Origin of the sequence: Oceanicola sp. 502str15, assembly GCF_024105635.1 — a bacterium.
In the GTDB taxonomy this organism is placed as follows: Bacteria; Pseudomonadota; Alphaproteobacteria; order Rhodobacterales; family Rhodobacteraceae; genus Vannielia.
The window spans coordinates 1,290,868-1,509,736 of sequence record NZ_WYDQ01000001.1 but is presented as its reverse complement, the minus strand read 5'-3'; the positions used below and the strand labels follow the sequence as shown (position 1 = coordinate 1,509,736).

General features: G+C 66.7%; 227 protein-coding genes, 3 tRNA genes and 1 other RNA gene (2 of these 231 running past the window's edge). 125 read left to right on the top strand and 106 right to left on the bottom strand.

The annotated features are described in order from the left end of the window. On the bottom strand, positions 1-596 hold the start of the coding sequence (tkt, locus tag GTH22_RS07310; protein WP_252944324.1) for a transketolase. It extends 1,420 nt beyond the left edge of the window; only the first 596 of its 2,016 coding nucleotides appear in the window; its start codon is at positions 594-596; the stop codon falls past the left edge of the window. A 231-nt stretch (positions 597-827) separates the two neighbouring features. Here tkt and GTH22_RS07305 point away from each other — a divergent pair, with 231 nt between their 5' ends. The 7 genes from GTH22_RS07305 to GTH22_RS07275 all read left to right on the top strand — a co-directional run bounded on the left by GTH22_RS07305 (position 828) and on the right by GTH22_RS07275 (position 3,707). Next, on the top strand, positions 828-1,190 hold the full coding sequence (locus GTH22_RS07305) for a hypothetical protein (RefSeq protein ID WP_252944323.1): 363 nt from the start codon (positions 828-830) through the stop codon (positions 1,188-1,190). Continuing rightward, complete coding sequence (locus GTH22_RS07300) at positions 1,183-1,575, top strand: cell division protein ZapA (protein ID WP_252944321.1); 393 nt, start codon at positions 1,183-1,185, stop codon at positions 1,573-1,575. Before GTH22_RS07305 ends, GTH22_RS07300 begins: the two co-directional genes overlap by 8 nt. A 192-nt stretch (positions 1,576-1,767) precedes the next feature. Continuing rightward, positions 1,768-2,379 (top strand): holin-associated N-acetylmuramidase, encoded by a 612-nt coding sequence (locus GTH22_RS07295; protein WP_252944319.1) that lies wholly within the window; start codon positions 1,768-1,770, stop codon positions 2,377-2,379. Beyond that, a complete protein-coding gene (locus GTH22_RS07290) occupies positions 2,370-2,942 on the top strand; it encodes a holin family protein (protein ID WP_252944317.1) in 573 nt (190 codons plus the stop codon). Before GTH22_RS07295 ends, GTH22_RS07290 begins: the two co-directional genes overlap by 10 nt. Continuing rightward, positions 2,942-3,151: a hypothetical protein gene (locus GTH22_RS07285; protein ID WP_252944315.1), complete on the top strand. Its 210-nt coding sequence runs from the start codon at positions 2,942-2,944 to the stop codon at positions 3,149-3,151. The genes GTH22_RS07290 and GTH22_RS07285 overlap by 1 nt, the downstream gene beginning before the upstream one ends. Continuing rightward, positions 3,148-3,285, top strand: coding sequence for a hypothetical protein (locus GTH22_RS07280; RefSeq protein ID WP_252944313.1), 138 nt, complete (start codon positions 3,148-3,150; stop codon positions 3,283-3,285). The genes GTH22_RS07285 and GTH22_RS07280 overlap by 4 nt, the downstream gene beginning before the upstream one ends. Then, positions 3,282-3,707, top strand: a complete 426-nt coding sequence (locus GTH22_RS07275; protein ID WP_252944311.1) for a hypothetical protein — start codon at positions 3,282-3,284, stop codon at positions 3,705-3,707. Before GTH22_RS07280 ends, GTH22_RS07275 begins: the two co-directional genes overlap by 4 nt. 119 nt (positions 3,708-3,826) lie before the next feature. Here GTH22_RS07275 and GTH22_RS07270 read toward each other — a convergent pair whose 3' ends face one another. Further along, positions 3,827-4,300, bottom strand: coding sequence for a hypothetical protein (locus GTH22_RS07270; RefSeq protein ID WP_252944309.1), 474 nt, complete (start codon positions 4,298-4,300; stop codon positions 3,827-3,829). A gap of 123 nt (positions 4,301-4,423) precedes the next feature. Between GTH22_RS07270 and GTH22_RS07265 the strand changes: the two genes are divergently transcribed. The 16 genes from GTH22_RS07265 (at position 4,424) to GTH22_RS07190 (ending at position 20,811) form a co-directional block, all read left to right on the top strand. Continuing rightward, positions 4,424-4,852 (top strand): SufE family protein, encoded by a 429-nt coding sequence (locus tag GTH22_RS07265; RefSeq protein WP_252944307.1) that lies wholly within the window; start codon positions 4,424-4,426, stop codon positions 4,850-4,852. Between the two features lie 14 nt (positions 4,853-4,866). After that, complete coding sequence (gene acuI, locus GTH22_RS07260; protein WP_252944306.1) at positions 4,867-5,853, top strand: acryloyl-CoA reductase; 987 nt, start codon at positions 4,867-4,869, stop codon at positions 5,851-5,853. Positions 5,854-6,068: 215 nt separating this feature from the next. Continuing rightward, complete coding sequence (locus tag GTH22_RS07255; protein WP_252944303.1) at positions 6,069-7,874, top strand: BCCT family transporter; 1,806 nt, start codon at positions 6,069-6,071, stop codon at positions 7,872-7,874. 253 nt (positions 7,875-8,127) lie between these two features. Continuing rightward, positions 8,128-9,567, top strand: coding sequence for a sodium:alanine symporter family protein (locus GTH22_RS07250; protein ID WP_252944301.1), 1,440 nt, complete (start codon positions 8,128-8,130; stop codon positions 9,565-9,567). 154 nt (positions 9,568-9,721) lie between these two features. Then, positions 9,722-11,104 carry a deoxyribodipyrimidine photo-lyase gene (locus tag GTH22_RS07245; protein ID WP_252944299.1) on the top strand — a complete coding sequence of 461 codons (1,383 nt, stop codon included), beginning with the start codon at positions 9,722-9,724 and terminating at the stop codon, positions 11,102-11,104. A gap of 136 nt (positions 11,105-11,240) precedes the next feature. After that, entirely contained in the window at positions 11,241-11,747 is a 507-nt protein-coding gene (locus GTH22_RS07240) for a TrgA family protein (RefSeq protein WP_252944298.1), read from the top strand. Between the two features lie 31 nt (positions 11,748-11,778). Then, on the top strand, positions 11,779-12,912 hold the full coding sequence (locus tag GTH22_RS07235) for an NUDIX domain-containing protein (RefSeq protein WP_252944296.1): 1,134 nt from the start codon (positions 11,779-11,781) through the stop codon (positions 12,910-12,912). 216 nt (positions 12,913-13,128) lie between these two features. Continuing rightward, the gene (locus GTH22_RS07230) at positions 13,129-14,166 is read left to right on the top strand and encodes a cysteine synthase A (protein ID WP_252944294.1); all 1,038 of its coding nucleotides are present in this window, start codon (positions 13,129-13,131) and stop codon (positions 14,164-14,166) included. Continuing rightward, positions 14,163-16,799: a DUF3772 domain-containing protein gene (locus GTH22_RS07225; RefSeq protein ID WP_252944293.1), complete on the top strand. Its 2,637-nt coding sequence runs from the start codon at positions 14,163-14,165 to the stop codon at positions 16,797-16,799. The genes GTH22_RS07230 and GTH22_RS07225 overlap by 4 nt, the downstream gene beginning before the upstream one ends. Next, positions 16,796-17,512, top strand: coding sequence for an alanyl-tRNA editing protein (locus GTH22_RS07220; RefSeq protein ID WP_252944290.1), 717 nt, complete (start codon positions 16,796-16,798; stop codon positions 17,510-17,512). The genes GTH22_RS07225 and GTH22_RS07220 overlap by 4 nt, the downstream gene beginning before the upstream one ends. 42 nt (positions 17,513-17,554) lie before the next feature. Next, complete coding sequence (locus tag GTH22_RS07215; protein ID WP_252944288.1) at positions 17,555-18,334, top strand: sulfotransferase family 2 domain-containing protein; 780 nt, start codon at positions 17,555-17,557, stop codon at positions 18,332-18,334. Between the two features lie 113 nt (positions 18,335-18,447). Beyond that, positions 18,448-18,951: a hypothetical protein gene (locus GTH22_RS07210; protein ID WP_252944286.1), complete on the top strand. Its 504-nt coding sequence runs from the start codon at positions 18,448-18,450 to the stop codon at positions 18,949-18,951. Between the two features lie 73 nt (positions 18,952-19,024). After that, the gene (locus GTH22_RS07205) at positions 19,025-19,375 is read left to right on the top strand and encodes a hypothetical protein (protein WP_252944284.1); all 351 of its coding nucleotides are present in this window, start codon (positions 19,025-19,027) and stop codon (positions 19,373-19,375) included. Between the two features lie 73 nt (positions 19,376-19,448). Beyond that, a tRNA-Ser gene (locus GTH22_RS07200) sits at positions 19,449-19,538 on the top strand. Between the two features lie 81 nt (positions 19,539-19,619). Beyond that, entirely contained in the window at positions 19,620-20,381 is a 762-nt protein-coding gene (locus tag GTH22_RS07195; protein ID WP_252944282.1) for a hypothetical protein, read from the top strand. Positions 20,382-20,388: 7 nt separating this feature from the next. Continuing rightward, positions 20,389-20,811 carry a GFA family protein gene (locus GTH22_RS07190; protein WP_252944281.1) on the top strand — a complete coding sequence of 141 codons (423 nt, stop codon included), beginning with the start codon at positions 20,389-20,391 and terminating at the stop codon, positions 20,809-20,811. Here the strand turns inward: GTH22_RS07190 and GTH22_RS07185 are convergent. Continuing rightward, positions 20,808-21,824, bottom strand: a complete 1,017-nt coding sequence (locus GTH22_RS07185) for a Gfo/Idh/MocA family protein (RefSeq protein WP_252944279.1) — start codon at positions 21,822-21,824, stop codon at positions 20,808-20,810. The genes GTH22_RS07190 and GTH22_RS07185 overlap by 4 nt on opposite strands. 103 nt (positions 21,825-21,927) lie before the next feature. Here GTH22_RS07185 and GTH22_RS07180 point away from each other — a divergent pair, with 103 nt between their 5' ends. Further along, positions 21,928-22,950, top strand: coding sequence for an SIS domain-containing protein (locus GTH22_RS07180; protein ID WP_252944277.1), 1,023 nt, complete (start codon positions 21,928-21,930; stop codon positions 22,948-22,950). Between the two features lie 86 nt (positions 22,951-23,036). On the opposite strand, the gene GTH22_RS07175 is transcribed toward GTH22_RS07180, so the two are convergent. After that, the gene (locus tag GTH22_RS07175; RefSeq protein ID WP_252944275.1) at positions 23,037-23,321 is read right to left on the bottom strand and encodes a DUF1127 domain-containing protein; all 285 of its coding nucleotides are present in this window, start codon (positions 23,319-23,321) and stop codon (positions 23,037-23,039) included. Between the two features lie 126 nt (positions 23,322-23,447). On the opposite strand from GTH22_RS07175, the gene GTH22_RS07170 reads away from it, so the two are divergent. The 28 genes from GTH22_RS07170 to GTH22_RS07035 all read left to right on the top strand — a co-directional run bounded on the left by GTH22_RS07170 (position 23,448) and on the right by GTH22_RS07035 (position 47,344). Next, positions 23,448-24,323 carry a LysR family transcriptional regulator gene (locus GTH22_RS07170; RefSeq protein WP_252944273.1) on the top strand — a complete coding sequence of 292 codons (876 nt, stop codon included), beginning with the start codon at positions 23,448-23,450 and terminating at the stop codon, positions 24,321-24,323. A 140-nt stretch (positions 24,324-24,463) separates the two neighbouring features. Continuing rightward, positions 24,464-24,829, top strand: a complete 366-nt coding sequence (locus GTH22_RS07165; RefSeq protein ID WP_140013901.1) for an NADH-quinone oxidoreductase subunit A — start codon at positions 24,464-24,466, stop codon at positions 24,827-24,829. Beyond that, a complete protein-coding gene (locus tag GTH22_RS07160; RefSeq protein ID WP_252944271.1) occupies positions 24,820-25,407 on the top strand; it encodes an NADH-quinone oxidoreductase subunit B family protein in 588 nt (195 codons plus the stop codon). Before GTH22_RS07165 ends, GTH22_RS07160 begins: the two co-directional genes overlap by 10 nt. A gap of 15 nt (positions 25,408-25,422) precedes the next feature. Then, the gene (locus GTH22_RS07155; protein WP_252944269.1) at positions 25,423-26,031 is read left to right on the top strand and encodes an NADH-quinone oxidoreductase subunit C; all 609 of its coding nucleotides are present in this window, start codon (positions 25,423-25,425) and stop codon (positions 26,029-26,031) included. Positions 26,032-26,054: 23 nt separating this feature from the next. Then, on the top strand, positions 26,055-26,951 hold the full coding sequence (locus tag GTH22_RS07150) for a sulfotransferase (RefSeq protein ID WP_252944267.1): 897 nt from the start codon (positions 26,055-26,057) through the stop codon (positions 26,949-26,951). A gap of 4 nt (positions 26,952-26,955) precedes the next feature. After that, entirely contained in the window at positions 26,956-28,173 is a 1,218-nt protein-coding gene (locus GTH22_RS07145; protein ID WP_252944265.1) for an NADH-quinone oxidoreductase subunit D, read from the top strand. Between the two features lie 4 nt (positions 28,174-28,177). Further along, complete coding sequence (locus tag GTH22_RS07140; RefSeq protein WP_252944262.1) at positions 28,178-28,372, top strand: hypothetical protein; 195 nt, start codon at positions 28,178-28,180, stop codon at positions 28,370-28,372. Between the two features lie 14 nt (positions 28,373-28,386). Continuing rightward, complete coding sequence (gene nuoE / locus GTH22_RS07135; RefSeq protein WP_252944259.1) at positions 28,387-29,817, top strand: NADH-quinone oxidoreductase subunit NuoE; 1,431 nt, start codon at positions 28,387-28,389, stop codon at positions 29,815-29,817. Beyond that, entirely contained in the window at positions 29,807-30,040 is a 234-nt protein-coding gene (locus GTH22_RS07130; protein ID WP_252944257.1) for a DUF5337 family protein, read from the top strand. Before nuoE ends, GTH22_RS07130 begins: the two co-directional genes overlap by 11 nt. 126 nt (positions 30,041-30,166) lie before the next feature. Continuing rightward, the gene (nuoF, locus tag GTH22_RS07125) at positions 30,167-31,453 is read left to right on the top strand and encodes an NADH-quinone oxidoreductase subunit NuoF (protein WP_252944255.1); all 1,287 of its coding nucleotides are present in this window, start codon (positions 30,167-30,169) and stop codon (positions 31,451-31,453) included. Further along, the gene (locus tag GTH22_RS07120) at positions 31,450-31,743 is read left to right on the top strand and encodes a hypothetical protein (RefSeq protein WP_252944254.1); all 294 of its coding nucleotides are present in this window, start codon (positions 31,450-31,452) and stop codon (positions 31,741-31,743) included. The genes nuoF and GTH22_RS07120 overlap by 4 nt, the downstream gene beginning before the upstream one ends. A 157-nt stretch (positions 31,744-31,900) precedes the next feature. Continuing rightward, complete coding sequence (locus GTH22_RS07115; protein WP_252944253.1) at positions 31,901-32,317, top strand: DUF5333 domain-containing protein; 417 nt, start codon at positions 31,901-31,903, stop codon at positions 32,315-32,317. A gap of 197 nt (positions 32,318-32,514) precedes the next feature. Further along, positions 32,515-34,542, top strand: a complete 2,028-nt coding sequence (nuoG, locus tag GTH22_RS07110; protein WP_252944251.1) for an NADH-quinone oxidoreductase subunit NuoG — start codon at positions 32,515-32,517, stop codon at positions 34,540-34,542. Between the two features lie 12 nt (positions 34,543-34,554). Next, positions 34,555-34,998 carry a hypothetical protein gene (locus GTH22_RS07105; protein WP_371928325.1) on the top strand — a complete coding sequence of 148 codons (444 nt, stop codon included), beginning with the start codon at positions 34,555-34,557 and terminating at the stop codon, positions 34,996-34,998. A 12-nt stretch (positions 34,999-35,010) separates the two neighbouring features. After that, positions 35,011-36,051, top strand: a complete 1,041-nt coding sequence (nuoH, locus tag GTH22_RS07100) for an NADH-quinone oxidoreductase subunit NuoH (RefSeq protein ID WP_252944249.1) — start codon at positions 35,011-35,013, stop codon at positions 36,049-36,051. Positions 36,052-36,054: 3 nt separating this feature from the next. Beyond that, the gene (locus GTH22_RS07095; RefSeq protein WP_252944247.1) at positions 36,055-36,504 is read left to right on the top strand and encodes a hypothetical protein; all 450 of its coding nucleotides are present in this window, start codon (positions 36,055-36,057) and stop codon (positions 36,502-36,504) included. Between the two features lie 10 nt (positions 36,505-36,514). After that, entirely contained in the window at positions 36,515-37,009 is a 495-nt protein-coding gene (gene nuoI, locus GTH22_RS07090; RefSeq protein ID WP_252944245.1) for an NADH-quinone oxidoreductase subunit NuoI, read from the top strand. Further along, entirely contained in the window at positions 37,006-37,413 is a 408-nt protein-coding gene (locus tag GTH22_RS07085) for a carboxymuconolactone decarboxylase family protein (protein ID WP_252944243.1), read from the top strand. Before nuoI ends, GTH22_RS07085 begins: the two co-directional genes overlap by 4 nt. Further along, the gene (locus GTH22_RS07080; RefSeq protein ID WP_252944241.1) at positions 37,410-38,024 is read left to right on the top strand and encodes an NADH-quinone oxidoreductase subunit J; all 615 of its coding nucleotides are present in this window, start codon (positions 37,410-37,412) and stop codon (positions 38,022-38,024) included. The genes GTH22_RS07085 and GTH22_RS07080 overlap by 4 nt, the downstream gene beginning before the upstream one ends. Continuing rightward, on the top strand, positions 38,024-38,179 hold the full coding sequence (locus tag GTH22_RS07075) for a hypothetical protein (RefSeq protein WP_252944239.1): 156 nt from the start codon (positions 38,024-38,026) through the stop codon (positions 38,177-38,179). Before GTH22_RS07080 ends, GTH22_RS07075 begins: the two co-directional genes overlap by 1 nt. Next, complete coding sequence (locus tag GTH22_RS07070) at positions 38,179-38,670, top strand: hypothetical protein (protein WP_252944238.1); 492 nt, start codon at positions 38,179-38,181, stop codon at positions 38,668-38,670. Before GTH22_RS07075 ends, GTH22_RS07070 begins: the two co-directional genes overlap by 1 nt. Continuing rightward, positions 38,670-38,975, top strand: coding sequence for an NADH-quinone oxidoreductase subunit NuoK (nuoK, locus tag GTH22_RS07065; RefSeq protein ID WP_074255352.1), 306 nt, complete (start codon positions 38,670-38,672; stop codon positions 38,973-38,975). Before GTH22_RS07070 ends, nuoK begins: the two co-directional genes overlap by 1 nt. Positions 38,976-38,981: 6 nt before the next feature. Continuing rightward, a complete protein-coding gene (nuoL, locus tag GTH22_RS07060; RefSeq protein ID WP_252944237.1) occupies positions 38,982-41,156 on the top strand; it encodes an NADH-quinone oxidoreductase subunit L in 2,175 nt (724 codons plus the stop codon). Then, entirely contained in the window at positions 41,156-42,706 is a 1,551-nt protein-coding gene (locus tag GTH22_RS07055; RefSeq protein ID WP_252944235.1) for an NADH-quinone oxidoreductase subunit M, read from the top strand. Before nuoL ends, GTH22_RS07055 begins: the two co-directional genes overlap by 1 nt. Then, on the top strand, positions 42,706-44,148 hold the full coding sequence (nuoN, locus tag GTH22_RS07050) for an NADH-quinone oxidoreductase subunit NuoN (protein ID WP_252944233.1): 1,443 nt from the start codon (positions 42,706-42,708) through the stop codon (positions 44,146-44,148). The genes GTH22_RS07055 and nuoN overlap by 1 nt, the downstream gene beginning before the upstream one ends. Beyond that, positions 44,138-44,884 (top strand): biotin--[acetyl-CoA-carboxylase] ligase, encoded by a 747-nt coding sequence (locus GTH22_RS07045; RefSeq protein WP_256471562.1) that lies wholly within the window; start codon positions 44,138-44,140, stop codon positions 44,882-44,884. Before nuoN ends, GTH22_RS07045 begins: the two co-directional genes overlap by 11 nt. 10 nt (positions 44,885-44,894) lie before the next feature. Next, positions 44,895-45,680 carry a type III pantothenate kinase gene (locus GTH22_RS07040; RefSeq protein WP_252944231.1) on the top strand — a complete coding sequence of 262 codons (786 nt, stop codon included), beginning with the start codon at positions 44,895-44,897 and terminating at the stop codon, positions 45,678-45,680. Next, positions 45,677-47,344, top strand: coding sequence for a ribonuclease J (locus GTH22_RS07035; protein WP_252944229.1), 1,668 nt, complete (start codon positions 45,677-45,679; stop codon positions 47,342-47,344). Before GTH22_RS07040 ends, GTH22_RS07035 begins: the two co-directional genes overlap by 4 nt. A 158-nt stretch (positions 47,345-47,502) precedes the next feature. Here GTH22_RS07035 and GTH22_RS07030 read toward each other — a convergent pair whose 3' ends face one another. Continuing rightward, positions 47,503-48,993 (bottom strand): DEAD/DEAH box helicase, encoded by a 1,491-nt coding sequence (locus tag GTH22_RS07030; protein ID WP_252944227.1) that lies wholly within the window; start codon positions 48,991-48,993, stop codon positions 47,503-47,505. Between the two features lie 126 nt (positions 48,994-49,119). Next, a complete protein-coding gene (locus GTH22_RS07025; protein ID WP_252944225.1) occupies positions 49,120-49,947 on the bottom strand; it encodes an alpha/beta hydrolase in 828 nt (275 codons plus the stop codon). A gap of 104 nt (positions 49,948-50,051) precedes the next feature. Between GTH22_RS07025 and GTH22_RS07020 the strand changes: the two genes are divergently transcribed. After that, positions 50,052-51,038, top strand: a complete 987-nt coding sequence (locus GTH22_RS07020) for a serine hydrolase (protein WP_252944223.1) — start codon at positions 50,052-50,054, stop codon at positions 51,036-51,038. Positions 51,039-51,072: 34 nt separating this feature from the next. On the opposite strand, the gene GTH22_RS07015 is transcribed toward GTH22_RS07020, so the two are convergent. Further along, positions 51,073-52,671 (bottom strand): peptide chain release factor 3, encoded by a 1,599-nt coding sequence (locus GTH22_RS07015; protein ID WP_252947597.1) that lies wholly within the window; start codon positions 52,669-52,671, stop codon positions 51,073-51,075. A gap of 70 nt (positions 52,672-52,741) precedes the next feature. On the opposite strand from GTH22_RS07015, the gene GTH22_RS07010 reads away from it, so the two are divergent. Next, the gene (locus tag GTH22_RS07010) at positions 52,742-53,020 is read left to right on the top strand and encodes a Rho termination factor N-terminal domain-containing protein (protein WP_252944222.1); all 279 of its coding nucleotides are present in this window, start codon (positions 52,742-52,744) and stop codon (positions 53,018-53,020) included. Here the strand turns inward: GTH22_RS07010 and GTH22_RS07005 are convergent, their stop codons facing one another. The 3 genes from GTH22_RS07005 to GTH22_RS06995 all read right to left on the bottom strand — a co-directional run bounded on the left by GTH22_RS07005 (position 53,021) and on the right by GTH22_RS06995 (position 55,686). Further along, positions 53,021-53,569 carry a hypothetical protein gene (locus tag GTH22_RS07005; protein WP_252944220.1) on the bottom strand — a complete coding sequence of 183 codons (549 nt, stop codon included), beginning with the start codon at positions 53,567-53,569 and terminating at the stop codon, positions 53,021-53,023. It lies immediately after the preceding gene. Positions 53,570-53,925: 356 nt separating this feature from the next. Beyond that, positions 53,926-54,558, bottom strand: a complete 633-nt coding sequence (locus GTH22_RS07000) for a TetR/AcrR family transcriptional regulator (RefSeq protein ID WP_252944218.1) — start codon at positions 54,556-54,558, stop codon at positions 53,926-53,928. A gap of 75 nt (positions 54,559-54,633) precedes the next feature. Next, positions 54,634-55,686, bottom strand: a complete 1,053-nt coding sequence (locus GTH22_RS06995; protein ID WP_252944216.1) for a Hint domain-containing protein — start codon at positions 55,684-55,686, stop codon at positions 54,634-54,636. A 291-nt stretch (positions 55,687-55,977) separates the two neighbouring features. Between GTH22_RS06995 and GTH22_RS06990 the strand changes: the two genes are divergently transcribed. The 6 genes from GTH22_RS06990 to GTH22_RS06965 all read left to right on the top strand — a co-directional run bounded on the left by GTH22_RS06990 (position 55,978) and on the right by GTH22_RS06965 (position 60,673). Beyond that, a complete protein-coding gene (locus GTH22_RS06990) occupies positions 55,978-56,760 on the top strand; it encodes an SDR family oxidoreductase (RefSeq protein ID WP_252944214.1) in 783 nt (260 codons plus the stop codon). Positions 56,761-56,836: 76 nt separating this feature from the next. Continuing rightward, positions 56,837-57,916 (top strand): ATP-binding cassette domain-containing protein, encoded by a 1,080-nt coding sequence (locus tag GTH22_RS06985; RefSeq protein ID WP_252944212.1) that lies wholly within the window; start codon positions 56,837-56,839, stop codon positions 57,914-57,916. Between the two features lie 162 nt (positions 57,917-58,078). Next, positions 58,079-58,294 carry a twin-arginine translocase TatA/TatE family subunit gene (gene tatA / locus GTH22_RS06980; protein ID WP_252947596.1) on the top strand — a complete coding sequence of 72 codons (216 nt, stop codon included), beginning with the start codon at positions 58,079-58,081 and terminating at the stop codon, positions 58,292-58,294. A gap of 21 nt (positions 58,295-58,315) precedes the next feature. After that, on the top strand, positions 58,316-58,963 hold the full coding sequence (gene tatB, locus GTH22_RS06975) for a Sec-independent protein translocase protein TatB (RefSeq protein ID WP_252944210.1): 648 nt from the start codon (positions 58,316-58,318) through the stop codon (positions 58,961-58,963). Between the two features lie 4 nt (positions 58,964-58,967). Beyond that, complete coding sequence (gene tatC / locus GTH22_RS06970; RefSeq protein ID WP_252944208.1) at positions 58,968-59,834, top strand: twin-arginine translocase subunit TatC; 867 nt, start codon at positions 58,968-58,970, stop codon at positions 59,832-59,834. Positions 59,835-59,878: 44 nt separating this feature from the next. Next, a complete protein-coding gene (locus GTH22_RS06965) occupies positions 59,879-60,673 on the top strand; it encodes an ATP-binding protein (protein ID WP_252947595.1) in 795 nt (264 codons plus the stop codon). 155 nt (positions 60,674-60,828) lie between these two features. Here GTH22_RS06965 and GTH22_RS06960 read toward each other — a convergent pair whose 3' ends face one another. The 7 genes from GTH22_RS06960 to tpiA form a co-directional block, all read right to left on the bottom strand. Further along, a complete protein-coding gene (locus GTH22_RS06960; protein ID WP_252944206.1) occupies positions 60,829-62,022 on the bottom strand; it encodes a LysM peptidoglycan-binding domain-containing protein in 1,194 nt (397 codons plus the stop codon). 52 nt (positions 62,023-62,074) lie between these two features. Next, the gene (locus GTH22_RS06955; protein WP_252944204.1) at positions 62,075-62,725 is read right to left on the bottom strand and encodes a protein-L-isoaspartate(D-aspartate) O-methyltransferase; all 651 of its coding nucleotides are present in this window, start codon (positions 62,723-62,725) and stop codon (positions 62,075-62,077) included. Beyond that, the gene (gene surE, locus GTH22_RS06950) at positions 62,722-63,507 is read right to left on the bottom strand and encodes a 5'/3'-nucleotidase SurE (protein WP_252944202.1); all 786 of its coding nucleotides are present in this window, start codon (positions 63,505-63,507) and stop codon (positions 62,722-62,724) included. Before surE ends, GTH22_RS06955 begins: the two co-directional genes overlap by 4 nt. Before the next feature lie 126 nt (positions 63,508-63,633). Further along, a complete protein-coding gene (locus tag GTH22_RS06945) occupies positions 63,634-64,290 on the bottom strand; it encodes an SDR family oxidoreductase (protein ID WP_252944199.1) in 657 nt (218 codons plus the stop codon). Between the two features lie 143 nt (positions 64,291-64,433). After that, on the bottom strand, positions 64,434-64,706 hold the full coding sequence (locus GTH22_RS06940) for a hypothetical protein (RefSeq protein WP_252944197.1): 273 nt from the start codon (positions 64,704-64,706) through the stop codon (positions 64,434-64,436). Positions 64,707-64,838: 132 nt separating this feature from the next. Then, on the bottom strand, positions 64,839-65,525 hold the full coding sequence (locus GTH22_RS06935) for a DUF2199 domain-containing protein (RefSeq protein ID WP_252944195.1): 687 nt from the start codon (positions 65,523-65,525) through the stop codon (positions 64,839-64,841). 47 nt (positions 65,526-65,572) lie between these two features. After that, on the bottom strand, positions 65,573-66,334 hold the full coding sequence (gene tpiA / locus GTH22_RS06930; protein WP_252944193.1) for a triose-phosphate isomerase: 762 nt from the start codon (positions 66,332-66,334) through the stop codon (positions 65,573-65,575). A gap of 181 nt (positions 66,335-66,515) precedes the next feature. Between tpiA and GTH22_RS06925 the strand changes: the two genes are divergently transcribed. Together GTH22_RS06925 and GTH22_RS06920 are read left to right on the top strand one after the other, a co-directional pair. Next, positions 66,516-67,280 (top strand): hypothetical protein, encoded by a 765-nt coding sequence (locus GTH22_RS06925; RefSeq protein WP_252944191.1) that lies wholly within the window; start codon positions 66,516-66,518, stop codon positions 67,278-67,280. A gap of 62 nt (positions 67,281-67,342) precedes the next feature. Continuing rightward, positions 67,343-68,257: an isopenicillin N synthase family oxygenase gene (locus GTH22_RS06920; RefSeq protein WP_252944189.1), complete on the top strand. Its 915-nt coding sequence runs from the start codon at positions 67,343-67,345 to the stop codon at positions 68,255-68,257. Between the two features lie 49 nt (positions 68,258-68,306). Here the strand turns inward: GTH22_RS06920 and GTH22_RS06915 are convergent, their stop codons facing one another. From GTH22_RS06915 to GTH22_RS06895, 5 genes are all read right to left on the bottom strand, one after another. After that, positions 68,307-68,471 carry a hypothetical protein gene (locus tag GTH22_RS06915; RefSeq protein WP_252944188.1) on the bottom strand — a complete coding sequence of 55 codons (165 nt, stop codon included), beginning with the start codon at positions 68,469-68,471 and terminating at the stop codon, positions 68,307-68,309. Positions 68,472-68,574: 103 nt separating this feature from the next. Then, a complete protein-coding gene (locus GTH22_RS06910) occupies positions 68,575-69,960 on the bottom strand; it encodes a DUF2927 domain-containing protein (protein ID WP_252944186.1) in 1,386 nt (461 codons plus the stop codon). Beyond that, on the bottom strand, positions 69,960-70,415 hold the full coding sequence (locus GTH22_RS06905) for a GNAT family N-acetyltransferase (RefSeq protein ID WP_252944185.1): 456 nt from the start codon (positions 70,413-70,415) through the stop codon (positions 69,960-69,962). Before GTH22_RS06905 ends, GTH22_RS06910 begins: the two co-directional genes overlap by 1 nt. Before the next feature lie 205 nt (positions 70,416-70,620). Further along, positions 70,621-71,922 carry a sodium:proton antiporter gene (locus GTH22_RS06900; protein ID WP_252944184.1) on the bottom strand — a complete coding sequence of 434 codons (1,302 nt, stop codon included), beginning with the start codon at positions 71,920-71,922 and terminating at the stop codon, positions 70,621-70,623. A gap of 37 nt (positions 71,923-71,959) precedes the next feature. Continuing rightward, positions 71,960-72,478, bottom strand: coding sequence for a hypothetical protein (locus GTH22_RS06895; RefSeq protein ID WP_252944183.1), 519 nt, complete (start codon positions 72,476-72,478; stop codon positions 71,960-71,962). Positions 72,479-72,583: 105 nt separating this feature from the next. Between GTH22_RS06895 and GTH22_RS06890 the strand changes: the two genes are divergently transcribed. Further along, positions 72,584-73,480, top strand: coding sequence for a DMT family transporter (locus tag GTH22_RS06890; protein ID WP_252944181.1), 897 nt, complete (start codon positions 72,584-72,586; stop codon positions 73,478-73,480). Between the two features lie 91 nt (positions 73,481-73,571). Here GTH22_RS06890 and GTH22_RS06885 read toward each other — a convergent pair whose 3' ends face one another. The 3 genes from GTH22_RS06885 to GTH22_RS06875 all read right to left on the bottom strand — a co-directional run bounded on the left by GTH22_RS06885 (position 73,572) and on the right by GTH22_RS06875 (position 76,322). Further along, positions 73,572-74,966 carry a YdiU family protein gene (locus tag GTH22_RS06885; protein WP_252944180.1) on the bottom strand — a complete coding sequence of 465 codons (1,395 nt, stop codon included), beginning with the start codon at positions 74,964-74,966 and terminating at the stop codon, positions 73,572-73,574. A gap of 14 nt (positions 74,967-74,980) precedes the next feature. Beyond that, on the bottom strand, positions 74,981-76,189 hold the full coding sequence (locus GTH22_RS06880) for a methyltransferase (protein ID WP_252944178.1): 1,209 nt from the start codon (positions 76,187-76,189) through the stop codon (positions 74,981-74,983). A 56-nt stretch (positions 76,190-76,245) separates the two neighbouring features. After that, positions 76,246-76,322: transfer RNA gene (locus tag GTH22_RS06875), tRNA-Ile, on the bottom strand. A 125-nt stretch (positions 76,323-76,447) separates the two neighbouring features. On the opposite strand from GTH22_RS06875, the gene purM reads away from it, so the two are divergent. The 3 genes from purM to rnd all read left to right on the top strand — a co-directional run bounded on the left by purM (position 76,448) and on the right by rnd (position 79,352). Further along, positions 76,448-77,494, top strand: coding sequence for a phosphoribosylformylglycinamidine cyclo-ligase (purM, locus tag GTH22_RS06870; RefSeq protein ID WP_252944176.1), 1,047 nt, complete (start codon positions 76,448-76,450; stop codon positions 77,492-77,494). Continuing rightward, entirely contained in the window at positions 77,491-78,087 is a 597-nt protein-coding gene (purN, locus tag GTH22_RS06865; protein WP_256471561.1) for a phosphoribosylglycinamide formyltransferase, read from the top strand. The genes purM and purN overlap by 4 nt, the downstream gene beginning before the upstream one ends. A gap of 110 nt (positions 78,088-78,197) precedes the next feature. Continuing rightward, positions 78,198-79,352: a ribonuclease D gene (gene rnd, locus GTH22_RS06860; RefSeq protein WP_252944174.1), complete on the top strand. Its 1,155-nt coding sequence runs from the start codon at positions 78,198-78,200 to the stop codon at positions 79,350-79,352. 10 nt (positions 79,353-79,362) lie between these two features. Here the strand turns inward: rnd and GTH22_RS06855 are convergent, their stop codons facing one another. The 4 genes from GTH22_RS06855 to pyrC form a co-directional block, all read right to left on the bottom strand. Continuing rightward, positions 79,363-80,157 (bottom strand): DUF1194 domain-containing protein, encoded by a 795-nt coding sequence (locus GTH22_RS06855; protein ID WP_252944173.1) that lies wholly within the window; start codon positions 80,155-80,157, stop codon positions 79,363-79,365. A 242-nt stretch (positions 80,158-80,399) separates the two neighbouring features. Further along, on the bottom strand, positions 80,400-81,890 hold the full coding sequence (locus GTH22_RS06850; RefSeq protein WP_252944171.1) for a replicative DNA helicase: 1,491 nt from the start codon (positions 81,888-81,890) through the stop codon (positions 80,400-80,402). A 203-nt stretch (positions 81,891-82,093) separates the two neighbouring features. Further along, positions 82,094-82,771 carry an orotate phosphoribosyltransferase gene (locus GTH22_RS06845; protein ID WP_252944169.1) on the bottom strand — a complete coding sequence of 226 codons (678 nt, stop codon included), beginning with the start codon at positions 82,769-82,771 and terminating at the stop codon, positions 82,094-82,096. An 84-nt stretch (positions 82,772-82,855) separates the two neighbouring features. Beyond that, on the bottom strand, positions 82,856-83,905 hold the full coding sequence (pyrC, locus tag GTH22_RS06840) for a dihydroorotase (RefSeq protein ID WP_252944167.1): 1,050 nt from the start codon (positions 83,903-83,905) through the stop codon (positions 82,856-82,858). A gap of 345 nt (positions 83,906-84,250) precedes the next feature. On the opposite strand from pyrC, the gene GTH22_RS06835 reads away from it, so the two are divergent. Both GTH22_RS06835 and GTH22_RS06830 read left to right on the top strand, forming a co-directional pair. Beyond that, positions 84,251-85,141, top strand: a complete 891-nt coding sequence (locus GTH22_RS06835; protein WP_252947695.1) for a hypothetical protein — start codon at positions 84,251-84,253, stop codon at positions 85,139-85,141. Between the two features lie 74 nt (positions 85,142-85,215). Further along, entirely contained in the window at positions 85,216-85,647 is a 432-nt protein-coding gene (locus GTH22_RS06830) for a hypothetical protein (RefSeq protein WP_252944165.1), read from the top strand. 57 nt (positions 85,648-85,704) lie between these two features. Here the strand turns inward: GTH22_RS06830 and GTH22_RS06825 are convergent, their stop codons facing one another. From GTH22_RS06825 to GTH22_RS06810, 4 genes are all read right to left on the bottom strand, one after another. Continuing rightward, positions 85,705-88,818, bottom strand: coding sequence for an efflux RND transporter permease subunit (locus GTH22_RS06825; RefSeq protein ID WP_252944163.1), 3,114 nt, complete (start codon positions 88,816-88,818; stop codon positions 85,705-85,707). A gap of 4 nt (positions 88,819-88,822) precedes the next feature. Next, entirely contained in the window at positions 88,823-90,079 is a 1,257-nt protein-coding gene (locus GTH22_RS06820; RefSeq protein WP_252944161.1) for an efflux RND transporter periplasmic adaptor subunit, read from the bottom strand. 1 nt (position 90,080) lies between these two features. Next, entirely contained in the window at positions 90,081-90,539 is a 459-nt protein-coding gene (locus GTH22_RS06815) for a GbsR/MarR family transcriptional regulator (protein ID WP_252944159.1), read from the bottom strand. Between the two features lie 94 nt (positions 90,540-90,633). Beyond that, positions 90,634-90,834 (bottom strand): hypothetical protein, encoded by a 201-nt coding sequence (locus GTH22_RS06810; protein WP_252944158.1) that lies wholly within the window; start codon positions 90,832-90,834, stop codon positions 90,634-90,636. Between the two features lie 102 nt (positions 90,835-90,936). On the opposite strand from GTH22_RS06810, the gene GTH22_RS06805 reads away from it, so the two are divergent. Both GTH22_RS06805 and GTH22_RS06800 read left to right on the top strand, forming a co-directional pair. Then, positions 90,937-91,542: a hypothetical protein gene (locus GTH22_RS06805; RefSeq protein WP_252944157.1), complete on the top strand. Its 606-nt coding sequence runs from the start codon at positions 90,937-90,939 to the stop codon at positions 91,540-91,542. Positions 91,543-91,730: 188 nt separating this feature from the next. Further along, positions 91,731-91,958, top strand: a complete 228-nt coding sequence (locus tag GTH22_RS06800; protein ID WP_252944156.1) for a DUF1127 domain-containing protein — start codon at positions 91,731-91,733, stop codon at positions 91,956-91,958. Between the two features lie 67 nt (positions 91,959-92,025). Here GTH22_RS06800 and GTH22_RS06795 read toward each other — a convergent pair whose 3' ends face one another. The 3 genes from GTH22_RS06795 to GTH22_RS06785 form a co-directional block, all read right to left on the bottom strand. Then, positions 92,026-93,003 (bottom strand): phosphoadenosine phosphosulfate reductase, encoded by a 978-nt coding sequence (locus tag GTH22_RS06795; RefSeq protein ID WP_252944155.1) that lies wholly within the window; start codon positions 93,001-93,003, stop codon positions 92,026-92,028. A 98-nt stretch (positions 93,004-93,101) separates the two neighbouring features. Beyond that, positions 93,102-94,289: an acyl-CoA dehydrogenase gene (locus GTH22_RS06790; protein WP_252944154.1), complete on the bottom strand. Its 1,188-nt coding sequence runs from the start codon at positions 94,287-94,289 to the stop codon at positions 93,102-93,104. A 185-nt stretch (positions 94,290-94,474) separates the two neighbouring features. Next, entirely contained in the window at positions 94,475-97,438 is a 2,964-nt protein-coding gene (locus GTH22_RS06785; RefSeq protein WP_252944152.1) for a VWA domain-containing protein, read from the bottom strand. A gap of 101 nt (positions 97,439-97,539) precedes the next feature. Between GTH22_RS06785 and GTH22_RS06780 the strand changes: the two genes are divergently transcribed. Next, entirely contained in the window at positions 97,540-98,682 is a 1,143-nt protein-coding gene (locus GTH22_RS06780) for an MFS transporter (protein ID WP_252944150.1), read from the top strand. Here GTH22_RS06780 and GTH22_RS06775 read toward each other — a convergent pair. Continuing rightward, positions 98,657-98,950 (bottom strand): DUF1330 domain-containing protein, encoded by a 294-nt coding sequence (locus GTH22_RS06775; RefSeq protein ID WP_252944149.1) that lies wholly within the window; start codon positions 98,948-98,950, stop codon positions 98,657-98,659. The genes GTH22_RS06780 and GTH22_RS06775 overlap by 26 nt on opposite strands. Before the next feature lie 124 nt (positions 98,951-99,074). On the opposite strand from GTH22_RS06775, the gene GTH22_RS06770 reads away from it, so the two are divergent. Together GTH22_RS06770 and uvrA are read left to right on the top strand one after the other, a co-directional pair. Further along, positions 99,075-99,950, top strand: a complete 876-nt coding sequence (locus tag GTH22_RS06770; protein ID WP_252944147.1) for a LysR family transcriptional regulator — start codon at positions 99,075-99,077, stop codon at positions 99,948-99,950. A gap of 96 nt (positions 99,951-100,046) precedes the next feature. Beyond that, a complete protein-coding gene (gene uvrA, locus GTH22_RS06765; RefSeq protein ID WP_252944145.1) occupies positions 100,047-102,908 on the top strand; it encodes an excinuclease ABC subunit UvrA in 2,862 nt (953 codons plus the stop codon). A gap of 106 nt (positions 102,909-103,014) precedes the next feature. On the opposite strand, the gene GTH22_RS06760 is transcribed toward uvrA, so the two are convergent. The 7 genes from GTH22_RS06760 to GTH22_RS06730 all read right to left on the bottom strand — a co-directional run bounded on the left by GTH22_RS06760 (position 103,015) and on the right by GTH22_RS06730 (position 111,967). Then, positions 103,015-103,743 carry a hypothetical protein gene (locus GTH22_RS06760; RefSeq protein WP_252944144.1) on the bottom strand — a complete coding sequence of 243 codons (729 nt, stop codon included), beginning with the start codon at positions 103,741-103,743 and terminating at the stop codon, positions 103,015-103,017. A gap of 65 nt (positions 103,744-103,808) precedes the next feature. Further along, positions 103,809-104,210, bottom strand: a complete 402-nt coding sequence (locus GTH22_RS06755; protein WP_252944142.1) for an RcnB family protein — start codon at positions 104,208-104,210, stop codon at positions 103,809-103,811. Positions 104,211-104,339: 129 nt separating this feature from the next. Then, a complete protein-coding gene (gene mmsB / locus GTH22_RS06750) occupies positions 104,340-105,209 on the bottom strand; it encodes a 3-hydroxyisobutyrate dehydrogenase (RefSeq protein ID WP_252944141.1) in 870 nt (289 codons plus the stop codon). Next, positions 105,206-106,261 (bottom strand): enoyl-CoA hydratase/isomerase family protein, encoded by a 1,056-nt coding sequence (locus GTH22_RS06745; RefSeq protein WP_252944139.1) that lies wholly within the window; start codon positions 106,259-106,261, stop codon positions 105,206-105,208. The genes mmsB and GTH22_RS06745 overlap by 4 nt, the downstream gene beginning before the upstream one ends. Further along, positions 106,258-107,397, bottom strand: coding sequence for an acyl-CoA dehydrogenase family protein (locus tag GTH22_RS06740; RefSeq protein ID WP_252944136.1), 1,140 nt, complete (start codon positions 107,395-107,397; stop codon positions 106,258-106,260). The genes GTH22_RS06745 and GTH22_RS06740 overlap by 4 nt, the downstream gene beginning before the upstream one ends. Before the next feature lie 517 nt (positions 107,398-107,914). After that, positions 107,915-110,464: a PAS domain-containing sensor histidine kinase gene (locus GTH22_RS06735; protein ID WP_252944135.1), complete on the bottom strand. Its 2,550-nt coding sequence runs from the start codon at positions 110,462-110,464 to the stop codon at positions 107,915-107,917. Between the two features lie 369 nt (positions 110,465-110,833). Beyond that, on the bottom strand, positions 110,834-111,967 hold the full coding sequence (locus GTH22_RS06730) for a carboxylate-amine ligase (RefSeq protein WP_252944133.1): 1,134 nt from the start codon (positions 111,965-111,967) through the stop codon (positions 110,834-110,836). A gap of 267 nt (positions 111,968-112,234) precedes the next feature. On the opposite strand from GTH22_RS06730, the gene GTH22_RS06725 reads away from it, so the two are divergent. Next, the gene (locus GTH22_RS06725; RefSeq protein WP_252944131.1) at positions 112,235-113,680 is read left to right on the top strand and encodes an NCS1 family nucleobase:cation symporter-1; all 1,446 of its coding nucleotides are present in this window, start codon (positions 112,235-112,237) and stop codon (positions 113,678-113,680) included. Between the two features lie 54 nt (positions 113,681-113,734). On the opposite strand, the gene GTH22_RS06720 is transcribed toward GTH22_RS06725, so the two are convergent. Then, positions 113,735-114,058, bottom strand: a complete 324-nt coding sequence (locus GTH22_RS06720) for a hypothetical protein (RefSeq protein WP_252944129.1) — start codon at positions 114,056-114,058, stop codon at positions 113,735-113,737. Positions 114,059-114,148: 90 nt separating this feature from the next. Beyond that, positions 114,149-114,565: a hypothetical protein gene (locus GTH22_RS06715; protein ID WP_252944128.1), complete on the bottom strand. Its 417-nt coding sequence runs from the start codon at positions 114,563-114,565 to the stop codon at positions 114,149-114,151. Between the two features lie 311 nt (positions 114,566-114,876). Between GTH22_RS06715 and GTH22_RS06710 the strand changes: the two genes are divergently transcribed. After that, positions 114,877-115,890 (top strand): glycosyltransferase, encoded by a 1,014-nt coding sequence (locus GTH22_RS06710; RefSeq protein WP_252944126.1) that lies wholly within the window; start codon positions 114,877-114,879, stop codon positions 115,888-115,890. Positions 115,891-115,892: 2 nt separating this feature from the next. After that, positions 115,893-116,621, top strand: a complete 729-nt coding sequence (locus tag GTH22_RS06705) for a sulfotransferase (protein WP_252947593.1) — start codon at positions 115,893-115,895, stop codon at positions 116,619-116,621. 65 nt (positions 116,622-116,686) lie between these two features. Here GTH22_RS06705 and GTH22_RS06700 read toward each other — a convergent pair whose 3' ends face one another. Beyond that, positions 116,687-118,186: a CoA-acylating methylmalonate-semialdehyde dehydrogenase gene (locus GTH22_RS06700; RefSeq protein ID WP_252944125.1), complete on the bottom strand. Its 1,500-nt coding sequence runs from the start codon at positions 118,184-118,186 to the stop codon at positions 116,687-116,689. Between the two features lie 109 nt (positions 118,187-118,295). On the opposite strand from GTH22_RS06700, the gene GTH22_RS06695 reads away from it, so the two are divergent. Together GTH22_RS06695 and GTH22_RS06690 are read left to right on the top strand one after the other, a co-directional pair. Beyond that, the gene (locus GTH22_RS06695; protein ID WP_252944123.1) at positions 118,296-119,189 is read left to right on the top strand and encodes a LysR family transcriptional regulator; all 894 of its coding nucleotides are present in this window, start codon (positions 118,296-118,298) and stop codon (positions 119,187-119,189) included. Positions 119,190-119,245: 56 nt separating this feature from the next. Further along, entirely contained in the window at positions 119,246-119,680 is a 435-nt protein-coding gene (locus GTH22_RS06690) for a CBS domain-containing protein (protein WP_252944121.1), read from the top strand. A gap of 106 nt (positions 119,681-119,786) precedes the next feature. On the opposite strand, the gene GTH22_RS06685 is transcribed toward GTH22_RS06690, so the two are convergent. The 3 genes from GTH22_RS06685 to GTH22_RS06675 are packed head-to-tail and all read right to left on the bottom strand — an operon-like array spanning position 119,787 to position 121,951. Continuing rightward, positions 119,787-120,527 (bottom strand): hypothetical protein, encoded by a 741-nt coding sequence (locus GTH22_RS06685; RefSeq protein WP_252944119.1) that lies wholly within the window; start codon positions 120,525-120,527, stop codon positions 119,787-119,789. Beyond that, entirely contained in the window at positions 120,503-121,507 is a 1,005-nt protein-coding gene (locus GTH22_RS06680) for a M91 family zinc metallopeptidase (RefSeq protein WP_252944118.1), read from the bottom strand. Before GTH22_RS06680 ends, GTH22_RS06685 begins: the two co-directional genes overlap by 25 nt. 3 nt (positions 121,508-121,510) lie before the next feature. Further along, on the bottom strand, positions 121,511-121,951 hold the full coding sequence (locus GTH22_RS06675) for a DcrB-related protein (RefSeq protein WP_252944116.1): 441 nt from the start codon (positions 121,949-121,951) through the stop codon (positions 121,511-121,513). A gap of 271 nt (positions 121,952-122,222) precedes the next feature. On the opposite strand from GTH22_RS06675, the gene coaD reads away from it, so the two are divergent. Beyond that, a complete protein-coding gene (gene coaD, locus GTH22_RS06670) occupies positions 122,223-122,714 on the top strand; it encodes a pantetheine-phosphate adenylyltransferase (RefSeq protein ID WP_252944114.1) in 492 nt (163 codons plus the stop codon). A gap of 18 nt (positions 122,715-122,732) precedes the next feature. Beyond that, positions 122,733-123,530, top strand: coding sequence for a glycosyl transferase (locus GTH22_RS06665; RefSeq protein ID WP_252944112.1), 798 nt, complete (start codon positions 122,733-122,735; stop codon positions 123,528-123,530). An 18-nt stretch (positions 123,531-123,548) separates the two neighbouring features. On the opposite strand, the gene GTH22_RS06660 is transcribed toward GTH22_RS06665, so the two are convergent. The 3 genes from GTH22_RS06660 to moaA all read right to left on the bottom strand — a co-directional run bounded on the left by GTH22_RS06660 (position 123,549) and on the right by moaA (position 125,342). Continuing rightward, positions 123,549-123,839 carry a CcdB family protein gene (locus GTH22_RS06660; protein ID WP_252944110.1) on the bottom strand — a complete coding sequence of 97 codons (291 nt, stop codon included), beginning with the start codon at positions 123,837-123,839 and terminating at the stop codon, positions 123,549-123,551. After that, a complete protein-coding gene (locus GTH22_RS06655) occupies positions 123,827-124,072 on the bottom strand; it encodes a type II toxin-antitoxin system CcdA family antitoxin (protein WP_252944108.1) in 246 nt (81 codons plus the stop codon). Before GTH22_RS06655 ends, GTH22_RS06660 begins: the two co-directional genes overlap by 13 nt. 265 nt (positions 124,073-124,337) lie before the next feature. Further along, positions 124,338-125,342 (bottom strand): GTP 3',8-cyclase MoaA, encoded by a 1,005-nt coding sequence (moaA, locus tag GTH22_RS06650; RefSeq protein WP_252944105.1) that lies wholly within the window; start codon positions 125,340-125,342, stop codon positions 124,338-124,340. Positions 125,343-125,427: 85 nt separating this feature from the next. Here moaA and GTH22_RS06645 point away from each other — a divergent pair, with 85 nt between their 5' ends. Beyond that, positions 125,428-125,928: a hypothetical protein gene (locus tag GTH22_RS06645; RefSeq protein WP_252944103.1), complete on the top strand. Its 501-nt coding sequence runs from the start codon at positions 125,428-125,430 to the stop codon at positions 125,926-125,928. Positions 125,929-125,951: 23 nt separating this feature from the next. On the opposite strand, the gene GTH22_RS06640 is transcribed toward GTH22_RS06645, so the two are convergent. From GTH22_RS06640 to GTH22_RS06625, 4 genes are all read right to left on the bottom strand, one after another. Then, on the bottom strand, positions 125,952-126,683 hold the full coding sequence (locus GTH22_RS06640; protein ID WP_252944102.1) for a hypothetical protein: 732 nt from the start codon (positions 126,681-126,683) through the stop codon (positions 125,952-125,954). Between the two features lie 86 nt (positions 126,684-126,769). Then, positions 126,770-128,047 (bottom strand): phosphopyruvate hydratase, encoded by a 1,278-nt coding sequence (gene eno, locus GTH22_RS06635; protein ID WP_252944100.1) that lies wholly within the window; start codon positions 128,045-128,047, stop codon positions 126,770-126,772. Between the two features lie 129 nt (positions 128,048-128,176). Continuing rightward, positions 128,177-129,037: a DMT family transporter gene (locus tag GTH22_RS06630; RefSeq protein ID WP_252944099.1), complete on the bottom strand. Its 861-nt coding sequence runs from the start codon at positions 129,035-129,037 to the stop codon at positions 128,177-128,179. A 144-nt stretch (positions 129,038-129,181) separates the two neighbouring features. Then, the gene (locus GTH22_RS06625; protein WP_252944098.1) at positions 129,182-129,610 is read right to left on the bottom strand and encodes a Fur family transcriptional regulator; all 429 of its coding nucleotides are present in this window, start codon (positions 129,608-129,610) and stop codon (positions 129,182-129,184) included. 123 nt (positions 129,611-129,733) lie between these two features. Between GTH22_RS06625 and GTH22_RS06620 the strand changes: the two genes are divergently transcribed. Continuing rightward, positions 129,734-130,072 (top strand): helix-turn-helix transcriptional regulator, encoded by a 339-nt coding sequence (locus GTH22_RS06620; protein ID WP_252944097.1) that lies wholly within the window; start codon positions 129,734-129,736, stop codon positions 130,070-130,072. 48 nt (positions 130,073-130,120) lie between these two features. Here the strand turns inward: GTH22_RS06620 and GTH22_RS06615 are convergent, their stop codons facing one another. From GTH22_RS06615 to GTH22_RS06605, 3 genes are all read right to left on the bottom strand, one after another. After that, complete coding sequence (locus tag GTH22_RS06615) at positions 130,121-130,951, bottom strand: PhzF family phenazine biosynthesis protein (protein WP_252944096.1); 831 nt, start codon at positions 130,949-130,951, stop codon at positions 130,121-130,123. A gap of 146 nt (positions 130,952-131,097) precedes the next feature. Beyond that, positions 131,098-131,940, bottom strand: a complete 843-nt coding sequence (locus GTH22_RS06610) for a PhzF family phenazine biosynthesis protein (RefSeq protein ID WP_252944094.1) — start codon at positions 131,938-131,940, stop codon at positions 131,098-131,100. A gap of 196 nt (positions 131,941-132,136) precedes the next feature. Then, a complete protein-coding gene (locus GTH22_RS06605) occupies positions 132,137-132,976 on the bottom strand; it encodes a MoxR family ATPase (RefSeq protein WP_252944092.1) in 840 nt (279 codons plus the stop codon). A gap of 178 nt (positions 132,977-133,154) precedes the next feature. Between GTH22_RS06605 and dksA the strand changes: the two genes are divergently transcribed. Both dksA and GTH22_RS06595 read left to right on the top strand, forming a co-directional pair. Continuing rightward, the gene (gene dksA / locus GTH22_RS06600) at positions 133,155-133,577 is read left to right on the top strand and encodes an RNA polymerase-binding protein DksA (RefSeq protein ID WP_252944090.1); all 423 of its coding nucleotides are present in this window, start codon (positions 133,155-133,157) and stop codon (positions 133,575-133,577) included. Between the two features lie 63 nt (positions 133,578-133,640). Further along, positions 133,641-134,807: an FAD-dependent monooxygenase gene (locus tag GTH22_RS06595; protein WP_252944088.1), complete on the top strand. Its 1,167-nt coding sequence runs from the start codon at positions 133,641-133,643 to the stop codon at positions 134,805-134,807. A 42-nt stretch (positions 134,808-134,849) separates the two neighbouring features. Here the strand turns inward: GTH22_RS06595 and GTH22_RS06590 are convergent, their stop codons facing one another. Together GTH22_RS06590 and xth are read right to left on the bottom strand one after the other, a co-directional pair. Further along, complete coding sequence (locus GTH22_RS06590; RefSeq protein ID WP_252944086.1) at positions 134,850-135,617, bottom strand: hypothetical protein; 768 nt, start codon at positions 135,615-135,617, stop codon at positions 134,850-134,852. Beyond that, on the bottom strand, positions 135,610-136,401 hold the full coding sequence (xth, locus tag GTH22_RS06585) for an exodeoxyribonuclease III (RefSeq protein ID WP_252944084.1): 792 nt from the start codon (positions 136,399-136,401) through the stop codon (positions 135,610-135,612). The genes GTH22_RS06590 and xth overlap by 8 nt, the downstream gene beginning before the upstream one ends. Positions 136,402-136,565: 164 nt before the next feature. Here xth and GTH22_RS06580 point away from each other — a divergent pair, with 164 nt between their 5' ends. Beyond that, positions 136,566-136,772, top strand: a complete 207-nt coding sequence (locus GTH22_RS06580) for a hypothetical protein (protein WP_252944083.1) — start codon at positions 136,566-136,568, stop codon at positions 136,770-136,772. A 15-nt stretch (positions 136,773-136,787) separates the two neighbouring features. Here the strand turns inward: GTH22_RS06580 and GTH22_RS06575 are convergent, their stop codons facing one another. Beyond that, positions 136,788-137,105, bottom strand: a complete 318-nt coding sequence (locus GTH22_RS06575; RefSeq protein ID WP_252947592.1) for an iron-sulfur cluster assembly accessory protein — start codon at positions 137,103-137,105, stop codon at positions 136,788-136,790. Positions 137,106-137,207: 102 nt separating this feature from the next. Here GTH22_RS06575 and GTH22_RS06570 point away from each other — a divergent pair, with 102 nt between their 5' ends. Then, positions 137,208-138,344 carry a deoxyguanosinetriphosphate triphosphohydrolase gene (locus GTH22_RS06570; protein WP_252944081.1) on the top strand — a complete coding sequence of 379 codons (1,137 nt, stop codon included), beginning with the start codon at positions 137,208-137,210 and terminating at the stop codon, positions 138,342-138,344. Between the two features lie 3 nt (positions 138,345-138,347). On the opposite strand, the gene GTH22_RS06565 is transcribed toward GTH22_RS06570, so the two are convergent. Beyond that, entirely contained in the window at positions 138,348-139,430 is a 1,083-nt protein-coding gene (locus GTH22_RS06565) for a hypothetical protein (RefSeq protein WP_252944079.1), read from the bottom strand. Between the two features lie 95 nt (positions 139,431-139,525). On the opposite strand from GTH22_RS06565, the gene argS reads away from it, so the two are divergent. The 8 genes from argS (at position 139,526) to GTH22_RS06525 (ending at position 147,088) form a co-directional block, all read left to right on the top strand. Further along, positions 139,526-141,268: an arginine--tRNA ligase gene (argS, locus tag GTH22_RS06560; RefSeq protein ID WP_252944078.1), complete on the top strand. Its 1,743-nt coding sequence runs from the start codon at positions 139,526-139,528 to the stop codon at positions 141,266-141,268. A 243-nt stretch (positions 141,269-141,511) separates the two neighbouring features. Next, positions 141,512-142,408: an SPOR domain-containing protein gene (locus GTH22_RS06555; protein ID WP_252944076.1), complete on the top strand. Its 897-nt coding sequence runs from the start codon at positions 141,512-141,514 to the stop codon at positions 142,406-142,408. Further along, entirely contained in the window at positions 142,405-143,454 is a 1,050-nt protein-coding gene (locus GTH22_RS06550; protein WP_252944074.1) for a glycoside hydrolase family 3 N-terminal domain-containing protein, read from the top strand. Before GTH22_RS06555 ends, GTH22_RS06550 begins: the two co-directional genes overlap by 4 nt. Next, positions 143,447-144,238, top strand: coding sequence for a ScpA family protein (locus GTH22_RS06545; RefSeq protein WP_252944072.1), 792 nt, complete (start codon positions 143,447-143,449; stop codon positions 144,236-144,238). The genes GTH22_RS06550 and GTH22_RS06545 overlap by 8 nt, the downstream gene beginning before the upstream one ends. 13 nt (positions 144,239-144,251) lie before the next feature. Further along, positions 144,252-144,905, top strand: a complete 654-nt coding sequence (gene scpB / locus GTH22_RS06540) for an SMC-Scp complex subunit ScpB (protein WP_252947591.1) — start codon at positions 144,252-144,254, stop codon at positions 144,903-144,905. Then, a complete protein-coding gene (locus GTH22_RS06535) occupies positions 144,898-145,044 on the top strand; it encodes a hypothetical protein (protein WP_252944070.1) in 147 nt (48 codons plus the stop codon). Before scpB ends, GTH22_RS06535 begins: the two co-directional genes overlap by 8 nt. Further along, entirely contained in the window at positions 145,041-145,205 is a 165-nt protein-coding gene (locus GTH22_RS06530) for a hypothetical protein (RefSeq protein WP_252944068.1), read from the top strand. The genes GTH22_RS06535 and GTH22_RS06530 overlap by 4 nt, the downstream gene beginning before the upstream one ends. A 68-nt stretch (positions 145,206-145,273) precedes the next feature. Further along, on the top strand, positions 145,274-147,088 hold the full coding sequence (locus GTH22_RS06525) for an ABC-F family ATP-binding cassette domain-containing protein (RefSeq protein WP_252944066.1): 1,815 nt from the start codon (positions 145,274-145,276) through the stop codon (positions 147,086-147,088). 109 nt (positions 147,089-147,197) lie between these two features. On the opposite strand, the gene GTH22_RS06520 is transcribed toward GTH22_RS06525, so the two are convergent. The 7 genes from GTH22_RS06520 to ssrA all read right to left on the bottom strand — a co-directional run bounded on the left by GTH22_RS06520 (position 147,198) and on the right by ssrA (position 152,766). After that, positions 147,198-147,377, bottom strand: a complete 180-nt coding sequence (locus GTH22_RS06520; protein ID WP_252944064.1) for a DUF4169 family protein — start codon at positions 147,375-147,377, stop codon at positions 147,198-147,200. Further along, positions 147,374-148,771, bottom strand: coding sequence for a class II fumarate hydratase (fumC, locus tag GTH22_RS06515; protein WP_252944062.1), 1,398 nt, complete (start codon positions 148,769-148,771; stop codon positions 147,374-147,376). The genes GTH22_RS06520 and fumC overlap by 4 nt, the downstream gene beginning before the upstream one ends. Before the next feature lie 178 nt (positions 148,772-148,949). Continuing rightward, positions 148,950-149,507: a class I SAM-dependent methyltransferase gene (locus tag GTH22_RS06510; protein WP_252944061.1), complete on the bottom strand. Its 558-nt coding sequence runs from the start codon at positions 149,505-149,507 to the stop codon at positions 148,950-148,952. Positions 149,508-149,648: 141 nt separating this feature from the next. Then, a complete protein-coding gene (locus tag GTH22_RS06505) occupies positions 149,649-150,119 on the bottom strand; it encodes an SspB family protein (protein ID WP_252944059.1) in 471 nt (156 codons plus the stop codon). A gap of 90 nt (positions 150,120-150,209) precedes the next feature. Continuing rightward, on the bottom strand, positions 150,210-151,475 hold the full coding sequence (gene chrA / locus GTH22_RS06500; RefSeq protein WP_252944056.1) for a chromate efflux transporter: 1,266 nt from the start codon (positions 151,473-151,475) through the stop codon (positions 150,210-150,212). Beyond that, positions 151,472-152,287: a sulfurtransferase/chromate resistance protein gene (locus GTH22_RS06495; protein WP_252944055.1), complete on the bottom strand. Its 816-nt coding sequence runs from the start codon at positions 152,285-152,287 to the stop codon at positions 151,472-151,474. The genes chrA and GTH22_RS06495 overlap by 4 nt, the downstream gene beginning before the upstream one ends. Positions 152,288-152,410: 123 nt before the next feature. Next, positions 152,411-152,766: a transfer-messenger RNA gene (gene ssrA / locus GTH22_RS06490) on the bottom strand. Between the two features lie 75 nt (positions 152,767-152,841). Here ssrA and GTH22_RS06485 point away from each other — a divergent pair. Both GTH22_RS06485 and mbfA read left to right on the top strand, forming a co-directional pair. Further along, complete coding sequence (locus tag GTH22_RS06485) at positions 152,842-153,483, top strand: LCCL domain-containing protein (protein ID WP_252944054.1); 642 nt, start codon at positions 152,842-152,844, stop codon at positions 153,481-153,483. 52 nt (positions 153,484-153,535) lie between these two features. Beyond that, entirely contained in the window at positions 153,536-154,510 is a 975-nt protein-coding gene (mbfA, locus tag GTH22_RS06480) for an iron exporter MbfA (RefSeq protein WP_252944053.1), read from the top strand. A 132-nt stretch (positions 154,511-154,642) separates the two neighbouring features. Here mbfA and GTH22_RS06475 read toward each other — a convergent pair whose 3' ends face one another. The 14 genes from GTH22_RS06475 to GTH22_RS06410 all read right to left on the bottom strand — a co-directional run bounded on the left by GTH22_RS06475 (position 154,643) and on the right by GTH22_RS06410 (position 166,026). Beyond that, the gene (locus GTH22_RS06475; protein ID WP_252944051.1) at positions 154,643-155,260 is read right to left on the bottom strand and encodes a TetR/AcrR family transcriptional regulator; all 618 of its coding nucleotides are present in this window, start codon (positions 155,258-155,260) and stop codon (positions 154,643-154,645) included. Then, positions 155,260-156,129 carry a polyphosphate kinase 2 gene (gene ppk2, locus GTH22_RS06470; RefSeq protein WP_252944049.1) on the bottom strand — a complete coding sequence of 290 codons (870 nt, stop codon included), beginning with the start codon at positions 156,127-156,129 and terminating at the stop codon, positions 155,260-155,262. Before ppk2 ends, GTH22_RS06475 begins: the two co-directional genes overlap by 1 nt. Before the next feature lie 52 nt (positions 156,130-156,181). Next, entirely contained in the window at positions 156,182-157,126 is a 945-nt protein-coding gene (locus tag GTH22_RS06465) for an alpha/beta fold hydrolase (protein WP_252944047.1), read from the bottom strand. Between the two features lie 98 nt (positions 157,127-157,224). After that, complete coding sequence (metA, locus tag GTH22_RS06460) at positions 157,225-158,148, bottom strand: homoserine O-succinyltransferase (RefSeq protein WP_252944045.1); 924 nt, start codon at positions 158,146-158,148, stop codon at positions 157,225-157,227. 33 nt (positions 158,149-158,181) lie between these two features. Further along, positions 158,182-159,054: an ATPase gene (locus tag GTH22_RS06455; RefSeq protein WP_252944043.1), complete on the bottom strand. Its 873-nt coding sequence runs from the start codon at positions 159,052-159,054 to the stop codon at positions 158,182-158,184. 59 nt (positions 159,055-159,113) lie between these two features. Next, positions 159,114-160,028 (bottom strand): DMT family transporter, encoded by a 915-nt coding sequence (locus GTH22_RS06450; RefSeq protein WP_252944042.1) that lies wholly within the window; start codon positions 160,026-160,028, stop codon positions 159,114-159,116. Positions 160,029-160,164: 136 nt separating this feature from the next. After that, entirely contained in the window at positions 160,165-161,253 is a 1,089-nt protein-coding gene (locus tag GTH22_RS06445) for an OmpP1/FadL family transporter (RefSeq protein WP_252944040.1), read from the bottom strand. Positions 161,254-161,416: 163 nt separating this feature from the next. Further along, positions 161,417-162,250 (bottom strand): DMT family transporter, encoded by an 834-nt coding sequence (locus tag GTH22_RS06440; protein WP_252947590.1) that lies wholly within the window; start codon positions 162,248-162,250, stop codon positions 161,417-161,419. An 89-nt stretch (positions 162,251-162,339) separates the two neighbouring features. Further along, positions 162,340-162,624 (bottom strand): putative quinol monooxygenase, encoded by a 285-nt coding sequence (locus GTH22_RS06435; RefSeq protein ID WP_252944039.1) that lies wholly within the window; start codon positions 162,622-162,624, stop codon positions 162,340-162,342. 70 nt (positions 162,625-162,694) lie between these two features. After that, positions 162,695-163,507 carry a substrate-binding domain-containing protein gene (locus tag GTH22_RS06430; RefSeq protein WP_371928324.1) on the bottom strand — a complete coding sequence of 271 codons (813 nt, stop codon included), beginning with the start codon at positions 163,505-163,507 and terminating at the stop codon, positions 162,695-162,697. Further along, positions 163,504-164,247, bottom strand: coding sequence for an ATP-binding cassette domain-containing protein (locus GTH22_RS06425; RefSeq protein ID WP_252944037.1), 744 nt, complete (start codon positions 164,245-164,247; stop codon positions 163,504-163,506). Before GTH22_RS06425 ends, GTH22_RS06430 begins: the two co-directional genes overlap by 4 nt. Further along, positions 164,240-164,947 carry an ABC transporter permease gene (locus GTH22_RS06420; RefSeq protein WP_252944035.1) on the bottom strand — a complete coding sequence of 236 codons (708 nt, stop codon included), beginning with the start codon at positions 164,945-164,947 and terminating at the stop codon, positions 164,240-164,242. Before GTH22_RS06420 ends, GTH22_RS06425 begins: the two co-directional genes overlap by 8 nt. Positions 164,948-165,124: 177 nt before the next feature. Further along, a complete protein-coding gene (locus tag GTH22_RS06415; RefSeq protein ID WP_252944032.1) occupies positions 165,125-165,718 on the bottom strand; it encodes an outer membrane protein in 594 nt (197 codons plus the stop codon). 218 nt (positions 165,719-165,936) lie between these two features. Further along, a tRNA-Ser gene (locus GTH22_RS06410) sits at positions 165,937-166,026 on the bottom strand. Between the two features lie 219 nt (positions 166,027-166,245). Between GTH22_RS06410 and GTH22_RS06405 the strand changes: the two genes are divergently transcribed. The 8 genes from GTH22_RS06405 to proB all read left to right on the top strand — a co-directional run bounded on the left by GTH22_RS06405 (position 166,246) and on the right by proB (position 173,021). Beyond that, positions 166,246-167,406, top strand: coding sequence for an NAD-dependent epimerase/dehydratase family protein (locus GTH22_RS06405; RefSeq protein WP_252944031.1), 1,161 nt, complete (start codon positions 166,246-166,248; stop codon positions 167,404-167,406). Positions 167,407-167,567: 161 nt separating this feature from the next. Beyond that, positions 167,568-168,434 carry a DUF2059 domain-containing protein gene (locus GTH22_RS06400; RefSeq protein WP_252944029.1) on the top strand — a complete coding sequence of 289 codons (867 nt, stop codon included), beginning with the start codon at positions 167,568-167,570 and terminating at the stop codon, positions 168,432-168,434. 237 nt (positions 168,435-168,671) lie between these two features. Further along, entirely contained in the window at positions 168,672-169,358 is a 687-nt protein-coding gene (locus GTH22_RS06395) for a 50S ribosomal protein L21 (protein ID WP_252944028.1), read from the top strand. Positions 169,359-169,379: 21 nt separating this feature from the next. Beyond that, on the top strand, positions 169,380-169,649 hold the full coding sequence (rpmA, locus tag GTH22_RS06390) for a 50S ribosomal protein L27 (protein ID WP_252944026.1): 270 nt from the start codon (positions 169,380-169,382) through the stop codon (positions 169,647-169,649). A gap of 149 nt (positions 169,650-169,798) precedes the next feature. Further along, entirely contained in the window at positions 169,799-170,350 is a 552-nt protein-coding gene (locus GTH22_RS06385; RefSeq protein ID WP_252944024.1) for a GNAT family N-acetyltransferase, read from the top strand. Positions 170,351-170,353: 3 nt separating this feature from the next. Continuing rightward, positions 170,354-170,899, top strand: a complete 546-nt coding sequence (locus GTH22_RS06380) for a GNAT family N-acetyltransferase (protein WP_252944022.1) — start codon at positions 170,354-170,356, stop codon at positions 170,897-170,899. Continuing rightward, on the top strand, positions 170,887-171,930 hold the full coding sequence (gene obgE / locus GTH22_RS06375; protein ID WP_252944019.1) for a GTPase ObgE: 1,044 nt from the start codon (positions 170,887-170,889) through the stop codon (positions 171,928-171,930). Before GTH22_RS06380 ends, obgE begins: the two co-directional genes overlap by 13 nt. Next, positions 171,918-173,021: a glutamate 5-kinase gene (gene proB / locus GTH22_RS06370; protein ID WP_252944018.1), complete on the top strand. Its 1,104-nt coding sequence runs from the start codon at positions 171,918-171,920 to the stop codon at positions 173,019-173,021. The genes obgE and proB overlap by 13 nt, the downstream gene beginning before the upstream one ends. A 60-nt stretch (positions 173,022-173,081) precedes the next feature. On the opposite strand, the gene GTH22_RS06365 is transcribed toward proB, so the two are convergent. Further along, positions 173,082-173,714 (bottom strand): DUF1638 domain-containing protein, encoded by a 633-nt coding sequence (locus tag GTH22_RS06365; RefSeq protein ID WP_252944017.1) that lies wholly within the window; start codon positions 173,712-173,714, stop codon positions 173,082-173,084. 56 nt (positions 173,715-173,770) lie between these two features. Between GTH22_RS06365 and GTH22_RS06360 the strand changes: the two genes are divergently transcribed. Next, the gene (locus GTH22_RS06360) at positions 173,771-174,346 is read left to right on the top strand and encodes a TetR/AcrR family transcriptional regulator (RefSeq protein WP_252944015.1); all 576 of its coding nucleotides are present in this window, start codon (positions 173,771-173,773) and stop codon (positions 174,344-174,346) included. Positions 174,347-174,358: 12 nt separating this feature from the next. Here GTH22_RS06360 and GTH22_RS06355 read toward each other — a convergent pair whose 3' ends face one another. Then, on the bottom strand, positions 174,359-175,063 hold the full coding sequence (locus GTH22_RS06355) for a B12-binding domain-containing protein (RefSeq protein ID WP_252944014.1): 705 nt from the start codon (positions 175,061-175,063) through the stop codon (positions 174,359-174,361). Positions 175,064-175,291: 228 nt separating this feature from the next. On the opposite strand from GTH22_RS06355, the gene GTH22_RS06350 reads away from it, so the two are divergent. Together GTH22_RS06350 and GTH22_RS06345 are read left to right on the top strand one after the other, a co-directional pair. Further along, positions 175,292-176,398 carry a PA0069 family radical SAM protein gene (locus GTH22_RS06350; RefSeq protein WP_252944012.1) on the top strand — a complete coding sequence of 369 codons (1,107 nt, stop codon included), beginning with the start codon at positions 175,292-175,294 and terminating at the stop codon, positions 176,396-176,398. A gap of 2 nt (positions 176,399-176,400) precedes the next feature. Further along, positions 176,401-176,889 carry a GNAT family N-acetyltransferase gene (locus tag GTH22_RS06345; RefSeq protein ID WP_252944010.1) on the top strand — a complete coding sequence of 163 codons (489 nt, stop codon included), beginning with the start codon at positions 176,401-176,403 and terminating at the stop codon, positions 176,887-176,889. Positions 176,890-176,896: 7 nt separating this feature from the next. Here GTH22_RS06345 and bmt read toward each other — a convergent pair whose 3' ends face one another. The 4 genes from bmt to GTH22_RS06325 all read right to left on the bottom strand — a co-directional run bounded on the left by bmt (position 176,897) and on the right by GTH22_RS06325 (position 181,693). Beyond that, on the bottom strand, positions 176,897-177,910 hold the full coding sequence (bmt, locus tag GTH22_RS06340) for a betaine--homocysteine S-methyltransferase (protein WP_252944008.1): 1,014 nt from the start codon (positions 177,908-177,910) through the stop codon (positions 176,897-176,899). Between the two features lie 134 nt (positions 177,911-178,044). After that, on the bottom strand, positions 178,045-180,129 hold the full coding sequence (locus GTH22_RS06335) for a bifunctional lysylphosphatidylglycerol flippase/synthetase MprF (RefSeq protein WP_252944006.1): 2,085 nt from the start codon (positions 180,127-180,129) through the stop codon (positions 178,045-178,047). A 128-nt stretch (positions 180,130-180,257) separates the two neighbouring features. Next, positions 180,258-180,572 carry a DUF1476 domain-containing protein gene (locus GTH22_RS06330; protein ID WP_252944004.1) on the bottom strand — a complete coding sequence of 105 codons (315 nt, stop codon included), beginning with the start codon at positions 180,570-180,572 and terminating at the stop codon, positions 180,258-180,260. Between the two features lie 110 nt (positions 180,573-180,682). Beyond that, complete coding sequence (locus GTH22_RS06325) at positions 180,683-181,693, bottom strand: hypothetical protein (RefSeq protein ID WP_252944003.1); 1,011 nt, start codon at positions 181,691-181,693, stop codon at positions 180,683-180,685. A 184-nt stretch (positions 181,694-181,877) separates the two neighbouring features. Between GTH22_RS06325 and purC the strand changes: the two genes are divergently transcribed. The 11 genes from purC (at position 181,878) to GTH22_RS06270 (ending at position 196,287) form a co-directional block, all read left to right on the top strand. Beyond that, complete coding sequence (gene purC, locus GTH22_RS06320) at positions 181,878-182,642, top strand: phosphoribosylaminoimidazolesuccinocarboxamide synthase (RefSeq protein WP_252944001.1); 765 nt, start codon at positions 181,878-181,880, stop codon at positions 182,640-182,642. A gap of 31 nt (positions 182,643-182,673) precedes the next feature. Further along, positions 182,674-182,901 carry a phosphoribosylformylglycinamidine synthase subunit PurS gene (purS, locus tag GTH22_RS06315; protein ID WP_252943999.1) on the top strand — a complete coding sequence of 76 codons (228 nt, stop codon included), beginning with the start codon at positions 182,674-182,676 and terminating at the stop codon, positions 182,899-182,901. A gap of 106 nt (positions 182,902-183,007) precedes the next feature. After that, the gene (locus GTH22_RS06310; protein WP_252943997.1) at positions 183,008-183,514 is read left to right on the top strand and encodes a DUF3592 domain-containing protein; all 507 of its coding nucleotides are present in this window, start codon (positions 183,008-183,010) and stop codon (positions 183,512-183,514) included. Between the two features lie 71 nt (positions 183,515-183,585). After that, complete coding sequence (locus tag GTH22_RS06305; protein WP_252943995.1) at positions 183,586-186,183, top strand: CHAT domain-containing protein; 2,598 nt, start codon at positions 183,586-183,588, stop codon at positions 186,181-186,183. 55 nt (positions 186,184-186,238) lie between these two features. Beyond that, a complete protein-coding gene (gene purQ, locus GTH22_RS06300; RefSeq protein WP_252943994.1) occupies positions 186,239-186,907 on the top strand; it encodes a phosphoribosylformylglycinamidine synthase subunit PurQ in 669 nt (222 codons plus the stop codon). A 107-nt stretch (positions 186,908-187,014) separates the two neighbouring features. Further along, positions 187,015-188,766, top strand: coding sequence for an ATP-binding protein (locus GTH22_RS06295; RefSeq protein ID WP_252943992.1), 1,752 nt, complete (start codon positions 187,015-187,017; stop codon positions 188,764-188,766). 21 nt (positions 188,767-188,787) lie between these two features. After that, on the top strand, positions 188,788-190,122 hold the full coding sequence (locus GTH22_RS06290; protein ID WP_252943990.1) for a sigma-54 dependent transcriptional regulator: 1,335 nt from the start codon (positions 188,788-188,790) through the stop codon (positions 190,120-190,122). Positions 190,123-190,378: 256 nt separating this feature from the next. Then, positions 190,379-191,119, top strand: a complete 741-nt coding sequence (locus GTH22_RS06285) for a hypothetical protein (RefSeq protein ID WP_252943988.1) — start codon at positions 190,379-190,381, stop codon at positions 191,117-191,119. A 107-nt stretch (positions 191,120-191,226) separates the two neighbouring features. Then, the gene (gene guaB / locus GTH22_RS06280) at positions 191,227-192,675 is read left to right on the top strand and encodes an IMP dehydrogenase (protein WP_252943986.1); all 1,449 of its coding nucleotides are present in this window, start codon (positions 191,227-191,229) and stop codon (positions 192,673-192,675) included. A gap of 30 nt (positions 192,676-192,705) precedes the next feature. After that, positions 192,706-193,869, top strand: coding sequence for an RsmB/NOP family class I SAM-dependent RNA methyltransferase (locus GTH22_RS06275; protein ID WP_252943985.1), 1,164 nt, complete (start codon positions 192,706-192,708; stop codon positions 193,867-193,869). Positions 193,870-194,004: 135 nt separating this feature from the next. Beyond that, complete coding sequence (locus GTH22_RS06270; RefSeq protein ID WP_252943983.1) at positions 194,005-196,287, top strand: ATP-binding protein; 2,283 nt, start codon at positions 194,005-194,007, stop codon at positions 196,285-196,287. Positions 196,288-196,314: 27 nt separating this feature from the next. Here GTH22_RS06270 and GTH22_RS06265 read toward each other — a convergent pair whose 3' ends face one another. After that, a complete protein-coding gene (locus GTH22_RS06265; RefSeq protein WP_252943981.1) occupies positions 196,315-196,932 on the bottom strand; it encodes a gamma-glutamyl kinase in 618 nt (205 codons plus the stop codon). Positions 196,933-197,124: 192 nt separating this feature from the next. Here GTH22_RS06265 and recA point away from each other — a divergent pair, with 192 nt between their 5' ends. Continuing rightward, entirely contained in the window at positions 197,125-198,213 is a 1,089-nt protein-coding gene (recA, locus tag GTH22_RS06260; protein ID WP_305884658.1) for a recombinase RecA, read from the top strand. 196 nt (positions 198,214-198,409) lie between these two features. Next, complete coding sequence (locus GTH22_RS06255) at positions 198,410-198,697, top strand: DUF1330 domain-containing protein (RefSeq protein ID WP_252943980.1); 288 nt, start codon at positions 198,410-198,412, stop codon at positions 198,695-198,697. Positions 198,698-198,702: 5 nt separating this feature from the next. Here GTH22_RS06255 and GTH22_RS06250 read toward each other — a convergent pair whose 3' ends face one another. From GTH22_RS06250 to GTH22_RS06235, 4 genes are all read right to left on the bottom strand, one after another. Continuing rightward, the gene (locus GTH22_RS06250; RefSeq protein ID WP_252943979.1) at positions 198,703-199,287 is read right to left on the bottom strand and encodes a VOC family protein; all 585 of its coding nucleotides are present in this window, start codon (positions 199,285-199,287) and stop codon (positions 198,703-198,705) included. 54 nt (positions 199,288-199,341) lie between these two features. After that, on the bottom strand, positions 199,342-201,162 hold the full coding sequence (typA, locus tag GTH22_RS06245; protein WP_252943978.1) for a translational GTPase TypA: 1,821 nt from the start codon (positions 201,160-201,162) through the stop codon (positions 199,342-199,344). Between the two features lie 59 nt (positions 201,163-201,221). Then, entirely contained in the window at positions 201,222-201,833 is a 612-nt protein-coding gene (locus GTH22_RS06240; protein ID WP_252943977.1) for a YitT family protein, read from the bottom strand. Positions 201,834-201,911: 78 nt separating this feature from the next. After that, positions 201,912-202,247 (bottom strand): multidrug efflux SMR transporter, encoded by a 336-nt coding sequence (locus tag GTH22_RS06235; RefSeq protein ID WP_252943975.1) that lies wholly within the window; start codon positions 202,245-202,247, stop codon positions 201,912-201,914. A 301-nt stretch (positions 202,248-202,548) separates the two neighbouring features. On the opposite strand from GTH22_RS06235, the gene GTH22_RS06230 reads away from it, so the two are divergent. Next, positions 202,549-203,331, top strand: a complete 783-nt coding sequence (locus GTH22_RS06230; RefSeq protein WP_252943973.1) for a hypothetical protein — start codon at positions 202,549-202,551, stop codon at positions 203,329-203,331. Positions 203,332-203,386: 55 nt separating this feature from the next. On the opposite strand, the gene GTH22_RS06225 is transcribed toward GTH22_RS06230, so the two are convergent. Beyond that, a complete protein-coding gene (locus GTH22_RS06225; protein WP_252943971.1) occupies positions 203,387-204,595 on the bottom strand; it encodes an NADP-dependent isocitrate dehydrogenase in 1,209 nt (402 codons plus the stop codon). Between the two features lie 130 nt (positions 204,596-204,725). On the opposite strand from GTH22_RS06225, the gene GTH22_RS06220 reads away from it, so the two are divergent. Further along, positions 204,726-205,574: a methyltransferase domain-containing protein gene (locus GTH22_RS06220; RefSeq protein ID WP_252943969.1), complete on the top strand. Its 849-nt coding sequence runs from the start codon at positions 204,726-204,728 to the stop codon at positions 205,572-205,574. 61 nt (positions 205,575-205,635) lie between these two features. Here the strand turns inward: GTH22_RS06220 and GTH22_RS06215 are convergent, their stop codons facing one another. Together GTH22_RS06215 and GTH22_RS06210 are read right to left on the bottom strand one after the other, a co-directional pair. After that, positions 205,636-207,840, bottom strand: a complete 2,205-nt coding sequence (locus tag GTH22_RS06215) for an NADP-dependent isocitrate dehydrogenase (RefSeq protein WP_252943968.1) — start codon at positions 207,838-207,840, stop codon at positions 205,636-205,638. A 126-nt stretch (positions 207,841-207,966) separates the two neighbouring features. Beyond that, on the bottom strand, positions 207,967-208,662 hold the full coding sequence (locus GTH22_RS06210; RefSeq protein ID WP_252943966.1) for a hypothetical protein: 696 nt from the start codon (positions 208,660-208,662) through the stop codon (positions 207,967-207,969). 156 nt (positions 208,663-208,818) lie between these two features. On the opposite strand from GTH22_RS06210, the gene GTH22_RS06205 reads away from it, so the two are divergent. Next, positions 208,819-210,015 (top strand): DUF2235 domain-containing protein, encoded by a 1,197-nt coding sequence (locus GTH22_RS06205; RefSeq protein ID WP_252943964.1) that lies wholly within the window; start codon positions 208,819-208,821, stop codon positions 210,013-210,015. Positions 210,016-210,027: 12 nt separating this feature from the next. On the opposite strand, the gene GTH22_RS06200 is transcribed toward GTH22_RS06205, so the two are convergent. The 7 genes from GTH22_RS06200 to GTH22_RS06170 form a co-directional block, all read right to left on the bottom strand. Next, positions 210,028-210,678, bottom strand: coding sequence for an ATP-binding cassette domain-containing protein (locus GTH22_RS06200; RefSeq protein WP_252943962.1), 651 nt, complete (start codon positions 210,676-210,678; stop codon positions 210,028-210,030). Beyond that, entirely contained in the window at positions 210,671-212,347 is a 1,677-nt protein-coding gene (locus GTH22_RS06195; RefSeq protein WP_252943960.1) for an ABC transporter permease, read from the bottom strand. The genes GTH22_RS06200 and GTH22_RS06195 overlap by 8 nt, the downstream gene beginning before the upstream one ends. An 84-nt stretch (positions 212,348-212,431) precedes the next feature. Continuing rightward, the gene (locus GTH22_RS06190; protein WP_252943959.1) at positions 212,432-213,670 is read right to left on the bottom strand and encodes an ABC transporter substrate-binding protein; all 1,239 of its coding nucleotides are present in this window, start codon (positions 213,668-213,670) and stop codon (positions 212,432-212,434) included. Next, entirely contained in the window at positions 213,667-214,287 is a 621-nt protein-coding gene (locus tag GTH22_RS06185; RefSeq protein WP_252943957.1) for a CDP-alcohol phosphatidyltransferase family protein, read from the bottom strand. The genes GTH22_RS06190 and GTH22_RS06185 overlap by 4 nt, the downstream gene beginning before the upstream one ends. Positions 214,288-214,413: 126 nt before the next feature. Continuing rightward, positions 214,414-215,304 carry a YgcG family protein gene (locus GTH22_RS06180; RefSeq protein WP_252943955.1) on the bottom strand — a complete coding sequence of 297 codons (891 nt, stop codon included), beginning with the start codon at positions 215,302-215,304 and terminating at the stop codon, positions 214,414-214,416. Between the two features lie 41 nt (positions 215,305-215,345). Continuing rightward, on the bottom strand, positions 215,346-215,696 hold the full coding sequence (locus GTH22_RS06175) for an MmcQ/YjbR family DNA-binding protein (RefSeq protein WP_252943953.1): 351 nt from the start codon (positions 215,694-215,696) through the stop codon (positions 215,346-215,348). 26 nt (positions 215,697-215,722) lie between these two features. Then, positions 215,723-216,547, bottom strand: a complete 825-nt coding sequence (locus GTH22_RS06170; protein ID WP_252943951.1) for an isocitrate lyase/phosphoenolpyruvate mutase family protein — start codon at positions 216,545-216,547, stop codon at positions 215,723-215,725. 212 nt (positions 216,548-216,759) lie between these two features. Between GTH22_RS06170 and cysS the strand changes: the two genes are divergently transcribed. Both cysS and cimA read left to right on the top strand, forming a co-directional pair. After that, a complete protein-coding gene (gene cysS, locus GTH22_RS06165; RefSeq protein WP_252943949.1) occupies positions 216,760-218,169 on the top strand; it encodes a cysteine--tRNA ligase in 1,410 nt (469 codons plus the stop codon). Further along, on the top strand, positions 218,166-218,869 hold the 5' portion of the coding sequence (gene cimA / locus GTH22_RS06160) for a citramalate synthase (RefSeq protein ID WP_252943948.1). Its footprint extends 928 nt past the window's final position; the window shows 704 of its 1,632 coding nt (coding positions 1-704); its start codon is at positions 218,166-218,168; its stop codon lies off the right edge, out of view. The genes cysS and cimA overlap by 4 nt, the downstream gene beginning before the upstream one ends.

The window sequence follows — 218,869 nt, the reverse complement described above, 5'->3', positions numbered from 1 at the left end:
TTGCCGTCGATGGTGATGTCGTTGTTGTCCCACATCACGATGAGGCGGGAGAGCTTGAGGTGGCCGGCGAGCGCGATGGCCTCCTGGCTCACACCCTCCATCAGGCAGCCGTCACCGGCGATGCAGTAGGTGTAGTGGTCGACGACCTTGTTGCCCCAATGGGCGCGCTGGCTCTCCTCGGCGATGGCGAAGCCGACGGCATTGGCGATGCCCTGGCCGAGCGGGCCGGTGGTGGTTTCGATCCCCTTGGCGAGAAAGTTCTCGGGGTGGCCGGCCGTCTTGGCGCCGAGCTGGCGGAAATTCTTGACTTCTTCGAGGGTTATCTCGGGATTGCCGGTCAGGTAGAGCAGCGAGTAGACCAACATCGAGCCATGCCCGGCCGAGAGGATGAAGCGGTCGCGGTCGGCCCATGTGGGCTGGCTGGCATCGAACTTGAGGTGCTTCTCGAAGAGCACCGTGGCGACATCGGCCATGCCCATCGGTGCGCCGGAGTGACCCGAGTTTGCGGCCGCGACCGCATCGAGCGTGAGCGTGCGGATGCAGGCGGCTTTCATCCAGTGTTCGGGATGTGCAGTGCGAAGCGCGTCGATGTCCACGGAAGTTTCCCCTCGGTGCAATAAAGTTGCGTCGTGATAGCAGGCTCGGGGGCGAGATCAAGGCAGCATGAAGGCCGTGCGGTAAGTGCTTGGAACAAAAGGGGCGCAATCATTGCTGCCATTGGTTACAATCGAGGGAGCGGGGGCCGCCGGGTCGATTCGGGAGGCGGGAGCTCCGATTGACAGGTGCAAGACAAAAGAGCGGTGGATCACATCGCAGGGGACGGCAGAATGAGTGAGATTTCCACATTGGAGCGTCGGCTCACGGCGGCGATGGACAGGATCGGCGCGGCTGTGGCCGGTTATGACACCAAGGCTGCGGGGCCGAGCGAAGAAGAGCTTTCGGCGCTGCGCGGGCTCGAGGCGCAGGTGCTTCAGTTGACGCAGGCGCTGGAGGCGGAGCAGACCGCCAACACCCAGCTGCGTGAGCGGATCGACGCCATGAAGGCGCTGAAGGAACGCCAGCAGGACCGGATTGCCGAGCTGGAGGAGGCCGAGGCGGCGCTGCGCGCCAAGCAGGCCGAGGACCGCGAGGAGCTGGACGCCGTTCTGGCCGCGTTGGAGCCGCTGGTGGGGGAGGCTGCACATGGCTGAGGTCGAGATTACCATTGGCGGACGGAACTTTCAGGTCGCCTGCCAGGAGGGCGAGGAGCACTACCTGACCGGGGCGGCGGTGATGCTGGACCGGGAGGCGAGCGCTCTGGTCAGCCAGATCGGGCGTCTGCCCGAGGCGCGGATGCTGCTGATGGCCGGGCTGATGCTGGCCGACCGCACCGCGGCCTTTGAGGAGAAGGCGGCGGCGGCAGAGCAGCGGGTGGCCGAGCTGGAGCGCCAGGTTGCCGCGCTGGAGGCCGCGCCCAAGCCCGAGCCGGCCCGCGTGGAGGTGCCGGTGGTGCCCCGCGAGGTCGAGGAGTTCATGGCCGAGCTTGCGGCCCGCGCCGAGAGCCTTGCCGCGCAGGCCGAGGAGAAGGCCGGCTAGGGGCGGTTCTGGCGTTATGCCTTCGTGAGGCGGTGGGGTTTTTCATGAGATCCTCGGGTCAGGCCCGAGGATGACGGGTTGTGGCCGGGGATGACGGGGCTTGGCCGGGTCGGTGCGCGCGCACCACTTCATAAATCTTAAAGCAAATGCCGGAGTCTTCCGGGCGGTTCGAGGAAACGCCTGGAGGCTGTCATGCCCACTGTCGACGAGATTGCCCGCGAGATCGTGGCCCGCGAGGGCGGCTATGTGAATGATCCCGATGATCCCGGGGGGGCGACGAAATACGGGGTCACCATTGGCACGCTGCGCCGGCTGGGGGTGGACCTCGATGGCGACGGGCGCACCACGCTGCGCGATGTGAAGCGGCTCACCGCCGAGCAGGCGCGGGGCATCTTCATCGAGCACTACTTCAAGCGGCCGCGCATTGCCGAGCTGCCGGTGGTGCTCCATGCCTCGGTCTTCGACATGTATGTGAACGCGGGTCGCAACGCGGTGAAGATCCTTCAGCGGCTGCTGGCGCGGATGGGCCAGCCCTGCGCGGTGGATGGCGCGATCGGCCCGCAGACCATTGCCGCCGCCCGCGCGGCCTTTGAGGAGGCGCCGGCGCATCTGGCCGATGCCTACGGGATCGCCCGGCGCAACTACTACTACGGCCTCGCCGATGCCCGCCCCTCCAGCCGCAAATACGCCCGGCGCCGCGATGGCGGCAAGGGCGGCTGGATCACCCGGGCCGAGGAGTTCATGGCGCCGAAATACCATCTGAGCGAGTCCGAGCATCGGGCGCGGGTGGCGGCATGGGGCTGATGAACGCGGTGATGACGGCGATCTTCGGCGGCGGACGCAATGCGATTGCCGAGACGGTCGAGGTGTTTCGGGAGAATGCCGAGGCGGGTGCGGCGCGGGCGGCGGCCTATCAGGGGGCGGCGCTGGAGCAGTTCGGGCGCGAGTTTCTGGTGGAGCGGCGGGGGTGGTTCGACAGGGTTGTCGACGGGGTGAACCGCCTGCCGCGCCCGGCGCTGGCGCTGGGCACGCTGTTCTTGATGGTGTCGGCGCTGGTGGACCCGATCTGGTTTGCCGCGCGGATGCAGGGGGTGGCGCTGGTGCCAGAGCCGCTGTGGTGGCTGATGGGGGCGATCGTGAGCTTCTACTTCGGGGCGCGCCACCAGGTGAAGGGGCAGGCGTTTCAGCGCTCGATCGCGGCGACGGTGGCGCTGGCGCCGCAGGTGCAGGCGAACATGGCGGCGCTGGCGGCCTTGCAGGCAGGGGCGGGGGCTGGTGCTGGCGAGGGGGCTGAGGTCGAGGGCCTGCCGGAGGGCGTGGGCGACGACAACCCGGCGCTCGCCGACTGGCGGGAGGGGCGGGGGTGATGCCCGACGCGCTCTGGGTCAGCATTCTGACCGAGCACGGGCCCTGGGTGCTGCTCGTCTTCTTCCTGCTGTTCAAGGATCACAAGAAGGACGAGACCACCCGCGCCGCCCTGCATCGCAACACCGAGATCATCATCGAGCTGACCACGCTGATCCGCGAGCGCCTGCCCGGGCAGGGCCAGATGCGTGCCTCGGGGGGCGACAAATGAGCTGGCTCGGGACGGTGGCCCGATGGGCCGCGGCGCGGCTGCTGATGGGCCGCGAGATGCAGCGAGAAACCGACCGCAACCGCGCCGCCGCCGAAGTGCTGGATGCGACGCTGAAGGAGATGCTGGGAAAATGACACGTGCATTGGGGCTCTTGGCCTTCATTCTGCTGGCGCTGGGTGTGCTGGCGCGTCCGTTCGGGTTTGTGCCCGCGATGGACCTTGCCCGCGCCGCCCTCGTGGCGATGGCGGCGACGCTTTCGGGCACCTTCCTGTGGCTCTGGCGCGAAAAGGCGACGCCGCTGGCGCTGGCGATGACGTTTTCATGGGCGGGGGCCTCGGCGCTGCTGGGCTGGCGGGTGGCGCAGGATGTGCTGGGCCATCCGGCCTGGATGGTGGAGAGCCCGCTGCTGCTGGGGGTGCTCGGGGTCTATCTGACCGGGACGCTGCTGCATGTGGAGGCGATCCGGCAGGCCTTCGGGCTGGGGCATGTGGCGCTGGTGGTGCTGCTTGGCGGCACGCTCGGGGGGGCGGTGCTGGTGCTGGGGGTGTTGGGGTAGGGTGCGTGGTGGTGGGATTCACCCGCCTCGCGGCGTGCGCCTGGCGTGCGGGGCCGGCCCTCGGGGCGAAGGGGGCCGCATGACTGGGACCGGGGCGGGGGGTGGCCCGCCCGGGCGGGTCAGCGGGCGGTGCTGCGCTGGTTGACCTGGCCGCGCACCACGATGCGGCTGATCGAGGCGAGTTCCACGTTGGAGAGGTGGAGGGCCACGGTGATCTGGCGCGAGTAGGGGCTGCCTTCGCGCTGGAATTCCAGCGGGCGTTCGACCCGGAAGTCGTAGACCATCACCCCGTTGCGGGGCAGGCCGTCGGGGGTGGCGGGCACCAGCTCGGCGTTCCAGTAGCCCTGCGAGGGCGGCAGGCCGACGGCGGTGATGATCGCGCCGCCCGCAGTGCGCTCGGCGGTGAGCTGCGTGACCTGACCGACCAGCTGGCGGCTGTCGCGCACGGCGACCGTCTCCACCGCCGTGGCGGTGCGGGCTTCGGAGCGCGAGCCGCCGAACCAGTTGAACGGGTTGATCCGGCTCTCGGCGAGGCGTGAGCACCCGGAGAGCACTGTCACCAGCGCCATGGCGGCCAGAAGCGGTTTGGTCATGCTCGTCCCTCGGCTTTTCTTTAACCGAGGGTTAGCGCAAAGCCGGGCCGTTGAAAAGCCTGTGCGGGGCTGGACCTCGCCTGTGAGAGGCCCTAGCTCTGGCTCTCGAAAGGAGCCCGGCCCATGGCGCGAGATGCATTTGAAGAGATCGTGGAGACATTCGAGTTTCTGGACGACTGGGAGGATCGCTATCGCCATGTGATCGAGCTTGGCCGCGAGATGGAGCCCTTGCCGGAAAGCCAGAAGGTGGCGGCGACCAAGGTGGAGGGCTGTGCCAGCCAGGTCTGGCTGGTGCCCGAGATCGAGGGCGAGGGGCCAGGCGCGGTGCTGCGCTTCACCGGCGAGAGCGATGCGATGATCGTGAACGGGCTGATTGCCATATTGCGGGCGCTCTACAGCGGTGCGACGGTTGGCGAGGTGCAGGCGGTGGATGCCGCGGCGGAGTTGAAGCGTTTGGGGCTGGACGAGCATTTGAGCTCCCAGCGCTCGAACGGGTTGAGGGCCATGGTGGCGCGGGTGCGCGGCGTGGCGGAGAAAGCGGCAGCAGCCTGAGGGGGAGAGCGACCATGCGCGCATTGATCGTGGAGAAGGACGACGAGGGGAAGACCTCGGCCAGCGTTCAGGAGATCGAGGAGTCGCGCCTGCCCGAGGGCGAGGTGACGGTGGCGGTCGACTATTCGACCGTGAATTACAAGGACGGGCTGTGCATCGGCCCCGGCGGCGGGCTGGTGCGCAACTATCCGCATGTGCCGGGGATCGACTTTGCCGGAACGGTGGAGGCGAGCGAGGATGCCCGCTACGCGCCGGGCGACAAGGTGGTGCTGACCGGCTGGCGCGTGGGCGAGGCGCATTGGGGCGGCTATGCCGAGAAGGCGCGGGTGAAGGCCGACTGGCTGGTGCCGCTGCCCGAGGGGCTGAGCACGCGCGCCGCGATGGCGGTGGGCACCGCCGGGTTTACCGCGATGCTGGCGGTCATGGCGCTGGAGCGGCACGGGCTGATGCCGGGCACCGGACCGGTGCTGGTGACGGGCGCGAGCGGCGGTGTCGGCTCGGTGGCGACGGCGATTCTGGCCAATCTCGGCTACGAGGTGGCGGGCGTGACCGGGCGGCCGGAGAGCGGCGAGTATCTCAAGAGCCTTGGCGCGACGCAGATCGTGGCCCGCGAGGAGCTTGCCGAGACGGTGAAGCGCCCGCTGGAGAGCGAGACATGGGCGGGCTGCGTGGATGCCGTGGGCGGCGCGATGCTGGCCCGGGTGCTGGGGCAGATGAAATACGGGGGCAGCGTTGCCGCCGTGGGCCTTGCGGGCGGCGCGGCGCTTCCGGCGACGGTGGTGCCGTTTCTGCTGCGCGGGGTGAACCTGCTGGGCATCGACTCGGTGATGCAGCCCTATGACAACCGGCTGGAGGCGTGGAAGCGCATTGCCACCGATCTGCCGATGGACAAGCTCGAGGCGATGATCCAGCCCGCGACGCTGGGCGACCTGCCGCAGCTCGGGGCCGATATCCTGAAAGGGCAGGTCCGCGGCCGGGTTGTGGTGGACATCAAGGGCTGAGGGGCGAAACCGCCGCTTCACGGCCTGTTTGCGACAAGCCCATGTCGGAAATAGCAAAAAACTCGCCGCCTGCGGGTGTTGTTCACACCTATGTGACGTTAGCATGGATGCCGAGCCACCCCCATGGGGGCGGGGCGGCTCCGGCACACGACAGGCTGCACGGAAGCCCGGCTTCCGAATGAGAGTAGCCCCCGGACGTGAACAGGGAGCACCCCATGACAGACAAACCCGACGACCAGGGCATACCCGCCCCGGAGGGGGTCTCGGAGGTCATCGAGACCGACTACGAAATAGGGCAGAACAACATCGACGGCTCGGTGGGGCCGTTCGGCTTTGATATCCACAACCCGGTTTTCCTGATTTCCGGCCTCGCGGTGGTGGCCTTCGTCTTCTACACGCTGGCGCTGCCCGAGCAGTCGGGCGCGGCCTTCTCCTGGCTGTTCAGCTCGGTGACCAAGGGGTTCGACTGGTTCTTCCTCGGGGCGGCCAACATCTTCGTGCTGTTCTGCCTGTTCTTGATCGTCACCCCGCTGGGCAATGTGCGCCTTGGCGGCAAGGAGGCGACGCCGGATTATGGCTATGTCGGCTGGTTCGCCATGCTGTTTGCCGCCGGCATGGGCATTGGCCTGATGTTCTACGGCGTCTCGGAGCCGATGAGCCATTACAGCACCTCCAAGGGCGGTGTGTCTTATGGGGTGACCTATGCGGGCGACACCCCGGCAGAGGGCGACACGCCCGAGGGCTGGGCCGACCGCGAGAGCTTTGATGCGGCGACGGGCCTTTCGGGCGCAACGCCGGCGGATGTTCAGGCGCAGATCGACGCGGCTGTGCCGGAAGGCCAAAAGGGGCTGTTTGCACCGACCACGGGGCGCACCGACTGGGCGCCGCTTGGCGCGGCGGCGGGCGATGACGAGGCGGCGATCCGGCTCGGCATGGCGGCGACGATCTTTCACTGGGGTCTCCACCCCTGGGCGATCTACGCGGTCGTGGCCCTAGCGCTGGCGCTTTTCAGCTACAACAAGGGCCTGCCGCTCACCATCCGCTCGGCCTTCTACCCGATCCTCGGAGACCGGGTCTGGGGCTGGTGGGGCCATGCGATTGATACGCTGGCGGTGTTTGCCACGCTCTTCGGTCTGGCCACCTCGCTGGGCTTCGGCGCGACCCAGGCCAATGCGGGGTTGAACGAGCTGTTCGGCATTCCGGTTGGCCCGACGACGGAGGTGATCCTGATTTCGGTCATCACCGCGATTGCGCTGGTTTCGGTGCTGCGCGGGCTGGATGGCGGGGTGAAGATCCTCAGCGAGATCAACATGGGGCTGGCCTTTTTGCTGCTGCTCTTCGTGCTCATCGTGGGCCCGACGGTGGCGATTTTGACCGGCTTTGCCGATTACCTCGTGGCCTATGTCAGCTACCTGCCGCAGCTCTCCAACCCGGTGGGACGTGAAGATGTGAACTTCTCGCAGGGCTGGACCAGCTTTTACTGGGCGTGGTGGATTTCCTGGTCACCGTTTGTGGGCATGTTCATTGCCCGCGTCAGCCGGGGCCGGAGCGTGCGGGAGTTCATCATCTGCGTGCTGCTGATCCCGAGCCTCGTCTGCGTGCTCTGGATGAGCGTGTTCGGCGGCGTGGCGATCCAGCAGGTTGTGCAGGACGGCTTTACGGGGGCGCAGGATGCGGCCTTGCCGATCCAGCTCTTCAAGATGCTGGGTGAACTGCCGCTGGCCTCGATCACCAGCTTCATCGGGATCATCCTCGTGATCGTGTTCTTCGTCACCTCCTCGGACTCCGGGTCGCTGGTGATCGACACGATCACGGCGGGCGGCAAGGTGGATGCGCCGGTGCCCCAGCGGGTGTTCTGGTGCGTGTTCGAAGGGGCGGTGGCGATTGTGCTGCTGCTCTCTGCCGGGGGCCTCGCGAGCCTTCAGTCGATGGTCATCTCCACCGGCTTGCCCTTCACCATCGTGCTGCTGCTGATGTGCTGGGCGATCTACAAGGGGCTGGTGGCCGAGCGTAACGCCTGAGCCTCACCATTGCGAAACGGAGCCCGCCCGGAGCGATCCGGGCGGGTTTTTTCGTGGGTGCGGGCGCCGGGCGGCATGTGCGATGTGTGCATTCTGCATCCATTGAGCGGGCATTTGCTCATTTGGTGGGCGAGTGCGCGGATTTCATGCGACTTTCCGCCCGGTTGTGTCACGCTCCCGTTACCTGAGCCGCGCCGGTCCGGCAGGCTCGGGGCAAGGACACCGCGAAGATAGTTACAAGGAGACGCGGACGATGGGATTTCTGGACACGATATTCAATTCGATCAACGATTTGACCTGGGGCTGGGCGCTGGTGCCCTTCCTCGTTGTGCTCGGGTGCTTTTTCACGATTGCCAGCGGGTTTGTGCAGTTTCGCTTCTTCAGGCGCATGTTCAACGTGTTGACCGGCACGAATGAAGACAACGACCCGACCAAGATCAGCGCGCGCGAGGCGCTTTTCGTTTCGGTCGGGGGCCGTGTGGGCGGGGGCAACATTGCCGGCGTGGCGGTGGCGATCACTGCGGGCGGCCCCGGTGCCGTGTTCTGGATGTGGGCGATTGCGCTGGTGGGCATGTGCTCGGCGCTGGTCGAGGCCACGCTGGCGCAGCTTTACAAGCGCACCGAGGCGGACGGCAACTACCGGGGTGGCCCGGCGCGGGCGATCATCCACGGGCTCGGCGCGAACTACCGCTGGCTGGCGGTGATCTACGCGGTCTGCCTGATTGCCTCCTTCTCGATCGGGTTCAACGCCTTCCAGGGCAACACGGTGGCGGGCGCAGCGCTCGACAGCATGAACATTCCGCGTATCGCGACCGGCGTGGTGCTGGCGGCGGCGACGGCCTTCATCGTTTGGGGCGGCATCCATCGGATCGCCAAGGCGGCGGATGTGATCATTCCGGTCATGGCCTTCATGTACATCGGCATGGCGCTGGTGATCATCGTGCTCAACATCGGGTCGCTGCCCGGTGTCATCGGCGACATCCTCGCCAATGCCTTCGGCTTCCGCGAAGCAGTGGCGGGCGGCATGGGCGCGGCGATTGCCAACGGGTTGCGGCGTGGCCTCTTCTCCAACGAGGCGGGCCTCGGCTCGGCCCCGAACGTGGCGGCGACGGCCTATGTGAAGCACCCGGTGAGCCAGGGCATCACCCAGAGCTTCTCGGTCTTCATCGACACCATCATCATCTGTTCCTGCACCGCCTTCGTGATCCTGCTGGGCGACGTCTACCAGCCCGGCGCGGAAGGCATCGACGGGGTGGCGCTGACCCAGCAGAGCATGGTGAATCACGTGGGCGGATGGGCGCAGTACTACCTGACGGTGGCGATCCTGCTCTTCTCGTTCAGCTCGATCATGTACAACTACTACCTTGGCGAGAACGCGCTGAGCTTCATGACCGGCAATCCGATGGCGATCCAGATCCTGCGGGTGGCGATCGTGGGCATCGTCTTCCTCGGTGCGGTGGCCCCCGGCGCGACCTTCATCTTCAACTTCTCCGACCCGATGATGGGGATTCTGGCGGTGGTGAACCTGCTGGCGCTGGCGATGCTCTTCCCGGTGGCGGTGCGGTTGATCAACGACTTCCGGGCGCAGCTGAAGGCGGGGGTGAAGATGCCGATCTTCGATCCGGCGAAGTTTCCGGAGCTCGATACCGACCCGACGGCCTGGCCGGATGCGCCCAAGGCGCCTGCCGAATAGGGCTTTGACGACGTGAGATGCAGCCCCGTCCGGCGCGATCCGGGCGGGGCTTTTTGATGGGCTGACAGGAGGGCGGGACAAGTCCCGCCCTACGAAGGTTGATCCGGATGGCGGCTTGCTGCGTTAGTCAGCAGGAGACCGTGAAGGAGAGCCCATGACCCGCACCACCATCCTCTGGCATCGTCGCGACCTGCGGCTTTCGGACCTGCCCGCGCTGACGGCGGCGCGGGAGGAGGGGGCGGTGATTCCGGTGTTCATCCGCGAGCGGAAGGTGGATGCGCTGGGCGCGGCGGCGGCCTGGCGGATGGGGCTTTCGGTGGAGGCGCATGGGCGCGAGCTGGAGGCGGTGGGGAGCCGGCTTGTCCTGCGCTCGGGCAATGCGCTGGAGGTGCTGCGGGCGCTGGTGAAGGAAACCGGGGCGGAGGCGGTTTATTGGAGCCGCGAGTATGATCCGGTGTGCCGCGAGCGTGATGCGGAAGTGAAGGCGGCGCTGCGCGAGGACGGGGTGGAGGCGCGGAGCTTTCCGGGCAAGCTGCTTTGGGAGCCCTGGGAGGTGAAGACGGGGCAGGGGACGCCCTACAAGGTGTTTTCGCCGATGTGGAAGACGATGAAGGGCGAGGTTCCGGGCGAGGAATGCCCGAGGCCACGGGAGCTGGCGGGGCCGAAGAGCTGGCCGGAGAGCGAGGCGCTGGAGGATTGGGCGTTGGGGACCGCCATGCGGCGCGGGGCGGATGTGGTGGCAGAGCATGTCTGCGTCGGTGAGGCGGCGGCGCAGCAGCGGCTGCGCGACTTCGTTTCGGACCGGATGCACAACTACCCCAAGGGGCGCGACCTGCTGGCCGAGCACTGGACCTCGGGCCTCAGCGAGAACCTGACCTATGGCGAGATTTCCCCGCGCCAGTGCTGGAATGCGGCGGAGGGCGAGGGCAGCGAGACCTTTCGCAAGGAGCTGGCGTGGCGCGAGTTTGGCTGGCAGCTGGGCTTCCACTTTCCCCGTATCTTCGAGCGGGAATGGCGCGAGGACTGGGGGCGCTTTCCGTGGAAGGATGACGAGCGCGCCGCAGAGGTGAAGGCGTGGAAGCAGGGGCGTACGGGGCTTGATGTGATCGACGCGGCGATGCGCGAGCTTTACGTCACCGGCACCATGCACAACCGCGCCCGGATGATCGTGGCGAGCTACCTCACCAAGCACATGATGACCGACTGGCGGGTGGGCCAGACCTGGTTTGCCGATACGCTGATCGACTGGGACGAGGCCTCCAACGCGCTGGGCTGGCAGTGGGTGGCGGGCTGCGGGCCGGATGCGGCGCCCTATTTCCGCATCTTCAACCCGGCGAGCCAGGCCGAGAAGTTCGACGCGCGCGGCACATACCGCGAGCGCTGGCTGGGCAGCGGCGAGACGGCGGCAAGCTACTATGCAGCGGTGCCCGAAAGCTGGGGGCTGACACCGGGCGAGGACCGGCCGGCGCAGCCCGTGGTGGGGCTGGAGGCGGGGCGCAAGGCGGCGCTGGCGGCCTATGAGGATCGCGATTTCTGAGCGCGGGACAATCGGGCGGTTGCGCCGGGGTTGTCGCCGGTTTCCCGAGGTTTTGCCTTATTTCTGCCGGACTCGCATGGTGTGATCGCCGCATTCGAGGGGCCAGTGTGCGCCCCCTTCATGTGATGGAACGCCGATGCCTACCGCCACCAAACTGATGTCCGGGCTGGTCTTTGCCGTGCTGGCCTTCTTCGTTTCGGAGATCTTCAAGCCGCTTCTGCCCGAGGGCACGAAGCTGGGGATGCTGTCGTTCGTGAATGCCGGGATCGGCTTTCTGTGCGGCTGGTTCATCATGGGGCGGCTGGCCGGACGGGGCAAGTTCGCGGCCGCCGGTGGCGGGGTGCGGACGGCGCTGGCGATGACCTTCTGGTGTCTGCTTTTCTGGGCGATCTGGGAGATGCTGCGCCAGTCGACGCGGGTGGGCACCTATGCCGGCCCGGTGGAGGCGATCAACGGCGCCTTCGGGCTGGTCTTCGACTACGGTGTGCTGATCCTGACCGACGCGAGAATCGGCTTTACCATCGCGGAGGGAAGCTATTTTCTGCCCCAGGTGCCGCTGTTGCTGATCGTGGGCGGCATGCTCTGCGGATGGTTCGCGGAGTGGACCGAGGAGCGTTCGGTGGAAGCGGGCAGGATCGCCTGACCGCTGCCTCGCGCCCGGGTGGAAAGGGCGCATGTCGGATATCTTCATCTACGGAACATTGATGCACCAGCCGTTGCTGCGGGTGGTGCTGGGCGAGAGCTTTGACGCGGTGGCGCAATGCCCGGCGCGGCTGCCGGGCTGGCGCGTGGAGGCGGTGCCCGGAGAGGTCTATCCGATGGTGCGGGCCGAGCGCGGGGCCGAGGCCGAGGGGCTGCTGCTGCGGGGCCTCGACGACGCGGCGCTGGCGCGGGCCGATTTCTATGAAGGGCTGGACAACTACGGCTACCTGCGCAAGCCGGTGGAGGTGCTGACCGGGGAGGGGCGCGCGGAGGCGACGGTTTACGTGCCGCTGGCCGAGGACGGGCAGCGCGGCGGGCCGTGGAGCCTGGAGCGCTGGGCGGCGCAATGGGGCGAGGTCAGCGTGCTGGCCGCCGAAGAGGTGATGTGGTGGATGGGCCGGGCCACGACCGCGGAGGTCGGGCGGCGCTACGGGTTGATCTGCACTCGGGCGCAGGCACGGCTGAACGCCCGCGAGAGCGCGCCCGCGACGCTGCGCCGCAAGGCGGGGCCGGGCGACCTGGAGGTTGCGGAGAGGCGGCGGCCCTATGCCAATTTCTTTGCGGTGGAGGAATACGAGCTGGTGCACAGCCGGTTCGACGGCACCCGGAGCGGGCAGATCGAGCGGGCAGCCTTCATCTCGGCCGATGCGGCCACGGTGCTGCCCTATGATCCGCAGCGCGACCGGGTGATGCTGGTCGAGCAGCTGCGGGTGGGCCCGGTGGCGCGGGGGGACGCGCAGCCATGGGTGCTGGAGCCGATTGCGGGCCGGGTCGATCCGGGCGAGAGCCCCGAGGACTGCGCCCTGCGCGAGGCGCGCGAGGAGGCCGGGCTGGAGGTGGACCGGCTGGTGCCGCTCGGGGGCTACTATCCGAGCCCGGGCGCGAAGAGCGAATACCTGCATGGCTTCATCGGGATTGCCGATCTGCCGGATGGCGCGGCGGGCCTTGGCGGGGTGCCGGGGGAGGGCGAGGACATTCGCGCCCATATCGTCAGCTTCGACGCGGCGATGGCGCTGCTGGAGAGCGGCGAGATCAACGTGGGGACGACCGTGATTTCGCTGCTTCAGCTTGCGGCACGGCGCGCGGGGCTGCGTGCCGCGACGTGAAGGACTTTCGCCGGAATTTCCACGCCCCGGACCCCCGGCGTGATGACGTTTTCTGACCGGCGCGATCGGGCGAACCGGGTTGGGCTTTTGCCGTTCGGGGCGGTCTGCTGTTCCGTGCCGGGAGAGGCTGGGTGGCGTGGCACCTGTTGACCTCGCGGGCCGTGGGCCTATCAAGTGGGAGAGCGCCCCAGATGGGCCACAGGAAGGACGCCAGCCATGGATATCAAACCCGATCTTGCCGCCGCCGTGGGAAACACCCCGCTGATCCGGCTCAACAAGGTGAGCGACGCCACGGGCTGCGAGATTCTCGGCAAATGCGAGTTTCTGAACCCCGGGCAGTCGATCAAGGACCGGGCCGCGCTGTTCATCATCAAGGATGCGATTGCCAAGGGCACGCTGCGTCCGGGGGGCACCATCGTGGAGGGCACGGCGGGCAATACCGGCATTGGCCTGGCGCTGGTGGGGGCCTCTATGGGGTTCAAGACCGTCATCGTGATTCCGCGCACCCAGAGCCAGGAGAAGAAGGACATGATCCGGCTTGCCGGGGCCGAGCTGGTGGAGGTGGATGCCAATCCCTATCGCAACCCCAACAACTACGTGCGCTACTCGGGCCGCCTTGCCGAGCGCCTCGCCCAGAGCGAGCCGAACGGGGCGATCTGGGCCAACCAGTTTGACAACGTGGCCAACCGGCAGGCCCATGTGGAGGGCACCGGCCCCGAGATCTGGGAGCAGACCGGGGGCAAGGTGGACGGGTTCATCTGCGCTGTCGGTTCGGGCGGCACGCTGGCGGGGGTGGCCGAGGTGCTTCAGCCCAAGGGGGTGAAGATCGGGCTGGCCGATCCCTGCGGCGCGACGCTTTACAACTACTACACCCATGGCGAGCACAAGTCGGAGGGCGGCTCGATCACCGAGGGGATCGGGCAGGGGCGGATCACCGCCAACCTCGAGGGCTTCACCCCCGACATGGCCTGGCAGATCCCGGACGGCGAGGCGCTGCCCTATGTGTTCGACCTGCTGGAAGAGGAGGGGCTGTGCCTTGGCGGCTCCTCGGCGATCAACATCGCGGGCGCGGTGCGGATGGCGAAGGAGATGGGGCCGGGGCACACGATTGTCACCGTGCTCTGCGACTATGGCACGCGCTATGCGACCAAGCTCTTCAACCCCGACTTCCTGCGCGAGAAGGATCTGCCGGTGCCGGGTTTCCTGACCCGTGGCACCCGTTCCGACATGCCGGACGTGACGCTGGAGGCATGAGCCGACCCATGCATCTTCTGCGGCTCTGGCTGGTCATCTGCGCGCTTGCGCTCCCGGGCGCGGGCGTGGCGCAATCGCTGGCCGACGACCTTGTGAACGGCGCGGGAGAGCCGGGGGCCACGGTGTCGGACCCCGATGTGGCGGGCGACGCCCCATCGGAAGACCTGACCATTCCGCCGGTCTCCGACAGCCTCGAGGCAGCCTCCCTGAGCCTGCCGGGCGGGCCGGACTATGTGGCCTGGGAGAAGGTGGCGCGACAGGCCGAGGAGGTGCTTGACAGCGATGGCGCCTCGTCGCTGGCGCTGGAGCAGTTGCGCGACCGGCTGGTGGAATGGCGCACCGAGTTCCAGAACGCACAGTCTTCCAACGCCGGGCGCATCGACATTCTGCGCCGCCAGATCGAGGCGCTCGGGCCTGCGCCTGCCGAGGGTGAGGCCGAGGCGGTGGAGCTGGCGCAGCGGCGGGAGGAGCTGACCTCGCAGCTGTCGCGCCTGTTGGTGCCGATCCGGGCTGCCGAAGAGGCCTATATCCGCGCCGACGGGCTGATCGGGCAGGTCGATACGGTGCTGCGCGAGCGCCAGACCCGGGAGCTGCTCGACGTGGGGCCGAGCCCGCTGTTTCCGACCAACTGGATCGAGCCGCTCGAACAGCTTGCCGGGGTACGCAACACGCTGAGTTCCAACCTCCGGTCGAGCTGGCAGAACGGGGTGCAGCAGGCGGCGCTGCGCAAGAACATCGCGCCGGCGATCATCGTGGCGCTGATCGGGCTGATCCTCGTGCTGCGCGGGCGGGGCTGGAGCATGGCGCTTTCGGAGCGCCTGCTGACGCGCTCGAACCGGCAGCAGAGCACGGTGATCTTTGCCATGCTGGTTTCGATCGGGCAGCTCGTTCTGCCGCAGATCGGGCTGGTGCTGATCGTGGCCGGGGTGCAGATCACCGGGGTCGGCGGGCTGCTGACCGACCAGATCCTGCGCACGATTCCGGTGATGGGGGTGCTCATCTTCGGCGCCCGCTGGCTGGGCTTTCACAGCTTTCCCAAGATCGAGATCCTGCCGCCGCCGCTGGAGCATGACGCCGCGCAGCGCCGGGCCGGGCGGCTCTGGGCGACCATGGCCGGGGTCTCGGGGGCGCTGGGGGCGCTGCTGGTCTCGCTGACCGCCTTCTCCGGCATCACCGAGGAGGCGGCGATTTTTCTGAACTTCCCGCTGATCCTGCTCGGGGCCTTTGCGCTGTTCCGGCTGGGGCAGCTGCTGATCCGGCACAACCGGGAGTCGGGCGAGGAGATCGACGAGCAGACCTCCAAGGGCTTTCGGGCGCGGGTGGTGCATCTGATCGGACGTGCGGCGGTGCTGATGGCGCTGGCGGGGCCGGTGATGGCGGCGCTGGGCTACCTGAAGGCAGGAGATTTCCTCATTTCCGCGCCGCTCTCGACGCTCGCGGTGCTGGCGGTGGTGTCGCTGCTGCAACGCTTCTTCTCGCATCTTTGGGCGCTGTTCTTCGGCCGTCAGGACGACGGGTCGGACGGGCTGGTGGCGGTGCTCATCTCCTTCTTCATCCTGGTGCTGGCGCTGCCGCTCCTGGCGCTGATCTGGGGCGCGCGGGTGGCGGACCTGACCGAGATCTGGCAGCAGTTTCTGGGCGGGTTCACGATTGGCGAAAGCACGATCAGCCCCTCGAACTTTCTGCTCTTTGCGGTGGTCTTCGTGCTGGGCTACCTGCTTACGCGGCTTCTGCAGGGGGCGCTGCGCACCTCGGTGCTTCCGAAGACCCGGATCGACACCGGCGGGCGCACGGCGATCCTGTCGGGGGTCAGCTACATCGGCATCTTCCTCGCCGCCGTCATCGCGATCACCGCCGCCGGGATCGACCTGTCGTCGCTGGCCATCGTGGCCGGTGCGCTCTCGGTCGGGATCGGCTTTGGCCTGCAGACCATCGTGAGCAACTTCGTCTCGGGCATCATCCTGCTGATCGAGCGACCGATCAGCGAGGGCGACTGGATCAGCTCGGGCGGGGTCATGGGGATCGTGAAGAAGATCTCGGTGCGCTCGACCCGGATCGAGACCTTCGACAAGACCGATGTGATCGTGCCCAACGCCGACCTGATCAGCGGGCAGGTGACGAACTACACGAAAACCAACATGTCGGGCCGGCTGATGGTGCCGGTGGGCGTGGCCTATGGTTCGGACACGCGGCGGGTGGCCGAGATCCTTCAGGCCGTGGCCGAGGAGCATCCGATCGTGATCCTGAACCCGCCGCCGCAGGTGGTGTTCACCGGTTTCGGGGCCGATAGCCTCGATTTCGAGATACGGGTGATCCTGCGCGACGTGTTCTCGATCATCGTGGTGCAGACCGAGATCCGCCACCGTATCGCGGAGCGCTTTGCGGAAGAGGGGATCGAGATTCCCTTCGCGCAGCGCGACCTCTGGCTGCGCAACCCCGAAGCGATCACCGCGGCGATCAGCGGTGCGAAGGCAGGCGGCGCGGCGGTGGAGGCCGAGCCGGTGGTGCCGGGCACCGAGGCCAGCCCGCCGAAGCCGCCCGAGAGCCCCTCGCGTGCGGCCGCCCGAGCCGGGCTGACCGAGGGGGATCTGGAAGGTGATGGCGGCGGCGGCGGCGGTGGAGGTGACAGATGAGTTTGCAGCTGTTTCGAGACGATGCCTACATGCGCGATGCGCGCGGCACCGTAGTGGCCCATACCTCGGAAGGGGGCGTGGTGCTCGATGCCTCGATCTTCTACCCGACCGGCGGCGGCCAGCCCGGCGATGCGGGGATGCTGCATTGGGAGGGCGGCCAGCTCGAGATTGCCACGGCGGTGAAGGGCGAGGGCGAGGCGGTGGTGCTGGTGCCATCGGGCCCCGGTGCGCTGCCCGAGATCGGCACCGGGCTGCGCCAGTCGCTCGACTGGGAGCGGCGCTATGCGCACATGCGCATTCATACCGCGCTGCACCTGCTGTCGGTGGTGCTTGCCTTTCCGGTAACGGGCGGGAGCATTGGTGCGGAGAAGGGGCGGCTGGACTTCATGATGGAAGAGCCGATCGAGGACCGCGAGGCGGTGGAGGCGGCGCTGAACGCGCTTGTCGCCCGGGACCTGCCGGTGAGCGAGGACTGGATCAGCGAAGCCGAGCTGGATGCCAACCCGGGACTGGTCAAGACCATGTCGGTGGCGCCGCCGCGCGGCGCGGGCCGGGTGCGGCTGGTGCGGATCGGGGAGGGCGACGGGCAGGTGGACCTGCAACCCTGCGGCGGCACCCATGTGGCCCGCACCGGCGAGATCGGCCCGCTGAAGCTGGGCAAGCTGGAAAAGAAGGGCCGCGCCAACCGGCGGGTCAACATCCTCTTCGGGTAAGGTTAACGAGCTGGCAACCATGCCGGTGTACTGACAGGCGGAGTGAGTCTTCCTGGAGGGACCGGCTTGGGCTGGCGCGGCTATATCGACGAGGCGAGAGGGGTGGTGTTTTTCTGGTCGCAGAAGGCGGCCTGCACCACGCTGTTCGAGTTTCTGGCCGCCAACATGGCCGAGCGGCCCGCCGACAAGCACCATTTCCACGATGCCAGCAAACCGACCGGCCCCTGCCGGGAGGCGATAGAGGGGCGGGGCTTTGCCTCGGTCATTCTCGTGCGCCATCCGGTGACGCGGATCATCAGCGCCTTCTTCAACAAGTTCTGCCTCTATGAGGGGCGGCGGCTTGCCCAGCGGAACGATCTGGAGAGCTTTGCCCGCGCCCTGCACGACCAGTTCTGCCGGCGGCAGGGCGTGAAACTGGCGGAGAACCTGATGAGCTTCGAGCAGTTTCTGGCCACCATAGAGGCGGAGATGCGCGCGCGCGACAAGCCGCACCTGCCGATCAACGGCCATTGGGAAACCCAGATGCCGCCATGGCTCGCTGCGCAGGGCTTTCGCCATGACGTGGTGCTGCACGTGGAAGCGCTGGACCGGGAGCTTGGCGCGCTGGCCGGCGAGCTGGGCATGATCTGGCAGCCCCGGCGCTCCAACAGCACCCGCACCGCCCGCAGGCCGGAACCGGGCTACCTGGGCGACATTCCGGCGCGGCGAGTGGCACTGCACGGGTTTGGCTACGACAACTTCATCACCCCCGCCACGCTGGCGCAGATCCGGCGGATGTATGCGGTGGATTTCGAGAGTTTCGGCTACCCTGACGCACCCTAGCCCTGCGGCCCCTCATTGGCCGCGCCAGCCCCTGCACGGTCTTGCCCGGTCTGGTAGGGACGCTATTCTAGCTCTGCATTTGCATCATCAATGACCGATATTCGGGGTTACACATGATTTTTTCGCATCTGATGACGCGGGACTACCCGCATTCCACCGTTTACCTGCGCCGCGCCCTCGCAACGCTTCCGACCCAGCAAAAGAAGGTCTGGGAAGAGTTCATGTTCTATGGCGAATACATGGAGGACGAGGCGCTGGAGGTGATCCGCGAGGGCTCGGAGCCGACCCTGCTGCCGGTGCACATGGGGCGCCACAACTACGGCAGCTACGAGGGCCAGTTCGACTCTTCGAAGGTGAACTGGATCTACATGAACAAGTACTACTTCGAGATGTTCGACGCGAGCGAGGAGAACCGGCAGGACAAGATGTTTCAGCAGTTCCTGCTCGGCGTCCTGCTGCACGAGCTGGTGCATTTCGGCGATGCGCGGGACGGGGTGGACCCGGGGGCGGAGGAGGGCGAAGCCTTCGAGCGCGCCGCCTACGGGCGCAGGCTGTTTCCGCAGGGTGTGTGGCAGTTCCGGGCGATGCGGGAGTGGATGGCCGGCAATGCCCGCTAGGGCGGCGGGGCGACGCGCGGGCTTGGAACGGGGGCGCGGCCTGCGGCGTTGATCTGGCAAAAGGAGCCAGACAATGCCGCCCGAAACCGCCGCCGACGCCGCACCGAGCCTTGCCCATGTTGAGGCCCTGCTGGGCCATCCCGAGATTGCCCCCCATCTTGCCGGGCTGCGCCGGTTGCGGGTGGCCGTCACCCCCGAGGCGGGCCCGGTCTCGGGGCATGGAAGGGCGGGGGGCCTCGAGCTGGTCGTGACCGGGCCGGTCGATGCCGAGACCGCGGCGGAGGCGTTCCATGTGACCCGCGTGATCCCGCGCCCGGAGGGGCGGCTGCGGATGGATTTTTCCTATCCGCCCGAAGATCTGGGGGGCCGCGCCGAGTTTGCGGCCTCGGGCCGGATCGAGGATTTCGAGCTTTGGGGAGGATGATTGCCTTTCTGCACCACGCGGTGCTTTGACCCCCTTGCGCCCGCCCCGCCGCTTCGTTTAAGAGACGCGGGCCGGAGAGGTGGCCGAGTGGTCGAAGGCGCACGCCTGGAAAGTGTGTAGGCGGGGAACCGTCTCCAGGGTTCGAATCCCTGTCTCTCCGCCAGCATCCCCCCGAGACCCGTCCGAAAGCGTGACTTGACCGCCGCGCGCCCTGCCTCGCAGGGTAGGCGGGAAGGGGGCTGTCATGCGTATCCTGCCGCTATTCCTCACATTGATCTGGGCCGCGCCTGCCGGGGCCGAACTGCTGCACCGCGAAACCATTGCCGGTTTGCGGGGCGTGTCGCTGGCCTATGACGCGCAGGTCTGCGGGGTCTGGGTGGCGACGGAGGGGCGCGAGGTGATCCTGATCGGGACGACGGGGCGCGAGATCATGCGGTTCGATGCCGGGATGCCCTCGGTGCGCAGCCTGACGGTGGAGCCGGAGGGGCTGCTGCTGGCCGATGGCTGGGGCCGGTTCCGGCGGGTCGACCGGGACGGACGGGCGCGGGCGGAGGATTTCAGCCTCAGCGCCACGCTGGTCGACACCGAGGGGCTGCACCGCGATGCCGATGGCAGCTTTCTGGTGGTGGAGGACGACCCGTCGCGGTTGATGCGGGTGGCGCCTGACGGCGAGGTGCTGATGGAGCTTTGGGGCGACAGGTTCGACCCGCCGATGGTGGAGCCGCAGGGCGTGGAGCGTGATCCGTTCTCGGGCAATATCCTCGTGGTGGATGACAACGAGGGGCTGAATGCGCTCTTCGAGCTGGCCCCCGATGGCGCGGTGCTGACGGTCACACCGCTCTCTGCCTGGGGATTTGACGCCGAGGGGGTGGCGCTTCAGCCCGAGACGGGCACGCTGTTCATCGGGTTCGACGGGGGCCATGCGGTGGCGATCTTCGACTGGCGGCCGTCGGGCATGTCGATCGATGCGCCGCTGGAACGGGGGCCGGATTGCGCCTTCATGTGAGGGGAAGATGGGCGGAGAGACAGTCGATTGGCGCGGCGGGTGCTTTTGCGGCGCTTTGCGATACCGGGTCAGCGCCGCGCCGGTGCTGAAGGCGCAGTGCAACTGCCGGGCCTGCACCCATGTGTCGGGCGGCGGGGCGAACTACTTCATGGTGATCCCGCCGGAGGGCTTTGGCTGGGAGGCCGGGGTGGCGGCAAGCTACAGCCACCCGGAGAGTGCCCGCGCCGTCACCCGCGATTTCTGCGCCACCTGCGGCACACATATCCTCACCCGGCGGGCCGGGCTGGAGGGGGTGGTGCTGAAGGTGGGCACGCTTGATGCGCCCGAGGTCTTCGGCGGGCCGCGCCTTGCGATCTTCTGCGAGGAGGGGCAGGCGTGGCAGCAGGTGCTCGAGGGCGTGCCCTGTTTTGACCGGCTGCCGCCCGGCTAGAGGGTCACGGGCTGGCCGGTGCGGATGCTCTCATCGGCGGCAAGGCAGATGGCGAGGCTTTGCACCGCATCGTCCATGTGGCGCGCGAGGTCGATGTTGTCGGCAATGGCGCGCAGCAGGAAGGCCTGTTCGGCATCGCAGAGCGCCTGATGGTCCGGCTCGCCCGGCAGGTCGATGAGCCTGTCGCCTTCGGGGCGGTGCACAAGAAGGCCGCCGACGCGGGTGTGGCCCTCGATTTCGGAGGAGCCGCCCTTGTCGCCGTCCATGATCGAGACCGAGCCTGCGGGGCTGACGATGTCTTTCACGAAGAAGGCGGTTTCCGAGATCATCGGCCCCCAGCCGGCCTCGTACCAGCCGACGGAGCCATCTTCGAACACCACCTGAAACTGGCCGTAGTTGTACATGTCTTCCGCGATCTCGTCGCTCAGGCGCAGGCCCATGCCGTGAACGCGCAGGGGCCGGGCGTCGGTGATCTGGCACATCACGTCGACGTAGTGCACGCCGCAATCGACGATGGGGGAGGTGGTGCGCATCAGGGCCTTGTGGGCCTCCCATTGCGCACCGGACGACTGCTGGTTGAGGTTGAGGCGGAAGACGTAGGGGCCGCCAAGGTCGCGGGCTTCGGAGATCAGCCTTTGCCACGAGGGGTGGTGGCGCAGGATGTAGCCCACCGCCAGCTTGCGGCCCGTGGCGCGGGCGGTGTCGGTGACGCGGCGGGCGTCCTCCACCGTGGCGGCGAGGGGCTTTTCGACGAAGACATGGGCGCCAGCCTCCATTGCGGCGATGGCATAGGGGGCGTGGCTGTCGGTGTGGGTGGCGATGACGACGAGATCGGGGGCGAGGGCGAGGCCCTCTTCGAAGCTGGTGAGCAGCGGATAGGCCCGCAATGCCTCGGGCAGCTCGCGTGGCGAGCGGTTGACGAGGCCGATGATCTCGCTTTCGGGGTTGGCGTGATGTGCGAGGGCGTGGCTCTGGCCCATGTTGCCGAGGCCGACGATGAGAACGCGTGTCATATGGGTCTCCCTTTGGGGGAGTTGTGGCGCGGCGGGCGAGGGAGGGCAAGCATTGTGCCCGGGGCGCAGGCGAGGCAGGGTAGCGCTAACAGGAGGAGTGGGCATGGTGACAAAGAGCCTGATGCGCCAGGAGATCGAGGAGATCCCGGCGGCGGTGGAGCGGCTGCTTGCGGCAGGAGCGGTGCCCGGGGTGGCGCGGGCGGTGGCGGCGCGCGATCCGGCGTATTTTGTGACCGTGGCGCGGGGCTCTTCGGATCATGCCTGCACCTTCTTCAAATATGCCGCCGAGCTGGTGCTGGGGCGGGTTTCGGCCTCGGTCGGGCCTTCGGTGGCCTCGGTCTACGGTGCGCCGCTGCGGCTGGAGGGGGCGGTGGCGCTCTCGGTCTCGCAATCGGGCGGGAGCCCCGACATCGTGGAAATGACCCGCGCCGCGCGGGAGGGCGGGGCGCTGACGGTCGCGCTCACCAACACGGCGGGCTCGCCGCTGGCGGGCGCGGCGGAGCATGTGGTGGATATCTGCGCCGGGCCGGAGCGCTCGGTGGCGGCGACCAAGAGCTTTGTGACCTCGGCGCTGGCGGCGCTCTGGCTGGTGGCGGAGGTGGCGCAGGATGCGGCCTTGCTGGCGGCGATCCGGGCGCTGCCCGAGGTGCTGGCCCGCGCCGTGGAGGCGGATTGGAGCGCGGCGGCGGAGGCGATGGACGAGGGCGGCTCGCTCTACGTGCTGGGGCGGGGGCCGGGCTGGGCGATGGCGAGCGAGGCGGCGCTGAAGTTCAAGGAATGCTGCCAGACCCATGCCGAGGCCTATTCTTCGGCGGAGGTGCTGCACGGCCCGGTCTCGATCGTAGGGCGCGGCTTTCCGGTGCTGGCGCTGGCGGGGGGCGATGCGGCGGAGCAGGGCGTGGCCGAGATGGCCGACCGGCTGGCGGGGCAGGGGGCGGATGTGTTTGCGACCACGGGGCTCGTGCGCGCGGCCCGTATGCTCGAGGCGCCGCGCAGCGGCCACGGGCTGACCGACCCGCTGGTACTGATCGTGGCCTTCTATGCCATGGCCGAGGCGGTGGCGCGGGCGCGGGGCCTTGATCCGGACGCGCCGCCCCATTTGAAGAAGGTGACGGAGACGGTGTGAGGGCGGCCTTTGGGCGGCGATCACCCGGGACGAGAGGGGGCCGCCTTGCCGAGGCGGCCCCCTCTGCGCTTGCGCGGTGGGGGAGGTCAGTGCGCGCGCAGGCGAGGGCGCTCGAGGTCTGTCCTGCGGTTGGTGAGCGACCGGCGGCGCAGGGTTTCATCCGGGGTGTCGGGATTTGAGAGCGCGTAGGTGATGTCGTCGCGGGTGAGGCCGATGTCGCGCAGGAGCCGGTCGTCGAGGGCGTCGAGCCTGCCGATGCGGCGACGGCGGGCGCGGGTCTCGAAATTGGCGGCGATGGCGCGGCCGAGGGCGGCGAGGGCGCGGCGCAGGTAGGGGAAGCGGGCGGCCTGGGCGGGGTGGAAGTAGGTCATGGTGATGATCCTTCGGGATGTCGTTTCGATTGATCTGAAGGTGTGCCTTGACGAGGATTCAATCAAACGAATAGTATTGACCATATCGTTCAGAAAAATTGACAGCACCCCGCGAAAGGCCCCGCGATGATCGACACAGACCTGATCCGCACCTTCCTTGCGATCCATGACACGGGATCGTTCAGCGCCGCCGCCAAGCGGGTGCTGCGCACGCCCTCGGCGGTGTCGATGCAGATCAAGCGGCTGGAGGAGCAGCTCGGGCGGACCCTCTTCGAGCGGTTGCCGCGCGAGGTGCGGCTGACCGGGGATGGCGAGGCGTTTCTGAGCTATGCCGAAGAGATGATGCGGGTGAGCGAGGCGGCGCTGGCCCGGTTTTCGGGCGCGCCGATCGAGGGGCAGGTGCGCTTCGGGGCGCCCGGCGACCTGGGTGCACATGCCCTGCCGATCGTGCTGCGGCGATTTGCGGCGTCTCACCCCGGCGTCGACGTGCGGGTGACGCTCGACACCTCCGAGCGGCTGACGGCGGCCCATGAGGCCGGGGAGCTCGACGTGGCGCTGCACACGGTCTGCGCCACCACCGGCGGAGCGGGGCGGCTGGTCTACGAGGAATCGCTGGCCTGGGCCGGCAAGCGCGGCGGGCGCGCCTGGAAGAGCGACCCGGTGCCGCTGGCGCTGTCGCAGGATGGATGCGTCTGGCGGCGCAAGGCGTTGAAATCAATGGGACTCGTGGGCAAGACGGCCCGCGTTGCCTATGTTTCGGAGAGCGGGCAGGCGCTGCTTGCGGCCGTGGAGGCGGACCTTGCGATCACCCCGCTGCCACTTGCCAACTTCACCCCCGAGATGGAGCGGCTGACGGCGGACAAGGGCTTTGGCGACATCGGCAAGTACCAGCTTCGGATGATGGAGCAGGACGATGCGGGCTGTGCGGCGCGGGCCCTTGCCGAGCACGTGGTGGAGAGCTTCTGCAGCCGCCCCGGTGCCGCGGCGCTGGCTGCCGAGTGAATCGGGGCGAAAAGCCCGGTTTTTGAAAGGCCTGCAGGTTGACCCCCCCGGGGACGGGGAGTAAGACCGGACACAGCCACGATGCGCGCGCCCGGAGCCCCTCGGCCTGACCCGTGCAGCACGCGAGAAAGGAGCCGGCTTTGGACGCTTTGCTCAGAGAATATCTGCCCATTGTCATCTTCCTCGGTATCGCCATCGGCCTCGGGCTGGTGCTGATCCTTGCCGCCGCCGTACTGGCGGTGCGCAACCCCGATGCGGAGAAGGTGAGTGCCTACGAATGCGGGTTCAACGCCTTCGATGACGCCAGGATGAAGTTTGACGTGCGGTTCTACCTCGTCTCGATCCTCTTCATCATCTTCGACCTCGAGATTGCCTTCCTGTTCCCGTGGGCCGTGGCCTTCAAGGACATCAGCATGCTGGGCTTCTGGTCGATGATGGTGTTCCTCGCCGTGCTGACGGTGGGTTTTGCCTATGAATGGAAGAAAGGGGCGCTGGAATGGGAGTGACCACGAAAGCAGACAGCCCGCTGGCACCGCCGCAGGTGCAGGGCGAGCTGGCCCCCTATGGCGCCACCACCGCCGGGGTCGACAAGGAGGTTGCGCTTCAGTCGATGAACCGCGATCTGCAGGACAAGGGCTTTCTGCTGACCTCCACCGAGGATCTGATCAACTGGGCGCGCACCGGCTCGCTGCACTGGATGACCTTCGGCCTGGCCTGCTGCGCGGTGGAGATGATGCACACCTCGATGCCGCGCTATGATGCCGAGCGCTTCGGGATCGCCCCGCGCGCCTCCCCACGCCAGTCCGACGTGATGATCGTGGCCGGCACGCTGACCAACAAGATGGCTCCGGCGCTGCGCAAGGTCTACGACCAGATGGCCGAACCGCGCTACGTGATCTCGATGGGCTCCTGTGCCAATGGCGGGGGCTACTATCACTACAGCTACTCGGTTGTCCGTGGCTGCGACCGGATCGTGCCCGTCGACATCTACGTGCCGGGCTGCCCGCCCACCGCAGAGGCCCTGCTGTACGGGCTGTTGCAGTTGCAGCGCCGCATCCGCCGCACCGGCACGCTGGTTCGCTGAGCCAAGGAGAGCAACATGTCTGATGCCCTGAACGAACTTGGCCAGCACCTCGAGGGGCGCCGCCCCGATTGCGTGCTCGGCTGGGATGTGAGCCATGGCGAGCTGAACGTGGATGTGGCGCCGTCGAACCTGCCCGGCTTCGTCGAGTTCCTGAAAGCCGATGCCAACTGCCGCTTCTCGTCGCTGGTGGACATCACCGCCGTCGACTACCCGGAGCGGGAGAAGCGGTTCGACGTGGTCTACCACTTCCTCAGCATGTACCAGAACCAGCGTATCCGCCTGCGGGTGGCCGTGCGCGAGGACGAGATGGTGCCCTCGATCGTGAACGAGCACCCCAGTGCCAACTGGTTCGAGCGCGAAGTCTTCGACATGTTCGGCATCATGTTCTCGGGCCATCCCGACCTGCGCCGCATCCTCACCGACTACGGCTTTCGCGGCTTCCCGCTGCGCAAGGACTTCCCCACCACGGGCTATACCGAGGTGCGCTACGACGAGGTCGAGAAGCGGGTTGTCTACGAGCCTGTGAAGCTGACGCAGGATTACCGGCAGTTCGACTTCATGAGCCCCTGGGAGGGTGCCGAGTACATCCTGCCCGGTGACGAGAAGACCGAGGACGCGAAATGAACAAGCAGGCCAAGGGCTGATTGATGTCGGATCGGGCGACATTGCTGTTCGGGATCGGCGCGCCGAAGACCGGCACGAGCTGGCTCTACAGCTTTCTGGATGCCCATCCGCAATGCCACATGCCCGTGGCCAAGGAACTGCACTACTGGGATACGGTCGAGGGGATGAACCCGGACTGGCAGAAGGATTTCGTGGTCGCCCAGATCACCCGCCTGCGCGACCGGATTGCCCGGATCGAAGCTGGCGAGGAGGAGGGGCGGTTGCCGCGCCTGCGCCGCCGTCTGAAGCAGATGGAACGCTGGCTGGCGGTGCTGGTGATTGGCGCACGCGACCCGCGCGCCTATCTCGACCTGCTCTATGACGGCGTGGGCGAGTCCCGGCTGGTGGCCGATATCACCCCCGCCTATTGCCTGCTGCCGCAGAAGCGCCTGCAGGCCATGGCCGAGGTGGTGCCGGAAACGCGCTTTCTGTTCCTGATGCGTGACCCGGTGGACCGCTACTGGAGCCAGTGCCGCTTCATGGCCGGCAAGCGGGCCGAGCGCGGCAAGGGCGGCGAACCGGAGTCGGCGGCGCGGCAGTTGCTCGACAGGGCGCTGCGGGGCGAGAATGCCGATATTGCCCAGCGGGGCGATTATGCCGCTGTTCTGGCCAAGCTCGAAGGGCTGCCGCGCAACCAGGTGATGTGCGGGTTCTACGAGAACCTGTTCAAGGCCGGCTCGGTCCGGTCGCTCTGCGATTTTCTCGGGATCGACCGGGTGAAGGCGGAGTTGAAGGAGAAGATCAACGCAGGGCCGGAGGTGGACCTCGACGAGGGCCGCCGCAGCGCGCTGCAGAGGATGCTGGCCCCGCAATACGCGGCGGTGGCCGAAAAGATGGGTGCGCTCCCGGAAGAATGGCAGCGCAACATGGAAAAGGTCTGAGACGATGGATGGCAAAGGCTTTGAAGACGCGCTGACGGGCGAGCAGAAGATCCGCAACTTCAACATCAACTTCGGCCCGCAACACCCTGCGGCGCATGGTGTTCTGCGGCTGGTGCTGGAGCTTGACGGCGAGATCGTGGAGCGCTGCGACCCCCATATCGGGCTGCTGCATCGCGGCACCGAGAAGCTGATGGAGAGCCGCACCTACCTGCAGAACCTGCCCTATTTCGACCGGCTCGACTACGTGGCTCCGATGAATCAGGAACACGCCTGGTGCCTCGCCATCGAAAAGCTCACCGGCACCCCGGTGCCGCGCCGGGCCAGCCTGATCCGGGTGCTCTATTCCGAGATCGGCCGCATCCTAAACCACTTGCTGAACGTCACCACGCAGGCGATGGACGTGGGTGCGCTGACCCCGCCGCTCTGGGGCTTCGAGGAGCGCGAAGACCTGATGATCTTCTACGAGCGGGCCTGCGGCGCGCGGCTTCACGCGGCCTATTTCCGCCCCGGCGGTGTGCACCAGGACCTGCCGCCCGAGTTGCTCGACGATATCGAGACCTGGGCCAAGAAGTTTCCGAAGCGGCTGGCGGATATCGACGGGCTGCTGACCGAGAACCGCATCTTCAAGCAGCGCAACGCCGATATCGGCGTGGTCAGCCAGCAGGAAGCGCTGGACTGGGGCTACAGCGGCGTGATGGTGCGCGGCTCGGGCATGGCCTGGGATCTGCGCCGCGCCCAGCCCTACGAGTGCTACGACGAGTTCAAGTTCGAGATTCCGATCGGCAAGAACGGCGACTGCTACGACCGCTACCTCGTGCGGATGGAAGAGATGCGCCAGTCGACCAGCATCATCCTGCAAGCCATTGAAAAGCTTCGCGCTCCGGAAGGGCAGGGCGACGTGCTCTCCCGCGGCAAGATCACCCCGCCCAAGCGCGGCGAGATGAAGCAGTCGATGGAAGCGCTGATCCACCACTTCAAGCTCTACACCGAGGGCTTCCATGTGCCCGCGGGCGAGGTCTATTGCGCGGTCGAGGCGCCGAAGGGCGAGTTCGGCGTGTATCTGAAGGCCGACGGAACCAACAAACCCTACCGCGCCAAGCTGCGCGCACCGGGCTACCTGCACCTGCAGTCGATGGACCATATCGCCAAGGGTCACCAGCTGGCCGACATCGCCGCCATCATCGGCACGATGGATATCGTGTTCGGCGAAGTGGACCGCTGACGCCATGACCCCGATCCTCGTCGCATTCCTGCTTCTGGTCGCATCGCTTTCGGTGACGGTCTTCGTTGCCCGGCGGGTGCCGAGCGCGGCGCTGGCCTATCCGGTTGCGATCGTTGCGGGCGGGGCGGTCTTTTTCCTGCTGTTTCTCATCATCACCTTCGGCATGTCGTTCGCCATTCTGAACGCGCCCACCCCATGAACCTGAGGTAGCCCATGCTTCGCCGTCTCTATCACGAACAGCCCGAGAGCTTTGCCTTCACGCCCGCCAACAAGGCCTGGGCCGAAGCACAGCTCACCAAGTATCCCGAGGGCCGGGAAGCAAGCGCCGTGATCCCGCTGCTGTGGCGGGCGCAGGAGCAGGAGGGTTGGCTGACTCGTCCGGCGATCGAGCATGTGGCGGATATGCTGGGCATGGCCGATATCCGGGTGCTGGAGGTGGCGAGCTTCTACTTCATGTTCCAGCTCCAACCCGTTGGATCTGTTGCCCATATTCAGGTTTGCGGCACCACGAGCTGCATGATCTGCGGCGCCGAGGATCTGATGGCCGTGTGCCAGGAAAAGATCGCGGCCAACCCGCATGAGATCTCTGCCGATGGCAAGCTGAGCTGGGAGGAGGTCGAATGCCTCGGCTCCTGCGCCAACGCGCCGATGGCCCAGATCGGCAAGGACTACTACGAGGATCTGACCGCCGAGCGCTTTGGCGAGATCATCGAGGAGCTCCGCGCGGGCAAGGTGCCGGTGCCGGGGCCGCAGAACGGCCGCTACGCTGCCGAGCCGTTGAGCGGGCTGACCTCGCTGACAGAGCATGACAGCGGCAAGACCAAGTACAACGCCTCGGTGCAGCTTGCGACCGATCTTGGCGACACGGTGAAGCGGATCGACGGGCAGGAAGTGCCGCTGCTCACCCCGTGGAGCGGCAAGAACGCCACCCCGACCTCGCGGGAGCGTGCCGATGCCGCTGCGACCGGCAGCAAGCCTGTGAAGGCCGAGACGCCCAAGTCTTCGGTGCAGCAGGACGCGGAAGCCAAGAAGAAGCCCGCCGCCAAGGAAAAGCAGGCCGAGGCCGACCACGAGAAGGTGGACGGCGAGGGTGATGCCGAGCGCAAGGCCGATGCGGGCAAGGAGTCTGCCGATGCCAAGGGCCAGGCCACTGCGCCCGCCGGCGGTGCCGGAGAGGATGTGACCTCGAAGGATGGTGGCAAGGCCAGTGAAGCCAAGGCGTCGAAGCCAGGGCCGAAGGCCGGCGCCGACAAGGCGACCGCCAGCGCGGACGACACGACCGGCAAGGCCAAGAAGAAGGCGCCTGCAAGCGCGGAAGCCAGGACGGAGACATCCGGGGAGGCCCCTGCCAGTGCGGGCACCAAGCCGGAGACGCTGAGCGCGGCGCGCGGTGGCAAGGCCGACAACCTCAAGTCCATCAAGGGCGTGGGGCCGAAGCTTGAGAAGCTGTTGAATTCGATGGGCTTCTACCACTTCGACCAGATCGCCAAATGGAGCGACGAGGAGCTCGACTGGGTGGACGAGAACCTTGAAGGCTTCAAGGGCCGCGCCCGGCGTGACGAATGGGTCAGCCAGGCCAAGGTTCTGGCAGAGGGCGGCGAGACCGAGTTTTCGGGCCGGGTGAAGAAGGGCGATGTCTACTGAGGCGGGCCCGGTGACACGCGAGGACGATCAGGCCTTTGCCCGCTTGGGACGCCGGATTGCGCTGCTGATCGCGGCGGCGGGGATGCTGGCGGTTCTGGCACCCTGGCTGGTGGTGAAGCTCGGACTACAGGCGCGCTACGAGATCTTCTTCTACCTCGTGGCCATGGCCTGCTTCGTCTTTGCCATGGTCAACCTCGCCGCGATGTGGCGGCGGCGAAAGTGAATTTGCCCTCGCAGGCATGAGGCCGCGAGGGAGTGGAATGTAAACCTGTCGGTGCCAGAACACTCTGGCATTGGCGCGGGGGTTCAGCTATCCCCCGAGTTGCGAAGCCGAATTTGGAGCCAGCCCATGTTGCAGGACAGCGACCGCATCTTCACCAACATCTACGGGATGCACGACCGCACCCTGAAGGGCGCGCAGGCGCGCGGGCATTGGGACGGCACCGGCGACATCATCAAGAAGGGCCGCGACTGGATCGTGGAGGAGATGAAGGCGAGCGGGCTTCGCGGGCGCGGCGGCGCGGGCTTTCCGACCGGGCTGAAGTGGAGCTTCATGCCCAAGGAGAGCGACGGACGCCCGGCCTATCTGGTTGTGAACGCCGACGAATCCGAGCCGGGCACCTGCAAGGACCGGGAGATCATGCGCCACGATCCGCACACGCTGATCGAGGGCTGCCTGATTGCCAGCTTCGCGATGAATGCCCACACCTGCTATGTCTACCTGCGCGGCGAGTACATCCGCGAGCGCGAGGCGCTGCAGGCCGCGATCGACGAGGCCTATGACGCCGGGCTGGTGGGCAAGAATGCCGCTGGGTCGGGCTGGGATTTCGACATTTTCCTGCACCACGGGGCAGGGGCCTATATCTGCGGCGAGGAAACCGCGCTGCTGGAAAGCCTCGAAGGCAAGAAGGGGATGCCCCGGATGAAGCCGCCGTTCCCGGCGGGCGCGGGCCTTTACGGCTGCCCGACCACGGTGAACAACGTGGAATCGATCGCCGTGGCCCCGACCATCCTGCGCCGTGGCGCGAGCTGGTTTGCCGGCTTCGGCCGCCAGAACAACGCGGGCACCAAGCTGTTTGCGGTGTCGGGCCATGTGAACACGCCCTGCGTGGTCGAAGAGGCCATGTCGATCAGCTTCGAGGAGTTGATCGAAAAGCACTGCGGCGGGATTCGCGGCGGCTGGGACAACCTGCTGGCGGTGATTCCGGGCGGCTCTTCGGTGCCCTGCGTGCGCGGCGAGAACATGAAAGACGCCATCATGGACTTCGACTACCTGCGCGGCGAGCTGGGCTCCGGCCTCGGCACGGCGGCGGTGATCGTGATGGACAAGAGCACCGACATCATCAAGGCGATCTGGCGGCTCAGCAAGTTTTACAAGCATGAGAGCTGCGGACAGTGCACCCCCTGCCGCGAAGGCACGGGCTGGATGATGCGGGTGATGGACCGTCTTGTGCGGGGCGAGGCGAGCGTGGAAGAGATCGACATGCTCTTCGACGTGACCAAGCAGGTTGAAGGCCACACCATCTGCGCCCTCGGCGACGCGGCGGCTTGGCCGATTCAGGGCCTGATCCGCAACTTCCGCGACGTGATCGAAGATCGCATCGCCGGCAAGCGCGGCGCCATCGCCGCCGAGTGAGCCCGTTCGTCTTCACGCTCGCCCAGATCATGGGCACGCTCTCCATGCTGGTTCTGATCGGCGCCGTCTGCCTGATCACGCTTCGCACCGGTCTCGGGATCGGTGCGGCGGTGGCAGTGGGTATGGTGATGCTGGGTCTGGGCTTTCTGCTGCCCACGATTGTCAGGATTCTGATCGGTTCGCTGGGCCTGCCGGGCGAGTACATGATCATGGCGCACCCGATCGGCGGATTCATCAGCTCGGTAGTCGTGCTGATCGTCGCCCTCATCAAGTGGCCGCGCCCGCAATAGCGGCTTTTCGCGTATCTTCATGAAAATCAAGGACATGTGAGTCATTGTCAGTGGATGACAAGGCCCTTGTTATTGCATAGCCAATATGGTGGCCCCATCTGGTTCATCGAAGCCGAGGCGCAAAATGCGCTCGAAACGGACAGAGAAGGTGAATGCAATGACACATGCAGGCAAGATGCTGGGCGGCGCGGTGATCGCGGTGATGCTGGCGATGGGATTCTCCGGCGCGGCGGCAGCCAAATCGCTCGCAGACAGCAAGGCCGTGAACAGCGGGCTCATTTCGGTGGGCATCGCGTTGGAAATTGCCGAGAAGTGCCCCGATATTTCGACACGGACGATCAAGGGCTACGGCTTTCTGAACGCCCTCAAGCGGCAGGCCCGCTCGGAAGGGTTCAGCGATGACGAGATTGATGCCTACGTCGACGACAAGGCGCAGAAGGAGCGGCTGATTGGCAAGGCGCGGGCCTACATGCGCTCGAAGGGCGCGGACGGCAGCGCGGCGAGCTACTGCAAACTTGGCCGCGAAGAGATTGCCGCGGGCACCCAGGCCGGGGGCCTGATGCGGGCGAAATAGCCTTGCGAAACTGTGGGTGAGTGCCGCGGTGCGGCGCTCCCCATAAGACGTGGCGAGTGTTAAGGATTTTTCGGGGGTGTGAGGGTTGAAACTCACCCCCCCGCAAGCCTACAAGAGCGCAGCATCACCCGGATGCGGCGCGGCGGGGCAGAGGGCCCTTTGCAGGTGCCGACCGGGGGCAGCCAAGAGGGCCCCGCATGAGCGACCTGCGCAAGATCATCATTGACGGCAAAGAAGTTGAGGTAGAGGGCGCTATGACGCTCATCCAGGCCTGCGAACAGGCCGGGGTGGAAGTTCCGCGTTTCTGCTACCACGAGCGTCTGAGCATTGCTGGCAACTGCCGCATGTGTCTGGTCGAGGTTGTGGGCGGCCCGCCCAAGCCTGCCGCCAGCTGTGCGATGCAGGTGAAAGACCTGCGCCCCGGCAAGGACGGCGAGCCGCCGGTGGTGAAAACCAACTCTCCGATGGTGAAGAAGGCCCGCGAGGGGGTGATGGAGTTTCTGCTCATCAACCACCCGCTCGATTGCCCGATCTGCGATCAGGGCGGCGAATGCGACCTGCAGGACCAGGCTATGGCCTATGGCGTGGATTTCTCGCGCTACCGCGAGCCCAAGCGGGCCGCCGACCATCTCAACCTCGGCCCGTTGGTCGAGACTCACATGACGCGCTGCATCAGCTGCACCCGCTGCGTGCGATTCACCACCGAGGTGGCCGGGATCACCCAGATGGGCCAGACCGGCCGGGGTGAGGATGCAGAGATCACCAGCTATCTGGGCGAGACGCTCGACTCGGAGTTGCAGGGCAATATCATCGACCTCTGCCCGGTGGGCGCGCTGGTGAGCAAGCCCTACGCTTTCACCGCCCGCCCGTGGGAGCTGACCAAGACCGAGACCGTCGATGTGATGGATGCCCTTGGCTCCAACATCCGCGTGGATGTGAAGGGGCGCGAAGTGATGCGCATCCTGCCGCGCAACCATGACGGGGTGAACGAAGAGTGGCTTTCGGACAAGTCCCGCTTTGTCTGGGACGGGCTGCGCCGCCAGCGACTCGACAGGCCCTACATCCGCGAGAACGGCAAGCTGAACCCCGCAACGTGGGGTGAGGCGCTGGCACGGGTGGCCGAGGCGACCAAGGGCAAGAAGATTGCCGGGCTGGTCGGGGATCTGGCCCCGGTCGAGGCCGCATTTGCGCTGAAACAGCTGGTCGAGTCGCGGGGTGGCGCAATCGAATGCCGCACCGACGGGGCCAAGCTGCCCGCGGGCAACCGCTCGGGCTATGCCGGCACGGCGCGCATCGAAGACATCGATGACGCCAACGGCATTCTGCTGATCGGATGCAACCCGCGCAGCGAGGCCCCGGTGCTGAACGCACGCATCCGCAAGGCCTGGCTCAAGGGCGCGCAGGTCGGGGTGATCGGGCCGATGGCCGACCTGACCTATGACGCGCATCACTTTGGCGCCGACCGCGCGGCGCTGGCCGAGCACATCAAGGTTTCGAAGGACGAGCCCGTCGGGGACGACGAGCGCGGCATCGTGATCGTGGGGCAGGGCGCCATCCGCGAGGCGGACGGGGCCGCGGTTCTGGCTGCGGCGATGGAGATTGCCTCTGCCCGCAAGGCCAAGTTGCTAATCCTGCACAGCGCCGCATCGCGCGTGGGCGCGATGGATGTGGGCGCCGTGACCGAGGGCGGCATGGAGGCCGCCATGGAGGGGGCCGAGGTGATCTGGAACCTCGGTGCCGACGAGGTCGACATTCAGGACGGTCCCTTCGTGATCTACCAGGGCAGCCATGGTGACCGGGGCGCACACCGCGCCGACGTGATCCTGCCTGCCGCCGCATGGACCGAGGAGAACGGCCTCTTCGTGAACACCGAGGGCCGCCCGCAACTGGCCTTCCGCGCCGGCTTCCCGCCGGGCGAGGCCAAGGAAAACTGGGCCATCCTGCGCGCCGCTTCGGCGCAGATGGAGGGCGAGGCCCAGCCTTGGGACAGCCTTGCACAGCTGCGTCAGGCGCTGGTGGCCGAGGTGCCGCATCTGGCCGCGATCGACACGGTGCCGGAAAACGAGTGGCAGCCGCTGAAGACCGGCAAGCTCGGTTCGGCAGACTTCGTGACCGCCGTGAAGGATCATTACCTGACCAACCCCGTGGCACGAGCCTCCGAGGTCATGGCCGAGCTTGCGGCCGGGGCCAAGGCACGGCGCGAAGCGCCGATGGCGGCGGAGTAATCCGGGGTGCGGGTGCCTGCGGCTCTTCTGGTGGCGGCTCTGCTCGCCGGGTGCGGTGAGGCCGGGCCCGGTGGTCATGGCATTGCCTTCGACAACCCCGAGGGCGATGCGCTGCCCGAGGTGGTGAGCCGGCGGGCGCTGCCCTTCGAGCCGGAATACGAAGGCATCGAAACCCGCCTGCTCGACGGCGACCTCGTGGGGTTCATCGTCGAGATGAAGGGCGCGCGCGACGAGGTGGATGTTGAGGAATATGCCCTCTGCGCCGCCGCGCAATACACGTTGATCCGGGGCTACGGCTTCGTGCGTCACGTCCGCACAAGGGTCGCCGAAGAGGCTGGCCTTTGGCGGGCGGATGCTGTTTACACCATATCGCCAGCGCTGCCGAGCGGGCCAACCAATATCGACGCGGAAGTGACGGTAGAGGATTGCCGGGCTCGGGGCATACCCACGGTTTAAGGACGAAGGCAGATGGCAAATTTCTTCTTGAACACAGGGTTCGGCATTTTCCTCCTGACCGTTGGGCAAGTGCTGCTTCTGGTGATCCCGCTGATGGTGGCGCTTGCCTTCCTGATGTACGCCGACCGCAAGATCTGGGCGGCCGTGCAGCTGCGCAAAGGCCCAAACATCGTGGGCGTTTTCGGGCTTCTTCAGTCGTTTGCGGACTTCGGCAAGTACATCGTGAAAGAGATCGTGGTGCCCGCCGGGGCCGACAAGGCGGTGTTCTTCCTCGCGCCGATGGTGTCCCTCGTCATGGCGCTGATCGCCTGGGCGGTGATTCCGTTCAATGACGGCTGGGTGCTGGCCGACATCAACGTGGCCATCCTCTATGTCTTCGCCGTGTCCTCGCTGGAGGTCTATGGCGTAATCATGGGGGGCTGGGCGTCGAACTCGAAGTATCCGTTCCTCGGCTCGCTGCGCTCCGCGGCGCAGATGATTTCCTACGAGGTGTCGCTGGGGCTGATCATCATCGGCATCATCATCTCGACCGGCAGCATGAACTTTGGCTCGATCGTCGCGGCGCAGGACACCGGCTGGGGCCTGCTGGGCTGGTACTGGCTGCCGCATTTCCCGATGGTCTTCCTGTTCTTCATCTCGGCGCTGGCCGAAACCAACCGCCCGCCCTTCGACCTTCCGGAAGCGGAATCGGAGCTGGTGGCGGGCTATCAGGTTGAGTATTCCTCCACGCCCTTTCTGCTGTTCATGATCGGCGAGCTGGTGGCCGTGGTGCTGATGTGTGCCCTCGTCACGCTGCTGTTCTTCGGCGGCTGGCTCTCGCCCATTCCTGGGCTGCCCGACGGCATCCTGTGGATGGTGGGCAAGATGCTCATGTGTTTCTTCGTCTTCGCCATGGTGAAGGCGATCACCCCCCGCTACCGCTACGACCAGCTGATGCGGATCGGGTGGAAGGTGTTTCTTCCGTTCTCGCTGGCCTGGGTTGTGCTGATCGCCTTCCTCGCCAAGTTCGAAGTCTTCGGTGCCTTTTGGGCGCGGTTTGCGATGGGAGGGTAAACCATGAATGACGAGGAAATGAAGGCCGCGGACGCGGTGGCGACCTGGATGGAACAGGCGCCGCACCAGACGATTTACAGCGAAGCTAGCGACTTCCGGAAGGTGATGCTTTCGAGCTTTGGCGAGGACAAGCCGAAGTGGGAGCAGATCACCCCCGAAACCACCGGCATGGTGGTGAACGCCTGGCTGGCCCAGGAGCGGCTCGGGTACGACCTGCCGCAGCTGGAGGGTCCGCAGCTTGCCAAGACGGGGCAGGTGGTGCGCGAGTGGCTCACCCAGCTCGAGGCCAAGGTGAAGACGCCTGCGCTTGTCAGCGTCGACGATTTTACGGGCGTGCTCCACGCGCTGCATTGCTCGCTCAGGGGGATCGACCCCTTCGAGGAGCAGAAGGAAAACGCCGAGCGGATGAAGAACGCGCCGACGATGCGCTCTGATTTCAACCTGCGGGGATGATGAGAACTCAATGACCCAGATCGACTGGAACCGCGCGACCAAGTACTTCCTGCTGTCCGACTGGATTGCGGGCTTCAGGCTCGGGTTCAAGTATTTCTTCGCCCCCAAGGCGACGCTGAACTATCCGCATGAAAAGGGGCCGCTTTCGCCCCGTTTCCGCGGCGAACATGCGCTGCGCCGGTATCCGAACGGCGAGGAACGCTGCATTGCCTGCAAGCTTTGCGAGGCGATCTGCCCGGCGCAGGCCATCACCATCGACGCCGAGCCGCGCGAAGACGGCTCGCGCCGCACCACGCGCTACGACATCGACATGACCAAGTGCATCTACTGCGGCTTCTGCCAGGAAGCCTGCCCGGTGGATGCCATCGTGGAGGGGCCGAACTTCGAGTTTGCCGCCGAAACCCGCGAGGAGCTGTTCTTCGACAAGCAGAAGCTGCTCGACAACGGGGAACGCTGGGAAGCCGAGATTGCCCGCAACCTGGAACTGGATGCGCCCTACCGATGACCGACTTCAGCAAACTCTTCCAGCAGCTCATGGAGCAGGGCCAGGAGATGGCAAAGTCGGTCAACCCCGATCTGACCTCCTTCAAGATGCCCGGGATGGGGGATTTCATGCCCACCATGCCCAAGGACATGATGGAAATGTGGATGGGCAAGACCTTCAACCCTGAAGGGCTCGATGCGCGCACCCGCCTACTGGTGACGCTTGCGGCCCTTACGGTGCTGGGCGCGCAGGCCGAAGACCAGATCACCCTGACGGTGCGCCACGCGCTGGAGGCCGGAGCCACCCCGCAGGAGGTGGCCGAGGTCATCGCCATGATGAGCATGTTCGGCGGTGTGCCGGCGATGACCAAGGCGATGGAGCTGGCGCAGGCCGAAATTCAGAAAACCAAGGGAGAGGGCGCATGACGGTCGCTGACTTTGCCTTTTACGTGGCCGCGATCATCGTGGTTGTCTCGGGCTTCTTCGTGGTGGTCAGCCGCAATCCGGTGCACTCGGTGCTCTGGCTGATCCTGAGCTTTCTTTCGGCGGCGGGCCTGTTCGTGCTGCTGGGGGCCGAGTTTGTGGCCATGCTGCTCATCATCGTCTACGTGGGCGCGGTGGCGGTGCTGTTCCTCTTCGTGGTGATGATGCTCGATGTGGACTTTGCCGAGTTGCGCGGGGAGATGGCACGCTATGTGCCGCTTGCCGCCGTGATCGGCGTGGTTCTGCTGATGGAGCTGGGGATGGTCTACGGTGCCTGGGTTTCGGCCGATGGCGTTGCTCTTGCCGGAAGCCTCGGCGAGATCACCCCGACCAACAACCCCAACACCGGCCTGCTCGGCATGGTGATCTACGACCAGTATTTCCTGCTGTTCCAGATCGCCGGGCTGATCCTGCTGGTGGCCATGATCGGCGCCATCGTTCTGACCATCCGCCATCGCCCCGACATCAAGCGCCAGGACATCCTTGCGCAGATGTATCGCGATCCGGCCAAGGCGATGGAGCTGAAAGACGTGAAACCGGGGCAGGGGCTCTGATGATGCTCGACTGGGCCCAGATGATGCTTGCGACCGTCGGGATCGGCGGTGTCGCGGCGCTTTGGATCGTCAAGGCGCTGGTGGGCGTGGCCGCGCTGCGCCTCTATCGCCGCTGGCGACTGCGCCGGGCGCTGCGGCTCGGGCAGGGGGTGTGATGCGCGCGCTCGCTTTCTCCTGTGCCGCCGGTCTGGCGGTGCCTGCCGGTGCCCTGACGCTGGAGCAGTGCAACCGCTCCGTCGGCTCGCTGGGCTATGAAGCCCAACGCGGCCATGATGTCATCGGCAAGGGCCTCGTGGCCCATACCTCGGAAAACCGCGTGAACGGCGACGACACGCGCTGGCTGGTCGTCACCGCCTGCACCTCGGGCCGCAGCCTTTCGGCGCAATCGGCCTGCGAAGAGGAGACGCCCGGCTTTTGCGATGGCCGCAAGCGCCCGCTCGCCCGGCCCGACCGGGTGAAGGCCGCGATGGCGAGCATGGTCGCGTCGAAAAAGAGCTATTCCTTCGATCAACTCAAGGCCGGGCTGGCCCGCAAGGCGCTGAGGGTCAGCGACATCGTCCAGCCGCGCGAGACCTGCGGCTGCGCCGCGGCCTTTCCCGAGATGCGCAACGGCAAGAAACGCTTCAAGATGGAGACCGGCAACTGATGGTGGGCCTGGAACATTACCTGACAGTCGCGGCGGCACTGTTCGTCATCGGCATCTTCGGCATCTTCCTGAACCGGAAGAACGTCATCATCATCCTGATGTCGATCGAACTCATGCTGCTGGCGGTCAATATCAACCTCGTCGCCTTCTCCGCGTTCCTCGGCGATCTGACGGGGCAGGTCTTCACCCTCTTCGTGCTGACCGTTGCCGCCGCAGAGGCCGCCATCGGCCTCGCCATTCTCGTCTGCTTCTTCCGCAACCGTGGCACGATCGCGGTGGAAGACGTCAACAACATGAAGGGGTAAGGGGCCATGGAAACCATCATCCTCTTCGCACCGCTGATCGGTGCCATCATCTGCGGCTTCGGCTGGCGGATCGTCGGCGAAAAGGCGGGCATGGTGTTTGCCACCGGCTTGCTGTTCCTGTCGGCCATCCTCAGCTGGATCGTGTTCTTCAGCTTTGACGGGCAGACCGAGCAGATCACCATCATGCGCTGGATCGAAAGCGGATCGCTTTCGACCGACTGGGCGATCCGGCTCGACCGGCTGACGGCGATCATGCTGATCGTGGTCACCACCGTCTCGAGCCTCGTGCACCTCTATTCGTTCGGCTACATGGCCCATGACGAGCATTTCCGCGAGGGCGAGAGCTACCGCCCGCGTTTCTTTGCCTACCTGTCGTTCTTCACCTTCGCGATGCTCAGCCTCGTCACCGCCGACAACCTCGTGCAGATGTTCTTCGGTTGGGAAGGCGTGGGCGTGGCCTCCTACCTGCTGATCGGCTTCTACATCCGCAAGCCCTCCGCCGGGGCGGCCTCGATCAAGGCCTTCGTGGTCAACCGGGTGGGCGACTTCGGCTTTGCGCTCGGCATCTTCGGGCTGTTCTTCCTGACCGACAGCATCGATTTCGACGTGATCTTTGCGGCCGCGCCCGAGCTGGCGCAGACCAACATCACCTTCCTGTGGACCGAGTGGAACGCGGCCAACCTGCTGGGCTTCCTGCTGTTCGTCGGCGCGATGGGCAAGTCGGCGCAACTCTTCCTGCACACCTGGCTGCCCGACGCGATGGAAGGCCCGACCCCGGTGTCGGCGCTGATTCACGCGGCCACCATGGTGACGGCGGGGGTCTTCCTCGTCTGCCGGATGTCGCCGCTCTACGAGTTTGCGCCCACGGCCACGACCTTCATCACCTATATCGGTGCCTTCACCGCCTTCTTCGCGGCGACCGTCGGCCTCGTGCAGACCGACATCAAGCGCGTCATCGCCTATTCGACCTGTTCGCAGCTCGGCTACATGTTCGTGGCCGCCGGCGTGGGCATGTATTCGGCGGCGATGTTCCACCTTTTCACCCACGCCTTCTTCAAGGCGATGCTCTTCCTCGGGGCCGGCTCGGTCATTCACGGGATGCACCACGAGCAGGACATGCGGAACTACGGGGGGCTGCGCAGCAAGATGCCGCTGACCTTCTGGGCAATGATGATCGGCACGCTGGCGATCACCGGCGTGGGCATTCCGCTGACCTACATCGGCTTTGCAGGCTTCCTGTCGAAGGACGCGATCATCGAGAGCGCCTTTGCGGCCGGCAATCCGGCGGGGCAGTTCGGCTTCTGGATGCTGGTGGTCGCGGCGGCGATGACCTCCTTCTACTCCTGGCGGCTGATCTTCCTGACCTTCTTCGGGGAGCCGCGCGGCGACAAGCACACCCATGAGCACGCCCATGAGAGCCCGATGACCATGCTCGTGCCGCTTGGCGTGCTGGCGCTGGGGGCTGTCTTTGCCGGGATGATCTGGATGAGCAGCTTCTTCGGCCACACCGATCAGGTGGCGAAGTTCTATGGCATTCCGCTGGCCGGCGAGGCCCATGCCGAGGCGTCCGAAGAGGGCCACGGCGCGGCGGACGAGCACGCGGAAGAGGCGGCTGTAGAGGGCCACGGCGAAGAGGTGGCAACCAGCCCCGAGGATGTGACGGTCGTTGTGACCGACGATCACGGCGCCGAAGAGGGCGAGCACCATGCTGCCTTCGGCGGCAACCCCGGGGACGGCGCGCTCTACTTCGGCCCGGAAAACACCGTGCTGGAAGACGCCCACGAGGTGCCGAAATGGGTGAAGCTCTCGCCCTTCCTCGCCATGCTCTTCGGTCTGGTGCTGGCCTGGGTGTTCTACATCCGCCGCCCCGAGACGCCCAAGCAGCTGGCCGAGAACCAGCCGATCCTCTACCGCTTCCTGCTGAACAAGTGGTACTTCGACGAGATCTACGACGTGATCTTCGTGCGCCCGGCCAAGGGTCTCGGCAACTTCCTGTGGAAGAAGGGTGACACCAACACCATCGACGGCGGGATCAATGGGCTGGCCATGGGGGTCATTCCCTTCTTCACCCGGCTCGCGGGCCGGGCCCAGTCGGGCTACATCTTCGCCTATGCGGCGGCGATGGTGCTCGGGATCGTGGTGCTCGTCACCTGGATGTCTATCACCGGAGGAGCCCACTGATGGACAACCTGCTCTCTATCATCACTTTCATCCCGGCCATCGCGGCGGTGATCCTCGCGCTCTTCCTGCGCGGCGACGACGCAGCAGCCCAGAAGAATGCCAAGTGGCTGGCGATGATCGCCACCGGCGCGACCTTCGTTGTGTCGCTCTTCCTGATCGCCCAGTTCGACCCGGCCGACACCGGCTTCCAGTTCGTGGAAGAGCGCGAATGGCTGATGGGCCTGAAGTACAAGATGGGCGTTGACGGCATTTCGGTGCTCTTCGTCATGCTCACCACCTTCCTGATGCCGCTCACCATCTGGTCGGCGTGGAACGTCAAGGTGCGCGTGAAGGAATACATGATCGCCTTCCTGCTGCTGGAAACGCTGATGCTCGGCGTGTTCTGCGCGCTCGATCTGGTGCTGTTCTACATGTTCTTCGAGGCGGGCCTGATCCCGATGTTCCTGATCATCGGGATCTGGGGCGGGGCGAACCGGATCTATGCGGCGTTCAAGTTCTTTCTCTACACCTTCCTCGGCTCTGTGCTGATGCTGGTGGCGATGATTGCGATGTATGTGGATGCCGGCACGACCGACATTGCCGCGCTGCTGCAGCACGACTTCTCGACCGGAACGATGAGCCTGTTCGGCTTCCAGATCGTCGGCGGGTTGCAGACGCTGCTGTTCCTCGCCTTCTTCGCCAGCTTCGCGGTGAAGATGCCGATGTGGCCGGTGCACACATGGCTGCCCGATGCCCACGTTCAGGCCCCTACGGCGGGCTCGGTGGTGCTGGCGGCGATCCTGCTGAAGATGGGGGGCTATGGCTTCCTGCGCTTCAGCCTGCCGATGTTCCCGGTCGGCTCCGAGATCCTGTCGCCGCTGGTCTTCTGGATGAGCGCCATCGCCATCGTCTACACCTCGCTGGTCGCGCTGGCGCAGGAGGATATGAAGAAGCTGATCGCCTACTCCTCTGTGGCGCACATGGGCTATGTGACCATGGGCATCTTTGCCGCCAACCAGCAGGGGATCGACGGTGCGATCTTCCAGATGATCAGCCACGGGTTCATCTCGGGCGCGCTCTTCCTCTGCGTGGGCGTCATCTATGACCGGATGCACACCCGCGAGATCGACGCCTATGGCGGCCTCATCAACCGGATGCCGGCCTATGCGCTGATCTTCTGCTTCTTCACCATGGCCAATGTGGGCCTGCCGGGCACCTCCGGCTTCATCGGGGAATTCCTGGTGCTGATGGGGATCTTTCAGGTGAACACCTGGGTGGCGCTCTTTGCCACCTCGGGGGTGATCCTCAGCGCGGCCTATGCGCTCTGGCTCTATCGCCGGGTGGTGCTGGGCGATCTGATCAAGGAAAGCCTGAAGACCATCACCGACATGTCCCGCCGCGAACGCGCGATCTTTGCGCCGCTGGTGGTGATGACCCTGCTGCTCGGCGTCTACCCGGCGCTGGTGACAGATATCATCGGTCCCTCGGTCGAGGCGCTGGTGGGCAAGTATGAAACAGCCGTGGCCGACTTCAGCCCGGCGACGCAAGTGGCGGAAACGGGAGACCACTGATGATTTCGACCGACCTTGCCATTCTCCTTCCGGAGATCTTCCTGTCGCTCTTCGCGATGCTGGCGCTCATCGGGGCCGTCTACACCGAGAAGGATGCCATGGCCGGCACGCTCACATGGGCGGCCAGCGCGGTCATGATCGCGGTGGCGGTCTGGGTGCTGCTCTCGGGCGGCAATGACCGGGCGGCATTTGGCGGGCTGTTCATCGACGACGGGTTCAGCCGTTTCGCCAAGGTGGTGATCCTCGTCAGCGCGGCCTGCGTGCTGATGATGGGGCAGGAGTTCATGGCGCGGCGCGGGCTGCTGCGGTTCGAATATCCGGTGCTGGTGGTACTGGCCGTGGTCGGGATGATGCTGATGGTTTCGGCGGGCGACCTGATGGCGCTCTACATGGGGCTGGAGCTGCAGTCGCTGGCGCTTTACGTGGTTGCCGCCCTGCGCCGCGACGGGGTGAAATCCACCGAGGCCGGCCTGAAGTACTTTGTGCTCGGCGCGCTGTCTTCCGGCCTGCTGCTCTACGGCGCCTCGCTGACCTATGGCTATGCGGGCACGACCCTGTTCAGCGGAATCATCGGTGCTGCGGGCGAGGGGGCGATGCCGCTCGGCCTGCTGCTCGGGCTTGTCTTCATCATCTCGGGCCTGGCCTTCAAGGTCTCGGCCGTTCCCTTCCACATGTGGACACCGGACGTGTACGAGGGCGCGCCCACTCCGATCACCGCCTTCTTCGCCACAGCCCCCAAGGTGGCCGCCATGGCGCTGTTTGCCCGTGTGCTGCACGATGCCTTCGGCAATGCCACCGGCGACTGGGGCCAGATCTTGGCGCTGCTGGCGGTGCTCTCGATGTTCCTCGGCGCGATTGCAGCCGTGGGGCAGCGCGACATCAAGCGGCTGATGGCCTACTCCTCGATCGCCCACATGGGCTATGCGCTTGTCGGCCTTGCCTCGGGCACCGAGCAGGGCGTGACGGCGATGCTGATCTACATGGCGATCTACGTGACGATGAACATCGGCACCTTTGCCTTCATCCTCACCATGGAGCGCGACGGGCGGCACATCACCTCGATCGACAGCATGCGCCAGCTTGGCAGCCGCGAGCCGGTGAAGGCACTGGCGCTGCTGGTGCTGATGTTCTCGCTGGCAGGCGTTCCGCCGCTGCTCGGATTCTTCGGCAAGTTCGCGGTGCTGCGCGCCGCGGTGGATGCCGACATGGCCTGGCTCGCGGTGGCCGGCGCGGTGGCCTCGGTCATCGGTGCCTTCTACTACCTGCGCATCGTCTACTACATGTACTTCGGCGAGGAGAGCGTGGAACCGGTGGAGGGCCACATGAGCCCGCTGACCTTCGGCTTCCTGGTGGCCTCGGCCGCGATCATGCTGCTGGGCATCGTCAACCTCTTCGGGGTCGACAGCTACGCGGCGGCAGCGGCGGCAACACTTGTCAACTGACGCAGACCGGGTCGTTCTTCCGAGCTGCCCTTCGACGATGACGGTGGCCCGCGATGGTTTCGCGGGCTACGCCGGATCGACGTGGGTGCTCGCCCTCCGCCAGACCGGCGGCCATGGGCGGCGGGGCAGGCCATGGGCCAACCCGCGCGGGGCCTTCACCGCCACGCTGGCGCTGCCGCGCCCCGGCACGGCGCAGCAGGCGGCGCAACGCAGCTTCGTTGCCGCGCTCGCCCTGTTCGATGCCTTCGTTTCCGTCACCGGCAGGCCCGAGGGGCTTTCGCTCAAATGGCCGAATGACGTGCTGCTGAACGGCGGCAAGGTGGCAGGCATCCTGCTGGAAAGCCTCGGGCCCCGCCCGGACGGTCAGCTGGACGGGCTGCTCGTGGGCATCGGGGTCAACCTGATCGAACCGCCCGACACGGGAGAGGTCGAGCCCGGCGCGCTGCGGCCCGTGGCGCTGGCGCAGGAGGGGGGCGTGACGGTGACGCCGGAAGAGTTTCTGGACGCTCTGGCCCCGGCCTTTGCCCGCCACGAGGCGGCCTTTGCCGCCCACGGGTTTGCCCCGATCCGCAGGGCCTGGCTGGATCGGGCGGCGCGGCTCGGCGAGGTCATCACCGCGCGGCTCCCGGGCGAAGAGATTACCGGCACCTTCAAAACCATCGACGACTTAGGCTACCTTCAACTTCAAACCAAATCCGGCCTGCGCGGCATTGCTGCCGCCGAGGTTTTTTTCTGAGAGGGCGCCCATGCTGCTCTGCATCGACTGCGGGAACACGAACACGGTCTTTTCGGTCTGGGACGGAAACAGCTTTGTGGCCACGCTGCGCACCTCCTCGGAACACCAGCGCACGGCGGATCAGTACTGGGTCTGGTTCAGCCAGCTAATGGAGCATCGCAAGGTGGCGATCGACATCGACGCGGTCATCATCTCATCGACGGTGCCGCGGGTGGTGTTCAACCTTCGGGTCTTCTCCGACCGCTATTTCAATTGCCGCCCCATGGTGGTGGGCAAGCCCGGCTGCGAGCTGCCGGTCGCGCCCCGCGTGGATGCGGGCGTGGCGGTGGGCCCCGACCGGCTGGTGAACACGGCAGGCGCCTTCGACCGGCATGGCGGAGACCTGATCGTGGTGGATTTCGGCACCGCGACCACCTTCGACGTGGTGGCGCAGGACGGGGCCTACGTCGGCGGTGTCATTGCGCCGGGGGTCAACCTGAGCCTCGAAGCCCTGCACATGGCCGCCGCCGCGCTGCCCCATGTGGATGTGACCAAACCGGAGAAGGTGATCGGCACCAATACGGTGGCCTGCATGCAATCGGGGGTTTTCTGGGGCTACGTCGGGCTCGTCAACGGCATCTGCGACCAGATAAAGGCCGAATATGGCGGTGAAATGCGGGTGATATCGACCGGCGGGCTTGCGCCGCTGTTTCAGATGGGACATGCCCGTTTTGACGCATTTGAAGACGATCTGACGATGCATGGGCTTACGGTGATCCATGCCCACAACATGAGCCAAGCGGGGCAGACTGAATGAGTGACGAACGGTTGATCTACCTTCCTCTCGGCGGGGCCGGTGAGGTGGGGATGAATGCCTATGTCTATGGCTACGGCAAACCGGGCAAGGAACGGCTGATTCTGGTCGATATCGGGGTGACCTTTCCCGACATGGATGGCACCCCGGGGGTGGATCTGATCTTTCCCGACATGACCTGGCTGAAGGAGAACCGCGACCGGCTGGACGCGATCTTCATCACCCACGGCCACGAAGACCATGTGGGCGGCATCGGCCACTTCTGGGCCGACCTGCGCGCGCCAGTCTACTGCCGCCGCTTCACCGCCGCGCTGGCGGTGCGCAAGATGGATGAGCAGGGGCAAGACGTTGAGCATGTGAATGCGGTCGGCCCTTACCCCGAGATGATCGAGGCGGGGCCGTTCAAGGTGAGCTTCGTGCCGGTCAGCCACTCGATCCCCGAAAGCTCGGGGCTGGTAATCGACAGCCCGGCGGGCCGTGTGGTGCATACGGGCGACTTCAAGCTCGATGGCAACCCGGTGGTGGGCGAGGCCTTTGACCCCAAGCTGTGGAACGAGATTGCCGAGCCGGGCGTGCAGGCGCTGACCTGCGACAGCACCAACATCATGAGCCCCAACCCGGGCCGCTCGGAGGCCACGCTGCCCCCGGCGCTCGGTGAGCTGGTCAAGAGCGCGAGCGGCATGATCGTGTGCACCACCTTCGCCTCCAACGTGGCGCGGGTGAAGACGCTGGCCGAGGCCGGTGCCAAGGCGGGCCGCTCCGTGTGCCTGCTGGGCCGGGCGATGAAGCGGATGGTCGCGGTGGCCATCGACACCGGCGTGCTGGAGAAGTTTCCGCACACGGTCACGCCCGAGGAGGCGGTGGATATCCCCCGCGAGAACCTCATGCTCATCGTCACCGGCAGCCAGGGCGAGCGGCGGGCGGCTTCGGCGCAGCTTTCGCGCGGCAAGTTCTTGGGGCTGACGATGAAGGAGGGCGATACTTTTCTGTTCTCCTCCAAGACCATCCCCGGCAACGAGCGCGGCGTGCTGCGCATCGTCAATGCCTTCTCGCAGATGGGCGTGGATGTGATCGACGACAGGAGCGACCTCTATCACGTGTCGGGCCATGCCAACCGCCCCGACCTCGAGGCGATGCATGACCTGATGCACCCCAAGATGCTGATCCCCATGCACGGCGAGCACCGCATGCTGCGGGAACATGCCAAGGTGGGCGAGGCCAAGGGCATCCCCTCCGTGGTGGCGGTGAACGGTTCGATGGTGGACCTCACCGGGCCAAAGCCCGAGATCGTGGAATACATCGAAACCGGGCGCACCTATCTGGACGGTTCGGTGAAGATCGGGGCGCTGGATGGCGTGGTGCGGGACCGTATCCGCGTGGCGCTGAACGGGCAGGTCTTCCTGACGCTGATCCTCGACGAGAACGACGAGCCGCTTGGGGAGCCCTGGGCCGAGCTGGTGGGCCTGCCGGAGATGGGCCGCTCGCGAGCTTCGCTGGTTGAACTGATCGAGGCGGCGGCAGATGGCTTTCTGGGCCGGGCCGACGACAAGGTGTTGACCGACGACGACAAGCTCGAAGAGGGCCTGCGCCGGGTCGTGCGCCAGACTTCGGTGGAAGAGATCGGCAAGAAGCCCGAGGTCGTGGTGGTGATCAGCCGCCTGACCTGAGCGGAGTGCTCATGCGCAGCGGGGCAGGGCGCAGAACGCCTTGCCCGGCGCGACAGACCGGGGTGGGCGCCCGCAAGGCGGGTTCCGCGTTCAGGTTTGCGAATGGGAAGAAAGAGGGGCGCACCCGGATATGGGTGCCGCCCCTTTTTTTGCGGCCGTCAGCTCGGGTCGGGCGTTTCGGAGCGATCTTCGAAGCTGCGGGCGATGAAGTCGGGCAGGTGGTCGCCAAGGCCCTGCGGGGTGTTGCCACCGCGCTCGGAGCGATCGGAACGGTCGCTGCGTCCGCGTCCGCCACGAGAGCGGCGGCGCGGTTCGCGCTCTTCCCGCTCGGGGGCTTCTTCGGGCTGTGCAGCAGGCGCTTCGACGGCGCTGACCTCTTCGACGGGGGCCTCCGCGGGTGCATCTTCCTTCTTCCGGCGCGACCGGGACCGGCTGCGCTTGGGCTTTTCCTCGGCAGCGCCGTCCTGTGCCTCGGGGGCAGGGGCGCTGTCGGGAGTGCTGCTGTCGGGCGCATTGAGGCGCGGGATCTCGTTTTGGACGAGGCGCTCGATATCGGCGAGATTGCGTTCGTCCGTGGGCGAACAAATCATCAGCGCGGTGCCGGAGCGCCCGGCACGGCCGGTGCGGCCGATGCGGTGCACGTAGTCTTCGGCGTGGCTGGGCACGTCGTAGTTGAGCACGTGGGACACCGCCGGAATGTCGAGCCCGCGGGCGGCGACATCGGAGGCGACGAGGAAGCGGATCGAACCGTCGCGGAAGCCCGCAAGCGTGCGCATGCGCTGCGACTGGTCGAGGTCACCGTGGATCGGCTCGGCGTTATAGCCGTTTTTCTTCAGCGACTTGGCGACCACATCCACATCAACCTTGCGGTTGCAGAAGATGATGGCGTTGGTGCAGGCCTCGCCCTCGCCGTCGATCATTTCGCGCAGGACCTTGCGCTTTTCGGTGGCGGCACGGTCGCGGCGGGAGGGTTTGAACATCAGCACGCCCTGCTTGATGTTCTCGCCGGTTGTCGCGGCGCGGGCCACTTCGACCTTCTCGGGATTGGAGAGGAAGGTGTTGGTGATCCGCTCGATCTCTGGCGCCATGGTGGCGGAGAAGAACAGGGTCTGCCGGGTGAAGGGCGTGAGCTGGAAGATCTTCTCGATGTCGGGGATGAACCCCATGTCGAGCATTCGGTCGGCCTCGTCCACCACCATGATCTGCACGCCGGTCAGCAGCAGCTTGCCGCGCTCGAAATGGTCGAGCAGGCGGCCGGGTGTGGCGATCAGCACGTCGACTCCACGGTCGATCAGCTTGTCCTGCTCGCCGAAGGAGACGCCGCCGATCAGCAGGGCCTTGGTGAGCTTGGTGTGCTGGGCGTAGATATCGAAGTTCTCGGCCACCTGAGCGGCGAGTTCGCGGGTGGGGGCCAGCACGAGTGAGCGCGGCATCCGGGCGCGGGCGCGGCCACGTTTCAGCAGCGAGATCATCGGGAGCGTGAAGCTCGCGGTCTTGCCGGTGCCGGTCTGGGCGATGCCCAGCACGTCGCGGCCTTCGAGCGCGGGCGGGATGGCGCCGGCCTGAATGGGAGTGGGAGTTTCGTAGCCGGCATCTTCGACGGCTTTGAGGACCTTCGGGTCCAGCTTCAGATCGCTAAATTTGGTCATGTACGTCCGTGTCTTGCGGGGACGGGCCCCCGCGGGATTGGGACGCAATGCTCAGGCGCCCCGCGTTGGCCAGCACGCGCATCGTGAGGCCAAGCGCGGACTAGCGCAGTTTTGCGACGAGGTCAATCAGCCGACACCATGGCGGCTCAGGAATGCGTCGACTGTATCCGTATAGGGGCCCGGCATGCCGAGGGCGGCGTTGATGGCGGCGTGGGAATAGTTGATCTCGTAGAGCTCGGCCTCGACCTTGCGGGCCTTGGCGGCGCGGGCGAACTGGCGCGCGGCGGAGAGCGAGGCGGGGCGCTTGGTGGAGGCGACGAGAAGAAAGGGCGTGGCGCCCGCGCCGAGCCGTGCATAGGGCGAGGCGTCCTGCCAGAAGGCGCGGCTGGTGCCGAAGGCGCGGCGGTGGATGCGCGAGGGCTTGCGGGCCATGTAGCGCTCGGTGTCGAACACCGCCGTGTCGAGCGCCACGGTCGCCCGCCAAGTGCTGGCCCCCCAGCGGCGAGCAAGGCCCGGGTCGGCCCCCAGAAGCGATACCAGATGAGCCCCGGCGGAGTGCCCCATGAGCGCGAGCCGCGACGGATCGGCCCCCCAGCCCGGCGCGGTCTGCTGCACATGGGCGAGGGCGCGGGCAAGATCGGCGGCCTGCTGCATCGGGTCGGCCTCGGGCAGGAGGCGGGTGTTGACCGACACAAAGCCGATGCCGCGGGCGTTGTAATGCGCCGATTTCGCCTTCCAGACAGTGTCGTTGCCCTTGTCGCCAAAGGCCCAGCCGCCGCCGTGCAGAAAAACCACCAGCGGCGCGGCCGAGGGGCTTTCGGGCAGGTAGACGTCGTAGCGGTGCAGCGGGTCGGGGCCATAGGCAACGTCGCGCCGCACGGTGGCGCCCTGCGCGGGCAGGGCGGCAAAGGCGGCGAGGCCGGCCAGCAGGGTGCGGCGGGTAAGCTCTGTCATCTCTCTCTGTCTCCTTGGCGCATTCTACGCAGGAAAGCGGCGATGCCTACGCGCTCACAAAAAGGTTTGTTGGCCTGAGGCGCAAGGGCCGCAAATCTGGCGGTATGATGATCACACGCCGAAGCCTTCTTGCCGCCCCTGCTTGCCTGCTGCTGTCGCGGCCCCTGTTTGCTCAGGAGGCACAGCCCTCGCTGGTCGCGAGGGCGCAGGCGCATGAGCAGATGCGGACGCTGCTGGTGCAGCGGGGCGGCGTGCGGGTGGTGGAAGAGGTGTTTCGCGGGCCGGGGGTGGCGATGCCGGTGAACGTGAAATCGGCCTCCAAGACCCTTGTGGCCACCCTTCTGGGCTGCGCGCTCGACCGTGGCGAGGTGCCGGGCGTGTCGGCAGGCCTGGGCGAAGTTGCCCCGGGGCTGATTCCGGCGGAGGCGGCGGAGGAGGTGGCCGACATCACGCTGGAGGATCTGGTGACGCTGCGCGCGGGGCTCGAGCGGACTTCGGGCGCGAACTACGGCGGCTGGGTCGCCAGCCGGAACTGGGTGGCCAACGCGCTGGGGCGCGAGATGGTGGCCGAGCCCGGCGGGCGGATGCTGTATTCGACCGGCTCGACCCATGTGCTGGGGGCGGTGCTGGCTGAGGTGTCGGGCGAAAGCCTGCTGGCGCTGATGCGCGACCGGCTCGGGGCGGTGCTTGGCGAGGTGCCGCGATGGACCCGCGATCCGCAGGGCTACTACCTCGGGGGCAACGAGATGGCGGTTTCGCCGGACGGGCTTGCCCGCTTCGGAGAGATGATCCTTGCAGGCGGGATGCACGAGGGCGCGCGGCTGGTGAGCGCGGATTGGATTACCCGCAGCTTCGTTGCACGCACCCGCTCGCCGTGGTCGGGTCTGGGCTATGGCTACGGCTGGTTTCTGGGCGAGGCCGGGGGCATGAGCTACGGGCTGGCGCGGGGCTATGGCGGGCAGGTGCTGGCGGTGTGCCCGGAGGCGGAGGTGGTGGTGGTCATCACCTCGGACCCGAACCAGCCGGCCCGGAGCGGCGGATACTTCGGTGCCCTTCAGAGCCTGGTGGAAGAGGTGATCGCCGGGGCCTAGCCCGCGGGGCAGGGAAGGCGGGACAAGTCCCGCCCTACACCATCATTTCCTTGGTCGCGGTGAGCTTCACCTCGGGGTAGTCGCGCTCCACGCGGTCGATATCCCACTGCAGGCGGGTGAGATAGACGAGGTCGCCGTCGTTGTCGGTGCTCATGTGCTGCTTGTTCACCTCGGCGAACCTGTTCACCGCCTCGCGCGGGCCATTGACCCAGCGGGCGGAGGTGAACTGCGAGGGCTCGAAGCGCACCGGCAGGCCGTATTCCATTTCGATCCGGCTGGCGAGCACCTCGAACTGAAGCTGTCCGACCACGCCAACGATGAAGCCCGCACCGATCACCGGCTTGAACACCTTGGCGGCGCCTTCCTCGGCGAACTGCATCAGCGCCTTGTCGAGGTGCTTGGCCTTCAGCGGATCGCCCGCGCGGCAGTTTTGCAGCAGCTCGGGTGCGAAGGAGGGAATGCCCGTGACCTTCAGCGCCTCGCCCTCGGTGAGGGTGTCGCCGATGCGGAGCTGGCCGTGGTTGGGGATGCCGATGATGTCGCCGGCCCAGGCCTCTTCGGCCAGCTCGCGGTCCGACGCGAGAAAGAGCACGGGGCTGCTCACCGCCATCGGCTTCTTGGTGCGCACATGGGTCAGCTTCATGCCGCGCTGGAAGTGGCCGGAGGCGAGGCGCAGGAAGGCCACCCGGTCCCGGTGCTTGGGGTCCATGTTGGCCTGCACCTTGAAGACGAAACCGGTGACCTTGGTCTCTTCGGGCGCAATCTGGCGCGGTTCGGCGCTTTGCGGCTGCGGCTCGGGGCCGTATTCGGCGATGCCGTCCATCAGCTCCTTGACGCCGAAGCTGTTGATGGCGGAGCCGAACCAGATGGGGGTCAGCGTGCCTTCGGCCAGCGCCTGGGGGTCGAGCGGAGGCAGAAGCTCGCGCACCATTTCGACCTCTTCAAGAAGCTTTTCCAGCAGCTCGGCGGGGATGTGTTCGGCCAGCTTGGGATCGTCCAGCCCTTCGATCTTGATGCTCTCGGCGACCTTGTTGCGGTCGGCGCGGTCCATGAGTTCGAGACGGTTGTGGATCATGTCGTAGCAGCCGAGGAAATCGCGGCCGACGCCGATGGGCCAGGAGGCGGGCGTCACGTCGATCGCCAGCATTTCCTGGATCTCGTCGATGATCTCGAAGGTGTCGCGGCTCTCGCGGTCCATCTTGTTGCAGAAGGTCAGGATCGGCAGGTCGCGCAACCGGCAGACCTCGAAGAGCTTTTGCGTCTGGCTCTCGACGCCCTTGGCGCCGTCGATCACCATCACCGCAGCGTCCACCGCCGTGAGGGTGCGGTAGGTGTCTTCGGAGAAGTCGGAGTGACCGGGGGTGTCGACGAGGTTGAAGCGGTAGTTGCCGTAGTCGAACGACATGGCGGAGGCCGAGACGGAGATGCCCCGGTCCTTCTCCATCTGCATGAAGTCCGAGCGCGTGCGCCGCGCCTCGCCCTTGGCGCGCACCTGTCCGGCCATCTGGATCGCGCCACCGTAAAGCAGGAACTTTTCGGTCAGCGTCGTCTTGCCGGCGTCGGGGTGCGAGATGATCGCAAAGGTCCGGCGGCGGGCGATTTCGGGCGGAAGGGTGGGGCGATTGTCGAGCATGGCGCTCTCTACCATGCCGGGCGGGAACGGCAAGCGGGCATGGGCGTTGAGGAGCCAAAGGAGATGCGAGATGGCGAAGAGTGATGACACCCGCGAAGATCCCGGCCCGAGCGTGAAGGACCACGACACCTACGAGGCGCTGCGCGACAAGGGCTACTCCAAGGAAAAGTCGGCGCGGATCGCGAATGCGCAGGCCAACCCCGACATGGACCCGAGCGAGAAGGGGGGCAAGGCGCCGCCCTACGAGGCATGGACGGCGGCCGAGCTCTATGAGCGGGCGCAGGAGCTGGATATCTCGGGACGCAGCGAGATGACCAAGGAAGAGCTGATCGAGGCGCTGCGGGGGTAGTCAGATCGCCAGAATGAAGAGATCCACCAGATTGCCGTCGTAGTTGATGATCTTCTTGTTGAGCTCGGTCAGCACCGGGCCCTTCTCGATCAGGGGTTTGCCGCCGTAGGTCCAGTACTTCTTGCCGTCCTTGTAGACGGCCGAGAGGTTGGCGAGGGTGCCGTCCATCGCATCGGTGATCTTGCCGATGCCGAGCATCATCGCGTCATTGGTGATGGACTGGCAGGTCTTCATGGCTTCCTGCAACGACACGTCGATGCGCAGCGGCTTCAGGCCAAAGCGCACGTCATTGGCGACCTGCTGCATGGAGCTTTGGCCGATGGTCAGGTTGCTGGGGTAGCTACCGCCGATGCTCCAGGTGACGGCGTCGCGGCGGATGATGCCATGGAAGGCGCAGTTGTCTAGGATCGCCCCGATCCGGATGGCGAGGAGGGGGGAGAGCTGCGGCAGGCGGCGGGACAGCTCGGCGGGGAAATGCTTGTCTTTCTGGCAGAGGGTGATGAAGAAAAAGCTCATGACGCCCAGTGGCGTGGAGGCATTGATACTCATTATTTCCTAATGTCCTTCCCGTGGTTGGAGGCAGCGCAGGGTGGCTGGCATCTGTGTTTCGCGTTGGACCGCTGCCGCCGGTAGAGGAAAAGATGCCGGGCGGGTCCGTCGGAAAACGGTATCTGCGTGGCTGCTTTTGAGGGGTGGGCAGAAATTGCCCATCGGGTCGTAATCGCGGCGGTTATCGGTTCTCCACGCCCGGTTTCAATCAATGACGCAAGGGCAGCAAAACAAGGGGGTTCTGTCAATCTTTCCGAGGGGTGGTTTTCGGTTCGAAAGGCCCGCGGGCCAGGCTCGCGGGCAGGGAAGATTTGGCTTTCGGGCCTTCCGCCAGGGCAAGTTTTTCGGACCGAAAATCAGTCTTTCGCGGGGGCGGACCAGATTTTCGGCCCCGCCTCGGTGGGGCGGGCGAGGTACGACTCGATCAGCCGGTCGATGGCGGCGCGGGTGACGCGGCGGTGTTCGCCGGAAAAGCCGAGGGAGGCCACCATCTTCCAGTGGCCGTACATGAGGCTGACGAAGAGCCAGGACAGCTCCTGCGCCCCCTGCGAGCCGAGAGCGGGGTATTCCAACTCCAGCTCGTGGGAGAGCACCTGCCCGAGCAGCGAATACTGGCTGCGCAGGTTGGTGCGGATGCGGGGGCTGCCGGCGGAGAGCGACATCATGGCGTCGTAGACCTGATCGTCACGAGGTTTGAGGTTGCCCTCGATCAGGTCGAAGTAGAAATCGAAGAAACAGCGCAAGCGGGCCGCACCCTCGCGTTTCATCACCTCTGAAATCAGCGCCTCGCGGTAGAGCCCGGCGAGATGGTCGCAGAGGTCGATCATCAGGTCTTCAGGCTCGGGGTAGTGATAGCGGATCAACTGGCGCGACAGGGCGCCGCGCCGCGCGATGGTATCGTAAGACAGCATCGGCAGCCCCTCGGCCATGAGGGCCTCGAAGGCGGCGGCGACGATCTCGCTCTTGCGGGTGGGCTGACCCTTGTTCATCGCGTGTCCCTTCCCCAAGGTATCGCTGGGGAAAGATAACCGCTGAGAGCCTTGCTGACAAAGCTGTATAAAAGGTTAACGCCCCGCGCTGCCCTTGAAGATCCTGCGTCGTTTCTCCGGGTCGATCCGATCGCCCGAGAGTTCGGTGCCAAAGGCCGGGGTATGGGCAAGGTCGCCGAACTCGGCTTCGATCCCCGCAGCGATCTCGCCGGGCAGGCTGTGCCTTGTGTCGGGCGAAAGCTCGAGGGATTCCACGGGGATGCACTCGGCGTAGATTACCTCGTGATGGTCGAAGACCAGGGTGAAGTAATCGACGAAACCGCCCTTGCGGACAAAGACCGCGTCGTCATCGACCAGCAGCGCGGCCTTCACCAGCATTTCGGCGGTTTCGGTCACGCGGTCGGCGCCGCGCTGGTAGACGAAGAGGCGCTGGTGCTGACTCAGGATCAGGTCGGCGGCGTTGCCGAGCGTGTCCTTGGTGATGACCACCGGCGCATAGGCCCCGACGGCGCGCACGGTCTGGGTGCCGATCCAGCGGACGGGCTGGGCGCCGTGGTCGCGGGTCAGGACGCGCTCGCCGGGCGCGAGCTCTTCCACCGGCTTTTGCGCCCCGGAGGCGAGGGTGATGGCGGTGCCGCGGGCGAAGGCGAAGGAGGTGAGGTCGGAAAGCTGCACCTCGCCCGGTTCGTCGGAGACGCCGATGAGCGCATAGTCGACGCGCGGCTCCATAGGTTCGAGCGGCAGGAAATGGCGGGTTTCGCCCTCGGCGCCGGGCAGTTCGATGACCAGCAGGTCCATGCCGCCGCCGTCGCCGCCCATGAAGGTGAGCCGCCCGGCAAGGGTCACGGCCTCGCCGACGCGGCCAAGCTCGCTGTCGGGCGCAACCAGAAGCCGCCCAGCCTCGGTGATCAGCGCCAGCTTCGACACTTCTGCCTCTTCGGCCAGCCCGTAGGTGTCGCCCTCGCACAGCTCGTCGACCGGGCCGAGGGTGTCGCCGAGGTTGGCGCCCGAGGTCACATGCAGATCGGCCCCGCTGAACACGTGGCAGCCATAGCTGGCACGGCGCTCGGCACCTTGGCGCGCGGTCTCTGGCCCGTCGGGAGAGGAGGAGGAGGAAGGCGTGGTCATCGACACTCTGAGTTCGTGTTGCTGCGGGAGATCTCCCCACATTTCATCATGCCACCACCTGCACATCTCAATATCGGGCGCGGGCCATGAAGGTCAACGGCAGGGACGGTGGAACCGGTGGCTTTGGCGGCAGGATGTGGCAATTGTGCAGGGGGACAATTAACAATGACACAAGGCGCGGCCCTGTCTGCACCCTCCGGCTGGCTTCTGGCGAATCGGGAGGTGAGGGGGCATAGCTGCGGCAGACACTCTGGCCCGACGGATCGGGCAGAAAATTCAAGGAGATGAGCGATGGATCTGGGGATTTCTGGCAAGCGGGCATTGGTTGCGGCCTCCTCCAAGGGGCTCGGGCTGGGTTGCGCACGGGCGCTGGCGGAAGCCGGGTGCTCGCTGGTGATGAACGCCCGCGGAGAAGAGGCGCTCGAGGCCAGTGCGGCCGCGATCCGCGCCGATTTCGGCGTGGAGGTCGAGACCGTGGCCTGCGACGTGACCACCGAAGAGGGCCGGGCCAAGCTGCTGGGCGCCGCGGGCACCGTCGAGATCCTCGTGACCAATGCGGGCGGCCCGCCCCCGGGCATGTGGCAGGACTGGGACCGCGACGACTTCATCGCCGCGCTGGATGCCAACATGCTCACCCCCATTGCGCTGATGCAGGCGGCCCTTCCGGGCATGATGGAGCGGCGCTGGGGCAAGGTGGTGAACATCACCAGCCAGTCGGTGAAAAGCCCGATCGCGGTGCTTGGCCTCTCCAACTCGGCGCGCGCCGGGCTCACCGGCTTTGTTGCCGGCACCGCCCGTCAGGTGGCCGAATATGGCGTGAATATCAACAACCTGCTCCCCGGCATTCATGCAACCGACCGGGCCGACTCGCTCGACAAGGGCGTGTGCGAGAAGGAGGGGATCACCATGGAGGAAGCGCGGGCCAAGCGGGCCTCGACCATTCCGGCCAACCGCTATGGCACGCCTGAGGAGTTTGGCGCGACCTGTGCCTTCCTGTGCTCGCAGCACGCCGGCTACATGGTGGGGCAGAACATTCTGCTCGACGGCGGCTCGCTGAACTACACGCTTGCCTGACTTGTCCGGCTTCGGGGGGGCTGCTACCACCCCCCGAAACCCGATGCTTTCGCTTGGGTAACGGGAAGGCGATGGCGTGAGCGAGAGCTACAGGCTGGAAGTGCAAAACCTGACGCGCCGCCTCGGCGGGCGCGAGGTGGTGCGTGATCTGTCGTTGCAGGTGCGCGCGGGGCAGGTGACCTGCCTGCTCGGCCCCTCCGGCTGCGGCAAGTCGACGACGCTGCGGATGATCGCCGGCGTCGACCAACCCGATGCCGGGCGGGTGCTGGTGGAGGGGACGGAGGTTTCCGGCGAGAGCGGCTTCGTGCCGCCCGAGCAGCGCCACATCGGCTTGATGTTTCAGGACTTTGCGCTGTTTCCGCACCTGACCGTGGCAAAGAACGTGGCCTTCGGGCTGAAGCGCGGCGCTGCGAAGGGCCGGGTGGAGGAGCTGCTGGAGAAGGTCGGGCTTTCGCGCCATGCGCGGGCCTATCCGCACGAGCTGTCGGGCGGGGAGCAGCAGCGGGTTGCGCTGGCCCGTGCGCTGGCGCCGCGGCCCCGGGTGATGCTGATGGACGAGCCTTTCTCGGGCCTTGATATGCGGCTGCGCGACGACATCCGCGACCAGACGCTGGCTGTGCTGAAGGAAGAAGGCGCGGCGGTGCTGCTGGTGACGCATGAGCCGGACGAGGCGATGCGGATGGCCGACGAGATTGCGCTGATGCGCGACGGGCGGATCGTGCAGCGCGGCGCGCCCTACACGATCTACAACAACCCGGTAGACCGGAAGGCGGCGGCCTTCTTCAGCGATATCAACATTTTGCGCGGCGAGGTGCAGGGTGCTCTGACGGAAACCGCCTTTGGCAGCTTTCTGGCGCCGGGGGTGCCGGACGGGCAGGGGGTGGAGATTGTCATTCGGCCACAGCACCTGACCATCGACTTCGACCGCGCGGGCCGGGGCCCGAACCCGACCGAGAGCCACGGCATGCCGGCGCGGGGCGTGGTGGAGCGGGCGCGGTTCATGGGGCGCGAGAGCCTCGTTGAGCTGAAGATGGACCACGACGGGCAGGTGCTGCGGGCCACGATTCCCTCGGTTTTCCTGCCCAAGCCGGGCACTGTGCTCTGGCTCACAATTCGGCGCGACAGGTGCTTTCTGTTTCCGCTGCGCACCGAATGAGCGCGGGCTGCGGCCATCTGACAAGGCGATTTGCCCAATCGTGATGGATTGGCCCCTTTCGCCCGGGGCGGAAACTCCATAAATAGGGGCGACTTCGCGGGGCCTGAACCGGCCTTGCGGGAGGGTTTTCAGGGATCAAAGGACGGGCAAATCATGCAAGCGATGTTCATCACCAATATCCCCCCGGTCGGCTGGCTTCTTATTGCCGTCGTGGTGCTGGTGCTCTTCGGGCGCGGCAAGATCTCTTCGCTGATGGGCGAAGTGGGCAAGGGGATCACCTCGTTCAAGAAGGGCGTCTCGGACGGCACGAAAGAGCTGGAAGAGGCCGATGCCGCTGCCGCGCGTGACGTGACGCCGGAAGAGAAAGACAAGGCCTGATAGGGCTTTAGGGGTCGCAGAATGGGCTGGAGCGAGCTTCTGCTGATCGGCGTCGTGGCGCTGATCGTGGTGGGTCCGAAGGACTTGCCGGTGATGTTCCAGTCACTCGGCAAGATGACGGCCAAGGTCAAGCGGATGGCGCGGGAGTTTTCGCGCGCCATGGAGGATGCCGCCGACAGCACCGGCATGAAGGACGTGGCCAGCGACCTCAACCGGACGATGAACCCCAAGTCGATGGGGATCGACAAGCTGCGCGATGCGGCGGATCGCTTCGACAAGTGGGACCCCAGCAAGAAAGAGCCGGAAAAGAAGGCGATGGGGCCGGAAACCTCGAAGCTCTCGGAAGAGCGGGCGGAGGCCAAGCGCAAGATCCAGGAGGCCAGCGCCAAGGCCGCCGAGGAGCGCAAGCGGCGCGAGGCGATCGAGGCTTCGGAGGCGGCCGAGATGGCCGGGGAGCCGGAAGGTGAACAGGCGGTTAACGGGGCGGAGGCCGAGGTGAAGCCTGCGCCGAAGAAGGCCCCGGCGAAGAAACCCGCCGCAAAGAAGCACGCCGCCAAATCCGCCCCGAAAACGGCCGCCAAGAAGGCACCGGCCGCCAAGAAAACTCCTGCAAAATCAAAGCCAAAGCCCGCACCCAAAAGCGCGGCAGGCGATACCGGCGTGAGCTGACACCATGACCCAGGCCGAAGACGAACTGGAGGATTCCTCCGCCCCGCTCATTGAGCATCTTGCGGAATTGCGCACGCGGCTGATCCGGTCTGCGATTGCCTTCATCATTTCGGTCTTTGTCTGCTTCTATTTCGCAGGTCCGATCTTCGATTTCCTTAAACAGCCGGTCTGCCACGCGATGGCGGAGCGGATGCAGGCCTGCAATCTGCAGATGATCCGGCTGCAGGACGGGTTCTTCGTGCAGATCCGCATTGCCATGCTGGCCGGGTTCGCGCTGTCGTTTCCGGTGATCGGCTTCCAGCTCTGGCGCTTCGTGGCGCCCGGCCTCTATCGCAACGAGCGCTCGGCCTTCCTGCCCTTCATGATCTCCTCGCCGGCGATGTTCCTGCTCGGCGCGGCCTTCTGCTACTACATCGTGATCCCGCTGGCCTACGACTTTTTCCTTGGCTTCCAGGACTTTGGCGGCGGTGCCGTGCCGGTGACCAACGGCGAGACGGCGGATGACGGGCAGTTGGCGGTGGGCTCGGGTTCGGTGGTGTTTCAAGGCTCGATCTCGGAATACCTGTCGCTCACCATCACCTTCGTCATGGCCTTCGGCATCTGCTTCCAGCTTCCGGTGCTGCTGACGCTGCTGGGCACGGCGGGGCTGGTCAGCTCGGCCGGTCTGGCGGCGATGCGCAAATACGCCGTGGTGGCGATCCTCGTGCTGGCGGGCATCGTGACGCCGCCGGATGTGTTCACGCAAATCATTCTTTTCGTTGCGGTTTACGGGCTCTACGAGGTGTCGATCTTCCTTGTGGCGCGGGTCGAGCGCAAGCGCACGGCGCGGCTGCGGGCCGAGGGCATTCTGGATGAGGACGAAGAGTTTTGAGCGAGAACGACCCGCTTGACCGGATTGCCGCCGCGTTGGAGCGGATGGCCCCACCGCCGCTGGAAAACCCCGACTTTACAACGGCTTCTGCCTTTCTGTGGCACGCCGACCCCGACCATCTGGAGCCCGTCGCCCATGTGAACCGGGTCGATATCGGCCTGCTCATCGGCATCGACCGCTCGCGCGACACGCTGGTGGAGAACACCCGCCAGTTTGCCGCCGGTCTGCCCGCCAACAACGCCCTGCTCTGGGGCTCGCGCGGCATGGGAAAATCCAGCCTTGTCAAAGCGGTGCACGCCGCTGTTCAGGCAGATTTCACCGAGCTGAAACTGATCGAGGTGCAGCGCGAAGACCTGCCCTCCATCGGGCGGCTGCTGGGCCATCTGCGCCGCTCGGACGCGCGATTCCTGCTGTTTTGCGATGATCTCTCGTTCAGCCATGACGATGAACATTACAAATCCCTGAAGGCCGTGCTCGATGGGGGCATAGCCGGGCGGCCCGACAATGTGGTGTTTTACGCCACCTCGAACCGCCGCCACCTGATGCCGCGCGACATGATCGAGAACGAACGCTCCACCGCGATCAGCCCGAGCGAGGCGACGGAGGAGAAGGTGTCTCTCTCCGACCGCTTCGGGCTGTGGCTGGGCTTCCATCCCTGCTCGCAGGACGAGTATCTGGCCATGATTTCAGGCTATTGCGCCGAATACGGCGTGGAGGTGGAGCCCGAGACCCTGCGTGCCGAAGCGATCGAGTGGCAGGCCACGCGGGGCGGGCGCTCGGGCCGGGTGGCCTGGCAGTTCTTCACCGATCTGGCAGGGCGGCGGGGCGTCAAGCTCTGAGGGCGGTGGGTTTCACCCACCCTACAGCCTGACGCGCTGCTGTTAACCTTTGCGGCGTTAACCCTGCCAACAGGCAATGTCACATCCCGTACACAAGGCGTATGACTCCCGTGCATACGCTGTTTCGCACCCGATGGTTAACGTTACCGGACCGTTCAGGGCAGATACTTGGCCGGATCGACGGCCTTGAGCCCGTCGCGGACCTCGAAGTGGAGGAACGACGGCGAGCCGGCGCGGACCTTGGCGATGGTCTGCCCCTTGGACACCTTGTCACCCTTCTTCACGGTCAGCCCGTCGACGTTGGCGTAGACGGTGAGCAGCCCGCCGGCGTGGCGCAGCACGAGGATCGGCACCTTCTCGGTGCTCTGGGTGATGGCGGCAACGGTGCCGCTGTCGGCGGCCTTCACGGCGGCGCCGGAGGGGGCGGCGATGTCGATCCCGTCGGACTTGGCCGAGTAGGCACGGATGATGTTGCCCTGCACCGGCGAGGTGAAGCGGGCCGAGCTGGCGGAGGCGGTGGTGGCCTGGCTGCCGAGATCGGGGCTTTCGGGCGTGCCGGGCGCGGGCTTGGCCTGGGTTGTCTTGGTCTGCGCCGGGGGCTCGTCCTTGGGGAGCGGCTCGGCGGCAGAGGGGGGCGTGGGCGTGGGCGAGCCCTGGCCCGGCTCGGAGGTGCGCGCGGCGGCGGGGGCCGGGCGCGAGGGGGCCTCCGGCGGGATCAGCAGGGTCTGGCCGACGCGCAGGGTGCGGTTGTCGTCGAGGCCGTTCCAGTCGTCGAGGGCCTGCACCGACACGCCGTAGCGCCGCGAGATGGAATAGGCGGTTTCACCGGCCTTCACCACGTGGCGGATGGGCTCCTGCCCGGTCTGCGGCTTGCGGGTGGGTGTGCTGGCGGGGGTGTTGGCAGGGGTGATGGTGCCCTCGGCGCGCGAGATCGCCCCATCGGCCAGCACCGCCACGTCGACCTGTTCGGGCGGGCGGATCGGGCCGGTGGCGACGGCGCCGGTGGCGGGAGAGGGCTCGGAGACGCGGCGCGGCAGCAGCAGCACCTCGCCCGCGTTCAGGCTTGCGCCCTGCGGCACGGCATTGCGCGCGGCCAGCTCGCTGGCGGGAATGCCGATCCGGGAGGCGACCGAGGTGACGGTATCGCCGCGCCGGGCCACGGCGACCTGGTAGCCGGGGTAGGAGAGGATGCCGCGATCATCGGGGGCAGGGCGCCGCTCGGTGGCCTTCTGGGCCGCCGTCGTGGTGTTGAAGCCGCCGCCGAACCCGCGGAAGTCGCTGTCTAGATCTTCACAGGCGGCGAGCGCGAACAGGCTCACGGATGCCACGAGAGTTGTGGTGAGACGCATGGCGCTCGTTCCCTCAATCTGGTGGGGGTGCCTTATTGCGGCACCTCCCGAACTACTCCTTGCCCAACCCCTCGAGGAGCGGAACGAAACGCACGTCGCGCAGCTCGTCGTAGCGCAAGCCCTCTTCGGTGCGATGCACGCGGATCAGGCTTTGCACCGCGTCCGACTGGCCAACGGGCAGCACCATGATACCCCCAATGCGAAGCTGGGCCAAGAGCGGGCCTGGCGGGTCTTCGGCGGCGGCGGTCACGAGGATCTTGTCGAAGGGCGCGTGCTCGGGCAGGCCGTGGGAGCCGTCGGCGGTGAAGGTGGTGACATTGGTGAGGTCGAGGCTGCGAAACAGCTCCTCGGCGGCGCGGGTGAGGCGGCGGAAGCGGTCGACGGTATAGACCCGGCGCGCCAGCAGGGCGAGGATGGCGGCCTGGTAGCCGGAGCCGGTGCCGACCTCGAGCACCTTGTCGCGGGGCGTGATCTGGAGCGCCTGGGTCATCAGCCCGACGATGGAGGGCTGCGAGATGGTCTGGCCGCAGGCGATGGGCAGGGGGGTGTCGTCGTAGGCGCGTTCGGAGAACAGGCCCTGGACGAACTGGCCGCGGTCGATCTTTTCCATCGCGGAGAGCACGGATTTGTCGGTGACACCGCGGGAGCGCAGGGCAAAGAGGAACTGCATCTTGCGTTCCGCCTCCGACACCTCCTCGGTCATCCCAGTTTCTCCCGGAGCGTGGCGAGGGTGTCATGGGCGGTGAGGTCGGCGCGCATCGGGGTGATCGAGATGTGGCCATCGAGTGTGGCCTCGACATCGGTGCCCGGCCCGGTGCGCTCGTGCTGCTCGCCGCCCTTGATCCACAGGAACCTGCGGCCGGAGGGGGAGACATGGGGCTCGACCCCGAAATTGGTATGTTTCCTGCGCCCTTGCGAGGTGATCTTCATCTCGCCGACATCGGCGGCGGCGCGGGGCGGGAAGTTGACGTTGTAGAAGGTGTTATAGGCGTCTCCCTCCCAGGTGCCGTGCTCCAGCAGCGCCTGCACGGTGGCCACGCCATAGGCGGCGGCGGCCTCGAAGGGGTTTTCGAGGCGCACGTTGCCGGGGCCGTAGAACTGGCTGAGTGCGATCGAGGGTACGCCCTGCAACGCGCCTTCCATGGCCCCGCCGATGGTGCCGGAGTAGACGGTATTCTCGCCCGCGTTGTTGCCCCGGTTCACGCCCGAGAGCACGAGGTCGGGGCGGCGCTCGGCGAGCACGTCGTAGAGGCCGGCGAGCACGCAGTCGGCCGGGCTGCCCTCGGCGGCGAAGCGGCGTTCGCCGAGCTGGGCGATCATGGTGGGGTGGGTGTAGCTGATGCAATGGCCGACGCCGGATTGCTCGAAGGCAGGTGCCACCACCCAGACCTCGCCCGCCGCCCCGGCCAGCTCGTTGGCGATCTGTTCGAGCACCGCAAGGCCGGGCGCGTTGATGCCGTCGTCATTGGTGATGAGAATGCGCATGGTGCCCCGCTTCTTGCCCGTCTTCCCTGAATAGGCGAGCGCCCGCCCGCTCACAAGCGGAAGGCTGCCGCGCCGAACCGGCCCGCTGTCATTTTCTTGCTGAAAATATCCAATCCGACGCCGGCTTCAGGCGGTGAGCTCCGGAAGGAGGCGGGCCGCCTCATCAATGGGGCTGGCCAGCGGCGCCCGGTCTTCGCCGGGAAAGAAGCGCGCGCGGGTGGCGGTGGGCATGGGGGCGGGGGCGAGCAGCAGCACGCGGGGGCCGGTCTTGGTGGTTTCGGCCTGCCAGCTCGTGGCCAGCGCGATCTGCGCGGCCTTGGTGGCGCCGTAGTGGCCGAAGAACTTCTCGCCCGCGCGGGCATCGTCGAAGAAGGCGGCGGTGCCGCCTCGGGCCAGCAGCAGCGGCTCGACAAGGCCGATCAGGCGGCGGGTGGCGGTGACGTTGGTGTCGAGGCTCTTCTGCCAGTCCTTCTCGTCGAGATGGGCCGTCGGGCCGAGGGGGGCGGCGTGGATGGCGGTATGAACCCAGAGGTCGATCCCGCCCCAGCGGCCGGCGATGGAGCTGACGAGCTGCTGCATGGCGGGCTCGACGGCGATGTCCATCGGCGCAAGCGTGGCCGCGCCGCCGCGGGCGCGGATCCGATCGTCGAGCTCTTCGAGCGCGCCGGTGGTGCGGGCCACGGCGATGATGTGGTGGCTGGGCGCCAGGGCCTCGGCAATCGCGGCACCGAGGCCGCGGGAGGCGCCGGTGACGAGGGCTGTCTTTTCGGCGGTCTTTTCCATGGCGCCGGGTGTGGCGCGGAGGGCCTGACTCGTCAAGCGGGGATTGGCAGGTTTCCTGCCGGGGCGGGAAATCCCCGTGGGGTGGGCGCGGTCTGGCCGGGCGCTTTGCGGTGGGGGCAGGGCGGGACCGCGCGCGGCCTGTCTCAGCCCGGCAGGGCGAGGGTGACGGGCCGGCCCTTGAGGGCGAGGGTCACGTGATCGGCGCCGATCTCGAGCACGGTGCCGCCGGCGGCACGGTCTCCGGTGGTGACGCTTTCGATCCGCCCGTTACGGTGGCGCAGCAGGGCGCGGCGGGCGGTGGGGCTGCCGACGACGCCGATGAGGGCGAGCGCGGTGAGGTCGAGCGCGTCGGGCGTGGTGGCGATCCGGGCCGCCTTGGCGGCGCCGGTCTTCGGCCCGGATTTGGGCTGGGTCATGTGATGGTCTCCAAAAGGCAGCACCCGGGCGTGAACCCGGGTGGAGCGGCGGCCTAACAGGGCCGGGCGTCAGCGGCCAGTGGGGCAGGCGGTCGCAGGCGGTCAGCTCTGTGTGAGCAGGCGGAGACCGGCCTAGTCGGCCTCGGATTCGGGCGTTTCCTCGGGGGGCGTTTCCTCGGGGGGCGGACCTTCGGGATCACCGGCGTCGAGGTGGCCGCGCAGGTCGGTGCCGGCGTTGGCGTAGATCTGGAGCAGGTCGTCGAGGCCGATGCCGTTTTCCTGCGCGGCCCGCAGCGGGCCGCCGTGGGCAAAGAGCGCGGGCCGGTCGGTGGGGCCTGCGGTGGTGAGGCGGCAGGCGGTGGGCAGGCGCGGGTCGGAGCCCGGCAGGGCGTTGGCCAGCACCGCGTCGCAGCCATCGAAGGGCGGAAAGGGCGGCAGGGTGGAGGCGGCATAGGCCTCGAAGTGCTCGCGCGCCACCCGCGCCCAGGGGCCGTAGCAGACATAGCCATCGTAGCCCCGGATCGGCAGCGGCAGGATGCAGCGCAGGAAGTGGGCGTCCTTGTAGCGGCAGAGGTCGGAGGTGAGGCGGTCGGCGCCGACCTGCATCAGCACTTCGCCGGTGGCGTGGCGCGAGCCGTGGGGCCAGACGCCGGGATGGTCGAAGCCGATATCGGCAAGGCCGGGCGAGCGGATGCCGCAGCAGGGGCAGCGCCAGTCGGGGCTGGTGAAGCGCGGCCAGCGCGGATCGCGATCGAGCGCGGGATCGCCCGAGGCGGTGGTGAGCGCGTCAGAGAACCATTGCGGGGCGTTGAAGGCCATGGGCTAGCAGTGGCGCGATTGGGGCGCGGTGGTCAAGGGGCCAGTGCTCAGCCCTGGGGCGGGGCGGCTTCGAGCGCGGTGATGATGGCGGAGAAGTCTGCGGCCTTGAGGCTTGCACCCCCCACGAGCGCGCCGTCGACATTGCTGACGGCGAAGATCTCGGCCGCATTGCCGGGCTTCACCGAGCCGCCGTAGAGCAGGCGGGTGGAACGGCCGACACCGGTGCCGAAGCGCCGCTCAAGCCGCATGCGGATGAAGTCGTGCACCTCGCCGATCTGCTCCAGCGTGGGCGTGCGCCCGGTGCCGATGGCCCAGATCGGCTCATAGGCGACCACGAGGGAGTGGCCCGTCACCCCGTCGGGGATGGAGCCCGAGAGCTGTCCGCCGATGATGTCGAGGGTGTTGGAGGCGTCTCGCTGGGCCTCGCTCTCGCCCACGCAGATGACGCAGGTGAGACCGGCGGCGAGGGCGGCATTGGCCTTGGCGCGGACGTCTTCGTTGTGCTCGTCATGATCGGCGCGGCGCTCGGAGTGGCCGAGGATCACGTGGCTGGCCCCGGCATCGGCCAGCATGGCGGCGGCGATGTCGCCGGTATGGGCGCCGGAGGCGGCGGCGTGGCAATCCTGCCCGCCGATGGCGAGCGCGGTGCCCGAGGCGGCCTGCGCCATCGGGGCGATGAGCGTGGCGGGCGGGCAGAGCAGGATATCGGAGCCGGGGGCGGGGTGGGCCGTGGCCAGGGCCTCGATTTCGCTCAGGTTGGCCTTGAGGCCGTTCATCTTCCAATTGCCTGCGGCGAGCTTGCGTCTCATCTCCGGCCTCCCGTTCTGGTTTGGCGCGAGTAAGCCCCGAACCGGGCGGGCTTGCAAGGCGGGGGCGGTGGCGAAAAGGCGCGGGTCGGGGCGTGGAGGCGGGAAAGCCGTGGAACCGGAGGCGCGGGATGGGGTTGAATGGGGGAAGGGCTGGCCTTGGCGCTGGCTCAAGGAGGCTGCCATGACACGACATCTGACATTCGCCCTGGGCCTTGCGCTCGCATCGAGCTTTGTGGTGCCGCAGGTGGCCATGGCGCAGGGCGGCCCGTTTCTGCAGAAATTCAAGCGCGACGTGGAAGAGGCGCGCCGCGACCTGCGCCGCAAGCTCGGCGTGGATGTGCGGGTGGAGCGCGAGCGCGCGCCGCGTGCGAGCACGCCGCGTGGCCCGGTGATCCGCCGCGAGAGCGGGCTGGTAGAGACCTCGATCCGCCCTGCGCTGCGGCCCGGGGCCGAGGTTGTCGCGACGCCGGCGGTGGCGACGAGCCTGCCCTCGAGCGAGGCCGGGCGCGAGTTGGAGCTGCGGTTGCGGCTGGCGGTGGAAGAGGGCGCGCTTGCGCCCGAGGTGGCGCAGGTGATCCGCGCGGGCCGGTTCCCGACGATGGAAGACCTTGAGGCGCGCACCGCCGGGTTGGGCAACGGCTGGCTGCCGGGTGGTGCGACCTTGGCGCTGGAGAGCGGCAAGGTGGCCTGCGACGATGGTGGCGCGGGCGGATGCGAACGCCTCGCGGACGACCCCTCGCTTGCGGACATGCGCGAGGAGATCGCGGTGATCGAGGCGCAGGCCGAGAGCGTGCAGGCCGTGGCGGCGGTGCCGGGGCTGGCCGGGGCGATGGCCGCGGTGGAAGAGGAGCGCAGCGCGGAGGCCGAGGCGCCGCGGGAGTATCCGGTGGCGCGGGGCGACGAGCTGCCCTCGATCGACAGCCTGCTGGACGCGCAGAGCGAGTAAGCCCGCTTGAATGCATCGCCCCGCACTGGCATCAGGAGAGCGGTGCGGAGAGAGGCTGCGAGATGATCCCCAGAATTGACGCGAAGGCCTTGCTGGCCGGCGATCCGGCGATGCTGGAGGCGGTGCGTGCGGCGGCGCTCGACACCGGCTTCATGGTGCTGGAGAACACCCCCTTTGCGCCGGCGCGGATGCGCGCGCTGATCGAGATCTACCGGGGTTTCTTCCACCGTCCCGAGGCCGAGAAGGCGCGGGTGGACATGGCCGCGACCGGCTCCAACCGGGGCTGGGGCGGGATGCGCTCGGAGCAGGTGGACCCGGCGAGCAACCCCGACCTCAAGGAAGTGTTCGACTGCGGTTACGAGTGGCCCGGCGCGGGGGCGGCGGGGGCCCCGGAGCGGTATTATGCGCCCAACCTCTGGCCGGAGGCGCCCGAGGGGTTTCGGGCCGAGGTGGAGGGCTACTACCGCGAGGCGCTGGGGTTCTGCCGGGCGCTGCTGGGCGCGGTGGCGGAGGCGATCGGGGAGGACCGGGGGTACTTTGCGGGGAAGTTCACCCATCCGATGGCGCTGCTCAGGGCCAACTACTACCCGGCCCGGCCCGAGTGGGCGGGAGAGAAGGACTTCGGCATTGCGCCGCACACAGATTACGGCTGCCTGACCCTGCTGGCCACCGATGGGGCGCCGGGGCTGGAGGTACTGCGCCGCGATGGCAGCTGGGAGCCGGTTTCGGCCGATCCCGGGGCTTTCGTGATCAACTTCGGCGAGATGCTGGAAATGTGGTCTGGCGGGCGGGTAAGGGCCACGCTGCACCGGGTGAAGGGGGGCGCGGCGGAGCGGATCTCGATACCGCTGTTCTTCAACCCCGAGTGGGATGCGGATGTCGCGCCCGAGGGCGCGGCGGCCCCGCGACGGGCGGGCGACCACCTGTCGAAGCGCTATGACGAGACCTATCTGCACATGAGCAAGGCCGGGGCCTGAGGCGCGGCTGGCGTTGCGGGGGGCCGGGCGCGCCGAGGGGCGCGCGCCGTCAGAGCATCTTTTCGAGCGCGATGGTGGCGAAGAGGCCGATGATGCCGAAAAGCAGGGCGTAGACGGCCATGTATTGCAGCTTGTCGAGCACACCGCCCTTGCGGCGGGTGGCATGGGCGAGGCCGGTGAGGGCGCCGAGGACGAGGGCGGCAAGGACGATCATGGGGCGCTTTCCCGAAAGGTTACGGGGCGCCTTCTAGTCCAGAAGACGCCCCGGTGAAAGCAGGTGTTGCGGGCTGCGGTGCAATCGCCGCAGGGGTGCCCGCTCAGTTGACGGCCGAGCGGCGCACGGGCTTGAGCGCGGAGATCTCGGAGGCGCGGGCGCGCACCACGTTGTCGGCGCCAAAGCCGTAGCGCGCCCAGCCGAGGGCCTCGGTGCGCACCGAGGCGGCCTCGGGTGCGCGGCCCATCAGCTCGTAGGCCTCGGCCTTCAGCAGCAGCAGGGTGGAGAGCAGCGCGGCGTTCTCGGCGCGGCGCACGGCGGGCAGCACCTCGTTGATGAGCCCGATGGTGCCATCGGCCTGACCGGCCGAGAGCGAGAAGGCGGCGAGCTGCATCGCCACATGGGCGGCCTGGATCTGGGTTTCGGGGTTGTTCCGGTAGAGGCGGGAGGCCTCGAGGAAGCTGGCCAGCGACAGCTCGGGCTCGGCCGAGAGCGACAGCCGCCCGAGGGCGTAGAGCGAGAAGGCGGCGCGGTTGTCGCGCCAGCCCTGCGCCTTGGAGATGTTCACCGCCCGCTTGGCGGCGTCGAGCCGCGCGGCGGGGCGGGCACGCGGGCCGAGCGCGGTTTCGATCGCGTCGATCCAGGCGCGGGGCGTGAGCGAGGCATGGCCGCCGCGGCCGCGATTGCCGGCCGGGTTGATCCGGTTGAGGATGGCGGGCAGGCGCGAGGCCACCTGGGCGCGGGTCATGCCGGAGTGCAGCGAGGGGTCGTAATAGGCCCGCAGCATCAGCATGTCGAAGCCGGTCAGGACGGTGTGGAAGTTGTCGTCGTTGAACACGGAATCGGGCAGGCGGTAGAGGTCGTTGAGCGGGCCGAGGGCCTGGGCGATCTCTTCGTGCAGGCAGTCGCGCACCTCCTGGGGCGAGACGTCACCGGGCATGAACACGGCGATCTGCTTGCGCTCGGAGAGCGAGGCCCAATCGACCGTGCGCGAGCGGCGGGCCTTGCGGAACTCGGACCAGGACGACACCCGGGGCACCACGAAGCACGCGGCCTGGGGCACGAGACGCTGAAGCTCGCGCTTGGGCACGATCTGGACGGTGATGGAGGGGGCGGCGCTGCCGCCGCTGGAGAGGCGCACGTCGATCCGGGCCTCCGAGCGCAGCCGGGCCACGAGGCGCGACAGGTCGCCGGTGAGCGAGGCCGGGGCCGCGCCCTTGACCGCAATCGTCACCGGCCCCTCGAAGCGGGAGAACTGGGGCAGCTTGCGCCCGCTTTCCATCTGGAAGCTCAACTCGAGAAAATCGGCCGCGAGCTGGGCGTTGGAGCGATAGGTCGCCACCGCGCGGGGTTGGGAGAAGGTGCGCATGGCCGGAAGATCCCCGGCATAGCTGGCACGCCGCTGGGGCACGTCGACATCCGGCAGGGATGTGGTGGAACAGGCAGCGAGGGTGAGGGCAAGACCCGCAGGCAGCAAGCGGTTCAGCATCAGGCAGCTCTCCGTTGATATTTTATGAAGGGTGTGAGCTCGCCGATGCGGTCGTAGAGCTTGCGGGCCTCGCGATTGAAGTCCTGCGTCATCCAGTAGACGTAAGGCGCCCCCAGCGCCTCCGCATGGGTATAGACCGCTTCGATCAGCGCCCGGCCAGCGCCGGTGCCTCTCACGGTCGGGTCCACGTAGAGATCGCCGAGGTAGCAGACATCCTCGACCCTCCAGAGGTGGCGGTGGATCACGCAGTTCACGAGGCCGACAGGCTCGCCATCCACCTCGGCAATGAAGCCGAAGGTGCCCCGATCGGACGCATCCACAAGCCGGGCGAAGGTGGTCGCATAGACCTCCTCGGGCCGGGTGGCCTTGTAGAACGTCAGATAATCGGTCCAGAGCCTACGCCAAGCGACATCGTCGCCGGGCGCGAGCGCTCGGATTGAGGCAGTGGAGGGCATTGGCAGTCCCATATGTCAGGCGAGGGACAGATTACCCGGAGTCTGCGCGAGGGCGAGAGAAAATGTCAGAAAAAGGGCAAGTATGTGGCGTGGTGTGCCAATGAGCCCAAGGGTTTAGGTGACAAAGCTCAAGTAGTGGGGCGATTGTTTCCGAACCCAATATATTGCCGCGCCGCCGAGGTTTTTGCGCTGTGGACAGTGTGGCTCAGGAGGCTTTTTTGTCCAATCTTGCCGCAAATGGGGCAACAGTAAGGCCCTGCACGATGATCGAAAACAGCACGATCACGTAGGTGGTCGTGAGAATCAGCGGCTTCCACTCCGAATCGGGAAGCGAGAGGGCGAGGGCGACGGAGATGCCGCCCTTGAGGCCGCCCCATGTCATCAGGGGGATGACGTTGTCGGGCATGTTGTGGAAGGGGCGCAGGATGAGCACCGGCACCGCCACGGCGGCGAGGCGGGCCAGCAGGGCCAGGCCGATGGCGGCCACGGCGGAGACGAGGAAGCTGGCCTCGAAGCTCACCGCGAAGAGTTCGACCCCGATCAGCAGGAAGAGGACGGCGTTGAGGATCTCGTCGATCAGTTTCCAGAAGGCGTCGACGTAATTGCGGGTCTCTTCGGACATCGCGTCGCGGTAGCTGACCTCGCCGATCAGCAGCCCGGCGCAGACCGCCATGATCGGGGCGGAGACATGCAGCCAGATCGCCAGCTCGTAACCGCCGAAGGCGAGCGCGAGGGTGATGAGCACCTCGAGCGAGTAGTCGTTGATCCGGCGCATGACGCGCCATGTGATCCACCCCAGGATCATGCCGAGCGCCGCGCCGCCGAGCGCCTCCTGGGCAAAGAGCACCGCCGCATCGGCAAGGGCAGAGCCGCCATGGGAGGCGGCCTCTTCGGCAAGGTGCTCGGCCTCGAGGGTCACGGTGCTTTCGCCATGGCCGGAGAGGCCGGGGAAGGCGAGGCCGAGCAGCACGAGGTAGACGACGTAGCCCACGCCGTCGTTGAACAGGCTTTCGCCGGCGATCTTGGTCTCGAGCCGCTTGTCGAGCTTGGCGGCCCGCAGCACGCCGAGCACCGCGACCGGGTCGGTGGGGGAGATCAGCGCGCCGAAGACCAGTGCGATCATCAGCGGCATGCCGGTGATCCACGAGAAGCCGACGCCCGCGATGACGGTGGAGAGGCCGACGCCGATGGTGGCCATCATCAGCACCGCCGGCCATTCGGCCCGCAGGTCTGCGACCTTCACGTGCAGCGCGCCGGCAAAGAGCAGCAGGCCGAGCATCCCCTCAAGCAGGGCGTCGGAGAACTCGATGTCCTTGACCACGGCGGTGATGCTCTCTTCCACGGTGGAGGCGGGAAAGATGAAGTCGAAGGCGAGCACGCCGAGGGAGGCCAGCAGGGCCACGACGAGGATGCCGATGGCGGAGGGCAGCTTGAGGACGAGGTAGTTGATGGTACCGAAGGCGGCGGCCAGCACGATGAGGAGCGAGGCGATCTGGAGCAGGGTCATTATGGTTCAGACTTGGTTTTGGAAGAACTAAAGAGAGCTATGAGTTCATACTGGTTATTGTATTGGTAACCGAAAAAATTCCTAGGAAAAACAACAATATAGATGTTACTGACAGTGCGATTGCAAAATGGTGAACGACGACTCTAACGTAAGTAAACACTTTGGCGATGCTCTTCGCCCTAACATACGGATGCTCCCAAACGTGTTCGACAGATGAGATGATCTCCTCGTCCCACATATTCACAAGATAGGCGCAAGCCGCGACGATAACAGCCGAACCCACTCCGAACGCGAAGTACCTGATAGAGTTCGCGAGTTGCCCGAGTTCTATGGCTGGCCCAGTGGGACCGTTCTCAATTGTTCCAGCGAAGGTTAGCAAAGCAATTACTGCACCGCCGTTCACCAAGATTAGTGATCGAATAACAATGTTAGCTGAATCTATCGCTGCATTGCGCGCACTTTCGGCTGCGCGCCGATTTTGATCAAAGGCACGTAATGCATGTTGGCGATTCAATTCTTGAAGGTCTTGGGTGAATCCTTTGTTCGAGTCCGTCATTTTCGGCCCCTCTATTGTAGGTCGCCTAGGGTTGCGGCGGCTTTGCCTTCGTGAACAGGTGACGGGAAGCACCCCGCGTTGGGGGAGGTTATAGGCGAGGCGGGGATGGAGCGGAAAGATCGAATTGATGCCTTCGGGGCAGCGAGCCTTGTGGCGTTTTCGCTGCTGCTGGGCTTTGGGCAGGTGATCATCAAGGTGGGGAACGGCGGGTTCGGTCCGGTGTTCTTTGCCGGGATGCGTTCGATTCTGTCGCTGGTCTTTCTGCTGCTGTGGATGCGGGCGCGCGGGATTGCGCTGGAGATCGGCCCCGGGGTGCGCGGGCTGGGGCTGGTGCTGGGGTTGCTGTTTACCGGCGAGTTCGTGGCGCTGTTCGTGGCGCTCGATCTCACCACCGTCGCCCGCTCGGCGCTGATGTTCTACACCATGCCCGTGTGGCTGGCGCTGATGGCGCATTTTCTGCTGCCGGGCGAGCGGCTGACCGCGGTGAAACTGGCGGGGCTGGCGCTGGCCTTCTCGGGCGTGGCGATCGCGCTGCTGGCCGGGGCCAAGGGCGAGGGGGCGATTGCGGGGGATCTCTGCGCGCTGGCGGGCGCATGGTGCTGGGCCGGGATCGCGCTGGTGGCGCGGGGCACGCGGCTGCGGGAGATGCGGGCGGAGAGCCAGCTTATGTGGCAGCTCGCGGTGAGCGCGCCGCTGCTCTGCCTGCTGGCGCCGCTCTTCGGGCCGCTGATGCGCGGGCCGGAGCTGCTGCATTGGGGCATTCTGCTGGTGCAGGGGCTGGTGATTTCGGGCGCGGGGTTTCTTTTCTGGATGTGGATATTGAAGCTCTACCCGGCGAGCTCGGTGGCGAGCTTCGGGTTTCTGACGCCGGTGTTCGGCACCTTGCTGGGCTGGCTGATTCTGAACGAGCCGCTGCCGGGGGTCATCCTGCTGGCGCTGGCTCTGGTGGCGGCGGGGCTCTGGCTGGTGAACCGGCCTGTGGGGCGGGTTCGGACGGTGTGAGGGGGAGGGGCTGGCTTGGGCTGATCGGCTTTGGGGGGAGATCCTCGGGTCGAGCCCGAGGATGACGGGTTTGGTGGAGCGAGCGGGGCGCTCAGGTGCCGCAGAAGGTGGCTTGCACTTCCTCTTCGGGGAGGGGTGGCAGGCGGAGGTCTTCGGTGCCTTCGGGGGGATCGAAGGGGGTGGCGAGGGCCTGAATGAGCCGGGTGGTGGGCGCGAGGTCGCCCGCGACGGCGGCCTCGATCGCCTGCTCGATGCGGTGGTTGCGGGGGATCAGGGCCGGGTTGGCTTGTTTCATCAGATCGAGGGACGGCGCGAGGGCCTGCCAGCGGCCATGCCATGCGGCGAAGGCGAGGCTGTCGGGCAGGGGATTGTGGCCCTCGGTGAGGGCACGGAAGGTGTTGGTGAAATCGGCCTGTTCGGTGGCCATGATCTCGAGCAGCCCGGTGACGAGGGAGAGATCCTCGGCGGTCGGCTCTGCGAGGCCGAGCTTGGCGCCGAAGCGGGCGAGATATTCGGCCTGGTAGATGTCGCGGAAGGCGTTGACGCGCTCGGTGGCCTCGGGGATCGCCTCTTCGCCGCCCATGATCGGGAGCAGGGCGGAGGCGAGCTGGGCGAGATTCCAGCCGCCGATCTGGGCCTGCTGGTCGTAGGCGTAGCGGCCCATCCGGTCGATCGAGGAATAGACGGTTTGCGGGTGGTAGGCGTCGATGAAGGCGCAGGGGCCGTAGTCGATTGTCTGGCCGGAGATCGCCATGTTGTCGGTGTTCATGACGCCGTGGATGAAGCCGAGCGACATCCAGTGGGCGATGAGCCGGGCCTGCGCCGCCACAACGGCGGAGAGCAGACCCATGGGGCCCTCGGCCTCGGGGTAGTGGCGCTTGAGCGCGAAGGCGGTGAGGGCCTCCAGTGCCTGCACATCATTGCGGGCGGCGAAATACTGGAAGGTGCCGACGCGGATGTGGCTGGCGGCGACGCGAGTGAGAATGGCACCGGGATAGGCGCGCTCGCGTTGGACGCGCTCGCCGGTGGCGACGGCCGCCAGCGCGCGGGTGGTGGGCACGCCGAGGGCCTGCATGGCCTCGGAGACGATGTATTCGCGCAGCACCGGGCCGAGCCATGCGCGGCCATCGCCGTTGCGCGAGAAGGGGGTGCGCCCGGAGCCTTTGAGCTGGAGGTCGAAGGTACCCTCGGGCGTGGTGATGTCACCCAGCAGCAGGGCGCGGCCATCGCCGAGCTGGGGCGACCAGCCGCCGAACTGGTGGCCGGCATAGGCCTGGGCGATGGGGCTGTGCTGCGCGGGGGCTTCGTTGCCGGAGAGCAGGGCGAGCCCTTCGGGGGATTTCAGCGCCTCGGGGTCGAGGGTGAGGCTGCGGGCGAGGGCCTCGTTCAGCAGCAGCAGTTCGGGCGCGGCGACGGGCTCGGCCGGTTGCGCGCGGAAGAACTGCGGGCCGAGGGTGGCATAGCTTTGGGCGAGGGGCAGGTGCATGGCTGGAGGCGTTCTTACTTGCGGGTTGCGGAGATCACGAAGCCGGGGACCGGGCGGCGGAACTCGTTGCGCAGGGTTTCGGCGGCGACGTGGTCGGGCGGGTTGAAGCCGGCTTCGGCGAGCGCGGCGCGGATGTAGTCCTGCCCGTGACAGTAGCGCCCGGAGGGGGTGAGGCGCCAGCCATCGGGCCGGTCGGGGGCGTCTTCACAGGTTACGACAAGGCGGCCTCCGGGCTTGAGGGCCTGGGCCATGGTGGCGAGGGCAGGGGTGGCATTGCCGGTATAGATAATGACGTCCATCGCCACGACAAGATCGTAGAGGCCCGGCTCGGGCGCGGCATCGCGGGCAAGGTCGAGGGTGAAGAGGCTGGCGTAGGCGCCGGTCTTGGCGGCCTCTTCGAGAATGCCGGGGCTGATGTCGAGCCCGTCGAGGCGGGCGGAGATGGGGGAGAGGATGGCGGCGGAGAGGCCGGAACCGCAGCCGGCGTCAAGCACGGTGAGGCCGGCGCCGGGGGTGATGGCGAGGCTTTTGAGAGTGGCGGAGAGCACCTCGGGGCCGCGATACTGCACCCCGGCGAGGCTGGCATCGAAATGCGCGGCGGTGCGGTCGAAGAAGCGGGCGATATAGCCCGGGTCGGGCAGCTCGGGGGGCTCGTCGCCGGTGATGGCGGCCCCCATGAAGGCAAGCTCGACCGGGTCGTCATGCAGCGGGGTGGCGAGGGCCACGAAGGCGCGGGCAGGGTCGGTTGCGCCGAAATGGGCGAACTGGGTGGCGGCGCGCAGGCGAATGTCGGCATCGCTTGGGCGGGCGGCGAAGACGGTGTGCCAGACGGCCTCTGCCGCCGCGACATCGCCCGCCTTCAGGTGAAGGTCGGCCAGCAGGAAGGCACTCTGGCGGTCATCGGCATGCATCCGCAGGGCGCGGGACAGGGCGCGGACGGCGGGGCCTCGCTTGTCGGCCTCGAAATAGAGCGCCCCGAGGCGGGCGAATCCGGCGGCAAGGGGGGCCTTGCCCTCGCAATGCTTGCGCAGCGCGCGCAGGGCCGCCTCGCCGTGGCCGGCATCGAGCAGCAGGGTCACGGCCCGGGACAGCTCGGGGGCGGAGATTTCCTTGACCGACAGGGCCTTGAGGGCCGGCGTCTTGACCCCTGCGGCATTGCCTGAGGCGGCGGCCCGGGCGGCCTCGGCCAGCGGCAGGCGGGCGGGGGTGAGATCATCGACCATGGGGCAGGCTACCGCAGGGGCGGCGGCGGTGACAGGTAAAACGGGGGGGAGAGCGGTGGTAGGCCCGGCAGGACTTGAACCCGCAACCAAAGCGTTATGAGCGCTCTGCTCTAACCAATTGAGCTACAGGCCCGCCGGGGGCCTGATTAGGCCCGTGGCGGGATGCGGTCAAGCCAGTCTGGCAATTGCGCAGCAGTTGCCTTAAAGCGCCGGGGACGGCACCCAAGAGGGCCGGGGACGGCACCGAGGAGAGCGCGGATGAGCGATGGAAAGAACGGTTTGACCTATGCCCAGGCGGGTGTGGACATCGACGCGGGCAATGCGCTTGTGGAGGCGATCAAGCCGGCGGTGAAATCGACCGACCGGGCGGGGGTGATGGGCTCCATCGGGGGCTTCGGCGGGTTGTTCGACCTTAAGGCCGCGGGGTTCACGGACCCGGTGCTGGTGGCGGCGACCGACGGGGTGGGCACCAAGCTGCGGATCGCGATTGATACCGGCGTGGTCAACGGCGTGGGCGTGGACCTTGTGGCCATGTGCGTGAACGACCTTGTCTGCCAGGGTGCGGAGCCGCTGTTTTTCCTTGATTATTTCGCAACCGGCAAGCTCGACGTGACCGCGGGCACCGCGATCGTGGAAGGCATTGCGGCGGGCTGCAAGGCGGCCGGTGCGGCGCTGATCGGCGGCGAGACGGCGGAGATGCCGGGGATGTACGAGGGCAAGGACTTTGACCTTGCCGGCTTTGCCGTGGGCGCGATGGAGCGCGGTGCGGCGCTGCCCGAGGGCGTGGGCGAGGGCGATGTGCTGCTCGGGCTGGCCTCGGACGGGGTGCATTCGAATGGCTACAGCCTTGTGCGCCGGGTGGTGGAGATGGCCGGGCTTGGCTGGGAGGCGGCTTCGCCCTTCGGCGGTGGCACGCTGGGCGAGGCGCTGCTGACGCCGACGCGGATCTATGTGCGCCAGGTATTGGCGGCGATCCGCGCGGGCGGCGTGCACGGGCTGGCCCATATCACCGGCGGCGGGCTGACCGAAAATCTGCCGCGGGTGCTGCCCGAGGGGCTGGGTGCTGAGGTGGACCTAGGCGCATGGGAGTTGCCGGGGGTGTTCCGCTGGCTGGCCGAGACCGGCGGGCTGGAGGAGGCCGAGCTGCTGAAGACCTTCAACTCTGGCATCGGCATGGTGCTCGTGGTCGACGCCGAGCAGGCCGGGAGCCTGAAGGCGCTGCTGGAAGACACCGGCGAAACCGTCTGCGAGCTGGGCCGCGTTGTGGCCGGCGAGGGGGTTTCCTACAGCGGGAAGCTGCTTTGAGCCGAAACTGCGCGATCCTGCTGTCGGGCGGCGGCTCCAATATGGTGAAGCTCGTTGAAAGCATGGGCGAGGCCGGGCATCCGGCGCGCCCGGTGCTGGTGATGTCGAACGATCCCGGCGCGGGCGGGCTTGCGCGGGCGCAGGCTTTGGGCGTGGCGACGGATGCGGTGGATCACCGGCCCTTCGGCAAGGACCGCCCCGCCTTCGAGGCCGAGCTGACGGCGCGGCTGGAGGCCGCCGGAGCGGACCTGATCTGCCTTGCGGGCTTCATGCGGGTGCTGACGGCAGGCTTCGTGCGCCATTGGGAAGGCCGGATGCTGAACATCCACCCTTCGCTGCTGCCCAAGTATCGCGGATTGCACACTCACGCGCGCGCGCTGGAGGCGGGCGACGCCGAGGCGGGCTGCACGGTGCACGAGGTGACGCCGGAGCTGGATGACGGGCCGATTCTGGGGCAGGCGCGGGTGCCGATCCTGCCCGGCGACACCCCCGACGCGCTGGCGGCACGGGTGCTGATCCGCGAACACGCGCTCTACCCGGCCTGTTTGCGCCGATTTGCTGGCGGTGAACGCCAGCCACTTTACTTGTCCTGAATCGACGTCAAGGCAGGCTTTCCTTTCCTTCCGCATGGTCCTAGAAAGCTGGGAGCGGCAAAAACGAGTGGCGCAGCCTGCGCCGGGAAAAAAGAGAGCCACCGCATCCTATGCGCACATTGACGACCACCGAGGAGCTGTCGGCATTCTGTCAGACGGCAGCCAAGGGCCCTTACATCACCGTGGACACAGAATTTCTGCGGGAAAGAACCTACTACTCCAAACTTTGCCTCGTGCAGCTGGCCTTGCCCGGCGACGGCGAGGCGGTGCTGGTGGACCCGATCCAGGGCGATCAGATGTCGATGGAGCCGCTCTACGAGCTGTTCCGCAATCGCGACGTGGTGAAGGTGTTTCATGCGGCGCGGCAGGATCTGGAGATCTTCTTTGTCGAGGGCGGGGTGATCCCCGAGCCGCTGTTCGACACCCAGGTTGCGGCGATGGTCTGCGGCTTTGGCGAGCAGGCGGGCTACGAGACGCTGGTGAAGCGCATCGTGAAGGCGCAGGTCGACAAGAGCAGCCGGTTCACCGACTGGTCGCGCCGCCCACTGACCGATGCGCAGAAGGAATATGCGCTGGCCGATGTGACCCACCTGCGGGTGGTCTACGAATTTCTGGCCGCCGAGCTGGCCAAATCGGGGCGCGCGCCTTGGGTGGAGGAAGAGCTTGGCGTGTTGCTCAGCCCCGACACCTACGTGGTGCAGCCCGACGAGGCCTGGCGGCGGGTGAAGACCCGCACCAACTCGGGCCGCTTCCTTGCCATCGTGCGTGAGCTGGCGCGGTTTCGGGAGGCCTATGCACAGAGCAGGAACGTGCCGCGCAACCGGGTCTACAAGGATGATGCACTGCTTGAGCTTGCGTCGACAAAGCCCCGGAATGAAAAGGAATTGTCGCGCTCGCGCCTGCTGCTCAGAGAAGCCCGGCGCGGCGAGATTGCCGAAGGTATCCTGAGCGCGGTGACCGCCGGGCTCGAGGCGGACCCGGAGGAGTTTCCGCAGGTCGACCGGCGGCGCGAGAAGCTTCAGGTCAACCCGGCGCTGGCCGATCTGCTGCGGGTGCTGCTGAAGGCCAAGGGCGACCGGTTCAACGTGGCGCAGCGGCTCATTGCCAGCGCCGCCGAGCTTGACGAGATCGCCGCCGGCGAGCGCGACCTTCCGGCCCTGAGCGGCTGGCGGCGCGAGGTGTTCGGCGAGGATGCGCTGAAGCTGTGTGAAGGCCGCGTGGCCCTTGCGCTGAAGGGCGAGAACGTGGAGATCGTCGCGCTCTAGGGGCGGTGCCTCAGGGTTCGTCCCAGTAGCGGCGACGCTGCTCCCACATCTTTTCGCCGATCTGGCAATCGAACGGGCCCTGTGCGCGGATGATCTGGGCCGGGGGCGGCAGGCCCGCGATCTCGAGCACCAGCTTGCGCCGGACGGCCTGCGCGAACTCGCTCCACTCATGCACCGGAATCACGAAGGCCCCGGCACCGCCGATCACGCAGTCGCGGTAATAAAGGTCGAGGCCGCCGATGTCCCAGTTGCCCGAGAGGCCCTCGTTGGTCATCAGTGGCAGCCCGTTGATGACGATGCCCTTGGCCAGCGCCGCGTCGCGGGCACGCTCCACCAGCGGCCCCTGGTTGTTGGGTCCGTCGCCCGACACGTCGATCACCCGGCGCAGCCCCGAAAAGGCGTTGGACTCGATCGATTCTGCGGCAAATTCGATGGCGCCCGAGATCGAGGTGCGGCGCATGCCACCGGCGAAGGTCTGGCTCAGGGCCTCGGCAAAGGCGCGGGCGTCCTCCGGGGTCTGGATCACGGTCCAGGGGACGATCTCGCGCTGGGTGTAGTCGCCGGCCCATTCGACGTAGGTCACGGCGATGGCGCCGAGCAGGCCCGATTGCACTGCCGTCATCACCTCGTTGGACAGGATCGCCTCGGCGTAGCCGCGCCGTTGGATCTCGACCTCGTTGGGGGTCATCGAGCGGGAGACATCGACCATCAGGGCAAGCTCGACATCAACCTCGATGGGTTGCGCCTGGGCAGGCAGGGTGGAGAGGGCGAGGGCGAGGAGGGCGGCGCGCATGAGGAGGATCATGCGGGAGGAGGTGATTCTGGGGAAGGGGGTCGCGGGGATGTGATGTGCGGCCGGACATGACGCGGCTCCCGCCAACGGGGTCCGCGCAGCGGACACCGGGCCGGTAGGCGGTCGCGAAGCGACTGCCGAGAGGACCCCACCCCGCCGTGCCATGTCCGGCCTGCGCTTGTGGTCGGGGCGGGAAAGCAGCTCCGGGCTCACCTAAGCAGAATGCGTTGGGAGGCAGTGGCCGGGGCCGGTGGTCAGAACTGGTCGACCTGCCCGCCGCCGCCCTGCTGCCAGGGCTGGACGAGGTTGCCGAAGCGGGTGAACTGGCTTTCGAAGGACAGTTCGACCGTGCCGATGGGGCCGTGGCGCTGCTTGCCGATGATCACCTCGGCCTTGCCGTGCAGCCGGGCCATGCGCTCCTGCCATTCGGCCATCTTGTCGAGCTGGTCGTCCGACGGCTTCTCACGTTCGGCGTAATACTCTTCACGGAACACGAACATCACCACGTCTGCGTCCTGCTCGATGGAGCCCGATTCCCGCAGGTCGGAGAGCTGGGGGCGCTTGTCATCGCGGCTTTCGACCTGACGCGAGAGCTGGGAGAGGGCGATGACCGGGATGTTCAGCTCCTTGGCGATGGCCTTGAGACCCATGGAGATTTCGCCGATCTCCTGCACCCGGTTCTCGGCGGTACCGCGCAGGAGCTGGAGATAGTCGACGATGATCAGGTCGAGCCCGTGCGTGCGCTTGAGGCGGCGGGCGCGGGCGGCGACTTGGGAGATCGGCAGGGCGGCGGTGTCGTCGATGAAGAGCGGGCAGGATTCCAAGGCCTTGGCGGCCTCGACGAAGCGGCGGAACTCGGATTCGTCCATGTCGCCCTGTCGGATCTTGTGGCTGCTGATCTCGGCGGCTTCGGAGAGGATGCGCGAGGCGAGCTGTTCGGCGCTCATTTCGAGCGAGAAGAAACCGACAACGCCGCCATCCACCGCGCCTTCGGTGCCATCGGGGCGCATGCCGCGCTTGTAGGCCTTGGCGATGTTGAAGGCGAGGTTGGTGGCCAGCGAGGTTTTGCCCATGGAGGGGCGACCGGCGAGGATCAGCAGGTCGGAGGGGTGGAGGCCACCGAGCTTGCGGTCCATGTCGTTGAGGCCGGTGGAGATGCCGGCAAGCCCGCCCTCGCGCTGGTAGGCCGCGTTGGCGACATTAACAGCGTCGGTTACGGCCTTGAGAAAGCTCTGAAAACCGCTTTCGGTGCGGCCCTGCTCGGAGAGCTTGTAGAGCGCCTGCTCGGCCTCGACGATCTGGTCCTTGGGCTCGGAGGTCACATTGATGTCGGAGGCCTTGGCGGCGATGTTGCGCCCCAGCCCCATCAGCTCGCGGCGGATGGCGAGGTCATAGACGATCTGGGCGTAGTCGCGCGCGGCGAAGCTGGCCACGGCCACCCCGGCGAGCTTGGCGAGATAGGCGGCGCCGCCGACCTCCTTCAGGCCCGGCTCGTCCTCGAGGTAGCTCTTGAGCGAGACCGGCGTGGCCGCGAGGTTCTTGGCGATCCGCGCGGCGGCGACCTCGAAGATGCGGGCGTGAAGCGGGTCGTAGAAGTGCTCGGCGCTGATCACCATGGCGACACGGTCGAAGATGTCGTTGTTGGTGAGGATCGCCCCGAGCAGCTGTTGCTCGGCCTCGATGTTATGTGGCGCAGTCTCCTGCGCCTCCGACCCTTCCGGCCGAAAAGCTGTGATCTCGTTCATGCTGCTCGATCCCCCTGTGGAGGCAGGTCATACGCTGAAAAGGTGGCTCGTGGGTATCTGGAAATCCTTGTGGATAAGGGGCGCATAACCCTGTGAGCCATTCCCTGCGCGCCCCGATTGATACCATATCTGGCCGTCGGTTGCGAGGGGGCGGCTAGATGCGCCATGGCCTCGGGCGATTCTGCCCCGAAGCCTTCCACAAGTTATCCCCCGTTTTCTTTGCGCCAGGCTTCGGGGTCGTTGAGGAAGGCCTCGACCCCGTCGAGGGTTTCGGCGTCGAAGCTGCCGCGCTCGCGGGCCACCGCCAGCACGTCCCACCAGGTGCAGAGGTGGTGCAGGGTCACGCCGTGGTCGCCCAGTGTCTTTTCGGTCTCGGGGAAGATGCCGTAGTAGAAGATCACGGCGGTATGGGCGCAGCTTGCGCCGGTTTCGCGGATGGCGTCGACGAAGGAAATCTTCGAGCCGCCGTCGGTGGTGAGGTCTTCCACCAGCAGCACGCGCTGTCCCTCGGACATGTCGCCCTCGATCCGGGCGTTGCGGCCGTAGCCCTTGGCCTTCTTGCGCACGTAGCTCATGGGCAGGGCCATGCGGTCGGCGACGAAGGCGGCGAAGGGGATGCCTGCGGTCTCGCCGCCGGCGATGTTGTCGAAGGCCTCGAAGCCCGCGTCGCGCATGACCTTCACCACGAGGAAGTCCATCAGCGTGGAGCGGATGCGCGGAAAGCTGATGAGCTTGCGGCAGTCGATGTAGGTCGGGCCCTTGAGGCCGGAGGAATAGGTGAAGGGCTCGCGCTGGTTGAAGTGCACCGCGCCGATTTCCAGCAACATGCCCGCGGAAATGCGGGCGATGGTGGCGTCGTCTGGATGCGAGGTGGGGATCATGGCGCAGCTCCTGTCATTTTCTTGCTCATAAATATCCATACGGCGACGCCTGCAACCCGCGCGACGTCGGGGCAGGGTGGGAGATCAGAGCTCGTCCTCCACCTGCCAGTGCAGCGGGCGGCCCGGGTCGAAGACCACGACGGGGCCGTTCTCGGTTTCGATCTGCGGGGCGAAGGTGAGGGCCTCGTCGCCCTTGGAGAGCGTGATCGTCGCTTCGTTGGCGGGCAGGCGGTAGAAGGCGGGGCCGTTCAGCGAGGTGAAGGCCTCGAGCTTGTCGAGCGCGCCGACCTCCTCGAAGAGCGCCGCAAGGCAGCTCATCGTCACCGGGGCCGAGAACACCCCGGCGCAGCCGCAGGGGCTTTCCTTGTCGGTGGCGAGGTGGGGGGCGCTGTCGGTGCCGAGGAAGCAGCGCTCGAAGCCCGATGTGGCCAGCTCGGCGAGGGCCTCGCGGTGCTTTTCGCGCTTCACCACCGGAAGGCAATAGTAATGCGGGCGGATGCCGCCGACCAGCATGTGGTTGCGGTTGATCATCAGGTGGTGCGTGGTGATCGTGGCGCCCAGATCCGCGCCGCCCTCCTTCAGGTAGGCGACGGCCTCAGCGGTGGTGATATGCTCCATCACCACCCGCAGCCCCGGCGTGGCGCGGCGCAGCGGGTCGAGCACGGTGTCGATGAACACCGCCTCGCGGTCGAAGATGTCGACATCGTGGGTCGTCACCTCGCCGTGCATGCACAGCGGCATGCCGATCTCGGCCATCTTCTCCAGCACCGGGCGCACCTTGTCGAAGTCGCGCACGCCGGAGGCCGAGTTGGTGGTGGCCCCGGCGGGGTAGAGCTTGACCGCCTTGACGAGGCCGGAGGCATAGGCGGCGGCCACATCCTCGGGGTCCGTCTCCTCGGTCATGTAGAGCGTCATCAGCGGCTCGAAGAGGCCGACGCCGGGTGAGGCGGCGAGGATGCGCTCGCGGTAGGCCATGGCGTCGGACATGGTCACAACCGGCGGCACCAAGTTGGGCATGATGATGGCGCGGGAAAAATGGGCGACGGTCTGGGGCAGCACGGCGCGGAGCATGGCCCCGTCGCGCAGGTGAAGGTGCCAGTCGTCGGGGCGGCGGATCGTGAGGCGTTGGGTCATGAGGCAGGGATAGCGCGGGCGGGCGCCGGGCGCCAGTGCCTCGGGGGGCTGGCCCGTGGGAAGCGGGGCGAAGGTGATTCCGCGGTGGTGTCACGGGATGAGCGGGATGTTGCTGCAATGCGGCATTTCAACTTGGCCCAATCTTCGGGCACTCACGAAAATCTCAAGTAAAAAAGGCATTCTTTGCCCGGTGCGACGAGATGGGGTCTTTTCGCGCTTGCAGCAATCGCGTAGTCTAAAGGGGAGAGCGCAGCAGGCTCTGCGGCCGTGCGCTGAGAATTTCGTTAGTTTTGAACGCCTCCGGGGCTTCTGTTCGCCCCGGACACTTCAGCAAGGGGATATCCAATGCGGCATACACTCACAGCGATAGATATGTGGCGCAACGGCGTTGTGCTCTGGAGCTCGGTGATCGAGTCCCAGATGACGATGGCCCGCGCCGGTTTTGGCATGATGGAAGTCTGGCCGGGGGCGGGTGAGCGCATTCTGGCGACGCCGGCCGGGAAGGCTGCTGCGAAGGCCCCCGGGAAGGCGAAGGCCCCGGAGAAGGCGAAGGCCGCCGTGAAGGCCGAGGCGGACGTTGTGCCGATGAAGGCGGAGCCGGTGGCAAAGACGGCTGCGGCGAAGAAACCCGCGGCGAAGAAGGCGGTGGCGAAGAAGCCTGCTGCGAAGGCCGCGCCGAAGAAGGCTGTTGCGAAAGCCGCTGCGAAGCCCGCTGCCGCGCCCAAGGAGGCGGTTTCCGAGGCGCCCGCTGCCAAGGCGGCCCCTGCCGCGAAGGCGGCGCCGAAGCCGGCGGCCAAGCGCAAGCCGGCCGCCCGGAAGACCGCGCCCAAGGTTGCGCCGAAAGCGGCGACGAAGGCTCCGAAGCCTGCGCCTGAGGTGAAGGCCGAAGCGCCGAAGCCTGCGCCCGAAGTTAAGGCCGAGGCTCCGAAGCCTGCGCCGGAAGTTAAAGCCGAAGCCCCGAAGCCTGCGCCGGAAGTGAAGGCGGAAGCCCCGAAGCCCGCGCCCGAAGCCACGGCGGAAGCCCCGACGACCGCGCCTGAAGCCAAGGCCGAAGCACCGAAGCCTGCGCCCGAGGTGAAGGCAGAGGCCCCCAAGCCTGCGCCGGAGGCCAAGCCTGAAGCGCCCAAGCCCGCGCCGGAGGCGAAGGGGGAGGCCGCGAAGACCGAGACGGCCGAGGCCAAGCGCAGCGGGGCCAAGGGCAAGATCAGCCTCGCGCCCGACTTCGAGCCGCGCTGAGCCGGACCGAACCCAGGACTGCGAGAGACTTCGGGAGGTTTAGTACACGTCGATAACTCATCAGGAGCGTCAGATTGAAACGGAATTTACTCACGTCTTCGGGCCCCGACTGGCATCAGGTTGCCACGGTGCGCCCGGAACGTCTGGCGCTGGAGGTCTGGGCAACCGGGCTTCAGGCGGCGTGGCTCATGGCCGAAAGCCAATCGGTCATCTCTCATCGCGTCATGGGGCTTTCGGGGCTTGGGCCGCGTGAGCCGGACGAGATCCAGCGGATGTTTCTGGAAAAGAGCACGGCCTTCTCGGCGGCGGCAATGGCCGGTGTCATGCTGGCCGTGAGCGGGCGCAGGCCCGACGAGATCTGGCGGGCGATGATCCATCCGCTGCGCGACACCACGGCGCGCAACCTGCGCCGTCTCGGGCGCATCCAGAAGAAGCAATCGGGCAAGCGGCGCTCTGCGCGCGCCCGCGTGACGGCGGGGATGCAACGCCGTGAGGCCGCCTCCTAGCCGGGAGGCACGCGGCCGGCACCAGACAGCACGCAGACATCGGTGGAGCACCTTGCCTCAGGCAGGGTGCTCCGCGTCTTCGGGTGCGCGGGGCAGGAGCGGGCGCACGAGGCGGGCGAAGCTGTCGATGTAGGTCAGCAGCACCGGCACCACCACCAGCGTCAGCAGCGAGGACGAGATCAGCCCGCCGATCACCGCATGGGCCATGGGGGCGTTTTGCCCCGAGCCGCCGTGGATGTTGAGCGCCAGCGGCAGCATCCCGCAGATCATCGCCAGCGTCGTCATCACGATGGGACGAAAGCGGGTGGTGCCCGCCTCGACCAGCGCATCGAAAAGGTTGTCGCCCGCGCGGCGGTGCTGGTTGGCGTTGTCGACCAGAAGGATCGCGTTTTTCACCACGAGACCCATCAGCATGATGAAGCCGATGATGGAGAACATGTTGAGGGTCGAGCCGCCCACCAGCAGGCCGAGCATGACCCCGATCAGCGCCAGCGGCAGCGAGGACATGATCGCGAGGGGTTGCAGGAAGGAGCCGAACTGCGAGGCGAGCACGAGGTAGATGAAGACCACGGCGAGCAGCAGGGCGGCGGCGGCGGAGGCGCCGGATTCGGCGATCTGCTCGGCGTCGCCGCCGAAGCCGGTGCGATAGCCCGGCGGCAGGTCGACCGAGGCGATGGCGGCCTGGATCAGCGGCTGGGCGGCGCGAATGTCGATGCCGTCGAGGCCGGATGTGACCTGCACCGAGCGTTCGCGGTCTTCGCGGGTGATCTCGCCGGGCCCGAAGCTCTGCTCGACCTGGGCAATCTGATCGAGGCGGATCACTGCCGTGGCGTCGGCGGTGCTGGCCACGGGCAGCGAGCCGAGCCGGTCGGGGTTGTTGCGCACCGCTTCGGGCAGGCGCAGCAGCACGTCGTAGCTGTCGCCCTGGGGCGAGGTCCAGTCGGACACGGTCTGCCCCGCGATCATCGGGTTCAGCGCCTGTCCGACCTGCGCCAGCGAGACGCCGAGATCGGAGGCGGCATCGCGGTCGATGCGGATGGCGATGGTGGGCTGGGGGTCGTCGAGGGAGGTGCGCACATCGGCGAAGCCCTCGTTGGCCGAGAGGGATGCGGCGAGGCTGCGGGAGAGGCGGGTGAGCACCTCGAGGTCGGGCCCGAAGATCTTGATCTCGACCGGGGTGGCCACGCCGCCGCCGAAGCCGCCGGCGGCCCCGACCCGGAACCGCGCGCCCGGCACGGTCTGCACCGCCGCGCGCATCGGCCCGGCCAGTTCGGTGGGCGAGCGGTCACGCTCGGTGGGCTCGGTCAGGCGCAGGATGATGGAGGCGTTGTTCTCGCCCGAGTTGGTGCCGGAGTTGACGGTGGCATAGGTGCCGATCACCTCGGGGAAGGTGCGGGCGATGGCATCGACCTGCGCGATCTTCTCGGCGGTGCGGTCGAGCGGGGTGCCGACCGGCATTTCGAGGTCGATCTGGAGCTCGGAGTTGTCGGCGGGCGGCACGAACTCGGCCCCGATAAAGGGAAACAGCGCGAGGCCGCCGATGAATGCGAGCAGGGCGGCGATGAGCGTGCTCTTGCGCCAGCGCAGGCAGAGCTTGAGAAGCGCCTTGTAGCGCCCCCCGAGCCATTCGAAGAAGCGGTCGAACTGGGCGACGGCGCGGCCGAGCGGGCCGCGCTTGGCGTTGGGGTCGGCGGCCGGGTCGTACCAGACCGAGGACATCATCGGGTCGAGGGTGAAGCTGACGAAGAGCGAGATCAGCACCGCGACAGAGACCGTCACCCCGAATTGCAGGAAGAATCGCCCGAGGATGCCCTCCATGAAGGCCACGGGCAGGAAGACCGCGACGATCGACAGGGTGGTGGCAAAGACGGCGAGGCCGATCTCGTTGGTGCCGTCGAGCGCCGCCTGATGGTGGTTCTTGCCCATGTGCAGGTGTCGCATGATGTTTTCGCGCACCACGATGGCGTCGTCGATCAGGATGCCGACGGCGAGCGAGAGCGCCATCATCGTCATCATGTTCAGTGTGAAGCCGAGAAAGAAGATCGCTGCCATGGTGCCGATGATCGAGATCGGCAGGGTCAGGCCGGTGATGACGGTGGAGCGCCACGAGTTGAGGAAGAGGAACACGATGGCAGTGGCCAGAAGCGCGCCCTCGACGAGCATGGACTGCACGCTCTCGAAGCTCTGTTCCACCGCCACGGCGTTGTCGCGGATGATTTCGAGCGAGATGCCGTCATAGGCCGGGTCGGTGCCGAGCTTGGCGACCTCTTCGCGCACCGCTTCGGCGACCTCGACGGTGTTGGCGCCCTGGGTCTTCACAATGTCGATGGCCAGCGCCTGCTCGCCGTTCAGCATGGCGAGGCTTTCGCGCTCGGCCAGATCGGTGCCGGTGGTGGCGAGGTCGCCGAGGCGCACCGGGTAGCCGCCGCGCCGGGCAATGATGATCTCGTCGAAGTCGGCCAGCTCCTTGATCCGGCCCTCGACCTGGACCGATTGCTTGGAGGCTTCCTCGGTGATCGAGCCGGCGGGGAGGTCGGCGTTTTCGTTGGCCAGCGTGCCGGCCACTTCGGAGGCGCCGATGCCGAGGGCGGCGAGCCTGTCGGGGTCGACCGAGACATGGACCTCGCGGGGCAGGCCCCCGACCACGGAGGCGCGCCCGACGCCGGAGATGTTGGAGAGGCGGGTGGCCAGCTCGTCCTCGGCCAGCGCGGTGAGGGTGCCCGCGTCGTAGCGGTCCGAGGAGAGGCCGATAGAAATGATCGGCAGCTCGGAGGGGTCGAAGCGCAGGATCTGCGGATCGTCGGCTTCGTCGGGGAGGGTGCCGGAGATCTGGGCGATGCGGTCGCGCACATCCTGCGCGGCGACCGAGCTGTCGACCTCGAGGTCGAACTGGATCAGCACCAGCGACGAGCCGGTCTGGGCGGTGGAGGTGATGGTGTCGATCCCCGAGAGGGTGGAGACGCCATCCTCGATCGGCTCGATGATATCGCTTTCGACCGCCTCGGGCGTGGCGCCGGGGTAGGAGGTGACGACGGCGACGATGGGAAAGTCGACCTCGGGGAGCTGCTCGACCGGCAGGCGCTGGTAGGAGAAGAGGCCGATCACGAAGATGGCCACCATGACCATGGTGGCGAAGACCGGCTGGCTGACGGAGATGCGGGTGAGGAACATGCGCCTATTCTCCGATCACGTTGATCAGCATGTCCGGTTGCAGCCGCTCCAGCGGCGCGGTGACGATGCTGTCGCCCTCGGCCAGACCTTCGGAGATTTCGGCAAGGCGGCCCCGGTCCCACTGGCGGGCGACGGTGACGGGCTGGCGCACCACGCGCGCGCCGTCGCGCTTGAGCACGAAGGTGCCCTCGTCATCTTCGCGCAGCGCCTCGACGGGCACGCCGATGGCATCGGGCTTCTCTTCGAGCACCAGCCGCCCGGAGGCGAACATGCCACCTTTCAGCACACCTTCGGGATTTTCGATGGTGGCGTAGATCGGCAGGATCCGGGTGCCGGAGGCGGCCACGGGGGCGACGCGCTCGACGGTGCCCGCGAAGCTGCGGTCGCCGAAGCCGTCGACGGTGATCTCGACGCTCTGGCCGGTGGCGATGCGCGGGGCGTAGAGCACCGGCACCGCGCCTTCGAGCACGAGGTTGGAGATGTCGACCAGCGTGAGCAGGGCGGTGCCGGGGCTGACATAGGCGCCCGGATCAACGCTGCGCTCGGCAATCACGCCTGGGAAGGGCGCGGTGATGGTGGCCTTTTCCAACGATTGCTCGGCATTGGCCACCTGCTGCTCGAGCGCGGCGAGGTTGGCCTCGAGTTGGCGCACGTTGGCGGCGTCGCTGTCGCGGTTGGAGGCAGTGGAGACGCCACGGTCGACCAGCGAGGTGGTGCGGGCGAGCTGGGTGCGGGCAAACTCGAGCTGGGCGCGGGTGGCCTCGGCGGTGGCGCGGGTCTGGCCGACCTGGTTGCGCAGGGTCTCGATATCTATGCGCACCAGCACCTCGCCGGAGGCCACGGTGTCACCGGCCTTCTTGGTGACGGTGTCGACGCGGCCGGAGACCTCGGAGGGAATGCCGAGCTGGCGGTCGGGCGCGAGGGAGCCGGTGAGGCGCAGGGTTTCGCGCAGGGTGGAGGCGGTGACGGTGGAGAGCTCGCGGGGGAGGAGCTGCATTGTCACCTCGGCTGCGGGCGCCTCGGTGGCGGGGGCCTCGGCCTCCTGCGGGGCGTCAGCGGTGGCCTCGGGCTCGGCGGCGCCGATGAGGCCCTTGTTGCGGGCCACGCCGCCGCCGATCGCGACGGCGACCAGCAGCAGAACGATCCATGGCCATTTGCGGCGCGGGGGCTTGCCGCCCTCGGCCCGGGCCTTGGCGGCCTTCTTCTCGCGGTGGGTCAGGGCCCAATCGGGCTTGGGCGGCTCTTTCGGCTTGGCGGACATGTCAGGCTTTCGGGACTGGGGGCGTTTCGATGGCATCGGCCCATTGGGCCAGAAAATCGGCGGAGCGGGTGTAGAAATCGGCGAAGTCGGCCACCTTGTTGCGGTCGAGACCGGCGGGAAACTCCTTCGCGATTTCTGTCATGCGTTCGGCATTGCGGTGAAAACGCTGCGACATCGGGCGCAGCACGCGGGTGTGGGGGTTGGGGCGGACGCGCCAGTGATCGTGGCGCGAGCCCTTGCGCGGCTCGCGCTCGGCGGTGCCGCGGCTTTCGAGCAGGCGCAGGTTGGTGGAGGCGGAGGCCTTGGAGATGTCGAGCGCCTCGGCGATCTCGGTGAGGCTGAGGGCTTCGTCGGCCAGCACGAGGTGGCCGAGGATGCGGCCCGAGATGCGGGGCATGCCTTCGGCCTGGGCGATCATGCCCAGGGCTTCGACGAATCTGTCCTTTGGATCCTTCGACATTGCGCCTCCATTCAGTGCATTCAATATTGACTGAATGTTGCGCGCGCAAGTGGGCGCGACCGGGAACCTGTGGAAGGGACGTAGGGTAAGTTGCTCAGGCGCGGGATTGGCGGAGGCGGAGCCTCTGGAGGCGCTCCTCCTCGGCGCGGCGCACGGCCTCATCGCCCTCGGCATCTTCAAACCAGGAGTCGGGCGGCAGCTTGGCAAGGGCGGGCATGCGCAGGTAAACCACGGAAGGCCCTTCGGGAAAGGGCGTGCCTTTGCGGCGCTTGGTCGGATCTTCGTCGTCGGACATGCACCACCATATCATGAAACCCTTGCCAATGGCTTGCACCTTGGCCATTTGCGGAGGGCAAAGTAGGGTTTCTGTAACACTTCTGCACAGAGGGCTGCCACCATGGGGTTTTCACTGAGATCTGTCCTTGTCATCGCCAGCCTCGCCACCCCGGCAGCGGCGGAATGCCCTGTGCCCTCCGACCTTGCCGACGGCATCGCCACAAGGGATGACACGGGCGGGGTCACGGTGTTCAGGGCCGGCACGGTTCCGGGCGAAGTGACTGAAACCACGCGATTTGAGGATGACACCGGCTTTTTCGTCCGCTCCACCGGCGGGCTTCTGGTGCTGGAGAGCTACGATCTCGAGAGCGGCGAGAAGGCGGAGGGCACCACGGTGGAGAGTCGGTTCGACTCGCCCGGCGAGATCTTTCCGGTCGCCGAGGGGCGCACGGCGGAAGTGAGCGGCACCGAGGTGAGCGCGAGCGGGGAGGAAACCGCCGTGACGGTGCTGATCGAATCCGGGCTGATGCATCGGGTGGTCTACGGCGCCTGCGAGGTGCAGGCGATTCCGGTGAGGATGACCTATGATTACGCCGGCGACCGGGCGGAGGTGGAGCACCTCGATTACCTGCCAGAGTTCGGGATTTCACTGTTTCTGGGCGCGGGCGACCTGGGTGGCGCGCCCGACATCTACCGCATCCTCGATCTCTACAAGGCGACCGAGTAACCCCGGCCGGACCCGGCCCAAGGGCCGGTCGTTTGCAGGCGCAGCGCAGGTCCTTCAAATTTTCTGCATTGCAGCACGTGCAACCCGGACATGCGGGATTGTCTGTGGTGGATCAGGGGCTTGGTGCCTTAATGTAAGAGCCAAGGGAGGAAACCAAAGAGACAAAGCAGTTCCAGGAAGGTTTCCAGATGGCTACGCAAACGACTGACATCCAATTTGAGCGCCCCGGCCTTATGGCTCGTGTCGGTGCCGGCTTCAACGCAGTGTTCACCGGTCTGGTGGCAATGGCTGAAGCGAACCCGCGCATGAAGGCGGTCAACCGTCTGAGCGCAATGAGCGACGAAGAGCTTGCCGCTCGTGGCCTCAAGCGCGAAGACATCGTGCGCCACGTGTTCCGCGACATCTACTACGTCTGAGTGAGTTCCCCGCCCCGGTGCGGGGATGCACGTTCCCAAGCGGGACGGATGCAAAAGAGGCTGCCGATTACTCGGCGGCCTCTTTTTGTTTGCGGGTGGCGGCGCTGTTGTCGCCCGGCGGGGGCAGGCTGCGGCCCTGCTCGGCGAGGGCTTCGCGGGCGGCCTCGAAGGCCTTGCGGAAGCGCGGCCAGTCGAAGCGCGACAGGGCGGTGCGGGCCGCAAGGCCGGTGAGCCAGGGGCGGTCGGTGGGGTTCAGCCCGCCGATGAAGCGGCGCAGCCATGGCCCGTGGCGGTGGCGGTCGCGGTAGAGGTGCGCAAAGCCCGCAGGTGTCAGCTTGCCCCGCAGCGCGGCGCGCAGCATGGGCTCGAGCACGCCCATGTCTTCCAGCTCCGATTCCAGCCCGTTGCCGAGGTAGCGGGCCTGCAGGTGGTGCGTGTTGGCCCCGCGAAACAGCGAGGCATGCATGGCAACGCGGGCATTGGCCGGGTCGTGGATGACAAAAGCGGCCTCGGCGGCCTCGAGCATGGCGGGGGCATAGCCGTAGCGGGAGGTGAAATCGGTGCGCCGCATCTCGGGGTAGCGGTTGTCCCAGGCCGTCAACTTCGGGTCGAGCGTGGCCAGCGGGGCCAGCAGAACGGCGGTGGAGAAGGGCGCGCAGACCGAATAGGCCGCCGCCGCATAGGCGCAGGGGCCGGCGCCGTAGAACACCACGCGGTCGAACTCGTCGAAAAAGCCGTCGTCGACCAGCCCGTCGAAATAGTCGAACACGTCCTGCGAGCGAAAGAAGCCGTCGGTCTCGGAATAGAGGCAGAGCTGCGAACAGCCTTCGCGCCCGGCGATCTGGAGGCCGTAGGGCAGGGCGCCCTGGCCATTGTCGCGGATGGTGTCGGCCATCTCGAAGGTGACGAGCAGGATCTCGTCGTCTTCGGTGAACAGCGCCCCGTGATCTTCGCCCAGACGCACATGCGCCCCTTGCTCGGCGCCGTGTGCGTCGAGGGTCACGCGCCAGCGGGCGCGGCGTGTGGATTCATCATTCTGGGTCATGGCAGCCCCGGCGCACCCCACGTGCGCTTTACGGAGTTAACCATAAAACCTTAGCAGAGTGGAATCCATCGCTCGCGCGCGCTGTTGATAAATGAGCGTCAGAAGAAGGCCTGAAGCCCGGTTTGTGCACGCCCGAGGATCAATGCGTGAATGTCGTGGGTGCCTTCGTAGGTGTTCACGGTCTCGAGGTTGGCGGCGTGGCGCATGACCTGGAACTCCTCGGAAATGCCGTTGCCGCCGTGCATGTCGCGCGCGATGCGGGCGATTTCCAGCGCCTTGCCGCAATTGTTGCGCTTCATCAGCGAGATCAGCTCGGGCGGGCAGCCCTCGCCGTCGAACAGCTGGGCGGCGCGCAGGGCGCCTTGCAGGCCAAGGGAGATTTCGGTCTGCATGTTGGCGAGCTTGAGCTGGAACAGCTGGGTGCCCGCGAGCGGCTTGCCGAACTGCTTTCGGTCCAGCCCATACTGACGCGCCGCGTGCCAGCAGAACTCGGCGGCGCCCATGGCGCCCCATGCGATGCCGAAGCGGGCGCGGTTGAGGCAGCCGAAGGGGCCGGAGAGGCCCTCGGCGTTGGGGAGCAGGGCGTCTTCGGAGACTTCGACGTTGTCCATGACGATTTCGCCAGTGACGGAGGCGCGCAGAGAGAGTTTGCCGCCGATCTTGGGGGCGGAGAGGCCCTTCATGCCCTTCTCGAGCACGAAGCCACGGATCTTGCCGCCGTGCTCTTCGGACTTGGCCCAGACCACGAAGACATCGGCGATGGGAGAGTTGGAGATCCACATCTTGGAGCCGTTGAGGGTGTAACCAGTGGCGGTTTTGGTGGCGCGGGTCTTCATGCCGCCGGGGTCGGAGCCTGCATCGGGCTCGGTCAGGCCAAAGCAGCCGATCAGCTCGCCGGAGCAGAGGCCGGGGAGATACTTGCGGCGCTGCTCCTCGGAGCCGTAGGCGTTGATCGGGTGGATCACGAGGGAGCTTTGCACCGACATCATCGAGCGGTAGCCCGAGTCTATGCGCTCCACCTCGCGGGCGATGAGGCCGTAGGAGGTGTAGGAGGCACCGAGGCCGCCGTATTCCTCGGGAATGGTCACGCCGAGCAGGCCGGCGGCGCCCATCAGCGGAAACAGCTCGGGCGCGACGGTGGCCTCTCGGTAGGCCTCGATGATGCGGGGGGCCAGCTCGCTCTGGGCGAATTGGGCGGCGGCGCGCGACAGCATCCGCTCGTCCTCGCCAAGCTGGTCGTCGAGGCGGAAGGGGTCTTCCCAGTTGAAAGTGGCTTTGTCGGACATGGTGGCTCCCTCCCGGTGATTTGGGGGCAAGGTAACGGATTGGGCGGCGAGGGGAAGGGGGTGCGGAACGGTGTTTCGCGTGGCGGATGTGGCGCCGCGCGTGCCGGTGCGCCCAGCCGCCCACCCCGCACCGCCACGCGCGGCGCGGAAATTGCGGGCGGGTGGCGGTGGAGGCCAGCGCGGGGCTACTTGAGCGTGATCGGCAGTTCCGCGATCGGGGTGTTGTCGGCCCTCAGCACGTATTTCAGCACGTAGTCGCCGGGTGCATCGGGGAGCTTCAGCTTCGCCGGTGAGCCGTTTTGGGTGTAGCTGTAGGCGCTGTAGGTGCCGCCCTCTGCGGGGAAGATGGCAATGTAGTCCTGCCGGTTGTCGGGCCCTTCCCAATCGACCAGAAGCTCGCCGCCCGCCATGGCCTCGCCCTGTGGGGTGAGGGTGGCGGTGGAGGCGGTGACGGTGATGGGCACCTCTGCGATTGCGCTGCGCCCGACGTTGAGGACGTAGCGCACCACGTAGGCCCCGGGGGTCGGCGGCACGGTCATCTCGGCGGGGGTTCCGTTGGAGGTGTAGGCGTAGTCGAAATACCTGTCTTCCCCGGCGGGGAAGATGGCGATGTAGTCGTTGTTGTTGTCTGGGCCGAGCCACTCGACCTTGAGCGTGCTGCCGATGGGCGCCTCGGGCGGGACGGTGAGGGTGGCGGAGGTGGCCGTGACCTCGACCGGGACGCTGGCAAGCTCGTTGCGGCCGACGTTCTGGACATAGGCGATGCGGTATTTGCCGGGCTCTGCGGGCAGGGTGAGGTCGAGGGGGGAGCCCTCGCGGGTGTAGGTGTATTCGGTGTATCTGTCCTCGCCCTCGGGGAAGATGGCGATGAAGTCGTTGTGGTCATCCGGGCCTTGCCAGCCGACCTTGACGGTGCCGCCTGCGGGCAGCTCGGCGGGCGGGGTGATGGAGGCGCTGACGGCGGTGACTTCGACATCGACGCTGGCGAGCTCGGTGCGGTCGACGTTCTGCACGTAGGAGATGCGATATTTGCCGGGTTGCGAGGGCAGGGTGAGGTCGAGGGGGGAGCCTTCGCGGGTGTAGGTGTATTCGGCGTAGCTGTCTTCGCCCTCCGGGAAGATGGCGATGAAATCGTTGCTGTCATCCGGGCCCTCCCAGCCAACCTTGACCGTGCTGCCGGCTGGCAGATCGGCGGGTGGGGTGATGGAGGCGCTGACGGCGGTGACTTCGACATCGATGCTGGCGAGTTCGTTGCGGTCGACGTTCTGCACGTAAGCGATGCGGTATTTGCCGGGTTTCGAAGGCAGCGTCAGGTCAAGCGGGGAGCCTTCGCGGGTGTAGGTGTATTCGGCGTAGCTGTCTTCGCCCTCGGGGAAGATGGCGATGAAATCGTTGCTGTCATCCGGGCCTTCCCAGCTGACCTTCACGGTGCTGCCTGCGGGCAGCTCGGCGGGCGGGGTTATGGTGGCGCTGACGGCGGTGACTTCGACCGGCACGGCGGCGAGGATCGTGCGATCCTGGTTTATGATGTAGCGCAGCTCGTAGGCGCCGGGTTCGGCGGGCAGCTGGAGGTCGAGCGGGGAGCCTTCGCGGGTGTAGCTGTAGGCCTCGGACTTCATGCCGCCGTGGTCTGCACGTGCGATGGTGATGTGGTCGTTCTTGTAGTCCGGCCCGGTCCAGCGGACCTGCACGGAACTGCCCGCGGGCAGGGCCTCGGGCGCGGTGATGCTGGCCTCGACCGGGGTGATCTCGATGGGCCGGGTGGCGAGCACCTTGTTGCCCTCGCGCAGGATGTAGCGCAGCTCGTAGGTGCCCGGCTCGGGTGGCATTTCGAGATCGAGCGGGGAGCCGTCGCGGATGTAGGCATAGTTGATCTGATTGCCGTTGCCGGGAATGCCGACGGTGATGGTGTCATTCTCGCCCTCGGGGCCGGTCCAGCGCACCGGGATGGTGTCGCCCGCGGGGGCGCTCGCGGCGGCGTCGAGGGTGGCGGCGGGCTTGTACTCGGGGAGTTCGACGGTGACGGTCTTGTTGACCTTGCCGACACCCACCACCGCCTCGGCGCTGGCCTCGTCGGCGGGGCGCATCACGGTGACGCGGTATTCGCCCTTCTCGAGCTCGGCGGTGAAGCCATCGACGTTCAGCGGCCCCTCGATCTGTTCGTCACCGCGGAAGAGATCCCAGACCAGCGGCTCGGAAATGCGGGGGCCGTGTTTGCCGTCGATGGCTTGAAACCGGATGCTGACGGGCGGGGCGGGGAAGACGACGGTGACGACCCGGGTGTTGGATGTGACGGTGAAATCGGCCTCGCGGCTCACCTCGTCGGAGGGGCGGGTGGCGGTGACGCGATAGGCGCCATCGGCGAGGCTCAGGGTGGGCGCGGCCTCCAGCGTGACGCCGCCGACGGGCGCGCCATCCTGGCTGATCTCCCAGGCGAGGGTTTCGGAGATGAAGATGCCGCCTTCACCCGCCGTGGCGCGGAAGCGGATCTCGTGAAGCGTGGGCTCTGGCGCGGGGGCGGGCTCGGTTTCGACCTCGACCACGGCGACCATGGCATCGGCCAGCTCGGCGGCGTTGGACGCCTTGATGAACTGCCCGCCGGTTTCATCGGCGATGCATTGCATCTGGCGCAGGGCCTCGGCCTCGGACACGTCGAAGCCGACGACATGGGCGGTGAAATCGACCCCCGCCTGCTCCAGCGCGGCGGCGGCGGCGCAGGGGTCGGGGTCGCAGGTTTCGATGCCGTCGGAGACGAGGATGACGGTGGCCTTCTCCTCGGTGTACTTCAGCGCCTCGGCGGCCTGCCGGACGGCCTCGGTCATCGGCGTCTTGCCCTTGGGGCTCACCCCGTTGACGGCCGCCTGGATCGCCGGCTTGGTGCCGGTGCCGGGCTGCACGACGGTTTCGATATCGGTGCAATCGCCCTTGCGGCGGTGGCCGTAAAGGGTGAGGCCAAGCTCTTGCGTTTCGGGGATGGTGCCGAGCACCGTGCCGACCACTTCCTGCGCGATGGTGATCTTGGCCTTGCCGTCGATCTGGCCCCACATCGAGCCCGATCCATCCATCACCAGAATCGCCCGGGGGCGCTCCTGGGCCGTGGCGGTGGCTGCAAAAAGGGTGCACAGGCAAAGGGTTATCGCGCGAAGCATGGGGAAAGGCCTCTATGTCAAAATGAATTGCCCCGAAGTTAAGCACGGGGCGCGGCTTGCGGCAAATTGACCTTGCAGCGGGGGCGGGCCACAAGCGGTGGATGACCGACTCTCCCGCCCGCACCAACTGGCTGCTCGTGACCTTGCTCTACCTGATGGGCCTGCTGGCGGCGGGGCATTTTGCCAAGGTCGCGCTGACGCTGGGGGCGCTGGGCACGCGCTATCCCGAGGCGGGCGGGGCGCTGCCGCTGGCGGTGTCGATGACCTCGGTGGCGGGGGTGATCTTTGGCGCAACGGCGGGGATCGTGGTGGCCCGGTTCGGGGCGCGGCGGGTGCTGATTGCGGCGGTGGTGGGCGGCGTGGCGCTGGGCGTGGCGGAGGCGCTGCTGCCGCCCTTCGGGCTGTTCATGGCGCTGCGGCTGGCCGAGGGCTTCGCCCATCTGGCCATCGTCGTGGCCGCGCCGACCCTGATGGCCGCAAGCTGCACGCAGGCCCATCGCGGCGCGGTGATGGGGCTTTGGGGCACCTTCTTCGGGATCGGCTTTGCGCTGATGTCGGTCTTGGAAATGGTTTTTGGAACAGGGCTTTACTGGGCACACGCGGGGTTGCTGGCGGTGGTCGGGGCGGCGCTTGTGCCGCTGCTGCCGCGCGCGGTGGGGCGCGGGTCGGTGGTGGCCGAGGGGTGGCTGGCGCGGCATGTGGCGATCTACACCAGCGCCCGCCGCTTCGCCCCGGCGCTGATGTTCTTCTGGCACGCGATGATGTTCATGTCGTTGATCACCTTCCTGCCCGGATTCCTTGGCGCCTGGAGCGCGCCGCTTCTGCCGCTGGTCGCGCTGGTGGGCACCTTCGGGGCCGGGGCGGCTACGCGGCGGGTGCCGCCCGAAAGGCTGGCGCTGGTGGCCTTCGCGATCGGCGCGGCGCTGATGGTGCTGTTCTTCCTGCTGCCGGGGCTGCGGCTGGTGATTGCCGTGCCGATGCTGCTGGCCTTCGGCGCGGTGCCGGGCGCGGCCTTTGCCGCCGCGCCGCTGCTCAACCCCGCGCCTGCCGACACCGCCCGCGCCAACGGTGCCATCGCCCAGTTCGGCAACATCGGCACCGCGCTCACCATCCCGCTCTTCACCCTCGCGTTGGGCGCGGGACTTGGCGGGATGACGGCGCTGGTGGTGACGCTTTCGCTGGCGGGGATGGCGGCGGTCTGGGTGATCTTCGCCCGCGTCAGCCCCTTGGCGGAAGCAGGGTGATCGTGGTCTTGGCGGCCCGCCGCCGCAGCTCGTAAACCTCTGAAAACTCGGGGTCTTCCGCCCATGCGCGGGCAGCCTCGGCCGAGGGGAAGGCGAGCAGCACAGAGGCGGGCGGGCCGCCGCCGTTGTCTTCCAACACCTCGCAGCCGGGGCCGCCGGCGATCATCTCGCCGCCATGCTTGGCCACGGGCTCGAAGCCGCGTTCGCGGTATTGCTGCATCAGGTCCGGGTCTGTCACCTCGATCTGGACGGTCACGTAATGGGTCATGGTGTCTCCTTTCGCTGGCATCATCTTGCGGGGGCGGCGGCCCTTGCAAAATTGCTCGGATCGGCAAGGGGCCTGTGCAAGAATGCAAGGGCAGGCGGGGCGAAAGACGGAGGAGGCTGGGGCGATGATGGAGTGGAACGATCTGCGCCTTGTGCTGGAACTGGCGCGCGCGGGGAGCCTTTCGGGCGCGGCGCGGGTGCTGGGGGTGAACCACGGCACGGTATCGCGCCAGTTGGCGCGGCTTGAGGCGCGGGCCGGGCGGCGGTTTTTCGAGCGGCTGCCCGAAGGGGTACGGCCGACCGGCGAGGGCGAGGCCGTGGCGGCGCGGGCCGAGGCGATGGAGACAGAGGCCATCGCGCTCGATCTCGAACTGGCGGCGCGGGCCGAGAAGGGCGGCGTGCTGCGCGTGACCGTTCCGCCGCTGGTGGCCGATGCCGCCTTTGCCGAAGACATCGCGCTCTGGCAGGCCGACAACTCGCTGGTCGAGCTGCATATTCTGGGCGACAACCGCATCCTCGATCTGCACCGACGAGAGGCGGATGTGGCCATTCGCGTGAGCCATGCGCCCGCCGAGAGCCTCTGGGGTCGCAAGATCACCGACCAGCGTGCGGGGCTTTATGCCAGCAAAGGGTTCACAACCCGTTACCAGGCGGCGCTCGCAGGTGCCGGGCCGCTGCCCGTGGTGGGCTTTACCGCATGGGAGGCGCCGGTGGCTCCCAGCATCCGCGCGCGCTTTCCCAATGCCACGCTGGCCGCCCTCTGCGATGACATGATGGCCGCCGTCAGCCTTGTGAAACAGGGGATCGGGCTGACGCGGATGCCCTGTTTCATGGAGGGGCCGGGCCTTGTGCGGGTGCCGGGCAGCGGGCTGTCGCCCTATATGCCGATCTGGGCGCTGACCCACCCCGAGCTGCGCCATGCCCCGCTTGTGGCCGGCTTCCTGCGCTTCATCGCCGGGCGATTTTCCGGCAGGCGGGGGCATTACATGGGGCAGGAGTGAGCGCCTGTCAGCATGTTTACGGTATGTTCTCATTTTTCTGTTGGCGGTTTCGGGGCACTGCTCTATCTCTTGGCCTTGTGAACCGCCGGGGGTGACATGGCCGAGTTGAAGCATATCGAAGTGCGGGGTGCGCGCGAGCATAACCTCAAGGGGATCGACGTGGATATTCCGCGCGACGAGCTTGTGGTGATCACCGGGCTTTCGGGATCGGGCAAATCGAGCCTGGCCTTCGATACGATCTATGCCGAGGGGCAGCGGCGCTATGTCGAGAGCCTGAGCGCCTATGCCCGGCAATTCCTTGATATGATGGAAAAACCTGATGTGGATCACATCAGCGGGCTGTCGCCGGCGATCTCCATCGAGCAAAAGACCACCTCGAAAAACCCGCGCTCGACCGTGGGGACGGTGACGGAGATCTACGATTATCTGCGGCTGCTCTTTGCCCGTGCCGGAACGCCCTACAGCCCGGCCACCGGCCTGCCGATCGAGGCGCAGCAGGTGCAGGATATGGTGGACCGTGTCATGGCGATGGAGGAGGGCACGCGGGCCTATCTGCTGGCGCCCATCGTGCGCGACCGGAAGGGGGAATATCGCAAGGAATTCCTCGAGTTGCGCAAGCAAGGCTTTCAGCGGGTGAAGGTCGACGGGGCGTTTCACGAGCTGGATGACGCGCCCAAGCTCGACAAGAAATACCGCCACGACATCGACGTGGTGGTCGACCGGATTGTGGTGAAGGAAGGGATCGAGACGCGGCTGGCGGATTCCTTCCGCACGGCGCTGGACCTGGCGAGCGGGATCGCGATTCTGGAGACGGCGGTGAAGGAGGGTGAGGAGCCGGAGCGGTTTACCTTTTCCGAGAATTTTGCCTGTCCTGTCAGTGGCTTCACTATCCCTGAGATCGAGCCGCGGCTGTTTTCGTTCAACGCGCCCTTCGGGGCCTGCCCGGAATGTGACGGGCTGGGGGTGGAGCTGTTCTTTGACGAGCGGCTGGTGGTGCCGGACCAGGCGCTGAAGATCTACGATGGCGCGCTTGCCCCGTGGCGGAAGGGCAAGAGCCCGTATTTTCTGCAAACAATTCAGGCGATTGCGAAGCACTACGAGTTCGACAAGAACACGGTCTGGAAGGATCTTCCGGCCCATGTGCAGCAAGTCTTTCTCTACGGCTCGGGCGAGGAAGAGATCAAGTTCCGCTATGACGAGGGCGGGCGGGTTTATGAAATTTCCCGGCCTTTCGAGGGGGTTATCCCCAACATGGAGCGCCGCTACCGGGAGACCGACAGCAACTGGATCCGCGAGGAGTTCGAGCGGTTCCAGAACAATCGACCCTGCGGGGCCTGTGGCGGCTACCGGCTGAGGGAAGAGGCGCTGGCGGTGAAGATCGCGGGCGACCATGTGGGGCAGGTGGTGCAGCTCTCGATCCGCGAGGCGCTGGAGTGGATCGACGCTGCGCCGAAGAAGCTGAGCAAGCAGAAGAACGAGATTGCCAAGGCCATTCTGAAAGAAATCCGGGAGCGGCTCGGGTTCCTGAATAATGTGGGTTTGGAATATCTTACACTGTCACGTTCAAGTGGCACATTAAGTGGCGGCGAGAGCCAGCGCATCCGGCTTGCGAGCCAGATCGGCTCGGGGCTGACTGGTGTGCTTTATGTGCTCGACGAGCCCTCCATCGGGTTGCACCAGCGCGACAATGGCCGGCTGCTGGAAACTCTGAAAAACCTGCGCGACCAGGGCAACACCGTCATCGTGGTGGAGCATGACGAGGAAGCGATCCGCGAGGCGGATTATGTCTTCGACATCGGGCCGGGTGCCGGGGTGCATGGCGGCGAGGTGGTGGCCCATGGGACGCCGGCGGAAATTGCGGCCAATCCGAAGTCTGTCACCGGGCAGTATCTCAGCGGAAAGCGAGAAATCTCTATCCCCACCGAACGCAGGAAGGGGAACAAGAAAAAGCTGACCGTGAAGAAGGCCACGGGGAACAACCTCAAGGGCATCGACGTGGATTTCCCGCTGGCGAAATTCGTATGTGTTTCAGGGGTTTCCGGGGGCGGCAAGTCGACTCTGACCATCGAGACGCTGTTCAAGACCGCCTCGATGCGGCTGAACGGGGCGCGCCAGACGCCTGCGCCTTGCGAGACGATCAAGGGGCTGGAGCTGCTGGACAAGGTGATTGATATCGACCAGCGGCCGATCGGACGGACTCCGCGTTCGAATCCCGCGACTTACACCGGGGCCTTCACCCCGATCCGCGACTGGTTTGCCGGGCTGCCTGAAGCGAAGGCGCGGGGCTACAAGCCGGGGCGCTTTTCTTTCAACGTGAAAGGGGGGCGGTGCGAGGCTTGTCAGGGGGATGGGGTCATCAAGATCGAGATGCATTTCCTGCCCGATGTTTATGTGACTTGCGAGACCTGCCAGGGCGCGCGGTACAACCGTGAGACCTTGGAAATTCGGTTCAAGGGCAAGAGCATAGCGGACGTTCTTGATATGACGGTGGAGGACGCGCAGGAGTTCTTCAAGGCGGTGCCGAGCATTCGGGAGAAGATGGATGCGCTGGTGCGGGTTGGGCTTGGCTATATCAAGGTGGGCCAGCAGGCGACGACGCTTTCGGGCGGTGAGGCGCAGCGGGTGAAGCTGAGCAAGGAGCTTTCCAAGCGGAGCACCGGGCGGACGCTGTATATCCTGGATGAGCCGACCACCGGGCTGCACTTTGAAGATGTGCGCAAGCTGTTGGAAGTGCTGCATGAATTGGTCGATCAGGGCAACTCGGTGGTGGTGATCGAGCACAACCTCGATGTCATCAAGACGGCCGACCATATCATCGACATCGGGCCAGAGGGCGGCGATGGCGGGGGGACCGTGGTGGCCACGGGCACGCCGGAAGAGGTGGCCGACGTGGAGGCCAGCCATACCGGGCGTTACCTTAAGGAAATGCTCTCGGCCAAACGGGTTGCGGCAGAATAGTCACAGGCACATTGCGTACACATCCCGTGCACAGCCCGTGCATACGCGATTGGCGCACATGAGGTGCCAATCGCTGCGTTAATGTGCATGCACGTTGGGGTGCCGGTCAGCCCGCCTGCGTGGGCACCGCGCGCAGCACGTAGCTGCGCAGGGTGGCCGCAAGCGTTGCCAGCGCGCCGAGACCGGCGAGGAAAGCGACCTCGGGATGGGTGCTCCAATCCTTCACCGCGATGGCGACGAGCGCCCATGCGAGGGCGAGCGCGTAGGTCGGGTGCGGGCGCAGGGTGAGCAGCACACCCAGCCCGACCACCAGCGCGCCGGTGACGCAGGCGATGGCCCAGCCGGTGGCCCCCATCAGTAGCCCGTATCCGGCGGCGGTGATGCCGAGGGAGGCGAAGCTGGCGGCGGTCAGCCAGCCGGCAAAGAGGCCGATGGGGGCGGAAAGCAGCCAGGGGTCACGGGCCGGGGCGCGGGCCACGGCGCCGAGGGCGAGCACCAGCATGGCGAAGATCATCACCGTGGCCCAGATCGGGGAGGCGTTGGCCGTGCCAAGCCAGAAGGTGCCCAGCAGCAGCGCGCCGAAGAGCGGCCAGCGGGGGCGATCCCAGCCGTCATCCAAGGCGCGGGCAAGCACGCCGAAGGCGGCGCTGGCGATAAGCCAGAGGTAGATCAGGCCCCATATGGAAAAGGCCCAGCCGGCGGGCTGCACCGGCGGGTCGATCTGGGGGATGGGGAAGAGGGAGGGGTCGTAGCCGGCGAAGCTGGTCACGAAGAAGGGCGAGGCCGCAAAGGTCACGGCCGTCAGCAGCACGAGAAGGGATTTGATGCGTTCCATGCTGCGTTAACGCAGCAAGAGCCCCGGCGGTTTCATCTGTGCCGCCGGGGCTGCCTTGGAGGGGATCAGTTGACGATGGCGCCGACCGCGCGGATCAGGTCGAGCACCTCGGCGGTGTCGCTGTCGATGCGGACGAGCACACCGTCGTAGACCGCGTAGCGCGAGCCGCGGGGGGCGGGCTCAAGGCCATACTGCCAGGGTTTGACCACGACGTAATCGCCATCGAGGTAGCTCCCGACGCGAATGTGGTGGTCGCCCCGTGCACGGTCGCCCTTCTTGGCCTGGCCGGGGGGGACGCAGGCCGGGCTTTTCTTGGCCAGACCGGGCGGGCAGCCGCGGACGGTCTGCTCGACGCGGTGCTTTTGCTTGATCTTGCCGCCATGGCCCTTGCCCTGCGCGAAGGCAGGGGGCGCTACGGCGATGCAGATCATGGTGGCGGCCGCAGTCAGTGTTGTCAGCCGGGACATAGCGTTACCTCTCAATACTCGGTGCCCGTTGCGGGTTCGACGGCTCAACACAGGGGCCGGGCCATCGGTTGCATCACGGCAACTTGAGGTGCAAGGTTTCTGGCCCTGTGGCCGCGGGGTGACAGGGGGTCAGCCGCGGTGGCGCTGCTCGAAACGGGGGAGCATGGCGGAGAAGTCCTTGTCGCCCGCGCCCTCGGTCTCGACGAAGGTTTCGTAGAGCTGCATGGCGGCCTGGCCCATGGGGGTATCGGCATCGGCGGCTTCGGCGGCCTGCTGGGAGAGGCGCAGATCCTTCAGCATGAGGGCGGAGGCGAAGCCGGGGGCGTAGCCGTTGTCGGCGGGGCTCTTGGGGCCGATGCCGGGGGCGGGGCAGTAGGCGTTCATCGTCCAGCTGTAGCCGGAGGAGGTGGAGACCACGTCGAACATCGACTGGCGGTCGAGGCCGAGCTTGTCGGCCAGCGCGAAGGCTTCGCAGGTGGCGATCATGGTGACGCCGAGGATCATGTTGTTGCAGATCTTGGCCGCCTGACCCATGCCCGCACCGCCGCAGAGCACCGATTTCTGGCCCATGATCTCGAACAGGGGCAGGGCGGTGTCATAGGCCTCGGGGGGGCCGCCGACCATGAAGGTGAGCGTGCCGGCCGTGGCGCCGCCGGTGCCGCCGGAGACCGGCGCATCGAGGGCTGAGAGGCCTGCGGCGGTGGCGGCCTCGGCGGCCTGCTGTGCGGAGGCGACATCGACGGTGGAGCAGTCGAGGTGGATCGCGCCGGGGCGCATGGCCGGGTGGATCTGGGCAGCGACGGCGGCGAGGATGGCGCCGTTGGGCAGCATGGTGATGACCACATCGGCCCCGTCTGCGGCTTCGGGGGCGGAGGCCGCAAGCGCGATGCCCTCGGGCGTGGCGGCGGTGTCGAAGCCGATCAGGTCATGGCCTGCGGCGATGAGGTTGCGGGCCATGGGCGCGCCCATGTTGCCCAGTCCGATGAAGCCGATTTTCATGGGGTGTCCTCCGGGAATGCGAGTTCGTCTGCCCCGAGCGGGGCGAGCATGGCGTTGACTTCGGCCTGCGTGACATCGGCCAGCGCGGCGTGGGGCCACTTGGGGCTGCGGTCCTTGTCGATCACCGCCGCGCGGATGCCTTCGAGGAAGTTGCCCTGCTCCATGCAGCGGTGGGTGAAGCGGTATTCGAGGGTGAGCGCCTCGGTGATGGTGCCATTCGGCCCGAGGCGGGAGAGGATCTCGATATGGCAGGCGGTGGCGAGCGGGTCGGCACGGGAGAGCGCCTTGAGGGCGGCGGCGGCAAGCTCGGAGGGATCGGCGGCGAGGGAGGCGGCGATCTCGGCGCGGGGCTTGTCGAAATGGGCGGCGATGCCGCGCATCTCGATGTAGAAATCGGCCTGCGCGGCGAGGTCGGCGCTTTCGAGTTCGGGGGGCACGCGGGGGCTGCCGGTTTCGCAGATCTGCGCCTTGAGGGCGGGCCAGTGGGCCTCGGGCACGAGGTGGTCGGCAAAGCCGAAGAGCCCGTGCATGGCGCGCAGGCGGTGGCCGGTGGTGCCGAGCCAGGCCCCGGCGCCGGGGTGGAGGGCGGAGAGCTTGGAGAGGATCAGGCTGCCGCCGACGTCGGGCACGAGGCCGATGCCGCATTCGGGCATGGCGATCTGGGTGCTGGCGCCGATGATGCGGGTGGAGGCGTGGCAGCCGAGCCCGACGCCGCCGCCCATGGTGAAGCCCTGCATGAAGGCGACGACCGGCTTGGGATAGGTGGCGAGGCGGGCGTTCATGACATATTCGTCGCGCCAGAAGCGGCGGCCGTAGCTGTAATCGCCCGCGCTGCCGGTGGCGTGCATCTCGACGATGTCACCCCCGGCGCAGAAGGCCTTTTCGCCCTCGGCGTCGATCAGCACGAGATGCACCGCGGGGTCGGTGGCCCAGCTCTTGAGGGCTGCGTCGATGGCCGTGCACATCTGGTAGGAGAGGGCGTTGAGCGCCGTCTCGCGGGTGAGGGTGATGCGGCCTGCGCGGCCTTCGGTGCGAATCTGGATATCGGTCATGGGGCCAGCATGGCACGGGCGGTGATGAGGCGCATGATTTCGTTGGTGCCTTCGAGGATCTGGTGCACGCGCAGGTCGCGGACGAGTTTCTCGATGCCGTAGTCGGCGAGGTAGCCGTAGCCGCCGTGGAGCTGGAGGCACTGGTCGACGATGCGGGAGCCGGCCTCGGTGCAGAATTTCTTGGCCATGGCGCAATGTTGCGTCGCGTCGGGGGCCTGGGTGTCGAGCTTCCAGGCGGCCTGGCGGAGGAAGACGCGGGCGGCTTGCAGCTCGATCTCGAGGTCGGCGAGGCGGAACTGGAGGGCCTGGAACTGGTCGATGGGTTTGCCGAAGGCCTTGCGGTCGGCCATGTAGGCGAGGGTGGCGTTGAGGGCCGTCTGGGCGGCGCCGAGGGAGCAGGCGGAGATGTTGAGGCGGCCGCCATCGAGGCCCATCATGGCGTACTTGAAGCCCGCGCCTTCCTCGCCGAGGAGGTTTTCGGACGGAACGGGGCAGGCGTCCATCTGGACCTGGCGGGTGGGTTGGGAGCGCCAGCCCATCTTGTCTTCGAGGCCGCCGAAGGAGAGGCCGGGGGTGGTGGCGTCGAGGACGAGGGCGGAGATGCCCTTTGGCGTGTCGTCGCCGGTGCGGGCCATGACGACATAGGCATCCGAGTAGCCGCCGCCGGAGATGAAGGCCTTGGTGCCGGTGAGCTGGTAGCCTTCGTTGGTTCTGGTGGCGCGGGTCTTTAGGGCCGCCGCGTCGGAGCCGGAGCCGGGCTCGGTGAGGGCGTAGGAGAAGACGGTTTCCATCGTGAGGGCCTTGGGGAGGTATTTCTCGCGGGTCTCGTCGGAGCCGAAGGCCGAGAGCATCTTGGCGCACATGTTGTGGATGGAGAGGAAGGCCGCGACGGAGGGGCAGGCCATGGAGAGGGCCTCGAAGACGAGGGTGGCATCGAGCCGGGAGAGGCCGGAGCCGCCGTGCTCTTCGGGGACGTAGAGGCCGCCGAAGCCGAGGGCGGCGATTTCGTGCCAGAGGGTTTTGGGGATGGTGCCGTCGGACTCCCACTGGCGGGCGTGGGGGGCGATGTGGGACTGGCCGAAGCCGTGGGCCATGTCGAAGATGGCGGTTTGTTCTTCGGTGAGCGCGAAGTCCATGGTGTCCTCCCGTGGCGTTATTGAACGCGGGTTCAATTTTGGAGCGGGGGGAGGGATTTGGCAAGGGGGTGGTCGGGGGTGTCGGGTGGAGCGTGAATCCGGGTGGGCCGGTGTTTGGTATTGGCTGGTGGATGGGGGGCCAGCCCCCCATGCCCCCCGGAGATATTTGCAGCAAGAAAATGAGGTTGGGTGGGGAAGACTTCAGGCGAGTTTGGAGGGGCTTTGGGGGCGGGGTGTGGTGAGAGGGGGCGGTTTGGTGGTGGGGTTTGGGGTGTGGGGGCGGTTGGGGGGAGTGTCGGGTGGAGCGTGAATCCGGGGGGCCGGTTATTGGTTTCGGCTGGTGGATGGGGGGCCAGCCCCCCATGCCCCCCGGAGATACTTTCAGCAAGAAAATGAGGTTGGGTTGGGGGATTTCAGGTGAGTTGGGGGGGGGCTATGGGGGCGGGGCTGTGGTGAGGGGGCAGGGTTTGGTGGTGGGGGTTTGGGAGTGGCGGCGGTTGGGGGGAGTGTCGGGTGGTCAGTCTGGGGTGGGGGTGGTGAGGGCGCGGTTCAGGGCGGCGAGGAGGTCGGCGCGCTGGACGGGTTTCATCAGGCGGATGTCGTGGCTGCGCAGGCCGTTGCCGTGGACCGTGGCCTCGTTGGCGTAGCCTGACATGAAGACGATCGGCAGGTCGGTGCGCAGCTTGCGGACCTCGCGGGCGAGGTGGGTGCCCTGGAGGGTGCCGGGCATGACGATGTCGGTGAGCATGAGGTCGAAGCTCCGGTCGTTGCGGAAGATCTCCCAGGCCTCGTCGCCGGAGGTGGCGGCGGTGACCTCGTAGCCGCCGCGTTGCAGGATGGCGAGCAGGGTGTTGCGCACCGCCGCCTCGTCTTCGACCAGCAGCAGGCGCTTTTTGCCGGGGTCGCTTCCGGCGGCCTCGGGGCGGCGGCGGGGCGGGGCGACGGCCTTGTCGGAGGCGGGGAAGTAGAGCTTGAAGGTCGTGCCGCATCCGGGTTCGGAATAGACCTGCACGGTGCCGCCGGACTGGCGCATGAAGCCCAGCGTCATCGACAGCCCCAGCCCCGAGCCGGTGCCGGCGGGCTTGGTGGTGAAGAAGGGCTCGAAGATGCGGTTGATGTCGGCCTCGCCGATGCCCTCGCCCGTGTCGCTCACCGCCAGCAGCACGTAGCGGCCGGGGGCGAGGCTTTCGTGGCGGGTGTCGAGATAGGCCTCGTCGATGCGGACGTTGGAGGTTTCGATCGTCAGCTTGCCGTGGCCCCCCATCGCGTCACGGGCGTTGAGGATGAGGTTGAGCAGGGCGCTCTCGAGCGAGGCCGGGTCGGCCTGGACCGGCCAGAGGCCGGCGAGCAGGGAGCTTTCGACCTCGACGCTCTCGGGCAGGGTGCGGCCCATCCAGTTCTTGGCCTCGCGCACCACGGTGTTGAGATCGAGCACCTCGGGGGTGAGGCGGGCGCGGCGGGCGAAGGCGAGCATGTTGCGGGTGAGGTCGGCGCCACGCAGGCTGGCGGTGATGGCGGCCTCGATCAGCGCGTCGCGCTCGGCGGCGTCGGGGTGGTCGCGCAGCAGTTCGAGGTTGCCGAGGATCACCGCCAGAAGGTTGTTGAAGTCATGGGCCACGCCGCCGGTGAGGTGGCCGATGCTCTCGCTCTTCTGGGCCTGGTGGGCGATTTCGCGTTCGGCCTCGACCTGCTGGCGCGCCTCCGCTTCCTGAGTCACGTCGAGCACGATGCCCTCGAGCAGGGTTCTGCCGTCCTGGATGCTGGAATTGCCGTGGAAATCCATCCAGCGGAGCTGGCCGTCGCGCGCGGTGACGCGGTAGCGCATGGAGATCGGCAGGCGGAGCGCGACCTGCGACATCAGGTGGGCGCGCGAGGCGGCGCGGTCGTCGGGGTCGATGGCGGAGGTGAAGAGGCTGTTGTCGGCGTAGATCTCCTCGGGGGTGTAGCCCCAGAAGTTGGTGCATTTGTCGCTGACGTAGGTGATGCGGGCGTCGGACCAGTCGGTGACATCGACCTGCAGCACCACGCCGGGCAGGTTTTCGGCCACCAGCGCGAGGCGGCTCAGGGTGTCGAGGTGCCTGCGTTCGGCCTCGCGGATCTCGGTGATGTCGGCGTGCAGGCCGACCACACGATTGACCCGCCCGCCGGGCTCGTGCTCGGTGAACCAGTGGCCGCGGATGTGGCGCACCGCGCCGTCGGGGCGGATGGCGCGGAAGTCGAGCCAGTCCTGCTTTTTCTCGCCGCGGCTGGCGTGCTGCATCTCGGCCTTCAGCGCGGGCAGGTCTTCAGGGTGGATGGTTTCGAGCCATGTGGCGACGGCGAGGGGGCCGGGCTCGCGCTTCAGCCCGTAGATTTCGAGCAGCCCGGCATCGACCACCACGTGGGAGCCGGGCACCGGGCGCTCGAAGACGCCGATGCCGGAGTGGCGCAGGGCGAGGTTGAGCTTTCTGGCGAGGCGCTTGGCATGGGTGGCGGCCATGGCGAAGCGGCAGGCGAAGGCGATGATCTGCCAGGTCAGCAGGATCGAGACCGTGCCGACGGCGGCCACGATCAGGGCGATCTCGCCGGCGATCAGGTAGCCGTTCAGCCCGGAGATGGAGGTGCCGGCGACGAGGGTTGTGACCAGGAAGATCGGCAGGAAGCCGGCGAGGAGGCAGAGGATTGTCCTGGGTTGCACCTCGGGCCATTGGCGGGGCGGGTGCAGTTGGCCGACGACAAGGCCGACGAGGGGGATGGCGAGGTTGACGAAGACCCCCAACCAGGGGATCGCGCCCTCGTTGGTGAGCGCCGCGAGGAGGCTGAAGAGGGCGGCGATGCCGGCGCCGAGGGGGCCGCCGAGGTAGCCGGCAAAGATCAGCGGGCCGGCATTGGCATCGACCGGCACGCCGCGGGGCGGGACCGGGTAGGAATTTTGGCTGAGCGAGATGACGAGAAAGCCGAAGACGAGGCCGATCAGCGCCTGTTGCAGCGGCTTGCGCGCCCTGAGGCTTTCGGAGGCGAAGATCGCATAGAGGAAGGCGCCTGCCAGCAGCAGACCGGAGAGGCTCTGGAAAAGTGCAATCAGCATGTGCCCTCCCGACCGACGGGGCAGCTCGGTGCCTTCCATGGCGGATCGGGCCAAACAACAAACTCTTCCCCAGTTCCGGGAGGTTAGCAGAGCCGAGGCGAAAATCCAGAGATACCGGGTTTTGGGGGGGAGCGGGGGTGGCCAGGGGAGGAGCTACACTCTGGCGAGGATACAACGGCGCAAGGACGCCGAGCCCTTTGCCCGAGTGTTAAAGTGGTTCACTCACCTTGCATCGAGTTTGCCCCGGGGTGTTTGTTTTTAGATTGTCAGGGCGTTTGCCAATAATCGTAAAGAAAGCGTCCGTACAGAGACGTAGGCTTGGTTCGGATGGCTCGTGCAGAGTGGAGCCAGAAACTTGTGCGGCGCCCCTCAACACCCCTCCCCAAACTCATCCACCAAACTCTCCACCACCCCCCGCATCGCCGCGTCGTGCGTGGCGCCGGCCTCCATGTTCCCCGCGTAGACCGCCCGTTGGCGGTCTGCGGCGTTTCCGGCGGAGACGATCTCCGGTAGTCGGGCGATTTCGGCCTCGGAACCGAGGGCGTGGGCGTCTTCGGACAGGATCTCCACCAGTTCCTCGGCCAGCTCGGCCATGGGGACGATCTCGCGGGCGCCGAAGTCTATCAGGCCCTCGGACACGCCATACCGCTGGGCGCGCCAGCGGTTTTCCATGATCAGGAAGCGGTCGTAGCGGCGCCAGCGGAGGTTGCGGGTGCGCAGGCGCCAGAGCATGCGCAGCAGGGCCTGGATGGTGGCGGCGAGGGTCAGTGTGTCTTCGAGCCGGGGCGACACGTCGCAGATGCGGGTTTCGAGGGTGGAATACTGGTGCGAGGGGCGCAGGTCCCACCAGATCTTGGAGCTGTCTTCGATCACCCCGAGGTCGACCAGCACCTGCACCGTGCGCTCGTATTCGCCGAAGCTCTCGAAGCTCGGCGGCAGGCCGGTGCGGGGGAGGTTGTCGAAGACCGAGACGCGGTAGGAGGACATATGCGTGTCCTGCCCCTGCCAGAAGGGCGAGGAGCCGGAGAGCGCCAGCAGGTGGGGCAGGAAGTAGGAGAGCTGGGGCAGCAGGTCGGCGCGCAGCTCGTCGTCCTCGATGCCGACGTGCACGTGCATGCCGCAGATCAGCGCCCGCCGCACCACGCCGCCGAGATCCTGGTGCAGGGCGTTGTAGCGGCTCTTGTCGGTGTGGCTCTGGTCTTTCCAGTCGGCGAAGGGGTGGCAGGAGACGGCGATGGGGGCGAGCCCGTGTTCGGCGGCGTGGCGCGAGATGGCGCTGCGCAGGCGTTTGAGGTCGTCACGCGCCTCGGAGATGTTGCCGCAGACGCGGGTGCCGATCTCTATCTGGCATTGCAGGAATTCGGGGCTGACCTGATCGGACAGCTCGGCGGCGCAGGCCTCCATCAGCGCCTCGGGGGCGCGGGCGAGGTTGAGGGTGTCGCGGTTTACCAGCAGGTATTCTTCCTCGATCCCGAGGGTGAAACTGGGAGTTTTTACGGCCATCTGCACCTCCAACACGCCAGATGAGAGTGGCAGAGCCGGGCGGGCGGGGGAAGGGTGAGACGTGTGCGGGGCGCACAGGTTTTGAGCGATGGGGGCCGGCGCCCGCATGGGCCGCGTGCAATCGGGGGATGAGGCGGGGGCCGGGCGGGCGCGGCCTTGGCAAGGCCGGGGCGGGGGCGTGAGGCTTTTGACATGGGGGTGAGGTCCGGGCGTGGGGACGCGCGGGCCGGTCTGCCCTTTGCAAACATCAGGTCAGGAGGGACGACCATGGCCACCATCGAAGATATCGGAGGCGCCGCCGCGACCCATGGGGCAGGCGGCGGCGATGACACGCTGGCGCCGGTGACGGGGGCGCAGAAGAGCTGGGGGTGGTTTGCCATCTTCAACATCTGGGCGAACGACATCCAGTCGCTGTTTGGCTACAGCCTCGTGGCCTCGCTGTTCATTTCCTACGGGGTGAGCGGCTGGACGGCCTTTGCGGCGCTGATCGTGGCCGGGCTGCTGGTGATGGTGCTGGTCAACCTCTCGGGCGCGGCGGGGGAGCGCTATGGCATCCCCTATCCGGTGCTGGCGCGGGCCAGCAAGGGGACGCAGGGGGCCAAGCTGCCTGCGGTGCTGCGGGCGACGGTGGCGGTGTTCTGGTACGGGGTGCAGGTGTATTTTGCCTCCACCGCGCTGGCGCTGCTGATCTACTCGGTCACCGGGATCACCGGGGGCGCGGAGATGCTGGGGCTGACGGCGGTGGATTGGGTGAGTTTCCTGATCGTCTGGGGCTTTCACATCTTCATCTTCTGGCGCGGAATGGGCTGGGTAGAGACCTTCCTGAACATCGCCGGGCCGTTCGTTTATGCGGTGATGATCGGGCTGGTGATCGTGCTTTGGCAGAAGTCCGACGGGCAGCTCTTGGCGCAGGCGCAGACGATCTTTGCCAACCCTGAGGCGACATGGGGGACCGAGATCACCGGGTTCATCGCGATTGTCGGCACGATGATTTCCTACTTCGCTGCCGTGCTGCTGAACTTCAGTGACTTCTCCCGCTACGCCAAGGACAAGCGGGCGATGATGCTGGGCAACTTGGCCGGGTTGCCGCTGAACATGATCCTGTTTTCGGCGCTGGCCTTGCTGACCACGGCCGGGGCGGCGGTGGTTTACGGCGAGGCGATCATCAACCCGACCGAGATCGTGGAGCGGACGGATTCGGTGGTGCTGAGCATCATCGCTGCGGTGACCTTCTTTGCCGCGACCGTGGGGATCAACCTTGTGGCCAACTTCATCCCGAGCGTGAACGGGATTGCCAACCTTGCGCCCAAGCGCATCAGCTTTCGGGCCGCGGGGATCATCACCTCGGTCTTTGCGCTGGTGATCGGCGGGTTCTGGACCAGCTTCATCAGCGAGTTCGGGATCGGCGGCTTTGTGAACACGCTGGGGGCGACGCTGGCGCCGGTCTACGGGATCATTATGGCGGATTACTACCTGCTGCGGAAACAGGAGCTGTCGCGCGAGGATCTCTATGACCTAAATGGCGGGCGCTATCACTACGGGAATGGCTGGAACGACGCGGCGCTGATCGCCTTCGCGGTGGGCGCGGCGTTTTCGGTGGCGACGGTTTGGGTGCCCTTCCTTGCGGTGCTGTCGGGCTATGCATGGCTGATCGGGGCGGCGCTTGGGGGCGCGGTGTATATGGCGCTGGCCAAGGGGAAGGTGGTTGCCTGAACAGGGGCCTTGAGGGCGGCCGGTGGGGCCGCCCTTGAGGTAATATGACCGCGGTCAGTCGGCGATGACGGTGAGCTTGCTTTGCAGGCCGGTGACGAAATGGCTGTTTTCCTCGATCACCACGCTCTCGGGCGCATCGGTGCCGGAGGCGGTGCCATCGGCGCGCAGGTCATAGACCCGTGTGCCGTCGATCTGGGGGATGTCGAAGCGTTTGACCACGCTGCCGTTGGCGGCGACGCAGGCGGAGTTCACCCGGAGCGAGCCTGTGGGGCAGTCGGGGCTGATGAAGCTCTGGGCCCAGATCGGGGCGGCGGTGAGGGCCAGCGCGGCGGCGAGGGCCAGCTTGGCGGGGGTGGCGCGGGGCAGGGCATTGGGCATTGTGACGTTCCTTTCGGTTGAAGAGGGAACGCGGCTGCGGGCTGTGGGGTTCCGGCGGGCGGCCTTTGGGCCCGGCCTTTGGGGGTAGGCTCAGGCGGGGCGGCGGGTGAGGGCGGTGAAGCTGCGCTCGGCCAGCCCGAGCACATCCAGCGCGCCGCGTTCGGTGTCCTGAACCACCGCCACGATGGCATCGAGCTCGCCCCAGCTGCGCATCACGAGGTTGGCCATTTCGTAGGAGTCCGGCGTGGGCGCGTAGTAGACGATGATGGTTTCGGGGCCGCGCAGGAAGGCCTCGGCCTTCTTGGCCTGAACCGCCAGCAGGGCGGCGTAGTCCTTCTCGTAGCTGGTGATGCCGGAGAGATCGACCAGTTGCTTCTGCCCGGGCCGGAAGCCGGGATCGCGCATGTAGCGGGCGAACATTTCGGAGGTTTCGGCGATCGCGGCATGGCCCTGGTAGCGGACGTAGACCAGCCCGAGGTCTGAAAAGATGCGGTATGTGAGCGGCATTGGTGCTCCTTGGTGCGTGGATGTTGACCAATCGGTCAAGGTTTGTCCATTCCGAAAAACCCCCAGTCGGGACGGGAAGGCCGGGCGGAAGGCTGCCGAAGCGCAACGGATCGGACGATTGAGGCGGAGTGGGCGGCTTTACCTCTGGCGGAGCGGACCGATTCAGCGAAAACGTGCCTGAAAAAGTGACTCTTCCCCCATCGGTTGACCATCGGGTGGGCGGGCCATTACGTGCACCTTCCCTGAAGATCGGCGGTGCGCCTGCGCCGTCGAGCTTTTTGACGATGAGAAGAATGCAAGGAGGCGATTTGGTGCGTGTTGCGGTTGGTGCGATAACGCGGCGCAGGCCGGAGGGCTTGGGGCGTTTGCTCGAAAGCTTCGCCCGGATGCAGCGGCCCGAGGGGGCGGAGATCGCGTTCTTGCTGTGCGAGAACGACGATGAGAGCCGGGTAGCCGAGGTGGTTGACGCCTTTCGTGGCGCGGTGCCGGAGCCTGTGGAGCTGATGCTGGAGCCGCGCAAGGGCATCCCCTACGCCCGCAACCGGGTGCTGGGGGCGGCCATGGCACAGGGGTTCGACTTTCTGACCTTCGTTGATGATGACGAGGTGGTGGAGCCCGACTGGCTGGTTCGGATGCTGGAGGCGATGGACGCGCGCGGGCTCGATCTTGCGGCCGGGCCGGTTTTGCCGGTGGCACCGCCGGAGCCGCTCACCGGCCTTCAGCTCATGGTGCTCAACCAGCTTCGGCAGCGCTCGCAGAGGCGCGACGTGGAGCGGGCGAGAACGGTGGGTGTGGATGACGATGGCGGCGTCGAGGCCTTTACCGGGAACTGGTGTTTGCGGCTGGCGGCGGCGCGGCGCACCGGCGTGACCAGCTTTGATGAGCAGACCGCGGAGAGTGGCGGAGAGGATTCGGCGTTCAGCCTGGCGATGCGGAGGGCCGGCGCGCGGATCGGTTGGGTGCCGGAGGCCATTGCAGAGGAGACGCAACCGGCGATGCGGCTTTCGCTCTTCTACGTCTACCGGCGGATCCGCGACCAGGAACGCAACAAGATGCTGCTGAAGGACCGGTCGGTGGCGAAGCGGCTGTGGTTCGTGTTCCAGCGCTCTCTGGAGATGCTGGTGGTGGGGGCCGTGCTGCCGGTCGTGGTCCTGTCACGCCCCGAACAAGGGCGTAAGCTGATGTTCAACGCGACGCGGAAGGCGGGTCAGATTGCCGGTGCGTTCGGCAGTGTCTTCGGGCTCAGGAGCAGGCATTACGCCGCGAGTGCCGACCGGCTGCATGTGGAGCAGAACCCGGGTTCGGGCGAGGTGGTCGCGAAGTGACCATGGTGTTTGGCCTGGGATCGGGGCGGAGCGGAACGACCAGCCTGGCAGAGTTGTTGAACCACCAGCCCGGGATGTGCTGCTTTCACGAGATGGCGCCGTCGACCTTTGCCTGGGAGGGGGCTGAGGAGGCGGTGGGGTCTCTGCTGCGCGACTTTCATGCGGCGCTGCACGGCGATGAGCGGTTGCTCTCGGTCGACCGCATCTATCACCGGCAGGAAGACACGCTGGAGCGGTTTCGCTCCCTCGCACCTTTGAACGCGCTCGGGGACGTGGCGAGCTATTACCTTCCCTACGTTGAATACATCCTCGACCGGGCGCCGGGCGCGCGGTTTCCGGTGCTGAAGCGGGCGCGGGAGGAGACCATCGCCAGCTTCGTGGTCAAGATGTCTCAAGGGCTCGGGAAACAGCCGCTGTGGCCGTTGAACCGCAAGCGGGTGCGCAATCACTGGGCGTCGGCGTCGGACCGTCGCTGGGTGCGTGACGCGGTGTGGGACAAGAACTTTCCCAGCTTCGATCTGCCGCGCAGCAGCGGGCTGGAGGCCTATGTGGCGCGTTACTACGACACCTATTATGCGCGCGTCGACGACCTGGTGGCGGCTTTCCCGGAGAGCGTGCGACTGTTCGGGCTGGAGCAGCTGGGCACGCCGGAGGGGCGGCAGGATATTCTGGAGTTCTGTTTGCCCGGGCGGGCGCATGTCGATGTCGATGTGCACAGCAACAAGGGGTAGGGGTCAAATCGAAAGGCCCGGCGCGGGGCCGGGCCTTTCATGGGGATTGCGGGGTCGCGCCCGGCTCAGTCCATCTGCTTGAAGGCGAATTCGCCGCCGTCCTTGATGCCGGAGAACCAGCGGGCGGTGACGGTTTTGGTGCGGGTGTAGAAGCGGAAGGCGTCCGGGCCGTACTGGTTGAGGTCGCCAAAGCCGGATTTCTTCCAGCCGCCGAAGGTGTGGTAGCTGAGCGGCACCGGGATCGGGAAGTTGATGCCGACCATGCCGACGTTGACCCGGTGGGCGAAGTCGCGGGCGGTGTCGCCGTCTGCGGTGTAGATCGCGGTGCCGTTGCCGTAGGGGTTGTCCATCGTCAGCTTGAGGGCTTCTTCGTACCTCTCGGTGCGGACCTGGGTGAGCACGGGGCCGAAGATCTCTTCTTTGTAGATGTCCATGTCGGGAGTCACACGGTCGAAGAGGTGGGGGCCGACGAAGTAGCCGTTTTCGTAGCCTTGCAGCGAGAAGTCGCGGCCGTCGACCACCAGCTCGGCGCCTTGCTCGACGCCGGAGTCGATGAGGCCGAGGATGCGCTGTTTGGCGGCTGCGGTGATGACGGGGCCGTAGTCGACATCGTCTTCGGAGGTGTAGGGGCCGACCTTGAGGGCCTCGATGCGGGGCACCAGCTTTTCGATCAGGGTGTCGGCGGTCTTTTCGCCCACCGGCACGGCCACGGAGATGGCCATGCAGCGCTCGCCTGCGGCGCCGTAGGCCGCGCCCACCAGCGCGTCGGCGGCCTTGTCCATGTCGGCGTCGGGCATGACGATCATGTGGTTCTTGGCGCCGCCGAAGCACTGGGCGCGTTTGCCGGTCGCGGTGGCGCGGGCGTAGATATACTGCGCGATGGGCGTGGAGCCGACGAAGGCGACGGCCTGGATGGTTTCATTGTCCAGCAGCGCGTCGACGGCTTCCTTGTCGCCGTTCACCACTTGCAGCACGCCATCGGGCAGGCCGGCCTCTTGCAGCAGCTCTGCGAGGCGCATGGCGGTGGAAGGCACGCGCTCGGAGGGTTTCAAGATCATCGCGTTGCCGCAGGCCAGCGCGCCGGCCATCTTCCAGAGCGGGATCATCGCCGGGAAGTTGAAGGGGGTGATGCCGGCGACCACGCCGAGGGGCTGGCGCATCGAGTAGAGGTCGATGCCGGGGCCGCCGTCATTGGTGTATTCGCCCTTCAGCATGTGGGGCGCGCCCATGCAGACCTCGACGAACTCGAGACCGCGCTGCACGTCGCCCTTGGCGTCGGGGATGGTCTTGCCGTGCTCGCGGGCGACCAGCTCGGCCAGCTCGTCCATGTGGGTGTTGATGAGCGCGCCGAAGGCCATCATCACCCGGGCGCGGCGCTGCGGGTTGGTGGCGCCCCAGGCGACCTGGGCCTTGGCGGCGCGGGCGACGGCGTCATCGACCTCGGCCTTGGTGGCCAGCGCGACCTTGGCCTGCACTTCGCCGGTGGCGGGGTTGTAGATATCGGCGGCGCGGCCCGAGGTGCCTGCGGTTTTCTGGCCGTCGATGAAATGTCCGATCTCGCTCATGGCGGAACTCCTCCTGTTTTCTGGCTCGGGCCGATCCTACCCTTGCAATTATCCCGGTAGAAGCGGCAGTTTGACAAACAGGTCTTGCAAAAATGCATGGGAGACAAGGATGGCCGTGTCGTGGGACGACATGCGGATTTTCATTGCCGTTGCGCGGGAGGGAAGCCTCTCGGGGGCGGGGAACGCGCTGAAGCTCGATCCGGCGACGGTGGGGCGGCGGGTGCAGCGGCTGGAGGAGAGCCTTGGCGCGCCGCTGTTCCTGAAATCGCCGCAGGGCTATGCGCCGAGCGAAGCGGGGGAGCGGCTGATGCCCCATGCCGAGGAGCTGGAGCAGGCGATGCTCTCGGCCGAGGATGCGGTGCGCGGGCAGGAAGACAGGCTGACGGGCACGATACGGGTGGGCGCGCCGGACGGCTGCGCCAATTTCCTGCTGCCGCAGGTGGTGGCGGGCATCTGCGATGCCCATCCGGGGCTGGAGGTGCAGATCGTGTCGCTGCCGCGGGTCTTCAACCTCAACCGGCGCGAGGCGGACATGGCGATTGCCGTGTCGCGGCCCACGGCGGGGCGGCTGACGGTGCAGAAGATCACCGACTATCACCTCTACCTCGCCGCCAACCGGCGCTGGCTGAAGCGCAACCCGATCACGCGGCTCGATGACCTGCAGGGCAAGCGGCTGGTGGGCTACGTGCCTGACATGATCTTTGACAAGGAACTCGACTACCTTGGCGAGCTGGGGCTGGAGCGGGTGCATTTGGCCTCGAACTCGGTGTCGGTGCAATTTGCATGGGTGCGGAGGGGCGCGGGGATTGGCGTGGTGCACGGGTTTGCGCTGGGGGGCGAGCCGAAGGTGGAGCGGGTTCTGGGCGAGCAGATCCGGTTGCGACGCACCTTCTGGCTGGTGCGCCATGCCGACGAGCGCCGGGTGCGCAGGCTCAGCCGGTTTGCCGATCTACTGTGCGAGGGGCTCCGCGCAGAGGTGGAGCGGCTGGAAGCCGAGGCTTGACAGGCGGTGCCTGCTGGCGCGACGCTCGGGGGGACCGGCCATGTAGGAGGTAAGCCATGCTCGTGCAACAGATTCTGAAGGACAAGGGTGAGGGCGGCGTGCTCTGTGTGAAGCCGGGAAGCGCGGTGTCGGAAGCGGCAAAGATGCTTTCGGAAAAGCGGGTTGGCTCGGTGATCGTGTCGGCCGACGGCAAGACGGCGGATGGCATCCTGTCGGAGCGCGACATCGTGCGCGAGCTGGGGCGGCGCGGGCCGGGGTGCCTGAGCGACGTGGTGGATGACCTGATGACGAAGAAGCTCATCACCTGCTCGAAGGAAGAAACCGCCCTGAGCGTGCTGGAAAAGATGACCGAGGGCCGGTTTCGGCACATGCCGGTGCTGGAGGGCGGCGAGATGATCGGGCTGATCTCGATTGGCGACGTGGTCAAGGCGCGGCTCAGCGAGCTGTCCATGGAGAAGAACGCGCTTGAAGGGATGATCATGGGGCATTGAAGCCCCGGTGATCGCGGTGCCGGCCTGCCTGCGGCGCAGGGAGGCGGCTGCCTGAGACGCAGACAGGCCGGGCCTTGGTGGCCCGGCTTTCTTGTTTCGGGGCGGGTTACTCCGGCAGGAGCACGGGAAGGCCGGGGGTTTCGAACCGGGCTTCCAGCGAGGCCTGGCGGTGGAGCACGCCGGGCGGGTTGCGGAAATTGTAGGCGGTTTCTCCGGCATGATCGAAGGTGGTCTCTTCGGCGCCCTGCGGGGGCAGGGCGTAGCCGATGCGCAGGCGCAGGCTGTCGAGCGTGGTCTGGCGCGGGTAGGCCAGCTCGTTGGAGACATATTCGCGCCAGGGCCGCAGGGGCAGCGCGAAGTCGAGTGCGCCCTGAAGCGCCTCGCCGGGCGCGAGGCGCACCATCAGCGGCACCACCAGCGAGGCGGGCGAGAGGCCCGGGGGCTGGGGCGGCACATCCTTCATCACCAGCACCTCGCCCTCGTCGGGCAGCGGGTAGACATAGGCGCGATCGGCCTTGGCCTCGACGCCACCGCCGCGCTTGGGGACGATCAGCTTGTCATAGACATAGGCCGGGCCGCTTGCGGCGCTGGTGATGCGATAGGCGAGCGAGAGGGTGCCCGCGTCGGGCCGGGCCTCGATGCGGGCCTGAAGGGTCAGTCCGTCTTGCTCCATGGTCGCGGTTCCTTTCGCGTTGCCTCGGGCGGAGGGCAGGGGGCCTGCGGTGGCGGCGCCGGATTGGCCGGCATGGCCGGTGCGGCAGGCAGAGGCCAGGGGGGCGAGGAAGGCGGCGCCCGCCCCGGTCAGCAGGGTGCGGCGGCGGATCACCATGGCGCACCGCCCGGCCATGTGGGCGGATAGTAGCTGGGGCGTTCGGGCAGGCCGAGGTCGCGGCGCAGCGAGTTTTCGGTGGGCACGTCATTGCCGTGGTCGGGCACGTTTACCACGGTGCCGGAGGGGTCGGTGATGGTGGTGCCGCGGGTGCCGACGGTGGCGCGCTCTTCGCCCCGGTTGGAGCTGCCGGACTGGCCGGGGTAGCTGTCCATCGGGCCGGCGGCCTGGTTGCCCTGGGCGTTGTGATAGGCGTGCACCAGCTCGTGGCCGAGCACGGTGGTGGGGGTTTCGCCGGGAAAGGTGCCGGGGTTGGCGTGGGTCGGGTTCCAGTCGACACGGCTTCCGGTGCCGGTGCCATCGCGGGCGTCGGACTGGTTGTTGGGGGTGCAATAGCCGTTGGCGACGCCGAGTTCGTGCATTTCGATCATGTTGCCCGAATCCGCGATGCCGCGAAAGATCTCTCGGCCCGTGGGGGTGCCGTAAAGCTCGGCGGCGGCGTTCTGGACCTGGAGGCGGAAGGCGTTGGTGCCGTTGATGTTGATCGGGATCGTCACCGAGCTGCCGCCGATGAGCACGTTGTACTGGCCCGAGGAGCACATGGCGGAGCAGGCGGTTTTGGACATCACCCGCGCCGTGGGCAGCCCGCCGGTGAGCACGGTCATCGCGCCTTCGATCACGGTGTTGGGCCCGTGGAACATGCAGCCGTGGGTATCGAGCGTGCGGGCCTGCGGGATGGAGCCGGTGTGGACGGTGGGAAAGCCGATGGCGGGCACGGCGCCGGTGGGCGGGATCATGTTGAACATGGCGCCGAGTGCCGAGAGGCCGGCGGCCACGCCCGCGGCGACGGCGCCGCCCGCGGGGGTGCTCATGACCGGGGATTTCAGCAGCGCATCGGCGGCGGCGCAGGCGGCGGTGAGGGCGGCGGCCAGCGCGGCGACTGCGGGCACGATGTGGCTGGTGCGGTCGGAGATGCGGGTGGCGGGGGTTGTGACCATGGTTCAGCCCTCCACCAGCGCGTCGGCGGGCGCGAAGCTGGCGAGCACGGCCTGAAACTCGGGCAGGAGCGCGTCGTAATCTTCCGCGCCGCAGGAGAGGGTGGCGATCCAGACCATGCCGTCGGTCGCGGGAAAGAAGCCCTGCACCTGGGTCAGCCGCCCGGCCTCGGCCTGCCAGCCGAAGACGATGAGCGGCAGGCTGCGCCCGCCCAGATCGGCGGGCGCGTCGTAGAGCAGGGAGAACTGGGTGAGCTGTTTTGCCAGCTCGTCGCGTTGGGCGGCGGCGAAGTCTGCGAGGGATGAGGCCCCGGCGAGGGGTTTGCGCAGGAACACCACCGAGCGGCGCGGGCTCACCTCCGGCGGCGGGGTGCATGTGACCATGACCTGGGTATCCCAGCCGACAGGCAGCCGGGCGCTCAACACCTGGAGGTCGATATCTTCCATGACGATGACTCGACTATTGATAAAAAAATCTTTGGCGTAATTGACCTAAAGGTAACATCGGGCGGCCCCATCACAAGCGGCGCTGCCGTGAAAAAAGGGTGTAAACCGGCGCGCGCCCCGGCCTTGGGGGCGCGGATCGCGGGTTTTGGGCGCTTTTTCGCCGGGCTTCGGGGGCGCAAGATTATTGCGTGTCGCCCCCGGCTTTCGCCTTGCCCCCCGGCGGCGGCTGGTGTTTTCTGCGGTCGATCCGAGGCGCGAGGGAGGACATGCGATGCGCGTAGGGCTTTATCCGGGCACGTTCGATCCGGTAACGCTTGGCCATATCGACATCATCACCCGCGCCACCGCCCTGGTGGACCGGCTGGTGATCGGGGTGGCGATCAACCGCGACAAGGGCCCGCTCTTCGACCTCGAGGAGCGCGAGGCCATGGTGGAGGCTGAATGCGCCGGGATCGCCGAGCGCACGGGCTGCGAGATCGTGGTGCATCCGTTCGAGAACTTGCTGATCGACTGCGCCCGCGACGTGGGGGCCGGGCTGATCGTGCGCGGGCTGCGGGCTGTGGCCGATTTCGAGTATGAATATCAGATGGTTGGCATGAACCGGCAGCTCGATGACAGCATCGAGACGGTGTTTCTGATGGCCAGCGCCGAGCGGCAGGCGATTGCCTCGAAGCTGGTGAAGGAGATTGCGCGGCTGGACGGGGACATCTCGAAGTTCGTCAGCCCGATGGTGCGCGACAAGCTTCTGGCCAAATACACCTGAGCCGGGTAGGGCAGCGCCATGGTTGCCAATGTCATCTGCATCAAGTGGGGCACGCTCTTCGGGCCCGAATATGTGAACCGGCTGTATAGCGGGGCGCGGCGGCATCTGAGCGAGGATGTGCGGTTTTTCTGCATGACCGAGGAGCGCGGCGGGCTGCACCCCGATGTGGAGGTGCTGGACCTGCCGGTGGAGCCGTTTCTGGCCGAGATGGATGCGGCGCTGGCCGTGGCCAACCGGCAAGGCGCGATGCGCAAGGTGTCGCTGTTTCGGCCCGGGTTGATCCCCGATCTCGAGGGGCCTTTGCTGGGCTTCGATCTGGACGTGGTGGTGACGGGGCCTTTGGATGGCCTGCTGAACTTCGCGCCGGGCAAGGTGGCGATGCGGGCCGATTGGGTGGAGGCGCGGCGGGGGCGTGCGACGGGGCATGGCTCTGTCTTCCGGTTCGACCCGGCGCTGCATGGCTGGCTCTACGAGGTGTTGGCCGGAGACGCCAAGCGCGAGGTGGAGAAGGCGCGGGGCAGCGAGCAGCGCTACACCAGCACGCTGGCGCAGGAGCGCGGGGAGTTTGCCTATCTGCCCGGCGAGGAGGTGGTGAGCTTCAAGCACGACTGCCTCGGCCTGCCGCCGGTGAACTGGCTGAAGCCCGCGAAGCTGCCGGAGGCGGCCAAGGTGGTGTGCTTCCACGGGCATCCAAAGATGCATGAGGCGGTGGAGGGCTATTCCGGCTCGTGGCTGCGGGCCTGCAAGCCGACGCCCTGGCTGGCCGAGCACTGGATCGACCGGGCGCGGGACGATCTTGGGGCGGAGTGGGCTTAGGGCGGGACGTGCCCCGGGTCAAACGCCGGTCAGCAGGATATCGAGCGCGCGGGTGATGTCATCTGCCTGATCGGCGGCACTGGCCTTGCGGGTCAGGGCGGCGCGGCGTACCGAGGTGATGAGGCGGGTGGCCAGGACCAGAGGTTGACCCTTGTAGCGAATGGTCGGGTTCAGGCCCTTGGCGGCAGGATAGTCGGGCAGGAGCGGGATCACGACGAGGGCCGGGTCGGGCGGGAGGATGTCGCTTTCGACCACGACCATGGCGATGCCGTCCCATTCGGCGATGTCGTGGCGTTTCAGCTCTTCCAAGTTGCCGGGCCGGTCTGGATCGCGGCGAGCGGGTGGCCGTTTTGCGCGTGCCACTCGGACTGGGCCGCGAAGGCCTCGGCGTTCTCCTCGCGCCAGCGCCGTTGGCGGGCCTCTGCCACGGCGCGGCGAAGGGCCTCGCTGGCGACGGCGGAGACATTGACGCCCAGGTCGCGCGCGGCGTCGAGATCGGCGACATCCATGGTGAGCGAGGTCTTGCGTTTGGGGGCGGTCATGCGGGCACCTTGATTATACCGCAGTATCATACCGCAGATGCGAGGGGCCGGCAATGTTGCTCTCTGCCCCGGTGTGGCTCATGTGGCGGGAGATCCTCGGGGCAAGCCCGAGGATGACGGGGAGCAGCGTCAGCTGCCGGTGTGGCTCGTGTGGCGGGAGATCCTCGGGGCAAGCCCGAGGATGACGGGGAGCAGCGTCAGCTGCCGGTGTGGCTCGTGTGGCGGGAGATCCTCGGGGCAAGCCCGAGGATGACGGGGAGCAGCGTCAGCCGCCGGTGTGGCTCATGTGGCGGGAGACCTGGCCTTCGACGGTCTGGCGGGAATAGTCGAAATCGTGGCCCTTGGGCTTGAGGGCGATGGCGGCGCGGATGGCGTCTTCGAACTCGGGGCCGGGGCCGTATTGGCGGAGGGGCGCGCGCAGGTCGGCGCGGTCTTCCTGGCCGAGGCACATGTAAAGCTCGCCGGTGCAGGTGAGGCGCACGCGGTTGCAGCTTTCGCAGAAGTTATGGGTCAGCGGCGTGATGAAGCCGATCTTCTGGCCGGTTTCCTGAAGCTGGACATAGCGCGCCGGGCCGCCGGTGCGCTCGGTGAGGTCGATCAGGGTGTATTGCTCGGCCAGCTTGGCGCGCAGCTCCTTGAGCGACCAATACTGGCCGATGCGGTCCTCGTTGCCGAGATCGCCCATGGGCATGACCTCGATCCATGTCAGGTCCATGTCGCGGGCGGCGCAGAATTCGGTGAGGGTGAAAAGCTCGTCCTCGTTGAAGCCCTTCAGCGCCACGGCGTTGAGCTTCACGCGCAGGCCTGCTGCCTGCGCCGCGTCGATGCCGCGCAGCACCTGGGGCAGGCGGCCCCAGCGGGTGATACGGGCGAATTTCTCTTCGTTCAGCGTGTCGATCGAGATGTTGATGCGCTTGACGCCCGCCGCGGCGAGCTGGGGTGCGAAGCGCTCGAGCTGGGAGCCGTTGGTGGTGAGGGTCAGCTCCTCGAGCGCGCCGGACTCCAGATGGCGCGTCATCGCCTCGAAGAAGGTCATTATGCCCTTGCGCACCAGCGGTTCTCCGCCGGTGATCCGCAGCTTCCTGACGCCAAGGCCGATGAAGCCGGTACAGGCGGCATCGAGCTCTTCGAGGGTGAGAAGCTCCTTCTTGGGCAGGAAGGTCATGTTCTCTGACATGCAGTAGACACAGCGAAAGTCACAGCGGTCGGTCACGGAGATCCGCAAATAGGTGATCGGGCGCTGGAAGGGGTCGATCAGGGGCGTTTGCATGGGGTATAGGTAGGGCTGAAGCGTGGGGGCGGCAAGGTAAATTGCGGGCCCCCCGACCAAGGTGGCAAGGAGCTTGATGGTGCGAATGATACGTGGGGTTGTGGCGGTTTCGGGAGCGGCCTTGCTGCTGGCGGGCTGCGCGGAAGGTCCGTTTGCGCGAAAGCCGAAGGCGGAGGCGGCGCCTGCGGGTGACGCCGCTGCCGCAAGCGAGGCGCCGGTGGCCGCGAAGGCCCCGCCGCCGCCGGAGAATGCGCGCACTGCGGCGCAGTTCGACACCACGACGGACGAGGAAAAGCAGGCGGCCGCTGCCGCGCCGGTGGCCGCGGAGCGCGAGCTGGGCACGACGATTGCCTCGCTGGGCGATCCGACCGATCCGGGCTTCTGGGCCGAGACGCCCTATGTGACCTCGGCGCAATCGGGGCGGCTGGTCTATCCGGGCAACGGCAATTCGGTGCAGGTGGAGCTGCGGCCCTCGGGCGGGCCGGAGGGATCGGGCACGCGGGTGTCGTTGCCCGCCTTCCAGGTGCTCGGCGCGCCGCTGACCGGGCTGCCGGAGCTGGTGGTTTACGCGGGATCTGCGGGCTAGGCGGGGCGCTCAGGGCTCAGGGCTCAGGGCAGCTGCACCGCCTCGAGCAGGGCCTCACCGGCCAGCGCCTCGGGGGTGAGACCGCCCCAGTAGCCGAGGCGCAGCGCCTCGTAGGCCGATTGCGCCTCCTCCCGGGAGGGGGCGCCCTCGCGGCCATTCTTGAACAGGGCGATATTGATCTGCGCCGCCAGAAGGCCGTTCTGGGCGGTGATGTGCAGCGCGTGGCCTTCGGTGACGATCAGCCGGTCGGCGAGGGTGGGGCGCTCGGTGACGAGATCGCGGCGGAAGCAGGTGAGCGACCGGCCCGCGTGGTAGCCCCGGTGCGGCGGCGGGCAGTAGCGGGCGAGGCGCTCGGCGGGCGGCAGCGCCTGCCAGCCGGTTTCGAGCTGGGGGGTGAAGAGGGTGGTGAGGGAGGCGCGGCCAAGGGGTGTGGCGAGGTCGAGGAAGTCGACGCGCAGGGTCTGCGCCGGTTTGCAGGAGAAGTGATAGGGGAATGCGGCTTCGGCGGCGCAATCGGGGCTTTCATCGCCGAAAAGCTCGGCATCGGCGCGGGCGATGCGGGAGAGTTCTGCGTAATCGCCCGCCAGCGTCAGGCTTTCCCAGATCGGTCGGGAAGCGAAGCGCAGGCCCTGTTCGGTGGTGCCCGCGGGGGCGAATTCGGCTGGCAGGGTGAGCACGGCGCGGCCCTCGAAGAGCGCGAGCGGCTCGGCGGAGAGGGGCGCGGCGAGAAGGGTTAGGGCGAGGGCGAGGCGCATGGGGCCGGCTTGGCGGCGGCGGGCCGCCCGACCGGCGGCGGCGTGCTTGCGAGGCCACCCGATGCAGCCTCGCAAGCGGGGCATCATCAGCCCTTCAGGATGCTCTTGCCGGCGTAGAGGCCGGTTTCGGCAAGCTCTTCCTCGATGCGGATGAGCTGGTTGTACTTGGCCAGCCGGTCGGAGCGGGCGAGGGAGCCGGTCTTGATCTGGCCGCAGTTGGTGGCGACGGCGAGGTCGGCGATGGTGGCGTCTTCGGTCTCGCCGGAGCGGTGCGACATGACGTTGGTGTAGCGGGCGCGGTGGGCCATATCGACGGCCTGGAGCGTTTCGGTGAGGGTGCCGATCTGGTTCACCTTCACCAGCATGGAGTTGGCGACGCCTTTGGAGATGCCGTCGGCGAGGCGGGTGGGGTTGGTGACGAAGAGGTCGTCGCCCACGAGCTGCACCTTGTCGCCGATCTTGTCGGTCAGGATCTTCCAGCCCTCCCAGTCATCCTCGGACATGCCGTCTTCGATGGAGATGATCGGGTAGTCGGCGGCGAGCTTGGCAAGGTAGTCGGCGTTCTCTTCGGAGGAGAGCGAGGCGCCCTCGCCCTTCATCTCGTATTTGCCGCCTTTGTAATACTCGGTCGCGGCGCAATCGAGGGCGAGGTAGATATCTTCGCCCGGTTTGTAGCCGGCCTTCTCGATGGACTTCAGGATGAAGTCGAGCGCGTCGCGGGTGGAGGCGATCTCGGGTGCGAAGCCGCCCTCGTCGCCCAGCCCGGTGGACATGCCTGCCGCCGAAAGCTCGCCCTTGAGGGTGTGGAACACTTCGGAGCCCATGCGCACGGCTTCCGCGATGGTGGGCGCGGCGACCGGCATGATCATGAATTCCTGGATGTCGATCGGGTTGTCGGCGTGCTCGCCGCCGTTGATGATGTTCATCATCGGCACCGGGAGCATGCGGGCGGAGGTGCCGCCGACGTAGCGGTAGAGCGGCTGGCCGGTGAATTCGGCGGCGGCCTTGGCGACGGCGAGCGACACGCCGAGGATGGCGTTGGCACCGAGGCGGCCCTTGTTGGCGGTGCCGTCGAGCTCGATCATGGAGCCGTCGAGGGCGACCTGCTCGGTGGCGTCGAAGCCCACCAGCGCCTCGGCGATCTCGCCGTTCACGGCGGCGACGGCTTGCAGCACGCCCTTGCCCTTGTAGCGCTTCTTGTCGCCATCGCGCTTTTCGACCGCCTCATGCGCGCCGGTCGAGGCGCCCGAGGGCACGGCGGCGCGGCCCACGGTGCCGTCTTCGAGGGTCACGTCGACTTCGACGGTGGGATTGCCGCGGCTGTCGAGGATCTCGCGGGCGTGGATGTCGATGATGGTGCTCATGGGGCGGCCTCCCTTGGGGCGTGTCGGTTGGCCCAAGTCATAGCAGCAAGGGGGCGTGGTGCAAGGCGGGAGGCATGTAAATGTTTGCGCTAACGGTCGCGGGGGGCACGGGAGCGCGGCGGGGCCGGGCTAGCTGCGGCGGCGTTCGCGCAGAAAGGCGTAGAGGCCGGCGGCGATGATGAGGAGGGAGCCTGCGATGGTCCAGCCGTCGGGGCGCTCGTTGAAGAAGAGGACGGCGATGAGGGTGGCGAAGAGCAGGCGGGAGTAGCGGAAGGGGGCGACGGTGGAGAGTTCGCCGACGCGCACGGCGGCGGTGAGCGCCCAGTAGCCGGTGAGGGTGAAGAGCACGCCGAGAGGTGCCCAGGCGAGGGAGGCGGCGTTGAGCGGCGAGAAGCCCGGGCCGATCAGCAGGGCGGCCACGGCGGCGAAGGGCACCAGCGAAAAGCCCCAGGCGGCGAGGGTCAGCGAGGGGATGGCGCGGGGCGCGGCGCGGGTGGTGAGATCGCGGGCGGAGAGGGCGACGGCGGCGGCGACGGCCAGGAGGGCGTTGGGGTCGAAGCCCGAGAGGCCGGGGCGCACGATCATCAGCATTCCGACCATGCCGGCGGCGATGGCGGCCCAGCGGCGCCAACCGACCTGCTCGCCAAAAAACAGCGCCGCCCCGAGGGTGACGAGGATCGGGTTGAGCTGCATCAGCGCGGAGACGGTGGCGAGCGGGACCAGCGCGATGGAGGCGGTGATGGTGAGGGCGGCGACGGCCTCGGCCAGCGAGCGGCCGACCACGGCGGGGTGGAGGAAGTCGCGGGAGAAGAGCGGCTCGCGGTGGATCAGGGCGGCGGCGGAGAAGATCAGCGCGGTGGCGCCGCCGACGATGAGGATGACCTGCGGCGCGGGCATGTAGGCGGCCATGAGCTTGACCACGGAGTCGGTGCAGGCAAGCCCGAGCATGGCGAGCACCATCAGCGCGATGCCCTTGAGATTGTCGGACATGCGGGCCGCTCCGTTGGGGTTGAGGCCGGTGGTAGCGCGGATTGGCGGGAGAGGCGAGGGGGCGGGGGACGAAAAAGGGGTGTGGGTGGAAAATGGGGTGTGTGTGGAAGTGGAGTGTGTGCGGGCGGGTGCGGCCCGGGAGGCTCAGACCGGCTTCTTGCGGGTGCCGTAGAGTTCGAGCTTGTGGCCCTTCAGCTCGTAGCCGAGGCGCTCCGCGATCTTTTCCTGAAGGGCCTCGATCTCGGGGTCGACGAATTCGATCACCTCGCCGGTCTTCATGTCGATCAGGTGATCGTGGTGGTCGCGCTCGGCGTCTTCGTAGCGGGCGCGGCCATCGCCGAATTCGAGCTTTTCGAGCAGGCCCGATTCCTCGAACAGCTTGACGGTGCGATAGACCGTGGCGAGCGAAATGCGGGGGTCTACGGCGGAGGCGCGGGCGTAGAGCTCTTCGACATCGGGGTGGTCGGAAGCGGCGTCGAGCACCTCGGCAATGACCTTGCGCTGACCGGTGATGCGCAGCCCCTTGGCCGCGGAGCGTTCGATGAGGGTGGGGTTGGACAAGGGGGAGGTCATGGGGGCCGTGGCCTTGGTTGCGCTGTCATGGTCCTAGCAAGAGGGGCGGGAGGGGGAAAGAGGGCTTGCCCGGTTTGGGGCAAGGAATTACTTCTGGGATATATTTCCAGATGGTGATTTGTCATGGCCGACTCCCTCTCGCGCTGCTTCTCCGCCCTTGCCGACCCGACCCGCCGGGCGATCATCGGGCAGCTGGTCGATGGGCCGGCGACGGTGGGCGAGATCGTGGCGCGCCATGACATGAGCCAGCCGGCGATTTCGAAGCATCTCAAGGTGTTGGAGGCGGCGGGGCTGATCGAGCGCACCCAGAAGGGGCAGACCCGGCCGTGCAGCCTGCGCCCGGAGGGGATGCAGCTTGTGGCTGCCTGGGTCGGCGCCTATCGCGGCTTCTGGGGCGGCAGCTTCGAGCGGATCGAGGCGCTGGTGGAGGCGGTGCGGCGGGGCGAGGTCGGGCAGGATTGAGGGGCGCGCTGTGGCGCAGGATTGCTGGGTTTTCTCAGGGGTTTGCGGCTAGATGTTCAGGCGACCTTCCATCATCGGGACGGCGGCGCCGGAGATGGTGACGGCGGTTTCCGTTGTCTCCACCCCGATGCGGGAGGGTCGGCCCATGTCGTCGCCCTGGTGGATGGTGAGGGACTGCGCCCCGTGCTGCGAGGTGAGCCATGCGCCAAGCGCCGCGGAGGCGGAGCCGGTGGCGGGATCTTCGGGGATGTTGTCGAGCGGGGCGAACATGCGGGCGTGGATCGTGGCGCCGTCGCGCCAATAGGCGAACTGGGCGAAATCGAGCGACGAGGGATGGGCAGCGGCCCCGTCATTGAAGGCGGCGGTGTCGGGCGCGCAGGCGGTGAGCGCCGCGCGGCTGGTCAACTCGGTCAGGGTGAAGGGCAGGCCGACGGAGGCCATGACCGGGGGCGCGGCGAGTGCGGAGAGGGGCAGGCCGAGCGCGCGGGCGGTGAGGGCGGGGTCGGGCCGGGCGATGACCTGAAGCGCGACTTCGGTCGTGAAGCGCGCCTCCTGCGGGGTGGCGGTGGCGCGGATCGGGCCGACGCCGAGCTCCAGCACCATCTCCGGCCCATGGCCCGCGCGGGCCAGAGCGACGGCGGTGCCGATCAGCGGGTGCCCGGCGAAGGGCACCTCCATCGTGGGTGTGAAGATGCGGACTTTGGCCGTGTTTTCAGGATCTTCCGGGGGGAAGACGAAGGTGGTTTCGGAATAGTTGAACTCGGTCGCGATCCTTTGCAGCGCCGCTTCGGGCAGGGCGGTTGCATCGGGGATGACGGCGAGCGGATTGCCGGAGAAGGGGGCCGATGTGAAGACATCGAGGGTGAGATAGGGGGTCATGGTCCGGGCCTCGCGCTGGGGTGCGGGCACAGGGTAGGCGCGTGGGGGCGCAAGGCAAGCCGGGGGACAGGGGGGCGGGGGCCTGCGACGGCCGGGAGATTGGCTTCGGGGGCAATTTTCCGGGATCGCCCCCGAAGGGTTTGGCCCTAGGCGGCGATCAGTTGACCGCCCATGACCGGAACGGCGTTGCCGGTGATGCTCACCGACTTGGCCGTGCTGCGCACCTGCAACCTGGAGGGACGGCCGATATAATCGCCCTGATGCACGGTGAAATGCTGGTTTCCGTCGAGCGCCGTGAGGAAGGCGGCAAGGGCCGCGACCGCCGAGCCGGTGGCCGGGTCTTCGACCACGGTGTCGTGGAGGTTGAACATGCGGGCGTGCACGTTGTCGTCTTTGCGGTAGTAGCAGTACTGCGCGAAGTTGAAGCTGCTGGGGTAGAGCTTGTGGCCGACGCGGAAGGCCTCGACGTTGGGAGCGGCCTCTTCGAGCGCCCGCAGCGACTTCAGCTCGGTGAGGGTGAAGGGGAGGCCGACGGTGGCCAGCACCGGGCGGTGGTGGTTGACGTCGATGGCGTGGTGGGGGAGCGAGAGGGCCGCGGCGACATCACCGAGTTCGGGCCGGGCGAGGATGCGCAGGCGGGACTCGATGGTGAAGACGGCGGTGTTGCCGGAGGCGCGGGCGGCGACGGTGCCATCGGTGATCTCGAAGATCATGTCGGGCCCGATGCCCTGGCTGGCGAGGTGGACGGCGACGCCGATGATCGCCTGACCGGCGAAATCGACCTCGCGGGCCGGGTTGAAGAACCGCAGGCGAGCGGTGGCGCCGGGGAGCTGCGGCTGCATCATGAAGGCGGTGACGGAGTGGTTGAGCTCGCGGGCCATGAGGCCCATCTGCTCGTCTTCGAGGCCATCGGCCTCGGGAACGATGGCCAAGGTGGTGCCGCCGAACGGGCGAGCGGTAAAGATATTCATGGTCGTGAACTGAGACATGATCCTGCCCTTGCTGTAACTGATCTGGACTCACCCTTCAGTTGCATTGAGGCAGCGAAAGGGCAGGGATACGCCTAAAAGTTGATTAATGATTGAGTCATATAACCCTTTGGTCGTAGTCCCCTAAGGTCAACCACGGCCTGCCGGAATTGGGGAGGCGCCCCGGCGGGAAAACACGCGCGCCGGGGCCGGGGCGCTAGCGTTCGCGCCGGGCCATGAAGGCGAGCCGTTCGAAGAGGTGCACGTCCTGCTCGTTCTTCAGCAACGCGCCGTGGAGCTTGGGCAGGGCATTGGCCCCGTCGCGCTTGAGGTCTTCGGGCGAGAGATCCTCGGCCAGCAGGAGCTTGAGCCAGTCTAGCACCTCGGAGGTGGAGGGTTTCTTTTTCAGGCCGGGCTGGTCGCGGATTTCGTAAAATTGGGTCAGCGCGGTGGTGAGAAGCTCGGGCTTGATGCCGGGGTGATGGACCTCGACGATCTTGCGAAGGGTCTCCTCGTCGGGGAAGCGGATGAAGTGGAAGAAGCAGCGGCGCAGGAAGGCGTCGGGCAGCTCCTTTTCGTTGTTGGAAGTGATGATGACGATGGGGCGGTTGACGGCCTTCACCGTCTCGCCGGTTTCGTAGACATGAAACTCCATCCGGTCGAGTTCCTGCAGCAGGTCGTTGGGAAACTCGATATCGGCCTTGTCGACCTCGTCGATCAGCAGCACCACGCGCTCGGGGGCGGTGAAGGCCTCCCAGAGCTTGCCGCGCCGGATGTAATTGGCCACGTCATGCACCCGCTCGTCGCCGAGCTGGCTGTCGCGCAACCGGCTGACGGCATCATATTCGTAGAGACCCTGCTGGGCGCGGGTGGTGGATTTGACGTGCCATTCGATCATCTCCAGCCCGAGCGCCGCGCTCACCTGCCGGGCCAGTTCGGTCTTGCCGGTGCCGGGCTCTCCCTTGACGAGCAACGGACGCTCCAGCGCCACCGCCGCGTTCACGGCAACGGTCAGGTCTTCAGTGGCGACGTAGCTGTCGGTGCCTTCGAATCTCATGAAATTCCTCAATCTTCTTCCTGCCGGGAGATTGTGATCACGGCGTGTTCAATTCCAACCTGAACGCATTAAAAGACAGTGACAAGGGGGGCTGTCGGGTGTAGATGGACCCCCAATGGAGCGTTCGATGCAACAGACTCGTGAGAGCGATAAAAAAGCACAGCCCGAGGGAGCACTTATGAAGCAGGAAGCTTTTCTGGACGACGATTATCGCCCGGCCGAAGACGAGCCCTTCATGAATGAGCGCCAGACGGAATACTTCCGTCGCAAATTGATCCAGTGGCGCGAGGATCTTCTGTCCGACAGCCGCGACACGATCGAGGCGCTTCAGGACGGCACCCGCAACATCCCCGATGTCGCCGACCGTGCCAGCGAAGAGACCGACCGGGCGCTGGAACTGCGCACCCGGGACCGGCAGCGCAAGCTGGTGGCCAAGATCGACTCGGCGCTGCGGCGGATCGAGAACGGCGAATACGGGTATTGCGAGGATACCGGCGAGCCGATCAGCCTGAAGCGGCTGGATGCCCGCCCGATCGCCACGCTGAGCCTTGAGGCGCAGGAGCGCCATGAGCGCCGCGAGAAGGTGCATCGGGACGACTGATCCCTTGCGGATTGCGATAAGGAGCGCCCGGAGGCCGATGGCCGGCCCGGGCGTTTTGCTTTCATGACCCTTGTTGGACTTGATGTGCTGGTGCTGGGCGGCGGGATTGCCGGGCTGGCCGCTGCGCGCGCGCTGGCGCTGCGGGGTGCGCGGGTGCGCGTGTTGGAGCAGGCTACGGCGCTGGCGGAGGTGGGCGCGGGGATTCAGGTGAGCCCCAATGCGGGCCGGGTGCTGGAGGCGCTGGGGCTGGGCGCCGAGTTCGAGGCGGTGAGCGACGAGAGCCGGGGCGTGCGGATGCGTGAGGCGGCACGCGGGCGCGAGATTGCCTTTGTGCCCTATGCGGGGCGAGGGCGGTTTGCCAATGTGCACAGGGCCGACCTGCTGGCGGTGCTGGAGCGCGGCGCGCGGGAGGCGGGCGTGGAGATCACGCTGGGCTGCCGGGTGGAGGAGGTGCGCCCCGGCGGCGCGGTTGTGACCGAGGCCGGAGAGGTGCTGGAGGCGGGGCTGGTGGTGGGTGCGGACGGGCTGCACTCGCGCGCGCGGCGGGCCCTGCTGGGGGCGGAGGCGCCGGAATTTACCCATCAGATTGCGTGGCGGGCCCTGATCGAGGCCGAGGAGGAGATGCCCCCGGAGGCGCAGCTGTTCCTCGCGCCGGGGCGGCACCTGGTGGCCTATCCGCTGCGCGGGCAGAGGCTGGTGAACCTGGTGGCTTGCGAGGAGCAGGCGGATTGGGCCGAGGAGGGCTGGCAGGTGGCGGGCGACCCGGAAGCGTTTCGCGCCGCCTTTGCGGGCTTTGGTGGGCCGGTGCCGGGATGGTTGGCGCGGGTGGAGAGGGTCCGGCGCTGGGGGTTGTTTCGCCATGGGGTGGCGGCGCGCTGGCATCGGGAGCGGCTGGTGATCCTTGGCGACGCGGCGCATTCGACTCTGCCCTACCTCGCGCAGGGGGCGGCGATGGGGCTGGAGGATGCCTGGGTGCTGGCGGCGGAGCTGGCGGGGGCCGAGAGCCTTGAGGCCGGGCTGGCGGCGTTTCAGGCCGCACGGGGCGCGCGGTGCGCGCGGATCGTGGCGGCGGCGACGGCGAATGCGCGGAACTATCATTTGCCCGTGGGGCCGAAGAGATGGGCTGCGCATCTGGCGCTGAGGACGGCGAGCCGGTTTGCGCCCGGGGTTCTGCCGGGGCGGTTCGACTGGCTCTGGGGAGAGGATGTGACCTCTGGCGGATGGGGGTGACGTGCGTCGCTGGCGCGACGACACCCCACCCGCCATCCCGGTTCAGAACAGCCCTGTCAGGGGGAGGCCTGCGAGGAACGGGGGCTTGTGGGGGCCGTCGGTGGAGGCCGTGACCTCGGCGAGGGCGCTGGTGAGGCCTTCGGGTGTGGTGATGGCCACCGCGGGTGCGGGGATGGCGTGGATTTCGAGGCCGGCGTTTTCGCCCTCTTCGATCACCGTGCCGGACCAGCGGCGGGCGGTGCCTTCGGGGGCGACGAAGATGTAGTAAGCATCCCAACCGCCTTGCGGGTCGAGCGTGAGGAGTTGGAGGTCGTTGGCGGCGAAGTGGGGCGCGTAATGGGCCCAGACGACGGGCATGGCGCTCCACTCTTCGGCGTGGAGGGCCTCGTCGGCGACGATCTTCGCAGGGTCCGGGCGGGTGGTGATGCCGTGGTCGGCCAGCATGGCATCGAGCGCGGGGCAGACCTGTTCGCAGCCGTCTTTCCAGTCGAAATAGACGGCGCGGGGGGCCGTGTGGCTGAAGGCGTCAATCAGATACCAGGCGAGGGTGACGGAGCGGGAGCCGCCATCATCGAGGACAACGCCGGTTTCGGCTTCGATCTCTTCGGGTGTCCGGCCCTGTTCGATGGCGCGGGCGACGGCGAGGGCCGCGGTGTCGTTGCCGGTGATCAGGCGGGTGAGCCTGACGCGGGGCGGGTCGAAGGCGCCCTGTTGCCAGAGGTAGAGGCCGAGGGGCGCGAGCGGGAGGGCGGAGAAGGCGAGGGCGAGGGCCGCGGCGCGGGCGGCTTCGCCCGGCGTGGTTTCAGACATCCAGATCGACCCAGACGGGCACGTGGTCGGAGGGTTTCTCGCGGCCGCGCACGTCTTTCTCGATCCAGCAATCGGTGAGACGGTCGGCGGCCTGCGGGGTGAGCAGGAAATGGTCGATGCGGATGCCGTCGTTTCTGTCCCATGCGCCGCGCTGGTAATCCCAGAAGGAGTAGTGGCCGGGGCCACGGGTGCGGGCGCGGAAGGCCTCGGTGAAGCCGAGCGCGTTCAGCTCGCGCCACTTGGCGAGGCTTTCGGGGTGAAACAGCGCATCGCCCACCCAGGCTTCGGGGCGGGCGGCGTCGATGGGGCTGGGGATGATGTTGTAATCGCCGGCCATCAGGGCGGGCTGCTCTTCGGCCAGCAGGGCGCGGCCGCGGGCGATGAGGCGGTCCATCCACGCGAGCTTGTAGCGGAACTTCTCGCTGGTGCCGTCTTCGACCGGGTTGCCGTTGGGCAGGTAGAGGCCGCAGAGGCGCAGGGCGGTGTTGTCTCCGATGACGGTGGCCTCGATCCAGCGGGCCTGTTCGTCGGCATCGTCGCCGGGCAGGCCGCGGGTGACATCTTCGAGCGGGAGCCTGGAGAGGATGGCGACGCCGTTGAAGCCCTTCTGGCCATGGGTTTTGACCTGGTAGCCGAGGTCTTCGAAATGCTCGCGGGGGAAGCCCTCGTCGACCGACTTGATCTCTTGCAGGAGGGCGACGTCGGGGGCGCTTTCGGTGAGCCAGTCGGTGACGGCGCCGATCCGGGCCTTGACGCCGTTGATGTTGAAGGTGGCGATTTTCATGGGGCCCTCCGCGTGGTTGAGGCCTTTTTGCCTGAAGGTGCGATGGGGCACAATGCACGGTGCGGGGGATGGTGCGGCGGATGGTGCGGGAACCAGCGCGGGGGATCGGCGGTTGGCTTTGTGACACGCCCCTGAGGCGACCCGCATTTTACAGAGACAGACCCATGTTCAGCACCATCTTCGGCCACCGCGCCAATGACGCCCCCCGTATCGAAACCCGCCGCGAGGCGATTGAGCGGTTGGTGGGCGACCTCAACACCCTGATCGATTTTCTGCCCGAGAAGCCTGCGGTGACGGTCAATCCGCGCAGCGGGCATATCTCGCTGGAGGTGCCTGAGGAAGAGGTGGACCGGACACGCCATCTGGCGTGACCGGGGAGGGGCGCGTTACATCGAGAAGGACGTGCCGCAGCCGCAGGAGCTTGTGGCGTTGGGGTTCTCGATGGTGAAGCGCGCACCGATCAGCTCGTCGGAAAAGTCGATGGTTGCGCCTTCGAGGAAGGGCAGGGAGACCTCGTCGACCACCACCTTCTGGCCGTCCACCTCGAGCACCAGATCGTCGGCGGACGGTTCATCCAGCGTGATCTCGTATTGAAAGCCCGAGCAGCCGCCGCCCTCGACGGCGACGCGCAGCGCCTTGGGGGCCGCGCCGATCTCGGCGAGGCGGGCATAGGCGCGGGGGGTGACTTTTGGTGGCAGGGTCAGGGTCATCGCGGTGCATCGCTTTCCGGTTACGTTTCAAATATATGGGTCGCACAGCGCCACGACAAGGCAGGGTCGTGGGGGAAGTGATGAGAAGGGGCAGGAATGCGGGCTGTATTTGCATGTGATCCGGAGGCAAGCCGGGGGCGGCTTTTTCCGGAGGAGGAGAGCCATTTTCGCTCGCCTTTCCAGAGGGATCGGGACCGGATCATCCATGCCAGCGCGTTTCGGCGGCTCAAGCACAAGACGCAGGTCTTCGTGGAGCACGAAGGCGATCACTTTCGCACCCGGCTGACGCATACGCTGGAGGTGGCGCAGGTGGGGCGCACGATTGCCGGCACGCTGGGGCTGAACATCGAGCTGACCGAGGCGGTGGCGCTGGCCCATGACCTCGGGCACACGCCGTTCGGCCACACGGGAGAGGATGCGCTGGCGGCGCTGATGGCGCCTTACGGCGGGTTTGACCACAACGCGCAGGCCATTCGCATCGTGACCTCGCTGGAGCGCCATTATGCCGAGTTCGACGGGCTGAACCTGACATGGGAGAGCCTTGAGGGCATTGCCAAGCACAACGGGCCGGTGGAGGGCGAGCTGCCCTATGGGCTGACGGAGTATGCCAAGTTGCAGGATCTGGAGCTGCACACCCATGCCAGCGCCGAGGCGCAGGTTGCGGCGCTTTCGGACGATATTGCCTACAACAACCACGACCTGATGGACGGGCTGCGGGCCGGGCTCTTTACCGATGGCGACCTCGAGGAGCTGGCGCTGACCGCCGACAGTTACCGGCAGGTCGACCAGATCTACCCCGGGCTGGACCGCAAGCGGCGTCGCTACGAGGCGTTGCGGCGGGTGTTTGGGGTGATGGTGGAGGATGTGATCGCGGTCAGCCGGGCGCGGCTGAACGCGGCGGCCCCCCAGAGCGCGCAGGAGGTGCGGGAGCTGGGGCATTCGGTGGTGGAGTTCTCACCCGAGTTGCAGGGGCGGATCGCGGAGGTGCGGGAGTTCCTGTTTCACCGGATGTATCGCGCCCCGGCGGTGGTGGAGATGCGGGCGCAGGTGACGAAGGTGGTGGAGGAGCTGTTTCCGCTGTTCATGTCGCGCCCCGATCTGCTGCCCGACGAGTGGCAGAAGGATGTGGCCGAGGCCAGGCACGAGACTGCGATGGCGCGGCTGGTGGCAGATTACATCGCCGGGATGACCGACCGCTTTGCTTTGCAGCAGCACGAGAAGCTTCTGGGCTGAGGCTCAGAGCGGCTGGCGGGTGCCCCGGAGCCAGAGCCAGGCGGCGACGAGCGCCGTCAGCGGCACAGCGAGGCTGGCCCCCAGCCAGCCGAGCGAGGTGGCGAGCGCCGCGCCGAGGCCGAGGGCGCCGGTGCGCAGCATGTCGAAGGCCATGGCGGGGCTGAAGGGCGCGTAGCCGGTGGCATCGGCCAGCGCGGGCAGCAGGGCGGCGAGACCGAGCAGGGTGGCGCAGGCGATGTTGGCGCGGCGGTGGGGCTGGACGAAGAGCAGGCTGGCGAGCGCGCCGAGGCAGAGCAGCAGCGGCAGGGGTCCGAGCAGGTGGTTGGCGGGCTCGGGCGAGAACAGCGCATCGGCCAGCGCCGGAAAGCGCTGGGAGGTGTCGGAGATCATTAGCGCGGCCGCGGCGAGGGGCAGGCGGGCGACCATCCAGGGCAGGGCCCAGAGGGCGGCGAGGGCGATGAGCCAAGGGCGCGTGGCCCCCGGCAGCAGGGCGCGGCGGTTCAGGGCGAGGGCGAGCAACAGCAGCAGCGCCAGCAGCGGGCCGCCGGTGGGCAGAGGCGAGAGGCCCGCCGAAAGCGCCAGATCGGCCAGCACCAGCAGGGCGAGCGTGGCCAGCGCCGCCACGCGCAGCCCACGCCGGGGCAGACGCAGCGCCAGAGCGGCGATCAGCGCCAGCGGCCCGGCGATGCCGATGAGCGCACCGAGAGAGAGGACAGCGACCTGAATTACATAGGCGTCGAGGGCAGCAAGCTCCCAGGCCGTGGTGGAGGTGATCCAGATGTTGGCCACCGCGATGAGCGCCACCAGCAGCGTGGCCAGATGCGCCCCGATCCGCGCGCCGTGCCCGGCGTCGGGCGCGGGCGCGGCCTGCGGCAGGATGGCCGCGATCAGCATGGCCAGCAGCGAGGTGGCCAGCGTTGTGCCCTGCACCACGCGCCAGGCCAGCCCCTCGAACTGGTAGAGCGGGGGCTGGGGCGCGACCATCTCGCGGGGGATGGTGACGAGCAGCAGGCCCAGCACGGCGGAGGCGAGGGCGAGGGCGATGCACAGGCGCAGGGCGCGGTGGCTGGGGGTGATCCGGGTCATGGCGCATTCCTACCAAGGGGGTGGGGCGGCGCAAGCGGTGCTTGACCCCTGCGGGCGGGCTGATAGAGACGCTGGCGACGAGAAGGACCGAAAACATGAACCTCTTTGCCGATATCCGTGCGCTGGTTGTGGCCGAACTTGGGGCGATGATGGCCGAGGGCTTGCTGCCCGAGGGCCTTGATCTGACCAATGTGACGGTGGAGCCCCCGCGTGACGCGGCCCATGGCGACATGGCGACCAACGCTGCAATGGTGCTGGCCAAGCCGGCCAAGGCCAACCCGCGCGAGATTGCCGCCACGCTCTCGGAGCGGCTGGCCGGCGATGCGCGGATCGCGCAGGCCGATGTGGCGGGGCCGGGGTTTATCAACCTGGCGCTGGCTCCTGAGGTCTGGGGCGGCGTGGTCAAGTCGGTGCTGTCGCGGGGGCGGTCGTTCGGGCGCTCGGATCTGGGTGAAGGTCGGCGTGTAAACGTCGAGTTTGTATCGGCAAATCCGACCGGCCCCATGCATGTGGGCCATACCCGGGGCGCGGTCTTCGGCGATGCGCTGGCGAGCCTTCTGGCCTATGCCGGCCACGAGGTGACGCGGGAATACTACATCAACGACGGCGGCGCGCAGGTCGATGTGCTCGCCCGCTCCGTCTACCTGCGCTACCTCGAAGCCCACGGGCAGGAGGTGGCCTTCGAAGATGGCACCTATCCCGGTGACTACCTGATCCCGGTCGGCGAAGCGCTGAAGGAGAAGGTGGGCGATGCCTTTGTGGGCAAGGGCGAGCAGTTCTGGCTCGAAGAGGTGCGCGACTTTGCCACTGACGCGATGATGGGGCTGATCCGCGAGGATCTGAAGGCGCTTGGCGTCGAGATGGACGTGTTCTTCAGCGAAAAGAGCCTTTACGGCACCGGGCGGATCGAAGCCGCGATTGCCGACCTGAAGGGCAAGGGGCTGATCTACGAGGGCAAGCTGAAGCCGCCCAAGGGCAAGCTGCCCGACGATTGGGAGGCCCGCGAGCAGACCCTGTTCAAGAGCTCGGACTACGGCGACGACGAGGACCGGCCGGTGCAGAAGGCCGATGGCGCATGGGCCTATTTCGCCCCCGACATCGCCTATCATTATGACAAGGTTTCCAGAGGCTTCGACGAGCTTATTGATGTGTTTGGCGCCGACCATGGCGGCTATGTCAAACGGATGAAGGCCGCCGTCGCCGCGCTGAGCGAGAACCGGGTGCCGCTGGATGTGAAGCTGATCCAGCTGGTGAAGCTGTTCAAGGACGGCCAAGAGTTCAAGATGTCCAAGCGCGCGGGCACCTTCGTGACCCTGCGCGACGTGGTCGAGGAGGTGGGCGCCGATGTGACCCGCTTCACCATGCTGACCCGCAAGAACGATGCGCCGCTGGATTTCGACTTTGCCAAGGCGCTGGAGCAGAGCAAGGACAACCCGGTCTTCTACGTGCAATACGCCCATGCCCGGGTGCGCTCGGTGATGCGCAAGGCCGAGGCGGCTGGCTGGGATATGAGCCAGATTACGCTGTTGGATCAAGACCTTGATACGCTGCACGAGGCCGAGCTTCCGGTGGCCCGCAAGCTGGCGGAATGGCCGCGGTTGGTCGAGATTGCCGCCAAGGGCCACGAGCCGCACCGGATTGCCTTTTACCTCTACGAACTGGCGCAGGCCTTCCACGCGCTGTGGAACCGGGGCAACGACACGCCGGAGCTTCGGTTCTTCCAGGAAGGCGACGAGAGCGCTTCCTTGCCGAAAATTGCATTGGCGAAGGCCGTTTCCGTTGTTATTTCGGCGGGTCTTGGTATCTTGGGCGTAACCCCGGCGGAAGAGATGCGCTAGGCCCTCGCGGCCTGCATCCTCGGAACGGGGAAGCAGGCAAGCGTTCCCAGCCCCGAAAAGAGGGCGGGACGAGAGAGCGAGGCGAGCATGGATCATCGGCCGATGAATGAGGTCGCGTGGCACCCTGAGGGCGCTCCGCATGTGATGGCACAACCGGGCGATCTGTCCGATTTTGCACAGGATTTTCAAGAAGATGCGCCGCGAAGTTCAGGCGCGAAACTGGTCAGCGCCGCGGGCGCCGTGATGAGCCTTGCGCTGATCGCGGGGCTCGGGGTCTGGGGCTACCGGATCATCGTGCGCGACGTGACCGGCGTGCCCGTGGTGGCCGCGCTGGACGGACCGATGCGCATTGCCCCGGAAGATCCGGGCGGCGAGGTTGCGGGCCATACCGGGCTTGCGGTGAACGATGTGGCGGCAGAGGGCGAGGCGGCGGAGCTGCCCGAGCAGATCACCCTTGCCCCCGGCCCGGCGACCCTGAGCGAGGAAGACCTGCCGCTGGCGGCGATGGTGCAGCGCGATGTGGAGGCGGTCGAGGAGGCCACCCCGGCGAGCGAAGCGGAAGATGGCGAGCTGGTGGAGCCGGAGATGACGGTGGCCGCCAACCTGCCCGACGACGTGGACCCCAACGATCCCGTGGCCGTGGCCCTGGCGCTGGCCGGGCAGTTGAGCGAGGGGGCGGAGCCGCTTTCTCCCGCGCCCGAGGCGGCGGAACCCGACAGCCCCGAGCAGGCGCGTCTGGCGAGCCTTCCGGGCGTCAAGAACTCGCTCCGGCCCAAGGGCCGCCCTGCAGGGCTGAAGCGCACTGCGGCCGCGGATGTGGAAGTGGATGCCCCGAGCGCCCCGGTGGTGCCCGAAGGGGCCGAGGTGGCGCGGGCCGATCAGGTGGCTGCGGGCACCCGGCTGGTGCAGCTCGGCGCCTTCGAGAGCCCCGGCGAGGCGGCCTCGCTCTGGGCCAAGCTGGCCGGGCAGTTCGACAGCCTGATGGTCGAGAAGACCCGGCTGATCATGGAGGCCGAGAGCGGCGGGCAGACCTTCTATCGCCTTCGGGCGCAGGGCTTTGCGGACCTCTCCGACGCGCGCCGCTTCTGCGCCGCGCTGGTGGCGGAAAAGGCGGAATGCATCCCGGTGGTGGCCCGGTGAACCTGCCCGCATCGCGCCCCGCGCGGCTTTCGCCTTTCATCTTCGGGTGCGACGGGTTGGAGGTGACGACCGATGAGGTGTCGCTGTTCGGCGACGTGCAGCCTTTCGGCTTCATCCTGTTCAAGCGCAACATCGACAGCCCCGACCAGCTGCGCGCCCTGACCGCAGGACTGCGCGAGGCGGTGGGGTGGGAGGCGCCGATCTTCATCGACCAGGAGGGCGGCCGGGTGGACCGGATGGGCCCGCCCCATTGGCGCAGCTGGATGCCACCGCTCGATCAGGGCGCGGCAAGCGGGCCCGGGCAGGCGGCGCGGGCGATGGAGCTGCGCTATCGGCTCATTGCCGACGACTTGCGCGCGGTGGGGATTGATGGCAATTGCGCCCCGATGGGCGACATTGCCCATGCCGACACCCACGCCGTGCTGCGCAACCGCTGCTATGGCGAAACCCTTGAAAGCGTTGTCACTTCTGCCCGCGCCGTGGCCAATGGCTTGCTCGCCGGGGGCGTTCTGCCGGTGCTCAAGCACATTCCCGGCCATGGCCGCGCCACGATGGACAGCCACATGGAGCTGCCGCGGGTTTCGGCCTCTGCCGAGGCGCTGCGGGCCAGTGATTTTGCCGCCTTCAGGGCGCTGAACGACCTGCCGTTGGGGATGAGTGCCCATATCGTCTACGAGGCCTTCTCCGAAAGGGCCGCCACGGTGGACCCGGTGATGGTGGAGCTGATCCGGCAGGAGATCGGCTTTGGCGGCCTGCTGATGACGGACGATCTGAGCATGGAGGCGCTGGATGGCAGCTTGCCGGAGCGGGCGAGCGCCTCGCTGGCGGCGGGCTGCGACGTGGTGCTCTATTGCAAGGGCGTGTTCAGCGAGCTGAAGGCGCTCGCGGAGATTGCCGAAGATATGAAGGAAACAAGCCTTTCGCGGGCCGATGCCGCCTTGGAAGCCCGCCGCGCGCCTGATACCATCGACCGCAGAGCGATGGAGGCCGAATACGAGGCGCTGGTGAGCGGCGCCTTGGTGAAAGGGCAGGCGGCAGATGGCTGAAGACGGCGCGGCAGAATTTTCGGATGTCTCCGACCGGCTGGCCGCCGAGGCGCTGATCATCGACGTCGATGGCTTTGAAGGCCCGCTCGACCTGCTGCTGACGCTGGGGCGCACCCAAAAGGTGGACCTGCGCAAGATCTCCATTCTGCAACTCGCCGAGCAATACCTGGGCTTCGTGGAGCGCGCCAAGCAGCTGCGCATCGAGCTGGCGGCCGATTACCTTGTGATGGCGGCCTGGCTGGCGTTTCTGAAGAGCAAGCTGCTGCTGCCCCCCGACCCCAGCGAAGAGGGGCCGAGCGGCGAGGAGCTGGCGGCGCACCTCGCGTTCCAGCTCGAGCGGCTTTCGGCCATGCGGGACTCGGCGGCCAAGTTGATGGGGCGCGACCAGATGGGGCGCGACTTCTTTGCCCGCGGCATTCCCGAGAGCGTGGAGCGGGTGCGGCGCGTGACCTATACCGCCACGCTGCTGGACCTGATGCAGGCCTATGCCCGCATCCGCACCAAGGATGAGTTTCGCCCCTTCGTCATGGACCGCGAGAACCTGTTCACCATGGAGCAGGCGCTGGACCGGCTGCGCGGCCTGATCGGCTATGCCGGCGAGTGGACCAACCTGATGACCTACCTGCCCGAGGGCTGGGAAAACGACCCGATGCGCCGTCGCAGCGCCACGGCGGCGACCTTCGCCGCCTCGCTGGAGCTGGTGAAGCACGGCCATCTGACGATCCGGCAGGACGACATGTTTGCCCCGATCCAGATCAAGCTGAGGGAGGCGCCGCGTGGTTGACCTTTCGGACGGCATGGAGATGGAGGAGAGCCTGTTCGAGGCCCCGCCGATGGGCGAGCAGGAGCGGATGGTGGAGGCGATCCTCTTTGCCAGCGCCGAGCCGGTGACGGTGGCCGAGCTGAACGCCCGAATGCCGCACGGGGCCGAGGCCGCCGTGGTGCTGGAAACCCTGCAGAAACGCTACGAGGGGCGGGGCGTGGAGCTGCGCCGCGTGGGCGATGCATGGGCCCTGCGTACGGCACCCGACCTCGGCTTTCTGATGCAGAAGGAAACCGTGGAGACGCGCAAGCTCTCGCGTGCCGCGATCGAGACATTGGCCATCGTGGCCTATCACCAGCCAGTCACCCGCGCCGAGATCGAGGAGATCCGGGGCGTGAGCGTGAGCCGGGGCACGGTGGATCAGCTCATCGAGATGGAGTGGATTCGCTTTGGCCGCCGCCGGATGACCCCGGGACGCCCGGTGACCTACGTGGTGACACAGGATTTTCTGGACCATTTCGGCCTGGAAAGTGCCCGCGACCTGCCGGGGCTCAAGGAGCTCAGGGCGGCGGGACTTCTCGACAGCCGCCCACCGCCGGGCAGTATCGGTCTGGGCGACGGAGAAGACGACGAAGAGCAGACAGAAGAACAAGACGAACTTTTTACGGAGGACGACCCCGATGAATAGCATTCTCAGCCAGATCTGGCGCACGATCGTTATGCAATTCTCCAACCAGGCGCGGCACAGCATCAACAGCAAGCTCAGCCAGGGCATGAACTCCGCCCAGAACGGCCTGATGGGCAAAGGCAAGAAGGACGACGAGTGAACCTCGGACGGCTTATCAACATGGCGCTGCGAATGCTGATGCGTGCGCAGCGCCAGAAGGCTCGCAAGGGCGGTGCCAAGGGCGGCGTGAAGGCCGGCCGGCAGGATGGCCGCAAGCTGCGCAACGCGCTGCGGATCGGGCGGATGTTCGGCCGGTTCTGAGCCGCCGGTGGGTTTCACCCACCCTTCAGCTTGACCGCCCTCGAGCGGCGGGATAGGCCACGCGCATCATGGCTCGTGCCCCGCTACTGCAACTCTCCGACATCTCGCTCACCTTCGGCGGAAACCCCGTGTTCGAAGGCGTGGGCCTGACCGTGCAACCCGGCGACCGGGTGGCGCTGGTGGGGCGCAACGGCTCGGGCAAATCCACGCTGATGAAGGTGATGGCCGGGCTGGTGGAGGCCGACGCCGGCGAGGTCGTGCCCGCGCCCGGCGTGCGGGTGGGCTACATGGAGCAGGAACCCTCGATGGAGGGTTTTGCCACGCTCGGCGCCTTCGCTTCCAGCGGGCTCGACGAAAGCGAGGCCTGGCGCGTCGAGGCGGTGGCGGAGGGGCTGAAGTTCGGGCTTGAAACCGAGGTTGCCTCGGCCTCCGGCGGCGAGCGGCGCCGCGCGGCGCTGGCCAAGCTGCTGGCAGAGGCGCCCGAGCTGATGCTGCTCGACGAGCCGACCAACCATCTCGACATCGAGGCCATCGGCTGGCTCGAGCGCGAGCTGTCGCAGACCCGCGCCGGATTCGTGCTGATCTCGCACGACCGCGCCTTTCTCTCCGCGCTCACCCGCGCCACGCTCTGGATCGACCGGGGCGAGGTGCGCCGGCAGGAGCAGGGGTTCGAGGGATTCGAGGCCTGGCGCGACAAGATGTGGGAAGAGGAAGACACCGCCCGCCACAAGCTCGACCGCAAGATCAAGGCCGAGGCCCGCTGGGCCGTGGAAGGCATCAGCGCGCGGCGCAAGCGCAACATGGGCCGGGTGCGCGCCCTGCAGGAGCTGCGGGCCGAACGCGCCGGGCAGATCCGCCGCAAGGGCGTGGCGGCGCTGGAGCTGGAAGAGGGCAACAAGAGCGGCAAGGTCGTGGTCGAAGCGCAGGGGATCGCCAAGCGGTTCGGCGAGAAGGTGATCTTGCGGCCCTTCGACATCAAGCTCACCCGCGGCGAGCGGGTGGCCTTTGTTGGGCCCAATGGTGCGGGCAAGACCACGCTGATCAACATGCTCATTGGCAAGACCACGCCTGACGAGGGCCGGATCAAGCAGGGGCACGGGGTGGAGATGGCGGTGTTCGACCAGAGCCGCGCCGCGCTCGACCTCGACGCCAGCCTCTGGGAGAACCTCGCGGGCGACCCGGCGATGCGGGTGAGCGGGCAGGCCGACCAGGTGATGGTGCGGGGTCAGCCCAAGCACGTCGTCGGCTACCTCAAGGATTTCCTCTTCGATGAGGCCCAGGCCCGCGCCCCGGTGCGCTCGCTCTCGGGCGGCGAGAAGGCGCGGCTGCTGCTGGCCAGGCTGATGGCGCGCGAAAGCAACCTGATGGTGCTCGACGAGCCGACCAACGACCTCGACATCGAAACCCTCGACCTGCTGCAGGAAGTGCTCTCCGACTACCCGGGCACGGTGCTGCTGGTCAGCCACGACCGGGATTTCATCGACCGCGTGGCAACCCGCTCGGTGGTGCTTGAGGGCGAGGGCCGAGCCACCGTCTACGCCGGTGGCTGGAGCGACCTCCTGGCCCAGGGCGGCGGACAATGGCAGCGCTCCACCCAGCCCTCCAAACGCGCCACCCGCGCCGAGGAAAAGCCCGCCCCCGAAAAGCCGAAGGCCAATGGCCTCAGCTTCACCGAAAAACACCGGCTGGAGGCGCTTCCGGCCGAGATCGAGCGGCTCGAGGCCGAGATCGGCAAGCTGAACGAGCTGATGAGCGACCCCGAGCTCTTCACCCGCGAGCCGGTGAAGTTCAAGAAGGCCACCGAAGCGCTGACCGAACGCCAGAAAAAGCTCGCCGCCGCCGAAGAGGAATGGCTGGCGCTGGAAGAAAGAGCCGCTGGCTGACCGGCCGAGGCCAAGGCGCGGCCGGCCCAAAAAGCGCCTCCACCCCTGTTCATTTTCTTGCTGTAAATATCTCCGGGGGTGTGGGGGCTGGCCCCCACTGTGCACCGCCTCAGCGCTCGTCCCGCCGGCTCTGCGCGTGCAGCCTCGCCACCCGGGCGGCCTCCGCCTTCGCGCGCTCCTTCTCGGCCTTCGTCAGCCCATGAAACGCCGCGTTCGCGTCGGCGCGGGCCTTGTCCTCGGTCCGCGCCTTATCCTTGCGCACCCGGTTCAGGTTGACCGGCTTGCTCACTTGGCTTTCGGCCCCACCATCTCTTCGGGCCGAACCACGCGGTCGAAGGTCTCGGCATCCACGAAGCCGAGCGCGATGGCTTCTTCCTTCAGGGTGGTGCCGTTCTTGTGGGCGGTCTTGGCGACCTTGGTGGCGTTGTCGTAGCCGATGGTGGGCGCCAGCGCGGTGACCAGCATCAGGCTCTCTTCCATCAGCTTCTGAATGCGCGGCTTGTTGGCCTCGATGCCCGAGAGCATCCGCTCGGTGAAGCTGGAGGCGACATCGCCCAGAAGCTGGATCGACTGAAGCAGGTTGTAGCTCATCATCGGGTTGTAGACGTTCAGCTCGAAGTGGCCCTGCGAGCCGGCAAACTTGATCGCGGCGTCATTGCCCATGACGTGAGCGGCCACCTGCGTCATCGCCTCGGCCTGGGTCGGGTTGACCTTGCCGGGCATGATCGAGCTGCCCGGCTCGTTCTCGGGCAGGATCAGCTCGCCGAGCCCCGAGCGCGGGCCGGAGCCGAGGAAGCGGATGTCGTTGGCGATCTTGTACATCGCCCCGGCAACCGTGGTCAGCGCGCCGGAGAGGAAGACCATGGCGTCATGGGCGGCCAGCGCCTCGAACTTGTTGGGCGCGGTGACGAAGGGCAGGGAGGTGATGGCGGCCATGTTGGCGGCCACGGTCTCGCCCCAGCCTTCGACGGTGTTCAGCCCGGTGCCCACGGCGGTGCCGCCCTGGGCCAGCTCGTAGATGCCGGGCATGGCGGCCTCGATGCGCTTGATGCCGTTGCGGATTTGCGCGGCGTAGCCCGAGAACTCCTGCCCCAGCGTGAGCGGGGTGGCATCCTGGGTGTGGGTGCGGCCGATCTTGATGATGTCCCTGAACTCTTCGGCCTTCGCCTCGAGCCCTTCAGCCAGTTGGGTCAGGCCGGGCATCAGCACGTCGCGCACCGACATGGCGGTGGCGATGTGCATCGCGGTGGGGAAGGTGTCGTTGGAGCTTTGCCCCATGTTGCAGTGATCGTTCGGGTGGACCGGGTCCTTGGAGCCGATCTCGCCGCCGAGGATCTCGATGGCGCGGTTGGCGATGACCTCATTGGCGTTCATGTTCGACTGGGTGCCCGAGCCGGTCTGCCAGACCACGAGAGGGAAGTTGTCATCGAACTTGCCGGCGACCACCTCGGAGGCGGCCTGGATCACGGCGTCGGCCAGCTTGGCATCCAGCTTTCCGGAGGCCTTGTTGGCCTCGGCACAGGCCTGCTTGATGACGCCGAGTGCGCGGACGATGGCCACGGGCTGCTTTTCCCAGCCGATCGGGAAGTTCATGATCGAGCGCTGGGTCTGGGCGCCCCAGTACTTGTCGGAAGGAACTTCGAGCGGCCCGAAGCTGTCGGTTTCGGTGCGGGTATCGGCCATGGGATGCGCCCTCTTGCTGCTGTCGCAGGAGACATACCGGATGCGGCGGGGTGGTCAATGGTGGGTTAGCGCAAACTGTCGGAGCCGCACCGTCATCCTCGGACTTGATCCGAGGATCTCTGCCTGTGCAGATCCTCGGGTCGAGCCCGAGGATGACGGGGGGGTGAGGTGTGCCTGTTTACTGCGCCCGGCGGGTGAAGACCCAGACGTGCGCGGGCGGCAGGTTGGCCCAGGTTATGCCGCGACGGCGGGCGGAGACGCCGAGTTCGGCCTGCATCTCGGGGCTGATCGGGCTGCCGGGGGAATAGGTGATCTGGACGAAGATCGCGCCGGGGCGCATGACCTCCAGCGCCCGGCCGACCACCTCGCGCTGGATCGTCGGGCGGGCCAGCACCGGCACGCCGGAGATCACCGCGCCGACGCCGGAAAGGCCGATCTGGCCGATGTCCTGCGCCGGGCGGTTCAGCACGGTCACGCCGGGAAACTTGGCCAGCAGCGTCTCGCAGAAGCGGTCGTTGGTTTCCATGCAGGTGAGCCGCGAGGGGTGCACGCCGCGCTGAAGGATTGCTTTGGTGAAGACGCCGGTGCCCGGGCCGATCTCGACGATCGGGCCCTCGATGGCCTCAAGCCCCTCGGTCATCTTGCGGGCGACGGCGGCGGAGGAGGGCGCGATGGCGACCACCTCGCCGGGTTTGCGGAACATCTCGGTGAGAAAGACGGCGAAATCGCTCGGCATGGCAGGCCTCGGTAGCTGGTGTCCGGGGCCAGTTGCGCCGCGTGGGCCGCGCCGATCAAGCGGCAAAACGCAGCGTTACCGAAACTTCACGGCGCCGAAATCGCCCCGTCATGGGGGCGATTCAGCCCCGTTACAAAGCGGCTATTTGCGGAAGCTGTCGAGGCTGACCACCTCGGCGTCATGCTGGCCTTCGGTCTCTTCGACATCCTCGGCCATTGGCGCGGGCGCGATCTCTTCCTCGTCGTCGTCCTCCTCGTCGTCCTGGCTCTCGAAGCGCAGGCCGAATTCGACGGAGGGATCGACGAAGGTGGCGATGGCGTCATAGGGGATCACCAGCCGCTCGGGCGCATCGCCGAAGTTGAGGGTGACGGAAAACCCGTCGTCGGTGACATCGAGATCGTCGAACCAGTGCTGCATCACCACCGTCATTTCCTCGGGATAGCGCTCGCGCAGCCAGTCGGCGATTTCAACGCCCTCGGCGCGGGTGTCGAAGGTGATGAAGAAGTGATGCTGGCCGGGAAGCCCGTGCTCGGAAACCTCGGCAAGAACATCGCGGATCAGCGTCCGCATCGCGCGGTGCATGAGCCTGCCGTAGTCGATTTCTCGGGTCATCAGGGACGGGGCCTTTCAGTGCTTGCTTGCGGCCAGCATAAGAGATTCGGACCTGAATGACAGGGCGAAAACGCGGGACGCCGCGCAGCGCTAGAGCAGGCTGCCCGCCAGCCCGCCTGCCAGCGCCATGAGCGCCAGCGTGGCGGCGAGGCCGAGGCGCAGGGCGAGCAGCAGCAGGGCGGCGAGGGCGGTGAGGGCAAGGGCGGCGGGGTCGAGCGTGGACCAGTCGGGCGTGGCGGGGCGGTGGGTGGCGGTGCCGGGCCATCGGGTGTGGACGGTGACAAAGAGCACGTGCAGGGCAAACCAGAGCGAGAGATTGGCGATGACGCCGACCACGGCGGCGGTGATCGCCCTGAGCGCCCCGGCGAGGCGGGGCTGGTGGGTGATCCACTCGAGGTAGGGAGCACCGGCGAAGATCCACAGGAAACAGGGGATGAAGGTGACCCACAGGGTGAGTGCGGCGGCGGCGAGGGCCATCGGGACGCTCTGCTTGGCCCCGGTGAGCGCCGCGACGAACTCGGTGACGAGGATCAGCGGGCCGGGGGTGGTTTCGGCCAGGCCGAGGCCGTCGATCATTTCGGCGGTGGTGAGCCACTGATGGGTGCTGACGGCCTCCTGGGTCATGTAGGCGAGCACGGCATAGGCCCCGCCGAAGGTGACGACGGCGAGTTGCGAAAAGAAGAGGCCGAGCTCGGTGAGCAGCGGGGTGCCTCGGGTGAGCGCGAAGGGGGCGACCCAGAGTGTGGCAAATATGACTACGGTCAGAAGGGTGCGCCGGGCGCTGCCGGGGGGCAGGGTGGGCGCGGGGCCGATCTGCAGGTTGGTGCTCCGCAGAGCGCCCCAGAGCGCCGCCGCGGCGATGATCAGCGGGAAGGGCAGGCCAAGGGCGTAGATGGCGAGAAAGGCGAGGGCGGCGAGCGCCAGCCCCTCGGCCATGTATCCCGGGCCAAATGCGCGCCTCGAGATCTTGATGAGCGCCTGCACCACCACCACGACCACGGCGGCCTGGATGCCGAGGAACAGGCTCTGCACCAGCGGCACCTGCCCATAGGCGGCATAGGCCAGCGCCAGAGTCAGCACCACCAGCGCCCCGGGCAGCACGAAGAGGCAGCCCGCGATCAGCCCGCCCGGGATGCCGCGCAGACGCCATCCGGCATAGGTGCAGAGCTGCATGGCCTCGGGGCCGGGGAGCATCATGCAGAAGGAGAGGGCTGAAAGGTACTGCCGTTCGGTAAGCCACTGTCGTCGCGCGACGAGTTCCTCGTGCATCAGCGCGATCTGCGCTGCCGGCCCGCCGAAGGAGAGCAGGCCGATGCGGGCGAAGGTGCGGGTGAGGGTGGAGAGGGGGACGCTCACGTTGCCGCCCCCGTTGGCCAGTCGTGTCCTTCGTCGAACCCGTCGCGCGCCCAGCGATAAAGCGCGTCATAGAGCGTCAGCCCGGCGGTCAGTTGCGCCTGGTCGTCCCGGTATTGCCGCGAAAGCCCGACGGACAGCGCCAGCAGACCCGCGGCCTGCGGAGACAGATCGTGCCGATCGGTGTCGGCGGCGCGGATTACCGTGGCGAGGCGGTCGAGTGCGTCGGAATGAAGGGCGAACTCATCGCACATCGTGTCGAAGCTGCACCGCGCCCCCCGGTGACTCCAGAACCCGCCTTCGATGTCGAAGGGCGTTGCCCCGTAGCGCTCGGCTACGCCCTCCACCTCGGCGGGCGAGACGAAGAGAAACCGCGCACCGGGGTCGACGAACCGGCGGATCAGCCAGGGGCAGGCGATACGGTCGATCTTCGGGCGATGACGGGTGACCCAGAGCGTTGCGCCCTCCACCGGCGCCGGGATGGCGGCGGCGGGAACCCGGAAGGTGCCGGGGGTATCGCGCCAGCCATACATCCCGCCCGAAAGGTATTCGGCCTCGATCCCGTCGCCGCGCAGCCAGGCCACCAGCCCTTGGCTCAGCTTGATGCCCTTCTGGCAGGTTACCACGCAGCGCCGCCCGCTCAGACGGGCTTTGAGCCCCTCGATATCGGTGTGCGGGTGGCGGAAGGAGCCGGGAATGAGGAATGGATCGGCGTTGAAATCGGGGTCGATCGAGATATCGACGATCACCGGACAATCGGGCGTGCCGATCAGGCGCAGAAGCTGGGCAGGGGTGATCTCGTTGGGGGCAGCCATCGGGCATGTCTCCTTGTGCAAGGCAAACATGCGAACCTCTGGCTTGGGGCCTCACGGGGCGTTCGCGCTGTCCCCATGCCAGAGTTGTGGCCTGAGTGCGGGAACCTGTCAACCGGAGAGGAAAGTGCAGGCTTCTGTTGCCAGGTGCCTGCGAACCCCGCCTTACCTGGCTAGAGGCAAGGACTTAAGATTTCGATCTATCGCGCTGCATTAAGCAGCGAGAGCGACCGGAGCACGATTGTTGTTGGCAATTGTACTTTACGGACCGATATCGGTGGTACCTCACCGAGACAAAGCATAACCCCTTTAGACGTTCGTCGATCCTGTTTCGGCCCCATGATCTCCCAACAAGAGATATTTGGTGGAGCCGCCGGGTACCGCCCCCGGGTCCGATCCGCTTATTACGAGCGCGTTTATGTCCATAGTCCCGTTGCCGGAACGCTCCAGATATAGGCGCGCAGGCGCGTGAATTCAAGGTGCTTTGCGCAGGGGCGCGGGGCGGCTACACTCTGGTCATTGTCAATTTGAACCAAGTTTTTCAACGGAGTGACCAGATGAAAAACCTCTTTTCCCTCAGTGCCTTTGCCGCCCTTCTTGCAGCGCCCGCCATGGCAGAATCCGTGGCGCCGCCGTGCAGCGATTTCACCACCGAAAAGTCCAGCTGGAGCTGTTTCTGCGATGCCAAGGCCGCGCCGGGCTCGGTCTGGGGCTCGGGGCCCTACACGGGCGACAGCGATGTCTGCACCGCGGCGCGCCACGCGGGCGTGATCGGCGCGGAGGGGGGCATGGTGAGCCTCAAGACCGTCGACGGGCAGGCGAGTTACAGCGGCTCGGAGGCCAATGGGGTGATCACCCGCGACTGGGGCAGCTTTGCCCAGTCGATCGCCTTTCCGCCGCCTGCCGTCACCTCGGATCTTGCCGCCTGTGGGCGCTTTCCGACCGGGACCGAAAGCCATTCGTGCTTCTGCGCGGCCGATGCCAGCAAGGCGCGCGATGTCTGGGGCTCGGGGCCCTATACCGGTGACAGCGACATCTGCGCGGCGGCCTTCCACGCTGGCGCGGTAGAAGAGGGTGGCGGCGAGGTGACGGTGCTGCGCGTGCCGGGGCTGAAGGAATACACCGCCTCGGAGGCCGCCGGAGTGGCCACAAGTGACTGGGGCGGCTACGATTTTTCGATCACCTTCAACCGCAATTGAGCGCGACACCCTGGCCCCTGTCGGAGCGCGCGGCGGGGGCTAGATTAGACCCATGTTCAGCTTTCTGACCACCCGCAAGCGCTTTGCCGACCTCACCGAGCAGGAGGTGCTGGCGCTCGCCATCTCCTCCGAAGAGGACGACGCCCGCATCTACCGCGGGTTTGCCGAGCGCCTGCGCGGTGATTTTCCCGGCACGGCAGGCGTGTTCGAGCAGATGGCGGCGGAGGAAGACGGCCACCGGCAGCGGCTGATCGAACGGCACAAGGCGCGCTTCGGCGAGGTGATCCCGCTGATCCGGCGCGAACATGTGAGCGGGTTCTATGCCCGCAAACCCGTATGGCTGGCCGAGAACCTGCCGCTGGAGCGGATGCGCGGGCTGGCCAGCGAGATGGAGCAGCAGGCCGAGCGCTTCTATGTGCTCGCCGCCGCCCGCACCCGCGATGCCGACACCCGTAAGCTGCTGGGCGATCTGGCGGCGGCAGAGCGCGGCCACGAGCAGAAGGCCGAGGCGCTGGAAGGCGGGCTGGATGCCGGGGTGCGGGGCGCGGAAGAGGCCACGGCGCACCGCCAGTTCGTGCTGACATGGGTGCAACCGGGGCTGGCGGGGCTGATGGACGGATCGGTGAGCACACTGGCCCCGATCTTCGCCACCGCCTTCGCCACGCAGGACCCCTGGACAACCTTCCTCGTCGGCCTCGCCGCCTCGGTCGGGGCGGGGATCTCGATGGGCTTCACCGAAGCCGCCAGCGATGACGGCCAACTCTCCGGGCGCGGCTCACCCTTCAAGCGCGGGTTCGCCAGCGGTGTGATGACCGCCCTCGGCGGCCTCGGCCACGCGCTGCCCTATCTGATCCCGCATTTCTGGACCGCAACGGTGATCGCGCTAATGGTGGTGTTCGTCGAGCTCTGGGCGATTGCCTGGATCCAGAACCGCTACATGGAAACCCCCTTCTTCCGGGCGGCGATGCAGGTGGTGCTGGGAGGCGCTCTGGTATTGGCGGCGGGGATATTGATCGGCGGCGGTTAAAGAGATTCAGGGCCTCCGGCGGGAGATATTTGGAGCAAGAAAATGACAGGGGCGCGCACCCTGTGCATTTTCTTGCGGAAAATACTCACCAAAAACATGTCGTGCCCCGAAGGGGCGCATTTTAATTAAAGTCTACTCGTCTGGCGGGATCAGGCCGAGGCCGCGCAGGTAGATGCCGATGCCGGTTTCCAGCAGCTCTTCGGGCGGGAAGGGCGCGCGGGTGCCGGGGGAGCCTCGGGCGAAGAGTTCGACCACGCCGTGGGACATGGCCCAGACATGGGCCGAGAACATTGCCGCTGGCGGGCGCTTTTCGGGGGGCAGGCGGTCGGCAAGCCCGGCGGCGGCGCGTTCGAGCACATTCTGGGCGCGGGCGGCGCCGCGGGCGAGGTCTGGGTCGCGGGCCAGCGAAAGCCCGGCCTCGAACATCGCCTGGTAGTGGCCGGGGAACTTGCGGGCGAAGGCGAGGTAGGCGCGCCCGGTTGCTTCGAAGCTGGCGATGGCGGAGGGCTGGCCGGTTTCATAGGCATGTTCCATCAGGTCGCCAAAGATCGCATAGCCCTGCTTGGCCACCTCGGCCAGCAGGTCTTCGCGCCCCTCGAAGTGACGGTAGACGGCCGCCGGGGTGACGCCGGCGTCCTTGGCCGCTTCGGAGAGGGTGAAGCCCTGCGGGCCCTTCTCCTCGATCAGCCGGATTGCCGCCTCGACCAGAGCCTGGCGAAGATTGCCGTGATGGTAGCCGCGCCGGGGCATCAGGCCGTCCAGATCTCCGGGCCGCCGCAGATTTTCGGGTCTGGCGTGTGCACCAGCTTCTCGTCCTTGCCGGGGTAGTCGAGCCGGCAGAGCACGGCGCGGATGGCGGCGATGCGGGCGCGGCGCTTGTCGTCGGAGCGGATCACCGTCCAGGGGTTGCGGGCGGTGTGGCTCATGGCGAAGGTTTCGCGGATGGCGGCCGAGTAGGCTTCCCATCTCTGGAGGCCCTCGACGTCGATGGAGGAGAGTTTCCACTGTTTCAGCGGGTCTTTCTCGCGTTCGAGAAAGCGCCCGAGCTGCTCGGCGCGGCCGACGTTGAGCCAGATCTTGAAGAGGTGGATGCCGTCTTCGGAGATCATCTGCTCGAAGCCGGGGAGCTGGTTGAAGAAATGGCGGCGCTGCGCGTCGGTGCAGAAGCCGAAGACCTTTTCGACAACCGCGCGGTTGTACCAGCTGCGGTCGAACATGACGAACTCGCCGCCCGAGGGGAGCTGGCGCACGTAGCGCTGGAAATACCACTCGGAGGCCTCCTTGTCGGAGGGCTTGGAGAGCGCCACCACGCGGGCCGAGCGCGGGTTGAGGTTTTCGCGGAAGCGCTTGATCGTGCCGCCTTTTCCGGCGGCATCGCGGCCTTCGAAGACCACCGCCACCCGCGCTCCGGTGTCCTTCACCCAGGAGAGCATCTTGACCAGCTCGACCTGCAGGGCCTCCAGCGTGTCCTCGTAGTCGCCTTTGTCCATCCGCTTGTCGTAAGGGTAGTCTTCGAGGATGGTCTTGCCCTTCGCTTCCGCCACCGCCTCGCGCACCTCCTTGGGCGCTTCGCTTTCGTAGAATTTCGAGATCGCGCCGTCGAAGGGGAGATTGGTCATGGGTCTGTCCAAGCGGTTGAAAAGGCTCGGGCAGTATGGGGCCGGGCGGGCCTTAGCGCAATCCGGCGCGGGCGGCGGCGCGGTTGATGGCGTCGACTGTTGCCTGCGGGTTGGCATGTTGCGGCATATGCCCGACGCCGGGCAGGACGGTGAGCCGGGCGGAGGGGATCAGGGCGGCCATGGGGCGGGCGTGGATGTCGATGCCGACGATGGTATCGGCGGTGCCGTGGACGATCTCGATGGGCAGGCGCAGGCGCGGGTAGGACGGGCGAAGACGTTGCAGCGCGGCCTTGAGCTTGAGCACCTGCTGGCCGTTGTTGCGCAGGGTGGAGGCGCGCACGGAAAGGGGGGCACCGATGTGCTCGAGGTAGCCGCGCGGGGGCTTCTGCGGTGTGAAGATTTCGGCCAGGGCGCTTTCGATCCGGGCATCGGAGGCGAGCGCGGAGATCACCGGCACGGCGAAGGTGCGGCCCGCGGGGGAGCCGGTGAGGGAATAGAAGCTGTCGAGCGGCCCTTCCCAGGGCATGGTGGCCCCGGCGAGCGAGACCACGGCGGCCACGCGCTCGGGGCGCTCCACCGCCCAGGCCATGGCGACCGCGCCGCCGTAGCTGTGGCCGACGACAACGGCCTTGCGCACGCCGAGCTTGGCGGCCAGCGCGTCGAGGATGGCGGCCTGCTGCTGGGGCGTGCCGCCGCCTGCGATGGCTTCGGAGTGGCCGAGGCCGGGACGGTCGACCGCGATCACGCGGTAGCGCCCTTTCAGCCGGTCGACGAGGTCGAAGGTGTAGTCGCGCAGGTTGCCGCCCGCGCCGTGGAGCAGGATGACCGTCGGACCGCGCCCCACGTCGATGTAGTGCAGGCGTTTGCCGTCAACCTCGACCACCGGCCCGACGGGCGGATAGGCCGCCTCGGCGGAGCGCTTCTGGCTGGCGGAGCAGCCGGCGAGCACGGCCACGACGGCGGTGAGGCCGAGAAGGGCGACTATGGCCTTGATCATCATTCGTCTGCGCCCTCGCTTGCGGTTTCCTCAAGGACGTTACGCGGGCGGGGCGCGGAGAGTTTCATCTTTTCAGGTCTGCGGGCGGTGTCGGCGGCTCAGGCCATGCCGATACGGGCCATGTCGTAGGGCGTGGACTGGTAGATTTCGTTGATCCAGTTGCCGTAGAGCAGGTGGGCGTGGCTGCGCCAGCGGTTCAGCGGTTGGCGCGTGGGGTCGTCGTTGGGGAAGTAGTTGACCGGCACGTTGATCGGGCTGCCGGTGGAGACGTCGCGGTCGTATTCCTCCTTCAGCGTGCCACTGTCGTATTCGAAGTGGTTGAAGATGTAGAGCGCCCGGTGGGCCGGGTCTTCGACCAGGCAGGGGCCGGCCTCGCCCGAGCCTATGAGGATGGAGAGCCCGGCGGCCTCGACCTCGGCGGCCTTCATCTCGGTCCAGCGGCTGACCGGGATCAGCACATCGTCGGAGAAGCCGCGCAGGTAGGGCGAGGCGGGGGCGAGGTTCTGGTGGCGCAGGCAGCCGAAGAGCTTGGCCGAGAGCAGGTGCTTGGGCACGCCGTGGAAGTGGTTGATCATCGCCATCCCGCCCCAGCAGACGCCGAAGGTGGAATGCACGTGGGTCTGGGTCCAGTCCATCACCTGTTGCAGTTCGTTCCAATAGGTCACCTCCTCGAAGGGCAGGTGCTCGATCGGGGCGCCGGTGATGATGAGGCCATCGAACTTTTCGCCGGTGGCGGCGACCTCGGAGAAGGGGCGGTAGAAGGACTCCATATGCTCGGCGCTGGCGTTCTTGGACTCGTGCTCGCTCATCCGGATGAGCTGGAAGTCGATCTGAAGCGGGGTGGCGCCGATCAGCCGGGCAAATTGGGTCTCGGTCTGGATCTTCTTGGGCATCAGGTTGAGCAGCCCGATCCGCAGGCGGCGGATGTCCTGACGCTCGGCGGTGTCCTCGCCCATGACCATCACGCCCTCGCGCTCGAGCACGGCATAGGCGGGGAGGTCGGAGGGCAGGGTGATGGGCATGGGTCTGGCCTTGGTGGTGCGGGAAGGGTGGATTTAGGGCGTGGTGGCCTTGCGCTCAAGGGCGCGGGCGATCAGGGCGTTGAAGGCTGCTTCGCTGTCGACGGCCTTTGCCTCGTCGGCGGTGATGCTCACGCCCCAGTTGCGGGCCATCGCCTCGTAGAGCGGCTGGCGGTGGGCCAGCGCCTTGGAATAGGTGAAGCGGATGAAGGCATCCGGATCAACGTCGGCCTCGGAGATATTGTTTTCGCTCAGGTATTCGGCCCAGACGCGGGCGAGGAAATCGGGCCGGTAGCTCATTGGCTTGGGGGCCTTGTCGAAGCGGCGGATCAACTCGGCGGTATGGGCCTCGGAGCCCTCGATCCAGACCATGAGGCACCGGCTGGAGAGTTCGGTGAGCAGGGGATCATCGGCATCGTCGGGGTCGACCCACTCGCAGATCGAGCCGCCGGTGTCGCAGATGAAATGCGGGTAGCCATAAAGCGCCTCGGCGCGTTCGATGAAATAGCCGGTGTCACGCAGGGCGTTTTCCTCGGCCTCGCGGAACTGGTGCTGGCGGCGGGTGTATTCGGCCATTTCCATGCCGCCCTTTTCCGGCGCGCCGGGCTTGCCGAGGTAGGTGGAGACGGGGGAGAGGTTGTTGAAGGTGATGTTGGAGCCGATGAAGATGGAATCCGTCATCAGCAGCTCGCGCAGGAACGGAACCTTCATGGCTTCGCGCTTGGCGTTGTCGGTGATCCGCTCGCCCATGTAGCGGGTGCCGATGCGGTAATCTATCGAGTAGTGGAACCACGCGCCGCTGTCGCGCAGGAGCTGCGACAGGTGGGTTTTGCCGAGGCCGGACATGCCGAAGAGCAGCACGCGCTTTTGCGCGGCGTCGGTCCATTGGGTGGCGTTGGCGTAGATCATGGTGTCCCTCGTCGTTGCCGGGAGGGGTAGCGCGGCGGGGCGTGGGTGGTCCAGCGAAATCAGGCGGTTGCGCGGGTGATCCGGCGCAGGAGTCGCCCGTCGAGCACGATGAGGCCGGCGGCGAGCAGGGCAAAGCCGGCATAGGCGCGGGGGGCGAGGGTTTCGTTCAGCAGCAGGGCGCCGAGCAGGATGGCGACAGGGGCGACCAGAAGGGTGACGAGCATGAGGTTGCCCGAGCCGGCCATGGCGAGCACGCGGTAGTAGAGCATATAGGCGCCGGCGGTGGCGATCAGGGCGATGTAGGCGAGGGCGGCGGTGCCTTCGGGCGTGGCGGGCAGGTCGATGTTGCCTTCGAGCGCGAGGGTCAGCGGAATGAGGATGGCGGCGGCGCAGGAGACCATGCCGGCGGAGGCGGCCAGCGGGGAGAGCCCCTTGAGGCGGGCCCGCGCCCAGGCGCCCGCGCAGGCATAGCTGAGGGTGGCGCCGATCACCGCGATCTGGGCGAGGGAGCGCAGCGAGAGGCCCTGCAGCACGGCGGGGCCGACGGTGACGGCAACGCCCGCAAAACCGAGCAGCACGCCCGCGAGGCGGCGGGTGGAGAGGCGCTCGTCGGCAAAGACCAGCGCGGCGACGATCACGCCCGCAACGGCGGTGAAGGCGTTGAGGATCGAGGTAAGGCCGCTTTCGATGCTGAGTTGGCCCCAGGCGAGCAGGGTGAAGGGGAGGACATTGTTCAGCAGGCCCATGACGGCGAGGGTCGCCCAGAGCCCCCAGCCCCGCGGGATCGCTTCGCCGCGCAGCCAGACCACCAGCCAGAGGGCCACCGCCGCCCAGCCGACCCGGTGACAGACGACCGAGAGCACCGAGACCTCCCGCAGCGCCACGGCGGTGGTCAGGAAGGAGCCGCCCCAGATCAGGCCGAGCAGCAGCATTTCGGCCCATGCCCGGGAGGAGATGTCGGTCGCTTGTTTCATGGGCCGGGTTTAGCGCTGCGCTGACCCGGGGGCGACCCGGAATTTGCGCAAGCTGAAGCGGTGGGGGGCTGAATGCGAGAAGGCCCCGGGCGCGGTGCCCGGGGCCTTCTGGTGGTCTGTGCGGTTCAGGCGCGGATCAGAAGTTGTAGCCCACGCGGAGGCCGACGCCGAAGGCGGTGTTGTCTTCGAAGTTGCCTAGATCGCCGCCGCCAGCGAGGGCGGGGGCTTCGGTGAGTGCATCACCAAGCCAGCTGTAGTTCACTCCACCTGTGATCGTGGCCTTTCCGACCGTGTATCGACCGGCGAGACCGAGGGAAGTGCGGCCATCAGTCGGTCCAAGGTTGCCGGAGTAGCCGCCATTTTGTTTCTCATAGCTAAGGGTCGCAATGCCTGCGAAGTTATCGGTGATGCGACGCGCTACGCCAACTGTGTAGGTGATCGTGTCATTTTCGTAATCGACGAGGGAACCATTGCCGGGAAGGTTCGGCGGGGTAATGTCGAACTCGGACCAGTCTACCCAACGGATCGAGCCGAGAAGGAGCGTGCCTTCGGCGATGCCGGTTTGGGCCTCAAGGTTAAGCGACTGGGGCATCGTGGTTTCGAAAGTGCCTGGAACGCCGCCGAACTCCGTAGAGTTGAATTCGTGAGTGATCGCGGAGTGATAGGTCAACGAAATGCGAGCGGCGATCTCGGGCTTCTCCCAAGCCGCGCCGACAAGGTAGCCGAGTTCGGAGCTTGTCTCTACGCTGAGAGTGTAATTGGCCAGCGGCGGAACCGATACATCCCCACTCACCTGTTGAAAGCGAAGGCCGCCGTACACCGAAAACCCGCTATCGAGCTTGTACTTGGCTATCAGCTTAATTTCGTCGGAGTTTAGGTCGGCATTTGACCCTTCGAACAGGTAGTTGGTGTTTTCGGGATAGTAGACATCGGCACCGTAGGGTTGCTCGAACTGCATGCCAATCGACAAGCGCTCATTCACGTCCGTTTTGAAAGCCATGCCGAACGTCCGATAGCTCGACGTCATATCGCCGGTTGCGAATCCACCATAATTGGCGTCTGCGGTGCCGGACACCTTGGGGCTAACATGGCTGAAACTGAGTTCGCCATACGAGCCCTCTTCGAACATGAAGGCAATGGACTGAGCGCTGCGCTCGATCCCGCCGGCGGAAGCGGCAGTGGCTGTGGCCAGAAGGGCGGCGGCGGCGCTTGTGGTGCGTTTCATTTCGGTCTCCTCCCCGAAGTGTCTTGAGATTGACCCCTTTGTGAGCAGACTGTGATTTCGCGTCAATTTGTTACCCTGCGTCAGAGCACAAAACTCGGCCCGGGTGGCGGGAAAGTCGCAAGAAATGTGTCCTGCGGCACACAGCGTGGGGTGGGGGAGTGATTTAGCGCGCGTTCGCGCGAAGGTTGATGAAATTGGCCGCGAGGATCAGGGCCGCGCCGACGACCACCCAGATATCGAGCGACTCGCCGTAGAAGGCCATGCCAACGAATGCCAGCAGCGGGAGGCGCAGGAAATCCATCGGCATCACGATGGAGGCGGGGGCGAGGGAGAGGGCGCGGGTCAGGCAGAAGTGGGCGGAGAGCCCGGCGACGCCGATCAGCACGGTGAGGGGCAGGGCGGCGGGCGATGGCCAGGCCATGTGACCGTCGTAGAAGCCGCAGATCAGCCCGAAGACGGCCTGCATGGTGGTAATGTAGAACAGGATGCAGAGCACCGAGGCCTGCCGCGTGAGCAGCTTGGTGAAGACCGCCGTGAGGGCAAAGCCCACGGCGGCGGCGGCGGCGGCGGTCAGGCCCGGATCGAGGTTGGCGAAGTCGGGCCGGGCGACGATGAGCACGCCGAGAAAGCCCAGCAGCGCGGTGACGAGCTTGATGACGGTGAAGCGCTCACCGAGAAACAGCGCCGCCAGAAGGATGATCCAGATCGGGGAGGTGAACTCGATCGAGACCACCTGCGCCAGCGGGGCCATGGCGATGGCGAAGAACCAGAGGTTCTGCCCGGCGAAGTGAAAAATGTTGCGGGCAAAATGCAGGTGCAGCTGGCGGGTGGTGATCTGGTGCATCCGGCGCGTCGCCAGCCCGACCATCACGACGATGAGGATGCCGACGAAGCTGCGGTAGGTCATGATCTCGAAGGTATCGAGCTCGCCCGAAACATTGCGACCGGCCACGGCCATCGCCGCGAAGGAGGCGATGGTGCCCAGCATCCAGAGCATCGCGGGCAGCACCGCGTTGGCCTCGGGCGCAGCGCGGGTGCGAAGGGTGGTGCCGGCGGGCGCGAGTTCGCCCGGTGCGGGTTGTTGGCTCACGCCTCGTCCTCGGTGACGGTGAAGTCACGGGTGATCTCGCCGGAGACCTGCCCCCATGTGCTGGCCTTGGTGCGCGCCTGGTGGGCGGCAAAGGCCTCGGGGCTTTCGAAGACTTCGGAGAGGGTCCAGACCAGCGGGTCGTCGGACGGGGCCAGATCGAAGCGGATGTTTCCCGGCTCTGCGCGCGAGAGGCGGATGTGCTCGGGCAGGTGGGTGCGGGCGATTTCTGCCTGTGCCTCATTGGCGCAGACGAGGCGGCCCTCGACGCGGATCTTTCCCATGCTCTTGCTCCTCCCGGGTAACTCGCCGGGAAGGTGGGGCGCGGAGCGGGGAAGGTCAAGCCGGGGGGGGCTATTCGGCGGCGTTGGGAAAGAACAGCTGCTTGCCGTTGGGCGCGAAGGCTTCGATGGCGTCCTGCCCGGCGGGGCCGAGGAGCCATTTGGCAAAGGTCTCGGCCTCGTCGATGCGGGTGGCGGGGCAGGCGGCGGGGCTGACGATGATGACGCCATACTGGTTGAAGAGCTGGGGGTCGCCCTCGACCAGAACCTCGAAGTCGCCCTTGTTGGCGAAGGTGTCCCAGGTGGCGCGGTCGGTGAGCACATAGGCGCCTTGGGCGGTGCCGAGGTTGAGGGTGGCGCCCATGCCGGAGCCGGTTTCCAGATACCATGTGCCAGAAGCGGCCTTGGGGTCGGTGCCGGTCTTGGCCCAGAGGGCCAGCTCGGCCTTGTTGGTGCCCGAATCGTCGGCGCGGGAGGCGAAGGGCGCGGGGACGGCGGCGATGCGGGACAGCGCGGCGGTGATGTCGCTGCCGCGGGTGCCGGCGGGGTCGGCGGCGGGGCCGACGAGGATGAAATCGTTGTACATCAGCGGGTGCCGGGCCAGCCCCTTGCCCTCGGCCACGAAGGCCTCTTCGGCGGCGCGGGCGTGGGTGATGAGCATGTCGCCATCGCAGTTGCCCGCGTTCTTGAGCGCCTGCCCGGTGCCGACGGCAACCACCCGAACGTCGATGCCGGTGGCCTCCTCGAAGATCGGCAGCAGATACTCGTAGAGGCCGGAGTTCTGGGTGGAGGTGGTGCTCTGCACGGTGATGTGCCCCTGCTGCTGGCCGAAGGCGGGCAGGGCGAGGAGGGTGGCGGCGAGGGTGGTGTAGAGGGTGCGGATCACAGGATCAGTCTTCCTTCGAGATAGGCCCGGGCCTCGGGCGAGGCAGGATTGGCAAAGAAACGGGGCGCGGGGGCGTGTTCGACGGCGCGGCCCTCGTGGAGAAACACGACATCGCCGGCGAGGCGCTCGGCCTGGGCGCGGTCGTGGGTGACGAGCACCACCTTCACGCCGCGCCCGGCGGCGCGCAGGGTGATGGCCTCGATCGCGGCGGTGGCCTTGGGGTCGAGCGAGGCAGTGGGCTCATCGAGGAGCAGCAGTGCGGGATCGGCGGCGAGGGCGCGGGCCAGCGCAAGGCGCTGCTGCTCGCCGCCCGAGAGCTTGCGGGCGGGAGAGTCGGCCAGCGCGGTGAGGTCGCATTGCTCCAGCAGCTTGGGAATGCGGGCGGCGCGGGCGGCGCGGGGCAGGCCCGCGAGCTTGAGCGCATGGGCAAGGTTGGCGCGGGCGGAGCGGCGCAGCAGCACCGGCTTTTGAAACACCAGCGCGGGCCGCAACAGGCGGGGCGCCAGCGAGACCTCGCCCGCATCGGGCGGGATGATCCCGGCGATGGCGCGCAGCAGCAGGCTCTTGCCCGCGCCGTTGGGGCCGAGCAGCGCGGTGATGCCGGTGCCCGAGAGCGCAAGATCGACCCCGCGCAGCAGTGCCCGCCCGCCGCGTGAGAGGTGCAGCCCCTGAACGGCGATGCCCGGTTCGGCCCCGCGCGGCTCGGGGCGCGAGAGCGGGATGACGCGGCGCTCAGCCATGGGCCGGCTCCCCGATGCGTTGGCGCAGGCCCATCAGCAGGGCGTTGATCGCCAGCGAGGCCAGCAGCAGCACCAGCCCGAGGGCCAGCGCGAGGGCGAGGTCGCCGCGGGAGGTTTCGAGCGCGATGGCGGTTGTCATCACGCGGGTCAGATGGTCGATGTTGCCGCCGACGATCATGACCGCCCCGACCTCGGCCATGGCGCGGCCAAGCCCGGCGAGGGCCGCCGTGACCAGCGCGGGCCGGGCCTCCCAGAGCAGGGTGGCCATGGCCTGGGCGCGAGTGGCGCGCAGGGCGCGGAGGGTTTCGGAAAACTCGGCGTCGAGATCGGCCACCACCTGGCGCGTGAGCGCCGCGACGATGGGCGTGACCAGCACCACCTGGGCGATGACCATGGCGGTGGGTGTGTAGAGCAGGCCGAGCACCCCGAGCGGCCCGGCGCGCGACAGCATCATGTAAAGCACCAGCCCCACCACCACCGGCGGCAGCCCCATGGCAGAGGACACCACCAGCGACAGCGCCCCGCGTCCGCGAAACCGCCCCACGGCCAGCAGCGCCCCGAGCGGAAAGCCGATGGCGCAGGCGATCAGGACCGCGAGGCCCGTGACCTGCACGGAGAGCGCGACGATTTCGAGAAAATCGGCATCCGCCCGGACAATCAGCCCGGCCGCCTCAGAGATGGCCTCGCGGAATGCAGACATGACGGCAGGCCCCTCCCAAGGCGGCTCGGGCGCAGTCTAGGGCGGAATCGGGGGCGGCGGAAACCAGACTTTCGACTCTGTTGCGCGATTGAGCGACAGAGCCGGGGGCGGAGTGCGCAAAAGAAAAGGGGCGGCGCAGATGCACCGCCCCCTCAGAGGGAAATTCTTTGCTCGGGATCAGAAGTTGTAGCTGAGGCCGAGGCTGAAGGTGTCGTGCGAGACGTCGGCACCGGCGGTGTTGCCGAAATCGTCGAACTGGTGGTTCAGGTACTCGCCGCGCACGCTGATCGCTTCGGTGGCGGCATATTCGAGGCCGGCACCCAGCACGTAGCCGTCGCCGCTTTCACCATCGGCGGTGAGGTTGGCAAAGCCGGCGGTGGCGTAGGGCAGGAAGGAGCCTGCATCATAGCCGAGGCGGCCTTTCAGCATCCATTCGTCGGCGTCGACATCGCCAGCCGCGGAGTTCAGCGACAGCGAGCTGTAGGCCAGTTCACCACCGTAAACGAGGTTGCCGTTGTCCCAGAGATAGCCGCCGTAGAGGCCGTAGTTGTCGTTGACGTCGAAATCGGTGGTGGCACCCGCGTTGTCGACTTCACCGCTACCGGTGCCGAACGACAGACCCGCGTAGCCGCCGGACCAGTCACGGCCCAGATCAACGGCGGGGGGAGGGGTGGTGATGACTTCTTCGATCACCGGCTCATCCAAGTTGCCTGCAAACGCCGGAAGCGCGAGGAGGGCGGGGAGGGCTGCTGCTACGATTGTCTTTCTCATGTCTCAATCCTTGTGGTCGGTCCTATTGGACTCGTGGTCTCTGTCCTCTTGGACTTGAGCCCATACAACGGCCGGCACAAGGTTTCCGTTCCTCAGAATGTCATCTCGCTGAGTCACGCTTTCGGGAGGGCTCTGTGACGGGGGCGTGAGCGCGACGAGGCCGCAAGGCGCTCGGGCCCCGAGGCGGGGCGCGATGCTTGCAGAACAAGGGGGGGAAGTGGCGGAGAGACAGGGATTCGAACCCTGGGTGGGCTTGCACCCACAACGGTTTTCGAGACCGCCCCGTTCGACCACTCCGGCACCTCTCCGCGATCCCTGTGGTCTCAGGTGGCGCGGATGTATAAGAGCGCGGCGGGCGGCGCAACCCCTTTGCGCGAGGTGGGGCGCGATGGCCTGTGGTGAGGCTTCCCGACAACCCGCGCCCCCGAAATGCACCGCCCCGATTGACCTGAGCGCCGCCTGAGATATCAGTGCCCTTGCAGGTGGGGGCCTGGCTGGTGTTCTAGCGCTGGGAGGCGCCCTGTATCATGAAGGTCATCATTCTTGGCGGCGACGGCTTTTGTGGCTGGCCCAATGCGCTGCATCTTTCAGCCCGTGGACATGATGTCATCATCGTCGACAACCTGAGCCGCCGGAAGATCGACATCGAACTGGAGGTCGACAGCCTCACGCCGATCCGCCCCATTGGCGAGCGCATCCGGGTCTGGAAGGAGCTGACGGGCCGGGAGATCGGGTTTCACGATTTCACCGTGGGCGAGCATTACCACCGGCTGCTGACGCTGTTTCAGGACGAAAAGCCTGATGCGGTGATCCATTTTGCCGAGCAGCGCGCCGCGCCCTATTCGATGAAATCCAGCGCCCACAAGCGCTACACGGTGAACAACAACCTCAACGCCACCAATGATGTGCTCTCGGCCATCGTGGAGAGCGGGCAGGACATTCACCTCGTTCACCTCGGCACGATGGGCGTTTACGGCTATGGCACGGCGGGGATGAAAATTCCGGAGGGCTACCTGAAGATCTCGGTGGATACCGCCAACGGCCCGAGCGAGCAGGAAATTCTCTATCCGGCCAACCCCGGCTCGATCTACCACATGACCAAGACGCAGGATCAGCTGTTCTTCTACTTCTACAACAAGAACGACGGGGTGAAGATCACCGACCTGCATCAGGGCATTGTCTGGGGCACCCAGACCGAGGAGACCCGCAAGGACGAGCGGCTGATCAACCGGTTCGACTACGACGGCGATTATGGCACGGTGCTGAACCGCTTCGTGATGCAGGCGGCGGTGGATTACCCGATGACGGTGCATGGCACGGGGGGGCAGACGCGGGCCTTCATCCATATTCAGGACACCTGCCGCTGCATCGAGCTGGCCCTGAAGAACCCGCCGGGCGACGGCGAGCGGGTGAACATCCTCAACCAGATGACCGAAACCCACCGTGTGCGCGACCTTGCGCAGATGCTGCATGAGCAGATGGGGGCGGAGATTGCCTATCTGGAGAACCCGCGGCAGGAAGCGCCGGAGAACGACCTGCACGTGGCGAACGACCGCTTTCTGGGCATGGGGCTGGAGCCGATCACGCTGGAGGCTGGGATGCTGGAGGAAGTCCGCGACATTGCCCGCAAATACGCCGGGCGCTGCGACCTCAGCAAAATCCCCTGCGTCTCGCTCTGGAAGAGTTGATCGGCTTTGACTGTGCCGCGGCGGCGATTTTCGTTAGTTCTGCTTCAAAATGATGGGATTGCCTTGGAAACGAGGGCGCAAACGCCTATTCCAGTGCAATACGCACCGCCATTGGAGCTGACTGTATTATGATCCGCCTTTCACATGCCCTTTCAGCCGCCTTGCTGGCTGCCCTGTCCCTTTCGGGGAGCGGGCAGGCCCTTTGGGCGGAAGCCGGGGCAGGGGGTGGCGCGCCGCAGAGCGAGGCCGCCACCGCGGCCCCGCTGGGCGAGGCCGAGACGCAGGCCCTGATGGTGGCACTCGGGATGGATCGGCTGATGCCGATCCTGCGCGACGAGGGCCTTGCCTATTCGACCGCGCTGGAGCGCGAGCTGTTTCCGGGGGCCGGTGGGAAGGCCTGGGCGGATCTGGTGAGCGAGATCTATGCCACCGATCGGCTGGAACGGGTGATGGCGCGCCGCTTTGCCGCCGAGATGGCGGGCGTCGACGTGGCGCCGCTGATGGCGTTCTTCGACAGTGACCGCGGCCGGCGGATCGTGGGGCTCGAGATCTCGGCCCGTGCGGCCCTGCTCGACGACACGGTCGAGCAGATGAGCCGTGATGCCTTCAGCGAAATGCGGGGCGAGGACAGCCCGAGGCTGGACCTGTTGCGGGCCTATATCGAGAGCAACGACCTGGTGGAGACCAATATCGCCGGGGCGCTGAACTCGAATTTCGCCTTCTACCAGGGGCTCGCCGCGGGCGGGGCCCTGCCGCCGGAGATGAGCGAAGAGGAAATGCTGCGCGACGTCTGGATGCAGGAGCCCGACATTCGGGAAGAGACTGAAACCTGGGTCTGGTCCTACCTCGCTATGGCCTATGAGCCGCTGGAGGATGCCGATATCGAGGCCTATACCGCCCTGTCGCAGACCCCGGAGGGGCGAGCGCTGAACCGCGCGATCTTTGCTGGGTTCGACGAGCTCTTTGCCGATATCTCCCGCGATCTGGGGTTGGCCGCCTCGCGCTTCATGGTGAGCGAGGATATCTGAGCGCCGCCTGCCGTGCGCAGGGCGTCCGGACGGGTCGGCGTGCGGGGGGCATTTGCAGGGGCATTTCTCCTTGACAGAAAGCCCTTTCCGCCCGATAAGCCGCGCTCTACCCGCAAGCCGGGTGGAAATCAGACGTAACAAGGCCCATTTGAAGGGCACGCTGTTCGAGGTGGCCGCAAGGCTGGCAACACCCCGCGAAGGGGGACCGCAGGAACGCGAAAGAGTAAGGAAAACAAGATGTTTGCGGTTATGAAAACCGGCGGCAAGCAATACAAGGTGACGAGCGGCGATGTGCTGCGCGTCGAGAAGCTGGCCGCAGAGGCGGGTGAAACCGTCCAGTTCAACGAGATTCTCATGGTTGGTGCGACGATCGGGTCTCCGATGGTTGACGGTGCTGCCGTGCAGGCCGAAGTGATCGACCAGATCAAGGGCGAAAAGGTCATCCACTTCGTCAAGCGCCGCCGTAAGCACGGCTCCAAGCGCACCAAGGGCCACCGCCAGCAGCTCACCCTGCTGCGCGTCACCGACATCCTCGAGAAGGGTGCCGACAAGTCCGGCGTGAAGGCCGCGATCGGGGCCGGCTCGGTTTCGGGTGCTGCCGTGGCTGCTGCCGTGAAGGACGCGCCGAAGAAGGCCGCCAAGAAAGCCGAAGAGAAGCCCGCCGCCAAGAAGGCCGAGGCTCCGAAGGAAGAAAAGAAAGCCGCACCCAAGAAGGCCGCCAAGGCCGAGGGTGGCGACGATCTCAAGCAGCTCTCGGGTGTTGGCCCGGCGCTTGAGAAGAAACTGCACGAAGCGGGCGTGACCACTTTCGCCCAGATCGCTGCCTGGACCGATGCCGATATTGCCGAGATGGACGAAAAGCTTTCGTTCAAGGGCCGTATCGAGCGTGAGGGCTGGGTTGCACAGGCCAAAGATCTGGCTTGAGCCGAGAAGGAGTAGAGACAGATGGCACATAAAAAAGCAGGCGGTTCATCCCGTAACGGTCGCGACTCTGCGGGTCGTCGCCTTGGCGTGAAGAAGTTCGGCGGCGAAGCCGTGATCCCGGGCAACATCATCGTGCGGCAGCGCGGCACCAAGTGGTGGCCGGGCGAGGGCGTGGGTCTTGGCAAGGATCACACCATCTTTGCGACCTCCGAGGGTGCTGTGAAGTTCCACAAGGGCATCAAGGGCCGCACCTTCATTTCGGTTCTCCCGGTGGCGGAGGCCGCTGAGTAAGCCGAACCCGAAGCGAAATCACATTTCCGGGGGGGACGGCAAAGGCCGATCCCCCCCGCTGCGTTTTTGGGCCATTGTAGGTCCGGCGGCGAGGGAAGGGGGCCCGAACCGCCAGCCGGGAAACCGGCGAACCGGAGGAGTAACGAAAGATGCAACAGGACCGTATTTCCGGCCAACCCGTCATCACGGCCGAGAGGGTGACACTGCGCCCGCTCCAGCCGAGCGATGCCGGGCTCATCACCCTTTACGCCAGCGACGAGCGCGTGGCCCGTGCCACCCGTCACCTGCCGCACCCGCTGCCGCCCGGTACCGCCGAGGCCTTCATTCGTGGCTCCCACGCCGAGGAGCGGCGCGAGGATGTCTGGGCGATCGACGGCACCGCTGCCGGCATGGGTGAACTCGTGGGCATCGTGGCACTGGCGCGGATGGAGGCCGAAAAAGGCCGCCAGCAAAGCGAGGTGCGCTACTGGGTGGCGCCCGCGATGTGGAACACCGGCCTTGCCTCGGAAGCCGTGGCGGCCGTGGTCGAGGCCAATCCGCAGGGCGCGGACACGCTGTTTGCAGAAGTCTTTCAGGACAACCCGGCCTCGGCGCGGGTGCTGACCAATGCCGGCTTTGAGTACCTCGGCGATGCCGAGGCTTTCTCTGTCAGCCGCGGGGGCACCGTGCCGACCTGGACCTACCTCAAGAAGCTGGGCTGAAGGATGGAGGCGGAGCGGCTCGATCTCACGAGCGAGCGGCTCCGGTTGCGCCCCCTCGTGCCAGGCGATGCGCCGCGGCTTGCGCGCTTTGGTGGCGTGCCCGAGGTGGCGCGGATGATGCTGACGTTTCAGGCGCCATGGCCCGAAGAGGCGGCGCTGCGCTGGATCGAGGCTGCCGCCTACAAGGGGCGGCCCGGCTTCAAGCTGGCCATCGAGGAGCGCGACAGCCCCGGGCTGATCGGCATGATCGGCCTCGGGCCGGACCCTGCGACGCTGATGTATTTCATCGCCGCAGACTATGCCGGGCGTGGCTATGCCGGCGAGGCGGGCCGATTGCTGCTGGGCTGGGCTTTCGAGCGGTTCGGGCTGGAAAGCGTGGAGGCCGACCACTTTGACGACAACCCTGCATCCGGCCGGATCTTGCGGCGTTTGGGCTTTGTGCAGATCGGCAATGCCAACGGCACCAACCCGCTGAGGCTTGAGCCCGAGCCCATGACCCTATATCGCCTGACGCGACACGCTTTCGAGGCAACGCAATGCAATTCCTAGATCTGGCCAAAGTTTACATCCGCTCCGGCGCGGGGGGGAACGGCTGCGTGTCGTTCCGCAAGGAGAAGTTCATCGAGTACGGTGGCCCGAACGGCGGCGACGGGGGCACCGGCGGCGATGTGATTGCCGAGGCGGTGAGCAACCTCAACACGCTGATCGACTTTCGCTACCAGCAGCACTTCTTTGCCAAGAACGGCCAGCCGGGCATGGGCAACCAGCGCACCGGCGCCGATGGCAAGGATATCATCCTGCGGGTGCCGGTGGGCACCGAGATCCTCGAGGAAGACGAGGAGACGGTGCTGGTCGACCTCACCGAAGAGGGCCAGCGCGTGGTGCTGGCCAAGGGCGGCAACGGCGGTTTTGGCAACCTGCACTTCAAGAGCGCCACCAACCAGGCACCGCGCCGCGCCAACCCCGGCCAGCCTGCCGTTGAGCGCACGATCTGGCTGCGGCTGAAACTGATTGCCGATGCGGGCCTGCTGGGCCTGCCGAATGCGGGCAAGAGCACCTTTCTGGCGGCGACGTCCAACGCCCGGCCGAAGATTGCGGATTACCCGTTTACCACGCTGCACCCCAACCTCGGGGTCGTGGGCGTGGACGGGCACGAGTTTGTCATGGCCGATATTCCGGGGCTGATCGAGGGCGCCCATGAGGGGCGCGGTATTGGCGACAGGTTTCTGGGCCATGTGGAGCGTTGCGCGGTGCTGTTGCACCTTGTCGATGGCACCTCGGAGTCGGTGGCCGATGACTACCTGACCATCACCCACGAGCTCGAGATGTATGGCGGCCACCTTGCCGACAAGCCGCGCATTCTGGCGCTGAACAAGGTGGATGCGCTCACGGCCGAGGAGCGGGCGGAGAAGCAGGCCGAGTTGCAGGAGGCTGCGGGGCAGCGGCCCTTCCAGATTTCCGGCGTGGCGGGCGAGGGCATTCAGGACGTGCTGCGGGCGCTGCGGGCGACCATCCAGCGGGGCCGGAAGGCGGAGGCCGCCGAGAACGACCCGGACGAGGGCGAGACGTGGCAACCCTGAGCGACGCCCGGCGGCTGGTTGTAAAGATCGGCTCGGCGCTGCTGGTCGACCGGGGCACGGGCGCGCTGCGACAGGAATGGCTGGTGGCGCTGGCGGAAGACATTGCGGCGCTGCGGGCGCGGGGCTGCGAGGTTTTGCTGGTGTCGTCGGGCTCGATCGCGCTGGGGCGCGGGGTGCTGGGCCTCGGCCTTGCCGAGCTGGCGCTGGAGCAGAGCCAGGCGGCGGCGGCGGTGGGGCAGATCCGGCTGGCGCGGGCCTATGAGGAGGTGCTTGCGCCCCATGGCATGAAGGCCGCGCAAGTGCTGCTGACGCTGGAAGACAGCGCTTCGCGGCGGCGCTACCTGAACACGCGGGCGACGCTGGAAACCCTACTTTCGCTTGGCGTGCTGCCCATCGTCAATGAGAACGACACGGTGGCGACCGACGAGATCCGCTTTGGTGACAACGACCGGCTTGCGGCGCAGGTGGCTGTGACGGTGGGGGCCGACACGCTGGTGCTGCTCAGCGACGTTGACGGGCTTTACACCGGCAATCCTGCTGTCGATCCGGCGGCCGAGCGCTTTGACGTGGTGGAGGAGATCACCCCCGAGATCGAGGCGATGGCGGGCGATGCGGGTTCCGGCCTGTCGCGGGGCGGCATGAAGACAAAGGTGATGGCCGCCCGCACGGCCACGCAGGCGGGCTGCGCCATGGCGATCACGCACGGCTTTGCGCTGAACCCGCTCCGGCGGCTGGAAGAGGGCGCAAATGCCACCTGGTTCACCGCCCAGACCACACCGCAGGCCGCCCGCAAGGGCTGGATCGGCTCGATGAAGCCGCGTGGCACGGTGCGGGTCGATGCCGGCGCGGCCAAGGCGCTGATTGCGGGCAAGTCGCTGCTGCCCGCCGGGGTTCGTGGCGTTGACGGGGCCTTTCTGCGGGGCGATCCGGTGGAGATTGTCGGGCCCGAGGGACACCTCGGGCAGGGGCTGGTGCGATACACGGCGACGGAGGCCGGGGTGATCGCCGGGCATCATTCGGACGAGATCGAGGCGCTGCTGGGCTATCCGGGCCGGGCGGCCCTGATCCACCGGGACGATATGGCGCTCTAGCGGTGCAACGGCCTCGACCCGTGGGGCAGGCTGTAGGATTGGTGAAACCCACCATCGGGTTCAGGCTCCGGCGAGGGCCGTTTCAAGATCTCCGTAGCCGGTGAAGCGCCGCTCGAAGGTGAGGCCCAGCGTTTCGGCGTGGGTCTTTGCCAGTTCCGTCAGCGCCGGGTCATCCGTTTGTGCCTGATAGACCAGCTTTTCGTAATGGCCGAAGTACATCTCCTTCAGCTCGGGGTGCTTGTCGAACTTCAGCGGCTTGGTCACGAAGGCATCGAACTGACGGACGAGGAAATCGGTGAGGTAGAAGGCGGTGATCTCGTCGTCATGGGCGGCGAAGTCGGCGTTGCCCTCGAAGAAGCTGTAGCAATGGGGGCCGGGGACCATCTCGACGCCGAGATCCTTGCAGCGCGCTTCCAGGAGGCCGCCGGTGCCGCAATCGGCGTAGACCACGTAGATCCGTTCAAAGGCGTCGCGGTGCTTGTGGACGACGGCTTCCACGGCATCGGGGATGCCTTCGGGGCGGTTGTGGAGGATGGCGGGCAGGCAGGTGAGGGCCATGTGGCTCCACCCGTTCTGCTCGATGAGCGCCAGGATCTCGCGCGCGAGCGCACCGCAGGCGATGAGCAGCAGTTCGCCTCGGCCCTCCGGCGCCAGCCCGGCCTCGGTGAGTTTGCTGTCGCTGGGAAGTTTCATGGTCGTCCTCGCGGAATCGAATTGACCGCGGTCATATTTAGCTGCACGAAGCGGGAATGACAGAGCCAGTTCAACGCCGCGCCCGTGCCACGCGGGCCAACCTGATCGCCGCCGCCGAAAGCATCGTGAGCCGGGAGGGCTTTGGTGCCCTGCGGGTGGAACAGGTGGTGAAGTCCGCCGGGGTGGCGAAGGGCACGTTCTTTACCCATTTCGCGGACAAGGACGTGCTGATGGAGCAGCTCGTGGCCAAGCGCATCTCGCGCCTGCTCGACGCGTTGCAGACCGCGCGCCGGCCCAACAGCGCCAAGGGGCTGGCGGCGACGCTCGGCCCGATCGTGCAGCTGCTGACCTGCGAGCGATATGTGTTTGACCTTGTTCAACGTGCCTCTCTCGCGGATGGCCCGATTGCCGAAGCGCTCTCGCGGCTCGATATCATCCTGACCGGGTGGTTCGGCGGGCTTTTCGGGGCGCCGCCCTTCCGCACCGATCTGCCACCGAAGGTGATGGCGGAAGGGATCCGGGCCTTTACGCTCATGGCCATGGCCCGCCATGTGGCCCGGCCCGGAAAGCAGACCGATCCGGGCAAGGCTCTGGCGACCCATGTCGAGGCCTTTCTGATGGCGCCGGGCTGACCAGGCTGCGGTTCAGCCCGCCATCTGGTTGTGCTTGCGGGCGATGAACTGCTTGGCGGTTTCCACCGTCACGGCGGCATCGCGGCAATAGGCATCGGCGCCGATGGCCTTGCCGAACTCTTCGTTCAGGGGCGCACCGCCGACCAGCACGATGTAGTCATCTCGCATGCCTTGCTCGACCAGCGCGTCGATAACCACCTTCATGTAGGGCATGGTGGTGGTGAGCAGGGCGGACATGCCGAGGATGTCGGCCTCTTCGGACTTGAGCGCTGCGAGGTAATCCTCGACCGGGTTGTTGATGCCGAGGTCGACCACTTCGAAGCCGGCGCCTTCCATCATCATCGAGACGAGGTTCTTGCCGATGTCGTGGATGTCGCCCTTGACGGTGCCGATGACCATCTTGCCCATGCGCGGCGCGCCGGTCTCGACCAGCAGCGGCTTGAGGATGCCCATCCCGGCCTTCATTGCGTTGGCGGCCAGCAGAACCTCGGGTACGAAGAGGATGCCATCGCGGAAGTCGTCGCCCACCACTTTCATGCCGGCCACGAGGGCCTTGGTGAGAATGTCGTAAGGGGTCCAGCCGCGTTCGAGCAGGATGTTCACGCCCTCTTCGATTTCCTCCTTGAGGCCATCGTAGAGGTCATCGTGCATCTGGGCGGTCAGATCCTCGTCGGAGAGTTCCGAAAGGATGATGTCGTCTTCGTCATCCGCAGACATGGGCGTTTCCTTTGTGGGGCCGGTCTAGGGCCTCTTGCGGTTCTTACTATTCTGCCATTGCCGGATTGTCGCGCCGGCACTTTCCGATTTGCGACATGGCACAGGCATTTGCCGACTTATAGCGGGGATTTGCGTCAGAGTGGCGCGAAAAATATGCATGAAGGTCATGCAGTTCTTTCAAATGTTCCGCAAATGTTCTATATTCGCGGGGTGTAGCGAGGTGTGGCCATGGGATTTGAGGAAAATGCAACAGGCGGATGGGAGGTGCCGGGGCATCGGCGGCGGGGCCGGGCGGCGCTTTCGAATGTGGCAAACCGGTTTGACGCCTACGCGGTGGAGCGTGCGGATGACGGCTGGGAGAGCGGGGCGGAGGCCGATCTGCCGCCTCTGCGCACCGAAGTTGCGCTCGAGAACCCGCGCCGGATCATCAGCCGCAACAGCTCGCCCGACCTGAGTTTCGACCGTTCGGTGAACGCCTATCGTGGCTGCGAGCATGGCTGCATCTACTGTTTTGCCCGCCCGACCCATGCCTATCTCGGCTACTCTCCGGGCCTCGATTTCGAAACCCGGCTGGTTGCCAAGCCCAATGCGCCCGAGCGGCTGGCGGCGGAGCTGCGCAGCCCGTCCTACAAGGTGGCGCCGATCGCGATGGGCACCAACACCGACCCCTATCAGCCGATCGAGCGGACCCATCGGATAACCCGGCAGATGCTCGAGGTGCTGCGGGCCCACAACCACCCGGTCGGGATTGTCACCAAGGGCAGTCTGATCGAGCGCGATCTGGATATTCTGGGCGACATGGGCTGGGAAGGGCTGGCGCGGGTGGGCATTTCGATTACCACGCTGGATGCGGGTCTGGCGCGCAAGATGGAGCCGCGGGTTCCGAGCCCGGCGCGGCGGTTGAAGATGATCGAGCGCCTGGCGGGGGCCGGGGTGCAGGTGCGGGTGATGGCTTCGCCGATGATCCCGGGGCTGACCGACCACGAGATGGAAAAGATCCTGGAGGCGGCGCGGGATGCGGGCGCGGTGGCGGCGAGCTACATCGTGCTGCGGTTGCCGCGGGAGGTGTCTCCGCTGTTTCGCGACTGGCTGGAGGCGGCGGTTCCCGAGCGGGCGAGCCGGGTGATGGCGCGGGTGCGCGAGATGCACGGCGGGCGCGACTACGACCCGGAGTGGGGGCGGCGGATGAAGGGGCAGGGCACCCATGCGGCCCTGCTCTCGCATCGTTTCGAGGTTGCCAGCAGGCGGTTGGGGCTGAAGCGGAACCTGCCTGCGCTGCGTTGCGACCTGTTTCGTGTTCCGCCCGCGCCGGGCGATCAGTTGAGCCTGTTCTGACGATGGCCGGGTTTGACGTGAGAGCCGCCGTGGAGGCGGATCTGTCCGCGCTGGCGGATCTTTGGCACGCGGGGTGGCATGATGCCCATGCCGAGATTCTGCCTCCCGATCTGGGCGCCATCCGCACCCGGGCGCATCTGGCGGACCGGCTTGTTGCGGCCCGTGCGTCGCTCAGGGTTGCCGGGCCGGAAGGCGCGCCTTTGGGCTTTCATATCTGTCACGGCGACGAGCTGGACCAGTTCTACGTGGCGGCGCAGGCGCGGGGCACGGGGCTCGCAGCGGCGATGTTGCGCGATGCCGAGGCGTGCATTGCGGCGACGGGCGCGCGGCAGGCCTGGTTGGCCTGTGCGATCGGCAATCTCCGGGCCAGCCGGTTTTATGCCCGGGAGGGCTGGGAACGGGCCGAGACGCGCGAGGTCGAGCTGGCCGGGGCAGAGGCGGGGGAGCCCTATGCCCTGACCGTCTGGATCCATCGCAAGGTGCTCGGCTGAACCGGCCTCAGCTGCGGCGACGGCCGCGGCGCTGGCGCTCGGGGGCGGGTTCGTCGCCGGTGCCGTCTGAGGCCGAGGAGAAGCCGCCGAGTTTCTGGGCGATCTCTTCGAGCGTGGGGGCGGCGGCGGCGGGGCGGGTATCGAGCGCCTCGCGCATGGCTGCGAGATGCTCGGGCGTGGTGCCGCAGCAGCCACCGATGATGCGGGCGCCGAGGTCGCGGGCCATGCAGGCGTAATCTGCCATCAGCTCGGGCGTGCCGTCGTAGTGGATGTGGCCATCGACGTATTTCGGGATGCCGGCGTTGCCCTTGGAGATGACGGGGATCTCCGGGCCTTCGGCGAGAAAGCCCTTGACGGTGCGCAGCAGGTCGGAGCTGCCGACGCCGCAGTTGGCACCGAAGGCCAGCGGGGGCGTGGGCAGCTTGCTGACCATTTTCACCATATCGGCGGAGGTGACACCCATCATGGTGCGGCCTGCGGTGTCGAAGCTCATGGTGCCGACCCAGGGCATGCCGGCCATGGCGCAGGCGTCGGCGGCGGCCTTGTATTCTTCCGGGGCGGAGATGGTTTCGACCCAGAGCACATCGGCCCCGCCTTCCTTCAGGCCCTCGGCCTGTTCGTGGAACATCTCGACCGCGTCCTCATGGCTGAGGGTGCCGATGGAGCCCATGATCTCGCCGGTCGGGCCCATGGAGCCGGCCACGACCACGGTGCGCCCGGCCCTGTCGGCCACTTCGCGGCCGATTTCGGCGGAGAGGCGGTTGAGTTCGCGCACGCGGTCCTGAGCGTTGTGCAGCTTCAGGCGGGAGGCGTTGCCGCCGAAGCTGTTGGTGAGGAACAGGTCGGAGCCGGCGTCGACCGGGCCCTGATAGAGCGCGGCGATGCGCTCGGGGTGTTCGTCGTTCCAGAGTTCGGGGGCATCGCCCGACTGCAGTCCCATGTTGAAGAGCGTGGTGCCGGTGGCGCCATCGGTCAGGAGATAGGGGCGTTCAGCGAGCAGGGTGGAGAGGGCGTTGGACATGGGGCCTCCGAAAATGGGTTGGCCGGTGGGTGCCACAGGCGGGGGCAGGGCGCAACGCCGAATGCTGCATCACGTTATGAGGCTGCCGCGACGCGGGAGCGCGATGGCGCAGTGTCGGGACGGGTGCGGGGGGCTCAGGAGGCGCGGCGCAGCGGCTCGGCGTCGGGGCGCTCGGGCAGATGGCGCGGTGCGTGCTGCTCGGGCGCGGCATGTTCGGGGCCAAGCGCGGGCAGGGGCCGGGGGTGGGCGATGCGGCGGGCGATGTCGACGGCGGCGAAGGCGAGGGCGAGGCGGGTGGGGGCGGTGAGGTAGAGCCGTTCCCAGCGCGGGGCGAAACAGGCCTTGAATTGGCGCAGGCCGGAGCCGCCCGTGGCGGTGTCGAGCTTTCTGCGCAGGAGGGTGAAGAGGGCGGGCTCCCCGGCGGTTTCGCCCTCGGCGTTGCCGTCGGTTGAGGCGCTCAGGGGCACGGCGGCGAGGGAGAACCGGCGGCATCCCCGTGCGGCGGCGTCTTCGATGGCGCGGAGAACGAGAGCGTGCATCGTGCCGTCGGGCGCGCCTTGGCTGCTCCCGCCGTCATCGGGACGGGTGCGCATGAGGTCGAGCACCCATTCGCGGGTCGAAACATGAAAGGTGGCGAACCCGAGGATGCGGCCCTGGTGACGGGCGACGTAGCGGTGCTGGTGGCCGATGTAGACCGGGCAGAAGCGCCCCATCGAGAAGCCCCTTGCGCCGCCGCGACTGGCTTCCCAGGCGGCGGAGACCTCGGCCATTTCGGTAGCGATAGCGGGGCTGGGTGGACCGACCTCGCGAGTGATCTCGATACCGGCCTTTTCGGCGCGCCGCAGCTTGCGTCGCAATTGGCGGTGGTCGGGACTGTCGATCGAGAAGGTTGCCGGCTCCAGCACCGCCTCTTCGGCCACCGGCAGCAGGCGAAACCCGGCGCGGCGGGCGGTGGCGGCGAGGCGCGGACCGGCCTTGTAGATGACCGGGGCGAGGCCGCGGGCCTTCGCCTCTGCCTGAAGGGCTGCAAGCCAGTGGCGGCGCTCGCCCCAGGGGCCGAAGGGCGCCCCGAGGGCCACGAGAGCGGATCCGGTGGGGCCGGCAGCCCAGCCGCCGCTGGCATCGGGCGCCTGAAGCCAGCCCAGCTCGCCCTGCCGGATCAACCCGGACTCGGCCCGGCGTGCGGTGGCGAGGTGCCAGCCCAGATCGGGCGAGGGCGGATTGCCGGCGCGGTGGAAGGTGGGGCGGCAGGTGGCGCGTTCCCTGCGCTCCTGGCGCAGGGTGGCGAGGCCGCGCATCGGCCCTGCCGCCGCGGCCAGAAGCCCAAGGCCCGCAGGCAGCGCGTAGTAGACCAGCCGGAAGCCGAGGATGGCACAGGAGAGCGCCGCGCCGTCGACCTGCGCCAGCAGCACCAGCAGGGTTGCCTCGAACGGGCCGGCCCCGCCCGGCGTGCCCCCCATGATGCCTGCCCCGAGCGCGAGCAGGAAGGCGGGCAGCAGGGTGAGGTAGGCCAACTCGGCTCCCGGCGGCAGCAGCAGCCAGAAGGCGAGCGCGGCGGCGGCACAGTCGAGCGCGGCGAAGAGGGTGATGCGGGTGGCGAGCCAGATCGAGGGCAGGCGCGGCAGGCGCGACAGCCCGCCCCAGTAGGGCGGCCAGAGGCAGAGCGCGAGGATGAAACCGCCGAGGCAGAGCCCCGCGAGCCCCACGACCTCTGCGAAGGGGAAGGCGGAGGGCAGTACGAGCAGGCAGAGGGAGGTGAAGAGCCCCCAGCCGGCGAGGAACGAGAGCGCCACGGCGGCCGTGACCCCGAGCGCTCGGGCAAGGCCGAGCCCCGGCAACATGCGCCAGCGCAGCAGCGCCCCGATGATGAGCCCGAAGCCGGTGGACTGGCTGACGGCGATTGCGGTGACACCGGCGCCTTGCACGGCATCCTCGTTCTGTCCGGTCGCGAGCCAGCGGTGAATGGCCTGGTCATAGCGCCCGAGTGCCCAGAAGCTGACCGCGGTCATGCACAAGGCGCCGACCCATCGGTTGCCGGGCAAATCGGAGAGTTGCGCCCAGCCGGCGGCAAGATCGAGCCCCTGCAACCAGCCCGCCAGAACGGGAAGAAGGGCGAGCACGCCGAGGATAGGCAGGCCCTGACGCAGCACCAATCGGCCGAGCCCCGCCTGTTTCAACGTGCCTGCGGCCCGACGCAGCCCGTGTGATACCTTGCCCATTGCGCCTCCTGCTGAGGTGACTTGCGCAAGGGCTATCAGCCGCGAGTGACCAATCGCTTAACCGCCCCTCCAAAAACAGAAATGGCCGGGCAGAGCCGGCCATTTGCGAGGGTCGTAAGGGGGAAAGCTCAGCTTTCCTGCATCAGCTGGGCCTTGGCCTCGGCCATCAGTGCCTTCATCTGGGCGCGGATCGTGGCCTCGTCGGCCAGATCGCCGAGATCGCCTGCAACCTTGCGATACACGTCTTCGTCGCCCGCTTCTTCGAAGTCGGCCTTCACCACTTCCTTGGCATAGTCGAGCGCGTCATCGCCGGATTTGCTCAGCAGGCCCGCCGCCCAGAGACCGAGCAGCTTGTTGCGACGGGCTTCCGCCTTGAATTGCATCTCGGCGTCATGGGCGAACTTGTTTTCAAAGGCGTTTTCGCGGTCGTCGAAACTGGACATGGGGGCCTCCCGATTGGAACTGTTGCCTCTATGTAAGGGGCAGGTGCGGCGATGGGAAGGCGTGATCGGGGATTATTGGCGCGCGCGAATGCCGCGCGGCGCCCGGCGATCTAGCTGGCCAGCCCGAAGAGGATGGCAAGCCGGTCGGCGGCGGCTTCGCGCTCTTCCGCCGGGCGATGGCCGCGGGCGAGGAGATCGCGGGCGCGGTCGAGGGCGGCGCGGGTTTCGCCGGCTTCGAGGTCTTCGGTCATGGCGTCGAGCCAGGGCACCTGGTCGTCTTCGGGCAGGGCGTCGGTGACGGCGGTGACGAGGAGGGAGGTGACTTCGTCCTCCCAGGAAAGCGCCTCGGTGCCGGTGAGGTGCGGCGCGGGCGGGGCCTCGGAGGCGGGCTGTGGATCGGCGAGGTCGGCGGGGTTGCGGCCGCCGGGGCGGGTGGAAAGCTCGATGACTTCGCTGTGGGCGCTGCGATCGACGAGGAGCTGGTCGGCGTCGATGCCGAGCGCGGCGAGGATGGCGGCCTGACGGGCGGGCGAGATCAAGTCGGCGGGCGCGGGGCTTTCGGGCGGGGCCTGTGCCTCCAGCGGGTGTGCGGGGCCGGTGTCGGTGTGCTGCCAGTCGTCGGCTTCGGAAGGGCAATGGGCCCGCAACACGCGCACGACGGTGCCGCCGAGATAGACGGCGAAGCCGAATTCGCCGCCGGGATGGGTGGTGCCCGTGAGGCGGAAGCCGAGGATTTCGACGCCCGGAAGGGCTTGGCTGAGGGCGGTGAGCCGGGGCGAGGGCGCGCCATCGGTGCGCTCGCGGAACTCGATGAGGGTGAGGCCGTCGTCGCCGAGCGGGGCGGAGAGGCGGGCCTCGTGGTCGGTGCCGCCAAAGCCCATGTCATCCAGCATCTCGCGGGCCAGAACGCCGCCTGTCAGGGTTCCGGGAGGCTGGGCCAGAAGGGACGGCTGCGCTGTGGCAGCCGGTTTCATGCCCCGACCGAGAAGGCGCGACAGCAGGCCGGGGGCGGAGGCCTCGTCAGGACGGCCCTGCGCTTCAGCCGTGGCAAGTGCCCGGGCAACCGCCAGCGGTGCGGCCCCGACGAGCGCAAAATCCAATACTGCGAAATCTTCCGTCATCTCCCCCTCCGGATGCCTGAAGCTTCGGCAGGGCCAACCTAGCCGCCTCCGCCTCCGGGGCCAAGCCCTCCGGCGTGGCAGGGCGCGGCTTGCCCCGCTTGCGGCGGAGCCACCCTTGCACTATAGCCCGCTAAAGACGCGCGGCCCCGCATGTGCCGCGCCCGATGCATCTGGAATGGACCTCATGGCACGACGCAAACTCGTCTACGAAGGCAAGGCAAAAATTCTTTACGAGGGCCCCGAGCCGGGCACGCTCGTGCAGTATTTCAAGGATGATGCCACCGCCTTCAACGCCGAGAAGAAGGCGACGATCGACGGCAAGGGCGTGTTGAACAACCGGCTCTCCGAATTCTTCATGGTGGGGCTCAACAACATCGGCGTTCCGACGCACTTCCTGAAGCGGCTGAACATGCGCGAGCAGCTGATCCGCTCGGTCGAGATCGTGCCGCTGGAAGTGATCGTGCGCAACTTTGCCGCCGGTTCCATGTCCAAGCGCCTCGGGCTGGAAGAGGGCACGCAGCTGCCCCGTCCGATCATCGAGTTTTCCTACAAGGACGACAAGCTCGGCGATCCGCTGGTGCCCGAGGAATACATCATCGCTTTCGGCTGGGCGACGCAGCAGGATCTCGATGACATCGTGGCGCTTGCTCTGCGGGTGAACGACTACCTCAGCGGCGTGATGTACGGCGTCGGGATCAAGCTCATCGACTTCAAGATCGAAGTGGGCCGGATCTGGGAGAATGATTTCATGCGGCTGATCGTGGCCGACGAGATCAGCCCCGACAGCTGCCGCCTGTGGGACATCGAGACCGGGCAGAAGCTCGACAAGGACGTGTTCCGCCGCGATCTGGGCAACCTCACGGATGCCTATACCGAAGTGGCCCGCCGCCTTGGCGTTTTACCCACCAATGGCCCCGCCCCGATGGGCAAGCCGACGCTGATTAACTGAACAGAGATCGAAAAGAGAGGGAGCCTGCCCGATGAAGGTTCGCGTTGACGTGATGCTCAAGACCGGCGTGCTCGACCCGCAGGGCGAGGCGGTGAAATCGGCGTTGGGGGCGCTGGGGTTTTCGGGCGTCGAGGGCGTGCGGCAGGGCAAGGTGATCGAGCTGGAGCTGGCCGAGGGCAGCACCGAGGCCGATGTGAAGGCGATGTGCGAGAAGCTGCTCGCCAACACGGTGATCGAGAGCTACGCGATCCACATGTGATGCCCCCACCGCGCGCCGCCCTCCGGGCGGCTGCGGCGAGGGTGTCTGGCCCTCCTATGTGCATCCGGGGCTGGACCGCTGCGGCAAGGGCCGCCAGTATCGGTGCATGTCCGATGCCTATTTCATCCGAACCCGCCATGACGGCCACCGCGAGATAAGCTGGCGGGCCTGGACGCTGATCTGGGTGGTGCCTGTGCTGTTTCTGGGCGCTGCCGCGCTGACCGCGCTTCAGGCTCTCACCGCGCCATGGGGCAAGGTGGAGGCCGTCGGCGAGGTGGTGGAGCTGCGCGAATACGAGGGCTGGAGCCCGCTGGAGGGGGAGGTGACCAACTATGCCCCGAGCTTCCGCTACACCCGCGGCGATGGCCGCGAGGTGACGGCCTCGGCGGGCATGTCGCATTCGGAGTGGAATTTTCCGGTCGGCAGCCGGAAGACCATTCTCTACGATCCCGACACCAACGGCGATGTTTACCTGCCCGGTCCGTGGCACTGGATCCTGCCCGGCGCACTCGCGGCGCTGGGGCTTGCCACGGCGCTGCCTGCGCTGATCCTCTCGCTTGTCCTGCTGCGCTGGCGCGCCCGCGCCCCGGTGCATCCGGGCGCGCGGAACTAGACTCGATTTGTCACTTTGCGCTGCCGCCGCGCTGGCATACCCTGCCGTCGGTCCGAAACCGGGAAGACGCCATGCGGCTGCTGACGGCCATCTTTCTGCCTCTCCTGCTGCTTGCCCTTCCGGTGCGGGCTCAGGAGGCTGCGTTCGACTACCCGCATATCCCCGGTGCCGCGCAGGAGTTCTATGAAACCGCCCGCAGCGGCGAGCCGACGGCGGCCTATAACTACATCCTGCCGCTCTTGTCGGAGAACACCCTGACCGATGCGGAGCGGCGCCAGATCATCGGGTATCTGGAGGCGGCATTTGCCGGCTACGACCACGATGATCCGACGGGGGCCTATTACGCGGCGATGGCTGCGAACGTGCTCATCACCATCAATGCGCAGCTGACCGAACACACGCAGGCGCTCGGCTGGGTCAGCCGATGCCTCGAGCTGCTGGGAGAACGCTGGCAGGAGCGCGAAGCCAATCTGACGCTCGGCCTGTGCCTCGAGAATGCGGCGATGACGCTCAACGAGCTGTCGCGCTACGAGGAGGCGATCGAATATGCCGGGCTGGCGCGACAGGTCTACAAGGTCTTCGTCGCCGAAGAACCGATGATGGAGTTCTACCAGGCCAACACGCTGATGCTGGAAGCCAATGCCCTCGACGGGCTGAAGCGGCACCGGGAGTCGATCGGGGTGAACGAGGATGCACTGGAGATCTACGAGCGGCTGGAGGGGCCGGAGGGGGCCTCGGCAGCGGCGATCATTTCCAACATCGGGGCGTCTTACTGGTATCTCAAGGAACTGGAGCCAGCGCGGGATTGGTCGTTGCGGGCGCTGCCTCTGCTCGACCGGTACTGGGGCGCGCACAGCTACGCTCCTTCTGTGGTGCGCATCAACCTCGGGCTGATTGCCTTCGACATGGGGCGCGAGGAAGAGGCAATGCGCTACGCGGTCGAGATCCTTCCCTATATCGCGTCCAACCCGCGTTCTTCGCTGAACAACCAGCGCTGGACCTTCGAGCTGATGCGCAACATCTTCGCCAAGCGGGGCCAGCGCGAGCGGGCGATCCTGTTCGGCAAGATGGCGGTGAACGCGCAGCAGGAGATCCGCGCCCTGAACCAGGCCCTGCCGGAGGAGCACACCGAGGGGCTGCGGGAGGAGTGGAGCCGGCTCTACCGCGACCTCGCCGATCTGATGATTGCCGAGGGGCGGTTTTCGGAAGCGCAGGCGGTGCTGAACATGGAAAAGGAGCAGGAGGCCTTCGAGTTCCTGCAGCGCGACGGCGAGGCCGATCTGCGCGACACCGTGGCCGTGCTGACCGACACCGAGAAGAGCGATGCCGAGAAGCTGGCGGAACTGGCGATGAGGCCGGTGGAGGCGCATGTGGCGTGGCAGGCGCTTTCGGCGCGGCTCGAGGCAGGTGGCGGCACGGCGGAGGAGGAAGACCAGCTCTTCCTGCTCGAGGATGCCATGGCCGAGGCCAGCGCCGCCTTCGAGCTGGAGGTCGAGGCCTTTCTGGCGGATGTGGAGGAGGAGCGGCGCGAGGGCTTTGACGCGCGCTTCGATGCAACAGGAGCCTATCAGGCGATCCTGACGGCCCGCGACCGGCCCTCCGCGATCCTGCAACTGGCGATGCTGGATGAAGCGACCCATCTGTTCCTGACCCTGCCGGGGGCGACGGTGCACGAGCAGGTCGTGGTGCCGCGCGAGGAGATGAACCGCATGGTCTTCGACGCGCTTCAGGCTATCGAGGCCCGTAGTCCGGAGGCCGAGGCGAAACTTCACGCCCTCTACGAGGTGCTGTTCGCGCCGATCCGCCCGGCGCTGGAAACCGCCGGGACCGAGGTGGTGATGGTGAACGCCGACGGGGTGCTGCGCTACGTGCCCTTCGCGGCGCTGCATGACGGCAACGGCTACCTTGTCGAAGACTACGCCTTTGCGCTCTACGTTGCCGCGGTGCAGACCCAGTTTCAGCGGCCCGAGCGCAAGGCGGAGAGTGCCGCAGGCTTCGGAGTGACGGAGGCGCATGAAGGGTTTTCGGCGCTGCCGGGCGTGGCCTCGGAGCTTGAAACGCTGTTCACCGCCGCGGACGGACAGGGGCTGCTGGCGGGTGAGGCGCTGCTGGATGGTGCCTTTGATGCCCGCGCCCTGCGACGCACGCTGCGCAACCCGCCCGAGCTGTTGCACATCGCCTCGCATTTCGCGCTGCGCCCCGGGCAGGAGGACGACAGCTTTCTGCTCATGGGCGACGGCTCGCATCTGCCGCTCTCCGAGCTGCGCAGCTCGAAGTTCCGCTTTACCGGGGTCGACCTGCTGACGCTGTCGGCCTGCCAGACGGCGCGCGGCGGGGATGGCTCGGAAATCGACGGCTTCGGCGCGGCAGCCCTGATGGGGGGCGCGAGCGCGGTGCTGGCCTCGCTCTGGCCGGTGGCCGACGCGGCCACGCCGGTGCTGATGCGCGACTTCTACGCCGGGCTCTACCAGCGCGGCGAAGACAAGGCAGAGGCACTGCGGCGGGCGCAGGTGGCCATGCTGCACGGCGGAACGTCCGGAGAAAGCCCGGCAGCGGGCGGCAACCGCGCGGCCACCGCCCTCAAAGCGGGCGGCGGGGCAGGGGCGGTGAGCGATTTCGCCCATCCCTACTTCTGGTCGGCCTTCGTGCTCATGGGCAACTGGCTTTGAGCCGCGATCCGGGCTAAGGGGAGCCAAAGCGCCCCCGAGCACAGAGGAATCGCCCATGAAAGCCGCCGTCATCACCTTTCCCGGCTCCAACTGCGACCGCGACCTTGCGGTGGCCTTCGAGCAGGCCGGTTTCGAGGTTACGCGGGTCTGGCACAAGGACACGGCATTGCCGGGCGGCATCGACGTTGTGGGCATTCCGGGTGGCTTTTCCTTCGGCGACTATCTGCGCTGCGGCGCGATTGCGGCCAATTCCCCGATCTGCCGCTCGGTGGTGGCCCATGCCGAGGCGGGCGGCTTTGTTCTGGGCATCTGTAACGGGTTTCAGGTGCTCTGCGAGACCGGGCTTTTGCCGGGCGTGCTGATGCGCAATGGCGGGCTGAAGTTTGTCTGCCGCAACGTGGGCCTGGCGGTGGCGACCCCCGACAGCCCCTTTACCGCCGGATATGCACAGGGCGACGAGCTGGTGATTCCGGTGGCGCATCACGACGGCAACTACACCATCGACCCGGAGGGCCTTGCGGCGCTGGAGAGCGAGGGCCGCGTGGCCTTCCGCTACACCGACAACCCCAATGGCTCCACGGCGGACATTGCCGGGGTGCTCTCGGAAAACCGCAGGGTGCTGGGGATGATGCCCCACCCGGAGCGGGCGGTGGATGCCTCTCACGGGGGCACCGACGGGACGGCGATGTTTGCCGGGCTCGCCGAGGCGATGGTGTCGGCCTGAGGGCCGGGCCCGGGCGCCCCACGGGGCAACGGGCCTGTCTCTCACCTTCGCGGCACCCGCCGCGCCTGCATCTTCCCCAAAGCCGCGTCGCGCCGTAGAGTTGTGACATGAAAGAGCCCGCCAAGCCCTCGCGCAGCCTGCGCCGCAAAATCATGCGGCTCGGCTGGGTGTTCATCCTTGCCCTCGCAGGGGTGACGGTGTGGCTGACCAACCATTACCTGACCCAACGCTTCACAGAGACCACGCGAAACCAGTCGGAGCTGCGACAGGCGCTCTATGCCGGCAACATCATCTCGGAGTTGCAGCGTGCGCAGGTCGTGCCCCTGCTGCTCTCGCGCGACCCCTCCCTGATCGGGGCGCTCAACAGCGCCGACTTTCTGACCACATCGCAGCGGCTGATCGAATTGCGCGACGAGATCGGGGCCAAGTCGATCCTGATGCTCGACACGACGGGCCGGGCCGTGGCCTCGACCGACCGCAACCTGCTGGGCTCCAACCACCGCGCCGCGCCCTACTTTGTCGAGGCGCAGCGCGCCGACAGCACCGTGTTCACCCTGCACCTGCAGGAAAACAACGCCATGGAGTTCGCCTACTCGCGGCTGATCCGGCATGACAACAAGGGCATCGGGGTGATCGTGGTCGAGGTCGACCTCGGCAAGTTCGAGCGGCAGTGGTCGGGGATTTCCGATGCGGTGCTGGTGACGGACAGCACCGGGCGGGTGATCCTGTCGACCGAACCGCGCTGGCGCGGCCATCCGCTGAACGAGGCGCTGGCCGAGCAGGAGGCGCCTTCGGCCATCCAGCGCGCGATCGATGCCACCTCCGACTGGAGCTTCATCCCGCCCGATGCCTACCTCTTCGGGGAGGCGGTGATGCGCACCGACGGTCGCATTCCGTTCCAGGGCTGGCGGATGACCTCCTTCACCGCCTACAGCCCGGTGCGCGAGCGGGTGAACGGGGTGCTGGCGCTGGAGATCATGGGCTTTGCCCTGCTGCTGGCAGGCTCCTTTTGGTGGCTGTCGCGCAAGGCCAGATCGGAGCGTCGGGTGGCGCTTCGGGAGTCGGCAGAACTTCGCCAGTTGAACCTTCGGCTGCAGCGGGAAATCGCCGAGCGCGAGAAGGCGGAACGGAGCCTCGAGGTGGCCGAACAGACCCTTGCGCAGAGCTCCAAGCTGGCCGCTCTGGGCGAGATGTCGGCGGCGGTTTCCCACGAGCTGAACCAACCGCTCGCGGCCATGCGCACCTACCTCGCCGGGGCCCGCCTGCTGCTGGAGCGCAAGCGCCCCGCGGAGGCACTTTCGTCGTTCCAGCGCATCGACGATCTGATCGGCCGGATGGGGGCGATCACCCGGCAGCTCAAGAGCTATGCCCGGAAGGGCGACGTGGCCTTCGAGCCCTTTGATCTAAGGGACGCGGTGAGTGCGGCCCTTTCGATGATGGAGCCGCAGCTGCGCTCGCGGCATGTGTCGATCACCCGCAGTCTGACCTCGGAACCGGTGATCATCCGGGCCGATCGGCTGCGCGTGGAGCAGGTGCTGGTGAACCTCTTCCGCAACGCGCTGGACGCCACCCGAGACGTGGCGGAGCCGGCGTTGGAGCTGATCCTCGCCACCGGTGACACCGCCACCTTGACGCTGCGCGACAATGGTCACGGGATCGAGGATCTCGACCATCTTTTCGAGCCCTTCTACACCACCAAGGCCCCCGGAGATGGTGTCGGTCTGGGGCTTGCCATCTCCTCGGGGATCATCAACGAGTTGGGCGGACGTCTCACGGCGCGGAACGGAAGGGCGGGTGGCGCAGTTTTTGAACTGCAACTGCCGATCCTCCGCCAAGACAGCGCCACGGCGGCGGAATAGAGCAGGGACCCTAGGAACAAGATGGCTCAGGCTATGAAAATCGCGATCATCGACGACGAACAGGACATGCGCCAATCGATCAGCCAATGGCTGGCGCTCTCCGGTTTTGAAACTGAAACCTACCCTTCCGCCGAAGAGGCGCTGAAGGGCATCGGCCCCGACTTTCCGGGCGCCGTGGTCTCCGACATCCGGATGCCCGGTATGGACGGTATGGCCCTGCTGAAAAAGCTGATGGCGCAGGACTCCGCGTTGCCGGTCATCATGATCACCGGCCATGGCGATGTGCCAATGGCGGTGGAGGCGATGCGGGTGGGGGCCTTCGACTTCCTAGAAAAGCCCTTCAACCCCGACCGGATGACCCAGCTCGCCAAGCGCGCCACCCAGCGCCGCCGGATGAGCCTTGATGCCCGCGCCCTGCGCCGCGAATTGAGCGGTGGCACCACGATCATGAAGAAGCTGATCGGCGCCTCCCCGGTGATGGAGCGGCTGCGCGAGGATATTCTGGATCTCGGCCAGGCCGACGGCCATGTGCTAATCGACGGCGAGACCGGCACGGGCAAGACGCTGGCCGCCCATGCGCTTCATGCCGTGGGCAGCCGCGCCTCCAAGGAGTTCGTGATCCTCTCCTGCGCCGCCTTCGACGAAGAGGAACTGGCCGCGCAGCTCTTCGAGGGCAATTCCGAGACCGGCCGCCTGCCGCTGGTGGAGCAGGCCCGGGGCGGCACGCTTTGCCTTGAGGACATCGAGGCACTCAGCCCGGCGCTGCAGGCACGGCTCTTGCAGTTCATCAACGATCAAGGCACCCCGGCGGAAACCCGCATTGTCGCCGTGAGCAACCTGCAGGAGCAGGGCAAGACCTCGGAAGACATGCTGCGCCCCGATCTCTACTACCGGCTGGCGGCCATGAAGATCACGCTGCCGCCGCTGCGCCAGCGCGGCGAGGACATCCTGATGCTGTTCACCCGCCTCTCGGAGAGCTTTGCCGAGGAATATGGCTGCGAGGCCCCGGCGGTTTCGGCGCAGGAAGCGGCACAGCTGCTGCAGGCGCCATGGCAGGGCAACGTGCGCCAGCTCATCAACATCGCAGAGCGCGCCGTGCTTCAGGCCCGTCGCGGCTCGGGCACAATCGCTTCGCTTCTGATGAACGACGAGGGCGAGGTGCAGCCGGTGATGACCACCGAAGGCAAGCCGCTCAAGGAATACGTTGAGGCGTTCGAGCGCATGCTGATCGACAACACGATGCGCCGCCACAAGGGCTCCATCGTCAACGTCATGGACGAGCTTTGCCTGCCCCGCCGCACACTCAACGAGAAGATGGCGAAATACGGGCTGCAACGCTCCGACTACCTGGGCTGAGCCCTTTGGAGCAGGCCGCTCGCTTGCGGCCCGCCCGCCCTTGAGCCATTGTTCCGCCGAGGAGTTATCCGGCAGGGAAGTGTATGGGCGGACAGGGAATTTTCTGGCCAGCGGTTGGTGAGGTCGGGCGCGGGCGGCGCCTTGCGCTGGGGTTGATCCGGTGTCCTCTTCTGATCGGCGCTCTGGGCGATGATCTGTTTTATCGGCGCTCGACAGCGCCCGATCTGCCCGCCGCAATCGCTGTAGCGGGCTGACCATGGCAATCTTCTTCTTCCTTGCATTGGCGCTGCCCTACATTGCGGCCTTCCTGCTGACCCTCGGTGTCGCCGGGGTGGCTGGCGCGGCGATCTGGCTGGTGAACGGCCGGCGCTGGTGGGGTTGGCTTGCGGGGGTGGCGCTCGCGCTGGCGGCAAGCTGCGTTTCGCCCGTGCTCCAGCGCATCGAAAGCGCCCGGACCAACGCTGCGCTCACCGCCGCCGAGCCGCAGCCCGCCCGGTTGGTGCTGGAGCCCGGGCCGCTCATCCACCTCGAAGATCACAACCATATGGGCATCACCTGCCGCCCCTGCGACTTTGCCGCGCTGCCCTTCGTGACAGAGGCCGAAACTGCCAGCATCCATCCTGTGCTCATCGACCACAGGGGCGAGCTGACCGCGCGCGCCAACCTCAACGCCCCCACGCCCGACCGCGCCGAGCGGGGCAGGTTCAGATATGCCTTCCTGTCGCTGCCCGCCTTCTGGTGGGAGGGCGCGCCCTTCGAGGCGCCGGCCTGGTATCCGTCGCCCGTGCCGGACGACCTGAAGGGCCTGCACATGCTGGTGGAACTGCCGCCAACCGGCATCATCCGGCCCGCGGAGCTGAAGCCGCTCTACCTGCGGGTCAATCGTCAGTACGAGGCGGAGCGGCTGTTTTCGTGGGGCTTTGTCACCGACACCGTGGCGCGGCCTTCGCCGGAAGACATCCTGCGCGATCTCGCAGCCCGCGCCAGCACGCCATGACCACCAAATGCGGGGGCAGGGCAGGCGGAGGCCACAATAGGTCTTTCGCTTTTGCAGCATCCATGAAATAGGGAAGCGCCAACCGAACCCTCACAAGGAGAGCCGTGATGGAGATTCGCGAGGCACTGACCTTCGATGATGTTTTGCTTGTTCCCGCCGAAAGCCGGGTGCTCCCTTCGACCGCCATCACGGCGACGAAGGTGACGCGCTCGATCACCATGAACATCCCGCTTCTCAGCTCGGCGATGGACACGGTGACCGAAGGGCGCATGGCCATCACCATGGCGCAGGCGGGCGGGATCGGGGTGATCCACAAGAACCTCGATGTCGAGGCACAGGCCCGTGAGGTGCGCCGGGTCAAACGCTTTGAAAGCGGGATCGTCTACAGCCCCGTCACCCTCACGCCCGATCAGACCCTGGCCGATGCCAAGGCCCTGATTGAGCGATACAATTTCACCGGCTTCCCGGTTGTCGACGAGGCCCATCGCGTGGTGGGCATCGTCACCAACCGCGACATGCGCTTCGCCACCTCCGACGAGACACCGGTGAAGGTGATGATGACCTCGAAGGATCTTGCGATCCTGAAGGAGCCGGCCGATCGGGAAGAGGCGATATCGCTGATGAAGGCGCGGCGGATCGAGAAGCTGCTGGTGACGGATGCGACCGGCAAGCTCACCGGCCTGCTGACGCTGAAGGACACCGAGCAGTCGGTGCTCAACCCGACGGCCTGCAAGGACAGCCTTGGCCGCCTGCGGGTGGCAGCGGCCACCTCGGTGGGGGACTCGGGCTTCGAGCGCACGGAAGCCCTGATCGACGCGGGCGTGGACATCGTGGTGATCGACACCGCCCATGGCCATTCGGAAGGGGTGATCGCCGCCGTGAGGCGGGCCAAGACCCTCTCCAATGAGGTGCAGGTGATTGCGGGCAACGTCGCCACGGGCGAGGCAACCCGTGCCCTGATCGACGCGGGCGCGGATGCGGTGAAAGTCGGTATCGGGCCCGGCTCGATCTGCACCACCCGCATGGTCGCAGGCGTCGGCGTGCCCCAGCTCACCGCCATCATGGACTGTGCCAAGGCCGCAGGGGATGTGCCGGTGATCGCGGACGGTGGCATCAAGTTTTCCGGCGATTTTGCCAAGGCCATCGCGGCAGGCGCGTCCTGTGCCATGGTTGGTTCGATGATCGCTGGCACGGATGAAAGCCCGGGCGAGGTGATCCTGTGGCAGGGCCGCTCGTTCAAGGCCTACCGCGGCATGGGTTCGCTTGGTGCGATGGCGCGCGGTTCTGCCGATCGCTACTTCCAGAAGGATGCGGCGAGCGACAAGCTCGTGCCCGAAGGCATCGAGGGGCAGGTGCCCTACAAGGGCTCGGCGACCGCCGTGATCCACCAGCTCGTCGGCGGCTTGAGAGCGGCCATGGGTTACACCGGCTGCGCGACCGTCGAGGAGATGCGCAAGAACTGCACATTCGTGAAGATCACCGGCGCCGGCTTGAAAGAGAGCCATGTGCACGACGTGCAGATCACCCGTGAAAGCCCGAATTACCGCGTAGGCTGAGGCGGTTACGGGCCTGACTTGAGGTAACACATGACTCCCGCCGCCCGCATTGCCGCTGCCGCCCAGGTGCTTGATGCCATCGCCGGAGGGCTCGCCGCTGAGCAGGCCCTGAGCCGTTGGGGCCGGTCCAATCGCTTTGCTGGGTCCGGGGACCGGGCGGCAATCCGCGACCATGTGTTTGATGCCCTGCGCTGCCACCGCAGCTTCTCGGCCCGGGGGGGCGGCGAGAGTGGCCGGGCGCTGATGCTTGGGATGCTGCGCGCTCAGGGGCGCGACTCGGCTGAGATGTTCTCGGGTGTGGGCCATGCCCCTGCGGTGCTGACAGAGGCAGAAGCCGCTGCCGGTGAGGTGCCTGAGGGTGTGCAGGCGCTGGACTGCCCGGACTGGCTTGCGGACGATCTGAAGTCGTCGCTGGGCGACGATTTTGCACCCGTTCTCAAGGCGATGCAGGCCAGAGCTGATGTGTTCCTGAGGGTCAATGCTTTGGCGTCCACCCCCGAGGCGGCCTGTGCTGCACTGGGGATTGAGGGCATTTCGGCCGAGCCCTTTCCACTCGCGACAACCGCCCTGCGTGTGACCGATGGCGCCCGCCGCATCCGCAACTCCCAGGCCTTCGCCGATGGCTTGGTTGAACTGCAGGATGCCGGGTCGCAGGCGATCTGCGAGGCGCTGTCGCTGCCTGCGGAGGGGCGTGTGCTTGATTACTGCGCGGGCGGTGGCGGCAAGAGCCTTGCGCTGGCCTGTCGCGCGCCGCACCTCACCTATGTGGCGCATGACGCCCACCCTCTGCGGATGAACGATCTGCCTGCTCGTACAACCCGTGCCGGGGTCCGGATTGCCCCGATTGAGGCTCCGGAGGGGCCCTACGAGTTGGTCGTCGCCGATGTGCCCTGTTCGGGCTCGGGTGCCTGGCGGCGACAGCCGGAGGCCAAGTGGCGGCTGGACCGCGCTGGCCTCGAGGCCCTGCTGGCCACACAGGCGCGGATCCTCGACACGCTGGTGGCCCATGTCAGCCCCGGCGGGCAGCTGGCCTATATGACCTGCTCCCTGCTGGACGCCGAGAACGATGCACAGATTGCGGCCTTCCTGTCCCGCCATCCCGGCTGGACCCGGGAAAGCTCGCTGCGGCTGACCCCGCTCGATGGCGGAGACGGTTTTTTCCTTGCCGTAATGCGACCTCCCGAAGAGAGTTGACGTAGGAGGAATGCACAGAAGACCGGGTGTCTTAATCGCCGATTAACGATTTTTGGGCGATGGTGCTTTGCAACGAATCAAAGGGAGTTCCGACCTGTGTCACACCCTGCGCTGACACCTTCACCACTTGCGCGAATGGCGCAGGCGTTTCGGGGAAGGATTTGGCAGGTTCTCGGGCTGGCTCTGGTGTTGGTCTCTGTCGGGGTGGTTCTGCCCGGGGTTGAGCTGTCGCTGATCTTCATCACGTGTGGCGCAACGCTGACCGCCCTGCTGGTGCTTCTGCGCCTGATGAGCGCGCGGCAGGCGGTGGCCGAAAAGGCCCTTGCCGAAACCGTTGCAGGCTTCACCGAGCTCGACAGTTCTCCCTGTTTCACCACCGACCTTGATGGCGCCGTTACCCATTTCAACGCCAGTGCGCGCAAGCGTTTTTCCGTCAATGCGGGCGAGAGCCTGCCGCGGGTTATGCGGGATCTGCTCGCCAATCCGGCCGCGCTGCTTCGCCGGCTCGAGACAAGGGCCGATACCCGGGGCCACGCCGCTGAAGATGTCGTCACCCGCAAGGGCCATATGAGGCTGGTCGTGCATCGGCTCGGGGAAGACGGGTTCCTGTGGCGGATGGAAGACATGGTGGAACGTGAAGGTTCCCGAGGCGCAGAAAGCCTGAGCCTTCCTATGATGACGATCAACAAGACCGGCGCGGTCCTGTTCATGAACGAGTCGCTGCGCCGAGTGATCGGCGGGCGAGCCAAGCGGCTTGAAGACATCATCGTCGACGTGTCCGAAGCCGGGATCAGCGGCCCGCAGCGCATTACCGCCTCTGTGGGCGAACTGCGCTGCCACGTGGTGGAAATCGCGGGGCAGGCCGGGCGGCGGGAGGTGTATCTGCTGCCATCCACCGATGTTCCGGGGCGGCCGGTCCAGGATGGCACCGCGTCCCTCGAACTGCTGGACCATATGCCCGTCGCCCTGTTGCGCATCCAGCGTGATGGCACTCTGACCATGGCCAACCGGCTGGCGCGGGAGCTGCTGGGGCATGATGCACTGGTCGGCATGTCCTTCGCGGATCTGGTCGAAGGCCTTGGGCGCTCGGTCCGAGACTGGGTTGCAGAGGCTGCCGAGGGCCGCGGACCGCTGCGCCCTGAGGTGGCCCGCGCCAAGCTGCCGGTTCAGGACGTCTTCCTGCAGATTTCCCTCAGCCGCGTGGTTGAGGATGGCGAGGCCTCTCTGGTGGCCGTTCTGAACGATGCCACCGAGTTGAAGACCTTGGAGGCGCAGTTTGTTCAGAGCCAGAAAATGCAGGCGATCGGTCAGCTTGCCGGCGGTGTGGCGCATGATTTCAACAACCTGCTGACCGCCATCGCGGGCCACTGCGACCTGCTCCTGCTGCGCCACGATCAGGGAGATCCTGATTACGGCGATCTGGTGCAGATCAACCAGAACGCCAACCGCGCGGCCAGTCTGGTCGGCCAGCTGCTGGCGTTTTCGCGAAAGCAGAACCTCCAGCCCGAGGTTTTGGACATGCGCGAAACCCTCTCGGATCTTGGCCATCTGCTCAACCGACTGGTGGGAGAGCGGGTGAATTTGGCCCTCAGTCACGAGCCCGACCTGCCCTCGATCCGCGCCGACAAGCGGCAGCTTGAGCAGGTCATCATGAATCTGGTGGTGAATGCACGCGATGCCATGCCCGAGGGCGGCACGATCACCGTGGAGACCCAACAGCGCGTGCTGAAAGAGGAGATGCATCGGGATCGCGCAACAGTGCCGCCCGGGGGATACGTGGTTGTCTGCGTTTCCGATGAGGGGTCTGGCATCCATCCCGACAAGATCGGCAAGGTTTTCGAACCGTTCTGGACCACGAAGCGTCCCGGCGAAGGCACCGGCCTCGGGCTTTCGACCGCCTATGGAATCGTCAAGCAGACGGGCGGCTACATCTTCGTGGATTCCGTTCTGGGGCAGGGGAGTTGTTTCACCCTCTACCTCCCGGTCCATGATCGCCCCGAGGAGGCGCCGCGCCCGACGGCGGACGCCGTTCCGCGCGACCACTCCGCCGAGGGCGAAGGCGTCATCCTTTTGGTGGAGGATGAGGCGCCGGTAAGGGCCTTTGCGTCGCGGGCCTTGCGGATGAGAGGCTACACAGTGCTGGAGGCAGAGAACGCAGAGGACGCGCTGAAGATGCTTGAAGACATTGAGCTGAAAGTGGATGTCTTCGTGACAGACGTGATCATGCCGGGCATGGACGGCCCGAGTTGGGTGCGCAAAGCCTTGGAGATGCGTCCGGATGTGAAGGTTGTCTTCGTGTCAGGCTACGCAGAGGACAGCTTTGACAATGAGCAGGCCTTGATTCCAAACTCGGTGTTTCTGCCGAAGCCCTTCTCGTTGAATGAGCTGACCGCCAAGGTCCACGATCAGACCCACTGAAAGTCCGTTACCGACATCGGACGAGTTTCAGATGTTCTTCCAGTCGCCGCCGGAGATCAGCGCGTCGTAAAGCCGAAAATCCTTCTCGAGCGCTTTCGCCAAGGGCGCGGCCAGCCCGGGGTCGACCTCCAATGGCGCTTCGGGCGACACGTTCTCCTGCTCCAGCTTGATCTCGCGGTCCAGCCGGTTCTCGAGGAAGTCCACGAGCGTGTCGAAACGTTCATAAGGGAAGAGATAATCTATCCCGACTCGCCCGTCGTCACGGCGCAGGAACTTCCACTGGCGACCCAAGCGGGAATAAGCGGGCTGAGAGTCTTTCAGGTAGCCTTTCAGGAACGTGGAAAAATCCATGTCGCGGGTCGAGTTGTTCTGCCCTACCAGATCGTTGCGCCGGCGATAGCGATACCAGCTTCCGAGCCAGTCAAGCGGCTCGCGCATCACGGCAACTGTGCGAAAACTCGGCCACTCCTTTTCACCGACGATCCGGGGCATCAGGCGGTTTACCCAGGCAAACCCCATGTGCTTGACGAATGGCGGATGCCGAAAGGCGATATCGGCCTCGTTTCCGAGCGCGGATTCGAGCGCATGGGTCCCCGTCTTGGGCGTAGCCAAAAGCACAAGCCGTGCGTCCCAGAATACCAGCATCCAATCCCTCTTTAGCTGCGCCGCGATGCTTTTCGTAACCGTTCACGCTTCATTAACCAAGGGGAGTCCAAGATGAGGTGGTGAAGATTCATCTTGCTTTGTTCTCGTTTTGATCGCATAAAGCAGAGAACAAGAAGAGAACAACGGCAGTCATTGCCGCCCCGCGCGGCATATGGAATAAGGACGGGAATAATGGGCACAGCGAAACTTCTGGACATGGGCAAATCACCTAACGGCGACAAGCAAAAGGCGCTCGACAGCGCGCTGGCGCAGATTGAGCGGCAGTTCGGCAAGGGTTCGATCATGAAGCTCGGCGGCGAAAACCAGTTGCCGGACATCGAATCGACTTCCACGGGCTCCCTCGGGCTCGACATTGCCCTTGGCATCGGCGGGCTGCCGAAGGGCCGGATCATAGAAATCTATGGTCCGGAGAGCTCGGGCAAGACCACCCTGACACTGCATTGCGTAGCCGAAGAGCAGAAGAAGGGTGGCGTTTGTGCCTTTGTCGACGCCGAACACGCGCTGGACCCGCAATACGCCCGCAAGCTGGGTGTCGACCTCGACGAGCTGCTGATTTCGCAGCCCGACACCGGCGAACAAGCGCTTGAGATCACCGATACGCTGGTGCGCTCCGGGGCCGTGAGCATGGTTGTGGTCGACTCGGTTGCCGCGCTCACCCCGAAATCGGAGCTGGAAGGCGACATGGGCGATTCCAGCGTCGGCGTTCACGCCCGTCTGATGAGCCAGGCCATGCGCAAGCTGACCGGCTCGATCAGCCGCTCCAACTGCATGGTCATCTTCATCAACCAGATCCGGATGAAGATCGGCGTCATGTTCGGCTCGCCCGAAACCACCACCGGCGGCAACGCGCTGAAGTTCTACAGCTCGGTGCGCCTCGATATCCGCCGCATCGGCTCGATCAAAGACCGCGACGAGGTGGTGGGTAACGCGACCCGCGTGAAAGTCGTGAAGAACAAGGTCGCCCCGCCGTTCAAGCAGGTGGAATTCGATATCATGTATGGCGAAGGTATCTCGAAAACCGGCGAGCTGCTGGACCTCGGGGTAAAAGCCGGCGTGGTGGAAAAGTCCGGTGCGTGGTTCTCCTACGGCGACGAGCGCATTGGCCAGGGCCGGGAGAATTCGAAGCAGTTCCTGAAGGATAACCCGGATATCGCCTTTGAGATCGAAGACAAGATCCGGGCATCGCACGGGCTCGAGTTTGACGCGGCCGACAAGGATGACAGCGCCGGTGGTGATGATGACGAGATGTTCGAATCCTGAGGGTCTCGGCTCCTGACTGAATTTTTCGAAGGCGGCCCTTGATGGCCGCCTTTGTTCTTTTCAGGGCCTCGCAGGGCAGGGGACGAGTTGCAATTCCGGTCGCGGGGCAGCTAGATCAGGCATGTAACCGAGAGTCATGGCCCGCAATCCAACGGGACGACCTCTCCGGCCTGACCACTATTGAATAGGACGCCCCATGCCCGCTCTCTGGATTGCCCACGTGACTGTCACTGACCCCGACGCCTACGGAAAATACGCCGAGCTGGCCGGACCGGCGATTGCGAAGCATGGCGGAAGCTTCATCGCAAGAGGCGGGAAGTTCGTTCAGCTTGAGGGCAAGGAACGGCCGCGCAACGTTGTGGCGCGCTTCCCGTCGGTTGAAGCCGCGGTGGAGTGCTACAATTCGCCGGAGTATCAAGAGGCGCTCAACCACGCGCGTGGCGCGAGCGAGCGCGAGCTGATGGTGGTTGAAACCTCGGAGTAGGCGCCTCAGGCGTAAGGGTTCTTGGGGTTTCGGTCGCTGGACAATGACCCGGATTTCCTCGCGACAAGGGCTTCGATTGCATCTGCGAGATGTACATCGCCGATGGCCTTGTCTCCCGCCGCGACGCGAAGTTTATGGGCTTCGGCCAGCACTTCGGCATGGGTGCTTCCGGCGGGCGGGTCGAACTTGTAGCAGGCCAGTTCGATCAGCAGACCGAGCGGATCCTTGAAGTAGATTGAATCCATGAAGCCGCGGTCTTTGGGGCCGGAATGCCCGATGCCGCGGGCTTCGATCCTGGATTGGGCCTGGTTCCAGACGACCTTGGAGACGATGAAGGCGAGGTGGTGCACGCAGCCGGGCTCGGTGGGGGTGCGCCGCCGGTTCGGAGTGCGGCTCTCGTCGGTGAAGATGGTGATCAACCGTCCGTCACCGGGATCGAAATAAAGGTGGCTTTCTTCCGGATTGTCGAGGTTGGGCTGCTCGAACAGGAAGGGCATGCCGAGCACGCCCTCCCAGAAGTCGATGGATGTCTGCCGGTCGGCGCCGGTGAGCGTGATGTGATGCACGCCCTGGGTCTGGATCTTTAGCATGTGACCTCCGGATGGTGGGTTTTGCCCACCCTATATCCATCCGGAGGACGGGTGTTACCCCTCTGCGCGCGCAGCCTTCTTGCGCTCATGCGGATCAAGATGGCGCTTGCGCAGGCGGATAGCGTTGGGCGTGACCTCGACCAGCTCGTCGTCGTTGATGTAAGCGATTGCTTCTTCGAGCGAGTGTGTGATCGGCGTCGTCAGGCGGACGGCCTCATCGGTGCCCGAGGCGCGCACGTTGGTCAGCTTCTTGCCCTTCAGCGGGTTCACCTCAAGGTCGTTCTCGCGGCTGTGCTCGCCGATGATCATGCCAGTATAGACCGGCGTCTGCGCGCCGATGAACATGCGGCCCCGGTCCTCAAGGTTCCACAGCGCATAGGCCACGGCCTCGCCCGGCTCCATCGAGATCAGCACACCCGCGCGGCGGCCCGGAATCGGGCCCTTGTGGGGGGCCCAGCCGTGGAACACGCGGTTCAGCACGCCGGTGCCGCGCGTGTCGGTAAGAAACTCTCCGTGATAGCCGATCAGCCCGCGCGAGGGCACATGGGCGATGATCCGGGTCTTGCCAGCCCCCGCCGGTTTCATCTCGACCAACTCGCCCTTGCGCGGGCCGGTTAGCTTTTCGATCACAGCGCCGGAATGCTCGTCATCCACGTCGATGGTGGCTTCTTCGATGGGCTCAAGACGCTGGCCGTCTTCTTCGCGCATCAGAACCTGCGGGCGCGAGATGGAAAGCTCAAAGCCCTCGCGGCGCATGTTCTCGATCAGCACGCCCATCTGCAATTCGCCGCGGCCCGCCACCTCGAAGGCCTCGCCGCCGGGGGTGTCGGACACCTTGATCGCCACGTTGACCTCGGCCTCCTTCATCAGCCGCTCACGGATCACGCGCGACTGCACCTTCTTGCCGTCACGGCCTGCAAGCGGCGAGTCGTTGATGCCGAAGGTCACGGAGATGGTCGGCGGGTCGATCGGCTGGGCGTCCAGCGCCTCTTCCACGGCCAGCGCGCAGATCGTGTCCGACACGGTCGCCTTCGACATGCCGGCCAGCGTTACGATATCGCCGGCAACCGCCTCTTCGATTTCCTGAAGCCCGAGGCCCCGGAAGGCCTGAATCTTGGAAACGCGGAACTGCTCGATCTTCTGGTTGTTGCGGGTCAGCGCCTGCACGGTCGCGCCCGCCTTGATACGGCCCGACTCGACGCGCCCCGTCAGGGTGCGACCGATGAAGGCATCCGCCCCCAGCGTGGTGGCCAGCATCCGAAAATCTTCGCCGGCGTGCTTCTGCTGCTTCGGGGCAGGCACATGATCGACGATCAGGCGGAACAGGGCCTCGAGGTTCTTGCGCGGCCCGTCCAGCTCGGTGTCGCACCAGCCGCTGCGCCCGGAGGCATAGAGGTGAGGAAAGTCGAGCTGGTCCTCATCGGCATCCAGAGCGGCAAAGAGGTCGAAGACCTCATCCAGCGCACGGTCCGGCTCGGCGTCCTGCTTGTCGACCTTGTTGAGCACCACGATCGGGCGCAGGCCGAGAGCGAGCGCCTTGGAGGTGACGAACTTGGTCTGCGGCATCGGGCCTTCGGCGGCGTCCACCAGCAGCACCACGCCATCAACCATCGACAGGATCCGCTCCACCTCGCCGCCAAAGTCGGCGTGGCCGGGAGTGTCGACGATGTTGATCCGCGCACCTTTCCACTCGACCGAGGTGCACTTGGCGAGAATGGTGATGCCGCGCTCGCGCTCGAGGTCGTTGCTGTCCATCGCCCGCTCGGCCACTGCCTGGTTTTCGCGGAATGCGCCGGATTGCTTCAGAAGCTCGTCCACGAGGGTCGTCTTGCCGTGGTCGACGTGGGCGATGATGGCGATGTTGCGCAGGTCCATGGGGCTCTCTTTGACTGTTCGGGCCGCGCATATCCTGCACTGCGGCGAAAGGCTAGGGGCTATGTGACCACATACCAGTCGCGGCGGTGGTTGAACGCAACGACAAGGTTGAGGATCACCGCGCCGAGGAGCGACCAGAGCACGGCGGAGAGCGGTAGGACGAAGGCGGCGACGGTGAAGAGGACCAGATCATGGATGAGCTGGGTCCATCCTGCGCGGAAGCCGTATTTGTCTTGCAGGATCAGCGCAATGATCGACACGCCCCCGAGCGAGGCGGAGTGGCGGAACAGGCCGAGCAGCCCCACGCCCGCGGCCACCCCGAAGAGCACGGCAGCGGCGGCGGGGTGGATCTGGGCGATCTGGAGCAGTGGTTTGAGCACTTCGGCCATGATGGAAAGCAGGGTGACGGCGGCAAGCGACTTGATGCAGAAGATCATCCCCCGTGCGCGCCAGGCGAAGGCATAGAACGGCAGGTTGATGACAAAGAACACCACGCCAAAGGACCAGCCCGAGAGATAGGCGATGATCAGCGCGGTGCCCGCCGTGCCGCTGGAGATCAGCCCTGCCGCCCGCAGAAGGTGCACCCCAAGCGCCGCCTGCGCCGAGGCGACGAGAAGGCCCTGGGCATCTTCAAGGAGCGAATAGTGCGGCGAGTCATTCGGCGTGGTCATGGTGCATCTGGCCCAGAGAGGGGTGTGGGGTCAAACCATGCCGGAGGGGCAGGGCGGGCTCGTCGGTGCGGCTGCCTCTCAGTGCGGCGTTGCCGATGAGAAAAGATGCAGCACCAGAACGCCCGACAGGATGAGGCCGAGGCCGATTATGGCGGGCAGGTCGAGTTTCTGGTTGTAGAGCAGCAGGCCCATCATCGCGATCAACACGATCCCGAGGCCCGACCAGATGGCATAGACCACGCCCACCGGCATCACCTTCACCGTCAGCGACAGGAAGTAGAACGACACCGCATAGGCCACGACTACCAGCACGGCGGGGGCGAGGCGGGTGAAGCCTTTGGTGGCGGGCAAGGCGACGGTGCCCACCGTTTCGGCGACAATGGCGAGCACGAGGAAGAGATAGGTCTTGGGCATCGGGGATCCATGGAGGGGGCGAGCTGCATTGGCAGTGACGAATCCTTACCCCGTCGGGCCGGCAGGGGCGAGTCCCCGCCTGTGCGCATTGCCACACAGTTACGCCTCGGAGGTGTGTGGAATTTCGCACAAGGGAGACGGCGGCGGGGTGGTGTCTTGGCGGTTAGGTGATTGGAAACGTGAGATAAATAGCAAGATGCCTGCTCTTATCATGCTTTTTCGTTGTGAAAGGATGACCTCACGATACCGTCACTGCACATGCTCCGCCGGAGGGCCGGGGCTTCAATCTTGGGAGGACACCATGTTCCGTAAAACGCTCATTCGGGCGGCCGCTATCGCTGTGCTTGCAACACCTCTTGCCGCGCAGGATGTCGCCCCTGAAATTACCCAGCCGCAGGCCGAAAATCCGGCCCGCGTCCTGCTCGTTGGCAACAGCTACCTCTATTACAACGACAGCCTGCACAACCATCTGCGCCGCATGGTCATGGCGGGCACCGAGGTGGAGCCGCAGTATAAATCCGCGACCATCGGCGGGGCGCGGCTGGACCATCACAACCTCGACTGGCTGACAGGGCCGGGGCAGATCGGCGTCGATGAACCCTTCGAGCTGGTGCTGCTTCAGGGCCATTCCAACGCGGCGCTCTCGGAAAAGAACCAGAAGCGCTACATGGATGCGGTGGTGAAGGCCAAGGAGCTGGTCGAGGGCCGTGGCGGCAAGATCGCGCTTTACATGCCCCACGCCTATGTCGCGCCCCACAACAGCGCCGATCCGGAGAACATCCGCGCCAACGAGCGGTTCTACACCGAGGCGGGCAACGAGATTGATGCCATCGTCATCCCTGTCGCGCTGGCCTTCGAGGAGGCCTACAAGCGCCGCCCCGACATGGCGCTTCAGCAGGATTACGACGGTAGCCACCCCACGCTGCTCGGCACCTTCCTCGCCGCCGCCACCGCCTATGCCACGCTCTACGGGGCCGATCCGGTGGGCAACGAATATGACTACTTCGGCCGGGTGAGCGCCGAGGATGCGGCCTTCCTTCAGGAAGTCGCCCGCGACACCGTCAACGCCTACTTCGGGCGCTGAAGCGGCGAAGGCCGGGGCGATCCCCCGGCCTTTTCCCTTTGCATCAGGGCTGCGGTCACAGCGCCTTTTGCAGGTTCTCGTCGATCTTTTCGAGGAAACCGATGGTGGTGTGCCAGCCCTGATCGGGGCCGACCAGAAGGGCGAGATCCTTGGTCATGTGGCCGCTTTCCACCGTGTCCACGATCACCTTTTCCAATGTCTCGGCAAAGCCCTTGAGCGCCTCGTTCTTGTCGAGCTTGGCGCGGTGGCGCAAACCGCCGGTCCAGGCGTAGATCGAGGCGATGGAGTTGGTCGAGGTGCTCTTGCCCTCCTGATGCTGGCGATAATGCCGCGTCACCGTGCCATGGGCCGCCTCGGCCTCCACGATCTGGCCGTCCGGGGTCATCAGCTGCGAGGTCATCATGCCTAGCGAGCCGAAGCCCTGCGCAACGGTGTCGGACTGCACATCGCCATCGTAGTTCTTGCAGGCCCAGACGAACTTGCCGTTCCACTTCAGCGCGCAGGCCACCATGTCGTCGATCAGCCGGTGCTCGTACCACAGCCCTTTGGCCTCGAACTGTTCCTTGAACTCGGCGTCGTAGATCTCCTGAAACAGATCCTTGAAGCGCCCGTCATAGGCCTTGAGGATGGTGTTCTTGGTCGAAAGATACACCGGCCAGCCGATGTTGAGCCCGTAGTTGAAGCTGGCGCGGGCAAAATCGCGGATCGACGGGTCCTGGTTGTACATCCCCATGTAAACGCCCGCATCCGGCGCGTCATACACCTCGCGTTCGATCACCTCGCCATTGTTGCCTTCCCATTTCATCGTCAACTTGCCGCCGGACGGGAAGTGGAAGTCGCTCGCCTTGTATTGATCGCCGAAGGCATGGCGGCCCACCACGATGGGCGAGGTCCAGCCTGGCACGAGGCGGGGCACGTTCTTGCAGATGATTGGTTGGCGGAAGACAACGCCGCCAAGGATGTTGCGGATCGTGCCATTGGGGCTGCGCCACATCTTCTTGAGGCCAAATTCCTCAACCCGCTGCTCGTCGGGCGTGATGGTGGCGCATTTCACGCCAACGCCAACTTCCTTGATCTTCTCGGCGGCGTCGATGGTGATCTGGTCGTTGGTCTCGTCGCGCACCTCGATTCCGAGGTCGTAATAGAGCAGGTCGATGTCGAGATAGGGCTCGATCAGCTTCTTCTTGATGAAATCCCAGATGATCCGGGTCATCTCGTCGCCGTCGATCTCGACCATCGGGTTTTCGACTTTGATCTTCGACATGGGCACGCTCCTGATTTTGCAGCTTCTCTTGCCTATAGCAGCCATGCGGCAGCGCAGAAAGAGCACAGAGATATGTAGATCCGGTTTATGCCGCCGCGATCTTTGCCTTACCCCTGAGTCATGCGGCATCATGGATGCCATCCGGGAGGGGCGGCTGATGGACACCAGAGACTTTGCAACCTTGGAAAAGCGCGAATGGGACCGGGCCGATGTGGCGCAGGCCTACGCGCGGGACTTTGCGCGCGCGGCAGACATGGTGGTGCCCCGGCTGGTGGCCGGTGCAGGGGCCGTGGCGGGCGCCAAGATGCTCGACTTATGCTGCGGCCATGGCAATGTGTCGGCCGGGCTGGTGGCCGCGGGGGCCGAGGTGACGGGCCTCGATTTCTCGCCCGCCATGCTGGAGCTGGCGCGCGCGGCCGTTCCGGACGCTCTCTTCCACGAGGGCGATGCCATGGCCCCAGATTTCGCGGACGGGAGCTTTGACGGGGTGACGATCGGCTTCGGGATGCCCCATGTCCCCGACCCGCCCCGCGTGCTGCACGAGGCGCGGCGGGTGTTGCGCCGCGGCGGGCGGGTTGCCTTCTCTGTCTGGTGCGGGCCCGAGGTGGAGGGGGCTTTCGGATATGTCTTCGGTGCCATCGCACGGCACGGCGACCCCTCGGTGCAGCTTCCACCCGGGCCGGGCGCAAATGACTACGCCGACCCTGCGCGGGCCTTTCCGGCGCTGGAAGCGGCAGGCTTCTCGGGCTGCACCTGCGAGATCGTTGCGTCGAGCTGGGTAACACGCGACCCCGGAACACCCTTCGACTATTTCCGCGAGGGCACAGCGCGAGGCGGGGCCTTGCTGCGCCCACAGCCCGAGGCACAGAGGGCGGCAATCCGCGCCGATGTGGTGGCGCAGGTCCTGGCGCACCATGGGAATGGCCCCGAGTGGATCGTGCCGATCCCGGCGGCGGTGATCTCGGCAGTGGCGACCTAGGGCCCAAACGCAGGAAAGCCGGGCACGGGGCCCGGCTTTCGCATTGTTTTTAAAGGCGATCTCAGCCGATGATGGCGTTGAGCGTGGCGCTCGGGCGCATAACCTTGTCCAGTTTGGCCGGGTCAGCCACGAAGTAACCACCCGTATCGGCCGGTTTGCCCTGCGCTGCGGCCAGTTCGCCGGTGATCGCGGTCTCGCCATCGGCAAGTGCCTTGGCGAGGGGGGCGAACTCGGCGGCCAGCTCGGCATCTTCGTCCTGCGCGGCTAGGGCCTCGGCCCAATATCGGGCGAACCAGTAGTGGCTGTCGCGGTTGTCGGGCTCACCCACCTTGCGGGAGGGAGAGCGGTTGTTGTCGAGAATGCCCTGCGTGGCAGCATCCACGGCATCGCCCAGCACCTTGGCCTTGGGGTTGTTCTTTGCCTCGGAGAGGAAGCGGAAGCTTTCACCGAGGGCACAGAACTCGCCAAGGCTGTCCCAGCGCAGGTGGTTCTCTTCCTGCAACTGCTGCACGTGCTTCGGGGCCGAGCCGCCGGCGCCGGTTTCGAACAGCCCGCCGCCCTGCATCAGCTTGACGATGGAGAGCATCTTGGCCGAGGTCGCAAGCTCGAGGATCGGGAAGAGATCGGTCAGGTAGTCGCGCAGAACGTTGCCGGTGATGGCAATGGTGTTCTCGCCCTTGGTGATCGTCTCGAGGCTGGCGCGGGTTGCCTCGCGCGGGGCCATGATCTCGAATTTATCCGCAACGCCAGCCGCTTCGAGGATGGGTTTGACGTAGGCGATCAGCTCCGCATCGTGGCCGCGCTTTTCATCGAGCCAGAAGATGGAGCGGTAGCCGGTGGCCTTCTGGCGGGCGATGGCGAGGTTGACCCAGTCTTCGATCGGGGCCTTGCGGGCCGAAGCCGAACGCCAGATGTCGCCCTTCTTCACGCTGTGCGAATGCAGCACGGTGCCGTCTTCCAGCACCATCTTCACGGTGCCCTCCTCGGGGATCTCGAATGTGGTGGGGTGCGAGCCGTATTCCTGAGCCTTCTGGGCCATCAGGCCGAGGTTCTGCACGGTGCCGGCGGTGGCGGGGTTCAGCTTGCCGTTCTCTTTGAAGAACTTGATGGTCTCGTCATAGACCGGCGCATAGCTGTTGTCGGGGATGACGCAGACGGTGTCATGCTCCTTGCCATCCGGCCCCCAGCCCTTGCCACCAGCGCGGATCAGCGCGGGCATGGAGGCGTCGATGATCACGTCGGAGGGCACGTGCAGGTTGGTGATGCCCTTGTCGGAGTTCACCATGTACATCGGCGGACGCTCGGCGGTGATTTTCTCGATCGCGGCGGTGATTTCGGCGTCGCCCTTCACCTTGTCGAGCAGAGAGCCGAGACCGCCGTTGGGGTTGACGCCCAGCGCCTTCAGCTTGTCGCCGTACTGCTCGAAGACCGGCGCGAGCCAGGCCTTAACCGCGTGGCCGAAGATGATCGGGTCGGAGACCTTCATCATGGTGGCCTTCATGTGCAGCGAGAACAGCACGCCCTCGGCCTTGGTCTTTTCGATCTCGTCGGCCAGGAAGGCATCGAGCGCGTCGGCGGACATGAAGGCGGCATCCACCACGGTGCCGGCGGGGTAGCTGAGACCCTCTTTCAGCACGGTCTCGCCGGATGCGGTTTCAAGCACGATCCTGGCGGTCGCGGCGTTGTCGAGCGTGGTCGAGACCTCGTTTGAGAAGAAGTCGTTGCCGGGCATCGAGGCGACTCGTGTCTTGCTCTCGGCTGTCCACTCGCCCATGCGGTGCGGGTTGGCCTGGGCGTAGTTCTTGACGGCCTGTGCGGCGCGGCGGTCGGAGTTGCCTTCGCGCAGGACCGGGTTCACCGCAGAGCCCTTGATCGCGTCGAACTTGGCGCGCACGGCCTTGTCTTCGTCGGTGGTGGGGTTCTCGGGGTAGTTGGGAACAGCGAAGCCCTTGGACTGCAACTCTTTTACGACCGCCGCCAACTGGGGGACAGAGGCCGAGATGTTGGGCAGCTTGATGACGTTGGCGGAGGGCGTCTTCACCAGTTCGCCCAATTCGGCGAGGTCGTCGGCGATGCGCTGATCTTCGCCGAGATACTCGGGGAAGGTGGCCAGAACGCGCCCGGCCAGAGAAATGTCCTTGGTGCCAACGGTGATGCCCGCCGCCTTGGCGAAGCGCTGGATGATCGGCAGGAGCGAGGCGCTGGCCAGTTCCGGAGCCTCGTCGACCTTGGTGTAGATGATGTCGGGCGTGTTGCTATCGGCCATCGGGTGAGCCCCCTCGCTGTGTTGGTGAACCTCTTCGCGGCCCGCTGCTGCGGTGCGGAATCGGAATGCTGCGGAACTCCTAGCTCAAATCCTCGGCGCATGGAAGGTATGCCGTTGTATACCGCTCTAGGTCTCCGAGGTTCGCAGCGCCGCCGACAGGGTTTTGCCGAGCGTCACGAGGGCTTCGATCTCCTCCGGCTTGTGCAGGGCGCGACGCAGCCTGACCGACAGGCCCTCCCGGCTGCGCAGCACCGCGGGCAAGCCGCCACGGGGCAGGGCACTGCCTGCGCTGGCGAGCGCGGGGTGCAGGGCGATCGGGCGCAGCGCATCTTCCATGCCGGGAGTGGCCATGAGCAGGCCGGGGCCGTCGTCCAGCTCCACCACCTGCAGGTCGGGCACCTCCTCCGCCATTGAACCCAGCAGCTTACCGAGCATGGCCTGGCCCAGCTTGCCGCCCATCATCGCGGCAAACCGTTGCACATCCGCGCCACGGCTGCCGGGAATGTCGAGCGCCAGCAGGGCCAGCCCGTGCGGCAGGGCAAGCGACGGGTCGTTCCACTCGGTGGTGCGGGTCGAGGAACTGTTCTGCGAGCCCGAAGAGCGACCCGTCACAACCCGCAGCTTCCATCCTTCGCGGGGGGCGGTGATTTGGGTTGTGGTGTTGCGGCCTTCGCGGCCGCTCTTGTAGCTCCAGCCTGCGGCGGCACAATATGCGCGCAGCAGCGCCTCGCGCTTCCGGGCCCACCACAGCAGCGCCCCGACCAGCACGATCTGGCCGACGAACACCATCACCACGAGCAGAATTATAACGGATTGCGACATGCAGCTTCTCCCCGGTAGGCGCGGGAAACCTAACTCGGGCGAGCCACCCTGTCACCCGAGCGGCGACAGGGCACACATCTTGTGGTAGAGTGACGGCATTTCCAGCGGCCGATTTCCCGCGCCGGCCGAACATTTGACATCGGAGCATTTGACCCAATGAAACGCATCGCGATTTTCTGCGATGGCACCTGGAACACACCGGATGCCACGCACCCCACCAACGTCTTCCATCTCCACCGCATCACCCGGCGCACGGCGGAAGACGGGACCACCCAGATCCTCAAGTACATTCCGGGCGTGGGCACCGGCTTTGGCAAGACCGGCTGGCGCAAGAAGCTCGATCGCATCACCGGCGGCGTCTTCGGCGTGGGCGTCACCCGCAACATCCTCGAGGGCTACACCTTCCTGATCGAACAATATGAGCCGGGAGACGAAATCTATGTCTTCGGGTTTTCCCGCGGCGCCTTCACGGCCCGCTCGCTGGTGGGGCTGATCCGGGCCTCCGGCCTGCCGCGGCACACCGAGGCGTGGAAGGCGGGCGAGGCGCTGAAGCGCTACCGCGACAACGACCCGAGCACCAAGCCCTCGAGCGAGGAAAGCCACGCATTTCGCTTCGGCTATTCGCCCGATGTGGTCACGTCGCAGAAGGAGGCCGATTGGCGCGAGGCGCAGGGCCATCCGCCGGTGCCGATGCTCACGGTCACCTACCTCGGCATCTGGGACACGGTCGGGGCGCTCGGCATACCGGGCTACTACAAGACCCTGTCGCGCATCTTCAACCAGAGCCAGGGCTTTCATGACACCCAGCTCACCGGCATGGTCATGGCCGCTCGCCACGCGGTCTCGATCGACGAGCGGCGCAAGGCCTTTCCGCCGACGCTTTGGGGCAACCTCGGCGATCTGAACCGCGAGAACCCGGACCGAAAGCGCAGCTATCAGCAGCTCTGGTTTGCCGGCGATCATGGCTCGGTGGGCGGGGGCGGCGATATTGCCGGGCTGAGCAACATCACCCTCGGATGGGTGGTGGAGGGCGCGCGCGAGCAGGGGCTAGAGTTTGACGGCACCCAGCTTCAGGTGTTTGCGGCAGAGGCAAACGCGCTTGAGCCCTCTCTCTTCAACCAGTCCGGCCCGCCCGGGTTTGCCACCCGTATGCTGCGCCGACGGGTGCTCGACCGGGTCGGCCGGATGGAGGTGCCCGACCCGGCGACGGGCGAGATGCGCAAGGTGCCCATCGGGCCCGACTACTATTGGGATATCTCGCCGCCCGCGAAGGAGCGTTACCTCGCCCTGAGCGACTATCGCCCGCCCGCGCTGCGGCCTTTCGATGCCGACCTCACGCGGCCCGACACCTAGGCGATCTCGGCGTCAGTCGCCCACGATCCGCCCGGGCTGTGCCTCCAGCACCCGCCCCTTGGCGGCGCGGGCATCTTCGGCGTCATGGGTGACCATCAGCACCGGCAGGCCGCGCTTTTCGGCGTGATCGAAGGTGAGGCTGCGGACCTCTTCGCGCCGGGCCGCGTCGAGACGGGAGAAGGGCTCGTCGAGCAGAAGCGCCTTCGGTTCGGCCAGCAGGGTGCGCATGAGGGCCACGCGCGCCTGCTCGCCGCCCGAGAGCGTGGCCGGATCCCGCGGGCCGAAGCCATCGAGCCCGACGTCGGCAAGCGCCTGAGCGATTGCGGCGCGCCGGGCTGCACGCGGGCCGGGCGGCAGGGCGAAGGCGAGGTTTCCGGCGACGGAGAGATGCGGAAACAGCAGGCTCTCCTGAAACAGGATGCCGAGGCGGCGGCGCTCGGCGGGCAGATCGGTGATGCTGGCGCCATCGAGCCGCGCCTCGCCTGCTGCCGCAAGAGGCGCGGTGAGCGTGCCGGTCAGGGCCGCCAGAAGGGCCGATTTGCCCACGCCTGAGGGGCCCATGAGCGTGAGCACCTCGCCCGGGGCGATGGTGGCCGAAAGGCCGAGCAAGCAGGTGCTGCCCAGCATGACTTCAAGCCTGTCGAGGGTCAGCCCGCTATCCACCGCGCATTCCTTTCCGGTTGGCAAAGGCGAGCCTCGGAATGGCGAGGGCGAGGGCGAAGGGCAGCAGGGCGGCGGCGGTCTGGGCCAGCGCATAGGCCCCGATGGCACGACGGTCGCCGCCCGAGGTGAGGGCAACGGCCTCGGTCGTCAGCGTGGTCACGCGCCCGCCGCCAAGCAGCAGCGTGGGCAGGTATTGCCCGACCGACACCGCAAAGCCCACGGCAAAGGCCGTGAGCAGCGGGGCCAGCAGCAGCGGCAGGCGCAGCCGCCAGAACCGACCGGCCGGCGAGGTGCCGAGGGCGGCGGCGACGGTGAAGCTGCGCGGGTCGATGGCGTGGTAGGGGCCGGCGAGGGCGATGAGCGTGTAGGGCAGCACGAAGGTGAGATGCGAGAGCACCACGGGCCAAAGCCCCTCGCGCAGCCCGAGGGTGAGCATGAGCACCTGCAGGCCGGGCAGAAAGGCGATCTGCGGGATCAGCAGCGGCAGGTAGAGGATCAGCCGCCCGCCGGCGCCCATCCGGAACCCATGGCGCGCCTCGGCCTCGAGGCAGCCGGTGACGAGGGCGAGCGCGGCCAGCGCGGCGGCGGCGGCAACGAAGAGGGTGGTGAGGGCAACCGGCCAGAGCATCGGCCCATGGCGCATCCATGTTTTCACAGACAGCGCGTCGGGCAGGGCGTCGGGGTAGCCCCAATATCCCGCGACCGACCAGAGCGCCTGCGAGGCAAGCCCGGCCAGCACCGAGAGTGCAACTGCCAGGCCGAGCGCAAGGCCGAGCGCCTTCAGCCCGGCACTGAGGCCCGGAAGGCGGTGACCCGAGGTGGCAAGGGCGCGACCGGCCCCGGCGGCAAGGGCCTCGCCAAGACGCCAGAGCGCGAGGGTGGAGAGCACCAGCGCCAGCTGCCAGAGCGCCCCTGCGGCGGCAACGCCGCGCAGCGAAAGGTCGGGGTCCGACATCCAGCGGGTGATCTGGACCGCGAGGGTAGGGGGCGTGTTGGGGCCGAGGATCATGGCGACATCGACGACCGACATGGAGTAGGCCAGCACCACGTAGACCGGCAGGCGGATCTGGGCGTAGAGCGCGGGAAAGGCCACCAGCAGCCAGCCCACCGCACGCGGATAGCCGAGGGTGGTGGCGACGCGGGCATGGGCCTCGGAGCGGGTCTGGGAGCGGGCGGCCAGCAGCATCAGCAACAGGAAGGGCGTTTCCTTGGCGGTCAGCCCGGCGATGAGGGCGAGGCCTGCGCTGTCCTGCACGATCAGCAGATCAGGCGGGGTCTGCCAGCCGGTCAGCCAGGGAGAAAGCGCGCGGGCGAGCCAGCCGGAAGGCGCGATGAGAAAGGCGAGGCCGAAGGCGGCAGCGGCATGGGGCACCGAAAGCAGGGGCGAGAGCAGGCGGTGCAGGATGGTGAAGGCGCGGGTGCCCTGCCAGCCTGCCGCGACAAGCGCGGTGATGGCGAGCGACAGGGCGGTGGCGGCGAGCCCGGTGGTGAGCGAAAGCCGCGTGGCGGGGCCGATGCCGGGCCAGTCCATCAGCTGCATGAAGGGGGCGGGACCGGGGGGCAGCATGTAGCCGAGCGCCGGGGCGAGCGTGAAGAACAGCCCCAGCCCGACAGGCAGCGTCAGCAGCGCGATGGTGAGCGCGGGCAGGGTGGCGCGGGGCAGGCTCATGGTCGGGTTGTGCGGCGCCTCATCCCCCGGCCGCTCTTCGCGCAGGCGAGACCGGCTTGCAGGGAGAAGGGGCGCCGCCCTCGGTCACTCTTTCACGCCGTGCTTTGCGATCCAGTCCTCGGTCAGCCGGGTTGTCCAGGACGGGTGCGGCTCGGGTTGCGCCTTGCCGAGTTCCTCGGGCGACAGGGTGGCAACCCCTAGGTCGAGCGCCTCGAAGGCGGCGCGCTCATCGGCGCCCAGCTTGTCCATCGCGAGGACCGTGCCGTAGCCAAGCACCTCGGGGTCTTGCGCCCTGGCCTGTGCCTCGGGGGACATCAGGAAATCGGCCACGATCATCGCGCCCGACTTGGCGGAGGAGTTGTAGGGGATCGCGACGAAGCTGGCGTTGCCGAGGGTGCCGCCGTCGAGCACATAGGTGCGCGCCGTGGGGGGCAGCTCGTTGTTTGCAATGGCGGCCGAGGCCTCGCCCGGGGAGAAGGAAATCGCCAGGTCCACCTCGCCATCGGCGATGAGCTGCAACTGGCGCGGCCCGGTTTGCGGGTAGGCCCGGCCCTGGCGCCAGAGGTTGGGGGTGAGGGCGTCGATAAAGGACCAGAGGGCCTCGGTGCTGGCGGCGTAATCGTCCGCCGCGTCGACCGGCTCCGAGAGGGCCTCATCCGTGCCGTTTAGGTCGATCAAGGCCTGCTTGAGGAAGGTCGAGCCGAGGAAGTCGGGCGGCTGGGGAAAGGTGAAGCGGCCGGGGTTGGCCTTGGCCCATTCGAGCAGGGCCGCCATCGAGCGGGGCGGTTCGGGCAGGCGGGCCTCGTCGTGGATGAAGACCACCTGCGCCATGGCCCAGGGTGCCTCGTAGCCCTCGACCGGCACGGTAAAGTCGGTCTGCACGTCCTTGTTCTCGACGTCGACATACTGCCAGTTGGGCAGGCTCTCGGCGAAGGGGCCGAACAGCAGGTTCTGGCCCTTCATGGCGGCGAAGTTCGGGCCGTTGATCCAGATGAGGTCGACCGCGCCGTCCTCGTTCTGACCGGCCTGCTGCTCGGCGAGCACGCGGCCTACGGCATCTGCGGTGTCCGAAAGCTTCACGTGCTCCAAGGTCACGCCGTACTCTTCCTTCACCCGGGTTCCGACCCAGTCGATGAAGGCGTTGGTCGTGGTCGAGCCGCCCCATGCGTGCCAATAGACGGTCTGGCCCTCTGCGGCGGCACGCACCTCCTGCCAGGCCTCCGGGGTCAGCCCGGTGCTCAGGCTCTCGGGGTCCGGACCGGCGAGGGCCGGGCTGGCGAGCCCGAGGGCAAGGGTAAGCGGCAGTGCGAGGGTGTGTTTCATTGGGTTTCCTCCCCGGTGAATGTGTGGCGGGCGAGTAGAACCCGGCTGATGGCGGTGACGAGGCATAGGCCACCAAAGGCCCAGGCCAGCGGGGTGAAGAGCCCCGGCAGCAGGCAGAGGGCGCAGAAGAACACGATGGTCTCGGTGCCCTCCAGCAGTCCGCCCGTGAAGTAGAGGGTCTTTGCCCCGCGCGACGTTGTCTGCATCTTCGCGCGCTCGGCCAGCACCGAGTAGCCCAGAAAGGTGGTGCCGTTGATGTAGAAACTGGCGAGCAGGAAGGCCCCGGCCGCGCCATGCACACCCGGGTCGGCCAGAACGAAGGCCAGCGGGATCGCGGCGTAGAAGGCAAAGTCGGCGCAGATGTCGAGGTAGCCGCCAAAGTCGGTCTTGGCGGTGGCGCGGGCCACAGCGCCATCGAGCCCGTCTGCAAGGCGCGAGGCGAGAAGCGGCACCAGCGCGAGGCCCGGCAACCCGGCCCAGATCAGCGCAGCCGCCACCAGCCCGAGCCCCAGCCCGGCCAGCGTGACATGATCGGCCTGCCAGCCGCGCGCCGCCAGCGCCAAACCGGCGCGGTTGAGCGGCGGGTCGATCAGCCTTCGTGCGACGCCGTCGAGCATTGGTGAGCCATCCCCATGGTTTCAGGGGGTTATGGCGCTTTGCACGACCCGCTGGCAACCGGCTGTAACAGCGCGTGACGCGTTTGTGAGGCGGGCCCGGCCGGGAGGGCGGGCAGGCTCAGCCCGTCACCACTTGCCCGATGCGCCGCCACCTTCGGACTTGCCGCCGCCGGTTTCGGCGGTCTTGGAAGGCTTGCTCTTGCGGGGGATGGTGTAGGGCTCTGTCTTGGTGTGGCCGCAGGCGCCGCAGGTGGTGGTTTTCTCGCCCAGACCGTTGGAAGTTTCGGTGGCCTGCTGCACGGTGCGATTCTTGATCGTGACCTGCCCCTTGGCCCCGCAGGCGTCGCAGACCCGGTTGGCCTTGGCGCGCTTGGCCCCGAACACGACAAGGCCGACCACCCCGGCAATCACCGCGCCGATGATGCCGAGGGTCATGCCGCCGCCCGACTTTTCGCCATCCGCCGCCGCGCTCTCGCCACCCGAGGCGGAGGCCGGGGTGGCAAAGGGCGTGGCGATGCGGGTGATCACGGCCATCGCGCCGTCATTCACACCGTCGCCATAGCGATCTTCGCGGAAGGCGGGCAGCATCACCTCGTCGATGATACGCGCGCTCTCCTTGTCGTATTCGGCGCCAAAGCCGCTGCCCAGCTCGACACGCACCTCGCGGTCGGCGCGGGCGAGAAACAGCAGGATGCCATCGCCCTTTTCCTCGTCACCCAGAGACCATTCATTGAAGAGCCCGGTCACGAAGCTCTCGATGGTGTCGAAGCCGCCGTAATCCGCGGTCGACATCACCGTGACCACTGCCATCTCCACGCCGTTCTCGGCCTTCAGTTTGGCCAGTGCCTCGGCAATGGCCGTTTCCTGCGCGTCCGACAGAACCGAGGCATCGTCGAGCACATAGGTCGACGGAAGGTCGGGATAACTCTGGGCGCGGGCAAGCGCAGGCAGCAGGGTGAGGGCCAGAACGGCCAGAAGCAATTGGGCGGGGCGAAATACGCGGATTTGAAATGTCATGGCCGAATTTGGCCATGAGGGCGCGAGTCTGGCAAGGATTTTCAGGCTGTGAAGGGGGCCAGCGCGGCCTGGGCCTTCTTGGTCAGACCGGCGCGGATGAGAGCATAGGAGCTGCGCAGGCGCTCCTCGACCTCGGCATCCTCCACCATCCCCCAGGGCAGCAGAACCCAGCTTCGGTGGAAGTAGGGGGCCTTTTCGCCGTGGCCTGCCTCGATCACCAGTTGTGCGGTCTCGATGCTGTCGGTCTTCACGCTCACGCCTTGGCCCATTGCGCCGATGCAGGCAAACATCTTGCCCCCGACCTTCCAGGCATCATGCCCGCCGCCCCAGGGGTCGGAGACCTCGGCCCCGGGAAAGGCGGCGCAGATTTGGTTGACATTGGCTCTGTCCATAATGCTCCTCCTCGCTTTACATGGTGTCAGGCGCTGGCAGCGCCCTTGGCGATCAGCGCCTCCACCTCGCCGCCGGAGATCGACTGTGCCAGCGGGGTGAAATCGCCTTGCCCCAGCATAGCCTGCGCGGCGTCGAAGATCGCGCGGTGTGTCACCCGCGCCAGCGAAGAGCCGAGCGAGACGCGGGCCACGCCGGCGGCGGCGAAATCGCCGAGGCTGCTGGCGGTGAAGGCCCCGGCGGCAAGGGCATTGACCGGCTTGCGCGTGGCGGCGCAGATGCGGGCGAGATCGTCCATCGTGGGGGGCAGGGGCACGTAGAGCGCATCGGCTCCGGCGGCATCGAAAGCGGCGACGCGGGCCAGCGCCTCTTGCATGTCATAGAGCCCGTGCATCACCCCGTCGGCCCTTGCCACGAAGACAAAATCACGCCTCAGCGCCCGCGCTGCCGCAGCCCCTGCCTTCGTCCGCTCGGTGGCCAGCTCGGCGGGATAGGGGGTGCAGGCGGGGTAGGAGAGATCTTCGACGCAGATGCCCGCCAGCCCGACCTCGGCGGCGAGGCGCACGGTTTCGGCCACCACATCGGGATCATCGCCAAAGCCGTTCTCGAAATCGCCCTGCACCGGCAGATCGGTGGCCGCCGCGATCTCTTCGGCATGGGCCAGCGCATCGTCGCGGCTGATGACGCCAAGGTCGGCGCTGCCCTGCACGAAGGCGAGGGCGGCGGAGGACGTTGCCAGCGCCTTGGCGCCCATCCCGGCGAGCATCCGGGCCGAGCCGACATCCCAGACATTGGCTAGAATGAAAGGCTTGCCCGGCACGTGCAGGGCGCGGAATGTTTCGAACTTGTCCATGATGGCCTCCGTCGTTTCGCCGGCAGGCTGACCCGCCCCGGCCCGTGGCACAAGAGGCTTGGCAGGGGGCGGGTGTGCTGCTACTGACAGCTCATGACCCGCGCCGCGATCATCATCTGCTGCATTACCCGCTGACATCGTCACGCGGGCCCGGTCTCTTTTCACCTAAGGATGAAGTTGCTAAAGCCCGCGGGGACCCCCGAGGAGCCTTCATGGACATTCATCTGCACAATACGAAGACCCGGAAGAAAGAGCTTCTGGAGCCGGTCACGCCGGGACGGGTGGGCATGTATGTCTGCGGGCCGACGGTGTATGACCGGGCGCATATCGGCAATGCGCGCCCCGTCATCGTGTTTGACGTGCTGTTCCGGCTGCTGCGCCATGTCTACGGCGCGGATGCGGTGCGCTATGTGCGCAATTTTACCGATGTGGATGACAAGATCATCGCGCGGGCGGAGGAGTCCGGTCGCGAGATCGGGGAAATCACCGCGGAAACGACGGAGTGGTACTTGCAGGACATGGCCGCCGTGGGCGCGCTGGAGCCCACCGAGATGCCGCGCGCGACCGAGTGGATCGGGGCGATGGTGGCGATGATCGAGGGGCTGATTTCGGGCGGCCATGCCTATGAGGCGGAGGGGCATGTGCTGTTCCGGGTGCGCTCTTACGAGGCCTACGGGGCGCTTTCGGGCCGCTCGGTGGACGACATGATCGCAGGGGCGCGAGTCGAGGTGGCGCCCTACAAGGAAGACCCGATGGATTTTGTGCTCTGGAAGCCCGCGAAGGCGGGGGAGCCGGGGTGGGACTCGCCTTGGGGCAAGGGGCGTCCGGGCTGGCATATCGAGTGCTCGGCCATGGCGGATGCGCTGCTGGGCAAGTCGTTCGATATTCATGGCGGCGGGAATGACCTGATGTTTCCGCATCATGAGAACGAAATTGCGCAGAGCAAATGCGCTCATCCCGAGGGGGAGTTTGCCCGGATATGGATGCACAACGAGATGCTTCAGGTCGAGGGCAAGAAGATGTCCAAGAGCTTGGGCAACTTTTTCACCGTGCGGGATTTGCTGGACCAGGGGGTGCCGGGGGAGGTGATCCGGTTTGTGTTTCTGGGGACGCATTACCGAAAGCCGATGGATTGGACGGAAAAGAAGCGGGGCGAGGCTTTCGAGACACTTCGTTATTGGATGGACCTTACTTGGAATTTGGAGCCGACACATGAGTCTGAGTTCGAGCCTGAACAGATCTTATTGGAAGCCCTTGCATCGGATTTGAATACCCACCTCGCACTTAGTTATCTGCGTGCTTTGCATCGACAACCCCAGAAACTTTTAGATAATGCCCGGTTTTTGGGCTTTTTGTCGGATGAAAGTCGGAGCGAGCGCAGAGATTTGGAGGCGGCAATTCCTCACGGTTTTGGGGCTGGCCCTAACGCAGAACTGAGCAAACTGGCTATGGCTCTCGATATGTTGCGAAACGCTGCCAAATTATCGGGGGACTACTCAGAGGTCGATGCTCTTAAGGCCTTACTTGTGGCAGCGGGGGTGCAAGTCCGGATGTCTGAAGCTGGTGTCGATCTTCAACCCGGGCCCGACTTCGACGCCACCAAGTTGGAGGCCTTGAAATGACCGAACGCCTCTACCTCTACGACACCACCCTGCGCGACGGGCAGCAGACACAGGGCGTGCAGTTCTCGCTCGACGAGAAACAGGAGATCGCGGCGCTGCTCGACGGGCTGGGGATCGACCATATCGAGGGTGGCTGGCCGGGGGCGAACCCGACGGACTCCGCGTTTTTCGAGGCCAAGCCGAAGCTCAGGGCCACCTTTACCGCATTCGGCATGACCAAGCGGGCCGGGCGGAGCGCGGAGAATGACGAGGTTCTGGCGGGCGTGCTCAATGCGGGCACGCCTTCGGTCTGCCTTGTGGGCAAGACCCATGATTTCCACGTGACCGACGCGCTGGAGATCACGCTGGACGAAAACGTGGAGAACATCCGCGCTTCGGTGGCGCATCTCGTGGCGCAGGGGCGCGAGGCGCTGTTTGACGCCGAGCATTTCTTCGATGGGTACAAGGCCAACCCGGCTTATGCGCTGACCTGCCTGAAAGCTGCACTCGACGCGGGCGCCCGCTGGGTTGTGCTGTGTGACACCAACGGCGGCACGTTACCGGCAGAAGTTTACGATATCGTAAAGGCCGTGATCGAAGCAGGCATTCCGGGCGACCATCTGGGCATCCACACCCATAACGACACCGGCAATGCGGTGGCGGGGAGCCTTGCGGCGGTGGACGCGGGCGCGCGGCAGATCCAGGGCACGTTGAACGGGCT

What these genes read in the sequence shown, in the direction of transcription:
- GTH22_RS06825 (WP_252944163.1), bottom strand. Translation starts at nt 88,818, where the DNA reads ATGTTCCTCACCCGCATCTCCGTCAGCCAGCCGGTCTTCGCCACCATG.
- pyrC (WP_252944167.1), bottom strand. Translation starts at nt 83,905, where the DNA reads ATGACCCAACGCCTCACGATCCGCCGCCCCGACGACTGGCACCTTCAC.
- tatB (WP_252944210.1), top strand. Translation starts at nt 58,316, where the DNA reads ATGGGCTGGAGCGAGCTTCTGCTGATCGGCGTCGTGGCGCTGATCGTG.
- nuoH (WP_252944249.1), top strand. Translation starts at nt 35,011, where the DNA reads ATGGCAAATTTCTTCTTGAACACAGGGTTCGGCATTTTCCTCCTGACC.
- purC (WP_252944001.1), top strand. Translation starts at nt 181,878, where the DNA reads ATGGCACGACGCAAACTCGTCTACGAAGGCAAGGCAAAAATTCTTTAC.
- GTH22_RS06905 (WP_252944185.1), bottom strand. Translation starts at nt 70,415, where the DNA reads ATGCCCTCCACTGCCTCAATCCGAGCGCTCGCGCCCGGCGACGATGTC.
- GTH22_RS06700 (WP_252944125.1), bottom strand. Translation starts at nt 118,186, where the DNA reads ATGAGCGAGATCGGACATTTCATCGACGGCCAGAAAACCGCAGGCACC.
- GTH22_RS06485 (WP_252944054.1), top strand. Translation starts at nt 152,842, where the DNA reads ATGAAAAACCTCTTTTCCCTCAGTGCCTTTGCCGCCCTTCTTGCAGCG.
- bmt (WP_252944008.1), bottom strand. Translation starts at nt 177,910, where the DNA reads ATGTCCAACGCCCTCTCCACCCTGCTCGCTGAACGCCCCTATCTCCTG.
- GTH22_RS07000 (WP_252944218.1), bottom strand. Translation starts at nt 54,558, where the DNA reads ATGAACAAGGGTCAGCCCACCCGCAAGAGCGAGATCGTCGCCGCCGCC.
- GTH22_RS06705 (WP_252947593.1), top strand. Translation starts at nt 115,893, where the DNA reads ATGGTGTTTGGCCTGGGATCGGGGCGGAGCGGAACGACCAGCCTGGCA.
- GTH22_RS06610 (WP_252944094.1), bottom strand. Translation starts at nt 131,940, where the DNA reads ATGTCTCAGTTCACGACCATGAATATCTTTACCGCTCGCCCGTTCGGC.
- GTH22_RS06815 (WP_252944159.1), bottom strand. Translation starts at nt 90,539, where the DNA reads ATGTCGAAGGATCCAAAGGACAGATTCGTCGAAGCCCTGGGCATGATC.
- GTH22_RS06745 (WP_252944139.1), bottom strand. Translation starts at nt 106,261, where the DNA reads ATGACCGATATCCAGATTCGCACCGAAGGCCGCGCAGGCCGCATCACC.
- GTH22_RS06835 (WP_252947695.1), top strand. Translation starts at nt 84,251, where the DNA reads ATGCGGCATACACTCACAGCGATAGATATGTGGCGCAACGGCGTTGTG.
- GTH22_RS06910 (WP_252944186.1), bottom strand. Translation starts at nt 69,960, where the DNA reads ATGCTGAACCGCTTGCTGCCTGCGGGTCTTGCCCTCACCCTCGCTGCC.
- GTH22_RS07205 (WP_252944284.1), top strand. Translation starts at nt 19,025, where the DNA reads ATGCCGCCCGAAACCGCCGCCGACGCCGCACCGAGCCTTGCCCATGTT.
- GTH22_RS06190 (WP_252943959.1), bottom strand. Translation starts at nt 213,670, where the DNA reads ATGAAACACACCCTCGCACTGCCGCTTACCCTTGCCCTCGGGCTCGCC.
- GTH22_RS06725 (WP_252944131.1), top strand. Translation starts at nt 112,235, where the DNA reads ATGGCCACCATCGAAGATATCGGAGGCGCCGCCGCGACCCATGGGGCA.
- GTH22_RS06720 (WP_252944129.1), bottom strand. Translation starts at nt 114,058, where the DNA reads ATGCCCAATGCCCTGCCCCGCGCCACCCCCGCCAAGCTGGCCCTCGCC.
- argS (WP_252944078.1), top strand. Translation starts at nt 139,526, where the DNA reads ATGAACCTCTTTGCCGATATCCGTGCGCTGGTTGTGGCCGAACTTGGG.
- GTH22_RS07040 (WP_252944231.1), top strand. Translation starts at nt 44,895, where the DNA reads ATGCTGCTCTGCATCGACTGCGGGAACACGAACACGGTCTTTTCGGTC.
- GTH22_RS06180 (WP_252943955.1), bottom strand. Translation starts at nt 215,304, where the DNA reads ATGACATTTCAAATCCGCGTATTTCGCCCCGCCCAATTGCTTCTGGCC.
- GTH22_RS06510 (WP_252944061.1), bottom strand. Translation starts at nt 149,507, where the DNA reads ATGCCGAGCGATTTCGCCGTCTTTCTCACCGAGATGTTCCGCAAACCC.
- GTH22_RS06730 (WP_252944133.1), bottom strand. Translation starts at nt 111,967, where the DNA reads ATGGCCGTAAAAACTCCCAGTTTCACCCTCGGGATCGAGGAAGAATAC.
- GTH22_RS07015 (WP_252947597.1), bottom strand. Translation starts at nt 52,671, where the DNA reads ATGCTCGACAATCGCCCCACCCTTCCGCCCGAAATCGCCCGCCGCCGG.
- GTH22_RS06890 (WP_252944181.1), top strand. Translation starts at nt 72,584, where the DNA reads ATGGAGCGGAAAGATCGAATTGATGCCTTCGGGGCAGCGAGCCTTGTG.
- GTH22_RS06185 (WP_252943957.1), bottom strand. Translation starts at nt 214,287, where the DNA reads ATGCTCGACGGCGTCGCACGAAGGCTGATCGACCCGCCGCTCAACCGC.
- GTH22_RS07055 (WP_252944235.1), top strand. Translation starts at nt 41,156, where the DNA reads ATGGACAACCTGCTCTCTATCATCACTTTCATCCCGGCCATCGCGGCG.
- GTH22_RS06715 (WP_252944128.1), bottom strand. Translation starts at nt 114,565, where the DNA reads ATGCCGCTCACATACCGCATCTTTTCAGACCTCGGGCTGGTCTACGTC.
- GTH22_RS07170 (WP_252944273.1), top strand. Translation starts at nt 23,448, where the DNA reads ATGATCGACACAGACCTGATCCGCACCTTCCTTGCGATCCATGACACG.
- GTH22_RS06235 (WP_252943975.1), bottom strand. Translation starts at nt 202,247, where the DNA reads ATGCCCAAGACCTATCTCTTCCTCGTGCTCGCCATTGTCGCCGAAACG.
- GTH22_RS06220 (WP_252943969.1), top strand. Translation starts at nt 204,726, where the DNA reads ATGGATGCCATCCGGGAGGGGCGGCTGATGGACACCAGAGACTTTGCA.
- GTH22_RS07190 (WP_252944281.1), top strand. Translation starts at nt 20,389, where the DNA reads ATGGGCGGAGAGACAGTCGATTGGCGCGGCGGGTGCTTTTGCGGCGCT.
- GTH22_RS06770 (WP_252944147.1), top strand. Translation starts at nt 99,075, where the DNA reads ATGATGGAGTGGAACGATCTGCGCCTTGTGCTGGAACTGGCGCGCGCG.
- GTH22_RS06545 (WP_252944072.1), top strand. Translation starts at nt 143,447, where the DNA reads ATGGCTGAAGACGGCGCGGCAGAATTTTCGGATGTCTCCGACCGGCTG.
- GTH22_RS06570 (WP_252944081.1), top strand. Translation starts at nt 137,208, where the DNA reads ATGCGGGCTGTATTTGCATGTGATCCGGAGGCAAGCCGGGGGCGGCTT.
- dksA (WP_252944090.1), top strand. Translation starts at nt 133,155, where the DNA reads ATGAAGCAGGAAGCTTTTCTGGACGACGATTATCGCCCGGCCGAAGAC.
- GTH22_RS06895 (WP_252944183.1), bottom strand. Translation starts at nt 72,478, where the DNA reads ATGACGGACTCGAACAAAGGATTCACCCAAGACCTTCAAGAATTGAAT.
- GTH22_RS06225 (WP_252943971.1), bottom strand. Translation starts at nt 204,595, where the DNA reads ATGTCGAAGATCAAAGTCGAAAACCCGATGGTCGAGATCGACGGCGAC.
- GTH22_RS06345 (WP_252944010.1), top strand. Translation starts at nt 176,401, where the DNA reads ATGGCCGGGTTTGACGTGAGAGCCGCCGTGGAGGCGGATCTGTCCGCG.
- GTH22_RS06215 (WP_252943968.1), bottom strand. Translation starts at nt 207,840, where the DNA reads ATGGCCGATAGCAACACGCCCGACATCATCTACACCAAGGTCGACGAG.
- GTH22_RS06450 (WP_252944042.1), bottom strand. Translation starts at nt 160,028, where the DNA reads ATGAAACAAGCGACCGACATCTCCTCCCGGGCATGGGCCGAAATGCTG.
- GTH22_RS06605 (WP_252944092.1), bottom strand. Translation starts at nt 132,976, where the DNA reads ATGAGATTCGAAGGCACCGACAGCTACGTCGCCACTGAAGACCTGACC.
- purS (WP_252943999.1), top strand. Translation starts at nt 182,674, where the DNA reads ATGAAGGTTCGCGTTGACGTGATGCTCAAGACCGGCGTGCTCGACCCG.
- GTH22_RS06800 (WP_252944156.1), top strand. Translation starts at nt 91,731, where the DNA reads ATGGCTACGCAAACGACTGACATCCAATTTGAGCGCCCCGGCCTTATG.
- GTH22_RS06265 (WP_252943981.1), bottom strand. Translation starts at nt 196,932, where the DNA reads ATGCTGGTATTCTGGGACGCACGGCTTGTGCTTTTGGCTACGCCCAAG.
- tatC (WP_252944208.1), top strand. Translation starts at nt 58,968, where the DNA reads ATGACCCAGGCCGAAGACGAACTGGAGGATTCCTCCGCCCCGCTCATT.
- GTH22_RS06290 (WP_252943990.1), top strand. Translation starts at nt 188,788, where the DNA reads ATGGCTCAGGCTATGAAAATCGCGATCATCGACGACGAACAGGACATG.
- GTH22_RS06250 (WP_252943979.1), bottom strand. Translation starts at nt 199,287, where the DNA reads ATGCTAAAGATCCAGACCCAGGGCGTGCATCACATCACGCTCACCGGC.
- fumC (WP_252944062.1), bottom strand. Translation starts at nt 148,771, where the DNA reads ATGGCCGATACCCGCACCGAAACCGACAGCTTCGGGCCGCTCGAAGTT.
- GTH22_RS06965 (WP_252947595.1), top strand. Translation starts at nt 59,879, where the DNA reads ATGGCCCCACCGCCGCTGGAAAACCCCGACTTTACAACGGCTTCTGCC.
- rpmA (WP_252944026.1), top strand. Translation starts at nt 169,380, where the DNA reads ATGGCACATAAAAAAGCAGGCGGTTCATCCCGTAACGGTCGCGACTCT.
- GTH22_RS06695 (WP_252944123.1), top strand. Translation starts at nt 118,296, where the DNA reads ATGGCCGTGTCGTGGGACGACATGCGGATTTTCATTGCCGTTGCGCGG.
- GTH22_RS07085 (WP_252944243.1), top strand. Translation starts at nt 37,006, where the DNA reads ATGACCGACTTCAGCAAACTCTTCCAGCAGCTCATGGAGCAGGGCCAG.
- GTH22_RS07035 (WP_252944229.1), top strand. Translation starts at nt 45,677, where the DNA reads ATGAGTGACGAACGGTTGATCTACCTTCCTCTCGGCGGGGCCGGTGAG.
- GTH22_RS06995 (WP_252944216.1), bottom strand. Translation starts at nt 55,686, where the DNA reads ATGACCACGCCTTCCTCCTCCTCCTCTCCCGACGGGCCAGAGACCGCG.
- GTH22_RS07185 (WP_252944279.1), bottom strand. Translation starts at nt 21,824, where the DNA reads ATGACACGCGTTCTCATCGTCGGCCTCGGCAACATGGGCCAGAGCCAC.
- GTH22_RS06175 (WP_252943953.1), bottom strand. Translation starts at nt 215,696, where the DNA reads ATGGACAGAGCCAATGTCAACCAAATCTGCGCCGCCTTTCCCGGGGCC.
- GTH22_RS06580 (WP_252944083.1), top strand. Translation starts at nt 136,566, where the DNA reads ATGTTCAGCACCATCTTCGGCCACCGCGCCAATGACGCCCCCCGTATC.
- GTH22_RS06915 (WP_252944188.1), bottom strand. Translation starts at nt 68,471, where the DNA reads ATGATCGTCCTTGCCGCCCTCGTCCTCGGCGCCCTCACCGGCCTCGCC.
- uvrA (WP_252944145.1), top strand. Translation starts at nt 100,047, where the DNA reads ATGGCCGAGTTGAAGCATATCGAAGTGCGGGGTGCGCGCGAGCATAAC.
- GTH22_RS07030 (WP_252944227.1), bottom strand. Translation starts at nt 48,993, where the DNA reads ATGACCAAATTTAGCGATCTGAAGCTGGACCCGAAGGTCCTCAAAGCC.
- GTH22_RS06395 (WP_252944028.1), top strand. Translation starts at nt 168,672, where the DNA reads ATGTTTGCGGTTATGAAAACCGGCGGCAAGCAATACAAGGTGACGAGC.
- ppk2 (WP_252944049.1), bottom strand. Translation starts at nt 156,129, where the DNA reads ATGACCAATCTCCCCTTCGACGGCGCGATCTCGAAATTCTACGAAAGC.
- mmsB (WP_252944141.1), bottom strand. Translation starts at nt 105,209, where the DNA reads ATGAAAATCGGCTTCATCGGACTGGGCAACATGGGCGCGCCCATGGCC.
- GTH22_RS06780 (WP_252944150.1), top strand. Translation starts at nt 97,540, where the DNA reads ATGACCGACTCTCCCGCCCGCACCAACTGGCTGCTCGTGACCTTGCTC.
- guaB (WP_252943986.1), top strand. Translation starts at nt 191,227, where the DNA reads ATGGAGATTCGCGAGGCACTGACCTTCGATGATGTTTTGCTTGTTCCC.
- GTH22_RS07300 (WP_252944321.1), top strand. Translation starts at nt 1,183, where the DNA reads ATGGCTGAGGTCGAGATTACCATTGGCGGACGGAACTTTCAGGTCGCC.
- GTH22_RS06360 (WP_252944015.1), top strand. Translation starts at nt 173,771, where the DNA reads ATGACAGAGCCAGTTCAACGCCGCGCCCGTGCCACGCGGGCCAACCTG.
- GTH22_RS06420 (WP_252944035.1), bottom strand. Translation starts at nt 164,947, where the DNA reads ATGTCTGCATTCCGCGAGGCCATCTCTGAGGCGGCCGGGCTGATTGTC.
- GTH22_RS06615 (WP_252944096.1), bottom strand. Translation starts at nt 130,951, where the DNA reads ATGACCCCCTATCTCACCCTCGATGTCTTCACATCGGCCCCCTTCTCC.
- GTH22_RS06625 (WP_252944098.1), bottom strand. Translation starts at nt 129,610, where the DNA reads ATGACCTCCCCCTTGTCCAACCCCACCCTCATCGAACGCTCCGCGGCC.
- GTH22_RS06620 (WP_252944097.1), top strand. Translation starts at nt 129,734, where the DNA reads ATGGCCGACTCCCTCTCGCGCTGCTTCTCCGCCCTTGCCGACCCGACC.
- moaA (WP_252944105.1), bottom strand. Translation starts at nt 125,342, where the DNA reads ATGCAAACGCCCCTGATCGACCCCTTCCAGCGCCCGATCACCTATTTG.
- GTH22_RS07235 (WP_252944296.1), top strand. Translation starts at nt 11,779, where the DNA reads ATGTCGGATATCTTCATCTACGGAACATTGATGCACCAGCCGTTGCTG.
- GTH22_RS06790 (WP_252944154.1), bottom strand. Translation starts at nt 94,289, where the DNA reads ATGTCCGACAAAGCCACTTTCAACTGGGAAGACCCCTTCCGCCTCGAC.
- GTH22_RS06990 (WP_252944214.1), top strand. Translation starts at nt 55,978, where the DNA reads ATGGATCTGGGGATTTCTGGCAAGCGGGCATTGGTTGCGGCCTCCTCC.
- GTH22_RS07070 (WP_252944238.1), top strand. Translation starts at nt 38,179, where the DNA reads ATGCGCGCGCTCGCTTTCTCCTGTGCCGCCGGTCTGGCGGTGCCTGCC.
- GTH22_RS07210 (WP_252944286.1), top strand. Translation starts at nt 18,448, where the DNA reads ATGATTTTTTCGCATCTGATGACGCGGGACTACCCGCATTCCACCGTT.
- GTH22_RS06885 (WP_252944180.1), bottom strand. Translation starts at nt 74,966, where the DNA reads ATGCACCTGCCCCTCGCCCAAAGCTATGCCACCCTCGGCCCGCAGTTC.
- GTH22_RS06170 (WP_252943951.1), bottom strand. Translation starts at nt 216,547, where the DNA reads ATGGACAAGTTCGAAACATTCCGCGCCCTGCACGTGCCGGGCAAGCCT.
- GTH22_RS07150 (WP_252944267.1), top strand. Translation starts at nt 26,055, where the DNA reads ATGTCGGATCGGGCGACATTGCTGTTCGGGATCGGCGCGCCGAAGACC.
- GTH22_RS07175 (WP_252944275.1), bottom strand. Translation starts at nt 23,321, where the DNA reads ATGACCTACTTCCACCCCGCCCAGGCCGCCCGCTTCCCCTACCTGCGC.
- cysS (WP_252943949.1), top strand. Translation starts at nt 216,760, where the DNA reads ATGGACATTCATCTGCACAATACGAAGACCCGGAAGAAAGAGCTTCTG.
- GTH22_RS06900 (WP_252944184.1), bottom strand. Translation starts at nt 71,922, where the DNA reads ATGACCCTGCTCCAGATCGCCTCGCTCCTCATCGTGCTGGCCGCCGCC.
- GTH22_RS06435 (WP_252944039.1), bottom strand. Translation starts at nt 162,624, where the DNA reads ATGGGAAAGATCCGCGTCGAGGGCCGCCTCGTCTGCGCCAATGAGGCA.
- GTH22_RS06645 (WP_252944103.1), top strand. Translation starts at nt 125,428, where the DNA reads ATGATACGTGGGGTTGTGGCGGTTTCGGGAGCGGCCTTGCTGCTGGCG.
- GTH22_RS07080 (WP_252944241.1), top strand. Translation starts at nt 37,410, where the DNA reads ATGACGGTCGCTGACTTTGCCTTTTACGTGGCCGCGATCATCGTGGTT.
- GTH22_RS06355 (WP_252944014.1), bottom strand. Translation starts at nt 175,063, where the DNA reads ATGTCTGCGGATGACGAAGACGACATCATCCTTTCGGAACTCTCCGAC.
- GTH22_RS06285 (WP_252943988.1), top strand. Translation starts at nt 190,379, where the DNA reads ATGGCAATCTTCTTCTTCCTTGCATTGGCGCTGCCCTACATTGCGGCC.
- GTH22_RS07180 (WP_252944277.1), top strand. Translation starts at nt 21,928, where the DNA reads ATGGTGACAAAGAGCCTGATGCGCCAGGAGATCGAGGAGATCCCGGCG.
- GTH22_RS06920 (WP_252944189.1), top strand. Translation starts at nt 67,343, where the DNA reads ATGATCCCCAGAATTGACGCGAAGGCCTTGCTGGCCGGCGATCCGGCG.
- GTH22_RS07140 (WP_252944262.1), top strand. Translation starts at nt 28,178, where the DNA reads ATGACCCCGATCCTCGTCGCATTCCTGCTTCTGGTCGCATCGCTTTCG.
- surE (WP_252944202.1), bottom strand. Translation starts at nt 63,507, where the DNA reads ATGCGCATTCTCATCACCAATGACGACGGCATCAACGCGCCCGGCCTT.
- GTH22_RS06330 (WP_252944004.1), bottom strand. Translation starts at nt 180,572, where the DNA reads ATGTCCAGTTTCGACGACCGCGAAAACGCCTTTGAAAACAAGTTCGCC.
- GTH22_RS06595 (WP_252944088.1), top strand. Translation starts at nt 133,641, where the DNA reads ATGACCCTTGTTGGACTTGATGTGCTGGTGCTGGGCGGCGGGATTGCC.
- mbfA (WP_252944053.1), top strand. Translation starts at nt 153,536, where the DNA reads ATGTTCAGCTTTCTGACCACCCGCAAGCGCTTTGCCGACCTCACCGAG.
- GTH22_RS06680 (WP_252944118.1), bottom strand. Translation starts at nt 121,507, where the DNA reads ATGGTCACAACCCCCGCCACCCGCATCTCCGACCGCACCAGCCACATC.
- GTH22_RS06775 (WP_252944149.1), bottom strand. Translation starts at nt 98,950, where the DNA reads ATGACCCATTACGTGACCGTCCAGATCGAGGTGACAGACCCGGACCTG.
- nuoK (WP_074255352.1), top strand. Translation starts at nt 38,670, where the DNA reads ATGGTGGGCCTGGAACATTACCTGACAGTCGCGGCGGCACTGTTCGTC.
- GTH22_RS07275 (WP_252944311.1), top strand. Translation starts at nt 3,282, where the DNA reads ATGACACGTGCATTGGGGCTCTTGGCCTTCATTCTGCTGGCGCTGGGT.
- GTH22_RS07270 (WP_252944309.1), bottom strand. Translation starts at nt 4,300, where the DNA reads ATGACCAAACCGCTTCTGGCCGCCATGGCGCTGGTGACAGTGCTCTCC.
- GTH22_RS06425 (WP_252944037.1), bottom strand. Translation starts at nt 164,247, where the DNA reads ATGGCTGAGCGCCGCGTCATCCCGCTCTCGCGCCCCGAGCCGCGCGGG.
- GTH22_RS06495 (WP_252944055.1), bottom strand. Translation starts at nt 152,287, where the DNA reads ATGGCTGCCCCCAACGAGATCACCCCTGCCCAGCTTCTGCGCCTGATC.
- GTH22_RS07290 (WP_252944317.1), top strand. Translation starts at nt 2,370, where the DNA reads ATGGGGCTGATGAACGCGGTGATGACGGCGATCTTCGGCGGCGGACGC.
- rnd (WP_252944174.1), top strand. Translation starts at nt 78,198, where the DNA reads ATGCGCACATTGACGACCACCGAGGAGCTGTCGGCATTCTGTCAGACG.
- GTH22_RS07115 (WP_252944253.1), top strand. Translation starts at nt 31,901, where the DNA reads ATGACACATGCAGGCAAGATGCTGGGCGGCGCGGTGATCGCGGTGATG.
- GTH22_RS06365 (WP_252944017.1), bottom strand. Translation starts at nt 173,714, where the DNA reads ATGAAACTTCCCAGCGACAGCAAACTCACCGAGGCCGGGCTGGCGCCG.
- GTH22_RS07230 (WP_252944294.1), top strand. Translation starts at nt 13,129, where the DNA reads ATGGATATCAAACCCGATCTTGCCGCCGCCGTGGGAAACACCCCGCTG.
- GTH22_RS06555 (WP_252944076.1), top strand. Translation starts at nt 141,512, where the DNA reads ATGAGCCTTGCGCTGATCGCGGGGCTCGGGGTCTGGGGCTACCGGATC.
- GTH22_RS07225 (WP_252944293.1), top strand. Translation starts at nt 14,163, where the DNA reads ATGAGCCGACCCATGCATCTTCTGCGGCTCTGGCTGGTCATCTGCGCG.
- GTH22_RS06230 (WP_252943973.1), top strand. Translation starts at nt 202,549, where the DNA reads ATGTTCCGTAAAACGCTCATTCGGGCGGCCGCTATCGCTGTGCTTGCA.
- GTH22_RS06755 (WP_252944142.1), bottom strand. Translation starts at nt 104,210, where the DNA reads ATGTCCCGGCTGACAACACTGACTGCGGCCGCCACCATGATCTGCATC.
- obgE (WP_252944019.1), top strand. Translation starts at nt 170,887, where the DNA reads ATGCAATTCCTAGATCTGGCCAAAGTTTACATCCGCTCCGGCGCGGGG.
- GTH22_RS07240 (WP_252944298.1), top strand. Translation starts at nt 11,241, where the DNA reads ATGCCTACCGCCACCAAACTGATGTCCGGGCTGGTCTTTGCCGTGCTG.
- GTH22_RS06310 (WP_252943997.1), top strand. Translation starts at nt 183,008, where the DNA reads ATGTCCGATGCCTATTTCATCCGAACCCGCCATGACGGCCACCGCGAG.
- GTH22_RS06205 (WP_252943964.1), top strand. Translation starts at nt 208,819, where the DNA reads ATGAAACGCATCGCGATTTTCTGCGATGGCACCTGGAACACACCGGAT.
- GTH22_RS07075 (WP_252944239.1), top strand. Translation starts at nt 38,024, where the DNA reads ATGATGCTCGACTGGGCCCAGATGATGCTTGCGACCGTCGGGATCGGC.
- nuoF (WP_252944255.1), top strand. Translation starts at nt 30,167, where the DNA reads ATGTTGCAGGACAGCGACCGCATCTTCACCAACATCTACGGGATGCAC.
- GTH22_RS06350 (WP_252944012.1), top strand. Translation starts at nt 175,292, where the DNA reads ATGGGATTTGAGGAAAATGCAACAGGCGGATGGGAGGTGCCGGGGCAT.
- GTH22_RS06735 (WP_252944135.1), bottom strand. Translation starts at nt 110,464, where the DNA reads ATGCTGATTGCACTTTTCCAGAGCCTCTCCGGTCTGCTGCTGGCAGGC.
- GTH22_RS07025 (WP_252944225.1), bottom strand. Translation starts at nt 49,947, where the DNA reads ATGACAGAGCTTACCCGCCGCACCCTGCTGGCCGGCCTCGCCGCCTTT.
- GTH22_RS07295 (WP_252944319.1), top strand. Translation starts at nt 1,768, where the DNA reads ATGCCCACTGTCGACGAGATTGCCCGCGAGATCGTGGCCCGCGAGGGC.
- GTH22_RS06535 (WP_252944070.1), top strand. Translation starts at nt 144,898, where the DNA reads ATGAATAGCATTCTCAGCCAGATCTGGCGCACGATCGTTATGCAATTC.
- nuoI (WP_252944245.1), top strand. Translation starts at nt 36,515, where the DNA reads ATGACCCAGATCGACTGGAACCGCGCGACCAAGTACTTCCTGCTGTCC.
- GTH22_RS06690 (WP_252944121.1), top strand. Translation starts at nt 119,246, where the DNA reads ATGCTCGTGCAACAGATTCTGAAGGACAAGGGTGAGGGCGGCGTGCTC.
- GTH22_RS06935 (WP_252944195.1), bottom strand. Translation starts at nt 65,525, where the DNA reads ATGGCCTTCAACGCCCCGCAATGGTTCTCTGACGCGCTCACCACCGCC.
- GTH22_RS07145 (WP_252944265.1), top strand. Translation starts at nt 26,956, where the DNA reads ATGGATGGCAAAGGCTTTGAAGACGCGCTGACGGGCGAGCAGAAGATC.
- GTH22_RS07255 (WP_252944303.1), top strand. Translation starts at nt 6,069, where the DNA reads ATGACAGACAAACCCGACGACCAGGGCATACCCGCCCCGGAGGGGGTC.
- GTH22_RS06505 (WP_252944059.1), bottom strand. Translation starts at nt 150,119, where the DNA reads ATGACCCGAGAAATCGACTACGGCAGGCTCATGCACCGCGCGATGCGG.
- GTH22_RS07265 (WP_252944307.1), top strand. Translation starts at nt 4,424, where the DNA reads ATGGCGCGAGATGCATTTGAAGAGATCGTGGAGACATTCGAGTTTCTG.
- nuoN (WP_252944233.1), top strand. Translation starts at nt 42,706, where the DNA reads ATGATTTCGACCGACCTTGCCATTCTCCTTCCGGAGATCTTCCTGTCG.
- GTH22_RS06955 (WP_252944204.1), bottom strand. Translation starts at nt 62,725, where the DNA reads ATGACCGAGGAGGTGTCGGAGGCGGAACGCAAGATGCAGTTCCTCTTT.
- GTH22_RS07130 (WP_252944257.1), top strand. Translation starts at nt 29,807, where the DNA reads ATGTCTACTGAGGCGGGCCCGGTGACACGCGAGGACGATCAGGCCTTT.
- tatA (WP_252947596.1), top strand. Translation starts at nt 58,079, where the DNA reads ATGTTCATCACCAATATCCCCCCGGTCGGCTGGCTTCTTATTGCCGTC.
- GTH22_RS06655 (WP_252944108.1), bottom strand. Translation starts at nt 124,072, where the DNA reads ATGACCGCCCCCAAACGCAAGACCTCGCTCACCATGGATGTCGCCGAT.
- GTH22_RS07010 (WP_252944222.1), top strand. Translation starts at nt 52,742, where the DNA reads ATGGCGAAGAGTGATGACACCCGCGAAGATCCCGGCCCGAGCGTGAAG.
- GTH22_RS06665 (WP_252944112.1), top strand. Translation starts at nt 122,733, where the DNA reads ATGGTTGCCAATGTCATCTGCATCAAGTGGGGCACGCTCTTCGGGCCC.
- GTH22_RS07005 (WP_252944220.1), bottom strand. Translation starts at nt 53,569, where the DNA reads ATGAGTATCAATGCCTCCACGCCACTGGGCGTCATGAGCTTTTTCTTC.
- GTH22_RS06945 (WP_252944199.1), bottom strand. Translation starts at nt 64,290, where the DNA reads ATGGAAAAGACCGCCGAAAAGACAGCCCTCGTCACCGGCGCCTCCCGC.
- acuI (WP_252944306.1), top strand. Translation starts at nt 4,867, where the DNA reads ATGCGCGCATTGATCGTGGAGAAGGACGACGAGGGGAAGACCTCGGCC.
- GTH22_RS06445 (WP_252944040.1), bottom strand. Translation starts at nt 161,253, where the DNA reads ATGAAACGCACCACAAGCGCCGCCGCCGCCCTTCTGGCCACAGCCACT.
- GTH22_RS06255 (WP_252943980.1), top strand. Translation starts at nt 198,410, where the DNA reads ATGCCCGCTCTCTGGATTGCCCACGTGACTGTCACTGACCCCGACGCC.
- GTH22_RS07280 (WP_252944313.1), top strand. Translation starts at nt 3,148, where the DNA reads ATGAGCTGGCTCGGGACGGTGGCCCGATGGGCCGCGGCGCGGCTGCTG.
- GTH22_RS06210 (WP_252943966.1), bottom strand. Translation starts at nt 208,662, where the DNA reads ATGTCGCAATCCGTTATAATTCTGCTCGTGGTGATGGTGTTCGTCGGC.
- xth (WP_252944084.1), bottom strand. Translation starts at nt 136,401, where the DNA reads ATGAAAATCGCCACCTTCAACATCAACGGCGTCAAGGCCCGGATCGGC.
- nuoE (WP_252944259.1), top strand. Translation starts at nt 28,387, where the DNA reads ATGCTTCGCCGTCTCTATCACGAACAGCCCGAGAGCTTTGCCTTCACG.
- nuoG (WP_252944251.1), top strand. Translation starts at nt 32,515, where the DNA reads ATGAGCGACCTGCGCAAGATCATCATTGACGGCAAAGAAGTTGAGGTA.
- GTH22_RS06305 (WP_252943995.1), top strand. Translation starts at nt 183,586, where the DNA reads ATGCGGCTGCTGACGGCCATCTTTCTGCCTCTCCTGCTGCTTGCCCTT.
- GTH22_RS06270 (WP_252943983.1), top strand. Translation starts at nt 194,005, where the DNA reads ATGGCGCAGGCGTTTCGGGGAAGGATTTGGCAGGTTCTCGGGCTGGCT.
- nuoL (WP_252944237.1), top strand. Translation starts at nt 38,982, where the DNA reads ATGGAAACCATCATCCTCTTCGCACCGCTGATCGGTGCCATCATCTGC.
- GTH22_RS06275 (WP_252943985.1), top strand. Translation starts at nt 192,706, where the DNA reads ATGACTCCCGCCGCCCGCATTGCCGCTGCCGCCCAGGTGCTTGATGCC.
- GTH22_RS06385 (WP_252944024.1), top strand. Translation starts at nt 169,799, where the DNA reads ATGCAACAGGACCGTATTTCCGGCCAACCCGTCATCACGGCCGAGAGG.
- GTH22_RS07305 (WP_252944323.1), top strand. Translation starts at nt 828, where the DNA reads ATGAGTGAGATTTCCACATTGGAGCGTCGGCTCACGGCGGCGATGGAC.
- GTH22_RS06785 (WP_252944152.1), bottom strand. Translation starts at nt 97,438, where the DNA reads ATGCTTCGCGCGATAACCCTTTGCCTGTGCACCCTTTTTGCAGCCACC.
- GTH22_RS06810 (WP_252944158.1), bottom strand. Translation starts at nt 90,834, where the DNA reads ATGTCCGACGACGAAGATCCGACCAAGCGCCGCAAAGGCACGCCCTTT.
- GTH22_RS06675 (WP_252944116.1), bottom strand. Translation starts at nt 121,951, where the DNA reads ATGGAAGATATCGACCTCCAGGTGTTGAGCGCCCGGCTGCCTGTCGGC.
- GTH22_RS06845 (WP_252944169.1), bottom strand. Translation starts at nt 82,771, where the DNA reads ATGATCCCCACCTCGCATCCAGACGACGCCACCATCGCCCGCATTTCC.
- GTH22_RS06335 (WP_252944006.1), bottom strand. Translation starts at nt 180,129, where the DNA reads ATGGGCAAGGTATCACACGGGCTGCGTCGGGCCGCAGGCACGTTGAAA.
- GTH22_RS06415 (WP_252944032.1), bottom strand. Translation starts at nt 165,718, where the DNA reads ATGAGAAAGACAATCGTAGCAGCAGCCCTCCCCGCCCTCCTCGCGCTT.
- GTH22_RS07285 (WP_252944315.1), top strand. Translation starts at nt 2,942, where the DNA reads ATGCCCGACGCGCTCTGGGTCAGCATTCTGACCGAGCACGGGCCCTGG.
- GTH22_RS06820 (WP_252944161.1), bottom strand. Translation starts at nt 90,079, where the DNA reads ATGTCCGCCAAGCCGAAAGAGCCGCCCAAGCCCGATTGGGCCCTGACC.
- coaD (WP_252944114.1), top strand. Translation starts at nt 122,223, where the DNA reads ATGCGCGTAGGGCTTTATCCGGGCACGTTCGATCCGGTAACGCTTGGC.
- GTH22_RS06940 (WP_252944197.1), bottom strand. Translation starts at nt 64,706, where the DNA reads ATGACCCAGCCCAAATCCGGGCCGAAGACCGGCGCCGCCAAGGCGGCC.
- purM (WP_252944176.1), top strand. Translation starts at nt 76,448, where the DNA reads ATGAGCGATGGAAAGAACGGTTTGACCTATGCCCAGGCGGGTGTGGAC.
- typA (WP_252943978.1), bottom strand. Translation starts at nt 201,162, where the DNA reads ATGGACCTGCGCAACATCGCCATCATCGCCCACGTCGACCACGGCAAG.
- GTH22_RS07195 (WP_252944282.1), top strand. Translation starts at nt 19,620, where the DNA reads ATGCGTATCCTGCCGCTATTCCTCACATTGATCTGGGCCGCGCCTGCC.
- purQ (WP_252943994.1), top strand. Translation starts at nt 186,239, where the DNA reads ATGAAAGCCGCCGTCATCACCTTTCCCGGCTCCAACTGCGACCGCGAC.
- GTH22_RS06805 (WP_252944157.1), top strand. Translation starts at nt 90,937, where the DNA reads ATGGGGTTTTCACTGAGATCTGTCCTTGTCATCGCCAGCCTCGCCACC.
- GTH22_RS06760 (WP_252944144.1), bottom strand. Translation starts at nt 103,743, where the DNA reads ATGGAACGCATCAAATCCCTTCTCGTGCTGCTGACGGCCGTGACCTTT.
- GTH22_RS06880 (WP_252944178.1), bottom strand. Translation starts at nt 76,189, where the DNA reads ATGGTCGATGATCTCACCCCCGCCCGCCTGCCGCTGGCCGAGGCCGCC.
- GTH22_RS07155 (WP_252944269.1), top strand. Translation starts at nt 25,423, where the DNA reads ATGTCTGATGCCCTGAACGAACTTGGCCAGCACCTCGAGGGGCGCCGC.
- recA (WP_305884658.1), top strand. Translation starts at nt 197,125, where the DNA reads ATGGGCACAGCGAAACTTCTGGACATGGGCAAATCACCTAACGGCGAC.
- GTH22_RS06195 (WP_252943960.1), bottom strand. Translation starts at nt 212,347, where the DNA reads ATGAGCCTGCCCCGCGCCACCCTGCCCGCGCTCACCATCGCGCTGCTG.
- GTH22_RS06630 (WP_252944099.1), bottom strand. Translation starts at nt 129,037, where the DNA reads ATGTCCGACAATCTCAAGGGCATCGCGCTGATGGTGCTCGCCATGCTC.
- GTH22_RS06740 (WP_252944136.1), bottom strand. Translation starts at nt 107,397, where the DNA reads ATGGACTTCGCGCTCACCGAAGAACAAACCGCCATCTTCGACATGGCC.
- GTH22_RS07020 (WP_252944223.1), top strand. Translation starts at nt 50,052, where the DNA reads ATGATGATCACACGCCGAAGCCTTCTTGCCGCCCCTGCTTGCCTGCTG.
- GTH22_RS07245 (WP_252944299.1), top strand. Translation starts at nt 9,722, where the DNA reads ATGACCCGCACCACCATCCTCTGGCATCGTCGCGACCTGCGGCTTTCG.
- GTH22_RS07095 (WP_252944247.1), top strand. Translation starts at nt 36,055, where the DNA reads ATGAATGACGAGGAAATGAAGGCCGCGGACGCGGTGGCGACCTGGATG.
- GTH22_RS06925 (WP_252944191.1), top strand. Translation starts at nt 66,516, where the DNA reads ATGACACGACATCTGACATTCGCCCTGGGCCTTGCGCTCGCATCGAGC.
- GTH22_RS06455 (WP_252944043.1), bottom strand. Translation starts at nt 159,054, where the DNA reads ATGATCTACGCCAACGCCACCCAATGGACCGACGCCGCGCAAAAGCGC.
- GTH22_RS06855 (WP_252944173.1), bottom strand. Translation starts at nt 80,157, where the DNA reads ATGATCCTCCTCATGCGCGCCGCCCTCCTCGCCCTCGCCCTCTCCACC.
- GTH22_RS07250 (WP_252944301.1), top strand. Translation starts at nt 8,128, where the DNA reads ATGGGATTTCTGGACACGATATTCAATTCGATCAACGATTTGACCTGG.
- GTH22_RS06960 (WP_252944206.1), bottom strand. Translation starts at nt 62,022, where the DNA reads ATGCGTCTCACCACAACTCTCGTGGCATCCGTGAGCCTGTTCGCGCTC.
- tpiA (WP_252944193.1), bottom strand. Translation starts at nt 66,334, where the DNA reads ATGAGACGCAAGCTCGCCGCAGGCAATTGGAAGATGAACGGCCTCAAG.
- GTH22_RS06405 (WP_252944031.1), top strand. Translation starts at nt 166,246, where the DNA reads ATGAAGGTCATCATTCTTGGCGGCGACGGCTTTTGTGGCTGGCCCAAT.
- metA (WP_252944045.1), bottom strand. Translation starts at nt 158,148, where the DNA reads ATGCCCATCACCCTGCCCTCCGACCTCCCCGCCTATGCCGTGCTCGAG.
- GTH22_RS06525 (WP_252944066.1), top strand. Translation starts at nt 145,274, where the DNA reads ATGGCTCGTGCCCCGCTACTGCAACTCTCCGACATCTCGCTCACCTTC.
- GTH22_RS07160 (WP_252944271.1), top strand. Translation starts at nt 24,820, where the DNA reads ATGGGAGTGACCACGAAAGCAGACAGCCCGCTGGCACCGCCGCAGGTG.
- GTH22_RS06440 (WP_252947590.1), bottom strand. Translation starts at nt 162,250, where the DNA reads ATGCTCTGGATGCTGGGCACCATCGCCTCCTTCGCGGCGATGGCCGTG.
- GTH22_RS06850 (WP_252944171.1), bottom strand. Translation starts at nt 81,890, where the DNA reads ATGAACGAGATCACAGCTTTTCGGCCGGAAGGGTCGGAGGCGCAGGAG.
- GTH22_RS06325 (WP_252944003.1), bottom strand. Translation starts at nt 181,693, where the DNA reads ATGACGGAAGATTTCGCAGTATTGGATTTTGCGCTCGTCGGGGCCGCA.
- GTH22_RS06295 (WP_252943992.1), top strand. Translation starts at nt 187,015, where the DNA reads ATGAAAGAGCCCGCCAAGCCCTCGCGCAGCCTGCGCCGCAAAATCATG.
- GTH22_RS06640 (WP_252944102.1), bottom strand. Translation starts at nt 126,683, where the DNA reads ATGCGCCTCGCCCTCGCCCTAACCCTTCTCGCCGCGCCCCTCTCCGCC.
- GTH22_RS07220 (WP_252944290.1), top strand. Translation starts at nt 16,796, where the DNA reads ATGAGTTTGCAGCTGTTTCGAGACGATGCCTACATGCGCGATGCGCGC.
- GTH22_RS06795 (WP_252944155.1), bottom strand. Translation starts at nt 93,003, where the DNA reads ATGACCCAGAATGATGAATCCACACGCCGCGCCCGCTGGCGCGTGACC.
- scpB (WP_252947591.1), top strand. Translation starts at nt 144,252, where the DNA reads ATGGAGATGGAGGAGAGCCTGTTCGAGGCCCCGCCGATGGGCGAGCAG.
- eno (WP_252944100.1), bottom strand. Translation starts at nt 128,047, where the DNA reads ATGAGCACCATCATCGACATCCACGCCCGCGAGATCCTCGACAGCCGC.
- GTH22_RS06380 (WP_252944022.1), top strand. Translation starts at nt 170,354, where the DNA reads ATGGAGGCGGAGCGGCTCGATCTCACGAGCGAGCGGCTCCGGTTGCGC.
- GTH22_RS06590 (WP_252944086.1), bottom strand. Translation starts at nt 135,617, where the DNA reads ATGTCTGAAACCACGCCGGGCGAAGCCGCCCGCGCCGCGGCCCTCGCC.
- GTH22_RS06465 (WP_252944047.1), bottom strand. Translation starts at nt 157,126, where the DNA reads ATGATCAAGGCCATAGTCGCCCTTCTCGGCCTCACCGCCGTCGTGGCC.
- GTH22_RS06475 (WP_252944051.1), bottom strand. Translation starts at nt 155,260, where the DNA reads ATGCCCCGGCGCGGCTACCATCACGGCAATCTTCGCCAGGCTCTGGTC.
- GTH22_RS06565 (WP_252944079.1), bottom strand. Translation starts at nt 139,430, where the DNA reads ATGACCCGGATCACCCCCAGCCACCGCGCCCTGCGCCTGTGCATCGCC.
- GTH22_RS06240 (WP_252943977.1), bottom strand. Translation starts at nt 201,833, where the DNA reads ATGACCACGCCGAATGACTCGCCGCACTATTCGCTCCTTGAAGATGCC.
- GTH22_RS06685 (WP_252944119.1), bottom strand. Translation starts at nt 120,527, where the DNA reads ATGGCCGGGCGGTGCGCCATGGTGATCCGCCGCCGCACCCTGCTGACC.